Here is a 227,877-nt window from a genome sequence, read left to right on the forward strand (position 1 = left end):
AGGCACAGCACGGGCGGGGGCGGGTGTTGCATGGATGGGACTGCCTGTTGCGTGGATGGCCTTGGGCGCGGGTGTTTGCGCACTCTACACTGGGCGCAGTCCACGGAAATGGTGATTGCATGTTCCACAATCTTGACGATGCCGCGCTGGACCAGTTGTTCCGTACCGCGCGCACCTACAACGCCTTCAGCGGCGAGATCGACGATGCCACCCTGCACCGGCTTTACGACCTGCTGAAGTTCGGCCCGACCGCGGCCAATTCCACCCCGGCGCGATTCCTGTTCATCCGCTCGCCCGAGGCCAAGGCGCGGCTGGAGCCACTGCTGGACGAGGGCAACCGTGCCAAGACCATGGCCGCGCCGGTGACGGTGGTGGTGGCGACCGACATGGACTTCCACGAGAAGCTGCCGGTGCTGTTCCCGCATACCGATGCCAAGGCGTGGTTCGACGGCCCGCGCGAGGGGCGCCAGGTGCCGGGCATGCGCAACGGCACCCTGCAGGGCGCGTACCTGATCCTCGCCGCGCGTGCGCTGGGGCTGGATACCGGGCCGATGTCCGGCTTCGACCACGAGAAGCTGGATGCCGAGTTCTTCGCCGGCACGCAGTGGAAGTCCAACTTCCTGGTCAACCTCGGCAAGGGCGACCCGGCCAGCATTTTCCCGCGCAGCCCGCGCCTGCCGTTCGACGAAGCCTGCCGCATCCTGTGAGGACGCGCCCCGTATCGCAAAGGAGACCGCGATGACCCGCAAACCCCACCTCATCCTGCTGCCGCTGGCCGCCGCCCTGCTGCTGGGCCTGGCCGCCTGCGAGCGCCTGACCGTGACCGACAACGAACCGCCGGTGGCCGAAAAGGAACCGGAAGTGGTGCTGCCGGCCGACCATGTGAAGCCGGTGACCGGCATCTACGCCATCGACCCCGCGCACACCATGGTGCTGGCGCAGTGGAGCCACTTCGGCTTTTCCAATCCCAGCGCCAATTTCGGCGATGCCGACGGGCGCATCGTCATCAACGCCGCCAACATGAGTGCGTCCTCGGTGGACGTGACCCTGCCGCTGTCGGGCCTTGCCAGCTTCAGCGCCGACTTCGACCAGCACCTGCGCGGCGCCGACTTCTTCGATGCTGCGGCATTTCCGGTCGCGCATTTCGCCAGCACCAAGGTGACGCCGCTGGGTGCCGACCGCTACGAGGTGACCGGTGAACTGACCATCAAGGGCCAGAGCCGCGTGGTGGTGCTCGATGCCAAGCTCAACGGCGCCGGCGAGCACCCGATGACGCAGGTGCCGAGCCTGGGGCTGGATGCCACCACCACGGTCAAGCGCAGCGACTTCGGCCTTGGCCTGCATGCGCCGATGGTCAGCGACGAGGTGACGCTGCGCATCACCAGCGAAGCCTCGCGCGTGGACGATTCGGCCAAGCCATGATCATTCAACGCCCGGCCGCCGCGCGCGGCCATGCCGACCATGGCTGGCTGGACAGCCGGCACACGTTCTCCTTCGGCCATTACCACGACCCGCAGTGGATGGGCTTCGGCCCGCTGCGGGTGATCAACGAGGATCGCGTCGCGCCCGGTGGCGGCTTCGCCCCGCACCGCCACGCCAACATGGAGATCATCAGCGTGGTGCTGCAGGGCGCGCTGGCGCACCGCGACAGCACCGGCAGCGAGGGCGTGCTGCGTCCCGGCGAGGTGCAGTGGATGAGCGCCGGACATGGCATCGAGCACAGCGAATACAACGGTGATCCGGCGCAGACCACGCATTTCCTGCAGATCTGGATCCAGCCCGATCGGGTCAACGCCGAGCCGGCGTATGCGCAGCGGGCGTTCGAGCGCGACACCCGCCGTGGCCGCTGGGACACCTGGGCATCGCCCGAAGGTCGTGATGGCGGCCTGCCGCTGCGCCAAGACGCGCATCTGCGTGCCGTGCTGCTGGCGCCGGGCCAGCGCGTCGATGTCGAACTCGACCCCGCGCGGCGCTACTGGCTGCACGTGGCGCTGGGCACGATCCGCGCCGGCGAGCATGAACTCGGCCCCGGCGACGCCATCGGCCTGGTGGACGAAACCGGCCAGCTCGCACTGCAAGGTCTGGGCAGCGACGAGGCCGAAGTGCTGTTGTTCGATCTGCCGGGGTGATGCGGGCGGGGCATGATCGTGCACATGCACAATCCCCCGCATCCCGGCGAGTTCATCTCCGGGATTTACCTGCAGCCCAATGGCATCAGTGGGCGCGAGCTGGCGCAGGCACTGGGCGTGGCGAGTTCGACCCTGAGCCGGGTGCTGAACGGCAGCAGCCGCGTCAGCCCGGAGATGGCGCTGCGTCTGTCCAAGGCGCTGGGCCGTTCGCCGGAAAGCTGGCTGGCGATGCAGTCCGCGCATGACCTGTGGGTGGCACGCCGCGACACCGACCTGCGGCAGGTGGATCGGCTGCGATTGGCCGCAGCCTGACCGGCCAGGCGCGCCTGCGCCGGGCTTTGCCGCTAGAATCCTCGGCATCCTGTCTTCCGCAGTCCGTGTTGCCGCCATGAACGACGCCATCCACGCCACCGAGGCCAACGCCCAGCGCGAATACGAAGTGCATCGTGCCGACCTGCCGTTGTCCTGTCCGCTGCCGTCGATGGCGCTGTGGAACTCGCATCCGCGGGTGTACCTGCCGATCGAGGAGGAGGGCGGCAAGTCCGAGTGCCCGTACTGCGGCGCGAAGTTCACCCTGGTGGACTGAGGCTGCGCCGCGCGCCCGGATGCGCCGACGCCTGACCATCGTGCAACTGCTGCCGGCGCTGGAATCCGGCGGCGTGGAGCGCTCCACACTTGAAATCAGCCAGGCGCTGGTGGCTGCCGGACATCGCGCGATCGTGGTCTCACGCGGCGGGCGGCTGTTGCCGCAGTTGCAGGCGCTGGGTGGCGAGCATGTCGCGCTGGACATCGGGCGCAAGTCGCCGCTGACCCTGACCCGGGTCGCTGCGCTGCGCCGGGTGCTGGCCGAGTGCGAAGCCGACATCGTGCATGCACGCTCGCGATTGCCGGCCTGGATCGGGCGGCTGGCACTGCGCGGCATGCCCGCGGCGCAGCGGCCGCACTGGGTGACCACCATGCACGGGCTCAATTCGCCCTCGCGCTACAGCGCGGTGATGGCCAGCGGCGAGCGCGTGATCTGTGTCTCCGACACCGTGCGCGCGTACCTGCTGACGCATTACCCGCGCACCGACCCGGCGAAGCTGCGGGTGATTCCGCGCGGCATCGACCCGGCGGCCTTTCCGCGTCGTGCCGGCATCGAGCGTGCCGCGCGCGTGGCGTTGGCGACCGAACATCCCGCGCTTGGCGGTGAGGGCCCGTTGCTGCTGCTGCCCGGCCGCGGCACCCGGCTCAAGGGCCATGCCGATGCGCTGACGTTGCTGGCGCGCTTGCGTGCCGACGGGCTGGATGCGCGGCTGTGGATGCCCGGCGCGCGCGAGGCGGGGCGCGAGGCGTATCTGGCCGAGCTCGAGGCACAGGCCGTGCGGCTCGGCATCGACGCGGCGCTGGCGATGACCGCACCGACCTCGGCGATCGCGCAAGCGTATGCGATGAGCGACCTGGTGCTGCAGCTTTCGCGCAAGCCGGAGGCCTTCGGCCGCACCGTGATCGAAGCGCTCAGCGTGGGGGTGCCGGTGCTCGGCTGGGCGCATGGCGGGGTCGGCGAGTTGCTGGCCGAGTTGCAGCCGGCGGGCGCGGTGCCGCCGTTCGACCCGCAGGCCTTGCACGCGGCGGCGCAGGCGCTGCTGCATCACCCGCCGACCGCGCCCGTTACCATGCGCCATCACCTGCGCGCGATGCAGGACGCCACGCTCGACGTGTATCACGAACTCGCATGAACGCCACTGCCGCCCCTGCCGATGCCCCGCGCCTGCCCACCGGCTGGCGCTGGGCGCCGTGGTGGGTGCTGACGTACATCGCGCTGTGGCCGGCCTCGCGCGTGTCCGAGGGCATCCTCTCGCTGGGCGCGGTGGCAGCGCTGCTGCTGCTGGCCAAGGCGCGCTTCCGCGACGGCACCCGCCTGCTCAGCTCCGGTGCGTGGGCGCTGACCACCGCGCTGTTCTTTGCCTACTGGCTGCCGCAACTGATCTCCACCTTCGATGCCGCCGATCCGCTGGCGGCGCTGCGCAAGACCCTGACCGGGCTGCGCTACCTGCCGTTCCTGTGGCTGGTGGCGATCGCGGTCGCCACCGGCAGTGGCCGGCGCACCCTGTTCGGCGGCATCGCGGTGATCGTCGCGGTGTGGACCCTCGACCTGTTGTTGCAGGCGATCAGCGGCAGTGCGATGAGTCCGCTCAATGCCGGGCTGGACGCGCTGTACCAGTTGCTGCGTGACGGCAAGCAGATGTGCGATGGCCAGCTTGAACGCGGCTTCGACCGCGTCAACGGTGTGTTCGGTACCTGCAACCCGGTGCTCGGCGTGCTGCTGGCGAGCCTCTCGCCGTTCCTGCTGTTCGCCGGCTGGCGCCGTTTCGGTGCCAAGGGCTGGTTGCTGGCGGCGCTGCCGGTGGGCATCGCGATCCTCCTGGCCGGCTCGCGTGCGAGCTGGCTGACCTATGCACTGGTGCTGCTGTTCACCGGCTGGCGCATCCTCGGCGCGCGCCGGATGCTGCTGCTGTTCGCCGCGGGCGCGCTGGCGCTGGCGGCCTTGAGCCTGGTGCATGCGCCGCTGGGCGAGCGCATCGCGCGCACCGCGACCGCGTTGAGCGGCGAGGCCGACGGCGTGGACAACGCGCTGTCCGGGCGCAGCCGGATCTGGGCCGGCGCGCTGTGCATGATCGGCGAGCATCCGGTCAATGGCGTGGGCGTGCGCGAGTTCCGCAATGCCTGGGCTGAATGTGACCCGCAGCCGCAGGTGCAGCCCGAATGGGGCGAAGGGCCGGCATTGCATGCGCACCAGCTGGTGCTGGAAGTGCTGGCCGAGACCGGCTTCATTGGCCTGTTCCTGTGGCTGGCCGGGCTGGCGCTGGCGTGGCGTGCCTGGCGCTGGGCCAGCCCGCAGGCGCGCCGCCGCGCTCGACCGGCGATGCTGGCGTTGCTGGTCACGGTGTTCCCGCTCAATACCCACCTCGCCTTCCATGCCGCGTTCTGGGGCGGGGTGTTCATGCTGCTGCTGGCGCTGTATGCCGGCAGCCTGCTGGCACGCGAGGACGACGCCCCCGCGGCGTGACGTGCGGGCGCCGTGGCGTCCGGCGCCATGCTTCAGGCGTACAGCGAGCGGCCGTCGGGCTGGCGCTTGAAGCGGCGGTGGATCCACAGGTATTGCGAAGGCGCTTCGCGCACCATGGCCTCGATCGCGGCGTTGACCCGCGTGCTGTCGGCGGCCGCGTCATCGCTCGGGAACGGCGTCAATGGCTCGCCGATGCGCAGCACGTAGCGCGCGCCCTCGCGGCGGTGGAAGAACGGCACCACCGCGCAGCCGCTGATCCGCGCGAGCTGGTGGGTGGCGGTGATGGTGGAGGCGGGGATACCGAAGAACGGCGCGAACACGGTGTCCTTGCCGAGCATGTCCTGGTCCGGCGCGTACCACAGGATGCCGCCGCGCTTGAGGTGGCGCACTGCGCCGCGCAGGTCGTCATTGCCGAACATCGCGCTGGCATGGCCGAGCCGGCCCCGCAGCACGCACCATTCCAGCACCGGGTTGCGGTGGCGGCGGTACATGCCGGCGACCTCGACGTGGTCGCACAGCAGGCGGCCGCAGATCTCCAGGGTGGTGAAATGCCCGGACACCAGCAGCACGCCGCGGCCCTGTTGCTGCAGCGCGTGCAGGTGTTCGAGGCCTTCGATTTCCACGCGGCGCCGCATCGGCGTGATCGTGCCCCACCAGGCGCGGGCGAATTCGAACAGGCCGATGCCGAGATCGCGGAAGCTGGCCTCGAGCAGGGCCTGGCGCGCATCCGCGCCGAGTTCCGGCATGCATAGCTCCAGATTGCGCCGGGCCGCGGCGAGGCGGTCGGGCAGCAACCGCGGCAGCAGGCGGCCGAAGCCGCTGCCCAGTGCCCGTTGCAGACCCCAGGGCAGGCGCGCCATCAACAGCAGGAAGCCCATCAGCAGCCACATCGGCCAGTGGCGCGGCGCCAGCAGCTGGCGGGGCAGGGGCGGTGGCGTGGCGGCGGGCATGCGCCAATTCTAAGCGCGCGTTGCCGGTGGCCCGCGCCGCGCCGACGGCATCGCACCGACGCGGGCATCCCGTATCCTTGCGCGATGAAAGCCCGTTTCAGCGAGCGCCTGTTGCGTGGCCTGTATTCGGCCGTGCTCTACCTGTTGCTGCCGGTGACGCTGTACCACCTGGTGTGGCGCGGCTTCCGCCATCCGGCCTATCTGTCGCGCTGGAACGAGCGCTATGCGCGTTACGGGCGCATGCCCGCGCCTGCGCCGGCGCCGAACGGACGGCTGTGGCTGCACGCGGTGTCGGTGGGGGAAGTGGCCGCGGCCGCGCCGTTGGTCGATGCCCTGCTGCAACGCCATCCGCACAAGCGCCTGGTGCTGACCGCGATCACCCCGACCGGCTCCGAACGCATCCAGGCGCGCTGGGGCGGGCGGGTGGAGCATGTGTACCTGCCCTATGACCTGCCCGGCGCGGTGGGTCGCTTCCTCGAGCAGTACCGGCCCGAGCGCGCGCTGGTGATGGAAACCGAGCTGTGGCCCAACCTGCTGTTCGCCTGTCGGGATCGCGGCATCCCGCTGGCGATCCTCAATGCGCGGCTGTCGGCGCGCTCGCTGCGCGGCTACCGCGTGCTGGCGCCGCTGGTGTCGCGCGCGCTGGCCACGGTCGGCAAGGTCTGCGCGCAGAGCCGCGACGATGCCCGGCGCTTCATTGCGCTGGGCGCGCGGGCGGATGCGGTCGAGGTCACCGGCAATCTCAAGTACGACGTCGCGCCGCCGGCCGATGCCGCCGATTTCGTGCGCGAGTTCCATCGCCACGCCGGGCGCAGGCCGGTGTGGATGGCGGCCAGCACCCATCCCGAGGAAGAGCTGCCGGTGCTGATCGCGCACCGCCGCCTGCGCCGACGCTGGCCCGACCTGCTGCTGCTGTGGGCGCCGCGCCACCCGGAACGCTTCGCGCCGGTGGCCGAGCGCCTGCGCAGCGACGGCCTGCGCACGCTGTGCCGCAGCCGCGAACGCTGGCCGGCGCAGGACAGCGCCGCCTTCGTCATCGACACCCTGGGCGAGCTGCCGTTGTTCTTCAATGTCGCCGACGTGGCCTTTGTCGGCGGCAGCCTGCAGCCGATCGGCGGGCACAATCTGCTGGAGCCGGCGGCGGTCGGTTGCGCGGTGGTCAGCGGACCGCATCTGTTCAATTTCAGCAGCATCGCCACGGGCCTGGAGCAGGCCGGGGCGATGCGCGTGGTGAACGAGGCGGATGCGCTGGCGGAGGTGGTGGAAGCGCTGCTGGCCGATGATGCGCTGCGCGCGCGCATGGGCGAGGCCGGGCGCGCGTTGGCCGAATCCGGGCGTGGTGCATTGGCGCGCACGCTGGAAGTGCTGGGCCTGTGATGCGACAAGGCCGGGCATGCCCGGCCTTGTCATCGTTATGGCCGCACGCGCGGTGCGCGGCGGGCTCAGTTGTTGATGCGCGGTGCCTGTCCGGCGGGCACGGTGAGCAGGCGGTTGACCGCCTGCACGTCGCCGATGTCGAGTTCGCCCGCGGCCTGACGCAGCAGCAGATGGCTTTGCAGGTAGTTGTACTTGGCCTCGGCATAGGCCTGCTGCGCATTGAACAGGTTCTGCTGGTTGATCAGCACGTCGATCACCGTGCGCGTGCCGACTTCAAGCCCGACCTGCGAGGCATCGTAGGCGCTCTGTGCGGCGACCAGCGCCAGACGGCGTGCTTCCAGCGCGCTGATGCCGGCGGCGAGGTTCTGGTAGGCGCTGCGCGTGTTGCGTTCCAGGCCGCGCTTCTGCTGCTCCAGCTGCTGCTCGACCACGTCGCGCTGGGCGATGGCCTGACGCACCTGCGATTGCACCGCGCCGCCGCTGAAGATCGGTACCGAGAGGCTGAGCGACACCGACGGGCCGCGGCCGCGACCATCGGTGTCGAAGTTGCCGCCACCGAGGATGTCGGTGCTGCTGTTGGTGCGCGAGATGCCGTAGCTGCCGCGCGCGTTGAGCGTGGGCAGGTGGCCGGCGCGTGCGGTGCGGATGTTCTGTTCGGCGGCGGCCAGACGGGTCTTCTGCGCGGCCAGCGCGGGGTTGTTGTCGACCGCGCGGTTGACCCAGTCCTCGGCACCGCCTTCGGCCGGCAACTGCGGCACGAAGTCGTCGGGCAGCGCCATCAGGCTGCGGATCGGCTGGCCGGTGATCTCGGCCAGCGCCTGATAGGCATCTTCCAGCGCGTTGCGACGCAGGATGGTGTTGGCGCGCGCGGCCTCGTACTGCGCGCGCGCTTCGTGCACGTCGGTGATCGGCGCCAGGCCGACTTCGAGCCGCTTGTCGGCGAAATCGAACTGCTTCTTGAGCGCCTCTTCCTGGGCTTCCGCGGCGGCCAGGGTTTCCATCGCCACCAGCACGTCGAAATAGGCGCGCGAGGTGCGCGTGATGAGCTGGTCGTTGGCCGATTCGAGATCGTATTCGCCGGCCTCGGTATACAGCTTCTGCGCGCGGTGGCGGCTGATGGTGGCGCCGTTGAACACCATCTGGTCCACGCCGATGCTGGCGCTGCGGCTGGTGCTGTCGCTGGTGCGCTCGCCGCCGGAGATGATCTGCCCGGTGTCCGGGTCGATGATCGGCTCGCCGGAGCGGTTGGTCTGGCGCTGGCGCGAGATCGAGGCGTTGGCACCGATCTGCGGCAGCATCGCCGCGCGCGCCTGCACCTGGTTCTCGGCGGTGGAACGCTGGTTGGCTTCGGCCGCCGCCAGCTGCGGGTCCTGGCCCCGCGCGATCTGGTAGGTCTGCAACAGGTCTTCGGCCTGTGCCGACAGCGGCAGCAGGGCGAGCGAGAGGGCGAGGGCAAGCGGTCGGCAGCGCATCGGTAATCCTTGCGATCGGGCGGCGGACGCGGGCGAGGCCCCGCCCGCCGCGGGTTACAGCACGAAACGGGGCGCGGGTTCGGCCCCGATGAGATATGGCAGGTCGGTTTCAAACAACGATTCAGCCGCGCCGCCGTTGACGCCGGGACGGATCAGCACCGCCTCCATCACCGGCGACTGGCCGTGGATGACGAACAGGCGGCCACCGGGTGCGACCCAATCGAGGAAGCGCGCCGGCACTTCGGCCACCGCGCCGGTGACGCAGACCACGTCGTAGCGTTCGTGCGCCTGCCAGGCCAGGGCGTCGACGGTTTCCACGCTGACATTACCAAGGCCGAGCCCGGCCAGACGGCCCTCGGCACGGGTGGCCAGGGTGGGATCGATCTCCAGGCTGTGCACCGAGGCCGCCAGTTGCGCCAGGCAGGCGCTGAGGTAGCCCGAGCCGGTGCCTACTTCCAGCACCTTCTCGTTGGCCTGCGGCAGCAATCCCTGCAGGGTGCGGCCTTCGACCACCGGTTTCATCATGAACTGGTCGCCGCCCAGCGGCAGGGCAAGGTCGGCATAGGCCAGTTCACGGTGCGCGGGATCGACGAAGGCTTCGCGCGGAGTACGCCCGATCACGTCCAGCACCCGCGGATCCAGCACCTCCCACGGGCGAACCTGCTGTTCCACCATGTTTTCGCGGGCCTTGGCGTAATCGATGGTCATGGCGACACTCGTTGGCAGTGAACGGGACATTCTATCCGCCCGTGGGGGCAGAGTGCCCGTTGTGCGCGGCGGCGGAGAGTGCCGGAAGTCATCACTGCCCGCCACGCTTCGCCGCCGGCGTGAACGCGGCGAGGAACAGGTCGACCACGCTGTGCGCATGGCGCTCGAGTGCATCGGCATCGGGCAGGTCGGGGTGGCCGATCATCGCGCGTGCGTAGGGCTCGCCCTTGAGCAGGGCGAAGAAGTGCGACGCGGCCTGGGTCGGATCGTCGATCGCCAGCTCGCCGGCTTCGACGCGGCGCTGCAACAGCTCGGCCAGACCGTTCTGGATGCGCATCGGGCCGGCACTCCAGTAGCGCCGCACCAATGCCGGCGGCTGTGCCTGCGGCGCGCTCAGCATGCGTTGCGCGGCGATGGTGTCGGCATCGTTGACCATCGCCGAGAACGCCAGCGCGATCTGCAACAGGCGCGGGCGCAGCGGCATCTCGGGCGAGGGGTCGAACAGTTCCAGCGGCATTTCGCGCTCGCAATGCGCTTCCACCACCGCGGTGAGCAGGCCTTCCTTGTCGCCGAAGTGGCTGTACACGGTGAGCTTGGAGACACCGGCCAGCTGCGCGATCTGCTCCATGCTGGCGCCATCGAAGCCATGCGTGGCGAACAGCTGCGTGGCCGCGGCCAGCACCGCGGCACGCTTGGCCGGATCCTTGGGGCGGCCAAGGGCGGGACGCGCGGGGGCAGGGCGGGCAATGGCGTTCATGTGTCCAATAATAAACCGAGTGGTTCTTTAATTCGAATGCCGGGTCATTGCCGGGTACGCTTCGGCCGTTGCGCTGCCCGGCCGCGGGCCGCGCAGGTCAGCCCGCGGACAATGCGCGCAGCAGCGCGTCCGGGTCGGCGGCCAGCGGCTCGCCGCGTGCCGGGCGTGCCAAGCACTCGGCCAGCGCCGGCGGCAGTTCGATGCGGTGGCCGACCAGCGGCTCGACGATGCTCTCGAACTTGGCCGGGTGCGCGGTGGCCGCCACCGCCCACGGCCGCCGGTCGCCGGCATCGCGCACCTGCTGCAGCAATTGCAGGCCGCAGGCGGTATGCGGGCAGGGCACGATGCCGTGGCGCGCCGGCGCCGCGGTGATGGTGGCGCGGATCGCGGCATCGTCCACCGCCACTGCGCGGAATGCCGCGCGCAGCGCGTCATCGTCATGGCCGAACCAGTGGCGCAGGCGCTCGAAATTGCTTGGCGCGGCCACGTCCATGGCGTTGGCCAGGGTGGCGATGGTGGCGCCCGGTGCGTAGGCCGCGCCGGCGAAGAACCGCGGCAGGGTGTCATTGGCATTGCACGCCAGCGCGATCTCGCCGATCGGCGCCCCCATGGTGCGCGCCAGCCACGCGGCGGCGGCATTGCCGAGGTTGCCAGTGGGCACGATGAGATTGAGTGGCTGGCCGTGCGCGGCATGGAAGCGCAGCGCCGCATGCGCGTGATAGGCGGCCTGCGGCAGCAGCCGGCCGAGGCTGATGCTGTTGGCCGAGGTCAGGGCAAGGCGCTGCCGCAGTTCGACATCCCCCAGCAATGCCTTGGCCATGCGCTGGCAATCGTCGAAGCTGCCGGCCACGCGGAAGGCACGCACGTTGCCGCCCCAGCACTCCAATCCGTGCGCCTGGCGTGGCGAGACCTTGCCATGCGGGTAGAGGATCGCCACGTGGAAGCCCGGGCGGTTGTGGAAAGCGGCGGCGACCGCCGCGCCGGTGTCGCCGGAGGTGGCCACCAGCACCGTTCGCGGTGGCTCGTCGTCATCGCGCAGCGCGGACAGCGCGGCGGCGAGGAAGCGCGCGGCATAATCCTTGAACGCGGCGGTCGGGCCGTGGAACAGTTCCAGCAGGTAATCGCCGTCGCCGCGCATCGCGCGCAATGGCGCATCGAAGGCGAAAGCCTCGCTGCACAGCGCCAGCAGGGCGGCCTGCAGCGGGCTGCTTTCGAAATATGGCGTCAGCACGCGCAGCGCGGTGTCCGCCAAAGTCGCCCCATCATGGTCGGCTGCCGGCATGGCGGAGATGGCGTCGGGCACGTACAGGCCGCCATCCGCTGCCAGCCCGGCCTGCAGTGCCGCGTCGATGCCGACCGCCGCCTGCCCGCGGGTGCTGACGAACTTCATGCCAGCACTTCCGCGCGCGGCCCGGCGACGGGCGACACATGGGCGTGGGCGTGGATGCCGCCGTCGGTGAACGCCGCCCGCATCGCCGGGGCGGCCGCTTCGGCGGCGGCGCGGGTGGCAAACCAGGCAAACACGCTGGGACCACCGCCGGAAATGCTGGCACCGATCGCACCGTGTTGCAGTGCCGCCTGCTTGACCTCGGCGAAGCGCGGGATCAGTGGTGCGCGTCGCGGTTCGACCAGCACATCGTTCAGTCCTTCCGCGACCAGGGTCGCATCGCCCTCGCGCAGGCCGTGCAGGAACAGGGCCAGGTGCGTGGTTTGCGCCACCACGTCGGCCAGCGGGTACGGCGGCTCCAGCACCGCGCGCGAGGCGCGCGTTTCCAGCACCTGATCCGGGTGCACCACCACCGCGTGCCAGCCGGGCGGCGAAGGCAGTGCGATCAGCCGCTCGCGGGTGGTCATTGCCACGCCGCCAAGCAGCATCGGCCCGACGTTGTCGCCGTGCACGCTGCCGCTGGCGACCGATTCGCCGGCCAGTGCATGCGGGTACAGCGCCTCCCGCGACAGCGGCTGGTCGATCAGGGCGTTGGCCGCCACCAGCGCGGCCACGCAGGAAGCGGCCGATCCGCCGAGGCCGGAGCCGAGCGGAATCCCCTTGTGCAGGTGCAGGGCAAATCCGAATGGCAGGGCCAGCGCCTCGCGCAGCGCCAGAAGCGCCTGGCCGGCGGTATTGCGCGAGGCTTGCAGCGGGATGCGTTCGATGCCGGGGCTGTCGCCGTCGATGGCCTCGATCACCACCTGCGGGGCCTCGATGCGGCGCACGCTTGCGACATCACGCGGGCCGTCGATGCTGTGGCCGAGCAGGTCGAAGCCGATGCCGATGTTGCCGACGCTGGCGGGGGCGAATGCGGTGGCGGATGTGCGGCTCATGCGATGGCTCCGATGCTGCGCGCGATGTCGAGCATGTCGCCGAACACGCCGGCGGCGGTCACTTCGGCGCCGGCTCCCGGGCCCTGCACGACCAATGGATTCCCGGCATAGCGCTGGGTGTGGAACTGCACCAGATTGTCGGTCAGGCGGGTGTGCAGGCTGGCGTGGCCCGGCTCCGGCATGGTCAGGCCGACATGGGCCGAGCCGTCGGTGCGCAACTGCGCAAGGTAACGCAGTTGGCGCCCGGTCGCGCGCGCGGCTTGCAAACGTTCGTGCATCGGCTCGTCCAGCTCGCCGATGCGGGCGAGGAACTCATCCAGCGGCAGGTCGCGCAGCTGTTCGGGAACCAGGTTTTCGATGGCCACGTCGGCGAGGGAAAGGTCGCGGCCGGCCTCGCGCGCGAGGATCACCAGCTTGCGCGCCACGTCCATGCCGGACAGGTCTTCGCGCGGATCGGGCTCGGTGTAGCCCAGCTCGCGCGCCTTGAGCACCAGTTGCGAGAACGGCGTGCTGCCATCGAAGCGGTTGAACAGCCAGGCCAGGGTGCCCGAGAGTATGCCTTCCACCGCGACCAGCGCATCGCCGGTGTCCAGCAACGAGCGCAAGGTGGCGATCACCGGCAACCCGGCGCCCACGGTGGCCTCGTAGCGGAATGCACCGCCGTCGCGCTCGGCCGCGCGGATCGCCCGGTAGCGGGCGAGGTCGCCGCTGCCGGCGTGCTTGGACGGGGTCACCACGTGGATGCCGCGTGCCAGCCAGGCGGGGTAATGCGCGGCCACCGCATCCGAACCGCTGCAGTCCACGATCATCGCGTGCGGCAGGTGCTCGGCCTGGATGTGGTCGGCGAACGCGTCCAGGTCGAGGGGGACGCCCTCGGCCAGTGCCTGCGTGGCCAGGGTCGGGTCCAGCCTGCGGGGTTCCAGATGCATGCGGCGACTGTTGCCGATGCCGCGCAAGCGCAGATCGAGGCGCCGCCGCAGCCGCGGGTTGGCGGCGAAGCGGGGAATCGCATCGGCCAGTTGCGCCAGCAGTGCACCGCCGACGTTGCCCGCTCCAATCAGGCCGATCGATACCGTGGCCGGCGACAGCCAGAATGCGCTGTGCGCGGCGCGCAGCGCGCGTACCGCCTCGTCGGCGTCGATCGCCACCGAGATGTTGCGTTCGCTGGCGCCCTGCGCGATCGCGCGCACGTTGACACGTGCCTGCGCGAGGCCGGAAAACAACCGTGCGGACACGCCCGGGGTGCCGACCATGCCATCGCCGACCGCCGCCAGCACCGCGATGTTGCCGACCACCTTGACGTCGCCGATCGCGCCGCTGGCAAGTGCATCGGCGAAGGATTCGCGCACCGCTTCGCGCGCGGCTTCGGCCTGCGCCTGCGGGATCACGCAACAGATGGAGTGTTCGCTGGAGCCCTGGCTGATCATGGTCACCGACACGCCGACCGCATGCAGCGCCGCGAACAGGCGCTCGGCAGTGCCCGGCACGCCGATCATGCCGGCGCCGGACAGGTCCAGCAGCGCCAGCCCGTCGACGATGGTCAGCCCCTTGACCGGCGAGAGTGCCGGCTGCGAGGTGCGGGCAATCACGGTGCCCGGTGCGCTCGGATGGAAGGTGTTGCGGATGCGGATCGGCAGGTCGTGCCGGATCGCCGGCAGCATGGTGCGTGGATGCAGCACCTTGGCGCCGAAATAGGCCAGTTCGAGCGCTTCGGCATAGGACATCGAGTCCAGGCAGAACGCGTCCGGAACCAGCCGCGGGTCGGCACTGAGCACGCCGTCCACGTCGGTCCATACGGTCAGCTCGCGGGCAGCGAACAACACGCTGAAGATCGCGCCGGACCAGTCGCTGCCGTTGCGGCCCAGGGTGGTCGCGCGGCCGCTGCCATCGCGGCCAATGAATCCGGTGATGACCAGATTGCGTTGCGGGTGCGCCTCGCACCAGCGCGCCAGCCGCTCGCGGCTGCGCTCCCACTGCACTTCCGGGCCCAGTTCGCCATGGGAGACTTCCAGCACCTCGCGCGCGTCGAGCCGACCCCAGCCGGCGGCTTCGCCACCCAGCGCGAGTTGCAGCAGCCGCGAGGACCAGACCTCGCCCAGGCCCTGCACGGCATCCCGGTCGGCGCTGTCGGCGGTGCCGGCAGCGGCGATCGCCTGCAAGCGCGCGCGCAGTGCCGTCAGCTCCTGCATGAACCAGCGCGCGGAGCCTTGCGCATCGGCCGGGTCGAGTTCGGAGGCGGTATCGACGTGGCGGCGTGACAGGGCCAGGTAATCGGCTTGCCAGTCCTCGCCGGCCGCCGCCTTGCGGAGCAGGTCGATGAGTGCATCGGTGACCCCGTGCATCGCCGAAACCACCACGATCTTCGAGGCTTCGTCGAGCGTGAGCAGTTGTGCGACCAGACGGATGTGCGAAGCGTCGGCAAGGCTGCTGCCGCCGAACTTGTGGGCCTGGTCGATCGAAGGAAGCGGTTGTGGCATGGGGACTCCGTGTGGGCCCCGCCCGACCGGATGCGTGCCCCGCATCCGGTCCGGACGCGGGGCGGGGGTGGTCAATTCATCCCGACACGCACGTCCGCACCGACCGCGTAATGATCGTCGCGGTCATGGTGGTGCGGTTGCGTGCGTTGCAGGACATGTCAGGGATTGGACGGCCGCGGTGCGTGCGTGTCAATGCAGCTCAGTCACGCAGGGCCACGGCCGGGCAGTCGCGCTCGACCCGTGCCAGTACCGCGTCGGTCATCGCGCGGGTGCCCACGGCGTGACCGGCATCGGCCACGTCGGCGGTGAGAGTGCCCGCGTCCAGCGCCGCGGCAACCGCATCCTCGACACACAGCGCTTCCGCCTCCAGTCCCAGGGAGTGCCGGAGCAGCATCGCGGCGCTGAGGATCGCGCCGAGCGGGTTGGCGATGTCGCGGCCGGCGATGTCCGGCGCCGAGCCATGGATCGGTTCGTACAGGCCGCGACGACCCTGGCCAAGCGACGCCGAGGGCAGCAGGCCGAGCGAGCCGGCCAGCATCGCCGCCTCGTCGGTCAGGATGTCGCCGAACATGTTCTCGGTGACGATCACGTCATAGGCGCGCGGACGTGCGATCAGGTGCATGGCCATGGAGTCCACCAGCTGGTGTTCCAGGGTGACGTCGGGGAACTCGGAGGCCACCACGCGCGTGGCCACCTCGCGCCACAGGCGTGAGGTCTCCAGCACGTTGGCCTTGTCCACGCTGGTCAGGCGGCGGCTGCGGGCACGCGCCAGGGCGGCGGCGGCACGCACGGTGCGTTCGATCTCCTCGACCGTATAGGTGCAGGTGTCGCTGGCCGCGGTGTCGCTGCGGCTGCGCTCGCCGAAATAGATGCCGCCGGTCAGCTCGCGCACCACCATCAGATCCACGCCGGCCAGCAGATGCGGCTTGACCGGCGAGGCGTGCAGCCCCGCCGGGTGCGGACGCACCGGGCGCAGGTTGGCATACAGGCCCAGGCCCTTGCGCAGGTCCAGCAGGCCCTGCTCGGGGCGCAGTGTGGGATCGGTCCACTGCGGGCCGCCGACCGCGCCCAGCAGCACGGCGTCGGCCCTGCGGCAGGCCTGCAGCGTTGCCGCCGGCAGCGGCTCGCCGCAGGCGTCGATCGCCGCGCCACCGATTACGTGTTCATGCAGCGTGAACCGGTGCCCGTAGCGGGTGGCGATGGTATCCAGCACGCGCGCGGCGGCGCGGGTCACTTCAGGTCCGATGCCGTCGCCGGGCAGGACCACGATGTCAGCATGCATGGTGTGTCTCCTCGTAACGTTTGATTTCGGGAAGGCGGGCCAGCAGCCAGCCCAGTTCGTCCACGCCCTGCAGCAGGCAGGTGCGGGCGAACGCGTCCAGGGTGAACGGATGCACATCACCGGCCGGCGTGCGCAGCTGGCCGGCGGCGATGTCGATCAGCAATTCGTCGTCGGGGCGCTGCATCAGCGCCTGCACCACGGCTTCGGGCAGCACCACCGGCAGCAGCCCGTTCTTCAGCGCGTTGCCGCGGAAGATGTCGGCGATCTCGCTGCTGACCACCGCACGCAGGCCGAGGTCGCGCAGTGCCCAGGGGGCATGTTCGCGCGAGGAGCCGCAGCCGAAGTTGCGCCCGGCGATCAGGATCGAACGGCCGGCATTGGCCGCATCGTCGAACGGAAAGCCCGGTTGTCCGCGCCAGCCGGCGAACGCGTGTCGACCCAATCCCTCGCGTCGGGTGGTCGACAGGAAGCGCGCCGGGATGATCTGGTCGGTATCGATGTTGGTCTGCGGCAGCACCACCGCGCGCGAGCGGATTTCGCGGATTCCGGTACTCATGCCGCCGCCTCCGGAAGTTGGCGGGGATCGACGATGTGGCCGTGCACCGCGGCCCATGCCGCCACCGTGGGCGAGGCCAGCACGGTGCGTGCACCCGGCCCCTGGCGACCTTCGAAATTGCGGTTGGAGGTGGACACGGCCAGTTCGCCGGCGGCCACGTTGTCGCCGTTCATGCCGATGCACATGCTGCAGCCGGGTTCGCGCCATTGCGCGCCGGCTGCACGCACCACCTGATCGATGCCTTCGGCTTCGGCCGCCTGCTTGACCTGCGCGGAGCCGGGCACCACCAGCATGCGCACGCCGTTGGCCAGGGTGCGTCCGCGCAGCACCTGGGCGACCGCACGCAGGTCGCTCAGGCGGCCATTGGTGCAACTGCCCACGAACACCACATCCACCGGCATGCCGGTCATCGGCTGGCCGGCGTGGCTGCCCATGTAGTCGCGTGCGCGGGCGTCGGCCGGCGCCTGGCTGCTCGGCACTGGCGCGTCGATCGCGATCGCGGTGCCCGGGTGCGTGCCCCAGGTCACGGTGGGGCGGATGTCGGCGGCGTTGATGCGCACCTGCGCGTCGAACACCGCGCCTTCGTCACTGCGCAGCCGCGACCAGCGCGCGCACGCGGCATCGAAGGCATCGCCCTTGGGTGCGCGCGGGGTGCGTGCCAGGTAGGCGAAGGTGGTGGCGTCCGGAGCGACCATGCCGGCGCGTGCGCCGGCTTCGATCGACATGTTGCACAGGGTCATGCGTGCTTCCATGTCCATCGCGCGCACCGTCGAACCGCGGTATTCGATGACATGGCCGGTGCCGCCGTTGACCCCGATCACCCCGATCACGTGCAGGATCACGTCCTTGGCGCTCACTCCCGGCGCCAGCGTGCCCTCGATCTCGATCGCCATGGTCTTCGGCTTGCGTTGCAGCAGGCATTGCGTGGCCAGCACATGGCCGACCTCGCTGGTGCCGATGCCGAACGCCAGCGCACCGAACGCGCCGTGGGTGCTGGTATGGCTGTCGCCGCAGACGATGGTCATGCCCGGCTGGGTCAGGCCCAGCTCCGGCGCGATCACGTGCACGATGCCGTGGTGCGGCGAGTCGAAGTCGAACAGTTCGATGCCGTACTCGGCGCAGTTGGCGGCCAGTGTTTCCACCTGCAGGCGCGCCGCATCACTGTGGTAGGGCAGGTTGCCATCGGCGTTGGCCGGCAGCGTCGGCGTGGAATGATCCATGGTCGCGCGGGTGCGCTCGGGGCGATGCGGGCGCAGGCCGCGCGCCTTCAGTTCGGCAAAGGCCTGCGGGCTGGTGACCTCGTGGATCAGATGCAGGTCGATGTACAGCACGGCCGGGCTGTCGGCGCTTTCCGGCACGACCACGTGCGCGTCCCACAGCTTGTCGAACAGGGTGCGTGGAGCGTTCATGCGCGCATCGCCTCCCGGCGCGGTGCACCGCGTTGGCGCAGGATGCGGTTGGCCACGTCGAGCCAGGCCATGGCGCTGGCCTCGATCACGTCGCGGCTGGTGCCGCTGCCTTGGTACTCGACGCCCTCGTGGCTCACGCTGAGGTTGGCTTCGCCGCGCGCGCCGGCACCCAGGCCGACGCTGTGCACCTGGTAGCTTTCCAGTGCCAGCCGCACGCCGGTGGCGATGGCCAGCGCGGCAAACAACGCATCCACCGGGCCATCGCCGAGGGCCTCGCTGGATACCTTGTGCCCGTTCGGGTCGGACAGTTCGATCTGCGCGCTGGCGCGCTGGCCACGGTCGCTGACCGTCATCGAAGCCAGTCGCCAGCCCTGGCCGGGCATGTCGGCCTGGACCAGGCGCTCCAGGTCCGCATCGTCGACCACGCGCTGTTCCTCGCACAACGCCTTGAAGCGCGCAAACACGCCGTCCAGCTCGGCATCCTCCATGCGATAGCCGATGGCGGCGAGGCGGTGAGCGACCGCCGCGCGCCCGCTGTGGCGCCCCAGCACCAGCTTGGAGGCGGGCCAGCCCACGTCCTCGGGGCGCATGATTTCGTAGGTGTCGCGGTTGCGCAGCATGCCGTGCTGGTGGATGCCCGATTCGTGGGCAAAGGCGTTCTCGCCGACGATCGCCTTGTTGCGCTGCACCGGCATGCCGATCAGGCGCGTCAGCAATTTCGAGGTGGCGACCAGGCGTTCGCTGACGATGCGCGTATCGGCGTTGTAGAAGCCGTTGCGCACGCGCAGCGCCATCACGATTTCCTCCAGCGAGGCGTTGCCGGCACGCTCGCCGATGCCGTTGATCGAGCATTCGACCTGACGCGCACCGCCCTCGATGGCGGCCAGCGAGTTGGCCACCGCAAGGCCGAGGTCATCGTGGCAGTGCGCGCTGAACACCACCTCGCGCGCGCCGGGCACGGTGTGGATCAGGAAGCGGAACATCTCCCGCGACTCCTCCGGCGTGGCATAGCCCAGCGTGTCCGGCACGTTGATGGTGGTGGCGCCGCTGGCGATCGCCACTTCCACCGCCTGCGCGAGGAAATCGCGCTCGGTGCGGGTGCCGTCCTCCGGCGAGAACTCCACGTCGTCGAAATAACGACGCGCCATCGCCACATGCGTGCCGATGGCGTCCAGCACCTGCTCGCGGCTCATGCGCAGCTTGTGCTCGCGGTGCAGCGGGCTGGTGGACAGGAACACGTGCAGGCGCGGCCTGCGTGCCCCTTCCAGCGCACGTGCGGAGGCTTCGATGTCGCTGGCCACGCAGCGCGAAAGCACGCACAGGGTAGTGTCCGCGGACAGGTCGCGGGCGATCAGCGCGGTGGCCTCGCGATCGGATTGCGAGCTGGCCGGAAAACCGGCCTCGATGATGTCCACGCCGAGCTCGGCCAGGGCGCGTGCGAACACATGCTTCTGTTGCGGGGTCATGCTGCAGCCGGGTGACTGCTCGCCGTCGCGCAGGGTGGTATCGAAGATCCGTACGGTATCGCCGCGCGGAGCGGTGGTGGTGGGGCTCATGCGGGCAGCTCCTGTGGATGTTGGTTTGTTCGTGTCGATGCCAAGGGGTGGGGACGCGGTGTCAGGCGCGCGATGTCCACCTCCGGTGCGGGATGCGATGCACGCGCGCGCGGGCCGCGCGGCGTGGTGTTTGCCGGCGCCTGCGTCTCGCGCATGCGCCGGCGCGGTCGGCGCGGTGGCCGCGGGCGGATGTCGGTCAGCAATCGCGAGAGCACCGGCGCGTCGATGTTGCCGCCGGAGACCACGGCCACCTTGCGCCGGCTGGCGACCCGCCTTCCGGCCGCCAGTGCCAGTGCACCGGCACCCTCGGCGATCAGGTGTTCTTCCATGATCAGGCGGACCATGGTTTCCTTCAGCTCGGCTTCGCGCACGATGACCACGTCATCCAGTGCATCGCGCAGCAGGCGACGGGTCAGCAGGCCCGGCTCCCTGACCCGGGTGCCATCGGCCAGGGTCAGCGCCGGCTCCGGTGACGGCGCTTCGCCGCGCAGGATCCGCGCCATCGCGTCCACGCCCTCGACCTGTGCACCGACGATGCGCACGCCCTGTGCCTTCAGCGCGAGGATCATGCCGGCGGCCAGTCCGCCGCCGCCGATCGGCACCAGCACCACGTGCGGCGCGAACGCGGACAGTTCCAGCCCGACCGTGCCCTGACCGGCGATCACGTCCGGGTCGTCGAAGGCCGACAGCAGGCGAAAGCCATGCTTGGCGGCCAGTTCGGCGGCGAACGCCTTGGCTTCGTCATAGCTGTTGCCATGCTGGCGCACCGTGGCGCCCCAGTGGGCGACACCGGCCACCTTGGTCTCGGGCGCGCTGTCGGGCATCACCGTGATCACCGGCTGGCCCAGGCGATAGCCGGCCCAGGCCAGGCCCTGCGCATGGTTGCCGGCCGAGGCGGCGATCACCGGGCGATCATCGCCGCGCTCGCGTGCGGCCAGCAGCGCATTGAGCGCGCCGCGCACCTTGTACGAACCGGTGCGCTGCAGGTTCTCCAGCTTCAGCCAGCAGCCGAAGCGTTCGGCATGGTGCAGCGGCGTCGGCTCCAGGTAGCGGCGCAGACGTGCCTGTGCGGCCAGCACGTCGTGCACGCCGACTTCGGGGGGTGCCGCCACGGGCGCGGCATCGCGGCGTGGCGAGGGGGCACGAGCGGTGGTGGCGGCGGCGTGCGGCATGTTCAAACCGTCGTCAGCCAGTGTGCAAACCCCGGCTCTTCGCCACGCACCACGCGGCCGTAGCGTTCGGCCAGTGCCCGCGTGACCGGGTTGTCGCCATAGGCATGACCCTCGACCCGGGTGATCGGGGCCACTTCGGCCGCGGTCCCGCAGGCGAACACCTCGTCGGCGGCGAACAACTCTTCCAGCGTGACCTTGCGCGAAGCGGCACCGCTCAGCCGGATCAGCGTGTCGCGGGTGATTCCGGGCAGTGCGTCGGGATGCTCGACCGCGGTCAGGACGCCATCCTTGACGATGAACACGTTGGCGCCGGTACACTCCACCACGCAACCGTCGCGGTCGACGAACAGGGCTTCCTCGAAGCCGCGTTGCCTCGCCTCGCGCTTGGCCAGGATCGAGTTGACATAGCCGCCGCACAGCTTCAGTGGCGGCAGCGAGTCCGCCGGGTTGCGCCGCCAGGTGGAGATGCCGACGCTGGCGCGTTCGCCGCCCAGGTGCACGCGGGTGGCACTGGTGGCGACCATCAAATGGGTGGGATGCCCTTCCACGTCCAGTCCGAAGCCACCTTCGCCAACCCAGGCCAGCGGGCGGATGTAGGCATCGCGGTGGCCATTGGCGCGCAGCGTGGCCAGTACTGCCTCCTGCGCGCGGGCGACATCCAGCGCCATGCCCAGCAGTTCCGCGCCGCGACGCATGCGCTCCAGGTGCTCGGGCAGGCGGAACACGGCGGCGCCTTCGGCGGTGGCATAGGCACGGATGCCCTCGAACACGCCACTGCCGTAATGCAGCGCATGGGTGGTCAGGTCGGCCTGCCGCGCAGCCGCGTCGACCAGTTCGCCATCGAACCAGAGCATGGTGGTGCCGGAGGCGGGTTCGGGCGTGCTCGCCGGCGGCTGCACGGCCTGTGCTGCGGGATTGCTCAGGGACACGGGGAAACCTCCACTTGCAGGCAGTCGTAAAGTTTTGCCAGTTGCGTGCGCAGGCCATCGGCACCGCGCTCGCCTTCCACCGTCATGCGCAGCCGCCAGCATTCGTCACCGGCATCGGCCTCGCCATCGACGGCCAGCGGGCGGTAGCCGCGGCGCTCGGTGGTGCCCAGCACGCGGGCCAGCGCGCCCTCGGCCTGGCGCAGGGTCAGGTCCAGCCGGTAACGCGCGGGTGCAGGAGTGTCAGGCGGCATGGACGGCCTCCCTGGGAGTGGCGGTGGCATCCGCCACGGCGTCGGCCTCGGGGTCGAGCATCTGCGCGTTGTTGTGGTTGGGCGGCACCAGTGGCCAGACATTGGCAGCGGTGTCGATGGCCACGTGCAACAGGGCCGGCCCGGGTGCGGCCAGCAGTGCAGCCAGTGCGTCGTCGACTGCCTCGGCGCGATCCACCTGCAGGGTCTGCAGGCCGAAGGCCGCCGCCATCGCGGCGAAGTCCGGGTTGTCGGACAGGTCGATCTCCGAGTAACGCTTTTCGAAGAACAGCTCCTGCCACTGCCGCACCATGCCCAGCGCCTGATTGTCCAGCAGCACGATCTTGACCGGCAGGCCGTAACGGCGAAGGGTGGCCAGCTCCTGCACGTTCATCAGGAACGAGCCGTCGCCACTGACGCAGATCACCTGCGCGCGCGGGTCCTGCAGTTGCGCGCCGACTGCCGCCGGCAAGCCGAAGCCCATTGCGCCCAGCGCGCCGCTGGTGAGGTGGTTGCGCGGCGATTGCAGCCGCCAGTGCTGTGCCACCCACATCTGGTGCTGGCCGACATCGCAGCACACGAAGGCATGCGGGGCCTGTTCGGACAGGCGCTTGAGCAGTGCCGGTGCATACACCGATTCGCCCGGCGCGTCGTAGCGGGCCGCGAAGCGCAGCCGGCGTTCGTCGCAGGTCCGCGCCCAGTCACGTCGCGCCTGGCCATGACGGCCGGCCATCTGCGCGGCGACCGCCGGGCCGAGGCGCGCCAGACTGGTCGCGATGTCGCCGCACACGCCGACATGGGTGTGCCGCAGCTTGCCGATTTCGCAGGCGTCCGCATCGATGTGCACGATGCGTGCATCCGGTGCGAACTCGGCCAGCTTGCCGGTGGCGCGGTCGTCGAAGCGCGCGCCGACCACGATCAGCAGATCCGACTCCTGCACCGCGATGTTGGCCGCACGGCTGCCGTGCATGCCGAGCATGCCGAGGTTGCACGGATGCTCGCTGGGCAGTGCGCCCAGTCCCTTGAGGGTGAGCACGGTGGGCAGGCCGGTCAGGTCCACGAACTCGCGGAAGGCTTCCAGCGCATCGCCCAGCACGATGCCGCCGCCGCCGTAGACGACCGGCCGCCGTGCCTGCGAGATCAGCGCCGCGGCCGCATGCAGGGCGTGCTCGGCCGCGGCCGGCACCGGCTCCACGGGCAGCGGGCGATGCCGTGCCAGATGCGAGGCATCGGCCAGCTGCACGTCCTTGGGCAGGTCGACCAGCACCGGGCCGGGACGGCCGCTGCGGGCGATGCGGAATGCTTCGGCCACCATCATCGGCAACTCATCCACGCTGCGCGCGATGAAGCTGTGCTTGACCACCGGCATGGTCATGCCGAACACGTCCAGCTCCTGGAAGGCGTCGGTGCCCATCAGCCCGGTCGGCACCTGGCCGGTGAACACCACCATCGGCACCGAATCCAGCAGCGCATCGGCGATGCCGGTCACCAGATTCGAGGCGCCGGGGCCGGAGGTGGCCACGCACACGCCGACCTTGCCGCTGGCGCGGGCGTAGCCATTGGCCGCGAATGCCGCGCCCTGCTCGTGCCGTACCAGGATATGGCGCAGGTTCACGCCATCGGCATTCACCCGATGCAGCGCATCGTAGAAGGGCATGATGGTGCCGCCCGGGTAGCCGAACAGCGTGTCCACGCCCTCGATCACCAGGGCATCGGCCAGCCACTGTGCACCGTTGCAGGGCGCATCCATGTCAGGCCGCCCGGGTCTGCGGTGTCGCCACCGGCGTGGCCGGCGCGTCCAGCCACTTCATCGTGCTGCGCAGGCGCTTGCCGACTTCTTCGATCGGGTGATCCAGGTCGGCCTGTTTCATCGCCTTGTACTGCGGGTTGCCGGCGGCGTACTCGGCGATCCACTGGCGCGCGAAGGTGCCGTCCTGGATTTCGCTCAGGATCTTCTTCATCTGCGCGCGGGCGTGGTCGTCGATGACGTAGGGGCCACGGGTCAGGTCGCCGTACTGCGCGGTTTCGCTGATGAACTCGTGCATGCGGGTGATGCCGCCCTCGTACAGCAGGTCGACGATCAGCTTCAGTTCGTGCAGGCATTCGTAATAGGCGATTTCGGGTTGGTAACCGGCTTCGACCAGGGTTTCCCAACCGGCCTGCACCAGCTTGGTCGCGCCGCCGCACAGCACCGCCTGCTCGCCGAACAGGTCGGTTTCGGTTTCTTCCTTGAAGGTGGTGCGGATCGCGTTCTGGCGCGCGCCGCCGATGCCCGCGCAGTAGGCCAGCGCCAGCGCCTCGGCGTTGCCGCTTTGGTCCTGGTGCACCGCGTACACGCTGGGCACGCCACGGCCGATCTCGTACTCGCGGCGCACCAGCGCGCCGGGGCCCTTGGGTGCCACCAGCACCACGTCCAGGTCCGCGCGCGGTTCGATCTGCCCGTAGTGGACGTTGAAGCCGTGCGCGAACAGCAGGCAGGCGCCTTCGCGCATGGCTGGTGCGACGTGATCGGCGTACAGCGCCGGCTGCACCATGTCCGGGGTCAGGATGGCGACGATGTCGGCATTGGCCGCTGCCTCGGCCACCGGCCTGGGCTTGAAGCCGTCGGCTTCGGCCTTGTGCCAGGTCGGGCCACCCGGGCGCAGGCCGACGGTGACGTCGAAGCCGGAGTCGCGCAGGTTGAGCGCGTGCGCGCGGCCCTGGCTGCCGTAACCGATGATCGCGATGCTGGGCTTGGTGCTCATGGAAATCCTCGTTGCGTGGAAGGGAGGGGAAAACGGGGTTGCAGTCATGGGAGAGGGCAACAAAAAACCCCGCACCTGGTCGGTGCGGGGTTTTCTGGTTCCTTGCGTGTGTCGTTGCTGCTTACACGATCGGCCGTCCCGCACCTGTGGGCGAGGTAATAAGGACGAGCACGAGAATCGACGCCGCGGCAGGCGTCGTGGTCGAGGTGTGTGGCAGGGGATTGCGGTGGTGCAGCATGGATTTCACGGGAACACGTCTTGATCGACTTGTCAAGCACCCGGCGAAAAAGGGTAATGTCCGTGGAGCGCGGACGTGCCTTCCGCTTCACGATCCGGATGGCGGGAACGCACGCAACCCACTGATTCCAAGGCCTTAAAGCCCATGCCCGATTACCGTTCGAAGACCTCCACCCATGGCCGCAACATGGCCGGCGCGCGCGCGTTGTGGCGCGCCACCGGCATGCGCGATGACGATTTCCGCAAACCGATCATCGCCATCGCCAACTCGTTCACCCAATTCGTGCCGGGGCATGTGCACCTGAAGGACATGGGCCAGCTGGTGGCGCGGCAGATCGAACGGGTCGGTGGCGTGGCCAGGGAGTTCAACACCATCGCGGTGGACGACGGCATCGCCATGGGTCATGACGGCATGCTGTATTCGCTGCCCAGTCGCGAGTTGATCGCGGACGCGGTGGAATACATGGCCAATGCGCACTGCGCCGACGCATTGGTGTGCATCTCCAACTGCGACAAGATCACCCCGGGTATGCTGATGGCGGCGCTGCGCCTGAACATCCCGGCGATATTCGTCTCCGGTGGCCCGATGGAAGCCGGCAAGACACGGCTGGCGGGCGCGGCCGACGGGCGCAAGCTGGACCTCATCGATGCCATGGTGATGGCGGCGGATGCCTCGGCAAGCGACGAGGAGGTGGCGGCGGTGGAGCGCAGTGCCTGCCCCACCTGCGGTTCGTGCAGTGGCATGTTCACGGCCAACTCGATGAACTGCCTGACCGAAGCGATGGGCCTGTCCTTGCCGGGCAACGGCACCCTGCTGGCCACGCATGCCGACCGCAAGGCGCTGTTCGAGCGTGCCGGCACCACCATCGTCGAGCTGTGCCATCGCTGGTACGGCGCGGAGGATGCCCGCGCGCTGCCGCGCGGCATCGCCACCTTCGCCGCGTTCGAGAACGCGATGGCGCTGGACATCGCCATGGGCGGTTCGACCAATACCATCCTGCACCTGCTGGCCGCGGCGCAGGAGGCCGGCGTGGACTTCACCATGCGTGACATCGACCGGCTTTCACGCAAGGTGCCGCAATTGTGCAAGGTGGCACCGAACACGCAGCGCTACCACGTCGAGGACGTGCATCGTGCCGGCGGGGTGATGGCGATCCTCGGCGAGCTGGCGCGTGGCGGCCTGCTCGACACCTCGGTGCCCACCGTGCATGCGCCGAGCCTGGGCGATGCGCTGGCACGCTGGGACATCGCCGGCAACGACGATGCCGATGTGGCGACTTTCTACAAGGCCGGGCCGGCCGGCATCCCCACGCAGACCGCGTTCAGCCAGGCCACGCGCTGGGACACGCTGGACACGGACCGTGCCGAAGGCTGCATCCGCGACATGGCGCATGCGTATTCCAGCGAGGGCGGACTGGCCGTGCTGTACGGCAACCTTGCGGTCGATGGCTGCGTGGTCAAGACCGCCGGCGTGAATGCGTCGATCCATGTGTTCGAAGGCCGCGCGCGCGTGTACGAAAGCCAGGACGCGGCGGTGGAGGCGATCCTTGCCGACCAGGTGCAGCCCGGAGACGTGGTGGTGATTCGCTACGAAGGCCCGAAGGGGGGGCCGGGCATGCAGGAGATGCTGTATCCCACGAGCTACCTGAAGTCGAAGGGGTTGGGCACGCAATGCGCCTTGCTGACCGATGGCCGCTTCTCCGGTGGCACCTCCGGGCTGAGCATCGGCCATGTCTCGCCGGAAGCGGCAGCAGGCGGCACGATCGGGCTGGTGCACGACGGCGATCGCATCCGCATCGACATCCCGGCGCGCAGCATCGAGCTGCTGATCGACGAGGCGGAACTGGCGCGGCGTCGTGCGGCGCAGGATGCCGCCGGCTGGAAGCCGGCACAACCGCGCGCGCGCAAGGTCAGCCTGGCGCTGAAGGCGTACGCGTTGCTGGCGACCAGTGCCGACAAGGGCGCGGTGCGCAATCGCGCCATGCTCGAGGCCGACTGAGCGCGCGCCACTGTGGTCTAATGCCCGGTGAAGCGGGGGTACCGGGCCATGCGGCCCGGTTGAGACAGTCCCTTGGAACCTGATCGGGTTGAGACCCGCGTAGGGAAGCTTCGCGAGCCTTGGCCTGCCCGCACTCCGCTTCATCGCCATCCCGCGCCCGGTGCGCCCCCGTTTTCGAGGACGACGATGAACGCCATTCCCGCCAGCGAGCTGCTGCGCCAGACCGAACAACTCTCCGCCGATGTCACCCGGCCGATCCCCGGCTCGCGCAAGATCCATGTCGAGGGCAGCCAGCCCGGCGTACGCGTGCCGATGCGCGAGATCGTGCTGGACAAGACCCCGACCCTGTTCGGCGGCGAGGACAATGCGCCGGTCACGGTGTACGACTGCTCCGGCCCGTACACCGACCCCGAAGCGCATATCGATCTGGCGCAGGGGCTGCCGCCGCTGCGTGCGGCGTGGATCGAAGCGCGCGGCGACAGCGAACAGCTGCCCGGCATCACTTCGGAGTTCGGCCGTGCGCGCGAGCACGACGCCAAGCTGGCACATGTGCGCTTCCCCAACCGGCCGAGGCCGCGCCGGGCGATGGCCGGCAACAACGTCACCCAGATGCACTACGCCAGGCGCGGCATCATCACCCCGGAGATGGAGTTCGTCGCCATCCGCGAGAACCAGCGGCTGGAGGCGGTGCGCGAGGCGCATCTGCTGAACCAGCATCCGGGCCAGTCCTTCGGTGCCAGCATCCAGCAGGCGATCACCCCGGAATTCGTGCGCGAGGAGATCGCCCGCGGCCGCGCCATCCTGCCCAACAACCTCAACCACCCGGAAAGCGAGCCAATGATCATCGGCCGCAACTTCCTGACCAAGATCAACGCCAACATCGGCAACTCGGCGGTGTCCTCGGGCATTGCCGAGGAAGTGGAAAAGCTGGTGTGGGCGATCCGCTGGGGCGCGGACACGGTGATGGACCTGTCCACCGGCAAGCACATCCATGAAACCCGCGAGTGGATCCTGCGCAACTCGCCGGTGCCGATCGGCACCGTGCCGATCTACCAGGCGCTGGAGAAGGTCGATGGCCGTGCCGAGGAACTGACCTGGGAAATCTTCCGCGACACCCTGATCGAACAGGCCGAGCAGGGCGTGGACTACTTCACCATCCACGCCGGCGTGCTGCTGCGCTACGTGCCGCTGACCGCCAAACGCGTCACCGGGATTGTCAGCCGCGGTGGCTCGATCCTCGCCAAGTGGTGCCTGGCGCATCACAAGGAGAACTTCCTCTACACCCACTTCGAGGAGATCTGCGAAATCATGAAGGCCTACGACGTGGCCTTCTCGCTGGGCGACGGCCTGCGTCCCGGCTCGCTGGCCGATGCCAACGACGCCGCGCAGTTCGGCGAACTGGAAACCCTGGGCGAACTGACGAAGATCGCGTGGAAGCACGACGTGCAGACCATGATCGAAGGCCCCGGCCACGTGCCGATGCAGCTGATCAAGGAAAACATGGACAAGCAGCTGGCTGAATGCGGCGAAGCGCCGTTCTACACCCTCGGCCCGCTGACCACCGACATCGCGCCCGGCTACGACCACATCACCAGCGCCATCGGTGCGGCGATGATCGGCTGGTACGGCACCGCGATGCTGTGCTACGTCACGCCCAAGGAGCATCTGGGCCTGCCCAACCGCGAGGACGTGCGCGAAGGCATCATGGCCTACAAGATCGCCGCCCACGCCGCGGATCTGGCCAAGGGCCACCCCGGTGCGCAGGTGCGCGACAACGCCCTGTCCAAGGCGCGTTTCGAGTTCCGCTGGCAGGACCAGTTCCACCTCGGTCTGGATCCCGAACGGGCGATGGAATACCACGACGAAACCCTGCCCAAGGACGCGCACAAGCAGGCCCACTTCTGCTCCATGTGCGGCCCGCACTTCTGCTCGATGAAGATCACCCAGGACGTGCGCGACTACGCCGCCGAGCATGGCCTGAGCGAAGAGGACGCGCTCAAGGCCGGCATGGCCGAAAAGGCCGCCGAGTTCCGCGACGCCGGCGCCGAGGTGTACCGGCCGGAGTGAATGAGCACCGCCATTGCCGCGCGCGTTCGGTGAACAGCGGACAACACCGTGCCCAGGCGGTGGCGATATTCAAGCGGCATTGAGCCACGGTGCTTACACTCGGAAGCATGAACCCTTGGGGAATTGGAGACTCGCCATGCGAAACCTGACCCGCCACCTGCGCCCGTTGCTCGTTGCCTTCGCAGCCGCCGTGCTGCTGGCCGCCTGTGCCAGCGGGCCGACGGTGCGCACCGATTACGACCCCGGCGCCAACTTCGCCCAGTACCGCACCTGGGGCTGGTACCAGCCAATCGCCATGGAACAGGCCGGCTATTCGACCTGGATCAGCGACCGCATCAAGGCCAACGTGCAGCGCGAGATGGAAGCGCGCGGTTATCGCTACACGGAAACCTCGCCCGACCTGCAGGTCAACTTCCAGGCCTTCACCCAGGAGCGCTCGGACTTCTACACCATGCCGCGCAGCGACATCGCGTGGTTCTACAGCTACCGCGCACGCAGCTACGTGGCGGTGCCGGTGTGGTATGACGAAGCCCGCGTCAGCCGTTACACCGAGGGCACGCTGACCATCGACCTGGTCGATGCCAAACAGAACCGCATGGTGTGGACCGGCGATGCCATCGGCCGCGTGGTGCGGCGCAAGCCGGAGGAGCGTGCTGCCGACATCGATGCATCGGTCGGTGCGATCTTCGCCAAGTATCCGTACCAGGCCGGCAGCGGCCAGCCGTTGCCGTTGCCGGGCCGCTGAGCGCACGCGCCCATCGCGGCAAACAGCAAGGCCCCGCAGTGATGCGGGGCCTTTTCATGTCGGTGGCCGGCGTCAGTCGAGGCGTCCGAAGCGGCCGCTGCGCAGGTCATGCAGGGCCTGCGCGATGTCGGCCTGGCGGGTCATCACGAACGGGCCGTGGCCGACCACCGGCTGCTGCAGCGGCGCGCCGGATAGCAGCAGCAGGCGCACCGCCTCGTCCGCGGCGATGCGCACCCGCTCCCCGGCATGCGCGAAGGTCGCCATGTGCTGTGGTGGCAGGTCGGCTTCGCCATTGAGCCGTGCCGCGCCATCGAGCGCGACCAGCAGCAGACTCCAGCCTTCGGGTTGCTGCAGCTCGAAATCCGCACCTGCCGCGAGGCGCAGCTCGCCCACGCGCATCGGGCTGAAGGTGTGCGCCGGTCCGCGCTGGCCGGCGAACTCGCCGGCGACCAGACGCAGCGTGCCGGCGCCATCGGGCAGTTCGAGCAGCGGGATGTCGGCGGCAGTGATGGCCTGATAGCCGGGTGCGGTCATCTTTCGCGCGGCCGGCAGATCGACCCACAACTGCGCCATTTCGAACGCGCCGCCGGCATCGCTGTAGGCGCGCGAGTGGAACTCCTCGTGCAGGATGCCGCCGCCGGCGGTCATCCACTGCACGTCGCCGGGGCCGATCACGCCGCCCTGGCCGGTGGAATCGCGGTGTGCGACTTCGCCGCTGAAGGCGAAGGTCACCGTCTCGAAGCCGCGGTGCGGATGCACGCCGACGCCGCGCGGCGGGCCGGGGTTGGGCTCGAAGTGACCAAGTGGCGCGTAATCGAGCAGCAGGAACGGGCTGCGCAGCTCGACCCCGGGCTGGCGGTAGTCGAACACGCTGCGCATCGGGAAGCCGTCGCCGACCCAGTGCGGCGGGGCGGAGGCGGTGATCGAGGCGATGGCTTTGAGCGGCATGGCGGTGCAGGCAGAGAGGGAGGCCTCCAGCATGCCGGCAGTGGCGCCGAGCGCCAAGCGCACCGGCGCATCGCAGTGTTGCGGGCATGGCACGCGGCGTCTGCCGCGTGGCGGGGCTCAGAATGCCGGGCGCTGGTCCTCGGGGATGGCCTGGAAGCGCTGGATCGCATCACTGAGTATCGCGCGCGCTTCCTCGGCATTGCCCCAGCCGTCGAGCTTGACCCACTTGCCGTCTTCGAGGTCCTTGTAGTGCTGGAAGAAGTGGCCGATGCGCTCCAGCCAGTGGCCGCTGACATGGTCGATGTCGCGCACGTGGGTGTAACCGGCGAAGGTCTTGTCCACCGGTACCGCGAGCAACTTTTCGTCGCTGCCGGCTTCGTCGGACATCTTCAGCACGCCCACCGGGCGGCAGCGGATCACGCTGCCCGGTACCAGCGGCAGCGGCAGGATCACCATCACGTCGGCGGGGTCGCCGTCGCCGCACAGGGTGTTCGGCACGTAGCCGTAATTGCACGGGTAGCGCATCGGCGTGGACAGGATGCGGTCGACGAAGATCGCGCCGGTGTCCTTGTCCACCTCGTACTTGACCGGTTCGGCATCCTTCTGGATTTCGATGATGACGTTGATTTCCTCCGGCGGGTTGTTTCCGGTGGTGACGAGGTCCAGGCCCATCGGGCGACTCCATGAGTGCAATTCGGGGCGCCCATTCTAAGCCCTGCTGCGACGCACAAAAAACGGCGGCCCGCAGGCCGCCGTCGAGGAGTGCCGTGCTACGTTCAGCCGCGCGACGGCGGACCGCCGTCCTTGCGCTCCAGGTATTGCTGCGCCCAGCGCTCGGTGACCCGGCCCGCGGCGTGGCGCCCGCCAACGCCGAAGGCGATCGCCACCGCGACCGCGACTGCGCCCAGCACCAGGGCGAAGGCGAGGTTGACGATGTCGTCGGCGATGCCCATCGCGCGCAGGCCCATCGCCACCACCAAGCCGAGAATGCCGATGCGCGCGATGCGCGAGAGACCGACCGCGTTGTTCGGGTTGGCGCGCTGGATCGCTTCGGCGGCGAGGTTGGCCAGCCAGTAGCCGACCACGAAGATCACCAGGCCAAGCAGGATGTCCGCACCGAAGGCGATGAAGGTTGCCAGCAGGTCGCGCACGCCGGCGAAGCCGAGCAGGTCGGCGGCCTCGACGGTGGCGAACAGCATGATGAAGAACAGCGCCAGCTTGCCGATGAAGCCCGACAGCGAGGTCGTCGCGCGGCTGACCGCGGGCAGGTCGGGCGAGGTGGTCGGGTCGGCCGCCACCACGACGGAGGGTGCCGGGCCGTCACTGGCCGTGGTGGTGCCGGGCAGCGCTGCCGGCGTGGTCGGCGCGGGTGCGGCGAAGGCATGGCCGAGGCCGAGGCGCTCGGGCAGCCGGTCCAGGCCCAGCGAGTTGAGCAGGCGGGTGATCAGGCTGGCGACGAAGCGGCCGATGTACCAGGCCAGCAGCAGGATCGCGGTCGCGGCGAGGATCGCCGGCACCGAGGACACCATGATGTCCAGCATGTGCGTCAGCGGCGCCGAGATCGCGCTGATGTGCAGCGCATCGAGCGCGGCGATCAGCGCCGGCACGAACACCGCGATGAAGGCCAGCGTGCCACCGAGCTGCGAGAGCTTGAGATCGCGCGTGCCTTCGCTGCCGGCGGCGAAGCGATCGACCCCGGTCGCGCTGAGCAGGTTCACCACCAGGCCGCGCACCACCTTGGCGATGACCCAGCCGAGCACGCCGATGACCACCGCGACGAAGATGTTGGGCAGCATGCCGACCACGGTGGTGGTCATCTCGGTCAGCGGGCCCATCAGCCCTTCGATGCGCAGCACGCCGACGATGGCGGGCAGGAACAGCAGCAGCACCAGCCAGTAGGCGACGTTGCCCATGCTCGCCGACACCGGCGGCATTTCCGCGCCTTCGGACAGCTTCTCGTCGAGCCGGGTGGCGTCCAGCGCGCGGTTCACCAGCGAGCGCACCACGGTCGCCACGATCCACGCCAAGGCGGCCAGTGCCAGCGCGAGCAGGATGCGCGGCAGGTATTCGAGGATGGTGGCGACCAGCACCGACAGCGGCCCGTAGACGCCATCCACGTTGAACACGCTGAACATGCCGAGCAGCGCCAGCAGCAGCACGAACCAGAACACGAGCCGGGCGGCGAGCTTCTCGTAGTTGAAATCGCGGCCTTCGACGTTGGTCGTGCCCGCGGTGGCGCCGTTCAGGCGGCGATTGAGGCCGAGCGCGTTGAGGCCGCGGCGGGTACCGGCCGACAGCGCCAGCGCGACCAGCCAGCCGATCAGCAGGATGGCCAGACCGCCGAGCAGATGCGGCAGGTAGGTACCGAGCGAGTTCTGCAGGGTGACCTGCCATGGCTCATGCACGGTGACCGGCATGGGTTGGACGGAAAGCATGGGCGCGCTCCGAAAGACGGTGGTATGGGGTCTTCACGCTAACGCGCGTTTCGTGAATCGGGCGTCGGCATCACATGATCGGAGCGTGAAGCCGGCGCGACCATGCCGCTTCGTCGACCACGGAAATGCACGAGGCCCGCGCATGGCGGGCCTCGTGGCGGCAGATGCGGGCGCGGCCTCAGTCCAGCCGCACTTCCACCCGGCGTGCGTGCGCCGGATCGCCGCTGCCGGTGGTGATCATCGGCTTGTCCAGCTCGATGCGCGCCGGGTCGATGCCGGCCGCGGCCAGTGCATCGGCCACGTTCTGCGCGCGCTGCTTGGCGATTTCCGCATTCACTCCCGGATCGCCGCTGGCGTCGTGGAAGCCCGAGACGCGCGCCTTGAGGCCGGGATCGTCGTGCAGCGAGGCGATCACCCCGGACAGGGCTTCACCGTCATTGACCGACAGTTGCGAGGAGCCCAGCGCGAAGTAGATGTCCGCCGAGCGTGCATCGCCGCGGGTGACATGGCTGGCGGCTTCGGCCTGCAGCGCATGGCCCGTGCCGGCCGCAGCGCCGGCCGCACCCGCGGTGGCATCACCGGCGCTGACCGGCAGCAGCGGCACGATCAGCAGCGCGACGATGTTGATGATCTTGATCAGCGGGTTGACCGCGGGGCCGGCGGTGTCCTTGTACGGGTCGCCGACGGTGTCGCCGGTGACCGCCGCCTTGTGCGCCTCCGAGCCCTTGCCGCCGAAGTTGCCGTCCTCGATGTACTTCTTGGCATTGTCCCAGGCGCCGCCGCCGGTGGTCATCGAAATCGCCACGAACAGGCCGGTGACGATGGTGCCGATCAACAACCCGCCCAGCGCCTGCGGCCCGAGCAGCAGGCCGACCACGATCGGCACCACCACCGGCAGCAGCGAGGGCACGATCATCTCGCGGATCGCGCTGCGGGTGAGCATGTCCACCGCCTTGTCGTACTGCGGCTTGCCGGTGCCTTCCATGATGCCCTTGATCTCGCGGAACTGGCGGCGCACTTCCTCCACCACGCTGCCCGCGGCGCGACCGACCGCTTCCATCGCCATCGCGCCGAACAGGTAGGGGATCAGGCCGCCGATCAAGAGCCCGATGATCACCTTGTGGTCGCTGAGGTCGAAGGCGAAGTGCATGCCCGGGTTGGCGGCTTCGAGGTTGTGCGTGTAGTCGGCGAACAGCACCAGTGCGGCCAGCGCGGCCGAGCCGATGGCATAGCCCTTGGTCACCGCCTTGGTGGTATTGCCGACCGCGTCCAGCGGGTCGGTCACGTTGCGCACCTCGGCCGGCAGCTCGGCCATCTCGGCGATGCCGCCGGCGTTGTCGGTGATCGGTCCGTAGGCATCCAGCGCGACGATCATGCCGGCCATCGACAGCATCGCGGTGGCGGCAATGGCGATGCCGTACAGACCACCGAGCGCATACGCGGCCCAGATCGAGATGCACACCGCGACCACCGGCAGCGCGGTCGATTTCATCGACACGCCGAGGCCGGCAATGATGTTGGTGCCGTGGCCGGTGGTCGAGGCTTCGGCCACGTGGCGCACCGGCTTGTACTGGGTGCCGGTGTAGTACTCGGTGATCCACACGATGACGCCGGTCAGCAGCAGGCCGATCAGCGCGCACCAGTAGATGTTCATCCAGCCATGGCTGTTGTCGGCCATCAGCTCGCGGGTGATCGGCCAGAACGCCACGGCGGCGAGCACCGCGGAGACGATCACGCCGCGGTACAGCGCACCCATGATGTTGGGATTGCTGCCGCTGACGCGAACGAAGAACGCGCCGACGATGGAGGCGATGATCGAGGCGCCGCCGAGCACCAGCGGGTAGAGGATGGCCTGGCTGCCGGCTTCGTTCATCATCAGCCCGCCCAGCAGCATGGTGGCGATCACCGTCACCGCGTAGGTTTCGAACAGGTCGGCGGCCATGCCGGCGCAGTCGCCGACGTTGTCACCCACGTTGTCGGCGATCACCGCCGGGTTGCGCGGGTCGTCCTCGGGGATGCCGGCTTCGACCTTGCCCACCAGGTCGGCGCCGACGTCGGCGCCCTTGGTGAAGATGCCGCCGCCCAGGCGCGCGAAGATGGAGATCAGCGAGGAGCCGAAGGCGAGGCCGACCAGTGCGTGCAGCGCGTCATCACTGGCCACGCCCATCACTGCGGTCAGCACGTACCAGTAGCCGGCGACGCCGAGCAGGCCGAGGCCGACGACCAGCATGCCGGTGATCGCGCCGCCCTTGAAGGCGACATTCATCGCCGGGCCCATGCCCTGGCGCGCGGCTTCGGCGGTACGCACGTTGGCGCGCACCGACACGTTCATGCCGATGTAGCCGGCGGCACCGGAAAGCGCCGCGCCGAGCAGGAAGCCGATCGCGGTGAACCAGCCGAGGAAGAAACCGACCAGCAGCATCAGCACCAGGCCGACCACCGAAATGGTGATGTACTGGCGGTTGAGGTAGGCGCGCGCGCCTTCCTGGATGGCGCCGGCGATTTCCTGCATGCGCTCGTTGCCGGCTGGTTGCCGGTTGATCCAGCCCGCGGCCCACAGGCCGTAGACGATGGCGATGACGGCGCACAACAGCGCCAGGACAAGTCCGTATTGCACCAGCATGAAACCTCCCCGTATCGGATGCGGATGGCGGAACGGGCCGACTATGGCACAGCCGGGCCGGGTTCGGGGCGGTGCGCGCGACATGGCGGGTCACGCGGCTTCGGCAATCGCCGAAGACGCGCTCACCGTCGCCGCCGGGGATGTGGCGGTTGTGCAGTGCCCGTGCACGGATGAACGCCACTGCACCCGTCGCGCCACGGTTCAGCCTGGCCCTGCCAGCCTGCATGGCATGTTCGCACCCGGATTCCCCATCGCCATGCGTCCACTGCCGCTGTCCGCACTGACCCTCGCGCTTGCCCTCGTCCTGCCGCTGCAGACGGCCGGCGCGGCCGAACCCGAACCTGAAATCCGCCGTGCACCGGCGACGCCGCAGGCCGATGGCGTGCTGCATACGCTGCGCGTGATCCCCGAGGCCTGCGTGCGCCTGCAGGGACGTTTCAGCGCAGACGCGGCCACGCCCTATGCGCTGGAGGCGGTGCCCAGTCGCGGCAATTGCGCACCGCGTGCGCAGCTGGTCGCGGCCCGCGAGGCACGTCCGGAGCGTGGCGAAGGCTGGGTGCTGAATGACGTGATCCGCGTGCCGCGCGCGTCCTGCCCCGGGCAGCAGGCGGTGCTGCGCATCTGGCGTCATCCGGGCGCGGTCGCGGCGCCCAGGCTCGATGCCCAGGGCCGCAGCCGGGTGTACCTGGATCGTGATGGCGGGCGCATCAAGGACGACGGCCAGCGTCGCCAGGTCCCCGCCTTCGCCACCGACTTCAAGCTCGAAGGCAAGCGCTGCTGACCGCGCCGCGTGCGTGCGGCGCGCGGCGTGTGTGCGACGTCAGTCCTTGATGTCGACCAGCTTCATGCGCCCGCCGGCGCCGGAGCGGATCGTCACGTCCTTCTTGCGGCAGCCGAAGCGTTTGGCGATCACGGCGATCAGTTCGGCATTGGCCTTGCCGTCCACCGGCGGCGATTTCAGTTGCGCCAGCCACACGCCGTCCTCGCCTTCGACCAGCGATTGCGTGCGGGCATTGGGTTTGACCTTCACCTGAAGCGTGCGCATGGCGGCAGTCCAGTCGGCGCGGCATCGCCTGCCATGTTCAAGGGAAGCGGAAATCGCGATACTTCGGCAGTCCGTCGCGCGCATACGGCGGATAGGCCTCGCCACGGATCAGCGGCTGCAGGTAACGGCGTGCGGCCTCGGTGATGCCGTAGCCGTCGGCGCGGATGTAGTCATCGGGCACGGTCTTCTCGGCATTGGCGATGTCCTGCAGCGGGGCCGGGCGCACGCGCCAGCGGTAGGGCGAGTCGGCCAATCGTTCGATCACCGGCATCACCGCGTTCATGCCCTTGAGTGCGTACTGCACCGCGCGCCGGCCCACCGCCTGCGCGTGGCGGAAGTCGGTCTCCGAAGCGAGGTGGCGTGCCGAGCGCTGCAGGTAATCGGGCAGCGCCCAGTGCACCTTGTGGCCGAGCGCGTCCTGCACCCGGCCGGCGAGGTGGCTGGCCACGCCGCCGAGCTGGGTATGGCCGAAATCGTCCTTGCCGGCACCGGCGTCGGCAATGAAGTTGCCCGCGGCATCGCGGATGCCTTCGCTCGCCACCACCACGCACCAGCCCACGCGCTTGACCGTGGCATCGACGCGGGCGAGGAAGTCGGCCTCGTCGAACGTGCGCTCGGGGAACAGGATCAGGTGCGGGGCTTCGTCCTCGCCGCGACCGGCCAGGCCCGCCGCCGCCGCCAGCCAGCCGGCATGCCGGCCCATCGCTTCGTAAATGAACACCTTGGTCGAGGTCGAAGCCATCGCCGCCACGTCCAGCGCCGCTTCGCGCACCGAGACCGCGGTGTACTTGGCCGCGGAGCCGAAGCCCGGGCAGCAGTCGGTGACCGCGAGGTCGTTGTCCACCGTCTTCGGCACGCCGATGGCGGTCAACGGGTAATCGAACTCGGCGGCAAGCTGCGAGAGCTTGAGCGCGGTGTCGGCCGAATCGTTGCCGCCGTTGTAGAGGAACCAGCGCACTTCATGCCGGCGCAGCGTGGCGAGCAACTGCTCGTAGCGCGCGCGGTCGGCCTCCAGCGATTTCAGCTTGACCCGGCAGCTGCCGAACGCGCCGCCCGGCGTGTGCGCCAGTGCGCGCAGGTCGGCACGGCTCAGTGGCGCGGTGTCGATCAGGTCATCGTCGATCGCACCGAGGATGCCGTTGCGCGCGGCCAGCACGTTGACCCCATGGCTGCGCGCTTCGCTGATCACGGCGGATGCGGTGGCATTGATCACGGCGGTCACGCCACCGGACTGGGCGTACAGCATTTGGCCTTGCGGGCGGGATTTTTTCGTCATGGGGCGCTTTGGAAGGGGTCCGAGTGCGTTAAGCTGCGCGTGCTGCGCTGGCCCGGCGAGTGTAGCGCCCGTGCATGAACAGCTTATGGAGTGATACCCGATGCGACTTGTCCTGCTTGGCCCGCCCGGCTCCGGCAAAGGCACCCAGGCCACCCGCCTGAAGGAATACCTGCAGGTGCCGCATATTTCCACCGGCGAACTGCTGCGCGCCGAAGTCGAGGCCGGAACCCCGCTGGGCCTGGCGGCCAAGGACGTGATGGCGCGTGGCGAACTGGTCAGCGACGACATCCTGCTCGGCATGCTGGAAGAGCGCTTCTCGCGTGCGGATACCGCCGCCGGCTTCATCCTCGACGGCTACCCGCGCAACCCGGCGCAGGCCGATGCGCTGGGCAAGCTGCTGGCGCGGCTGGGTCAGGATTTCGACGCCGCGGTGCAGCTGGCGGTGCCCAGCGAACTGCTGGTCGAGCGCATCGCCGGTCGCGCGCAGGCCGAAGGGCGCGCCGATGACACTCCCGAATCGGTGCGCAACCGGCTCAAGGTATACGAGGAAAAGACCGCGCCGGTGGTCGAGTTCTATCGCCAGCATGGCCAGCTCACGGTGGTCGATGGCGTCGGTGAGCTCGACGAGGTGTTCACCCGCATCATCGAGGCGATCGGTGCCGGCAAGGATGTCGGCTGAGCATGCCGCGACTGCGGATCAAGCGGTGAACTGAGCACGGAGCAGGCTTGAAGATCCATATCCTCGGCATCGCCGGCACTTTCATGGGCGGCGTGGCGGCACTGGCGCGCGAACTGGGGCACGAGGTCGAAGGCAGCGACCAGGCGGTGTACCCGCCGATGTCGACCCAGCTGGAAACCCTCGGCATCGAATTGAGGCAGGGCTACGATCCCGCGCACATCGATGCCGACTGCGACGCGGTGGTGATCGGCAACGCACTGTCGCGTGGCAACGCGGCGGTGGAGGCGGTGCTCGACTCCGGGCGCCGTTACATCAGCGGCGCGCAATGGCTGGCCGAGGAAGTGCTGCCCGGGCGCGAGACGCTGGCGGTCGCCGGCACCCATGGCAAGACCACCACCAGCACCCTGCTGGCCTTCCTGTTGCAGGCCGCCGGGCGCGAGCCGGGCTTCCTGATCGGCGGGGTGGCCGAGGATTTCGGCGTGTCCGCGCGCCTTGGCCAAGGGCGCGAGTTCGTGGTCGAGGCCGACGAATACGACACTGCGTTTTTCGACAAGCGCAGCAAGTTCGTGCATTACCGGCCGCAGGTCGCGATTCTCAACAACCTCGAGTACGACCACGCCGACATCTTCCCCGACCTCGCCGCGATCGAGCGCCAGTTCCACCACCTGGTGCGCACGGTGCCGCGACGCGGCCGGTTGATCGTCAACGGCGAGGACGAAAACCTGCGTCGGGTGCTGGCGATGGGTTGCTGGACGCCGGTGGAAACCTTCGGCATCGACAGCGAGGGCGCGAGCGGCGGCTTCGACTGGAGCGCGCGTTTGCTCGAGGCCGATGGCAGCGCCTTCGAGCTGCGCCGCGCGGGCCAGCCGATCGCGCGCGTGGAATGGCCGCTGCTGGGCCGGCACAACGTAATGAACGCGCTGGCGGCACTGGTGGCGTGCGCGGCGGTGGGCGTGGATCCGGCTGCGCTGGCGCCGGCGCTGGCGCGCTTCCGCAGCGTGAAGCGGCGCATGGAGCTGCTGGCCGAGGCCGGCGGCATCAGCGCGCATGACGACTTCGCCCATCACCCCAGTGCGATCGCCACCACCCTGGCCGGCCTGCGCGCACGCGTGGGCGATGAGCGCATCGTGGTGGCGATGGAGCCGCGCAGCAATTCCATGCGCTTGGGCGCACATGCCGATGCATTGGCGCCGTCATTGGCCGAGGCCGATCTGGTGCTGTTCCTGGCGCGCCCCGAGCTGCCCTGGGATGCCGCGCGGGTGATCGCCGACCTGCGTGGCGAGGCGCTGGCGCTGGCCGATGCCGATGCGCTGCTGGCCGAACTCAAGACGCGCGTGCGCAGCGGCGACCACGTGGTGTTCATGTCCAACGGCGGCTTCGACGGCCTGCCGCGGCGCTTCGCCGAATTCCTGCGCCAGCGCGGCTGAGCGCGCGCCTGCGGCTGCGCTCAGGGCACGCGGGTGGTGTCGATGCGCAGCACCGGCACGCCATCGCTGCGCCGGCCATCGGCCTGGCGTGGCAGCGTGGCCAGATCTTGGCGCAGGCTGGCATAGGCTGCGCCGCCGTCATCCACCGGCAGCCACAGCCGCGCCACTCCGAGCACCCGGCGCAGGCGCATGGTCTGCACCGTGCCGATCCACAGCTCGGTGCCGTCTTCCATCCGCGCCGGTGCCGGCCACAGGCGCAGCACCTCGCGCTCATGCTCGTCGGCGCCGGGGCGGCTCATCAGCAATGCTTCGGGATGGCCTTCCAGCGAGCTTGGCAGGATCGGCAACCGGGCGGCCACCGCATCGCCGTCGAGCAGGCCCAGCATGTCCACCCACTCGGCCTGCGGCTTGACCCGCCAGCCGGCCACTTCCAGCGCGGTCTGCACCGGTACCAGCGGGCCGGCCACCTGCAGGTCCAGCGGCCAGCGGATGGTGTCGCCACGCGCATTGCGCGTGCCGGGCAGCTCGCGCCAGCCATCGCCGCGCCAGTGCTGCAACGACATGACGCGGGTCGGCGGTGGCGAGAACTTGGCCAGCAGTGCCTCGCTGCCGCGCGGTCCGTGCCACAGCGCGGCGGCGATGAACACGGTGTAGAAGATCGCGGCCAGCGGGCGCATCCAGAACGAGCGTTCGACGCGTCGGCGGTAGGCGATGCCGAGCGCGAACACCCACAGCAGGCCGAACAGCATCGCGCTGACCACGTCGCTGAGCCAATGCGCGCCGAGGTAGAGGCGGGCGAAAGCGACCAGGCACACCGCCACCGTGCCGGCGAGGTAGGGCCAGATGCGCCGTCGCCCGGGCCATTCGCGTGCGATCAGCACGGCGAAGAAACCGAAGCCGATGGTCATCATCACGATGCTCACCGAAGGGAAGCCGAAGCCGGCCGGTGCGACCGGTGGCCGCGGCATGTGCACCGCGTGCTTGACCGCCATCGCCGCCAACCAGCCGATCATCAGTGCCGCCAGCCAGTGCAGCGCCGCCGCCCAGCGCCGTCGCCACAGCAGCCACAGCACCCCGGCGAGCACCGCCGGGCCGAGCACTTCGGCATCGCCGAGCCGCGCCAGTGCGGCCATCAGGTTGTCGGCCAGCGGGTTGCGCAGCGCGAACATGGCCTGGTAGACGCGGTGGTCGATGGCCAGCGGGCCACCGCTGGCGGCCAGCGCCAGCGCACCCGCGATGGCCGCCCACAGCATCGCGATCAGGCCGCCGATCAGCAGCAGCAGGGAGGGTGAATCGGGACGCCTGGGGTCGACGAAATAGGCGGCGAGGCGACCGATGCGCGGATGCGCGCGCGACCAGCGCAGGCTGCGTGCAAGCAGGCCGTCGGCGTGGTCGGCGAACCAGCGCGAGGTGTAGATCACGCCAGCCCAGGCCGCCGCCACCACCGCCGCCAGCGCGACCAGCACCAGCGCCAGTTTGTCGGCCACCGCCGCCACCGCATCGTAGGACTTGCCGAACAACCAGCCCGGGGCGAGGAACAGCAGTGCCCAGCTGGCACAGGCCAGCGCACTGGCTGCGGCATAACGCGCAAACGGCATGTGCAGCATGCCGGCGATGGCCGGCACGAAGGGCCGCACCGCGCCCACGTAGCGCGCGATCAGGATGCTTTTCAGGCCATGGCGCCGGAACAGCCGTTCGCTGCGGTCGATCAGTTGCGGATAGCGCCGGAACAGCCACAGGCCGCGCATCTGCGGACCCCAGCGCTGGCCGATCCAGTAGCTCACCGCATCGCCGATGAAGGCGCCGGATGCGGCCGCGGCCACCGCCAGCGGGCCGTTGACGTGGCCCAGGCCAATCAATGCGCCGACCGCGAACAGCAGCGGGAGCGCCGGCACCAGGATGCCGACCACCGCCAGTGCATCGCACAGCGCGACCAGGAAGGCGAACGCGATCGCAGCGGCCGGGTGCTCGCCGATCCATGCCACGAGCTGATCGAGCCATGCGCTGGTCATCGGCGCGATTATAGAAGCCGCACGCAACCCGTTCGCGACGCCTGTCCGCCATGGTCCGGCATGTTCATCCGGCTGTCAGCCGCCGCCTATACTCGGGCGCACTTCCCGCACACACGAGATCGAGCATGCCCACACTGGCTGGCAAGACCCTGATCATCACCGGCGCCTCGCGTGGCATTGGCCGCGCCATCGCGCTGGCCGCCGCGCGCGATGGCGCCAACATCGCGATCCTGGCCAAGTCCGCAGTCGCCAACCCCAAGCTGCCCGGCACCATCCACAGCGTGGCCGACGAAGTGCGTGCCGCCGGCGGACAGGCGCTGCCGATCCAGTGCGACATTCGCGAAGAGGAGCAGGTGCGCGCCGCGGTGGCCGCCACCGTGGATGCGTTCGGCGGCGTCGATGCGCTGGTCAACAATGCCAGCGCGATCTGGCTGGCGGGTGTGCTCGACACCCCGATGAAGCGCTACGACCTGATGACCCAGGTCAACTCGCGCGGCAGCTTCCTGTGCGCACAGGCGGCGTTGCCCGAGCTGCTCAAGTCGCCCAATCCGCACATCCTCACCCTGTGCCCGCCGCCTTCGCTGGCGCCGAAATGGTGGGGGCCGCACACCGCCTACACCCTGGCCAAGATGGGCATGAGCCTGGTCACCCTGGGCATGGCCGCCGAGTTCGCCGGCAAGGGCATCGGCATCAGCGGGCTGTGGCCGCGCACGGTGATCGCCACCGATGCGCTCAACATGATTCCGGGGGTCGAGGTCGAGCGCTGCCGCACGCCGCAGATCGTGGCCGATGCCGCACGCGAGATCCTGCTGCGCGATGCCGCCGAGACCAATGGCCGCTTCTTCATCGACGAAGAGGTCCTGCGCGAAGCCGGCATCGAGGATTTCAGCGGCTACGCGGTGAACCCGGAGCAGCCGTTGCTGCCGGATCTGTTCCTCGAACCCTGAGCGCGGCGTGCATGGCCATGGCGGCGTCGCGGCGCCGTCATCGGCAGGCGCGATAATGGCGGCAGACCCGATCCGGTAGCGCACGATGAAATACCTGCATGCCATGTTGCGCGTCCATGACCTGGACGCCACCTCGAAGTTCTTCACCGAAGGCCTCGGCCTGGTGCAGACCCGACGCATCGACAACGAGGCCGGAAAGTTCACCCTGGTGTATTTCGCCGCGCCGAAGAATCCGGACGTGGAGGTCGAGCTGACCCTCAACTGGGGCAGCGACGAGGATTACGGCAACGCGCGCAACTTCGGTCACCTCGCCTTCGAGGTCGAGGACATCTACGCGCGCTGCGCCCACCTGCAGGCGATGGGCGTGACCATCAACCGTCCGCCGCGCGATGGGCGCATGGCCTTCGTCAAGACCCCCGACGGGATTTCCATCGAACTGCTGCAGGCCGGGGAGGCGCTGGCACCGGCCGAGCCGTGGAGCTCGATGCCCAACAGCGGCGAGTGGTGAGGCGGGGCGATCGCTGCGGATGCCGCGTCACCGTCCGCCACCGCTGACACGCGCCTGCGACGCAGCAGGGCCGGGATCGCGCCCGGCCCTGTCGTTGCAGCACGGCAATCAGAACGTCGTGCGCATGCCGATGCTGAACTCACGTGGCGCATTGCCGCGTGCACCGTCCGCCCCGCGATGGGTGATGCGCTGCTGATCGAACACGTTGTTGACGCGCACGTACAGCTCGGTATTCGCCGCCAGCGGGTAATGGCTGGCGAGATCCACGGTCATCAGGCTCTGCGTCTGCAGCAGGCGGTTGTCCACCCCGGGGCGGCGTGCGACATTGCTGGTCCACGCCTTGGCCTGCCAGTTCAGTGCCAGATAGCTGTTCCAGCCGGCGCTGGTTTCCAGCCCCAGCCGCAGCGTACCCACGGTTTTCGGCGTGTATTCGATGACGTCGCCCTTGAGCACCGCGCCGCTGTCCGAAGCGCGGGTGTATTCGCCATCGGTGAAGGTCCAGGCCAGCCGCAACGGCACGCGCAGCGAATCGGTTTCATGCAGCACGCCGAACGCACCGAGCTCCAGCCCGGAGACGCGCTTGCGACCGGTCTGCTCGGTGCCGTCGACGCGGCCGCCGGGGCAGGGGTTGGCCACCATGCAGGTACGCATCGAATTGCGGTAATCGGTGTGGAAGCCGATTGCGTCGACGCCCCACGTGCCGCTGCGCCAACGCAGGCCACCTTCGTAATTGATGCTTTCCTCGCCACGGGTGCCGTGCGCAACGCCATTGCCGGGCGGCGCGAAGCCCTGATGGATGCCGCCGAGCAGGGTCCAGTTCGGGTTCAACGCGTAATTCGCGCCAAAGCCCAGCGTGGTCTTGTCCAGGCGATTGTGCTTGCGCGCCGCGATCTGCTCGGCAGTGGCATCGCGGGCGAGGTTGGCCTGGCTGCGGATGCGCTCGTGACGCAGCATCGGCAACAGGTTCCACTGACCGATGGTGATGCGATCGCCGAGCCAGAACGCCAGGGCCCGCGCTTCGCCGCGCGAAGGCGTCGCCGACGCGGTGGACTGGTAGACCAGGGTGCCATCGATCTGCTGGTAGAAGCTGTTGGCGATGCCATTGACCGCGTTGCGCGTGGTGTCGTGGTGCCAGCGCACGCCGCCGGTCAGCTCGTGCCAGGCCTCGCCGCTGGCGAAGCCGTGGTTGAGCTCGATCTGCGCGCCCTTGCTGGTGAACGCCTGGTGGTTGTGGCCGTAACGCACGCCATTGGCATGGGTGGTGTCCCGCGTGCCGTCGAGGATGCCCTGCAACAGGTCGGCATCGGCGCCGCCTGTGTTGATGATCGAGGTGATTCCGCCGAGGTTGATGCCATTGATCTGGTTCAGGCGGTTGTAATAGCGATGGGTGTCGGCCCCGTACAGGGTGCTGGTCAGGCGGGTGTCGGCGCCGAACCAGATCTGGTGCTGCACGCTGGCATTCTTGCGGCCGCGGTTCATCCGCTCCAGCGCCGACAGTCCGTAGCGGCGATTCGGGTCGGCCCGGAAGTCGGCTTCGGTGAGGCCGAGGTAGCTGACGTCGAGGCTTTCGCGGTCGTAGCCGAGCTTGATGTCCAGTTGCTGCGGATACGCGGCATCCGGCGCACTTTGCCAGCGCAGCTTGCCCATCCAGTCGTTGATGCGGAAGCCGGCGCCGTTGCGGCTGCGATCGATTTGATGGAAGCCGTCACTGGCGGCCTGGTAGGTCTCCAGCAACCAGCTCCATTGGCCCTGACTGCCGCCGACGTTGGCGTGGATCTTGTGGCGGTCGAAGGAACCGAATTCCGCGTTCAACATGCCGCCGAACTGCTGCGGGATCGCACTGCTCACCAGGTTGACCACGCCCGAGGTGGTCTGCGGGCCGTGGAACAGGATCTCCGGGCCTTTCAGCACCTCGACCATGCGCATGCGGCCGATGTTGGGGAAGAAGTAGGCCGAGGTGTTGGCGTAGGCGGCCATCGCTGCGGGAATGCCGTCCTCCAGCACGCTGATGCGGTCGCTGCGCCCGGCGCTGGAAGCGCGGATGCCGATGCGCGGGAACTGGCCGAGGCCGGACTCCTCGCGGGTATACACGCCGGGCACGGTGCCGAGCACGTCATTGGCATTGGACGAGCCGAACTTGTGCAATTCGCGCTCGCTGAGCACGTAGGCCGAGCCCATGCTTGATTGCGGATCTTCGATCTTGCCGATCACCCGCACCACATCGAGCTGTTGCGGGGTTGGATCGACGGCGGCGTCGACGGCGAAGGCGCTGGCGGGGGCGGCAAGTGACAGCCACAGCGCACGGGTGAGGGCACGACGGCGTGGCGCGCGTGCAGGATGGGTGGGCATCGAAAGGCTCCAAGGATGTGGTCAATGAATGGATTCGCGCTCACTTGCATCAGCAGCTGGCTGCGCGCGGGATGCAATATTAAACGAGAATCATTCTCGTTTCCATTCTCTTTTGGAGGTGATGCCCGGCTGTAGCTTCGCTCCGAACGTGCCCGGGAATGATGGGCCCGGGAAGGGTCTGCCACAGGCCGCTCCCACGGCCGCTCCCACGGCCGATCCGCGCCGTCATGCGCGCGCCGGACCTGCGCGTGGCGGGCGCATGTGCGGCTGGGTCAGTCCTCGTCGGGCTCGTTGTCCGGCAGCACCTGGCCGCATTTGCGGCAGTACCAGGCATCCACGTCGTGATCGAGCAGGCCGCACTGGGTGCAGCGCACGCGCACCCGGCCGCGCTCGCGCATGGTGCGCGCCAGCTCCGCGGTGTAGATGCCGGTGGGCACGGCGATGATGCTGTAACCGATGATGATCAGGGTCGAGGTGATGAAGCGGCCGAGCGCGGTGCCCGGCGCGATGTCGCCGAAGCCGACCGTGGCCATGGTCACCACCGCCCAGTACATGCCGGTGGGGATGCTGTGGAAGCCATGCGCCGGGCCTTCGACCACGTACATCAGCGCACCGAAGATCACGGTGATGGTCAGCAGGGTGGTGACGAATACCAGGATCTTGCGCCGGCTGCGCAGCAGCGCCTGGATCAGCATGCCCGCTTCGCTGGAGTATTCGACCAGCTTGAGGATGCGGAAGATGCGCAGCAGGCGCAGGATGCGCACCACCGCCAGCGAGGCACTGGCCGGGAACAGCAGCGAGAGAAAGGTGGGCAGGATCGCCAACAGGTCGATCACGCCGAAGAAGCTGTTGACGTAGCGTCGCGGCCGCTTCACCACCCAGATCCGCGCCACGTATTCGACGGCGAAAATCAGGGTGAACATCCACTCGGCCAGGTACAGCTGCGAATGCCACTTGGCCTTGATCCACGGCACGCTGTCGAGCATCACCACCAGCACGCTGGCGAGGATCACGCCGATCAGCAGCAGGTCGAAATTGCGCTCGTCGCGGTGGTTGTGGTGGAAGAACAGGCGGAACAGCTTGTAGCGCAGACCGGTTTCGCTGGCCGGCAGATGGCTGCGCTCGAAAAAGCCGCCATCGCTCTGATCCTTGTGCCGGGATTTGCGCGGATGCATGGTCGTGCCGCTCAGAGGCTGGCGAAGGCGTCGCGCGCGGCGGCGATGGTGGCGTCGATCACCGCCGCATCATGCGCCGAGGACACGAAGCCGGCCTCGAACGCCGATGGTGCGAGGAACACGCCGCGCTCGAGCATCGCATGGAAGAAGCGGTTGAACGCGGCGCTGTCGCAGGCGGTGGCGGCGGCGAAGGTATCGACCTTGTCGGCATTGAAGAACAGCCCGAACATGCCGCCCACGCGCTGGGTGGAGAACGGCACCCCGGCCGCGCGCGCGGCCTCTTCCAGCCCGTCGCACAGGCGGTTGGAAGCCGCTTCCAGTGCCTCGTGGAAGCCCGGTGCCTGGATCAGCTCGAGCATCGCCAGCCCCGCGGCCATCGCCACCGGATTGCCTGACAGCGTGCCGGCCTGGTAGATCGGGCCGGACGGCGCGATCTGCTGCATCAGCTCGCGGCGCCCGCCATAGGCGCCGACCGGCATGCCGCCGCCGATGATCTTGCCGAAGGTGGACAGGTCCGGCGTCACTCCGTAACGCGCCTGCGCACCGCCGAGGGCCACGCGGAAGCCGGTCATCACCTCGTCGAAGATCAGCAGCGCGCCATGCTGCGTGCACAACTCGCGCAGGTGCTGCAGGTAACCGTCCCGCGGCGGCAGGCAGTTGGCATTGCCGACCACCGGCTCGATGATCAGACCGGCGATGTCGGCGCCACATTCATCGAACAGCTTGGTCGCCGCATCGAAGTCGTTGTAGGGCAGGGTCAGGGTCAGATCCGCCAGCGCCTTGGGCACGCCCGGCGAGGTCGGCACGCCGAAGGTCAGCGCGCCGCTGCCGGCCTTGACCAGGAAGCTGTCGCCGTGGCCGTGGTAGCAGCCTTCGAACTTGACGATGCGGCTGCGCCCGGTGGCGCCACGTGCCAAGCGGATCGCCGACAGCGTGGCTTCGGTGCCGGAATTGACCATGCGCACCATCTCGCAGCTGGGCACCAGTTGGGTGATCGCCTCGGCCATGGTCACTTCCAGCGGATTGGGCGTGCCGAAGGACAGCCCGTCGCGCGCGGCATCGATCACCGCCTGCAGCACCTGCGGGTGGTTGTGGCCAACGATCATCGGCCCCCAGGAACCCACGTAGTCGATGTAGCGGTTGCCATCGACATCGAACAGGTACGGCCCTTCCGCGCGCTGCACGAAGAACGGCTCGCCGCCGACCGACTTGAACGCGCGCACCGGCGAATTGACCCCGCCGGGCAGCAGGTTCTGGGCGCGGGTGAACAGGTCGTGGGAGCGGGGGTGGTTCATGCGGATTCTCTTGACGAAGGATTCGGGTTGCAGGCGGCAGCAATGGTGCGTGCGGCGGCGATCGGATCGCGCGCATCGAACACGCCGCCGATCACCGCCAGCACATCGGCGCCGAGGGCGACCGCCGTGCCTGCATTGTCCGCCGTGATGCCACCGATCGCCACCCGCGGCACGCCGAGCGCTGCGGCCTGCGTGAACAATACCGGCATCGCGCGTCGTGCCTGCGGCTTGGTGGCGGAGGCAAACAACGCACCGAAGGCGATGTAATCGGCGCCGGCTTGGGCGGCGTCGTGCGCGCGCTGCAGCTCGTCGTAGCAGCTCGCGCCGACCACGCGTCCGGCGCCGAGCAGGGCGCGCGCAGTGGCGATGTCGCCATCGTCCCGACCCAGGTGCACGCCATCGGCATCGACCTCGCGCGCCAGGTGCATGTCGTCGTTGACGATGAAGCACACCCCGGCTTCACGGCACAGCTCGCGCAGCGCACGCGCCTGCCGCAAGCGCTCATCGGCCGTGGCCAGCTTGTTGCGGTACTGCAGCGCGGCGACGTGTGGCAGCAACGGCGCGATGCGTGCGGGCAGCGTATCGCCATCGACGCTGTCGGGTGTCAGCAGATACAGGCCGCGTGCGGGGAAAGGCATCGAGCTCATGCGCGGAGGCGTGGCGAATGGGACAATGCGCATCTTCACCGATCATCCCGTGAGCGTCATGTCCCGAAGCAGCGCCGATTCCGTCCCTTTCCGCACCTGGATGTGCGTGGTCTGCGGCTTCATCTATGACGAAGCGGCGGGCCTGCCCGAGGACGGCATCGCGCCCGGCACGCGCTGGGAAGACGTGCCCGAAACCTGGACCTGCCCCGATTGCGGCGTGACCAAGGCCGACTTCGACATGCAGGAAGCCTGAGCGCGCGCAGGCTGTCGGTACGACTCTCGTACCGACTCTGCTGCGGTCACTGCGTCAGGCGCGTGGCGGACGTTACTTGCGCGCAGCGTCGATGCCGGGGCCGAAGGTGAGTTCCGCGCCGTCTTGCAAGTCGAGCGCTTCGGCCTGACCGGCGTTCAACTCCAGCACGTACAGCGCCGGCCCTTCGCTCGGATACGACGGGCAACGATCGCCGAGGATGCACGGCGGCACATCGCGCTGCTGACTGACCAGGCGGCGTGCCGAATCGAAGTAGAGGATGTCCAGCGCGATGCGCGTGTTCTTCATCCAGTACGCCTGCGGCGCTTCGTGCTCGTGGATGAACAGCATGCCGTGGTCGGCGTCCATGGCTTCGCGGAACATCAGCCCACGCGCACGACTGGCATCATCGCGTGCCACTTCCACCTGGTAGCGCTTGCCGGCCAGCTCCACCCAATGGCGACCATCGGTGGCGCAGGCGGCCAGCGGTGCAATCAGGAACAGCGCGAGCAGTGCGCGACGGATCAGGGCGGGCATGGCATCGACTCCGGTGCGTGCGGGAAGGCCACATTCTGCACCGGCAGCCGCAACACGGTGCGCATGGGCGCGGCGGTGTCGCGATCAGCGCGCAAGGGCTTCCCTTGTGCCCCGCATTCATGCACAATGCGCGGCCCGCCACGGAGCGCACCTTCGAGGCGGGGCCATCAGGCAAAAATTTTTCGATCAGGGTGTTGACGAATCGAAAAAGCGCGCTATGATGGGCGGCTCACCTCGACGGACTCGTCGCGGTGAGGCGGCAGAAAAAAGTTCTTGACGAGGTGTTGACAAGGACCAAATCTGCTGTAAGATGGTCGGCTCCCTCGGGCGACATGCCCAACGGAGCAAACGGGACGGCGCTGAGGCCAACCCGCGGATCTTTGAAAGTGTACGCAGGTGACTTGTGCGGACGTCTGGTGGATGGAAGTTTGTTCACAAGCAAGACGTTCAAACAGAACCAAGTCAATTCATGCATAGCGATATGCAGCGAGTGATTCGGGTCTGGACGAAGTCTGCACTCAAGCAATTTCGGAACTTCGGTTCCGGAGCAAGTTTAAGTGAAGAGTTTGATCCTGGCTCAGAGTGAACGCTGGCGGCAGGCCTAACACATGCAAGTCGAACGGCAGCAGCAAGAGAGCTTGCTCTCTTGGCTGGCGAGTGGCGGACGGGTGAGGAATACATCGGAATCTGCCCAGTCGTGGGGGATAACCTCGGGAAACCGGGACTAATACCGCATACGACCTACGGGTGAAAGCAGGGGATCTTCGGACCTTGCGCGATTGGATGAGCCGATGTCGGATTAGCTAGTTGGAGGGGTAATGGCCCACCAAGGCGACGATCCGTAGCTGGTCTGAGAGGATGATCAGCCACACCGGGACTGAGACACGGCCCGGACTCCTACGGGAGGCAGCAGTGGGGAATATTGGACAATGGGCGAAAGCCTGATCCAGCCATGCCGCGTGGGTGAAGAAGGCCTTCGGGTTGTAAAGCCCTTTTGTTGGGAAAGAAAAGCTTTCGGTTAATACCCGGAAGTCATGACGGTACCCAAAGAATAAGCACCGGCTAACTTCGTGCCAGCAGCCGCGGTAATACGAAGGGTGCAAGCGTTACTCGGAATTACTGGGCGTAAAGCGTGCGTAGGTGGTTTGTTAAGTCAGATGTGAAAGCCCCGGGCTCAACCTGGGAACTGCATTTGATACTGGCAGGCTAGAGTGCGGTAGAGGGTAGCGGAATTCCTGGTGTAGCAGTGAAATGCGTAGATATCAGGAGGAACATCCGTGGCGAAGGCGGCTACCTGGGCCAGCACTGACACTGAGGCACGAAAGCGTGGGGAGCAAACAGGATTAGATACCCTGGTAGTCCACGCCCTAAACGATGCGAACTGGATGTTGGGTTCAACTTGGAACTCAGTATCGAAGCTAACGCGTTAAGTTCGCCGCCTGGGGAGTACGGTCGCAAGACTGAAACTCAAAGGAATTGACGGGGGCCCGCACAAGCGGTGGAGTATGTGGTTTAATTCGATGCAACGCGCAGAACCTTACCTGGCCTTGACATGCACGGAACTTTCCAGAGATGGATTGGTGCCTTCGGGAACCGTGACACAGGTGCTGCATGGCTGTCGTCAGCTCGTGTCGTGAGATGTTGGGTTAAGTCCCGCAACGAGCGCAACCCTTGTCCCTATTTGCCAGCACGTAATGGTGGGAACTCTAGGGAGACCGCCGGTGACAAACCGGAGGAAGGTGGGGATGACGTCAAGTCATCATGGCCCTTACGGCCAGGGCTACACACGTACTACAATGGGAAGGACAGAGGGCTGCAAACCCGCGAGGGCAAGCCAATCCCAGAAACCTTCTCTCAGTCCGGATTGGAGTCTGCAACTCGACTCCATGAAGTCGGAATCGCTAGTAATCGCAGATCAGCATTGCTGCGGTGAATACGTTCCCGGGCCTTGTACACACCGCCCGTCACACCATGGGAGTCTGTTGCACCAGAAGTAGGTAGCTTAACCCTCGGGAGGGCGCTTACCACGGTGTGGCCGATGACTGGGGTGAAGTCGTAACAAGGTAGCCGTATCGGAAGGTGCGGCTGGATCACCTCCTTTAGAGACACGGCAGACCAAGTCTGCCAGGCGTCCGCACAAGTAACCTGCATCCAGATTCCCGGCATGGCCGAGGAAACGTCCCCAATACTGGGGCCTTAGCTCAGCTGGGAGAGCACCTGCTTTGCAAGCAGGGGGTCGTCGGTTCGATCCCGACAGGCTCCACCAAACTGGCGAAGACAACGGGTCTGTAGCTCAGGTGGTTAGAGCGCACCCCTGATAAGGGTGAGGTCGGTGGTTCGAGTCCTCCCAGACCCACCACCCTGGCACATGCGCCAAGGGTCGTCGAAAGCCGAGAATCTGGATCGGAAGCGTACACGAACATTGATTTGAAGCATCCTGGCGTTGAGGCCCGGATGCGTTCTGTGAAAACCGGAATGTAGCGAGCGTTTGAGATTGAAGAATACTCAAGACGTGTCGTTGAGGCTAAGGCGGGTGCAGTGATGCACCTAAACATTTGAAATGTCGTTGATATTCGCGCGACAGGTTGTATGGCTCCGAGGCAACTTGGGGTTATATGGTCAAGCGAATAAGCGCACACGGTGGATGCCTTGGCGGTCAGAGGCGATGAAGGACGTGGCAGCCTGCGAAAAGCGTCGGGGAGCTGGCAACAAGCTTTGATCCGGCGATGTCCGAATGGGGAAACCCACCCTTAGGGGTATCGTGCACTGAATACATAGGTGTACGAAGCGAACGCGGTGAACTGAAATATCTAAGTAACCGTAGGAAAAGAAATCAACCGAGATTCCCTTAGTAGTGACGAGCGAACGGGGATTAGCCCAAAAGTCCATTTGGTTCTAGCAAAACGGTCTGGAAAGTCCGGCCATAGAAGGTGATAGCCCTGTATGCGAAAGGGCCATTTGGATGAAATAGAGTAGGGCGGGGCACGAGAAACCCTGTCTGAACATGGGGGGACCATCCTCCAAGGCTAAATACTACTGACCGACCGATAGTGAACCAGTACCGTGAGGGAAAGGCGAAAAGAACCCTGGTGAAGGGAGTGAAATAGAACCTGAAACCGTGTGCGTACAAGCAGTAGGAGCCCTTCGGGGTGACTGCGTACCTTTTGTATAATGGGTCAGCGACTTACTGTCTGTGGCAAGCTTAACCGTATAGGGGAGGCGAAGGGAAACCGAGTCTGAACAGGGCGCATAGTCGCAGGCAGTAGACCCGAAACCGGGTGATCTAGTCATGCCCAGGGTGAAGGTTCGGTAACACGAACTGGAGGCCCGAACCCACTCCCGTTGCAAAGGTAGGGGATGAGGTGTGATTAGGAGTGAAAAGCTAATCGAACCCGGAGATAGCTGGTTCTCCTCGAAAGCTATTTAGGTAGCGCCTCATGTGAATCCTCTCGGGGGTAGAGCACTGTTATGGCTAGGGGGTCATCGCGACTTACCAAACCATGGCAAACTCCGAATACCGAGAAGGAATGCATGGGAGACACACGGCGGGTGCTAACGTCCGTCGTGGAAAGGGAAACAACCCAGACCCACAGCTAAGGTCCCCAATTACCGCTAAGTGGTAAACGATGTGGAAAGGCATAGACAGCCAGGAGGTTGGCTTAGAAGCAGCCATCCTTTAAAGAAAGCGTAATAGCTCACTGGTCGAGTCGGTCTGCGCGAAAGATTTAACGGGGCTAAGCGGTAAACCGAAGCTTGGGGTGCATGCTTTGCATGCGCGGTAGAGGAGCGTTCCGTACGCCTGCGAAGGTGAGTCGAGAGGCTTGCTGGAGGTATCGGAAGTGCGAATGCTGACATGAGTAACGATAATGCGGGTGAAAAGCCCGCACGCCGAAAGCCCAAGGTTTCCTTGCGCAACGTTAATCGGCGCAGGGTGAGTCGGCCCCTAAGGCGAGGCAGAAATGCGTAGTCGATGGGAAGCTGGTTAATATTCCAGCACCTCGCGTAAGTGCGATGGAGGGACGGAGAAGGTTAGGTCTACCCGGCGTTGGTTGTCCGGGGGAAAGGCGGTAGGCATGGTTCTTAGGCAAATCCGGGAACCTCTATGCCGAGCACCGAGACGAGCTCACATTGAGCGAAGTGACTGATACCACGCTTCCAGGAAAAGCTCCTAAGCTTCAGCTTACGCAGACCGTACCGTAAACCGACACAGGTGGGTAGGATGAGAATTCTCAGGCGCTTGAGAGAACTTGGGTGAAGGAACTAGGCAAAATGGTACCGTAACTTCGGGAGAAGGTACGCCCCCTTTGGTGGTCACATGCGTGACTGGGCTGAGGGGGGCCGCAGATACCAGGCCGCTGCGACTGTTTATCAAAAACACAGCACTCTGCAAACACGAAAGTGGACGTATAGGGTGTGACGCCTGCCCGGTGCTGGAAGGTTAAGTGATGGGGTCAGCCGCAAGGCGAAGCTCTTGATCGAAGCCCCAGTAAACGGCGGCCGTAACTATAACGGTCCTAAGGTAGCGAAATTCCTTGTCGGGTAAGTTCCGACCTGCACGAATGGCGTAACGATGGCGGCACTGTCTCCACCCAAGACTCAGTGAAATTGAAATCGCTGTGAAGATGCAGCGTTCCCGTGGCAAGACGGATAGACCCCGTGAACCTTTACTATAGCTTTACACTGAACGTTGAGTTCGTCTGTGTAGGATAGGTGGGAGGCTTTGAAGTGTCGGCGCCAGCTGGCATGGAGCCATCCTTGAAATACCACCCTGATGTGCTTGACGTTCTAACCTAGGCCCGTTATCCGGGTCGGGGACCGTGTATGGTGGGTAGTTTGACTGGGGCGGTCTCCTCCCAAAGAGTAACGGAGGAGCTCGAAGGTACGCTCAGCGCGGTCGGACATCGCGCACTGTGTGCAAAGGCATAAGCGTGCTTGACTGCAAGAGTGACGGCTCAAGCAGGTACGAAAGTAGGACTTAGTGATCCGGTGGTTCTGTATGGAAGGGCCATCGCTCAACGGATAAAAGGTACTCCGGGGATAACAGGCTGATTCCGCCCAAGAGTTCATATCGACGGCGGAGTTTGGCACCTCGATGTCGGCTCATCACATCCTGGGGCTGTAGTCGGTCCCAAGGGTATGGCTGTTCGCCATTTAAAGTGGTACGCGAGCTGGGTTCAGAACGTCGTGAGACAGTTCGGTCCCTATCTGCCATGGGCGTTGGAAATTTGAGAGGGGCTGCTCCTAGTACGAGAGGACCGGAGTGGACGAACCTCTGGTGTTCCGGTTGTCACGCCAGTGGCACTGCCGGGTAGCTACGTTCGGAAGCGATAACCGCTGAAAGCATCTAAGCGGGAAGCGCGCCTCAAGATGAGATTTCCCGGGGCACAAGCCCCCTGAAGGCACCATCAAGACTAGGTGGTTGATAGGCTGGGTGTGTAAGTACAGCAATGTATTGAGCTAACCAGTACTAATGAGCCGTGAGGCTTGACCATATAACCTCAAGTGGCCTTGAGCCAAGACGCGCGTCTGCGTGTTCTTCGACCAGGCACTCGCTACATTCCGTCCCCATGAAAGTTGGCGCGAAGCGGCTTGCCGCCCACGCGACACTTCCCAGCTTTCTGGCGACATTAGCGCTGTGGAACCACCCGACCCCATCCCGAACTCGGAAGTGAAACGCAGCTGCGCCGATGGTAGTGTGCACTCAGCATGCGAGAGTAGGTCATCGCCAGATTTATTCCGGACGCCCCGCATCCCTGATGCGGGGCGTCTTTCTTTTTGCGCATTGCACGAACGCAAGGCGCCACGCGGGATTCCCGGCAGGCGGAGCATGCCGGCAGCCACGGCCCGCAGATCTTGTTTTTCCGGTTGTGCAAAACCCGCCTGCCGCCCCTCAGCCGGGCGGGAAAAGTGGCAGCGTGCCTTGCGTCTGTGCCGCTGGCGGTTCCGTTTTCTTCTGCCGTTGCCAGCCGCCGGCACCGGCGCGCATCGGTTTGCGTGTCGCCCCCGGGCGCCTGGCCTGGCGATGCGCGGCCTCGGCCAGCACCTTGAACTGGCGCTCGCGCAGCAGCATCAGGGCTTCGCTGGCGCGCTGCCGGCGGCCGGCGGATTCGTCTTCGGTTTCAAGCCGCGGGATGTTGGCAAACGGGATGCGCATCGGTGCGGCGTCCTTCCTGATCGCCGTTTGCATGGTGCCGAAATACAGCGTGTCGGGGCCGAAGCGTCGGTTTATCCGATCCAGCGCCGCGCTGACCTGGTGATCGCGTTCCCGCCGCGGCAGCAGTTCATGACTTTGCCGCGCGGCTTCGGCCACGCGCAACAGGGTGACCGCGACCGACAGCGGCGGATGCCGCTTTTCCTGCCAGCGTCCGTTGCGCCGGGCGGCATCGAGCGGCTGCAGTTGTTCGCTCAGCAGGTGCAGAAGGGTGGGTGTATCGGACAGGGCCTCGAAACGGGTTTCCCGGCTGTAGCGTTGCTCCAGGCCGACGAATCTCACATGCAGCTGCAGGCCGCGTGCCACCAGCCCGTCGCGGCGCAGGCGCATCGCCGCCTTGGCCAGCAGCTTGAACAGTACCGAACGCATGCCGGCGAAATGCCGCAGCGCCGGATCGAGCACATGCGAATGGCCGACCGAGCCGCGCCGGGTGGGCAGCGCCGGCAGCTCCATCCCGCGCAGGCGCATCCAGAATCGTTCACCCTCCACGCCACCCCAGATCGCGCGCAGGCGTTGGCGCGGAGCGGCGCACAGCTCGGCCACCGAGTCGATACCCGCTGCGACGAGGCGCTGACGCATCGAGTGGCCGATCCCGCACAGGTCACCCAGCGCCAGCGGATGCAGGGCCTGTGGCAGGTCGGCCTGCTCGATCACGGTGAGGCCGTCGGGTTTTTGCATGTCCGAGGCGGTCTTGGCGAGGAACTTGTTCGGCGCGATGCCGATCGAGCAGCGGATTGCGGCATATTCGGCGGCGATGCGGCGCTTGATCGCCTCGGCGATGGCGATCGCGTTCTCGCGCTGGCGCTCGCGACCAAGCAGCCAGCACGGCACCTCGTCGATCGATTCGGGCGCACCATGCGGGATGCATTCGCCGATCGCGTCCATCAGCCGGTGATGCAGTTCGACGTAGCGCGAGGGGCGTGCCGGCATCACCACCAGGTCCGGGCAGGCTTGCAGCGCCTGCCACACCGGCGTGCCGGTACGGATGCCATGGAGTTTGGCCTCGTGGCTGGCGGCGATGCAGCAGGTGCTCGCGGTCATCACCGGCGCCACCACCAGCGGTCGGCCGCGCAGTTCGGGGGCATCCTCCTGCTCGACCGAGGCGAAATACGAATTGAAATCGACGAACAGGCAACGCAGGGACATGGCGACAGGGCAGGCAGGCGAAAGGCAGCGCGAGCAGGCCGGACGGCCACGCGGGCCGGCCCGGCAGTATCCGTGCCGGGCATCTCAGGCCGCGGCGCGAAACTCACGTTTCGACTAAATGCCATGCCGGCGTCGCAGCCGCTGCGACGCGGATCGTCGCGGGGTACTCGATGCTTGGCGGGTGCGTTTCAGGCCGGCTGCGGCGGGGCGGCGCGTGCGTCAGAGCAGCAGCGGTGGCTCGCCGCCGACGATCACGATGTCGGCCGGACGGCGCGCGAACAGGCCCACGCTGACCACGCCGGGGATCTGGTTGATCGCCTCTTCCAGCCCTTCGGGGTCGCTGATCGACAGGTGGTGGATGTCGAGAATCACGTTGCCGTTGTCGGTGACCACGGCGCGGTCCTCGGCTGCCATGCGGAACACCGGTTGGCCGCCGCACAGGGCGAGGATCTCGCGCGCCACCAGGCTGCGCGCCATCGGGATCACCTCGACCGGCAGCGGGAAGCGACCAAGCACGTCGACGCGCTTGCCCGGATCGATGATGCACACGAAGCGCTGGCTGGCCTGGGCGATGATCTTTTCCCGCGTCAGCGCCGCGCCACCGCCCTTGATCAGGCGCTTGTGCGGGTCGCATTCGTCGGCACCGTCCACGTACAGCGCCAGTTGCCCGGTGTGGTTGAGGTCGAGCACCTCGATGCCGTGGCGGCGCAGGCGCTCGCTGCTTTGTTCGGAGCTCGACACCGCACCCTTGATGCGCTCCGGTTCGCGGCCCAGCGCATCGATGAAATAGGCCACGGTGGAGCCGGTGCCGACACCGACGATCATGCCGTCTTCGACGTAATCCAGGGCTTTTTCGGCGGCCAGGCGCTTGGCTTCGGACATGCGGAGGGTGAACGCGACAGGGGCAGGCATCGTAGCAGGAGCCAGGCCATCGAGCCCGGGCGCAGACCGTGCGGCCTATTCGGCAAGTGCCAGCAGCAGCTTCCATTGCGCGCTGGTCACCGGCATCACCGACAGCCGCGAGCCCTTGCGGATCAGGGCGAACTCCTCGCCCAGCGCGTCGGCGTGTTCGCGGATCTCGGCCAGTGCCAGCGGCTGCGGCAGGGTGCGCACGTAGCCGACATCGACCAGCTGCCAGCGCGGCTCCTCCTGCGTGGCCTTGGGGTCGTGGTACTTCGAGCTGCGATCGAACTGGGTCGGGTCGGGGTAGGGCAGGCTGGTGACCTCGGCCACGCCATAGATGCCCGGGACTTCGCAGTTGGAGTGGTAGAACAGCACACCATCGCCGGGTTTCATCTGGCGCATGAAATTGCGTGCCTGGTAATTGCGCACGCCGGTCCAGGGTTCATTGCGAACGCGCTCGAGGTCGTCGATGGAGAAGTCGCCGGGTTCGGACTTCATCAACCAGTATTTCTTGCGGGTGCTCATGCCGGGGCCCTGTGCAGGGTGCGGGTTTCGGTGACGATGGCATCGCAGGCAATGTCCCACGGTTCTGCCACGATTTCGGAGACTTCCTGCAGATCGAAGCCGACGCCGATCGCCAGCGGCGGCGCAGGCTGTTCGCTGCGGAAGGCCAGGGTGCGATCGTACCAGCCACCGCCCATGCCCAAGCGCCGGGCGTGGCGGTCGAAGCCGGTCAGCGGCAGCGCGATCATCGCCATCTCGCGCGCATCGAGCAGTGTGTCCGGGGTGATTTCGGGTTCGGGAATGCCATAGCGATTGGATACCAGTGCATCACCCGGGCGCCATGGCGCGAAGCGCAGGATCTGCGCGTGGGTGTCCAGCACCGGCAGGCAATAGACGCAGGCCGCCGGCAGGCGCAGTTGCCACACGTGCAGCGGCAGCTCGCCATCCATTGCCCAATAGCCGGCGACATGGCCGGAGATCGGGGCATCGGGCAGTTCCAGCAGGCGTTGCGCGACCATTTCGGCGGCCAGCATGCGTGCCGGTGGTTCGATCGCGCGCCGGCGCATGCGCAATTCGGCGCGATTGGGTGATGGCAGGCTCATGGCGGCATTGTAGGCAGGGCATGACGCGCAAATGTGGAGGCCGCGTGGACGCGCGCAAAAGGAAACCCGCGCTCGTGGCGCGGGTTCCGGTGTGGCATCCTCCGCCGTGGCGATGCGGCGAAACGACCTTGAACCCGGGGTTCAAGTGGGAACGCTTGCCGACCTTCGGGCTTTCCGCTGCGTGGCGGACTTGCACCCCTGGCGGGCTTCGCGGACCCGGTGTCGTCTATAGGGACAAGGCAATATGTTTTGCGCGCTGTCGCTCAAGGCAGAGGACACACCTGCAGTATAGCCTTCCCGCCGCGGACTGCATGAATGGCAGCCGCCCGCGGGCATTCACTCCGCCGGCAGGCGCGCCAGGCGTTGCTCGAGCACATCCAGCGCTGCATTCATGGCGCGGTCGTGTTCGCGGTTGCGCTCGCGCAGCAGCTCGAGTTCATGCGCCAGGTTGAGGGCGGCCAGCACCGCGATCCGTTCCATCGCCACCATGCGATTGTCGCCGCGCAGCTCGCGCATGCGCATGTCCAGCGCGCGTGCCGCGGCCAGCAGGCTGTCGCGCTCGGCAGGGCGGGCGCCGACCGTGTAATCGCGCTCGAGGATGCGCACGCTGACCGCTTCGGTGGCTTCGTTGCGCTCGCTCACGTGTGTTGCTCCAGTGCTTTCAGTCGCTGGATCATCGCCTCGACCCGGCTGCGTGCTTCTTCGTTGCGCGCCACCAGGCGTGCCCGTTCCAGAATCAATTGCTCCTGCTGCTGGCGCAGGCCGTGGTTTTCCTCGAGCAGGCGCTGTTGGCGCTCGATCAGGACATGCAGGCGGTCGAGCAGCTGCTGCAGGCGCGGGAGCGAATCATTCGGGTCCATCAGCGCACCTTGTCAGGGCGGGGACAGGCGGTCAAGCAGCAGGGAGTCGGCTTCCTGCGCCAGCAGGCCGCGGCAGTCATCGGGCGGGAGCGGCTGCGAGATGTGGAACCCCTGCGCCTGGTCGCAGCCGAGCTCGCGCAGGCGGTGCATCTGTTCGGCCGTTTCCACTCCCTCGGCAACCACCCGCATGCCCAGCGCGCGGGCCATGGCGATGATCGCGACCACCAGCGCCTCGTTGCGGCGGTCTTCGGTCAGGTTGGTGACGAAGGCGCGGTCGATCTTCAAGGTGTTGAAGGGCAGATCGCGCAGGTAGGCCAGCGAGGAGAAGCCGGTGCCGAAGTCGTCCACCGACAGGCGCATGCCCATGCCGCGCATCTGGCGCAGGCGCTCGATGACCTGGGGTGGCTGGTCCAGCAGCACGCTTTCAGTCACCTCCGCTTCCAGCCGTCCGGGTGCGATGCCATGCGCGCGCGCGGCTTCGGCAAGCTGGTGGGGCAGGTCGTCGCGTTGCAGCTGCACCGAGGACACGTTGATCGCCATGCTGATGCGCGGCAAACCATCGCGATCCCAGTCGGCCAGCGTGCGGCAGGCGGTATGTGCCGCCCAGGCGCCGAGCTCGTCGATCAGCCCGGTTTCTTCGGCCAGCGGGATGAACAGCGAAGGCGCGACCTCGCCCAGTTCGGGGTGATGCCAGCGCAGCAAGGCCTCCATGCCGGCGATGCGCCCGCTCTTGAGCCAGGCGCGCGGCTGGAACACCAGATGCACCTCGCCGCGTTCGATGGCGCCGCGCAACTGGCTGCCCAGTTGCAGGCGACGCAGGGTGGCGGCATCCATTTCCGGCTGGTACCGCAGGTACATGCGGCGGCCACCGGCCTTGGCCTGGTACATCGCGGTATCGGCACGCCGCAGCAGGGTTTCGCCGTCTTCGCCGTCCTCGGGATACAGGCTGATGCCGATCGAGGGGGTAATCAGGAAACCGAGGTTGTGGTCGAGCTGCATCGGGCTGGAGAACTGCTCGAGCACGGTGCGTGCGACGGTGAAGGCTTCGTCCTCATGGCGGATGCCTTCCAGCACCATGGTGAACTCGTCGCCACCCAGACGGGCCAGCAGGCGCGAGGGACCGGCGATCTCGCGCAAGCGGTCGGCGGCGACCTGCAAGGCACGGTCGCCGGCGGCGTGGCCGAGCGAGTCGTTGATGTCCTTGAAATGGTCGAGATCGAGGAACATGACCGCGAACTGGCGTCCATCGCGGTGACTTTCGACAATGGTGTCGAGGCGGCGCTGGAACAGCAGGCGATTGGGCAGTCGCGTCAGCACATCGTAATCGGCGAGCCGGCGCAGTTCCTGTTCGGCATGGCGCTGCTCGGTGATGTCGGCCAGCACCACCACGTAGTGGGTGCCGGCACCGGTGGAGGTGTTCGCCTCATGCGTTACCCGGGTGGCCTTGGCCCGGCACAGCAACGGTTGCCGGTCGCGCCCGCGGTGCCACACCTCGCCTTGCCAGTGGCCGTGGGCAATGAGGTCACGGTGCATGTCCGCGAGCACCTGCCGCGCCTGCGGGAGCCCGGAGAGGAAGTCCATGCCCTGGCCCAGAAGCGCATCGAGCTCATGCGAGGTCATCGACAGCAATGCATCGTTGGCCGAAACGATGCGAAAGCCCTCATCCAGCACCACCACGGCTTCGGCCATGGTCTGGAACACCTCGGTGGCGATCAGCTGCGCCTGCTCGACGGCCATGCTCGCGGTGACGTCGCGCGCACTGCCTGACAGCCGCAGCACCTGGCCATGGCTGTCACGCTCCACCGCGCGCCCACGGATGTTGACCCAGTGCCAGTCGCGATCCGCATAGCGCACCCGATGACGCGCGGTGATGAAGCCGACGCCACCTCCCTCGAGGAAATGACGCAGGCGCGTGTTGATCATGTCCTTGTCGTCGGGATGCACCCACGCCGGGTGCGTGATGCGTGCAGTGCTGTGCTCATCCGGGCGATGGTTGATGGTCAGCTGCCCGGTGGCGATGTTGTAGTCCCACAGCAGCTCACTCGAATCCCACAACGCCAGGTCGAGGCGATCCTCATGCGTGCGCAGGGCGGTGGCATGGCGTCGCGCATGACGTTGCCGACGCAGCGTCGCGCCCAGCACGAATGCCAGCAGCAGGCCGGCAGCCAGGCCGTACAGCAACAGCCAGGGCCAGGCCAGCCAGTCCGTTGGCAGCGGGTCGATCACGAAGGACTGGGCCGCCGCGGTTGCCATCGCCTCGTCGGCAGTCGGGCAGGCGGCCGTGCTGCTTGCAGCGACAATGCGAGGGGAGATCCACCAGGATCGAAATGGCGACATCAACCAAGTTCCGCTTTTCCATGTGCTGCCTGCAGGGTACGTGGCGTGATATTGGTCACGCAATGCCCGGCGCCGCCGCCGCGATACACTGATGTCATTCCCGAAACGGAGAAACGCCCGGTGCAACCAGGCATGGAGTTGCCCCAGTGGGAGGAGGTGAAACAGATCCTGGCGCCGCTGCGCCTGGCGGTCAGTCCGGCCGAATTGCATGGCGCGCTGTGCGGCTGGCTGGCCGGGGGGGGCAGCGCGGAAGGCGCATGGCTCGGGCGGGTGCTGGCCGACGAGGATCTGGCGCAGCCCGAGGATGCCGGCCTCGCGCAGTTGCGTGACGCCACGGTGGCGGCGATGGAGGATCGCGAGCTGGGCTTCGGCGTGCTGCTGCCCGATGACGCGGTGCCGGTGGACGAGCGCGGCAATGCGCTGTTCGACTGGTGTCGCGCGTTTCTCGGCGCGTTCGGGCTTGCCGCGGGTGCCAATCCGCCGTTGTCGGATGAGGGCAGCGAAGCGCTGCAGGACCTGGCGCGGCTGGCGATGGCCGAGGCCGAGTCGGCCGGCGACGACGAGGAAGATGAGCAGGCGTTGGCCGAGATCGAGGAGTTCGTGCGCATCGCCGTATTGCTGCTGCATGGTGACTGTGCGCTCGGCCCGCGCCATCGCCAGCGCCTGCACTGAGACTGCCGCATGTCCACCTTGCACCGTGCCCTTGGCCCCAAGGCCTGCGCCAGGCGCCGCCAGCAGCTGATGCACATGGTCGGCGGGGATGCGATCGTCATCGTGCCCGCCGCGCCCGAGCGCGTGCGCAGCCGCGATACCCATTACCCGTATCGCCAGGATTCGGATTTCTGGTACCTGACCGGCTTCGATGAGCCGCGTTCGGTGCTGGTGCTGGCCCCGGGGCGCGCGCATGGCGAATCGCTGCTGTTCTGCCGCGAGCGCGATGCCGAGCGCGAGGGCTGGGACGGGCCGCGGCTGGGCCCGGAAGGTGCGGTGGACGTGCTCGGCATGGACGACGCCTGGGACATCGAGGACATCGATGACATCCTGCCGGGCCTGCTGGAAGGGCGCTCCCGTGTCTGGTACCACTTCGGCCATGACACCGAGTTCGATCTCAAGCTGATCGGCTGGCTGAACCGGGTGCGCGCGCAGGTGCGCCGTGGAGCGCAACCGCCGCACGAGTTCCTCGAACTCGGCCATCTGCTCGACGAGATGCGCCTGATCAAGTCCGCCGACGAGCTGCGCCTGATGCAGCACGCGGCGGACATCTCGGTGGCCGCGCACCAGGCGGCGATGCGCGCGGCGCGACCGGGGATCCACGAATACGAATTGCAGGCCGAGCTCGAGTGCGTGTTTCGCGCCCACGATGCCTGGCCGGCGTATGGCTCGATCGTCGGCGCCGGCGCCAATGCCTGCGTGCTGCATTACGTCAGCAACCGCGGCCAGGCACACGATGGCGATCTGGTGCTGATCGATGCCGGCGCGGAGTATCGCGGCTATGCCGCCGACATCACCCGCACCTTCCCGGTGACGGGACGCTTCAGCGCCGCGCAACGCGCGCTGCACGAACTGGTCGGGCAGGCACAGGCGGCGGCACTGGCACAGGCACTGCCGGGCAAGCCGTGGGCGGCGATCCACGATGCGGCTGTGGAAACCCTCACTGATGGCCTGCTGTCACTGGGCCTGCTCAAGGGCAGCCTGAAGAAGAATCTCGCCGATGGCAGCTACCAGCGCTTCTACCGCCACAAGACCGGGCACTGGCTGGGGCTGGACGTGCATGACGTCGGCGATTACCGCATCGACGAGGAACCGCGGCTGCTGGAGCCGGGCATGGTGTTCACCATCGAGCCCGGCCTGTACGTCGCGGCCGACGACACCACGGTGGCGGCAAAGTGGCGTGGCATCGGCATCCGCACCGAGGATGACGTCGCGATCCGCCGCGAGGGTCATCGCGTGCTGACCGCCAAACTGGCGCGCAGCGCCGACGAGATCGAGGCCTTCATGGCCGAATGAACATGGCCCGCACGATGTCGCGGGCCATGTGCCCGGTGGATGGCGGGCGGCTTATTGCGCGGGCTTGAGCGTCTGCAGCACCAGGCCCAGCGGTTCGGCGGCACCATCGCCCGACAACGGGCTCAGGCTGCCCTGCGCGCTGACGCGCTGTCCGGCCAGCGAGAAGGCGTCGGCGAAATCACTGCGCGGCACCAGTTCCACCTGGCGCACGTCTTCCAGCGCGGGGAACTCCCCGGCGCGGCCGGGGCGCGGATTCACGCAGACCGGGGCATCCAGCGTCAGCACCAGCGCACGGCGATAGTCCTTGTCCGGTGCAGTAACGGTGCGCACTTCGGCCATGCCTTCGAGCGTGACCATGCCGGCGGACCAGTCCAGGCACTCGGCGCGGTGGCTGTCGGGGGCCGCGGGCTGGCGGCAGGCGGCGAGCGCTGCGGTCACGGCCAGGCCCAGCAGCAGCGGCTTGCGGATATTCATGCGTTGTTCTCCTCCCACGCTTCGCGGGTCAGGTTGATCGGCTCGCCCTCGGTGCAGACCACATCGTCCTCGATGCGGATGCCGCCATAAGGCTTGAACTGCTCCACGCGGTCCCAGTCGATGGCCGGGCCGGTGTCCTCGTTGCGCAGTCCGTCGAGCAGCATGTCGATGAAGTACAGCCCGGGTTCGATCGTCACCACCATGCCGGGGGCAAGGGTGCGGGTCAAACGCAGGTAGGGGTGGCCTTTGGGTTTTTCGATTTCACCGCCCTCGTCGGAGGCGGCGAAGCCGGCCACGTCGTGCACCTGCAGGCCGATGCCATGGCCGATGCCATGCGGGAAGAAGGCACTGGAAATGCCCAGTTCCACGGCGGTATCGGCATCCACCGTGATCAGGCCGAAGTCCTTGAGCACGCCGGCCAGCGCCAGGTGTGCATCCAGGTGCAGCTGGCGGTAGTCGGTACCCGCCCTGACCTGTGCGCACATCTGCTGCTGTGCCGCGTCCACCGCGTCGATCATCGCCTTGAATTCGTCGTCCTCGGCCGACCAGGTGCGGGTGATGTCGCAGGCATAGCCATTGTGGCTGGCACCGGCATCGATCAGCAGGCTGCGTGGCGGCTGCGGCGGCAGGCGGTCGCGGTCGGTGTAATGCAGCACCGCGCCATGTTCATTGAGCGCGACGATGTTGTTGTAGGGCAGCTCCATCGCATCCTGCCCGGCGGCCTGGCAATAGGCCAGGTGGATGCCGAATTCGCTGGCACCGGCACGGAAGGCGCGCAGCGCGGCACGATGCGCGCGCACGCCGCGGGCGGTGGCCGCGCGCATCATCTCGATCTCGTACGCGGTCTTGAACGCGCGGTGGTAGTCGAGATGGGCCAGCACCGCCTGCGGGTTGTTCGGCGCGACATGGCCCAGCGTGCTCTGTGCCTCGCCCAGCACCGCGGCGCGCACCGCCACGCCGGGCAGCAGCGGCAGCGCATCCTCGGCCTTGCGGATGATCTCGATGTCGAAATGCTCGACCCAGTAACCGCTCGGATCGGCCGGCACCACATGCCAGTAGTCGCGCGGCTGCAGGAACAGCAGGCGTGGCTTGTTGCCCGGTGCGTAGTCGATCCAGCTGCCCGGCGCATTGGTCAGCGGCAGCCAGTGCTTGAAGTTGGGGTTGACCGCATAGGGATAGTCGCGGTCGTCGAACACCTGGTAGTGCAGGGTGCCGCTCGGGATCAGCAGGCGTTCGAAGCCGCCGCGCTCCAGCGCGGTGTCGGCGCGCCGGCGCAAGGTGTCCAGGTGCTCGGCGTAAAGGGCGGGGATGTCGTCGCGGGCCATGACGCCTCCAGAGGGTAAAGCCCCGATTCTACGGAATCGGCCACGGAGCGGGCATGTGCGCCGGCGGCGCGGGTGTGCCGCTCAGCTCTTCAGGAACAGGCTGATCACGTCATTGGTGAAGCGACGACCAAGCTCGCTGAGCCGCAGCCGGCCCGTGTCGTCCGGTTGCAGCCAGCCGCGCGCGCGTGCGCTGTCGAGCTCGCTGGCGATCGCGGCCAGCGGCAGACCGGTGCGTTGCTCGAACAACGACAACTCGAAGCCATCGACCAGGCGCAGTGCATTGAGCATGAACTCGAACGGCAGCTGCGTCGCATCCAGGGTTTGTTCGCCACCGATCGCTGCCGCGCTGCCGGCATGCTGCAGCCAGGCGTTCGGGTGCTTGAGCTTCCAGCGACGCAGGATGCGCTGTTCGCTGCCCAAGGTGAGCTTGCCGTGAGCGCCGGCGCCGATGCCGAGGTAATCACCAAAGCGCCAGTAGTTGAGGTTGTGCGCGCAGGCGTGGCCGGGGCGCGCGTAGGCGCTGACTTCGTAATGCTCGAAGCCGGCCGCGGCGATGCGCGCCTGACAGGCCTCCTGCATGTCCCAGCCAAGATCCTCGTCCGGCAGGTCGGGCGGCGGGCGCAGCGCGAACAGGGTGTTCGGCTCCAGCGTCAACTGATAATGGCTGAGGTGCTGCGGCGACAAGGCCAGTGCGCGCTCGACGTCGAGTTCGGCCATCGCCAGCGTCTGCCCCGGCAGGGCATACATCAGGTCGAGGTTGATGTTGTCGAAGCCGGCATCCTGCGCCGATTTCACCGCGCGCTCGGCATCGTCGGCACAGTGGATGCGGCCGAGGCGTTGCAGGCAGCCGTCATCGAAGCTCTGCACACCGAAGGACAGGCGGTTGACGCCGGCGGCACGGTAGCCCCTGAACGGGCCGTGCTCGACGGTGCCGGGGTTGGTTTCGAGGGTGACTTCCAGGCCCGGCGCGAAACGCAGGCGGGCGCCGGCTGCGCAGAGGAAGCGGTCGATCTGCGCCGGCGGGAACAGGCTCGGCGTGCCGCCGCCGAAGAACACCGAATGCACGGTGCGGCCCCAGACCAGCGGCAGGTCGAATTCGAGGTCGCGGATCAGCGCGTCGATGTAGTCGTCCAGCGGCAGCTCGCCCTTCTGCGCATGCGAATTGAAATCGCAATACGGGCATTTGCGCACGCACCATGGCAGGTGCACGTACAGCGACAGCGGGGGCGGAGTCAGAGTGGACATGAGGGTGGCGACGGCAGGGCCGGCGCAGTCGGCTGAAAGGCTACCGCAGCGCGGCCAATTGCTGGCGCAGCGCCTGCATGGCGATGGCGCGGTGGCTGGCGCGATGCTTGACCTCGGCCGGCAGCTGCGCCGCGCTCATGCCGTGATCGGGCACGAAGAACACCGGGTCGTAGCCGAAGCCGCCGCTGCCGGTCGGTGCGTTCAGGATGCGGCCTTCCCAGACGCCCTCGGCGATCAGGGGTTGCGGGTCTTCGGCGTGGCGCAGCAGGGCCAGCACGCAGACGAAGCGTGCGCCGCGTGCGGCCTCGGGCACCTCGGCCAGTTCCTGCAGCAGCTTGTCGATATTGGCCGCGTGATCGTCCTGGCGCCCGGCATAGCGTGCCGAATACAGCCCCGGCGCCCCGTCGAGCGCGTCCACGCACAGGCCGGAGTCATCGGCCAGCGCCGGCAGGCCGGTGGCACGGGTGGCGTGGCGCGCCTTGAGGATCGCGTTTTCGATGAAACTCAGCCCGGTTTCCTCGGCATCGTCGACGTCGAAATCCGATTGGGGGAGCAGGCTCATGCCGGCATCGGCAAACAGGGTGCGGAACTCGGCCAGCTTGCCGGCGTTGCCGCTGGCCAGCACGATCTGGCCCGTGCTCGCGGCAGTGCTCATGCTCCGGCCAGGGCCACGCGCTGGGCTTCGAACAGCTGCGCGCAGCCGGCTTCGCCCAGCGCCAGCATCGCGTCCAGTTCGTCGCGGCGGAAGGCATGGCCTTCGGCAGTGCCCTGCAGTTCGATGATGCCGCCGCCGTCGTTCATCACCAGGTTCATGTCGGTGTCGCAGTCGCTGTCTTCGGCGTAGTCCAGATCCAGCACCGGCACGCCGCGGTACACGCCGACCGAGACCGCGGCGATCGCGCCATGCAGCGGGTCGGTCTTCAGCGCGCCGGCATCCAGCAGCCCGCGCACCGCATCGGCCAGTGCCACATACGCGCCGGTGATGGCCGCGGTGCGGGTGCCGCCATCGGCCTGCAGCACGTCGCAGTCCAGGGTGATGGTGCGCTCGCCCAGCGCGGCGCGGTTCACGCAGGCGCGCAGGCTGCGGCCGATCAGGCGCTGGATTTCCAGCGTGCGCCCACCCTGCTTGCCGCGTGCGGCTTCGCGGTCGGAGCGGGTATGCGTGGAGCGCGGCAGCATGCCGTACTCGGCGGTGACCCAGCCTTCGCCCTTGCCGCGCAGAAACGGCGGCACCTTGTTGTCGACGCTGGCCGTGCACAGCACCCGGGTTTCGCCGAAGGACACCAGCACCGAGCCCTCCGCATGACGGGTGAAGCCGCGCACGATGCCGACCTCGCGCATTTGCTCTGGAGTGCGACCACTGGGGCGTTGCATCGCGAAATCCTCGCCGGCACACGGCTGACCATCGGGGCGCGCGAGTTTACCATTCGCTCATTCGCTCCCTTCCGGAAAAAACATGTCCATCCGCAGCATGACCGCGTTCGCCAGTGCCGACGCCGCCACCGAAGCGGGCCGCCTGCAGTGCGAGATGCGCGCGGTCAACCACCGCTTCCTCGATGTCAGCCTGCGCCTGCCCGACGAGCTGCGTGCGCTGGAGCCGGCCATGCGCGAGCGGATTTCGGCGCGGGTGGCACGTGGCAAGCTGGACGTGGTGCTGCGCCTTGCCGCGAGCGCGGATGGCGATCGCCTGCGCTTGAACGCCGGTTTCGTCGAGCGACTTTCGGACATCGCACAGGAGCTGGATGCGGCATTGCCGGCACTGCGCGTGGACCTCGGCACCCTGCTGCAGCTGCCGGGAGTGCTGGAGGCGCGCGATGTCGATGCCGACGCACTGCAGGCGGCGGCGCTGGCCCTGCTCGATCGCACGCTTGATGACTTTCTCGCTGCCCGCGAGCGTGAGGGCGCGAGCCTGGCGGCGGCGATCAACGAACGGCTGGATGCCATCGCCGCCATCGCCGGCGAGTTGCGCGGTTTGCTGCCGGCGATCCGCGAAGGACAGCGTGCCCGTCTGCAGGCGCGGCTGGATGACATCGCGCAGGACGCCGACCCCGGCCGGCTGGAGCAGGAACTGGCGCTGGTGCTGAACCGGCTCGACGTCGACGAAGAGCTGGACCGGCTCGACAGCCATCTGACCGAGGCACGGCGCGTGCTGGCGCGGCGCGAGCCGGTGGGGCGGCGGCTGGACTTCCTGCTGCAGGAGTTCAACCGCGAGGCCAACACGCTGGGCTCCAAGTCTGTCGATGCGCGCAGCAGCAATGCCGCGGTCGAGCTGAAGGTGCTGGTCGACCAGATCCGCGAGCAGGTGCAGAACCTCGAATGAGCGGCGCGGCACGGGCGACTTGGTACGATGGCGCCGCCTTTCCCCGAACCTGATCCGGACCCATCGTGCGCGGCACCCTCTACATCGTTTCCGCGCCCTCGGGCGCCGGCAAGTCCAGCATCGTCAATGCGGTGTTGGCACGCGACGGCGGCATCAGTCTGTCGGTGTCCTTCACCTCGCGCGCGCCGCGCCCGGGTGAGCGCGATGGCGAGCATTACCACTTCGTCGATGCGGATGAGTTCATGCGCATGGTCGAGGCCGGGGATTTCTTCGAGCACGCACTGGTACATGGCGACCTCAAGGGCACCGCGCGGCAATCGGTGGAGCCGCTGCTGGCCGCCGGGCGCGATGTGTTGCTGGAGATCGACTGGCAGGGTGCGCGCCAGGTGCGCCGTCAGGTGCACGATGCCATCGGCGTGTTCATCCTGCCGCCCTCGCGCCAGGCGCTGGAGGAGCGCATGCGCAAGCGCGCGCAGGACAGCGAGGACACCATCGCCCGCCGCCTCGCCGCCGCGCGCGAGGAAATGAGTCATTACGGCGAATACGACTACCTGATCGTGAACGACGACTTCGACACCGCGGTCGCCGAAATGTGCGCGATCTTCAGCGCCAGCAGGCTGCGCCGCGAAGCCCAGCAGGCCCGGCACGGGCGCCTGATCGACACCCTGCTGGCACCATAGTCTGCAGCCTGCGCCGGTCTTTGCGCGCATGTCGGGCGGCGGCAAGGCGTTGAATTGAAAGGAAAACACCCGCCGATGCTTGCGCATGGGCGGTGTATTGCCTACAATGCCCGGTTCCGAATTTCAACCGGCGGCCCGTGGCCGTGGAGTCATCGCGATGGCGCGCATCACCGTGGAAGATTGCCTGCAAGTGGTCGACAACCGTTTCGAGCTGGTCATGCTCGCGGCCAAGCGCGCGCGCCAGCTGGCGCGTGGCGTCGAGACCAAGCTGGACAACGAGGAATACGACGACAAGCCGACCGTGCTGGCGCTGCGCGAGATCGCTGCGCGGGTGGTCGACGAGCCCTTCATCGACGCGGTGGAGAAGGCCGAGCGCGAGCGCCGCGAGCGCGAGGCGCTGGAGTGGGCCGCGGCCGAACTGGTCAGCAGCGACGACGACCTCAAGGGCGAAGACTGATCCGCGCCCTGCCATGTTGATCCGCGAACCCCGCCACGGCGGGGTTCTTCGTTTGTGCCGCTGGCCTGCGCCCCTTCCCACTGCGCGCGCTTGGGCTTAGTCTGCAAGCATGTCCTCGTCCGACTCCGCCATCGCCGGTCCCGGTCGGGGTGCGCCCGATGTTGCCGCCTTGCCCGATTATCTCCAGTCGCTGCTGAAAACCGCGGCCTACCTGGATGACGTCGACCGTGCGCGACTGGTGCACGCCTGGCAGGTCGGCGCCGCCGCACATGCCGGGCAAACGCGCAAGTCCGGCGAGCCCTACATCACCCACCCGGTGGCAGTGGCCGAGGTGCTGGCCGAGCAGGGCATGGACTTCAAGACGCTGGCCGCGGCGATCCTGCATGACACCGTCGAGGACACGCCGCTGACCGCCGACGAGATCGCCGCCGACTTCGGCCATACCGTGGCTGATCTCGTCGAAGGCGTGACCAAGCTGGACAAGCTGAAGTTCCGCGATCGCCAGGAAGCCGCCGCCGAGTCGTTCCGCAAGATGATGTTGGCGATGTCGCGCGATCTGCGGGTGATCCTGATCAAGCTCGCCGACCGCCTGCACAACATGCGCACGCTGGGCGCGCAATCGCCCGAGGCGCGCCGTCGCATCGCGCGCGAAACGCTGGAAATCTATGCGCCGATCGCACAGCGTCTGGGCATGAACATGGTCAAGACCGAGTTGCAGGATCTGAGCTTCCGCGCACTGCATCCCTGGCGCTACGCAGCACTGGCCAAGCGCATCCGCGAGCAGCCGCTGGTGCGGCGCGAGGCGATGATTCGCATCGAGGCGCAACTGGCGCAGCGGCTGGCCAAGGAGGGTTTGACACACAAGCTGGTGGGGCGGGTGAAGTCACCGTGGAGCATCTACAACAAGATGCGCAGCGAACACAAGACGCTGGAACAGGTGATGGACGTGTTCGGCTTTCGCGTGATCGTCGACAGCGTGGCCGATTGCTACCACGCGCTGGGCGTGGTGCATGCCGCGTTCAAGCCGCTGGACGGGCGCTTCCGCGATTTCATCGCCATTCCCAAGGCCAACGGCTACCAGTCCCTGCACACGGTGTTGTTCGGCCCGTATGCAGCACCGATCGAAGTGCAGATCCGTACCCGCGAGATGGACCTGGTGGCCGAACGTGGCATCGCCGCGCACTGGACCTACAAGCAGGGTGCGGAAGCCAGCAGCCCGCTCAGCCGCGCCAGCACGTGGCTCTCGGAGCTGATGGAAAGCCAGCAGAGCACCGGCTCCTCGCTGGAGTTCCTCGAGAACGTCAAGGTCGACCTGTATCCGGACGAGGTTTACGTGTTCACCCCGAAGGGGCGCATCTTCGCGCTGCCACGCAATGCCACCGCGCTCGATTTCGCCTATGCGGTGCATACCGACATCGGCAACCATGCGGTCACTGCGCGCATCGACGGCAAGCTGATGCCGCTGCGCAGCAAACTCGCCAGCGGACAGACCGTGGAGGTGGTGACCGCGCGCACTTCGCACCCCAAGCCGCAATGGCTGGAGTTCGTCGCCTCCGGCAAGGCGCGCACCGCGATTCGCCAGCAGCTCAAGCAGATCGAGCACGAGGATGCGGTGCAGTTGGGTCTGCGCATGCTCGAAGTCCAGCTGGACGCACTTGGCAGCAGCATCGAAAAGCTCGAACCCGGGCGTCTGGACGAGTACCTGGCCGAGCAGCGCATGCCGCGTCTGGAAGCATTGCTGTCGGAAATCGCGCTGGGCAACCGCATGCCGCAGCTGGTGGCGCAGCAGCTGGTCGATGGCAAGGTGGATGCCGCGCGTGCGCCCGCGGCAGGCAGCGGGTTCGCCCCGGGTCATGACCGCATCCTGATCACCGGTGCCGAGCGCGGCGTGATCAGTTTCGCGCAGTGCTGCCAACCGATACCCGGTGACGCCATCATGGGTTTCCATACCGCCGGCAAGGGCGTGGTGGTGCACCGCATGAGCTGCCCCAATCTGGCCGAGTACCGGCGCTCGCCGGAGCGCTGGGTGGACATGGGCTGGGATCCGCGCGTCAGCGGGGATTACGCCTCCAGCCTGCGCGTGGACGTGGACAACCGGCCCGGGGTGCTGGCGCAGGTGGCCGCGGCGATCGCCCAGGCCGAGTCCAACATCGACAGCGTGGATTACCTCGAGCGTGATGGCAGCGTTTCGCTGATCCGCTTCGGCATTGAAGTGCACGATGTTTCCCACCTCGAGGAAGTGATCCGCCGCGTGCGCCGCCTGCAGGTGGTGCACGACGTGCAGCGGATGTGAGCCGCCGCGCCGTCGAGGAGGGTGTGCGGCGTGGCCGCGAGGCGTCGCGATTAGAATGAGGCCCCACCCCATACCGGAGCTCTCCATGTCCCGCATCCCCGTGCAATCCGACCGTGCCCCCGCCGCCATCGGGCCGTATTCGCAGGCGGTCAAGTGCGCCAACCTGGTGTTCCTGTCCGGTGCGATCCCGCTTGATGTGACCACCGGCGAGCTGGCCGAAGGCGGCATCGAGGCGCAGGCACGGCAGGCCTTCGAAAACCTCAAGGCAGTATGCGAGGCCGCCGGCGGCAGCTTCGACAAGATCCAGCGCGTCGGCCTGTACCTGACCGACCTGGGGCAGTTTGCTGCGGTCAACGCGGTGATGGCGGAATACTTCAGCGCCCCGTTCCCGGCGCGCTCGACCATCGAGGTCTCGGCCCTGCCCAGGGGCGCGCAGTTCGAGGTCGACGCGATCATGGTTCTGGACTGATCCGGGTCGCGGCTGGCGGTGGCGCGCAGCAAGGCACGGCCCGCGCCGGCCATCCACGGCGGCGACACCCCGCTGGCCGGGCTGCCCGGGGTCGGGCCGAAGACCGCGGCCAAGCTTGCCGCGCGCGGGCTGGAACGCCTGCGTGACCTGTGGTTCTGGCTGCCGCGCAGCTGGGAGGACCGCACCCGGCTGACGCCGATCGCCGCGCTGCGCGCCGGTGAGCCGGCGCAGGTCGAGGGACGCATCATGGCCAGCGAAACCGCATTCCGCTTCCGGCCGATGCTGAAGCTGGTGCTGGCCGACGACTCGGGTGCGCAGCTGCTGCTGCGCTTCTTCCACTTCCGCGGCCAGCAGGCGAATGCCCTGCGTCGCGGCGTGCGCCTGCGCGCCTTCGGTACTCCGCGCGCGGGACAGGCGGGGCTGGAAATCGTGCATCCGAGTTACCGCGTGCTGGGTGAGGCGGATGAAGAACTGCCGCACGAACTCAGCCCGGTGTACCCGGCGATCGAAGGCGTCGGTGCGGCATTGATGGCGCGTCTTGTCGCCACCGCGCTGGAGGCGTTGCCGGCGGAAGAGGAACTGGAATTGCTGCCCGAGGACTGGCGGCAACGCCTCGCGCTGCCGCCGCTGCGCGAGGCGATCATCGGCCTGCACCGGCCGCCGGCCGGGGTCGATACCGGCCGGCTGCTCTCGGGCCGGCATCCGGCGCAGCGTCGCCTGGCGCTGGAGGAAATGCTGGCGCATCAGTTGTCGCTGCGGCGCCAGCGGGTTGCCATGCAACGCCATCGCGCGCATCCGTTGCCGGCGCGCGGCGAGCGGGTCGCCACATTGCTTGCCGCGCTGCCATTCCGGCTCACCGCGGCGCAGGCGCGGGTGTTCGATGAAGTGCAGCAGGACCTGGCGCGACCGACACCGATGCTGCGCCTGGTGCAGGGCGACGTCGGCTCGGGCAAGACCGTGGTCGCGGCGCTGGCAGCATTGCGTGCGATCGATGCCGGCCATCAGGTGGCACTGATGGCACCGACCGAGCTGCTGGCCGAACAGCATGCCGCGACCCTGCGTGACTGGTTGCAGCCACTGGGCGTGGAGGTGGCCTGGCTGTCCGGCAAGGTGCTCGGCAAGGCGCGCGAAGCGACCCTGGCGGCGGTGGCCGATGGCCGCGCGCAGCTGGTGGTCGGCACCCATGCGCTGATGCAGGAAGGCGTCGAATTCGCCGACCTGGCGCTGGCGATCATCGACGAGCAGCATCGCTTCGGCGTGCAGCAACGACTGGCGCTGCGTGACAAGGCGGATGCCGGGGTGGTACCGCACCAGCTGGTGATGACCGCGACGCCGATCCCGCGCACGCTGGCGATGAGCGCCTATGCCGATCTGGATGTTTCGGTGATCGACGAGTTGCCACCCGGGCGCACGCCGGTGCAGACCGTGGCGATTTCCGCCGAGCGCAGGCCCGAGCTGATCGAACGCATCCGCGCGGCGATCGCCGAAGGCCGCCAGGCCTATTGGGTATGCACCCTGATCGAAGAGAGCGAGTCGGGGCCGGGCATGCCGAAGATCGAGGCGCAGGCGGCGCAGACCACCTTCGAGGCCTTGTGCGAGGCGATGCCGGAACTGCGCATCGGCCTGGTGCACGGGCGCATGAAGGCACGCGAAAAGCAGGCGGCGATGGCGGCATTCAAGGCCGGCGAGCTCGCCCTGCTGGTGGCGACCACGGTGATCGAAGTCGGCGTGGACGTGCCCAATGCCTCGCTGATGATCATCGAGAATGCCGAGCGTCTGGGCCTGTCGCAGCTGCACCAGCTGCGTGGCCGGGTCGGCCGCGGCAGCGCGCGCTCCAGCTGCGTGCTGCTGTACCAGCCGCCGCTGGGACGCATCGCGCGCGAGCGCCTGGACATCCTGCGACGCAGCAACGACGGCTTCGCCATCGCCGAAAAGGATCTCGAACTGCGTGGCCCGGGCGAGTTGCTCGGTACCCGGCAGACCGGCCTTGCCGAGTTCCGCATCGCCGACCTGTCGCGCGATGCCGACCTGCTGCCGCAGGTGCAGGCGCTGGCCGACGAACTCCTGGCTGGCGCACCGCAGGTCGCCGCGCGCATCGTCGAGCGCTGGGTCGGCGGTGCCGCACGCTATGCCTCGGCCTAGAATGGCGGGCGATGCCGCACGCCGGCGTGGAAAGTCGCAAGGAGCCGGCACATGAACGATGAACGCGTTCCCCTGCTGATCGATACCGATCCCGGGGTGGATGATGCGCTGGCGATCCTGATGGCGCTGGCCGATCCACGCCACGAGGTGGTCGGGCTTGGCGTCTGCGCCGGCAACGTCGGCCTCGCGCATACCGTGGCCAATGCGCTCAAGCTGTGCGAAATCGCCGGACGCGAGGACGTTCCGGTGTTCCCCGGCAGCGCGCAGCCGTTGCTGCACCCGGCACCTGATGCGGCCGACGTGCATGGCGCGGATGGCTTCGGCGATACCGGGCAGGCGCCCGCCGCGCGCCAGCCCGAGGACGAACATGCCGCACAGGCCATCCTGCGCCTTTCGCGGGAGCACGCCGGGCGCCTGCTGCTGGTCGCACTGGGGCCGCTGACCAACCTCGCCCTCGCGCTCAAGCTCGATCCCGCGCTGCCTTCGCGCATCGCCCGCCTGGTGGTGATGGGCGGTGCGGTCAACGGGCGCGGCAACATCACCCCGTTCGCCGAGTTCAATACCCATTTCGACCCGGAGGCGGCGCACCTGGTGTTCAGCGCCTTTCCCGAGTTCGACCTGGTGGACTGGGAAGCCACCCTCGCACACGGACTCGCGCATGCGGACATCGAGGCCTGGTGCGCGGCCGATTCGCCACGTGCACGCTTCTACGACGCCATCTCGCGCAAGACCCGCGACTGGGCACGCGCCCGTCGTGGCCAGCGCTGGCACAGTGCCGATGCGCTGGCGATGGCCTTCGCACTGGATCCCGGGCAGGGGCGATGCGAGCGCCACGCCCTGCGCGTGGCGCTGGACGGCCCGGCACGCGGCATGACGCTGGTCGATTGGCAGGACATCGGGGCTGCGCCGGCGAATGCGCGCATCCTGTTGCAGTATGCGCAGGACGCATTCGAGGCGCGGGTGCGCGGCGCACTGGCAGCGCTCTGAGGCCGCTTGCAACCTGTTTCGGGCTGCGGTTACAATACCCGGCTCCATTCCATATTCATTGGTGCCGCCATGAAGGCCGACATCCATCCCGAATACCGCGAAGTCGTCTTCCATGACGTCACCTCGGACTTCAAGTTCCTGACCCGTTCCACGCTTTCCAGCAAGGAAACCGTGAAGTGGGACGATGGCAACGAATACCCGCTGGTGAAGGTGGAAATCTCCTCGGCCTCGCACCCGTTCTACACCGGGCAGAACCGCGTGGTCGACACCGCCGGCCGCATCGACAAGTTCAAGCGCCGCTACGCCAAGTAAGCGCGCACGTCGGGCCGGCACGCATCGGCCCGGAGCACGAACGGCCGCCGCAGTGCGGCCGTTTTCGCGTGCACGTTTCACGTACGCGTCTTGCGTGCGCGAGCCGCGGCGCACGCGCCGGGCAAGGGCACCGGGAGGGTGCCCAATTCACGGCGGCGGCGTCGGATATGCGATAATGCTGCGTTGCGACACAAGCGGCCCCGCGCGCATGCAAACCGCCTTGCGCCGGCCCCCAACCAGGAGCTCTCCATGTCCGACAGCAAAGAAGCCAGCCTGAAGCTGGGCGACAAGAACCTCGACATGCCGGTGCTTGAGCCGACCCTCGGCCAGCCCTGCATCGACATCGCCAAATTGCCGGCGGCGACCGGTTGTTTCACCTACGACAACGGCTTCACCGCCACCGCTTCGTGCAAATCGTCGATCACCTACATCGATGGCGAGGAGGGCGTGCTGCTGTATCGGGGCTATCCGATCGAGCAGTTGTCCGAACACTCCAGCTTCCTGGAAGTGGCCTACCTGCTGATGCATGGCGAGCTGCCGGACCGGCAGGCGTTCGCCGACTTCGAGAACAGCGTGACCCGGCACACCATGTTGAACGAGAAGTTCAAGCAGTTCGTCGAGGGCTTCCGTTACGACGCCCATCCGATGGCGATGATGATGGGCATGCTCGGCTCGATGGCCAGCTTCTACCACAACGATCTCGATTACGAGGATCCGGAGCAGCGCCGGCTGGCGGCGATCCGCCTGATCGCGAAGGTGCCGACCATCGCTGCGCTGTGCTACCGCCATTCGCTGGGTTGGCCGGCGGCCTACCCGCGCAATGACCTGGAGTACGTCACCCGCTTCCTGCACATGATGTTCGGCGTGCCGAGCGAGCCGCTGCAGCTGAGCCCGGTGGCGTCCAAGGCACTGGATCTGCTGTTCATCCTGCACGCCGACCACGAGCAGAACGCGTCGACCTCGACCGTGCGCCTGGTCGGTTCCACCGGTGCCAATCCGTATGCCTGCATCGCCTCGGGCGTGGCCGCGCTGTGGGGTCCGGCGCATGGCGGCGCCAACGAGGCGGTGCTGAAGATGCTCGAGGAGATCGGCACCCCGGACAAGGTCGGCGATGCCGTGGAGCGGGCCAAGAACAAGGAGTCGGGCTTCCGCCTGATGGGCTTCGGTCACCGCGTGTACAAGAACTTCGACCCGCGCGCCAAGATCATCCGCGAGATGACGCACAAGGTGCTGGGCGAGCTGGGCATCAACGACCCGCTGCTGGACGTGGCGATGAAGCTGGAAGAGGCCGCGCTCAAGGACGACTATTTCATCCAGCGCAAGTTGTACCCGAATGTCGACTTCTACAGCGGCATCATCTACAAGGCGCTCAACATCCCGACCGAGATGTTCACCGTGATGTTCGCCATCGCGCGTACCGCCGGCTGGATCAGCCACTGGCTGGAGCAGCAGGACGATGCGGAAACCCGCATCGGCCGTCCGCGGCAGATCTACACCGGCCATGCCAGCCGCGATTACGTGGAGATGGGCAAGCGCTGAGCCGCTTGACCCGCGCAGCAAAACGCCCCGCGTTGCGGGGCGTTTTCGTGTGCGCCCGGTGCCGCCCCGGAGTTCTGTCAGGGATGCCGCGTTCGTGTTTCCTCGTGCTCGCGCATTTCGTTTTCGGCCAGCAGCATGCGCAGTTGTGCCGCCGAGGCGCGTGGCATCGGTTTCTCGTTGAGTGCCGACAGCGGCGCCTGACGCAGTGCCGTGGTCGGCAGCACGCTGATGTCGAAGCCGGTATCGTCGGCGGCAAACAGCCACACGTCGATGTCGAGATGGCGGTTGCGATCCAGGCGCACACGGCGCATGCGTGATTGTGCCGGGATCGCATGCTGCTGCAGGAAGGTGGCGACCTGGTGCGGGTCGTCGGCATGCAGGTGCAGTTGCACCGGGCTGTGCTGATCGGCGCTGCCATCGAGCACGTCGCCGACCAGGCGCGGCTGGAACGCGGCGAAGAACTCCATCGCTTCCAGTGCCGCCTGGCGCTGCCGGGCAAGTTGTTCGGCGCGTCCGGCGCTCGGCCGGAACAGGCGCTGGTATTCGGCCAGCGCTTCCTCGATCTCCCGATTGCGCGGCAACGAGGCGTCCTCGAAGATGCCCAGCCGTTCGGCGGCCTTGCGCTTGGCCTGGTGATAGTCACGGATACCGCTTTCGGCCATCAGCCGCGCCGCCTCGTGGGCCAGTCGCTGGCGGCGCTCGCGGGTACGGGTCTCGGCATGCTGGCGGGCGCGATGCATGGCGGTCTCCCCTGTGGTTTCGAGGGGACTCTACCGCACTTCGATGTCGGTCCGCGTGCACGTGGCACGCGGGTTCAGCCGGCGGCGGGGGAGCCCGGCTCAGAAGATGTCGTAGGTGTCTTCCTGCGGCTCGACATCGCCATCGACCGGGCCGAAGTCGATGTAGCTTTCCATCCGTTCCAGGTCCTCGGCCTTGACCCACTCGGTGATGCCGCCACCGCCCGGGATCAATTGCCCGCCGGCGGTGACGCCGACCTTGATCATGCCCTGCGGCGGCTCGTGGCTGATCTGCGGCTTGCCTTCCAGCGCGGCCTTCATGTAACTGATCCAGATCGGCAGTGCCGCCTTGCCGCCGTATTCGCGATAGCCCAGCGACTTGAAGTCGTCGCGCCCGACCCAGACCACGGTGACGAACGGGCCGCCATAGCCGGCGAACCAGGCGTCGCGGTGGTCGTTGGTGGACCCGGTCTTGCCACCGATGTCATCACGCTCGAGCACGCGCGCGGCGGTGGCGGTGCCGCGCTTGATCACGTCGGCCATCATCGATTGCATCTGCCAGGCCACGCGCTCGTCGATCGCGCGCGGCGCGATCGGGGTGCCCTCCGGCGGCGCCCGACGTGCCTGCGCCTTGCTCTGCTGCTGGCCGGTCCTGGTCGCCGGATCGGTGCTCGGCGCGGCAGGCTCGGGCGCACCGAGGTTGAAACCATCGACGATCTGCGGTTTGCCCGCCACCGGCGCCGCCACCACGTTGCCGGCCGGGGCGACGCAGCCGCGACATGCCGTGGCCGGGTTCTCCTTGAAGATCACCTGGCCCTGGCTGTCGCGGACTTCGTCGATCACCCAGACGTTGACCCGCGAGCCACCGTTGGCGAATACCGCGTAGCCGCGCGCCACCGACAGCGGGGTCAGCGAGGCGGTGCCCAGCGACATCGACAGGTTGGGAGGCAACTCGTCCTCGGCAAAGCCGAAGTGGCTGATGAAGCGGCGCGCATAGTCCACGCCGATGGCATCGAGCAGGCGCACCGAAACCAGGTTGCGTGATTGCACCAGCGCTTCGCGCAGGCGGATCGGGCCGACGAAGCGGCCGCCATCGTTCTGCGGTCGCCACACCTTGCCATTGCCCTGGCGGAACACCACCGGCGCATCCAGCACGATCGAAGCCGGGTTGAAGCCACGCTCGAACGAAGCGGCATACACGAACGGCTTGAAGCTGGAGCCGGGCTGGCGCCGCGCCTGGGTGGCACGGTTGAACTTGTTGCCGGCGAAGCTGTAGCCGCCGACCAGCGCCTTGAGCGCGCCGTTGTCCGGGTCCAGCGAAACCAGCGCCGCCTGCGCGCGCGGCAACTGGTCCAACTTCCACGCCTGTTTGTCATCCTGACGGATGCGCGCCAGGTCGCCGCGCTTGAACAGGCTGGCCGGGGTACGCCCGGGCCAGGGCCGGCCCGCGTCGGCCGGCAGCACGATGCGTTCGCCCCTGGCGTTGACCACGCTGGCGCTGCCGTCGCTGCCGGTTTCGGCCACGATCACCGGCTGCAAGCCGGCCTGCACGGGAATCGTGGCGAGGCGGCGGGCGATGTCGGCATCGCTTTCGCCGGCGGCCAGTTCGAAGTGCTGCTCCGGCTTGTCCCAGCCATGGCGGCGGTGGTAGATGCGCAGCCCGCTGCGCATCGCTGCATCGGCGGCCTGCTGCAGTGCCGGTTCGATGGTGGTGGTGACGTGGTAGCCGCGGGCAAGCGCCTCCTCGCCGTAACGGGTGACCATCTCCTGACGCACCATCTCGGCCACGTAGGGCGCGTACACCTCCACCGGGCGCTCATGCCGCGCGGCGTGCATCGGCTCGGCGGCAGCGCGATCGGCCTCGGCCTGGCTGATCATGCCCAGCTCGACCATGCGCGGCAGGATGTAATTGTTGCGGCGCTCGAGGTTGCGTTGCGGATTGGTCAGCGGGTTGGCGCTGGAAGGGAACTTCGGCGTGCCGACCAGCGTCGCGATTTCGCCCAGGGTCAACTGGTCGAGGGTCTTGCCGTAATAGAACTCGGCGGCGGCGGCGATGCCATAGGCGCGATGGCCGAAGAAGCTCTTGTTGAGGTAGAGCTGCAGGATTTCGTCCTTGGACAAATCCTGCTCGATCCTGCGTGCCAGCAGGATCTGCGCGAGCTTGGCGCGGTAATCGCGCTTCTGCCCCTCCTGATAGAACATCTTGGCGACCTGCATGCTGATGGTCGAGCCGCCGGGCACGCGGCGGTCATCGGTGGTCATGGTCAGCCAGACCGCGCGCGCCAGGCCCTTGAGATCGACCCCGTGGTGGCGGTAGAAGTCCGCGTCCTCGGCGGCGATGAAAGCATCCTTGACCTGCTGCGGCACCTGCGCGATGTCGATCGGATAGCGCCGGCTTTCACCGAACATCGCCATCAAGCGGCCATCCGCGGCATAGACATAGAGCGGCTCCTGCAACGGGATCTCGCGCAGGCTGCGCGCGTCCGGCAGGTCGGCACTGACATGGCGATACACCAGGCCCGCAGCGACCAGTCCGGCCAATGCCAGCACCAGCAGGACAAGCAGGCTCCACAGCAATATGCGGCGCAATCGGGACATGGACGGGAACAGGCCGGAAGCGGAGCCGTACAGTATAAGGATCGGCCGCAAACGCCGGGTAGTGATGACCTTCCGCGCCGGTTAAAATGGGCGCGTACGAGGGGTCGATTTGGCATTGGCTATTGTGCGGATGTGAAAAGTCCGTTATGAATAGCCGCTGCAAAGGGGATGGCAGCATTGCCGTCCATTGGGGAGAGCACAAGCGTGAAATTCGTCAGGCGTGTCCAGCCGGCGCTGCTCGGCGTCGACATCAGCTCGACTGCGGTCAAGCTGCTGCAGCTCTCGCGCAGCGGAAACCGTTACCGGGTCGAACATTTCGCAGTCGAGCCACTGCCGCCCAATGCGGTGGTGGACAAGACCGTGGTCGAGATCGAGCAGGTCGGCGATGCCCTGCGCCGCGCGGTCGAGCGTTCGGGCAGCAAGCTGCGCAATGCCGCTGCCGCGGTCACCGGTTCGGCGGTGATCACCAAGCTGATCTCGATGCCCGGTGATCTCAGCGAGGACGAGCTGGAGGCGCAGGTCGAGCTGGAAGCGCCGAACTACATCCCGTACCCGATCGACGAGGTCAACATCGACTTCAACAGCCTGGGCCCGGTGCCCGGCGCGCCCGACATGCAGCAGATCCTGCTGGTGGCGGCACGCTCGGAGGACGTGCTGGCGCGGCAGGCCGTGCTGGAAGTGGCCGGGCTCAAGGCCGCGGTGATGGATGTCGAGGCCTTCGCACTGGAAAACGCCTTCGAACTGATGCGCCCGAGCCTCAACATCCCGGCCGATGGCCTGGTGGCGATCGTCGACATCGGCAACACCATGACCACGCTCAGCGTGTTGCGCGACGGGCGCAGCCAATATGCGCGTGAGCAGGCCTTCGGCGGCCGCCAGCTGACCGAGGAAATCATGCGCCGCTACGGCCTCAGCCACGAGGAAGCCGATCGCGCCAAGCGCGTGGGCGGCCTGCCCGAGAGCTACGAGACCGAGGTGCTGGAGCCGTTCCGTGATTCGCTGGTGCAGCAGGTCAGCCGTCTGCTGCAGTTCTACTACGCCAGCAGCGAATACAACCGCGTCGACCAGATCGTGTTGTGCGGTGGTTGTGCCTCGATCGCCGGCATCGCGCAACAGGTCGAGGAGCACCTGGGCGTGGCCACCGTGGTGGCCAATCCGCTGGCGCAGATGACGCTTGGCTCGCGCGTGCCGGCACAGGCACTGGCCCAGGATGCCCCGGCGCTGATGATCGCCTGCGGCCTTGCGCTGAGGAGCTTCGACTGATGGTCAGGATCAACCTACTTCCCTGGCGCGAGGAGCGTCGCAAGCAGCGCCAGCAGGAGTTCTACCTGATGATGGGCGGTGCCGTCATCGGCGGCCTGCTGCTGGCCCTGCTGGGCTGGATGTGGTTCAACGGCCAGATCTCCGGCCAGAACGAGCGCAATGCCTTCCTCGACGGCGAGATCGCCAAGGTCGAGGCGGAAATCGCCGACATCAAGGAGCTGGAAGGCAAGCACGCCGCGCTGCTGGCGCGCAAGGAAGTGATCGAGAAGCTGCAGGCCGACCGCTTCAAGATGGTGCACCTGTTCGACGCGCTGATGCGCACCGTGCCCGATGGCCTGGTGCTGACCCAGCTCAAGCAGGAGGGTGAGCAGCTGACGCTGGAAGGACGGGCGCAATCCAATGCGCGCGTCGCCAGCTACATGCGCAACCTGGAAAACGCGGGCTGGATGAAGAATCCGGATGTCACCGTGATCGAGACCACCCAGCCGCAGGGCGTAGTGCGACAGGCCGCTGCCAGCGGCACGAGCGTGCCGCCGGCGGGTTCGGCGGCGGCGTTGCTGCCGTACATGTTCACCATGCGCGTGACCCTGGCCAACCCCAACGAGCCGCGTGATCCGGATGCGCCGCCGACGCCCGATCCGGTGCCGATCCCGGCGATCGAGCCGGCCACCATTGCACCGGCCGAGCCGGCTGCCGCGCCGGCAACGCAGGCGCCTTCGGAATCGCAGGCACCCGCCGCGGCGCCACAGGTCGGGCAGCCGGTCGACGGTGGTGATGGCGTGGTGACGGAGGGCGACCAATGAGCAAGCGACGCAACCTCGACATCAACAACATCGGCAACTGGCCACGCAACATGCAGTGGGTGGCGGCTGCGGTGATCGCGGTGTTCATCCTGCTGCTGGCGTGGCTGATGGTGTTCCGCGGACAGAAGGAAGAGCTGGAAGGCCTGGAAGCGCGGGAAGCCGCACTTCGCACGACCTTCGAGGAAAAACAGGGTCAGGCCGCCAATCTGGAGCCGCTGCGCGAGCAGTTGGCGCAGATGGAGCTGGAACTGCAGCAGATGCTGCGCCAGCTGCCGTCGAAGACCGAAATGCCCGACCTCATCGTCGACATCTCGCAGACCGCGCTGGCTTCCGGGCTGCGCCATGAACTGTTCCAGCCGATGCCCGAGGTGGCGCAGGACTTCTATGCCGAGAAGCCGATCCAGGTGCGAATGGTTGGTGGCTACAAGCAATTCGGCGCCTTCATGAGCGGGGTCGCCTCGCTGCCGCGGGTGGTGATCATGACCATGAACAACATTTCCCTCACCCCGCGCGGCACCAGCGGCGCACTGGTGATGGAAGGCACGGTCAAGACCTATCGCTACCTGGACGAGTCCGATCCGCAGGACAAGGAAATCCTTGATGCCGCTGCCGCGGCTGCCGCGGCCAAGGCGGCGGAGGCAAAGCAATGAGCCGCGTCCCGTTCCCGCTGTTGCGTGCCCTCGTGCTGCTCGCCGTGCTCGGCCTGCTCGCCGGCTGCGGCCGCAGCGTGACCCGTGCACCGAATGACCCCTCGAACCTGCAGGCCTGGGTGGCCGAAGTGCGCGCGCGCCCGGCACCGCCACTGGATCCGATCCCGGTGATCAAGCCGTTCGAATCGTTCGAGTTCGATGGCCGCGGTTTCCGCGATCCGTTCGACATCAATGCGGTCGCCGACAGCGCCGCCGGCCAGCGCCCGGATTCGAACCGGCGCCGGCAGCCGCTGGAAGCGTTCCCGCTGGACTCGCTGGACATGGTCGGCACCATCGGCGGTGGCCGCAGCATCGTCGCCTTGGTGATGGGCCCGGACCGGGTCACCTATCGCGTGCGCAACGGCAATTATCTCGGCCAGAGCGATGGCCGGGTGGTCGGGGTCTACCTCGACCGGATCGAACTGATCGAGCTGGTGCCCGATGGCGCCGGCGGCTGGCTTGAACGGCCGGCCACGATCCTCCTGGAGAATCAATGATGAAGGGCATCAGCATGCACACTTCCACCATTCGCCGCGCCGCCCCGGCGCTGTTGGCCGGGCTGGTTTGCGCGATCGGCGTGATGAGCGCGCAGGCGGCACCGCCGGTCCCGGCCGCCGCCGGCGTCGACATGCCCGGCAGCAGCATCGGCGCGACCACGGTCAGCAACATCGACTTCCGTCGCGGCGAGGGTGGTGCCGGCAAGCTGGTGGTCAGCTTCAGCAGCGAGGGGGCTTCGCCCGACCTGCGCAATCAGGGCAACCAGGTGGTGGTTGATCTTGGCCGCACCTCGATCCCGGCCACGCTGGCGCGCCAGCTCAACGTGACCGACTTCGCCACCCCGGTGCAAAGCATCGACTCGCGCGATGGCCGCATCGTGCTCGCCACCCATGGCCAGTTCGAATCCATGGCCTACCAGCGTGGCCGCGAATACATCGTCGAGATCATGCCGCGCAACGTGCAGAGTGCCCGCGGTGCGGTGGCGCAGACCATCTCCGGCAGCGCGCGCGCCGCGGCCGAGGCACCGCGCCCGGCCTACCGTGGTCGTCCGGTCAGCTTCAACTTCCAGGACGTGCCGGTGCGCACCGTGTTGCAGCTGATCGCCGAGGAGTCCGGCCTCAACATCGTGGCCTCCGATACCGTTGCCGGCAACATCACCCTGCGCTTGGTCAACGTGCCCTGGGATCAGGCCCTGGACATGGTGCTGCAGGCCAAGACCCTGGACAAGCGCCGCACCGGCAACGTGATCTGGGTGGCGCCGCAGACCGAAATCGCCAAGTACGAGCAGGATCGTGAAGACGCACGCATTGCGCTGGAAAACCGCCAGGACACGATCACCGAGTACTTCCGCATCAACTATCACAACGCGGCGGCGATCTTCAAGGCGCTGACCGAGGCCAAGGGCATCGGTGGCCAGCAAAGCGGGCAGGGCAGCGGGCAGAACTCCGGCGAGAACGGCTTCCTTTCGCCGCGCGGCCGCATCGTCGCCGACGAGCGCACCAATACCCTGATGATCAGCGACATCCCGAAGAAGGTCGAGGCGATGCGCCAGCTGATCAACGAGATCGACCGTCCGGTCGATCAGGTGCTGATCGAGTCGCGCATCGTGATCGCCACCGAATCCTTCGCCCGTGATCTGGGTGCGCGTTTCGGCGTGTCCGGGCGCAACATCAATGGCAGCCGCAGTCAGGGAGTCAGCGGCAGTCTGGAAGGCAGCCGCGACGTGATCGGCAGCGGGCACGGCACGATTCCGTCGGGGCTCAACGTGAACCTGCCGGCCAAGCCGGCCAGCGGCACCGCGGCGGGCATCGCCTACACCCTGCTCGGCGCCAACTTCTCGCTGGACGTGGAACTGACCGCGATGCAGCAGCAGCAGCGTGGTGAAGTGCTGTCCAATCCGCGCATCCTCACCACCAACCAGCGTGAAGCCACCATCAAGCAGGGCAAGGAGATCGGTTACGTCACCATCACCTCATCGGCCGGCGGCATGGTGCAGCCCAACGTCGAGTTCAAGGAAGTGCTGCTCGAGCTCAAGGTGACCCCGACCATCACCAACGACGACCGCGTGTTCCTCAACATGGTCGTGACCAAGGATGAGCTCGACAGCTGGCTGCAGAGCCCGATCGGCGACGTGCCGATCATCGCCAAGCGCGAGATCAACACCGCGGCGCTGATCGAGAATGGCCAGACCGTGGTCATCGGCGGCGTGTACGAATTCACCGACATGGACGCCATCTCGAAGGTGCCCTTCCTCGGTGACTTGCCGATCATCGGCAACCTGTTCCGCAGCAAGAGCCGTCGCAATGACAAGGTGGAACTGCTGATCTTCATGACCCCGCGCATCCTGCGCGTGGAGCAGCAGCGCCACTGACCGGCGCCGCCGGATGACGCGAAACGGGGCCGATGGCCCCGTTTTCGTTTCCGTGCGCGGGAAACCTCCGGCGTTTGCACGGTCAAGCACGGTTGAACCTTGGGCGTGGACAATGGTCTGATCTGTTCACCCTCGAGTACCGATGCCCCGCATGGATACCGCTACCGCCCCGCCGCCACTGCCAGCGAGCATGCCCGATGCCGAGCGCGCGCGCCTGCATGACGCCTTCAAGGCCCTGCAGGCATCCCTTGGCGAAGAAATCGTCGGCCAGCCACGCCTGGTCGAGGGTCTGCTGATCGCGCTGCTTGCCGATGGCCATCTGCTGGTCGAGGGTGCGCCGGGACTGGCCAAGACCCGCGCCATCCGTGCGCTGGCCGCGCGCATCGAAGCCGAATTCGCGCGCATCCAGTTCACCCCCGATCTGTTGCCGGCCGATCTCACCGGCAGCGAGGTATGGCGCGCACAGGCCGCGCGGTTCGAGTTCCAGCCCGGGCCGATCTTCCATTCGCTGCTGCTGGCCGACGAGATCAACCGGGCACCGGCCAAGGTGCAGTCGGCCCTGCTCGAGGCGATGGCCGAGCGCCAGGTCACCGTGGGTGGCCAGACCCGGCCCTTGCCGCGGCTGTTCCTGGTGATGGCGACGCAGAACCCGATCGAACAGGAAGGCACCTTCCCGTTGCCCGAGGCGCAGCTCGACCGCTTCCTGATGTACCTGCGCATCGGCTATCCGGATGCCGACAGCGAAGCGCAGATCATGCGTCTGGCGCGCGAAGCGGCTCGCGCGACGGAGACCGAGGCCGCGCAGCCGGCACGTCAGCGCATCGCCCAGGCCGACGTGTTCGCCGCACGCCAGGCCGTGCTGGACGTGCACATGGCACCGGCGCTGGAACGCTATCTGGTGGAGATCGTGCTGGCGACACGTGATGCCGCGCGCTATGACGAACAGCTGGCACGGCGCATTGCCTGGGGCGCCAGTCCGCGCGGCTCGATCGCGCTGGAGCGCTGCGCACGCGCACGCGCCTGGTTGGCCGGACGCGACTACCTGACGCCCGACGACATCCGTGCGGTCGCACCCGAGGTGCTGCGCCATCGCGTGCTGCCCAGCTTCGAGGCCAGTGCCGAAGGCTGGGATGGCGAGCGGCTGGTGCAGGAAGTATTGCTGCGGGTGCCGCACCCCTGACCGTGGCCCGCCTGCCTGACCCCGTGCACGAGGCGCCGGCGACCCGCGATGTGGTGGACGACGCCATCGTGCCCAGCCTGCAGGCATTGCTGGCGTTGCGCGGCGCGGTCGCGGCGCGCACGCCGGCCCGGCGTGGCCGGCATGGCCATTCCGGCGTCGCTGCCTCGCCGCTGCGCGGACGTGGCATGGAATACGCCGAATCGCGCGAATACGTCGCCGGCGATGACGCGCGGCATATCGACTGGCGGCTGACCGCGCGTCGCGGGCAGGCGCATACCAAGCTGTTCCAGGCCGAGCGTGACCGCCTCAGTCTGGTGCTGGCGGACACCGCACCGGCGCTGTATTTCGGCAGCCGCGTGCGTTTCAAATCGGTGCAGGCGGCGCGTGCCGGAGCGGTGGCGGCGTGGCGCGCGCTGGCCGATGGTGATCGCATCGCAGCCTTGCGTGGCAGTCGGCGCGAGCCTCCGGTACCGCCGGGAGCGGGCATGCGCGGCGTGCTGCGGGTGCTCGATGCACTGGTGCGCTGGTATGCCGCGCCGCCAGCGGACGATGCCGGCCTCGGCCTGGCGCTGGAGCAGGCGCGACGCGTGCTGCGCCCGGGCTCGCGACTGGTGGTGCTGGCGGAGCCCGCCAGCATCCTCGACATCGAAGCCTCGCACTGGTCGGCACTGGCACGGCACAACGAGGTCAGCGTGCTGCTGTTGAGCGACGCGCTCGAACAGGCACCACCTGCGGCCCGGCTGCCCATCGCGACGGACGATGGCGAAATGCATCTGGATCTCGCCGCCGAGGCGCAACGTGCGCTGTGGGCGAACGCGTTCAACACGCCGTTGGCCGATGCGCTGGCAGTGCTGCAGGCGCGCGGCATCCATGCCCATGAGCTGCGCGCCGATGCCGACAGTGCTTCCTGGTTGCCGGCGGCACGCCGCCGAGAGGTGGCGTGATGCGGCTGGCCCCGGAACTGGTCTTGCGCGACATCCATCGTCCCCCGGCGCCCTCGCTGTGGCCACCGGCGGCCGGCTGGTGGTGGTTGCTGGCGGCCGTGCTGCTGGTTTCCATCGTGCTGGGGTGGTGGTGGCATCGGCGCCGCGCGCATCGCCGCGCGGTCGAGGCGATGTTCGAGCAGGCATTGGCCGAAGCGGGCGATGGCCCGGCGCAGATCGCCGCGCTGTCGGCGCTGCTGCGGCGCGCGGCACGCCGGCATCATGCCGCCGCCGACACCGTGGATGGCGAGGCGTGGCTGGCGTTGCTCGACGAGGGCATGCCCGGCGCGTTCGGCAATGACGAGTGCGGCCACCTGCTGCTCGAAGGCGGTTGGAAACAGCAGGTGGATGCGCAGGCATTGCAGCGTCTGCGCCTGCGCGCACGCGAGCGCTTCCTGCGCTGGATGGGAGTGGCCCCGTGAGCGCCTGGTGGCAGGCATGGCTGGCGCAGTTCGCGTGGCCGTGGATGTTGCTGGCACTGCCTCTGCCGTGGCTGGCGCGCGCCTGGCTGCCGGCCGCGGCGACACCGGGCGCGCCAGCGCTGAAGCTGCCGCAGGCGCGCGAACGGCTGCAGATCGCGCCGGCGATCGGCGCGGTGGGCCGTCGCGCCGGCGTGCCATGGTTGCCGCTGCTGGCCTGGTGCCTGCTGTGCGTGGCGGCGGCGCGGCCGCACACCCTCGGGCCGGTGCAGAGCCCGCCGGCAAGCGGGCGCGATCTGATGCTGGCGGTGGATCTGTCCGGCAGCATGGAAGAAACCGACATGGAGCTGGGTGGGCGCCGGGTGGAGCGCATCACCGCGGCCAAGGCGGTGCTGGCCGACTTCCTCGCGCGCCGCGAGAGCGACCGCGTCGGGCTGATCGTGTTCGGCCAGCGCGCCTATGCGGTATCGCCGTTGACCCGCGACCGCGACAGCGTGCAGCGTCAGTTGCGCGACGCGCTGGTGGGCATGGCCGGGCGCGAAACGGCGATCGGCGATGCCATCGGCCTGGCGGTCAAGCGCCTGCGGGCACAGACCTTGGGCCAGCGTGTGCTGATCCTGCTCACCGATGGCGAAAACACCGCCGGCACGCTGACCCCGCAGAAGGCCGCCGAGCTGGCGCAGGTGGAGAACGTGCGCATCCACACCATCGCCTTCGGTGGCGAAGGGGCGACGTTGTCGGTATTCGGCATGCAATTGCCGATGCCGGGAATGCAGGCGGGCATGGACGAGGAGAGTCTGCGCGAAATCGCGGCGACCACCGGCGGGCGTTTCTTCCGCGCGCGTGACACCGCGTCGCTGGCCGGCATCTATGCCGAAATCGACGCGCTGGAGCCGGTCGAACATGCCGGCGCGCCGCTGCGGCCGCGCATCGAACATTACTGGCGTTGGCTGCTGGCGGCGATGGCAGTGCTGCTGCTGGCGTTCGCCGTGGCGTCGATTGCCGCCTGGCGCAGGAGAGCGGCATGAACGAATGGCTGTCGCTGCCGCACTTCATGCGTCCAGACGCGCTGTGGTTGCTGCTGGCACTGCCGCTGCTGCCGGCCTGGTGGTGGTGGCGACGGCGTGCGCGTGGGGATGTCTGGGACGGCGTGATCGATGCGCATCTGAGGCCGCATGTGCTGGTCGGTGCGGGCGCGCAGCAACGAGCCGGCATGCCGTGGGCGCTGCTGCTCGGCCTTGCGCTGGCGGTGCTGGCACTGGCCGGCCCGTCATGGCGGCAGACGCCGCAACCGTTGTGGCAGGAGGGGCGCGCACTGGCGGTGGCGCTGGATCTGTCCAGTGCCAGCATCGCGCGCGACCTGCCGCCCGATCGCCTGTTGCAGGCACGCGCCAAGCTCAGGCAGCTGCTGGCCGAGCGCGGTGATGCCCCGGTCGCGCTGCTGGCGTTTGCCGACGATGCTTTCACCGTCGCCCCGCTGACCGATGACGCGGCCAATGTGGCGCTGTTCATCGACGCGCTGGCACCGCAGATCATGCCGCTGGACGGGCATGATGCGGCGCGCGCGATCGAGCTGGCGCAGCGCCTGTTGCGGCAGGGCGGGGCGGCGAATGGCGACATCCTGTTGCTGACCGACCATGCCGACGATGCCGCCACCGCGGCGGCACGCGCGGCCGCGGCGGCCGGCTTTCGCGTCTCGGCCATTGGCCTTGGCACGCCGGCCGGCGCCGAGGTGCAGGACGGCGCAGGGCGCAGCCGGCAGGCACGGCTGGATGCGGCGTCGCTGCGCACCCTGGTGACTGCCGGTGGCGGCCGCTACGCCACGCTCACTGCCGACGTGGGCGACCTGCGCGCGGTCGGCGTGCTGGATGCGCAGGGCGCGTCAGCATCGGCCGCCAGTGGTGCGCAGGGTCTGGCGTGGCAGGATCAGGGCTATTGGTTGCTGCTGCCGCTGGCGTTGCTGGCACTGTGGAGTTTCCGCCGGCATGCCGGCGCCGGCCTGCTGCCGGCCCTGCTGCTTGCCTGCGGGCTTGGTCTCGCGCCGCAGGCCCGGGCCGAGCAGGGCGTGCACCAGGACGGCTGGTGGCTGCGTGCCGATCAGCGCGCGCATCGGGTGATGCGCGAAGGCGAGCGCGCCTACCGCGCCGGCGACTATGCGCGTGCAGCGGAGCTCTACGCACGCCTGCCCGGTGCCGATGCGCAGTACAACCTCGGCAACGCCTTGGCCAAGGGCGGGCAGCTGGCGCAGGCGATCGAGGCCTATGACCGCGCATTGCAACTGCAGCCGCAGATGGAGGATGCGCGCGCCAATCGCGCAGCCGTGGAGCGCGCGATGCAGCGCCCGCCGGCATCCGGCGGCGAGGAGGGTCAGGACGATCGGCAGCAAGGTGGACAGGACGGGCAGGGGCAGCAAGGCCAACAGCAGACGGACGGGAATCAGGGTCAGGCACAGGATTCGTCAGCGGCGGAGCAAGGTGATGCGCAGTCTGGTGGCGAGCCGCAGCATGGTGCGGATTCGCCGGCAGATCGGGATCGGTCAACGCAACCCCCGTCTGCCGCCGACGGCGAGCCCCCGCCCGCCGATGCCGAAGCGGATGCGCGCCAGCGTGCCGCGGAGCAGGCGCAACGCGAAGCGATGGCGCGCGCCTTGCAGGACGCCGGGCAGGCAGAGCAAGGATCCGAAGCCGCGGCGGCCACGGCGGCCGATGCGCAATCGCGCAGCGAGGAGCAACGCATGGTCGATGCCTGGTTGCGCCGGGTGCCGGATACGCCGGGAGACTGGCTGCGGCAGAAGTTCTGGATCGAGCACCAGCGCCGCCTGCGCGGCGAGGACGATTGATGCGCCGGCCTGCCTGCAAGGCGTGGATGTGGCTGGCCTGCCTGGCGTTGATGCTGCTCGCCGTCGATGCCGTGGCACAGACCCATGCCCGGTTGGAGCGCCCGGCGATCGCGATGGGTGAATCGGTACTGCTCGAAATCGACAGCGATGAGTCCGCTGCCCCCGACCTCGGCCCCTTGCAGGCCGACTTCGAACTCGGCGCATTGCGCAGCAGCCGGCAATGGCGATTGCAGGGCTTCCAGCTGGAAGCACGCCAGCATCATTCGGTGCTGCTGCGACCGCGCCGGCCCGGCATGTTGCAGGTGCCTTCCTTGCGCGTGGGCAGTGCACGAACCGCGCCGCTGAGCCTGCAGGTGCGCCCTGCCGCGGCAGCGGCCGCGCCGATGGATGAGCCGCCGCCATCGGAAGGGCCGCGCGAGGCGGTATTCGTCGAAACCGAAATCGATGACAGCGCGCCTTACCTGCAGCAGGCGGTGGCGGTCAGCGTGCGCCTGAACTACGCCATCAACCTCGTGACCGGCGAGTTGCGCCAGGCCGAGCCCGAAGGCGGCAGCCTGCAGCCGCTGGGCAATGATCGGCGCAGTGTGCGCGTGATTGATGGCCGCAGCTATCGCGTATTGGAACGGCATTACCTGCTGACGCCCGAGCGCAGCGGCACCCTGGTGTTGCCGCCCGCGCGCTTCGCCGGCGAGGCCGAAAGCGGATTCTTCGATGGCCTGTTCGGTAGCGGGCGTTCGCGCATCCGCGTCGAATCCGCGCCGCGGCGGCTGCAAGTGCGGCCGATCCCGGCCACGGCCGTCGAGCCCTGGTTGCCGGCCCGTGATGTACGTTTGCAAGCCTCCAACCCGCCGCGACAGGCACGCGCCGGCGAGGCCTTCGATCTCGTCATCGAGCTGCATGCCGATGGCGCCAGTGCGGCGCAGTTGCCGGACATCGAGTTGACCACCGAAGATGGCGCGCAGGTGTTCGCCGATGCGCAACAGGCCAGTGACGGCTTTGATGCCGGGCGCATGCAGGCATCCGCGCAACGGCGCTTTTCCATCGTGCCGAACGAGGCCGGCGAGTTGCGTCTTGACGTGCGCGCGATCGACTGGTGGCAGACCGGCGCCGATAGCGCGCGCCGCGCCACGCTGGCGCCGATACGGCTGACGGTGCTGCCGGGCGCGGCAGGCCCCTCCAATGGCGATGCCGATGGCACGCGCTCGCCCGTGACCAGTACGGATCACGGCGCCGCCGCACGCTCCGGCGCTGCCCGCTGGCGGCAGGCGCGTTGGTTGCTCGCTGGCATCGCCATTGCCGTGGCATTCCTTGCCCTGTGGGCGCTGTATCGCCACCGTCGTCGCCCGGCAGTCGAAGACACGCCGCGCGAGCCGACGCCACGCCAGTTGCGCCACGCGTTGCGCGATGCGTTGCGCAAGCGCGATCTTGCCGCCGCCGCCCGTCTGCTGCCACGCATGGCCGCGCCGCCCTTGGCTTCGCTGGATGAGGTGCAGGCCAGACTGGCGGATGCCGAGCAACGCAGCGCGCTCGCCCTGCTGCAGGCTGCGTTGTGGGGCGGAGGCGATGCCGGCGCCGCGGCCGAGGCATTGCAGCGCGCATTCGCGCGCGGCCCGCGCTGGCAACGGGCTGCCGATGGCGACCGTCCGCTGCTGCCACCGCTGTACCCGCAGGCGTGAGCGAAATCGTGGTTTGTTAAGCTGCCGGCCTGGTCCCCGGGAGCACTGCATGTCCGCCAACCCCGCGCGCCGTCCCGCGCTGCCGCTGCACTGGAAGATGGTGATCGGGTTCGTGGTCGGTGCCGGCTTCGGCCTGCTGGCCAATCTGATGGCCGCCGAGGCAGGGTGGCTGGATGGGCTGATCCAGTACGTCGCCGACCCGGTCGGGCAGTTGTTCCTGCGCCTGCTGTTCATGCTGGTGGTGCCGCTGGTGTTCTCGGCGCTGGTGCTGGGCGTGGTCGAGATCGGCGACCCGCAATCGCTCGGTCGCATCGGCCTGCGCACGCTGCTGTGGCTGCTGCTGATGACCCTGATCGCGGTCGCCATCGGCCTGATGATGGTCAACCTGCTGCAACCGGGCATCGGCTTGCCCGAAGAGGCCCACGCCGCGCTGATGGCGCAGGCCGGCGAGCACACCGAGCAGGTGGTGGTGGCCGCGCGCGAGGCGCCTTCGGGTATCGACATCCTGCTCAACATCGTGCCGAAGAACCCGGTCGCGGCGGCCGCTTCCGGCGACCTGATCGCGGTGATGTTCTTCGCCTTGATGGTCGGCCTTGCCGCGGCGGTGGTGCGCAACCGCGCCACCGAACATTTCGTGCTCGCCTGCCAGGGTCTGTACGACATCTGCCTGAAGCTGATCGACTGGGTGATCCGCCTTGCTCCGTATGCGGTGGCTGCGCTGTTGTTCAGCGCCACCGCGCGTCTGGGCGTGGATGTGCTGCTGCAACTGGCCAAGTACGTGGGTACCGTGGTCGCCGCGCTGGGCCTGCATTTCGCGGTGGTGTTCCCGCTGATGGTGATGATCGCCGCGCGCCGCTCGCCACTGGCGTTCATGCGTGGCGCGCAACCGGCCATCGTCACCGGCTTTTCCACCTCGTCCTCCAGCGCCACCCTGCCCACCACCCTGATGTGCGCGGAGGAGCGCCTGGGCGTGCCGCGCCGGGTGTCGCGCTTCGTCTGCACCTTGGGCGCGACCGCCAACATGAACGGAACGGCGATGTTCGAAGGCATCACCGTGCTGTTCCTCGCCCAGTTCTATGGCGTCGAACTCGGCCTCGGCCAGCAGCTGATGATCCTCGGCCTGTGTGTGATGGGTGGCATCGGTGCGGCCGGGGTGCCGGGCGGTTCGTTGCCGGTGATCGCGATGATCCTCGCCATGTTCGGCATCCCGCCCGAAGGCATCGGCCTGATCCTCGGCGTGGATCGCCTGCTCGACATGTGCCGCACCACGGTCAACATCACCGGTGATCTGGTGCTGTCCACCGTGGTCGCGCGCGGCGAAACGCAGGACGCGACCGGTAGCGGCGACATCGACGCCGGCGAACGACGGCTCCCACCGGCCACCTGAGCCGGGTCAAGCCATCGGCTCAGGTGTCGGGCAACTTCACCGGATAGCCCATGTCATGCCAGGCGCGGATGGCGAAGGCGTCATCCTCGTCCAGGTAGGGCGGCACGATGCCTTGCTGCAGCCGTACCTGTGCGCGCCGCAACAGATCGTTGCCGCGCAACAGGCGGCTGCGCGCGCTGCGCAAGTGGTGCAGGTGGCGGGTCACCATGATGTGCTCGATGTCATCGTTGTTGTTGTCCGGCGAATACCACAGCTCGACTTCGCGCTTGCCGGCCTCGTCATCAACGAGGTGCCAGCGGTAGGTGTCGTACACGTCCTCCGTCGTCTCCACGCACAGCTGCAGCAGCGGGCGCCAGGTCTTGCCGTCGTGGCGCGCATTGTCCTGGCGGAACGAGAAATGCATCTCCGCCAGCCAGAAGCCGTTGCGATCCATGTCCCACCAGTCGTCGTAGGGCTGCGCGATGGGCAGCGCGAGCAAGGCTTCGATGTCCTGCGGGGTGAGGCAGGCGCGCAGGTGGGCGTATTCGCTGATCGCATGCAAGGCCCAGGCAAAGGCCTCGCGTGCATCCGCGACGATCTGTGCCGGAGCGCTGTCGTCGAAGCTGATCCAGTCCTCGCTGCCCGGCGGTTTGTACTCCACCGTGAACACCGCTTCGGGCGGAGTGCGGCCGAACAGCTTGCCGAGCAGGCCGCGTCGTGCTCGGCCCGGGTTGCTGCAGAACACCCAATGGCGTGCACCTTCGGGCTGCAGCAGGATCGTGTCCTGTTCGCCACTTTCGGCCTGTGGTCCGTAACACAGCACCGACACCACGGTGTCGTCGGCACGGAATTGCGCGATGCGCACGCCGTCTTCGTTTGCCTCCACGGGGACGAAGGGCAGGGTGGACAGCGGTGCGAGCGTGGCAGCGGCGAAGGCACCTTCGCCGAACAGGAAGGGAGCCGCGGGCTCGGCCGCTGGCGGCGGTACCAGATCGACACCCAGAATCGGCCGGCCTTGTGCCAGGCGCCGCAACAACGAGTCGCGCTGCAGATACAGCTCGTCGCTGTCGCCCTCCTGCGACTCCTCGTAACCATCTGCCGGCAGCTGCGCACGCACGGCAGGCGCACGCAGATCGGTGTCACTGATGCCCGTGGTGTTGAGTGGGTGGAGGACGTCGATCGCGCCCTGCACATGCACGTGATACTCGTCGGTGAAGGCGGTCGTCGTGGCACGCATCGCGCCGCACACGGTCAGATCGCCATGGTTGTAGTCGCCCCAGCACAGGCCATCCACGATCAGGTCACCGCCGACCCGCAGTTCCTGACCGCCGACCAGCACGTGCCCGGCATGCACGTCACCGTGCACCTGCAGCGTCAGTGCGCCGTCCACATCATGGTTGGCGATCCAGTGTTTCACCCGCAGGTTGCCGGTCACCACCAGCGCCACGATCCCTCTGCCGTCATCGATGTCCCCGAGAGCCGGCTTCCCGTCCAGCAACGGGATGGGGAAATCCAGCATCAGGCTGTCCAGTTCGAGATCGCCCTCGCGCAGCAGGACGCGGTAATCACCCGCAGTGGCGTCGCGTTCGAGCTGACATGCCAGGTGACTCTCGGCTGCGAGCACGTCGCGCGCTTCCTGCAGGGTGACCAGACGGAGGGGTGGCATATGCAGGCGATTGCTAAAGGGGCAGGCCGATTCTAGGGGCGTGGCAGGTATGGGACAATGAGCGTTTCGCCCGTCTCCAGGTCCGCCATGTCCGCTCCCAGTCGTCGCGAACTCGCCAACGCGCTGCGCTTCCTCGCCATCGATGCCGTGCAGGCGGCCAACTCCGGCCATCCGGGCATGCCGATGGGCATGGCCGACATCGCCGAGGTGCTGTGGCGCGACCACCTGCGGCACAACCCGGCCAACCCGGGCTGGGTCGATCGCGATCGCTTCGTGCTCAGCAACGGCCATGGCTCGATGCTGCAATACGGGCTGCTGCACCTGGCCGGCTACGACCTGCCGCTGGAGGAGTTGAAGAACTTCCGCCAGCTCGGCTCGCGCACGCCGGGGCACCCGGAAAACTTCGTCACCTCCGGCGTGGAAACCACCACCGGGCCGTTGGGCCAGGGCTTCGCCAATGCGGTTGGCATGGCGCTGGCGGAGAAGCTGCTGGCGCGTCGCTTCAACCGCGAGGGCTTCGAGGTGGTCGATCACCGCACCTTCGTGTTCCTCGGCGATGGTTGCCTGATGGAAGGCATCAGCCACGAGGCCGCTTCGCTGGCCGGGACCCTGGGTCTGAACAAGCTGGTCGCGTTCTGGGACGACAACCACATCTCGATCGACGGCGATGTCGCCGGCTGGTTCAACGACGATACGCCGATGCGCTTCGAGGCTTATGGCTGGCGCGTGATCCGCAATGTCGATGGGCATGACCCGCGCGAGATCGAGGTCGCGATCCAGAATGCGCTCAAGTCGAGCGACAAGCCGGTGCTGGTCTGCTGCCGCACGCAGATCGGCTTCGGCTCGCCGAACAAGGCGGGCAAGGAATCCAGCCACGGTGCGCCCTTGGGCGGTGACGAGGTGCGTCTGACCCGCGAGGCGCTGCAGTGGGATCACGCTCCGTTCGAAATCCCGCAGCCGATCCGCGACGCGTGGGATGCACGCGAAGTCGGCGCCGCGCGCGAAGCCGACTGGCAAAAGCGGTTCCAGGCCTATGCCGAGGCGCACCCCGAGCTGGCCGCCGAGTTCAGCCGCCGCATGGGCGGCGAACTGCCGCAGGGCTTCGCCGGCGCGGCCGATGCCTATGTCGCCAAGCTGCAGGCCGAAGGCCCGGTGGTGGCCAGCCGCAAGGCCTCGCAGATGGCGATCGAAGCCTATGCACCGCATCTGCCTGAGCTGATCGGTGGCTCCGCCGACCTGGCCGGCTCCAACCTCACCCTGTGGAGTGGCAGCCGTGATGTCAACGGCGCCGATGCCGACGCCAACTACATCTATTACGGCGTGCGCGAGTTCGGCATGAGCGCGATCAGCAATGGCCTGGCGCTGCATGGCGGCTTCCTGCCCTATGACGCCACCTTCCTGGTGTTCTCCGATTACGCGCGCAATGCGGTGCGCATGAGTGCGCTGATGGGTGCGCACGCGATCCACGTCTATACCCATGACTCGATCGGCCTGGGCGAGGACGGCCCCACGCACCAGCCGATCGAGCACCTCGCCAGCCTGCGCCTGATCCCGCACAACGACGTGTGGCGTCCTTGTGACGCGGTGGAATCGGCGGTGGCCTGGCGGCATGCGATCGAACGCCGCGACGGGCCGAGCTGCCTGGTGTTCTCGCGGCAGAACCTCGCCCACCAGCCGCGCGACGAGGCGCAGTTGCGCAACATCGCGCGCGGCGGCTACGTGCTGCGCGAGTGCGCGAGCGGCACGCCGGAGCTGATCCTGATCGCCACCGGTTCGGAAGTGGAACTGGCGATGCAGGCCGCCGAGCAACTCGGTGACGGCGTGCGCGTGGTGTCGATGCCCTCGACCAGTCTGTTCGACCGCCAGTCGGCCGACTATCGCGAAGCGGTGCTGCCCGACGCCTGCCGCCGGCGCATCGCGATCGAGGCCGGCAGCGGCGATGCCTGGCGCAAGTACGTGGGGCTGGATGGTGCGGTGATCGGCATGGAAGGCTACGGCGCTTCGGCACCGGCCGATGCCCTGTTCAAGCACTTCGGCTTCACCGTCGAGCGCGTGGTCGAGGCGGCGCGGGCACTGTAAGCGCACGACCGCCTCATGTGCCTGCACTGCACGTGCAGGGCTTCCGGTCTGACCATGCTGTTTTCGACGCACTCATACCCCGATTTCCGGAGAACGGCATGCTCGGCAAGACGCTACTGATGGCCATCATGATGATGGGGATGAGCGGAGGCGCATGGGCGATGGACGACCAGGCATTGGCGAGCATCGTCGATGCACGTCTGGCCGGCGACCGCACTGGCGCTTGCATGGCGGTGGCGGTGGTCGAAAAGGACGCGGTGGCGCGTGCCTGGCGCTGCGCCGATGCGAAAGACGCCGCGCGCATCGGTGCCGATACGGCGTTCGAGATCGGCTCGCTCAGCAAGACCATGACATCGGTACTGCTGGCCGATCTGATCGGGCAGGGCAAGGCTTCGCTGGATGATCCGCTGGCCGACCATCTGCCTGAAGGCACGCCGGTGCCCAGCTTCGAGGGCCAGCCGATTCGCCTGCGGCATGTGGTCACGCACACCTCGGGGCTGCCGGCGCTGCCATCGCGGTTGGGCGCGAGTGACATGGCCGATCCGTACGCCAACCTCGACGAAGACGCGCTGCTGGCTTCGCTGGGCGATGTCACGCTGTCGGCGGCGCCGGGCAGCGCCTTCGAATACTCCAACTTCGCCTCGATGCTGCTGTCGTACGCAGTGGCGCGGCGTGCCGGCACCGACTTCGAGACGTTGCTGAAACAGCGCCTGTTCGCGCCGCTGGGCATGCGTCATGCGTACGTCAACACGGTCCCGGACGGGGTTCGCCCCGCAGTGGGGCACACGCCGAACGGGCAGCCCGCGCCGCCCTGGCGGTTTGCCACAAACCTGGCCGGTGTCGGCGGCGTGCGCGCCACGCTGGATGACATGGTGGCCTACGTGCAGGGCAACTTGGGCCTGCGCGACGCCGGGATTTCACCGGCGCTGGAACTTGCGCAGCAACCGCTGGGGACTGAGCCGCCGATGGCGATGAACTGGATGCTGGCCAAGGCCAATGGCCGCACCGTGCACATGCACGAGGGCGGCACCGGCGGGTTTTCGTCGTTCGTGTCCGTCGATCGCGAGCGGCAGCGCGGGGTGGTGATCCTCTCCGACACCACGTGGAACTCCATCGGCAGCCTCGGCAGTCTGGGCCTGCATCTGGTCGATCCGGCGTTCCCGCTGGGCAAGCCGCGCAAGCTGGCGATGCCGCCAGCGGACCTGCTCGAAGCCTTGCAGGGCGAGTATCGATTGCAGAGCGGCCTGGCGATGACCTTGTGCCAGCGCGATGGCCGCCTGTTCGTGCAGGCCGCGGATCAGCCGGAGCTGGAGATGGCGTACGACGATGCCGGCGACTTCTTCCCCTTGCAGTTGGATGCCGTGCTCAAACCGCAGCAGACGCGCCGCGGCGAGTACGCCTTCACGTGGACCCAGATGGGCGCGATGATCCCGGCGCGGCGCATCGATGGTGCGGCCGGTCAACGCAGTGCAGCGCCTGAGTTGTCAGCGCAAGCCCTGCAGGAGTACGCCGGCGAATACCCGCTGCTGCCGGGCTTCGTGCTGAGCGTGCGCGCCGGTGACAGGCGGCTGCATGCGCGTGCCACCGGGCAGGGTGAGTTTGCGCTGGAGCATGCCGCCGACGATGCATTCGAAGCCCTCGCCTTCGGCATCGAAATCGTGTTCCAGCGCGACGCCGCCGGCAAGGTGGTGTCACTGGAATTGCATCAAGGCGGGCAAGTCCTGCGCGGTGACCGCCAGCCTTGATATCACGTGCAAGGCAAACGCACTTGCTGCTGCACCAAGGTTCCGGTGATGGGCTGGCAAAGGCACGATTCGCGATGAACGCGTTGCTTGCCGGGTTGGTGTTCAGCCAAGCAGCGCGCGCAGCGCGGCATCCAGCTGTCGCGCCATGCGCCATTCGTCTTCGTTGCGCGGCTGCGCCAGGCCCATGCGCTGCATCGCCTCGGCATCGTGCCAGTCCGTGCCGGTCGCTGCGGCGCCGGCAGGCACGTCACCGATGCGCTCCAGCGCCTTGAGCAGGCGCTGTTCGACCGCGCTGTAGTCGCTGCCCAGCGGGTAGTCCGGCAGTACGCCATTGGCACGGAACGGGGCGAGGGCGGCGGACAGCCGCTCGCGGGTGTTGTGCTGCCAATGCGCGGGCGGCTGGAAATCCGCGGCCAGTTTGCCGGCGGCCTGCGCGGCCTGGATCAGGTCGGGCTGGAACCTGGCATCGGCGATGCCGAGCATCGCCGTGACCAGATCCTCGTCGGCCAGCGAGCGCACCTGGGCGATGCCGTATTCGCTGATGAACACGTCGCGCAGATGGCGCGGGATGGTGACGTGGCCGTAGTTCCACAGGATGTTGGAGGTGGCGCGCGCGCCGTGGCCGCGCGTGGCGCGCAGCATCAGCACCGAGCGCGCGCCCTCCAGCGAATGTGCCATCGACACGAAGTCGTACTGGCCGCCGACGCCGGACACCACGCGCCCGTCCTCCAGCGCGTCGGACACCGCCGCGCCCAGCGCGGTCGCCATCATGCTGGTATTGAAGTGGCGCGAATGACGGCGCTGCACGCGTTCCAGTTCCTCGTGGCCACGCCACAGCGTGTTGATGCGGCTGACCGGCAGCATGTCGATGCCGCGGGCGGCGTCGGCATCCAAGCCGTGCAGCCAGGCGTAGAACTCGGGCGAGCCGAGGTAGAACGCGCCGCGCAGGTAATGGCCTTCGCGCGCCACGATGGCCGCGGCTTCGGTATCGCCGGCCTCGGCACGGCGCATCAGCTCGATGTCGTCGAGCACCCGGCGCTTGAGGATGCCGTGCGAGGCCAGCACGCGGAAGCCTTCGTTGAGCATCTCGCTGCAGCCGTACAGCCCCTGCTCGAACGGTTCCAGCCCGCCTTCGTTTTGCACCAGCGGGTGCTGCGGCAGCTGCGGGTCCAGCGCATGCAGCAGCTCGCGCCAGGTGGCATTGTCGACATGCCGCAGCAGCAGCGCGTAGGCGAGCGCATCGGCCAGCGCACCGATGCCGATCTGCAGGGTGCCGCCATCCTTGACCAGGGTGCTGGCATACAGGCCGATGGCGAATTCGGCATCGCCCACGCGCTCGCGCGGCATCGCGAACAGCGGCGGGTGCGGCGCCGGCGGCGTCACCACCACGTCGAAGAAGTCCTCGGGCAGGGCGGCGCTGTTGCCGAGCCAGGGCAGGGCCGGGTCGATTTCGGCAATCAGCAACGGCCGCGGCTGCCCGGCCGCTTCGATTGCCTGCAGGATGTCGAGGGTGAGGTCGGCGTTGCAGGAAATCGACAGCCGCGGATCGGTCGGGTGCGCGGCCACCTTCTGCACGATGCAGTTGATTCCGCGCGAGGGCATCGCCCGCGCCACATGGGTGTAGTTGAGGCTGGCGTAATCGCGCTGCGCCAGCGGCGAACGCAGCAGGGCGCCGGACTGCACGTAGAACTCCTCGATCCGCACATGCGCCGGCAGCGTGCCCTGTTTTTGTGCGGTGACGTAGTCCAGGCGCGGGAAATGCGCACCGTACAGGCGCTCGATGACCGGGCCCAGCAGGCGCGCCTTGAGGTCGTCGCCTTTGACTTGCGGCGGGTCCAGCGACAAGGCGGTGAACAGCTGCAGGCGCCGCGCCGGATCGGTCACCACGCGGCGGTACAGCGCATTGAGCAGCCGGTGCGGCTTGCCCAGCGCCAGCGGTGCGACCACGTTCAACGGCCCGTCGATGCGCGCAAGCAGGTGATCGACCGCGGTGTCCAGGCTGTCGAAACGCAGGGTCATGTCGGGATTCCTTGGCGAGTGCCCGGGATCATGCCTGATGATGCCGTGCCCTGCGGCGGCGGGTCACAGCGTGTCGAGCGGGATCTTCAGGTAGCGCCGGCCATTGTTCTCTGGCTCGGGCAGGGCGCCGGCACGGATGTTGACCTGGATCGAAGGCAGGATCAGTCGCGGCATGGCGAGGGTGGCATCGCGCGCCTCGCGCACGCGCACGAACTCCTCCTGCGACGTGTCGCTGCGGACGTGGATGTTGCCGCGCTTCTGCGCGCCGATGCTGGTTTCGCAGGCAACTTCGCGCCCGTTCGGTGCGTAGTCATGGCAGACGAACACGCGCGTGGCATCGGGCAGCCGGTACAGGCGCTGGATCGACTGGTACAGGGTTGCCGCACTGCCGCCGGGAAAGTCGCAGCGCGCGGTGCCACCATCGGGCATGAACAGCGAATCGCCGACGAACAGCGCATCGCCGATCAGGAAGGCGATGCTGTCACTGGTATGGCCGGGGACCGCGATGACTTCACCCTTGAGCCGGCCAATGCTGAACTTTTCGCCATCCTCGAACAGATGGTCGAACTGCGAGCCATCGACGGCGAAGTGCGCGTCGAGGTTGAAGATCGGGCGGAAGGTCTGCTGCACCCGGGTGATGCCCTGGCCGATGGCGATCGGCACCCGTGGCCAGTGGTTGTGCTTGAGCCAGTGCGCTGCGGACAGGTGGTCGGCGTGGGCATGGGTTTCCAGCAGCCACTGCACCTCCAATCCGTGGCAGCGTACGTGGTCGATGATCGCGTGCACGCTGTGCTGGCCGGTGCGGCCGGAGCTGGCGTCATAGTCCAGCACCGGGTCGATCACCGCGCAGGCATCGCTGTCCGGGTCACGCACGACATAACTCCATGTGTTGCTGTCGGCATGGAAGAAGGCGTGGACGATGGGGGGAGTCATGGCATCAACACAGGGGTTGGGGATCGCAATAGATGGCATGCAGGGTAGCGAGGATTTGCTGCGCCGGCCCCGGGGCCAATGAGTAATAGATGGTCTGCGCTTCGCGGCGCGTGTGTACCAGGCCGTCCTCGCGCAGCACCGCCAGATGTTGTGAAAGCGCCGATTGGCTGAGATCGACGCCGCTGTTCAATTCGCCCACCGAGCGTTCGCCATCCACCAGCTGGCACAGCAGCAGCAGGCGCTTTTCGTTCGCCAATGCCTTCAGCAGGCGACTGGCCTCGCCCGCATGGTTGCGCATCGCGCTGGTATCGATGGCAGCGACCGCGCTCAACGGCTGGTCACTGGCAGCCCGGCCTGGCGCCAGCCCTCGATGCCGCCGGCCAGCGAGCGGACATCGCTGAAGCCGAGTTTCTGCAGGTTGTCGACCGACAGCGCGGCGCGTCCGCCGGACAGGCAATACACCACCAGCGGGCGTCCCCGATGGGCGAGCGCGGGATCGGTGGCACACGCCACCGCAGGATGGGCATCCACCTGAAACTCCAGCACCCCACGAGGGATGTTGATGGCACCGGGCACATGGCCGGTTTCGAATTCGGCCGGTTCGCGCACGTCGATCAATACCGCGTCACCGCGGTCGGCGTGGAACTGGGCAGGGGCGACTTCACGGATGCGGCTGCGCGCATCGGCAACGAGGTCGGCAGCGGTCAGGTTCATGGGGGTCTCCAATCGTGCGTGGCGTCAATATATCACTTGACACTAATATAAGAAAGAGCTAATTTAGTATCCGGTTAACGTCCTCGGGTGGAGCGGAGCAATGGCCAGAATCGTGGTGATGGGAGCTGGACTGGGAGGCATGAGTGCCGCCTACGAGGCGCGCGAGCTGCTGGGCAAGACGCATGAAGTGGTGCTGATCGGCGAAGGACCGCGTTTCGGCTTCACACCATCCAATCCGTGGCTGGCGGTGGGCTGGCGCGAGGAAGAAGAGATCAGCCTGTCGATCGGCGAATGCGTGGATCGGCACGACATCCGCTTCATTGCCGATGGCGTGCAGAGCATCGATGCGGCCGGCGACGCGGTGGTCACCGGCAGTGGCGAGCGCATCGCCTATGACTACCTGATCATCGCGACCGGCCCCAAACTTGCATTTGACGAGGTTCCCGGGAGTGGTCCGCATGGCGGGCATACGCAATCGATCTGCACGCTGCCGCATGCCAAGCATGCGTGGGAGCAGTACCAGGCGTTCCTCGCCGATCCGGGCCCGGTGGTGATCGGTGCGGTGCAGGGTGCGAGTTGCTTTGGTCCGGCCTACGAGTTCGCGATGATTCTCGATACCGACCTGCGACGCCGCAAGCTGCGCGATCGGGTGCCGATGACCTTCGTCACCAGCGAGCCGTACATCGGCCACATGGGACTGGGCGGCGTGGGCGATTCCAAGAGCCTGATGGAATCCGAACTGCGCCAGCGCCACATCAAGTGGTTCGACAACAGCAAGGTGACGGAGGTGCGTGAGGGCGAGATGGACGTGCTGCCGCATGATGCCAAGGGCCAGCCGCTTGAAGTGCAGACGGTACCGTTCAAGTTCTCGATGCTGTTGCCGGCGTTCAAGGGCGTGGATGCGGTGGCCGCGGTGGAAGGCCTGGTCAATCCGCGCGGCTTCGTGATCGTCGACAAGCACCAGCGCAGCCCTGTCTATCCGAAGATCTTTTCCGCCGGCGTGTGCGTGGCGATTCCGCCGGTGGAAGCCACCCCCGTGCCGACCGGCGCCCCGAAGACCGGCTTCATGATCGAATCGATGGTCACCACCATCGTCAGCAACATCAAGGCCGAGCTGGAAGGGCGCAGCGCCGACTACGAGGGCACCTGGAACGCGGTCTGTCTGGCGGACATGGGCGATACCGGTGCGGCCTTCGTTGCCTTGCCGCAGATCCCGCCACGCAACGTGACCTGGACCCGCATCGGCAAATGGGTGCACCTGGCCAAGGTCGGTTTCGAGAAGTACTTCCTCTACAAGATGCGCAATGGAACTTCCGAACCGATCTACGAGAAGTACGTCCTCAAGCTGTTGGGCATCGAGCGCCTGCGCGATGACCGCCCTGCCTCCTGATCCACCCCTTCCTTCCACTTTGGAGAATGACCATGAACCTTGACCGTGCCGTGATGGCGTTTGCAGGCGTGATGGTGCTGATTTCCGTGCTGCTGGTGTATTTCGTCTCGCCGCTGTGGCTGTTGTTCACCACCTTCATCGGCCTCAATCTGTTGCAGGCGAGCTTTACCGGGTTCTGCCCGGCTGCCAAGCTGTTCAAGAAGCTCGGGTTCGCGCCGGGGAATGCATTCAAATGAAGAAACTGCTGTTCGTCGGCCTGATGCTGGGCCTGGCCGCCTGTGGTCGCGACGCGGGAGAGCGTGTGCTGCCCGCGCTGGATGACATCGACACCTTCGAGATCGAAGCCGGCGCAGCTGCCGGCGGACGTGCCTGGGATGGCGTGGTCGAAGCGGTGCGCCGCGCCGACCTGACCGCGCAGACGGCGGGCCAGGTGAGTGCGGTGCATGTCGATGTCAACGACCGCGTGCAGGCGGGCCAGGTGCTGTTGCGCATCAATGCGGTCGAGCAGCAGGCCGCGGCCAATACCGTGCGTGCGCAGTTGCGCGCTGCCGAGGCCGCGGCGGCGGAAGCCGAGCAGAACTATCGCCGCTTCGCCTCGCTGGCTGGCAGTCAGTACGTGTCGCGGCAGCAACTGGATCAGGCCCGCGCCGGGCGCGATGCGGCGGTGGCCTCGCGCGATGCGGCACGGGCGCAGCTGGCGCAAGCCACCCAGCAGGCCGGCTATACCGTGGTGCGTGCACCGTTCTCGGGCGTGGTCGCGCGGCGTGATGCCGAGCCGGGCGAGAGCGTGGCACCGGGCATGCCGCTGATCAGCGTGCATGCGCCGGGCGAATTGCGCATCCAGGTCGCGGTGCCGCAGACCCGCGCCGAGGCGATCCGCCGCGATCCGCGGGCCCGCGTGGTGCTGGGTGACGGGCGCGAAGTCATCCCCGCCGGGGTCGTGGTGTTCCCCGCCGCCGATGCCGCCAGCCACAGTGTAAACATCCGTGTCGAACTGCCCGAGTTGTCCCCGGCGCCGGCGCCCGGCACCACCGCCAAGGTGGTGTTCGATGCCGATGCCGCCGGCGAAGCCGGTGCCGAAGAGGCGGGCCGGGTACGCATTCCGGCCAGCGCCATCGCCCGGCGTGGCGAGTTGTCCGCCGCGTACGTGCTGGCCGATGGCCGCCTGTCGATGCGCCAGCTGCGCCTGGGTACGCACCAGGGCGACGAGGTCGAAGTGATTTCCGGGCTGCGCCCCGGCGAACGCATCGCGCGCGATCCGGTCGCGGCCACCCGCGCCATCGCCGCGCAACGTGAGCAGGCGAAGCAGGCGCAGCCATGAACAGCCATATCGATGCGCCGCACCGGATGGGCATTTCCGGGCGTCTTGCCGCTGCCTTCCAGGCCAACCCGCTGACCCCGATCCTCGCCATCATGGGCCTGCTGCTCGGCCTGATCGCGGTGGCGATCACCCCGCGCGAGGAAGAGCCGCAGATCGACGTGACCATGGCCAACGTGATCGTGCCGTTCCAGGGCGCGAGTGCACGCGAGGTCGAACAGCTGGTGGCCACACCGCTGGAGCAGAAACTCGGCGAAATCGAGGACGTCAAGCACGTCTATTCGGTCAGTCGCCCGGGGATGGCCGTGCTCACCGTGGAATATGAGGTCGGCATCGCCCGCCAGCCGGCGCTGGTGCGGTTGTACAACCAGGTGTTTTCCAATCAGGACTGGATGCAGCAGGGCGTCGGCGTCGGCCAGCCGATCATCAAACCCAAGGGCATCGATGACGTGCCGGTGATGGCGCTCACCTTGTGGAGCGACGATGCCGGCGCGGACGCCACCGCGCTGGCCGAAGTCGCGCACACGCTGGAAGCCGACCTCAAGCGCATCGCCGGCACGCGTGACGTGTACACCATCGGTGCGCCCGAGCGCGCGGTGCTGGTCACGCTGGATGCCGCCAGGCTGGCCGCGTATGGACTGGCGCCGGGTGACCTGGTGCAGGCGCTGCAGGCGGCCAACGTGGTGCTGCAGGCCGGCGAGCGCGTGGATGCCCGCGACGGTGCGGTGCCGGTCACCGCCGGCGAGTTCCTCGCCTCGGCGGACGAGGTGGCGGATCTGGTGATCGGCAGCCATGATGGCCGTCCCCTGCTGCTGACCGATGTGGCGCGGGTGGAGTCGCGCGGCGACCTCGCGCGCCAGTATGTCTGGCACGGTTCGCCGCCGGGCCGCGACGGGCCGGCCACCGGCAGCGCGCCGGCGGTGACACTGGTCATCGCCAAGAAGCCCGGCAGCAATGCCGCCGACATCACCCAGGCGGTGCGCGAGCGCATCGACATGCTGCGCGGCGAACTGATCCCCGACGGCGTGCAGGTCGCGGTCACCCGCGACTACGGCCTCACCGCCAGCGACAAGGCGCAGGCGCTGATCAAGAAGCTGATCTTCGCCACCGCCAGCGTGGTGCTGCTGGTGCTGTTCGCACTGGGCTGGCGCGAGGCGATCGTGGTCGGCAGCGCCGTGGTGCTGACCCTGGCGATGACCCTGTTCGCCTCCAAGGTGATGGGCTTCACCCTCAACCGGGTATCGCTGTTCGCGTTGATCTTCTCCATCGGCATCCTCGTCGATGACGCCATCGTGGTGGTCGAGAACATCCACCGGCACATGGCCATGGGCGGAAAGTCGCTGCGCGAGGCGATCCCGCCGGCAGTGGACGAGGTCGGTGGCCCGACCATCCTCGCCACTTTCACCGTGATCGCGGCGCTGATGCCGATGGCCTTCGTCTCCGGGCTGATGGGCCCGTACATGCGGCCGATTCCGATCAATGCCTCGGTCGGCATGCTGCTCTCGCTCGCCATCGCGTTGATCGTCACCCCGTGGCTGACATTGAAGCTGCTCGGGCGCCACCAGCCGGCAGGCGAGGCTGTCGCCGAGACGGCTGACGCAGGCCGTGCGGACTGGCTGCACCGCTTGTTCCGGCGCGTGATGCAGCCGTTCCTCGTCGGCGACTCCGCCGGCCGCCGGCGTGGCCTGCTGTTTGCCTCGATGGCATTGCTGGTGCTGCTGGCGGCATCGCTGGCGGTGGTCAAGCTGGTGGTGTTGAAGATGCTGCCGTTCGACAACAAGTCCGAAGTGCAGGTCGTGCTCGACATGCCCGAGGGCAGCACGCTGGAGCAGACCAATGCAGTGCTTGGCGAGCTTGCCGCGCGCCTGGACACGGTGCCCGAGGTGCTGGATTACCAGGGCTATGCCGGTACCGCCGCACCGATCAACTTCAACGGCCTGGTGCGGCAGTATTTCCTGCGCAGCGCCGCGAACATGGGCGATCTGCAGGTCAATCTGGTCGACAAGGCGGAGCGCAAACGGCAGAGCCATGACATCGCACGGGCGATCCGTCCGATGCTGGCCGAGATCGGCGAACGCCACGGAGCGTCGGTCAAGGTGGTGGAAGTGCCACCCGGCCCGCCGGTGCTGGCGCCCCTGGTGGCCGAGGTTTACGGCCCCGATTACGCCGGCCAGCGACGCATTGCCGAAGCCCTGGCCAGCGCACACTTCGCCCGCACCGAGGGCGTGGTCGACGTCGACACCACGGTGGAGACGGCCGCGCCGCGCGAGATCATCGCCATCGACCGCGAACGCGCCGCACGCCTGGGCGTGCCGCAGGCGTCCATCGCCCAGGCGATAGCCGCCGGCGTGTCCGGCATCGATGCCGGCTACGTGCAGGACGGCAGCGCCAAGTACCCGCGGCCGTTGCGTCTGCGCCTGCCGGCGGCCGAACAGGCGGACATCGACTCGCTGCTCGCCGTCCGGGTGCGTGGCGGGCAGGGCCAGCTGGTGCCGCTGTCGGAGCTGGTCAGCGTGCGTCGTGCCGAGTGGGATGGGGCCATCCACCACAAGGACGGCCTGCCCGTGGTCTATGTGACCGGCGACGAGGCCGGCGAGCTGGACAGCCCGCTGTACGGCATGTTCGACATCGTCGGCCAGTTGCGCGGACAGACCGTGGCCGACCAGACGCTGGCGCAGACCTTCATCTCGCAGCCCGAGGACACGCGCGAATATGCGATCAAATGGGATGGCGAGTGGCAGATCACCTATGAAACCTTCCGCGACATGGGCATTGCGTATGCCGCCGGCATGGTGCTGATCTACCTGCTGGTGGTGGCGCAATTCCGCAGCTATCTGGTGCCGCTGGTGATCATGGCGCCGATCCCACTGACCGTGATCGGGGTGATGCCGGGGCATGCACTGCTCGGCGCGCAATTCACCGCCACCAGCATGATCGGCATGATCGCGCTGGCCGGCATCATCGTGCGCAACTCGATCCTGCTGGTGGATTTCATCAACCAGGAAACCTCGCGCGGGGTGCCGCTGGTCGAAGCCGTGATCGATGCCTGCGCGGTGCGTGCCAAGCCCATCGCATTGACTGCGGTGGCGGCAATGCTCGGCGCCTTCTTCATCCTCGATGATCCGATCTTCAACGGCCTCGCCATCTCGCTGATCTTCGGCATCTTGGTCAGCACACTGCTGACCCTGGTGGTGATCCCCCTGCTTTATTTCGTGCTGCTGCAACGCCGGCAGCCTGACATGGAGGTATCTGCATGACCCCGCGTTCCCTTCACCTGTTGCCGCTTGCCATCGCCCTGTTTGCGGTGGCCTGTACTGCGCAGCCGCCATCGCCACCCACCGCACCAACGGCCGCGGTCGATGACGCTGCCACGATGGAGGCGCAGCAACGCGCGCAGGCCGCGGCACAGGCCTTCTCCAGCCGCCTGCAGTCCGCGCTCAAGGCACGCATGAGCGAGGGCGGGCCGGTGGCCGCGATCGACTTCTGCAAGGCCGAGGCGCCGCTGATCGCCGCTGATGTCGCCATCGAACACGATGTCGGCATTGGCCGCGTGGCCGTTCCCGGCAAGTTGCGCAATCCCGCCAATCAGGCGCGCGACTGGCAGGCCGAGGTGGTGCGCAGTTTCCAGGCCAAAGCCGGTGCCGGCCAGGCGCCGGGCGAATTGCGCAGCGTGCGCACCCGCGACCTGCCCGCTGGCGTGGCGCTGCGCATGATGCGTGGCATCGAAGTGCAGGAAGGCTGCCTGGCCTGCCACGGCAAGCAGCGTGCGCCGGGCGTGGACGAGGCGCTGGCGCGCCTTTATCCGGACGACATGGCAATCGGTTTCGAGCCCGGTGACCTGCGCGGCGCGCTGTGGGTCGAGGTGCCGGCGCGATGAGCCAGGCCGTCGAACCGCGCAAGCGCCTGCCGCGGCGCTGGTTTCCCTGGGCCTTCGGGCTGCTGATGGGGTTGGTGATGACCGGCATCGTGACCCTGGCCATCAGCCTCGTGTTCGATGCCGGCGGCGAGGGTGCCGTGCTGCGCTGGCTGAGCCGCTGGCTGCTGGCATGGTGGGTTGCCACCCCGGTGATCGCCCTGCTGTCGCCCCCCATGCGCCGCTGGCTGGCGCGTCATATCGAGCCCCCGGGCGTCTGAACACGGAGTCCGCGCATGAGCACGCCCTTGCACCTTGCCTGCCCGCACTGCCATGCCCTGAACCGGCTGCCGCCCGGGCGTCTGGCCGATGCGCCCAGCTGCGGCCGCTGCCGGCAGCCGCTGTTCACCGGCGCGCCGCTGGCATTGGATGTGGACAGCTTCGCCGCCCATGCCGACCGCGCCGAACTGCCGCTGCTGGTGGATTTCTGGGCGCCGTGGTGCGGTCCGTGCCGGGTGATGGCGCCGCAGTTCGAAGCCGCCGCCACCGAACTGGAACCGCAGCTGCGCCTGGCCAAGGTCGATACCCAAAGCCAACCCACGCTGGCACAGCGCTACAACATCCGCAGCATTCCCACCCTGGTGCTGCTGCGCCAGGGCCGCGAACTGGCGCGCCAGGCCGGCGCCATGGCCAGCGCCGACATCGTGCGCTGGGCGCGCCAGCACCTTTCCTGATCGTCAACCTGCCGAGCAACCAACGGAGTCATCCATGAGCCAGCAATCCTTCCCCGACCTCATCGACGGCCTCAACGCCGCCATCGGCAACCTGCGCGCCGGTGCCCCCGACACCATGCGCGCCTTCAGTGGCCTGGCCCGCGAAGCGCTCAAGCCCGATGCGCTGGACGTCAAGACCAAGGAGCTCATCGCGATTGCGATTGCCGTCGCCGCCCGCTGCGACGGTTGCATCGGCTTCCACGCCAAGGCTGCGATCAAGGCTGGCGCCAGCCGCGCGGAAGTGCTGGAAACCCTGTCCATGGCCATCTACATGGGCGCCGGCCCGTCGATGATTTATGCTGCCGAAGCCCTGCGCGCGTTCGACGAACTGTCCCCGGCGCAGGAGGTCCCCGCCGCCTGAGGACGCCATGCGCCGCCACGCCTTGCCTGCCATCGCCATGAGCCTGCTGCTCGCGTCATGCGGCGGCGACAGGCAGGCGGCAGTGCAGGGTGAGGCGACGTCAGCGCAGGGCTTGCCGATGACTTCGATCCCCTTGCTTGAGCCGCGTCCCGGACTGTATGCCGCCGGCCAGCCGGCGCCGCAGGACTGGGCCGCGATCCATGCCCGCGGTGTGGTCACCGTGATCAACCTGCGCCCAGATGCGGAAACTCCCGGCCGCGACCTCGCGCACGAAGTGCGCGCCGCCGGCATGGACTATCAGCAGATCGAGGTCGCCGGCCCCAGTGACCTCAACGCCGCCAACGCGCGACGCCTGCAACAGGCGATCGATGCCGCCCCCGGCCCGGTACTGGTGCATTGCGCCAGCGCCAACCGCGTCGGTGGCCTGCTGGCATTGGCCGCCCTGCAGCAGCCCGGCGTCACCGCGGAGCGTGCACTGGAACTGGGCCGCCGAAGCGGCATGCGCAGCGCCGAAGCCGCCGTCCGCCTCGCCATCGCCCAGGATTGCGACAACGCCCGACAGCTGTGTTGATGGGTGGTGGTTGCCACGGACGGCGCTGCATGATGGTCACGGCCGCTCGAAATGCCGCTTGTTTAATCCCTCTGCGGGCGATGAGACAGACTTGAGAGCCGTCAGGCCCGGAGGCATCAGGCCGGCATAGGCAATACATGGGAGCCTTGTGCGCGCTGACTCGCGCCACATCCCTGCAGACGCGATGGTCCTTCAATGTCCTGGCGTAAAACCCGCGCCATCGCGAAAGTGCGGGTTGGTGTCGATGCGCAGCGCCATCATTCATTCGATGTCGAATGACCGGGCAACTCCCGATAGCGCCATGTCATCCATGCACCGACCGCGATCGCGTAGCAGATATTCGGAATGAATGCCTTGTCCAGCGTGGTCACCTTGGTGATCAGGGCGATGTAATTGGTATAGGCCGCTTGTGAAAGCGTGAATGCCGCGACGATGAGCATGAACCGGATCGGGATCGGTTTGCGCATGTGCAGTGCGAGGACGGTTCCTTCCGAAACGAATATGCCGACCAGGAACGGCATGACCCCGCCGATCAGGATCTTGTGCAGGATGTTGCCTTGCTCATGGGCGCGCAACATCATGTCGGCAAAGGTGATGTCGAGCGGTCGGCAGAGCAGGAACAGCAGCAGGCCGGTGCAGAACGACATCAGGCGCACGTATTGCTCGTTGCCTTTCGCGTTTTTTATCACCAGGAACGAGATCCAGATCTGGCCGACGATGGTCAGGATGATCAGGAGCTGCTGGATGATGGTGAAAACGTCCCAGTGCATGAGCGTCCGCGCTGCGCGTGTGATGGAGCAGGATACGAGGCTGGCCGGTCAATGGGAAGCAAGCACGTTCGGTCGCCTGGTTATGCGATGATCGCGCACTCGCATACATGCCGGGATGGAGGACAGCGTGAAGGCGATGAAGTGGGGGTTCGTGCTGCTGGTGCTTCTGCTGGCAGTGGCGTTCGGAGCTTATTTTTCCGGGCTTCTGGTCAAGATGTTGCTGGGGGTGGAGATCCCGGTGGGGTTGAAGACGTGGTGGAGCTACTACGCCGCCATCGACACCCCACGCATGCAGCCTTACGTGGGCAAGGTCAAGATTGCCGGGGCCATCGGCTTCGGCGTGCCGCTGTTGCTGTGGCTGGTCATGCTGGTGCTGGCGCTCAAGCCACAGCGCAAGAGCCTGCATGGCGACGCGCGCTTCGCCACCGCGGGCGATGTCGCCAAGCAGGGCCTGTTCGATGGCAAGCAGGACAACGGCATCGTCGTCGGCAGGCTTGGCGGCAAGCTGATGCGCCTTCCGGGCCAGCAGTTCGTGATCCTGGCGGCACCCACGCGCTCGGGCAAGGGCGTCGGGGTGGTGATTCCCAACCTGCTCGATTACGGCCAATCCATGGTGGTGCTGGACATCAAGCAGGAGAACTTCAACCTGACCTCGGGCTGGCGGGCGTCGCAGGGTCAGGAGGTGTATCTGTTCAATCCGTTTGCCGAAGACCGGCGCACGCATCGCTGGAATCCGTTGAGCTACGTGTCACGCGACCCGGCGTTCCGCATTTCCGACATCCAGGCAATCGCGGCGATGTTGTATCCGGATGGCGCCGACGAGCAAAAGTTCTGGGTCAGCCAAGCACGTAACGCGTTCACCGCCTTTGCGCTGTTCCTGTTCGAAAACCATGACGAGGAAGTTCGCATCGGATTGTCGGAGGAAGAAAGCAGCTTCCCGACCCTGGGCCGCATCTATCGCCTGTCGTCCGGCGATGGAAGCGACCTGCGCGAACACATCCGCGAACTGTCGCAACACGCGTTCCTCAGCGCGGCTTGTCGCACCGCGTTCGCCAACCTGCTGTCCCAGGCCGACGAGACGTTCGCCTCGATCATGGGCACGTTCAAGGAGCCGTTGAACGCGTGGATCAATCCGGTGCTGGATGCCGCGACCAGCGGCAACGACTTCTGGCTGAGCGATGTCCGGCGCAAGAAGATGACCATCTACATCGGCATCCAGCCCAACAAGCTGGCCGAATCGCGGCTCATCGTGAACCTGTTCTTCAGCCAGCTGATCAACGTCAACACCAAGGAGTTGCCGCAGGACAACCCGCAGCTCAAGTACCAGTGCCTGCTGTTGATGGACGAATTCACCAGCATCGGCAGGGTGGAGATCATCGCCAATGCGGTGAGCTACATGGCGGGTTACAACATGCGCCTGCTGCCGATCATCCAGTCGATGGCGCAACTCGATGCCACCTACGGCAGGGAGATTTCACGCACCATCATCACCAACCATGCCCTGCAGATCATCTACGCGCCACGCGAGCAGCAGGATGCGAACGACTACTCGGAAATGCTGGGCTATACCACCATCCGGCGGCGCAATCGCAGCCGTTCGCATGGCCAGCATGGCAGCGTCACCTTTAGTGAAAGCGAAGAGCGGCGTGCCCTGATGCTGCCGCAGGAACTCAAGGCGATGGGCAACGACAAGGAAGTCATCCTGTATGAAGGCCTGGCGCACCCGGTCAAGGCGGACAAGATCAAGTATTACCAGGATAAATATTTCACCCGGCGAGTGATGGACAAGGTGGTGGTGGAGCCGCTTGCGATTCCCGCGGCGTGAATACGGCAGATAGCCGATGCCGGCCATCACGAAGGCGCCTCGGGCCGTGCATCGCGGCACGATGGGCTGACGATTGCTTTGCCCGTGCTCTTCCGCTACTCAATCAAGTATTGAATGCCCGGCCTCGAGAGGCATGCAGCCTGCCCACCGGCAGCGGGAGCAGGCTGCAGTGCTGAATCTATTTCAGTCCGGTCACGTCCAGGTAAATGAGGGTGGGTGATCCGTTCCTCGGATAGACGTGATAGGTGCGGAGAACCTTTCCGCCACCGATTTCATATCCGCTGAAGGATCTGTCGATTTTCGAGCCCGGATAGGCCTTCTGGATCCATGACCTTGCCTGTTTTTCCGCGGCGCTGCGGTTTTTGGCGTCGGGGTAAACAAGAGGATTGCTTTTCGATTTTCCGAGGTCGAGTTCGGCCGCCTGAGCAGCCGCCGTGCGGGTGTCGCATGCGGGTGAGCTCTTCCCGCCACATACCTTCATCGACATCAATATCCGAAGCAGGCGATTCGCCATGTCTGGCGATATCCCGTAAGGCGGCCAGGTTGAGGCCTCATTGGAGGAGCGTGGGCGCCAGCCAAACGCGATTTCATGCAAATGATCCTGTCCCAGGATGTATCGATACAGCCTGCCTTCACCGTCCGGAGCGGGTCCACCATAGGTGCTGCAAAAGTAGCCACTGAACGCCGTTTCATGGCCGTCCTGGTTGCCCTGTTTCGCTGCCATTGGCCGGAATTCGCCCGCGCAGCCCGCACGGGATTGTTTCAGCCCTATTCCGACGGCAACGTCCGGTATGCTGGTTTTGTGCTTCTTTGCCTCGTCGGCCAATGCCTTGTCCGGGAAGGAGTAGCGCCGGACAATGAAATACAGGCCTTTCCAGCTTTGAATGTCCTGCCCAGGCTCGATGTATTCGGCGAAATATTCGCCATCTTCGCTGCCCTGGATGAATGCCAGCTGCAGTTCCGCAGGCACGGACAGGGCGATGCGCTCGCCCACGGGCTGGAATTGCGGGCTGGATTCCTGTGCGCCGGCATGCGATGGAGCGTTGCTGAGGGCAACAGCCCCCAACGCCAGCACGCTGATGTGCAGTTTCAAGTCTTGTCCCCCCTTTATGAACTTTGCAGTCGATCGAACCATCGGCTGCCGCCCGGATGCAGGTACGGGCAATGATACGTTTCGCCGGTGCGAGTGTCATGGATGCGAATGGGTGAATGGTGCGCATCCGATTCCTGCTGGCATCGGCCGGGTGTGGTAGGGGGCGGGATGAAAATCGAGTCTGCCTGTGGCAATTGCGCGGCAGCCAACACTGGTGGCTGTCCGGGATCAACCGTTGCGCAGAGCGCCGGCCGTCAGGTGCACCGCTTGCGTGGGGAGTCAGTTCCGCGCTCGGCCCAGTACCCCATTCAACGTCTCCGCCAGCCGATGGCCGGCCTGGCGCAGGCGGCGTTCGACGAGGGGGCGCATGGTGTGCAGGTAGGTGTCGTCGTGCTTGTGCTGTTCGGGATACACGCCCCAGGCATCAAGCAGCTGGCAGGATTCGCGTGCCCAGGATTCAGGGGTGCCGGTAACGGTGCCGAGGGGTGGCCAGCCGGGTTGCATCAGGGCATCGGCGTATTCGGTGACGCCCATGCCGGCGACGCCGGGGACGTAGTAGTCCATCACCGCGTGCAGGTTGGTGCCCATGACGCCATCGCGGTAATTCTGGCGGGCGTAGGCTTCGGGAAGTTGCCCGGTGGTCAGGCTGATCTGGAAGCGGTTGCCGCCGGCGTCCTTGCGGTTGCCGGCGTGCATCGGCTGGTGGGCGTCGCCGATGAAATGGACCACGAATTTCAACGCATCGCGGCGCTCGGCCAGCGGTCGGCGGCGATCGGCGAGGATCGCCAGTTGGCGTTCGGTGGCGCTGATGATGCAGTTGCCGTCCTTGCAGTCGCGCTCGGGTTCGAAGCTGCAGCTGCCTTCGGGGTAATTGACGTAGTGCCAGCGCGAGGTTTTGCGGAAGCGCGGCGGGTCGGTGTGGCGCAAGGCATCGGCCCAGTTGGCGACTCCGGCCAGGGTGGGCCGTGGCTCGCCTTGCAGCAGGCGGCGCACTTCGGCGGCGGCTTCGGGGGTGAGTTGGCGTTCGGCGAGTTCGCCGATCACGCTGTGGCCGAGCGGGGCCCAAGCATGTGCCGGCATCCAGACCAGGGCCAGCAGGAGGACGAGCGCACCGTGGCGCAGACGGACGGGAGAAAATGAAAAAGCCATGCCGGCAAGCATAGCCGGCATGGCTCCATCGGGTGTTGCGTTGGTCTTACAGCTTGAACACGTAGGACACGCCATACACCAGCGGGTCGACGTTGACGGTGCCGATCGGCACCTTGTCCAGCTTGACCTTGGTGTCGATGTCGATCTTGCGCACGTCCACGCGGATGGCGCCATTCTGGCCGACCTTGAAGTCCACACCGGCGTGCAGGCCGAGGCCCCACGAGTTGCCGAGCTTCATCTCGCCACCCAGCAGCTGGCTTTCGCTGTAGAACCAGGTGTAGTTCACGCCGGCGCCGACGAAGGGCTTGATCGAGGCCTCCGGGGCACCGAAGTGGTATTGCAGGCTCACCGTCGGCGGCAGGTGCTTGGTCGCGGCGACCTTGCCGGCATTGGTGTTGGTGGCGGTGACCGTGGCATGGATGTCATGCGAGAACGGCAGCGCGGCGATCACCTCGATGCCGAGGTTGTCGGCGATGAAGTACTCGCCGGTGATGGTCGGACGCACGGAGTCCTTGACGTGGACTTCGTAGGCACCGCCGGCGAGCGTGCCGTTGTTGGACTTGGGCGCCACGTTGTGGATGCCCACGCCAATGGTGATGTCGCCCTTGGACTGCGCCATGGCCGGGCCGGCAATGCACAGCGCGAGGGCGGCGGCGAGGGGAGCGAACTTGCGGATCATGTCGGATCTCCTGACAGGGATACGGGGTGTGCGGGAGAGATGATGCGCGCCGCAGCAATGACACGATTTGATGTCAGTCAATTAATTGTTAAGTTTGGGTAAAGGCAGTTCGTCCCCATTCATCTTCATGTGTCGACCTGCCGCCACGGGTTCGCGTGCCGAACCGGCGATCGCCGCGATCGGCTAAAATCGGGGGATTCACTTCCGTCCACTCATACAGGAGCAGGCATGGCCATCAAGGTCGGCATCAATGGATTCGGTCGCATCGGCCGCAACGTGTTCCGCTCGGCGTTCCAGAACTTCGCCGACGAGGTCGAGATCGTGGGCATCAATGACCTGCTCGAACCCGACTACCTGGCCTACATGCTGAAGTACGACAGCGTGCACGGCCGCTTCGACCGCGAGGTGAAGGTCGACGGCAACACCCTGATCGTGGACGGCAAGAAGATCCGCCTGAGCCAGGAGCGCGACCCGGCCAACCTGAAGTGGGACGAGGTCGGCGCCGAGGTGGTGATCGAGTCCACCGGCATCTTCCTGACCAAGGAAGGCGCGCAGAAGCACATCGATGCCGGCGCCAAGAAGGTGATCATGTCGGCGCCGTCCAAGGACGACACCCCGATGTTCGTGCACGGCGTGAACTGCGGCACCTACGCCGGCCAGCCGATCATCTCCAACGCCAGCTGCACCACCAACTGCCTGGCGCCGATCGCCAAGGTGCTGAACGACAAGTGGGGCATCAAGCGTGGCCTGATGACCACCGTGCACGCCGCCACCGCCACGCAGAAGACCGTCGACGGCCCTTCGGCCAAGGACTGGCGTGGTGGCCGCGGCATCCTCGAAAACATCATCCCCTCCAGCACCGGCGCGGCCAAGGCGGTCGGCGTGGTGCTGCCGGAGTTGAAGGGCAAGCTGACCGGCATGGCCTTCCGCGTGCCGACTTCCAACGTCTCGGTGGTGGACCTGACCGTGGAGCTGGAAAAGCCGGCCACCTATGATGAAATCAAGGCCGAAATGAAGGCGCAGAGCGAAGGCAAGATGAAGGGCATCCTCGGCTACACCGAGGACGCGGTGGTTGCCACCGACTTCCGCGGCGATGCCCACACCTCGATCTTCGACGCCACTGCCGGCATCCAGCTGGACGACACCTTCGTCAAGCTGGTCAGCTGGTACGACAACGAATGGGGCTACTCCAACAAGTGCCTGGAGATGGTCAAGGTGGTCGCGGCCAAGTAAGCCGCGCGCAGTCTTGCACCCGTCACGAAGCCCCGCCGATGCGGGGCTTCGTCGTTTCCGCGCGCCGCCGAAGCGTGTGACGGCGCGAATGGCCGCAAGCGCTGGCAGTGACGTACATTGTGGGCGATGGAATTGATCGGGATGGGAATGGACGGATTCTGGGTCTTGCTGGCTCTGGCGGTACTGATGCTGCCGGTGTTGGTGATCGTGGCACTGGTCGGGCTGGGCAGCCTCAAGCAACGCGTGCGCATGCTGGAGCACGAGGTGGCCGAACTGCGTGCCGCCGTGGTCGACGGCGAACGTCGCAGCGCTCGGGCAACAGCTGAGGCGCAGGTCGCGCCGGCTGCCGGAAGGGCCGAGGCGGGCGAGCGTCCCGAGGTGAGCGATGCTGTACACGGCACGGACGCGGCGCCCGCTGCCACGCCAGCACCGGCCCGGCCACAACCGCCGCCGGTGCCGGCGACAATTGCCGCGGATGCCCCGTCCGCCGCAAGTGCGGCATCGCCTGCGGCCGCGATGCCACCGGCTTCACCACCGCCACCCGGCGCGATTGAAAAGGCACTGGATCACGCCAAGCGCTGGCTGACTACCGGCAACGTGCCGATCAAGGTCGGCATGCTGGTGTTGCTGGCCGGTGTTGCCGCGTTGCTCAAGCTGGCCAGCGAACAGGGCTGGTTACGCCTGCCGATCGAGTTGCGTCTGGCCGGAGTGTCGCTGGCCGCGCTGGCCGGGCTGGCAATCGGCTGGCGTCAGCGCCTGCGTCGCCCGCAGTTCGCACTGGCGGTGCAGGGCGGTGCCATCGGCGTGCTGCTGCTGTGCGTGTTCGCCGCGGCCAGGCTGTATGGCTTGATGCCATTGGGTTTGGCTTTTGCGCTCAGCGTGGCCCTGATCGCCGCAGGCGGTGTGCTCGCGGTGGTGCAGGATTCGCGCACATTGGCCGTGCTCGCGGTGCTGGCCGGCTTCCTCGCGCCGATCTGGCTGGCGGACGGTGGCGGCAACCATGTCGTGCTGTTCACCTACTACGCGCTCCTCAACGTGGCGATTTTCGGCGTCGCCTGGGCGCGACCCTGGCGCATCTTGCCGCTGCTCGGCTTCGTGTTCACCTGGGGCATCGGCGTGGCTTGGGGCGTCCTCGACTACGCGCCACACCTGTACGCCACGACGCAGCCGTTCCTGGCGTTGCTCTTCCTGCTCTATCTGCTGCTGCCGATCCTGCATGCGCGCCGGCTCGAGCCCGGGCGTGGCGATCGAATCAATGGTGCACTGCTGTTCGGCACGCCCTTGATCGCCTTTGCACTGCAATCCGGGCTGATGCCGCAGCAACCTCTGCGTCTGGCCCTGATCGCGGTCGGCGTGGCGGCAGTGTATGCGGTGCTTGCGTGGTGGCTGCGCGGGCGCGAACGTTTTTCGGTGTTGGTGGATGCTTACGCCCTCCTCGCCATCGGCTTCGCCACCCTGGCCGTGCCGCTGGCATTCTCGGCCCATGTCACCGGCATGGTGTTTGCGCTGGAAGGCGCGGCACTGGTCTGGTACGGGCTGCGTCGGCAGCGCCGCTGGCCGGTGGTGATCGGCATCGGCCTGCAGCTGGTCGCCGGCTGGGCACATGCAGTGGCCGGCGATCGATTCGGTGCACCGGTACCGCCGCTGATCTTCAACAGCACGTTCATGGCTGCCCTGGTGCTGACCGTCGCGGGCTTTGCCAGTGCATGGCGGCTGTGGCTGGCGCGCCACGGGCAGTTCGCGGCAGCCGTCTATCTCTGGGCCATGGCTTGGTGGATCGGTGCATGGAGCACGGAGATCAACAACCATGCGACACCCGAACAGATCGCCCCGGCGTGGCTGGCGCTGTCCGCGTTCAGTGCCTGGCTGGCTGCCGAGGCATGGCACAGATTGGGTGGGCGTTTGCTGCTGGTGACAGTGCTGGCGGGAATCGCGATGGCGCTGCCACAGGCACTGGTGCAGATCGGGCCGGGTCTGCCGATTGCCGGGCTCGGCGGATTGGCCTGGGCGCTGCATGGCGTGCTTGGCGTGCGCAGCCTGAGCCGCTTGCGCGGTGCCGATGTCGAGGACCGCTTGCCGGCCTGGGCGCAGACGCTGTGGTGGCTGTCCTGGCCGCTGCTGCTGTCGGTGCTGGTGCATGCGCTGACGCTGCGCTGGTCACTCGGCCAAGGCTGGGATTTCGCACTGGTCATGCTGCCGTGGCTGCTTGCGTTGCTGCTGACGCTGCAACGCGGGCAGTGGCTGCATTGGCCGCTGGGCGAACGTTTCACGCCGGCGCTGACATGGCTTGGCAGCCTGTGCATGCTGGTGGTCGCCGTGGCGTTCGGCATCAGCTTGTTCCTGCCCGGCGATGCGACCCCATTGCCGTGGGTGCCGTTGATCAATCCGCTTGAGCTGTGGCAACTGGCCGCATTGGCGCTGGGCATCACCTGGCTGCGCGGCAACCCGCATGGCATGAGTCTGCGCGTGCAGCGTCCGCTGCTGATCGGCGTGGTCACCCTGGTCTGGATCAGCATGGCGACCTTGCGCAGCGTGCACCACTGGGGTGGCGAAGCATGGAATCCGGCGATGCTGGAAGGATCACTGGCGCAGACCAGCCTCAGCGTGGTGTGGAGCGTGCTGGGCGTGCTCGGCTGGATCGTCGGTTCGCGCCGTGGGCAACGCGGTCTGTGGCTGGCGGGTGCGCTGCTGATGGGGCTGGTACTGGCAAAACTGGTACTGGTGGATCGTCAGCATCTGGGCAACCTGCTCGGCATCATGTCCTTCATCGCCTACGGCCTGCTGTGCACGCTGGTCGGCTGGTTGGCGCCGGCGCCACCGAAATCGCCCGAGGCGCGGTTGCAGGAGGACTCAACATGAAGCCGACACGTCGGCGCGCACTGTGCCTGTTGCCATTGCTCGGCCTGACCATGGCCGCCGCCGGCTGGCTGCGGCAATGGCCCCTGCAGCTGGATGACGCCGAGGCGGGTGCCTACCGCCTGGTGCTGGACGAGGCGGTATATCGGCAGGCGCGTGAGCGGAACCTGCGGGATGTCGCGGTGGTGGATGGCGAGGGCCGCCAGGTGCCGGCGATGTTGTTCGCCCCCGACAAACCGGCAGCACAGCCGGTGCGGGAAACGGCGCTGCCGTGGTTCCCGTTGCCCGATGCACAGGGCCTGCCGAGCAATGAGTTGAGCCTGCATGCCGAGCGCGCGGACGATGGCCGGGTGGTGCGGGTGGAGGCGTGGACGGCGCCGAGCGAAGCACCGACGCGTGCACCGCGCAGCTGGCTGGTCGATGCCAGTGCATTGCGCCGCCCGTTCGTGGCCTTGCGCCTGGGGCTGCCGCCCGATGTTCAGGTCGACGCGCGGTTGCAGGTGGAAGGCAGCGACGACCTTGTGCGCTGGAGCCTTCTGCATGCCGCGAGCCCGATCCTGAAGGTCGAGCATGGCGGGCAGTCGCTGCGCCGTGACCGCATCGAGGTCGCGAGCCAGGCGCGCTACCTGCGGCTTTCATTGCTGGGCGGTACCGGCCTGCCGCTGGCCTCGGTGGCGGCGGAGTTTGCAGAGGAGCCGGTCGAAGCGCGCCAGTGGCTGAGCCTTGCCGCCAAACGTGGCAAGGATGCGCATGTGTTCGAGTTCGAAGCCGAGGGCCGCCAGGCGTTCGATCGCGTCGATGTGGAGCTGGCCGGCAACACCGCACTGCGCCTGCGGCTGGAAAGCCGCGACGACCCCGAACAGCCTTGGCAGCACCGTATCGGCCCATGGACACACTTCAGTCTGGGCAGCGATCGCCAGTCCGCCGCGCAGGCGATCGCGCCGATGCGCCAGCGCCACTGGCGCCTGGTCAGCGACACCCCGTTGGACGAGGCACCCATGCTCAAGCTGGGTTGGCAGCCGGAAGTGCTGGTGTTCGTGGCCTCGGGCACGCCGCCCTATCGACTGGTGGCGGGCAGTGCGCAGCAGCGGCGGCTCGACGCACCGATCGATGAGCTCCTGGCGCAGATGCGCCTGCGCCACGGCCTGCAGTGGCATCCGGGGCAGGCGCACCTTGCTGGCGCCGGGCAGATCGCGGATGCGCGTGCGTTGCTGGCGATGCGCGACTGGAAAACCTGGACTCTGTGGGCGGTGCTGCTGCTGGCAGTGGTGATGGTGATCGCCTTCGCCGGTCAGTTGCTGCGCCATCGCCCGCGCGACTGATCCCGGTCAATGACGCGGCGGTCCACGCGCGCGAGAATCGCGACATGGGAACATCCGACCTGCAATTGAGCCGCGCCGACATCGTGCGCCTGGTGGATGCGTTCTACGATCGGGTACAGCGCGATCCGGTGCTGGGGCCGATCTTCAATCCGGCGATCGACGACTGGTCGGCGCACAAGGCCACCCTGGTCGGCTTCTGGGCCTCGATCATGCTCGGCACCCGCGAATACCGCGGCAACCCGCTGGCGGTGCACCGTGGACACGCCATCGTCGATGCCCATTTCGGCCATTGGCTGGCGCTGTGGCGTGACACCGCGCATCAGGTGTTGAGCGCGGAGCAGGCCGAGGGCTTCTACGAGCGTGCCCAGCGCATCGGCCAGAGCCTGCGTTACGGTCTGGGCCTGGATCGCACCCGGCCGCGGCCGCCGCAGCCGGGTTGAGGGACGCCGGTTCGTCGAAGCCGGTTTGACCCGGCACGTTTGAACCGCGCACGCCGGGCGCGGACAATGGGCGCTTTCCCCAGCCCACGGAGCGCCCGCGCATGTCCATCCCCCGCATGAGTGACCTTGATCTGTCCGGCAAGCGCGTGCTGATCCGGCAGGATCTGAACGTGCCGGTGGAAAACGGCGAAGTGACCTCGGATCAACGCATCAACGCCTCGCTGCCGACGCTGCAGGCGGCGTTGGAGGCCGGTGCCGCGGTGATGGTGATGTCGCACCTGGGCCGGCCCAAGGAAGGCCAGTGGAGCGAAGCCGATTCGCTGGCGCCGGTGGCGCGCCGGCTGTCGCAGTTGCTCGGCCGCGAGGTGCCGCTGGTCAAGGAGTACCTCGGCGGCGTCGACATCGCCCCCGGACAGATCGTGTTGCTGGAGAACTGCCGCATGAACCCCGGCGAGAAGGCCGATGACGAAGCGCTGGCCAGGCAATATGCCGCGCTGTGCGACGTGTTCGTGATGGATGCCTTTGGTACCGCGCACCGTGCGCAGGCCTCGACCCATGGCGTGATCCGCCACGCCGGCGCGGTGGCCGGCGGCCCGCTGCTGATGGCCGAGCTCGACGCGCTGGGCAAGGCGCTGGACAACCCGGCGCGGCCGTTGCTGGCGATCGTCGCCGGCAGCAAGGTCAGCACCAAGCTGGAGCTGCTGTCCTCGCTGGTCGGCAAGGTCGACCAGTTGATCGTCGGCGGCGGCATCGCCAATACCTTCATCGCGGCGATGGGCCATGGTGTCGGCAAGTCGCTGGTGGAAATGGACCTGATCGACACCGCGAAGCAGATCATGGCCAATGCCAAGGCGCGCGGTGCCGAGATCCCGCTGCCGGTCGACGTGGTGGTCGCGCCCGAATTCAACGCCGATGCACCGGCCACGATCAAGGCCGTGGACGCGGTGGGCGCGGACGACATGATCCTCGACATCGGCCCGCAAACCGCGCAGCAGTACGCCGAGCTGATCGCCAAGGCCGGCACCGTGGTCTGGAACGGCCCGGTCGGGGTGTTCGAGTTCGATGCCTTCGGCAAGGGCACCGAGGCGCTGGCCCGTGCCATCGCCGACTCCAAGGCGTTTTCGATTGCCGGCGGCGGCGACACGCTGGCCGCGGTCGACAAGTACGGCATCGAAAAGGAGGTCGGCTACATCTCCACGGGTGGCGGCGCGTTCCTGGAGTTCCTCGAAGGCAAGGAACTGCCGGCGGTCGCCGCACTGCGGGAGCGCAGCCGATGATGCGCCGCCGCCTTTGCTTCGCTGTGCTGCCGCTGCTGATCGCCGGCGGCTGCACCACGCTTGAGAACGCCGGAGAGTACCCGATGAATCCATCCGCCACGGCTGCCGGCCACGACCTGCAGCGCGTCTCCAGCCGCCACGATGTCGAGGCCACCGTCGCCGCCCTGCGCAGCGCGCTGGAGGCACGCGGCATCACCGTGTTTGCCGAGATCGACCACGCCGCCGCGGCGCGCCAGGCCGGGCTGGACATGCCCCCGACCCGGGTGCTGCTGTTCGGCAATCCCAAGGGCGGCACGCCGCTGATGGAACAGCATCCGGACCTGGCACTGGACCTGCCGCTGCGCGTGCTGGTGCGCCAGAGAAGCGATGGCAAGGCCGAAGTGCTGTGGCATTCGACCGCGGCGATGGAGCGGAGCCAAGGCATGCCTGCCGGCAGCCTGGATGGCCTGCAGCAATTGCAGACGCTGGTGCGCAACACGGTGGATGGTCTGGGCAACTGAGCCCGCGCCATCGGTCATCGCTGCGTGCTAGCGTGACGGCCATGAGTGAACACCTGCGCCGTACCCGTATCCTCGCCACCCTGGGGCCGGCCACCGATGCCGGCGAGGTGCTGGACCGGCTGATCGGCGCCGGTCTGGATTGCGTGCGCCTGAACTTCTCGCACGGCCATGCCGACGAGCACCGCGCCCGCGCCCGTGCGGTGCGTGAGGCGGCGGCGCGACATGGTCGCGAAGTCGGTGTGCTGGCCGACCTGCCGGGGCCGAAGATCCGCATCGAGCGCTTTGCCGACGGCCGCGTCGAACTGCGGGCGGGCCAGCGCTTCGATCTTCTGGCCGATGCCGATGCACCGCCCGGCGATGCCAGCCAGGTCGGTGTCAGCTATGCAGGCCTGCCGGGCGACGTGCGCGAAGGCGACCGGCTGTTGCTGGATGACGGCCTGCTGCAGCTGCGGGTGCAGGCGATCGACGGGGCGCGGATCATCACCGAGGTGCTCAACGACGGCGTGCTGTCCGACCGCAAGGGCCTGAACAAGCAGGGCGGCGGGCTGTCGCTGGGCGCGATCACCGAGCGCGACCGCGAACTGATCGGGTTGGCCGCCGAGATCGAGGCCGACTTCATCGCGGTGTCGTTCTGCCGCAATGCGGCCGACATCGAGCTGGCGCGCAGCATCGCCGCCGAGCACGGCAGCCATGCCGCCATCGTCTCCAAGATCGAGCGCGCCGAGGCCATCGCCAACCTGGCCGAAATCATCGATGCCAGCGACGTGGTGATGGTCGCGCGCGGCGATCTGGGCGTGGAAATCGGCGATGCCGAACTGCCCGGCCTGCAGAAGAAGATCATCCGCGAGTCGCTGGCGCGCAACAAGGTGGTGATCACCGCCACGCAGATGCTGCAATCGATGGTGGAAAGCCCGCTGCCCACGCGCGCCGAAGTACTGGATGTGGCCAATGCGGTGATCGACGGCACCGATGCGGTGATGCTGTCGGCGGAAACCGCCGCCGGTGAGCATCCGCTGGAGGCGGTCGAGGCGATGGTGCGGATCTGCGTCGGCGCCGAGCGCCAGTTCGACCACGACACCGACTTCGAGCAGGCCGAGCGCGGCCTGGAGCGGGTCGATCACGCCATCGCCATGGCCACCATGTTCCTGACCGAACACCTGGACGTTGCCGCGATCATCGCCCTGACCGAATCCGGCGGCACCGCGCGCTTCCTCTCGCGTTTCCGCTCCGGCGCACCGATCTACGCGTTCTCGCGCCATGCCGGCTCGCGCCGGCAGATGACCCTGATGCGTGGCGTGTTCCCGATGGCCTTCGACAGCCGCGGCCTGCATCCGGCCGATGCCGCGCGCGGCGCGATCGCGCATCTGCGTGACCGGAGCTTGCTGCCGGCTGGCTGCCGGGTGACGTTCACCAGTGGCGACAGCATGGAGCAGCTCGGCGCCACCAACACCCTGCGCATCCTGGAAGTGCCGGGCGCGGGTTGAGCCCTTGCCTCAGCCGGGACGCATCTGCAGCACGCTGCGGGTGCCGCGCCCGGGATCGGATTCGAAGTGGAGGCGCCAACCCAGGTGTTCGCACAACCGCGCCAGCAGGTCCATGCCGATGCCGCCACCGTCGCGGCCACCACCGCGGGCCAGTTGCGCGTACAGACGACTGACTTCCTCGGCGCTCATGCCATGGCCGGGGTCGTCGATCACGAGGGTGGCGTCGGGCAGCAGCTGCAGGCGAATGTGGCCACGGTCACTGTTCTCGATGGCATTGCGCAGCAGGTTGCCGATTGCCACGCGCAGCACCGCCGGCGGCGCGTGCACGGTGCATGGTGGCAGCGGCTCGATGTCGATCTGCAGGTCCTTGTCGGCCAGCAGGTGACGATGATCGGCGACGATCTGCGGGATCAACGCCTCCACTTGCACCGGTTCGTTGCTGCGCGACAGCCGCTCGGGCGTCTTCGCCAGCACCAGCAGCAGGGTGATCAGCGGATCGACGTCACGCACGCTGCGCAGTGCGCGCTCGACTTGCCTGCGTGCGGCATCGGGCAGGTCGGGTTGCTCAAGCGCCAAGTCCAAGGCGCCGGCGATCACCGCCACCGGCGTGCGCAACTCGTGGCTGGCGCTGTCGATGAACAGCCGCTCGCGTTCGATGAATGCTTCGTTGCGTGCCAGATAGTCGTTCAGTGCATTGGCGATCACCGCGATCTCGCGACTGTCGCCGGCGGCCACCGGCAGGCGCTGCGCGGGTGCATCGGCCTGCAGCTGCTGGATGCGATCGGCCAGTGTGGTCAACGGCCGCAGCAGCCGACGCAGGCCCCAGGCGGCGATGATCCCCAGCAGCAAGGCCAACAGCAGCGCATAGCTGAGGATGAACAGGGTCAGTTCGCCCTCGGTCTGCTCCAGCTCGGTGATGTCCAGCGCCAGCACATGGCGATGGCCTTCCGCATCGTCCTGCACCAGCACCACGAACTCGCGGCCCTGCCAGGGCACGTCGTCATGCACGCCGGGGGCCAAGCCGGCGAATGCCGGCGGTGCGGCGCGTTCCGGTCCATACAGATGCAGGTTGTCGGTATCCGACCAGTGATAGTCCGGTTCGCGCACACGGCGCTGCAGATGGTGTTCCAGTTCGCTGCCCAGCAACGAGTTCCACACCATTTGCTCGGCGCGTTCGTTGACCACGTAGCCATGCAGGAAGGTGGCCGCAGCCAGCAGCAGGCCGAAGACGGTCAGGCCCAGCAACAGGCGCCGCAACAGGCTGCTGCGTGCCTTCATTCCGCACCTTCCGGCGCGGCGATGCGATAGCCGACCTTGGGCAGGGTCTGGATCAGTTTCAGCGGGAAGGGGCCATCCACCGCACGGCGCAGCTCGTAGATGTGCGAGCGCAGCAGGTCGCCATCGGGTGGGTCATCGCCCCACAGCACCTGTTCCAGGCGTTCGCGACTGACCGCTGCCGGGCTGGCCAGCATCAGCGCCTCCAGCAGCTTGCGGCAGGCCGGGTACAGATGCAGCGACCGGCCGTCGCGGCTGACCTCCAAGCTGTCGCGGTCCAGTTGCAGATCGGCCACCTGCAACAGCCGGGTCTTGCCGCGGCCGCGTGCACGGGCCAGCAGCGCATCCAGCCGCACTTCCAGCTCGGCCAGGTCGAACGGCTTGGTCAGGTAGTCGTCGGCACCGGCGCGGAAACCGGCGATTTTGTCCGGCAACTCGTCGCGCGCGGTCAGCATGATCACCGGCAGGTCCGAGCCGTGCTGCTCGCGCAGCAGCCGCAGCAGGCCGGGGCCGTCCAGTCGCGGCAGCATCCAGTCCAGCACCACTGCATCGTAGTCCTGGGTGATGGCCAGATGCAGGCCGGTGATGCCGTCGGGGGCGGCGTCCAGCACGTGTCCGCGTGCTTCGAAATAGTCGAACAGATTGGCGACCAGCGCGCGGTTGTCCTCGATCACCAGCAGGCGCATGCGATGCCCTCCTTGCAGGCTGGCACTGTGGCACGCGCGCCGGGCGCTGCCAAGCGCGCCGGCAACGCAATTCCAACACCACTCCGACCGCTCTCCGACATCCCCGGCCCGAGCATGCACGCATGTTTCAAGGGATGTGGCAGGCATGAATTCCATCAGCAGCGGCTTGCCCCGGGTCGTTCCTGCCGCCGGTCGAACCGAACACTGGCACCTGCTGTGGCCGTTGCCGGTCGGCGTGCTGGCCTGCCTGCTGCTGTGGGTGCTGCAGTGTGATCTGTGGTGGGCCGACTGCCTGCACGCGTGGCAGGGTGGCGGCTGGCTGTTGCGCGAGCACTGGCTGACCGAGGCGCTGATCCACCAAGGCGGCAAGTACGCCAGTCTGGCGGCCTGGCTGCTGCTGGCCGGCTTGGCCGTGGCCGCGCCCTCGCGGCTGCGCGCATGGCGGCGGCCGTTGTGGGTGCTGCTGGCCTCGGTGCTGGTGTCGGTGACCGTGGTGGCGTTGCTCAAGCGTGGCAGCGGCGTCGCCTGTCCCTGGGATCTGCTGCGTTATGGCGGCAGCCTGCCATATCACCTGCCTTGGTCCGCGTCGGCTCTGCCCGGCAGCGGTGGCTGTTTCCCGGCCGGCCATGCCAGCGGCGGCTATGCCTGGGTGGCGCTGTATTTCTTCTTCGCCCGGGTGGCACCGCGCTGGCGCCGGCCGGCGCTTGCCGCTGCGTTGCTGTTGGGGGCGCTGTTTGGCTTCTCGCAGCAACTGCGCGGTGCGCACTTCCTGTCGCATGACATCGTCACGTTGACCCTGTGCTGGTGCGTGGCGTGGTCGCTGGATGCGCTGTTCGGCGAAGCCGGTAAGCCGCTTGCGGGGGCAGGGCGATGAGCAGCGTCGGCAAGGTTGGCGTGCAGGTGCTGTCGGCGACGGCGCCCGGCGCTTTCCGGCATGCACTGCAACATCGCCTGGCCCGGCGACCGGAAGTTTCCACCGAGACGCTGGTGCTGGCGGCATCGGTCTGGTGCGTCGTGACCTGCAACGCCGCGTTCTGGCGTGCCGCGTTGCCGGCGTCGGATTTCTCCTGGAAATGGGCGATCTGCCTGGCCGTGCTGTTGCTGGCGGCCAACATGTTGCTTCTGGGCCTGTTGGTCTGGCGCTGGTCGGCAAAGATGCTGCTCAGCCTGTTGCTGCCGACCGCCGCGGTGGCGGCGCATTACATGGCCGCCTATGGCGTGCACGTGGATGCCGACATGGTGCGCAACGTGCTGCATACCGACAGCAAGGAAGCCGGCGAGCTGCTGGGCTGGCAGATCCTGCCGTCGCTGCTGCCGGGTTTGTTGCCACTTCCACTCTTGTGGTGGTTGCGCATTCGCCGGCGCACATGGCCGCGCGCATTGCTGGCGCGCGCCGGTTTGCTTGCCATGACCCTGCTGCTGGCGGCACTGGCGGCGATGAGTGCGAGCCAGGACCTGTCCTCGTTCCTGCGCAACCAGCGCGAAGTGCGTTATCTGGCAACCCCGGCCAACATCGTGGTGGGCCTGGCATCGCAGCTGAAGCAGGAAGGCCACGCGGCGACCGTTGCGCGCACGCCGATCGGTGTGGATGCCCGGCAAGCGAGCACCGTGGCCAGCCGCAAGCCGCGGCTGTTGCTGCTGGTGGTGGGCGAAACCGTGCGCGCCGCCAACTGGGGTCTGAACGGCTACACCCGCCAGACCACGCCCGAGCTGGCCGCACTGGGCGCGGAAGTGATCAATTTCCCCGATGTGGCCAGCTGTGGCAGCAGCACCGAGGTGTCTCTGCCGTGCATGTTCTCTCCGCAGGGCCGCGCCGATTACGACGAGCGCCGCATCCGCAGCCAGCAATCGCTGCTGCACGTGCTCGACCATGCCGGCATCGACGTGCTGTGGCGCGACAACCAGTCCGGCTGCAAGGGCGTGTGCGACGGTTTGCCGCAGCCGCAGCAGCGTCTGGATGCAGCCACCGATCCGCGGCATTGCCGCGACGGACGCTGCTTCGACGAAATCCTGCTGTCCGATGCGCAGAGCTGGCTTGGCGACGGACATGCGGACCGGGTGGTGGTGCTGCACATGCTCGGCAACCACGGCCCGGCGTATTTCCAGCGCTATCCCTCCGGGTTCGCCCGCTTCCAGCCGGTATGCGAAAACCTCGACCTGGGCAAATGCCCGCGTCAGGCCATCGTCAATGCCTATGACAATGCCATCGGTTATGCCGACCACGTGCTGGCGCGGGCGATCGCGCTGCTCAAGCAGCAGGATCGTTATGACGCCGCGCTGGTGTACGTCTCCGACCATGGCGAGTCGCTGGGCGAGAAGGGCCTGTACCTGCACGGCATGCCGCATGCGATCGCGCCGACCGAACAGATGCGGGTGCCGATGATCTGGTGGTTCTCGCCGGGGCTGTCGGCTTCAATGCAGCTGGATGGCGCCTGTCTGACGGCCGTCGCGGCCAGGCCGGCCAGCCACGACAACCTGTTCCATTCGGTGCTCGGGCTGATGGATGTGCAAAGCCAGGTCTACGGCCGGCAACGCGACCTGTTCGCCGGCTGCAGGCCGGTTCCAAGTGCCTGAGCCGGCGGCCTTTTGTCGCGGCGATCGGCTATAATGGGGGTTTCACCCACCACCTTCGCAGGACGCCGAAAACATGAGCATCGAACAGCTTGCAGAAACCGCCCGCGCCATGGTTGCCCCGGGCAAGGGCATCATCGCCATCGACGAATCCGCCGGCACCTGCCAGAAGCGCTTCGATGCGGTCGGCGTCGACTGCACCGAGGAAAACCGCCGCGCCTACCGCGAGCTGCTGCTGACCGCGCCCAACGCCAACGAATACCTGTCCGGCGCCATCCTGTTCGACGAAACCATCCGCCAGAAGACCAAGGATGGCGTGCCGTTTGCCAAGTACATGATGGACAACGGCATGATCCCGGGCATCAAGGTCGACAAGGGCACCCACGCCCTGGCCGGCTTCCCGGGTGAAGTGGTCACCGAAGGCCTGGACGGCCTGCGCGAGCGGCTGAAGGAGTACTACCAGCTGGGTGCGCGCTTCGCCAAGTGGCGCGCGGTGATCAACATCGGCGAAGACATCCCGTCCGGCACCTGCATCGAAGCCAACGCCCATGCGCTGGCCCGTTATGCCGCGCTGTGCCAGGAGCAGGGTCTGGTGCCGATGGTCGAGCCGGAAGTGCTGATGGACGGCGACCACGACATCGACACCTGCTACGAAGTCACCGAAGTGACCCTGCGCGCGCTGTTCGATGCGCTGTACAACCACAACGTGATGCTGGAAGGCACCATCCTGAAGGCGTCGATGGTGCTGCCGGGCAAGGACTGCGCCGACAAGGCCAGCGTCGAGGAAGTGGCCGAAGCCACCCTGATGTGCCTGAAGTCGGCGGTGCCGGCGATCCTGCCGGGCATCGTGTTCCTGTCCGGTGGCCAGTCCGACCACGACGCCACCGCGCACCTGGACGCGATGAACCGCATGGGCCCGAACCCGTGGCCGCTGTCCTTCAGCTACGGCCGCGCCATGCAGCAGGCCGCGCTGAAGCTGTGGTCGCAGGACATGACCGGCAACTACGCCGAAGCCCAGAAGACCGTGTTCGAGCGCGCCAAGGCCAACGGCCTGGCCGCGCTGGGCAAGTGGCAAGCGGCCGCCTGAGCCGTCCTGCATGACTGACGCGGAACGCCGGCCCCGGGCCGGCGTTTCCGTTTGTGCGCGCCACGCGTGTGCGACATTCATCAATCGAACGCGTCAACCACGGCCGCAGTGGAGCGTTGACACCCCTTCCTCCCTGTCTGATGGCATATGGCGAACTCACCTGCCGTCATTAAAATCGGGCGCCTGTCGAATTTCCTGTTGACCATGCCAGTCTTTTCCCGCTTCGTTCCGGGCGTGCTGCTCGGCCTGGCCCTGTTGCTTGCCGCCTGCGACAAGTCCGCGGATGCGCCGGCACGTGGCGCCATGCAGGCCGTGCCGGTCACCACCACTCATGTACGCGAGCAGCCGTTCGTCGAAACCGTTTCGGCAATCGGCACGGTCAGCGCGCGTGAATCGGTCACCGTCACGGCAAAGGTCAGCGAGATCGTCGAGCGGGTGCATTTCGAGAGCGGTCAGCACGTCACCCGTGGCACGCCGCTGGTCACGCTGTCCGGCCAGCAGCAACAGGCGGCCCTGCGTGCGGCCGAGGCCAATGCCGCCGAGGCCGAGCGCCTGTATCAGCGCAATCGCCAGCTGGCCGAGCAACAGCTCATCGCCCGCGCCAGCCTGGACAGCCAGCAGGCGATCCGTGATTCCGCGCGCGCCCAGGTGGCGCAGATCCGTGCCCAGCTTGGCGAGCGGGTGATCCGTGCGCCGTTTTCCGGCGTGCTCGGTCTGCGTCAGGTCAGCCCCGGTGCGCTGGTCAGCCCGGGAACCCCGATCGCCACCCTGGATGACGTGAGCCGGGTGTGGGTGGACTTCCCGTTGCCGGAGGCGCGGCTGAACCAGCTCGCCATCGGCCAGCGCCTGTCCGGCAGCAGCAATGCCTGGCCCGGGCGCCAGTTTGACGGCGTGGTCAGCACCATCGATGCGCGCATCGACCCGGCCACGCGCGCGCTGACCGTGCGCGCGGATTTCGCCAATGCCGATGGCGCGCTCAAGCCCGGCATGCTGATCGCGATCGATCTGTTCAAAGCCGAGCGCCCGGCCTTGCTGGCGCCGGAGATCGCGGTGATGCAGGTTGGCCGCGATACCTTCGTGTGGAAGGTGGACGCCGAGAACAAGGTGGCACAGGCGCCGGTGGAGCTGGGCCAGCGCGTGGCCGGTCAGGTGGAAATCACCAACGGACTCGAGCCGGGTGATCGCATCGTGGTCGACGGGGTCGGCAAGCTGCGCGCCGGGCAGACCATCCGCGATACCAGCGAAGATCCGCCCGCCACCGCCGCGGCGGGCAATGACGCGAACGCGACGCAGCCATGAAGCTCTCCGATATCTCCGTCGAGCGGCCGGTGTTCGCCACCGTGCTCAGCCTGTTGCTGATCGTGCTCGGCGTGATGTCGTTCCAGCGATTGACGGTGCGTGAACTGCCGGCGATCGACCCGCCGATCGTGTCGGTGGACGTGAGTTACCCGGGTGCCTCGGCCGCGGTGGTGGAAACGCGCATCACCCAGCTGCTGGAAGGCGCGCTGGCCGGCATCGAGGGCATCAATACCATCGAGTCGAGCAGCCGCAACGGGCGCGCTTCGGTGACCATCGAGTTCAATCTGACGCGCGACATCGAGGCCGCAGCCAACGACGTGCGCGACTCGATCAGCCGCGTCGCCGGGCGCATGCCGCCGGAAGCCGATCCGCCACGGGTGGCAAAGGTGGAATCCGATGCCGAGGTCATCCTCTGGCTCAACATGCGTTCCACCAGCATGGACACCATGGCGTTGACCGATTACGCCAACCGCTACATCGTCGATCGCCTGTCGGCGCTGGATGGCGTGGCCCAGGTGCAGGTCGGTGGCGGGCAGAGTTATGCGATGCGCATATGGTTGGACCGCGATGCGCTGGCCGCGCGCGGCCTCAGTGCCGCCGAAGTCGAATCCGCATTGCGTGCCGAGAACGTCGAATTGCCGGCGGGCAGCATCGAGTCCGCGCAGCGCGATTTCACCCTGCGCATGGAGCGCGACTTCCGCAGCGCCGAGCAGTTCGCGGCGATCCCGTTGAAGAAGGGCGCCGATGGTTACGTGGTGCGCCTGGGTGACGTGGCGCGGGTGGAGCTGGGCGCCAGCGAGCGGCGCAGCTATCTGCGCAGCAATTTCCAGCCCAACGTGGGCCTGGGCATCGTGCGCACGTCCACCGCCAACGCGCTGGACGTGGCGCGTGCGGCGCGTGCCGAGGCCGAACGCATACAGGATTCGCTGCCCGAGGGCACCGACATCTTCGTCGCCTATGACAGCACGGTGTTCATCGATGCCTCGATCAAGCGGGTGTACCAGACGCTGGTCGAGGCCGCGTTGCTGGTGGTGATCGTGATCTGGCTGTTCCTGGGCTCGCTGCGCGCGGCGATCATCCCGGCGGTCACCGTGCCGATCTGCCTGACGGCCGCTTTCATCGCCCTGTACGCATTCGGTTATTCGATCAACCTGCTGACCCTGCTGGCGCTGGTGCTGTGCATCGGCCTGGTGGTGGACGATGCCATCGTGGTGCTGGAAAACGTGCAGCGGCGCGCCGACCTGGGTGAGCCGCCACTGGTCGCGGCCAAGCGCGGCACCCGCCAGGTGGCGTTCGCGGTGATCGCCACCACCGCGGTGCTGGTCGCGGTGTTCCTGCCGGTCGGTTTCATGGAGGGCAATACCGGTCGCCTGTTCCGCGAGCTGTCGGTGGCGCTGGCCGGTGCGGTGGCGATCTCCGCCTTCGTCGCCCTGACCCTGACCCCGATGATGTGCGCCAAGCTGGTGCGCCCGCAGGGCAAGCAGACCGGCTTCAACGCCTGGATGAACCGGCGCCTGAAGACACTCAGTGACGGTTATGGCCGTCGCGTGTCCGCGCTGGTGACGATGCCGGGACGGCACATCGGCCTGCTGCTGCTCGCCGCCATGGGCCTGTGCCTGGGGCTGGCGGCCGTGCTGTATCTGCGTGTGCCCAGCGAACTGGCGCCGAGTGAGGACCGCGGCCGCTTCTTCATCAGCATCGATGCACCCGAGGGTGCCGGCTTCGATTACACCGTGGCCCAGGTGCAGCAGGTGGAGGAAATCCTCAAGCCGCTGATCGGCGATGACAAGCCGATCGCGCGCGCCAATTCGCGCGCGCCGCGCGGCTGGGGCGGTGGCGAGGAGATGCACACCGGCAACATCATCGTGTTCATGCAGGATTGGGACAAACGCACGGCGAGCACCGACGAGGTGGTGAGCCAGGTGCGCGCCGAACTCGGCAAGTTGCCGGCGGTACAGGCGCGTGCCTCGGCGCCGGGTGGCCTGGTCGGCGGGCGGGGCGGTGGTCGCTTCAGTCTGGTCATCGGCGGACCCAATTACACCGACCTCGTCGAGTGGCGCGACCGCATGATGGCGCGCATGGACGAATACCCGGGTCTGCTGTCGCCGGATTCGGACTACAAGGAAACCCGCCCGCAGATGCGGGTGAAAATCGATCGTGCCCGCGCTTCCGACCTTGGCGTGTCGGTGAGCGAAGTCGGCCGCACGCTGGAAACGCTGATGGGCAGCCGCCGGGTCACCACCTTCGTCGAAGATGGCCGCGAGTACGACGTGGTGTTGCAGGGTGAGCGCGACAAGCGCATGACCCCGGACGACCTCGCGGTGATCCAGGTGCGCGGGCATGGCGGCACGCTGGTGCCGTTGGGCAATCTGGTGACGCTGGAGGAGCTGGCCGAGCCCGGGCGATTCAACCGCTTCAACCGCTTGCGTGCGATCACCGTCACCGCCGAGCTGGCGCCGGGCACCACCATGGGCGAGGCCATCGCCTGGGCGCAGCAGACCGCGCGCGAGGAGCTGCCCGCGCATGCGCAGATCGACTGGAAGGGTGAGGCGCGCGAATACCAGCGTGCCGGCAGTGCGGTGTTGATGACCTTTGCGATGGCGCTGCTGATCGTGTACCTGGTGCTGGCCGCGCAGTTCGAAAGCTTCATTCACCCGCTGGTGATCATGCTCACGGTGCCGCTGGCGGTGCTCGGCGCATTGATCGGCATCTGGCTCACCGGCGGCACGCTCAACCTGTTCTCGCAGATCGGCATCGTCATGCTGGTTGGGCTGGCGGCGAAGAACGGCATTCTGATCGTGGAATTCGCCAATCAGCTGCGCGACGAAGGCCGCAGCGTCAGCGAAGCGATTGCCGAGGCCAGTGCCGTGCGCCTGCGCCCGATCCTGATGACCGCGGCGGCCACGGTGATGGGCGCGGTACCGCTGGTGGTCGCCGGTGGCCCGGCGTCCGCCAGCCGTGCCGCGATCGGCGTGGTGATCATCTTCGGCGTCGCCTTCGCCACCTTGCTGACGTTGTTCGTGGTGCCTGCCCTGTACGCACTGCTGGCCCCGTTCACCACCTCCCCGGAAGCCCTCAAGCGCGAACTGGAAGCTCTGGAAGCCGAAACCCCGGTGGTGCACGGGCATTGAGTTGGGGCAGCGCCACGCTACTTGTTCCTTGTTTCTCGTTCCTCGTTACTGGATCGCAAGGAGTGAGTGGAGAGAAGTGAGGAGTGAGAGAAGGGCGTGAGGCGTCGGTGCGCGGCGACGCACCGCCACTCGTTCCTCGTTCCTCCTCATTCGTTCCTGGCTCCTCTCATTCCTCGTTCCTCTGCACTCGTTCCTCGTACTAATGCACAATCGGGCCTTCGTGCCGATGCGGGGAAGCCTGTGGAAAATTTCGTCAACACCCTCAACAACTGGGTCTGGAGCCCGCCACTGGTGTGGCTGTGCCTGGGCGCGGGGCTGTATTTCTCGCTGCGCACGCGCTTCGTGCAGGTGCGCAAGCTGCGCGAGATGGTGCGCCTGCTGCTGACCGACAACCGCTCGGCAGCGGGCGTGTCCTCGTTCCAGGCGCTGGCGGTGTCGCTGTCGGGCCGGGTCGGCATGGGCAACATCGCCGGCGTCGCCACAGCGATCGGCTTCGGTGGCCCGGGTGCGGTGTTCTGGATGTGGGTGGTGGCCTTCCTCGGTGCATCGACCGCGTACGTGGAATCCACGCTGGGCCAGATCTACAAGGAAACCGATGCCGATGGCCGTTACCGCGGCGGCCCCGCGTTCTACATCGAAAAGGCGATGGGGCTGAAGTGGTACGCGTGGCTGTTTGCCATCGTCACCATCGCCGCCACCGGCTTCATGCTGCCCGGGGTGCAGGCCAATGGCATCGCCGGCGGCCTGCAGAACGCCTGGGGTATCGATCCCAAGGCCACCGCCACGGTGCTGGTGGTGTTGCTCGGCTTCATCATCTTCGGCGGCCTCAAGCGCATCGCCGCGGTGGCCGAATTCGTGGTGCCGTTCATGGCCCTGGCCTACATCCTGGTGGCGCTGGTGATCATGCTGCTCAATGCCGAACAGATCCCGGCGATGTGGCTGCTGATCATCAAGAGTGCGTTCGGGCTGGAGCCGGCCTTCGGCGCGGTGGTGGGCCTGGCGGTGGAATGGGGGGTCAAGCGCGGCATCTATTCCAACGAAGCCGGGCAGGGTACCGGCCCGCATGCGGCCGCCGCGGCCGAGGTCACGCACCCGGCCAAGCAGGGCCTTGTGCAATCCTTTTCGGTGTACGTCGACACCTTGCTGATCTGCAGTGCGACCGCCTTCATGATCCTGTCCACCGGCGCCTACAACGTGATGCGCCCGGACCGGGCCGGCATGATCGTCGAGCAGCTGCCGGGGGTCGCGCACGAAGGCCCGGGCTTCGCGCAGAACGCGGTGGAATCGGTGCTGCCCGGCTATGGCGGCATGTTCGTGGCAGCGGCGCTGTTCTTCTTCGCCTTCACCACGCTGATGGCCTATTACTACATGGCCGAAACCAACGTCGCCTTCATCAACCGCCGTCGTCACCGGCCATGGATGATCTTCCTGCTGCGTCTGGCGCTGCTGGCGGCGGTGACCTTCGGCGCGGTGCGTACCGCCGGCATGGCCTGGACGCTGGGTGATATCGGCGTCGGCCTGATGGCCTGGCTCAACATCGTCGCGATCCTGATCCTGCAACGTCCGGCACTGAAGGCCTTGCGTGATTACGAAGCGCAGAAGGGTGCCGGGATCATGGAGCCGGAGTTCGACCCGGAGGCGCTGGGCATCCGCGATGCCGACTACTGGCAGCAGCGCAAGCAGGCACGCCAAGCCGACGCACTGCCCGACAAGCACGATGCGGCCGACTGATCGCAGCCGCGGCGCCTCGCCGTGGCGACGCAGCGCGGCGCAGCGCGAGGAGGCCGGCAAGCCGGCAGACACCCGCAGCCGCGAACTGCGGCTGTACGGGGTTAACGCGGTGCAGGCGATGTTCGCGCGGCGGCCACAGGCGCTGCGCAAGCTGTACCTGTCGCAGGCACGTGCTGCGCAGTTCGGCGCGATGATGAAATGGTGTGCGGCCAACCGCATCGGCTATCGCATCGTCGCCGACGACGACCTGCGCCGGCTGGCGGCCAGTGCGCATCATGAAGGCGTGGTCGCCGACGTGCTGCGCACGCCATCGCTGACACTGGCGGACTGGTTGCAGTCCCTGCCCGCAGGGCCGGTGTGTGCACTGTGGCTCGATGGCGTGGGCAATCCACACAACCTCGGCGCGATCCTGCGCAGCGCCGCGCATTTCGGCGTCGCCGGCCTGCTGCTGCCGGCGTCCGCCGATCTGCAGCTGTCCGGCGCGGCCGCACGCGTGGCCGAAGGCGGCGCCGAGCATGTGCCGCTGGTGCAGCTGGATGATGCCGCTTCGGCCCAAGCGCAGTTGCGCGAACACGGTTTCGCGCTGGCCGCGACCCTGGTCGATGGCGGCGACGACCTGTTCGCCGCCACCCTGCCGCCGCGGCTGATCTACGTGCTTGGTGCCGAGCAGGACGGCATGGACCGCGGCTTCGCCCGCCAATGCGAATGGCAGCTGTCGATCCCCGGCAGCGGCGCGGTGGAAAGCCTCAACGTCGCCGCCGCCACCGCGGTGCTGCTGTCGCACTGGTACGCCGCGCAGCGCGCCGGTTAGGCGCGCACGGCTGCACGGCGGGGCAGACGCACCCGCCGTGTTCGTGCATCAGCGCTGCTCCGGATCCTTGCGTTGGCTGCCGAAGTCGCCTTCGGCCTGTGCCGCGAGATAGGCAAACACCGCGTAGGCGGCGACGTTCTGCGCGATCGCCTGCGGGTCGATCTTGTCCAGCGTGTCGTCCGGAGTGTGGTGGTAGTCGAAGTAGTCGGTGCCGTCCTGGTGCAAAGTGGCCCAGGCCACACCGTAAGGCGCGAACGGGATGAAGTCCGGGCCGGGGCTGCCTTCGCCGGGCCGGTGCTCGATGCCCAACGGCGCCAGTGCCTCCGCGATGCGCGCGGCGGCGGCTTCGGAGCCGGCATGCGGCATGGTGCTGAAGGCATAGATGCGGTCGGCGCCGAAATCGCTTTCTGCCACGATCTGGTGCTGCTCCACCTTGTCCGCCTGCGACTGCGCATACACGCGCCCGCCGATCAGGCCCTGTTCTTCGTTGGCGAAGGCGATCACGCGGATGGTGCGCGCCGGGCGCTGTGCCTGCGGCAGTTTGCCGATCAGGTGGCCGGCGGCCATGGTGATGCCGATGCCCGATGCATCGTCGATCGCGCCGGTGCCCAGATCCCAGGAATCCAGATGCGCGCCGATCGCCACCACTTCGTCCGGGCGGCTGCGTCCGGTGATTTCGCCGATCACGTTCTGCGAGGTGTATTCGCCGTCCCAGCCGGCGTCGATGCTCAGCCGCAGCTGCTGCGGGCCCAGCGCCAGCAGGCGGGTCAGCTGGTCGGCATCGGCATTGGACAGCGCGGCGGACGGAATCGGCGCAAGGCCTTCGTCGAAACGGGTGATGCCGGTATGCGGGTGGCGATGGTGGCCGGTGCTGGCCGAGCGCATCAGGTAGCCGGCGGCGCCGGCGCGGATCGCCGCCGACGGGCCGCGGCTGCGCACCCGCCCGGCCGGGCCGTAGCCGCTGCCGTCACGCGCGCGCTGCATCGGGAAGTCGATGTAGGCGATGCGCCCGGCCAGCGAGCCGGCGGGCGCGGCTTCCAGCGCTTCCAGCGTGGCAAAGCGCACCACTTCGGCCTCCACCGTGCCGCCGGGGCTGCCGCCGAGCGCGGTGATCACCAGTGGCTGCGCGTTGGCGCCCAGCACCTGCGCCGATTCGCTGCGCCGCACCCACAGCGGGAAGGTCACGTCCTGGGTCCAGACCTTGTCATAGCCCAGTGCCTTGAATTGCTGCTTTGCCCATTCCACCGCGCGCGCGTCGGCCTCGCTGCCGGGCAGGCGCGGGCCGATGCGGGTGGTCAGCGATTCGATGATCGCGTAGCCGGTGCCATCGGCCAGTGCCGCTTCGCGCAGGCGCCCGGCATGGGCCAGCGCCGCATCGGAGATCTGCGTCACCTGCGCCGGCGGGGTGCCGGCATCGCTGGCCGCTTGGGCGTGGACGGACGGGGCGAGGGCCAGGGGCAGGGCAAGGGTCAGGGGCAACAGCAGCAGGCGGACCGGACGCATCGGCAGGCTCCACGAAGAACGAGACCGCGAGCATAGCGCCCGCGGCCGCGTCGTGGACCTGCAGGAAGTCAGGTCAGCGCTGGCGGATGCCGTCGCGGATCTCGCGCAGCAGCAGCACTTCCTCGCTCGGCTCGGCCGGGGCTTCCTCCGGCGCCTTGTGCATGCGGTTGATGGCCTTGACCACCAGGAAGATGGCGAAGGCGACGATGATGAACTGGATGATGGCGTTGATGAATTCGCCATAGGCGATCTGCACCGCCGGCACCGCCTCGCCGGCGGCATCGACGCTGGCTTCCTTCAGCGTGATCGCCAGGTCGGAAAAGTCCACACCGCCGATCAGCAGCCCGATCGGCGGCATGATCACGTTGTCGACCAGCGCGGTGACGATCTTGCCGAAGGCCGCGCCGATGACCACGCCGACGGCGAGGTCGACCACGTTGCCGCGCATCGCGAATTCCTTGAACTCGTTCATCATGCCCATCGTCGTGCTCCTGAAGTTCGGGTGGGAGTAACGTCGGCCAGCTTAAGCGCTTACCCGGCGGCGGTCACCTGGCCGCCACAAGCCAGCCGTTCGCGGCCCTCGGCATCGAGCAGGCTGGCACGCCAGCCATCGCCGGGCTGCAGCGCGGCCACGCCCGCGGGCGTGCCCATGTAGACCAGGTCGCCGGCGCGCAAGGCATACAGCCGGGAGAGTTCGATCAGGATGTCGGGCACGTCCCAGATCAGATCGGACAGCGCGCCCTGCTGGCGCAGCTTGCCGTTGACCTCGAGCTGCAGGGCCAGCGTGGCGATCGGTGGCAGTGCGGCCACGGGCCGCAGCGTGCTGGCGACCGCGCAACCATCGAAGCTCTTGCCGGTATCCCACGGCAGGCCGCTTGCCTTGGCCGCCGCCTGCAGGTCGCGCCGGGTGAGATCAAGGCCGATGCCCAATGCCAGTACCAGGTGCTCGGCCTGCGTACGGTCGAGCTCGCCGGCGGGCGCATCCGCGCCCAGTGCGACGATCAGTTCAACTTCATGGTGCAGGTCGGCCGTGCCTGGCGGGTAGGGGATGTCGCCGGTGGTGAGCAGCGCATCGGCAGGCTTCAGGAACAGCACCGGGGTGCCGCGCTCGGCCGGCACCTCGGCCCCCATTTCGCGGGCATGGTCGGCAAAGTTGCGGCCGACGCAATAGATGCGGCGTACCGGAAAGCAGGCATCCTCGGGCAGGCCGGCACCATGCACGGCCAGACGCACCGGCGCGCGGGCGGGGACCAGGTCACTCATTGCCGCGTTGCTCAGTGCGGATGCGGAAATGCGTCGTGGCGCACGCGGCGGTAATCGCCTTCGATCACGCGCCCGCCGGCCTGCGGCCGGCCACGTTGGCGCAGCAGGCGCCAGATGCCGGTGCCGAGCAGCATCGCGATGCCGATGAACACGCCGGCCACCAGCAATACCAGCAGCAGCGCGAGGCCCAGCACGCCCAGCGCCGCGCGCAGCAGCGGGTGACGTGGCCGGCGTGCGGCAAAGCGGGCTTGCAGCCGGCTGATCAGCGGATGGCGGAGCCAATGTGCGAACATCGCATGCAACCTGTTGCGTGGAACGGGCATCGAGTATCGGGCCTGGGGCCACCCGAAATGTAACAAAGGTGTTAAACAAACCATGAGTTCCATCCCCCTTGCCAGCCTTGCCGACGGCGCGCTGGTGGAAGCCGAAATGCAGGTCGAAGGTGTGGCCGAATCGGTGATCCTGTACCGCGACGGCGATACAGTGCGCGCCTGGCTCAACATCTGCCCGCATGCCGGGCGGCGACTGGATTACGCACCGGGGCAATTCCTCAAGACCGGCGAGGGCCTGTTGGTATGCGCGGCGCACGGGGCGAGCTTCGAGTTGGGTCAGGGCGAATGCGTGGGCGGTCCGTGCCGCGGCCAGTTCCTGACCCGGGTCGAGCTGGTAGTGGAGGACGACGAGCTGCGGGCGGCCGAGTCATGAGCCGGCCACGGGCCACTCACCAGATCAGGTTGACCATCAGCACCACGACCAGCGTATAGGCCAGTGACAGTGGCAGGCCGGCGCGCCACAGATCGCGCGAGCTGTAGTTGCCGGGGCCGATCACCATCGAGATGATCGGGTTGGTCGCGGTCATGAAATTGTTGGAGGCGGACAGCGCCACGATCAGCGCGAACACCATCGGGTTGCCATTCGCGGCCAGCGCCAGGTTGATCGCCAGCGGCACCATCATGATGGTGGCACCGACGTGGCTGACCACCAGCGAGAACGCGACGGTGAGGATGGCAAGGGAAAACTCGATCAGCCACAGCGGCGTGCCCTCCGGGATGCGCTCGATCGTGTGGCCGGCAATCCACGCCGCCGCGCCGGAGGAGTCCATGGCCCAACCAAGCGGAATCAGGCAGGCCATCAGGAACACCGTCTTCCAGTTGATCGCGGCATAAGCCTCATCCATGTGGATCACGCCGGTGACCAGCATGCCGGCGACCCCGGTCATCAATGCGATCGGCACCGGAATGCGCGAGGACAGCGCGATCAGCATGGTCACCGCGAAGATGGTCATCGCGATCTTGAACTTGTGCGGGCGCTGCTCGCCCTTGGGGTAGTCGGTGACCACCACGAAGTCCTTGCGCGCGGCGGCATCGGCGAGGTTGCGCCAGATGCTGTGCAGCACCAGCATGTCGCCCGCCCTCAGCGGCAGCTTGCGCAGATCCTCGCGGATCACCTCCTTGTCCCGGTTCACCGCCAGCAGGCTGAGCCGGTACTTCTTGCGCAGCTGCAGGTCGCTGGCGCTCTTGCCGATGAAACGCGAGTTGGGCGGGATCACCGCTTCGGCGATGCCGGCGCGGCTCGGGTTGAACAGGTCGGCGAACTGGCGCAGGCGCGCGTTCATGCGCAGGAAGTTGGCCTGCGAAAACTCCGCCACCTGCTCGCGCGGGCCCATCGCGCCGATCACGTCGCCGACCCAGATACGTGCATCGGCCGGCGGCGCCATGCGCGATTCGTCGCTCGACTTCAGCGCCAGGATGTGCGGTGCATCGGGCAAGCCCTCGGCCTCGCCCAGGGTCATGCCGACCAGCGGGCTGTCGGCGCTGACGGTGAGTTCGTAGACATCGCCCTCGATGCCGTAGGCCTGGGCGAAATAACTCTGCGTGCGCGCCGGGGTCACGCCGCCGTCGTCCTCGTGGCTGAGCTGGCGATCACCCACGTAGCGGAAGTAGATCAGCGCCGTCGCGAGCAGCGCGAGGCCGATCGGCAACGGCGCGAACATCTGCAGCGGCTGCAGCGATACCGCGCCGGAAGGCAGGTTGGCATTGGCCGCCACGATCAGGTCGTTGAGCAGGATCAGCGGCGAGTTGCCGACCATGGTCAGCCCGCCACCCATCACGATCGCCGCCGCGATCGGCAGCAGCATGCGCGAGAGCGCGACGCCGGTGCGTGCCGACAGGCGCGAGGCGACGGGCATGTACAGCGTCATCACCGCCGGGTTCTGCATGATCGAGGAATTGAGCCCGGCCATGGCGCTGGTCAGCAGCAACAGCCGTCGCTCGCTGCCGTCGGCACGGCGCAGCAACCAGCCGGCGAGGCGGTTGAGCGCGCCGGTGCGCTCGAGTCCGGCGCCGAGGATCATGGTGGCGATGATCGCCATCACCGCGTTGCCGGCGAAGCCGCCGAACAGGTCCTCCGGCGCGACCAGACCGGTCAGGCCGAGCAGTACCAGGACCACCAGCGCGACCACGTCGGCGCGGATGCGGTCGAACAGGAACAGCACCATCGTTAACACCACCAGCCCGAGGACGAGCTTCATGTCGCTGGTGAGGGTGAGGGCGGGGCTCATGCTCGGTTCGGATGTTAGCTGTCAGGTCGTGGGCGTGGCCGGGGTGGCGCTCGCATCCGGGCGCTTCACGTAGATCATGTCCCATACGCCGTGGCCGAGGCGTTGGCCACGGGTTTCGAAGTGTGTCTGCGGCCGCCACAGCGGGCGCGGCTCGTGCCCGCGCGGCCCGGCGCGGTTGACAAGGCCGGCGGTGGCGTCGAGCACGTCCCACATCTGTTCGGCGTAATCGGCCCAGTCGGTGGTCAGATGCAACAGGCCGCCGGGTTTGAGCTTGCGCGCCAACAGTGCGGCGAACCCGGGATTGAGCAGGCGCCGCTTGTGATGGCGCTTCTTGTGCCAGGGATCGGGGAAGAAGATGCGCACCTCGTCCAGCGCGGCATCGGCGATTTCGTTCTCCAGCACTTCCACCGCATCGTGGTGGTACAGGCGCACATTGCCGAGCCCGTCGGCGTCCAGCGCATTGAGCAGGCGGCCCACGCCCGGTGCGTGCACCTCGATGCCAAGATGATCGCGCGCAGGGTCGCGCGCGGCGGCGAAGCGCAGCGCTTCGCCATTGCCGAAGCCGATTTCCATCACGCGCGGTGCGTGGCGGCCGAACACCAAGTCGAAATCGCGTGGCGTGCCGTGGTAGTCCAGTCCGAAGCGCGGCCACAAGGCATCGAACGCACGCTGCTGCGCCTCGGTGAAGCGCCCCTGACGCAGCACGAAACTGCGGATGCGGCGGGTGCCGTCATCGGTATAGGGTTTCGGTGGCGCCTTGGCGCCCGGGCTGGTGCGCGGATCGGTCATGCCTCAGCCGATCAGGCCATCCACCGGCGAGGACGCGCTGGCGTAGCGCTTGCGCGGGATGCGTCCGGCCAGGAACGCGGCGCGCCCGGCTTCCACCGCCAGGCGCATGGCATGGGCCATGCGTACCGGCTCGCGCGCGCCGGCGATGGCGGTGTTCATCAGCACCCCGTCGCAGCCCAGTTCCATCGCGATCGCCGCATCCGAGGCGGTACCGACGCCGGCATCGACGATGATCGGCACCTTGGCGTTGTCGACGATCTCCAGCAGGTTCCAGCGGTTCTGGATGCCCAGGCCCGAACCGATCGGCGCGGCCAGCGGCATCACCGCCACGCAGCCGATTTCCTCCAGCCGTTTGCAGATGATCGGGTCATCACTGCAATAGACCATCACTTCGAAGCCGTCGGCGACCAGTCGTTCGGCGGCGACCAGGGTCTGGCTGACCTCGGGGTACAGGGTGCGCTCATCGCCCAGCACCTCGAGCTTGACCAGGTTGTGGCCGTCGAGGAGTTCGCGTGCCAGGCGGCAGGTACGCACCGCTTCGTCGGCGGTGTAGCAGCCGGCGGTATTGGGCAGGATGGTGAACTCGTTGGGCGGCAACACGTCGAGCAGGTTCGGCTCACCCGGATTCTGGCCGATGTTGCTGCGACGGATGGCGACGGTGACGATCTCGGCGCCCGCCGCGTCGGTGGCGGCGCGGGTTTCATCGAGATCCTTGAACTTGCCGGTGCCGGTCAGCAGGCGCGAATGGTATTGCCGGCCGGCGATCACCAGCGGCTTGGGGTCGGGGAACGTGTGCATCCGCCGATTATGGCGCAGCACGCCGGCGGCGAGTGAACCTCAGCCACATGGTGACGCGGGAGTGCAGATATTTACGGTGTGCACACGCGTGCCGCGTGCCACCCGCACAGCCACCTGATCCCGGTGGCTGCGCGGGAAAGACTTCAGGGCCGACTCGGTGTCTTCAGAGTTGCTCGGCCATGCTGAGCAGGCGCTCCTTGGCAGCCAGCTTTTCGCGCTTCATCTGGGTCAGTTCCATGTCCCCGAGCGGGAGCACGCCGTGCTCGGCATCGCTGACCTTCTTGTCGAGCTCTCGGTGATGGTAGTAAAGCTGGCGGAACTCGACGTTGTTCTTCATCAGCTCTTCGACTTCGCTTTGCGGGCGATCCTCGAACATGCAGCATCTCCTGTGCGTGGCGTGAGGCCGTCGCAGCCGGGCCGGTGCGCAGGGGATGTGGCCTTGGCGGAGTGGAGACGCTCCGGCAACGGGAGACATCCGGTGCAGACCGGCATGGGCCGCGTCGGCAACCCCACCATACCCCTGTCCTTCGCGGCGACGCAATCCAATGGCGAGCGTGTTCATGACACGCTCGGGTGAAGGTTGAAAAAGCGTTATTTGCGCGCCCGGATGGCCGTTTTCAGCATGGATTCCGTTACTGCGCGCACCTGCGCAGCGCGTCGCACTCAATGCAGTCCGCGCGATTCGATGCGCCCGTCTCAGCCGCCGCCCAGCGCATGCACGATCTCGATGCGATCACCGGCGGCGAGGCGGTGTTCGGCGTGGCGCGCACGGGGAATGATCTCGCCATTGACCTCGACCGCCACCCGACGCTCGGCCAGGTGCTCGCTGTGCAGCAGCTCGGCGATGGTGGGCGTGCCCTCGAGTTGGCGCCGCTCGCCGTTCAATTCGATTTCCATGGGCTCATTGTCGCCAACGCGGGCGCGGATTTCATCCTCCGAGCGCCCGCGTTCAGCCCGGCGTGATGCGGCACCGCTTGTGGCAGGGGCCTGCGGCATGAAACCATCACCGTCTTCCCTTCATCTTGACGAGCGTCATGAGCATGAGCCTGATCTGCCCACGTTCCCTCCTGCGGCCGCGTACCGCGATCCTTGCCGGTGCGCTGGCATTGGCGGCGATGCCCGCGCTTGCCGGCAACAAGCGCGCCTTCGAGCAGACCGTGTTCTTCGGCGACAGCCTCACCGATGCCGGCTATTTCCGCCCGCTCATGCCGCCCGCGGCGCAGCCGGTCACCGGCCAGTTCACCACCAATCCCGGGCTGCTGTGGTCGCAGTTCCTCGCCAATTACTACGCCACCGATGGCAGCGCGGCCTGGCTTGCCAGCGGCGCGGAGCCGCGCCCGGCCGAAGGCGACAACTTTGCTGTCGGCGGCGCGCGGGTGGGCGTTGACGTGGTCGGTGCGCTGGGGCCGACGCCTTCGTTGGCTTCGCAACTCGGGGAATACCTCGCCCGCACCGGCGGGCGGGCCAATCCGAACGCGCTGTACACGGTGTGGGGCGGCGCCAACGACCTGTTCGCGATCGGTGCCGGTGCGCCGTTGCAGCCGACCCTCTCCGACGCGGTCGGCGCGCAGGTCGGCATGGTCGCCACCCTGCGTGGAGCCGGCGCCGAATACATCCTGGTGCCGAACATTCCAGATCTTGGCGTGACTCCGGGCTTCCTCGCCCAGGGGCCAGCCGCCGCGGCCCAGGCCAGCGCGCTGGCGCGCGCCTACAACGATGCGCTGTACGGTGCGCTGGCGGCGCAGAACCTGCGCTTCATCCCGCTGGATACCTTCAACCTGCTGCGCGAAATCACCGCCGCGCCGGGTACGTATGGTTTCACCAATGTCACCGGTACCGCCTGCCAGCCGCAGATCGTCGCGCAATCGCTGACCTGCAATCCGACCAGCTACGTCAGCCCGGATGCACCTTATACCTACGCATTCGCCGATGGCGTGCATCCGACCACCGGCGCGCACGCGATCCTTGCCGATTACGCCATCGCCACCATCGAGGGCCCGCGCCAGATCGCGCTGTTGCCGCAGGTCGCGGCGGGCAGCGGTCGCGCACGCGCCGACATGCTGGCCGACCAGCTCGAAGCACGCGGCAGTGAAGAAGGCGGGCGCGTCTGGGGCGGTGCGCGCATCGATGCGCTGCGCATTGAGCAGGGTGCGGCAGGCGAGGGCTTCGACGGTGGCGGTGCCAGCCTGCATGTCGGTTATGACCGGCGCAGCGGCGCACTGGTGTATGGCGGCCATCTCGGCATTGGCCGGCAGACATTCGATTACGCCGGCAACCGCGGCGATTTCCGCCAGCGCGAAGCAGGCATCGGTGGTTTCATCGGTTGGCATGGCGAACGCGGCTGGATCGACGGCCAGCTCGGCTGGACCCGTCTGCGCTACGACGTGAACCGCGAGGTGCCGCTGGGGCCGGCCTCGCGCCGCCATGTCGGCAGCACCGACGGTGACAACCTGAGCGCCGGCATTTCCGGCGGCTGGCGTTTTGGCGAGGGCAGTCTGCGCCACGGCCCGGTGCTGCGCCTGCTGGCGCAGAAGATCCGCATCGATGGCCATGTCGAATCCGAGCCGGAGCTGTCCACGGCGCTGGCCTTCCCCGATCAGGATTTCGATTCGCTGCAGGCCTCGGCTGGCTGGCAGGCCGATTTCAATGTGGACGGCGCGTGGCAGCCGTGGTTGCGCCTCACCCTCGATCGCGAACTGGGCGATGCACCGGAACAGGCCTTCGCACGCATGACGTCGGTGGCCGACAGTGCGCCCTATGCAGTGCCCGCGCCCGCATTCGACACCCGTTACGCCAGCCTCGGACTGGGCGTTCGCGGGCAGGCCTGGGGCATGGAACTGGCGGCCGGTGCCAACCTGCGCCTGGGTCAGGACGATGCCGACGGCGGCAGCGCCTGGCTGACCCTGGGCAAACGCTTCTGAAGGCACGCGGGCCTGGTGCATGCGTTGCCAAGCGCGCCGCGTGCGGCCTAGACTTGGCGCCCATGCGGGTGTAGCTCAATGGTAGAGCAGAAGCTTCCCAAGCTTAAGACGAGGGTTCGATTCCCTTCACCCGCTCCACTGCATCAATCTGCGGACTTCCGCAGAAGTCCAAGAGAGCCTGCAAGTCGTTGCCACACAAGGACTTTTCCTCTCTTTGACGTTCTGCCGCGGTCCACTGCGATCCGCCTACAGCCGGGACTTTTAAGTCCACAAACAAGTCCATTTTTGCGGGTGCGGCTGATTCCGGATTGTTGATGGAGGGGCGAGGTCGACGTGACCAGCATCTGGTTCCTGACTCATGTTCAGGAGCAAGAGCATGGCACTCTCAGACCTGGCCGTTCGGCAGGCCAAGGCAACTGGCAAGGCATACACCCTCCCTGACTTGGATGGCCTCTCCCTGGCCGTCACCGCTGCCGGGGGCAGGACTTGGCACTTCCGCTACTACTGGGCGGGCAAGCAGAAGCGGATGTCGCTCGGCACCTACCCGGAGGTGACGCTTCGCGAGGCCCGCAGCCTGCGCGACGAAGCGCGCGCCCTGCTGGCCAAAGGCACCAATCCTCGCGTTCACCGCAAGCAGAAGCGCACCGCTGTCCGGCTCGCCGACGAAAACACCTTCGAGGCGGTGTATCGCAAGTGGCTCAAGCATCGCGGGCTCAGCCTCAAGGAAGGCCGGCAGACGACCCTTTCGATACTTCCGCGCATCTTCGACAAGGATGTGCTGCCCGCCTTGGGCAAGCGGTCGGTCTATGAGATCAAGCGTCCCGACCTGTTGGAGGTGATCGCCAAGATCGAGAAGCGCAAGGCGCTCTCCGTCGCCGAGAAAGTCAGAACGTGGTTCAACCAACTGTTCCGCTACGCGCTGGTGATCGTGCCGGGCCTGGAGCAGAACCCCGCCGCCGATCTCGATGTGGTGGCGCTGCCGCTGCCACCCGTCAACCACAACCCGTTCCTGCGCATGGCCGAGCTGCCGAAGCTGTTGCAGCGTCTGCGCAGCTATCGCGGCAGGCGGCAGACCCAGCTCGGGCTGCGGCTATTGCTGCTGACCGGCGTGCGAACCGGCGAGCTGCGACAGGCGATGCCGGATCAATTTGATCTGGACCGGGGGTTGTGGATCATCCCACCCGACGTCGTGAAGCAACTCCAGTTGGATATGCGCAAGAAGCGGCAGCAGCCGAAGGACATCCCGCCCTACATCGTGCCGCTGTCGATTCAGGCCATGGAGATCGTCCGGCACCTGCTGGATGAGTTCAAGCCGGCCCAGCGCCACCTGTTCCGGCACGACAGCGACTTGAAGAAGCGCATCAGCGAGAACACGCTCAATGGTGCGCTCAAACGCATGGGCTATCAGGAGCGCCTGACCGGACACGGTATCCGCGGCACGATGTCCACTGCGCTCAACGAGATCGGCTACCCGAAGGTCTGGGTGGATGCACAGCTCTCGCATGTCGATCCCAACAAGGTCAGCGCGACCTACAACCATGCCGAGTACGTGGAGCAGCGTCGCCGCATGATGCAGGACTGGGCCGATCGGCTCGACCTCTTCGAGCAGAACCAGGTCGAGGCGGCCAGCATGCCGCTCACCGTGCATCTGGAAGGCGTGCCCGCGTTTCCGAGTGAGCAAACCGCAAGCGCGCCCTCCGCGCCGGTTGCCGCTTCGCCAATCCTGCTCGTGACGAAGCCGGGCGACGCCATGCCGTTGGTTCCTGCCGCCGCACATCGGCTGCCGGCGGTTCCGCCCCCTCGATCGGCCGCGCCGCTGGTGCCTTCGGACATTCAGCGCGAGAGGATGGAACTGTTCGATGTCTTCGAAGCGCCGCACAACCTTCCCGTCGCTGCGTTTGCCAAGATGGCAGGCAAATCCCGCAGGTGGATCAGCTACGAGATCAAGGCGGGCAACTTGCTGGCGTTGAACGTAGGCAACCGCGGCCAGCGCGTGCCGGACTGGCACCTCGACCCACTCAAGCACGAGCTGATCCAGTCCGTCCTGAAGCTAACCAGGGGTGCGGACCCTTGGCAGATCTACCATGCACTGCTACAGCCGCGCTCGATGCTGCGGGGGCGTTCGGCACTGGAGGGCGTGACGGCCGGCAATCTCGACAAGCTCGTCATGGCCGTGAGCACAGCCGTGAAGGAAAGCGAATGGACCCCGCCGCGAGTCGGGGTCGCCTAGCAGCAGGAATGCGGGATCGTGGCGAAACCGCGATCCCCGCGCGTCCGTCAGGACACCAAGCGCGCGCGGCGGGCGAATCTTGCCTGGGTGTCCGACAAGGAAGCCTCGCGACGGAGCAGATAAGCCATCACGATCGTTGGTGCGCCGGCCAGCGGCCGCATGGCGATGCCTCGGCGTAGGTAGCTCGCCAGTCTCGCGGCGGGCGCAATGGTGATCCCGTACCCGGCGGCAACCAGCGTCATCACCACATCGAATGTCTCCACCGTTTGCTCCCGCTCCTGCAGCGCGTTCTCGAACACGCGCTGCACGGTCATGCGCCATGGTTCATCGGCCGTGGACTGCGAGCAGATCAAGGGCTGCTTGAGCACTTCCCCGCACGGCACTTCACGGTGGGCCAGCAGGTGGGAGCGCTTGGCCACGGCGACCGCCAGCGTGTCATGCCACAGCGGTTCGCATACCCAGCCAGGCCACTGCCGGGCAACCGCAGACAAGGCGAAGTCGAAGCCGTCGTCCGGCATCTCCGCGCCTCGACCGGGATCTGTCCAGCCGGCCAGGACGGCATGAGTCTCCGGCTCTTCGGCACGCTGCAGAGCGAGCACGTCGGCGAGCTGGGGAGGCACCCATTCGCCGAGGACGGCCATGCGAATTTCGGCGGTGATGTCACTCGATTCCACGTCCAGCTCCCCCAGGCGGTGAACTCGTGGCAACTGATCTCGAAGCCGTTGGATGAGTTAAGTTTAACGTGGTTTAAATCGTGACCGTGTTCGACGCTCTTGGCAATGCCAAAGCGTTCGATCCAAAGGGGCCGCCCCACCGGCACCACTACCTACGAAGCGGAACCAGCCATCGCGTTTGGGGCTGCCGTGCGGGAAGAAAGAACCAACCAGGGCATAGCTCAGGAAACGCTGGCCCACATGGCCGGCATCGAACGGTCGCACATGGGCAAGATCGAGCGCGGCGAGCATGTGCCCACGCTCCCTCTCATCCTCAAGATTGCCCGTGCGCTGAAATGCAGTTCCGCCCACTTGATGACTCTGACCGAAGCCAAGCTGGCAGAGTCGGCTCCATCCGCAGATTGAAGCCGGCCCGCACAGCGGTCGCACGCCTACCCCTGATCGTCGTTGTCCTTGCCCCCAAGGGCTGAATCTTCGCGCTTTGCGGCCTCGTTGAGGAGCCGCAGGTATGGGTTGTCTGGCGGCGTCTCCCGGAACAGCGCCTCCGGGCTGGCGAGCAGATAGCCGTGCAGCCGGCGCGACTTGCGCGGCCCCGTGACTTCGCAGGTCCAGATGTTCAGCCCGCTCGGCTGCTTGCGGTGCTGCCCCAGCTTCTCAAAGCGCTTCTGTACCCACTGCCACCCCTCCAGCTTCTCCTGCTTGGCCAGCGCGGCGACTTGAAGGTACTCCTGCGCGTAGCGCTGGAACACGCCGGGGCTGACGAGATAGGTCGTACCGGCGACGGTATGCACCAGGGCCTTGGCGTCGTTGATGATGAGCTTGCGCGTCTGGATGCTCTGACGCAGCCAGGCCATGAAGTGCGCCCCGGAGGGCTCCGCGCGATCCTGGGAAGGCGCGAGGCCCATCTGCGGCGGGGGCACGGTCGAAGGGGCCGGCTCGGGCTCGGCAACAGGGGAACTCGGGATCTCCGGTGCCGTGGGTGGAGCGGTGTCGCCCAGCAGGTCGAGCAGCGCGGCCACGCCGGTGTCCATGGCTGCGGATGCGATCGGCGTCGTGCTCGCGGATGCAGCTTCGATGCCTTCCGCGCGCGGCCCATCGGGCACCGCCGGCGCCTGTGGCGTCGGCTCCGCTTGTTCCTCTTCGACCTGCACACGGCCTGCGAACGGCGCCGGCCGGTCGGCGGCATCCCAGATCATCGCTGGCGAGAGTTTCAGGAAGGTGAATGCGTGCGACCAGCCCGCGTCGCTGGTGACGGTAGCCTTCCAGATCGCCTTGCCATCCGGCGTCGGTTGCACGATGCCGTGATCCTGCAGCACGTTGAACACCGCCGTATTGCTGGCCGGGATGCCGTCGATGCCCTGTGACAGCAGATGTGCGCGCAGCTTGTCGGAGACGGTCTTGCTCACCAGCCACAAGGCGTCTTGGGTCAGCCAACCGTCCGCCGGGCCGGCCTGGTTCAGCTTGAACGCTTCCTTGAGCAGGTAGCGCAAGCCGTCGAGCAATTTGCGTTGCAGAGCATGCTTGGGCGCCACCAGCGCCTTGCTGGGATCGCCGCCGAGTTCCTGGGCGACCGATGCCTGGTCGGCCTGCACGACCAGCTCGCCGAGCGTGCCGGCGTGCTCGTACTGGCCGGCCAGCACGTACAGCAGCGCGGCCCAGAGGTCGGGATAGCCGCTGAGCCAGTCGAAGATGTCCCGATCGAGAAGGCGCGCGTAGAGCAGCCCGGTGGCGGCGCTGTGCAGGCGGTACTCGCGCTCCTTTCGGTAACGGAAGCGGTAGGGCTTTCGCAGCGGGCCGTGCCAGGGATGCCAGACGCTGCCGTCGGCATGTTCGACGTGCAGATCGACCGCAATCTTGCCGATGTCGTGCAGCAGGGCCGCGTAGGCCGTGCCTGCGGTCCAGGCTTCGGCCTGGGCCGCCTGTGCCTCCGGCGTGACGCCCGCAGGCAGCAGGTATGACTGCCGCAGCTTCAGCGCATAGGCGACGATCTCCAGGCCGTGGTCCAGCATGCCGCCCGGATAGGCGTGGTGGTGGTTCTCGGAGGCCGGGAACTGCTGGACCAGCTCGGCGTAGCGCTCCAGTGGGGCGAGGTAGAGCGTGGCGAACTGCCGGCGCGAGAGCGATGTGCGCTGCCAGATGTGTTCCAGCAGTTTCTGCCGGCGCGGCGTGGCCAGCAGCGATGCGGCCGACTCCGGCCGCATCGACCCTTTCGGAGTTTCGATGGCGGAGGTGGGCGGCGTGCCGGCGGTGGGTGGCACCCGTTTGCGCTGGAACAGCGAGAGCATGGCGAACCCCGGATGACGGGCTGCTCGGGGCGCCTTTTGGCCTTTTCAGGATAGGGCCTTTCCCCTTGGCACCCTTCCTTTGCCCCTTCCCAGCCCTTTGGCCTTTGTCGGAAGCCTTTGGGTATAGGGCCGCTGCTTCGCGGGTGCCACGATGAATGCGGCATGGGGCAATCCCGGCAAGTGGGGCGCTGCGGGACGTTCGTCAGCTCTGGCCCAAGCCGGTGTCGAGGGCGGCGGATTGCGCTGCGAAGTCGTCGGGACGGCGCTTGCGGAAGGTTTCGAGATTGGCGAGCTTCCAGCGCAGTGCCGGCAGTTGAGCGGCGTGTTGGCATTGCACCAGCGACCAGTCCGGTTCTGCGCGCACCAGCCCGCTCAGAAACTGCTTGTGAGCGGTGCTCAGTCGCTGTGGCAGCTCGCGCCGCACCCTGGCGCGAGCTTCGAGCAGTGTCTCCAGGGAGCAGTCCACTTCGGTCATGCCGACAAAGGCCCGCTCGTACTCGCCGGCGATGTCCTTGTCGTTGCCGAACAGCACTTCGTGGGGCGGCCGGTTGTGGCCCGCCAGATAGATCACGAAGCACTCGACCATGCCGTCGCTGATGTCGCCCGATTCGTAGAGCTGCCACACGTCGAACAGGTCGCGGGGGTGCTGCCGATCCAGCGCGGCCACCAGCTTGCTGGCGTACAGCTCGTCCGGTGCCAGAACCGGCAGCTCGAACTCGACGCCGAACAGATCGCTGGTCTTGGCGCTCAGCGGCCGCCGCTCGACGGGCAGCACGCTGCCTCGGAACACGACGTTGACCTCGATCTTCACCTGGTTGGCGTCGTTCTCGACGATCAGCTTGGTGTCCCCCAGGTCCTTGGCGCGAACCAGGCGTGTCTGCACGCCCAGTGGTGCAACGCGCGTGGCGATGGCGGCCAGCTCCTGGTTGATGGCTTGCAGCGCTTCGTCGCGCGGCGTCTGCCATGGGAGGTACACCACGTCGATGTCCACCGACAGGCGCGGCATGTCCCGCACGAAGAGGTTGATGGCCGTGCCGCCCTTCATGGCGAAGATGTCGTTGGCGAACACGTCGGGCGCGACGGCCAGCAGCAGGCGAACGGTGTCCGCGTAGGTCTTATCCATGAGGTTTCAGGCTCAGCAGGGTTCCGTCATCGAGCCGGCTCATCCAGCGCGTGTTGCTGCCGGTGCGAACCGGGTACTGCTCCAGCAGGGCATCGACATCCACGAGGCTGGTCTCGCGCGCCCAGGTGAGGAACAGGCGCACGGCCTTCACGCTGGTGCAGCAGGACAGCAGTTGTCCGAGCAAATCCTTGCGGGGGGAACGCAGTCCATCAAAGATGTTGCGGGCCTCTTCGAGGCTCTGCTTGACGCCGGCTTCGTACAGCAACTCCAGAACGGCACGCTCGGAGGCAGCCACCCGCAGATCCTCGGGCAGGCCAGGCGGCGTGGTCAGGGTCTTGCCGGCCAACACCGTATCCGGCCAGTCGAACAGGCGGGCGTGGACGTAGCGGGCCGGAAAGCGCGAAGTGAACCAGGCCGGCAACGCGAAGCGACCGTCGCCCCACAGCACCAGCGCCTCCCGGCTGCCCAGGTTGTGCCGCACGCCCTGCAGGGCCAGGGCGCTCTTGCCGCCGACGTGCAGGCCGGGCGCGCGCTGTTGCAGGAACTTCAGCGCACCGTAGACCCCGAACTCATCGTTCGGGAAGGCATAGACGCCATGGGCCAGGCGCACGAGCCACCCGCCGTCGGCATAGTGGGCGGCGAGCTGGGGCGATACCCCGAACTGGCTCAGGGTGGCAAGGTCGAACGGCGCCCCGCGGGGGAGTCCCGCCTGCAGCCGCTTGATTACCTGGTGCCTAGAATTTCCATCCATGCTATAAAAATAGCACGGAATCCAATCAATCCCTAGAACTATCGCAAGAACGTGCAGGGAAAGTAGCATAACGTTTGATTTCCATCGCAGAATCTAATCGACCTGCGACCCAGGCCGACCGGCTCTGCCAGCCGCAACCCGCCCTCCTGATCGCGGTCTATGCTGGAGGGCAGGCCACGACCGGCCGCTCCATGAGGTGAGGTACCACTGAAGCCGAGGCACATGAGCATGACCACCAACACGCACAACGGGAGCTGGAGCCACCGGCTGGGCCGGGGGGCTGGCCGTGCCTGGCGTGGATACGTGCGCCGCGAGCAGCGTGTCGCCGGCTGGCTGGTGACGCGCGGGGTGCCCGCGGGCGCGGCGACGGCGGTGCTCTGGATCGTCAAGCTCGCCGTGCTCGGTGCGCTGCTCTACTCCGCGTTCTGGCTGGCCCTGCTGCTTGCCTTTGCGGTAACTGCTGCATGGCTCGTGCAGCACGACGACCCTGATCAAAAGGAACCGCAACCCGAGTGGAGGGAAGGCCCCAACGGCTTCGGGCTTTATGACAAGAGCGATTGGCGCATCGACCCGCATGTGACCGACGACGACTGAACGGCGGTCACTTCTTCGATACGGCGCTCATTGCCATGCCAGCGCCACGCCCCCCAGCGCCTTTGGCGTCCGAGGTGGCGGTGGACAACCCCTGCACGATATTTCCCGTGCGCACGCCTGCCCAAGCCAATGCCATCACCCAAAACGTCGGCAGCACGATGAACATCATCGCCATGACGAAGTTGAGCAGCATGTCGCCAAAGGCGTTGTTCAAGCCGATCAGCGGATCGAAGTTCGTGTGCGGCCTGTCCGCGCCAAACCCCCAACCGTAGAGCGCATCCAGGATCGTGCTGTCGATCCAGCGTGCGAGCTGGAACCAGAAGTCCACGAAGAACAGCGCGAACTGGACGCAGCTCACCGTCACCACCGTCTTCAGGTCGTAGGTGCCGATCAGCAGCACCAGCGGGATGCAGATGACTAGCGCCATCTTGAGCATCGCCAGCACCATCGGCAGCGCCTGGCGCACCACGTCCATCGCCGGAAAGAAGCCCAGCGAGCCGACGGTCAGCCCCAGGTCGCTCGCGCCGCGCGTGACGATGTTCGGCAGCGTCTTGTCGATCTGGCCGCCGTAGTCGGTGTAGACGGCGCCCTGGTTCATCTTCTGCTGCCGCGGTGAGACGACGGCGCGGATCACTGAGTCATTGACCTCGCTCTGCGACAGGAAGCCCACCCAGCGCCCGATGCGGGTCAGCAGGTCCGGGTCGACCTGTGCCAGCAGCCGGCTGCGCAGTCCCTGGCCGCCATCGGCCCACCACTGCCGGCAGGACGGATAGCCGCCGCCGCTGTCCACCTGTGCCAGCCCTGCATCGCGGGTCGCGTCGTAGGGCCAGGCCGTGCGTGGGGTCTTGGCGCGATAGGTGTCATAGAAGCCGGGCGTGTCGAGGAAGTAACTCGACCCGATCCAGGTGACGTCGTTCATCTGCTCGTCGGAGAGCGTCGGCCGGTTCATGAACAGCTTGGCGCGCGACGGCCCGTAGCAGTCGTGCGTGAAGTCGGCGACCTCCTGTGCCAGCACCGGATCGTCGATGCGCGTGGCATCCACATCCATGCGAATCTGACGCAGGTCCGTGCCGCAGGGAATCGCTGCCACCGCGGAGCCCGTCACGGCTTTCGACAGCGCGTGCATGAAGAACCACCACACCGGCACCAGCGCGCTCTGGTCGTTTAGCGCCGTGTAGACGTTGGACCAGCCCGTGTCGTTGGGCAGTGGGACGTTGACCTGGCATTGCGCGGAGCGCGTGGTGTCGAACTTGATCGTGGCGAGATCCACCGGGATGAACGGGATGCCGGCGAACATGATGACCACGATCGCCACCCACACCCGGTTCTCGATGCGCATCGACGACAGCACGCCCTTGTTGCCCTCGTCCGCACCTTCGCCGCGGGCCTTGAGCCATTCCTGGATCACGATGGCCACGAACGGCAGCGCGAACACCCCGCTGGCCACGAGGATGCTCCAGATGCCGTTGTTGACCACCCAAGCCACCAGGGTCAGGTAATACTCCAGGTAGTCCGTGGTGTAGAGCGTCATGCCTGCCTCCCGGTCTCAGCCGTGCTGCAACAATTGGCTGGCTTCCAGCGCGACCACGGCGATCACGGCCGCGATCTCCGTGCACAGCAGGCGCTGATGCGTCTCGCGGGACGGCTCCCGCCGCAACAGGCGCCGACGCATCCACCACCAGCCGTAAGCCGTCGCTCCGTAGAGGCACAGACGCCACACGAAGAAGTGGCCGGCGTGCGCCTTCAGCCAGTGCTGCCAGCCCTCGACGCCGCCGACCACGTGGATGCCAGTGATGTTCACCGCCACCGCGGCGGCGACCACCAGCAAGGTCCACAGCAGCGCCAAGCCGATGCGGCGGTTGAACAGCCATGGCAGCCGCAGCCAGGCCAGCCGGCTCATGGCGTACCGCTCCGCGGCTTCTGGACTTCCCGCAGACGGTCGCGCGTGGTGTCGCCCTCGAAGACGCCGCGCGAACCGGCAGCGCGGGTGCTGTGGCGCTGGATGATCGCCATCGCCGAGTTGCCGGCCAGCGTGCGCCGCAGCTCCAGCTCGGTCTTGAGGTTGTTGATCTCCTGCTCCAGTGCGCTGTTCTCCTGGCCGACCGCCTGCACGGCCAGCTCGTTGGCGGCGACGTTCGGCTCCTTCTTGCCGGTCAGCAACGTGCGTTGCAGCAGCAGGGCCTTCTCCAGCACGCTGGACAGCGCCGCCTCGGACGCGAGGCGCCGGCCCAGCACGTCCTGGTCGGGCTCGTCACGCAGGGCCTCGATCACGCCGCGGGTGATCGGCAGCGAGCTGCTGCCGGCTGCGTCGAGATTGGCCAGCGTCGTCGGCCGGGCGCCCGTCACCAGTTCCTGCAGCGCCTGCAGCTTGGTCTCGTACTCTTCCTGGATCATTGGCGTCAGCCCGACGCCAGGCGTGGTCTGGGTCTTCGTGCAGTTTTCGCAGGTGCGCTGCTCGCGTTCGCCCAACACGCGGGTCGCCCAGTCCGCGGCCGCCTGGGGCGAGAACCAGGTTTGGCAGGTCAGGCGGTTGCCGCAGGCGCTGCGCGCGATCGACGAGCTATCGGTGGCGCTGCGCCCGTTGAGCAGGTTGTAGCCCGCGCGCGTCACGTCGCCGACCACCTTGATCGAACTCTGACCGGAGCCGCCCGCGTTGCCGCCGCCGACCCATGGCACGCCGTTGTTTCCCTTGTTGGACTCGGCCTGCTCGATGGCGGCGACGGCATCGGTGCTGCTGACCGCATCCCGCAGCGCCATCCCTTCGGCGAGCTGGTCCCAGCCGGCCTGGCCGCCGGCCATGTCCGCCATGCGATTGGCGATGGCGCGGCAGGTCATCTTCGAGCGGTCGAAATCCAGGCGCGCCTGCAGGATGCCGTTGGTGAGCAGGTTGTACAGACCCGGGTCGGCGCGCTGGATGATCAGGGCCGGCAGCGAGGCCACGGCGCTGGTGGCGTTCTGGATCACGTTGCTCATGATCGTCTGGAAGCCGTTGGTGATGCCGTTGAGCTGGTTCTGCAGCGTCGTGGTGATGCTCATGTCGCCGCAGATCAGGTTGCTGTTCCAGCCGACGCCGACGCCGATGCTCTGCATGTTGCCGGCACCACCCATCGACACGGCCCGGCCGCCGCCGATGCTGTAGAGCACGTCGTCGCCGATCACGCTGCCGCTGACGTTCACGCCATTGGGGTCGATGCGGGTCTGCGCCCAGGCGACGCCGACGACCAGCGTGATGGCCGCCACGAGCAGCGTGGCCCGCAGGTGCGACTTCGCGCGACGCAGGAAGTCAGGGAGGGAGGCGTTCATCGTGGGTTCCTCACATGAAATCGACGCTGCCGAGGAAGACCTGGCCACGGCGCCGGCAGCAGGAGTACGGCCGCCACAAGGCCCAGGCGTAGTCGCCCTGCTGGGCCTGCACGCGGGTGCGGCTGTGCGGGAAGACCACGCAACTGTTCGAGAGCGTGGGCGTCAGCTCCTGCCACTTGCCCGTCGAGGCGTCGGTCTCCATCAGCGCGCCGGCCGGCCAGTAGCCGTCGCGGGCGTTGGCCAGCAGGGGCTGATACACGTGAATCTGGTTGCGGCGCGTCACGATGTCGCCCGCGCGCTGCGCGACCACGGCGCCGCTCTTGTGGTCGTCGGTCTGGTGTAGGAAGCCACCGCGGGGATACACGTTGCCCCAGAGGTTCAGGCCGGTGCGCGTACCGATTTCGCGCCGGCCGGGGATGAGCGCTTCGGGGTAGAGCGCTTCCGGGATGTTGTAGCGCCAGGCGATCGTGTCGAGCGTGCTCAGCAGATACGGCATGAAGGCCGTGCCCGCGCCTTCGCAGGTGTAGCCGGAGGCGCTGGCGAACTGGCTGAACACCATCCCGGCCGGATGGCCGATGACATCGGCGTTCTTGAACTTGGCGAGGTTGTTCTCGTTGTCGTGGTTGGTCGTGCCGTCACCGCCAGCCTTGGCGCTCGGGTTGGGCATGCTCATCGCCCTGACTTCCTGCCACGGGTTTTCGCCGGTGTTCGAGTAGCTCGACACCACTGCATCGGGGACGTAGTGGCGCACCTTGACGGAGGTGCGAACCGAGCAGCCGAATGGCGTGCAGTACAGCCAGTAGCAGATTCCGACCACGCGATATTCGAGGCAGTCGGGGGACAGCGCCGACGAGACGATGGTGGCGGTGTCCAGGGCGAACGTCGACGTGGCCGCGCTCAGCAGCAGCGCGGCGGCGGTGGCTCGCAGGCGCCGGGATGCCAGCAGGAGGCTCATGGCTGCGTGCTCCGGTAGGCGTTGATGCGCGCGACGGCGCGGGGCACGTCGGGCTCGCCGTAGACCACGTAGCGTCGATCGACCACCACGGCGGGAATCTTGGCGATGCCCAGCCCCCAGGCATCCGCGACACCTTGGTAGGCATGGCCGATGCGGCGCTGCAGGGCCTCGCCGCCGTCATGCAACCCCTGCCGCACCAGGGCCGCGGCCTGTCGCGGGTCGGCCGGCAGGTGCGCGGCGAGTTCGACCTCGATGCGCGTGGCCTGGTCCAGCTCGATGACCCGCACGCCGGCCGGGGCCTGCACCGGATGACGGCTGTCGGTGACGACGAGCACATCGGCGGCCGCCGCGATGGGAGCGAGCAGCGCGGCGCACAGTCCAGCGGCCAGCCTGGCGGCCAGGGAGCGCCGCGAGACGGCAGGAAGGTTGAGGAAATGAGCCGGCATGTCGCGTCTCCGAGGAGTCGATGCAGGCTCGTAGTCGAGCGCAAATGCAGATCAGGGAACGACAAAGAAACCGAAACCGGTCAGCCCCGATTCCCTGCGGACCGGCGAAAAGAAACGGGAGCCAAGGGCTCCCGTGGTGATGAATTGAGTGCGCTACAACAAGCCGGCTTCTGCGAACGAGTACGGACTGCCCTTGCCGACGATGAAGTGGTCCAGCACCCGGGCATCGACGGTGGCCAGGGCGCTCTTCAACCGCTCGGTGATCGCACGATCAGCGGCCGAGGGCTCGGTGTTCCCCGAGGGATGCTGATGCGCCAGGATCAGCGCCGAAGCGTTGAGCGCCAGCGCACGCTGGACCACCACCCTCGGATACACCGAAGTCTGGTCGACCGTGCCCCGGAACAGCGGCTCAAAGGCGAGCACCTGGTGCTGGTTGTCGAGAAACACGACGGCGAAGATTTCGTTTGGCTCCGCGACCAGTTTCAGGCGCAGGTAGTCGCGCACGGCGGCGGGACTGCCCAGCGCCGGACCGGCCTTGAACACGCGGTTCTCCAGCAGGGTGATGGCCTGCCGGATGATCCAGTCTTCGTGCTGGGCGGCGATCAGGGTGAGCGACTCCGGGCGGTAGTCGGCGATGACGAGAGACATGGCGAACCTCCAATGGATGAGATCGGAGGGCGCCTGCCCCTGGAGGGCAAACCCTCCTGGGGACGATGGGGATGGAACAGGTGACGAGCGGGCATCCACCACCGCGGATGCGATGGCTGTTCGCGTCAAGGGATGCGATGCGAACGGGTTTCGATCAACGCGGACGAGCCGCGCCGCAGCCTTGAAGATCGATGGCTACCTGGGCATGTCACCGGCAACGCCGGCGGGCATGTCTGGGGAATGGGCGGGTTCGGCTGCGGTCGTGCTGCCGACGGCGAGCAGGTCGATGGCCGACAGCAAGGCATCGCCTTCGACGGGACCGTGCAGCAGGAGGGTCTTGCCGGACTCGCGGTCGCGCAGTTGCAGGGCCGGCGTGGCCGCGATGCCCTGCTGTGCCGCTTCCGCCGCCTGGGCACGGATGACGGCATCGGGGCGATCGCTGTCGAGACAACCCTGCATGGCTGGCGTGAGGTCGGGATAGCGCAGGCCCTCCGGCAGGCCCTGGCCGTCGCCACGGGTGTGCGCGTAGAGCCACGCCACGGCCTGCCAGAAGGTGGCATGTCCGCCCGTCTCGCCCGCGCACTCGGCCAGGCGTGCCCCGGCAGTCGCGGCCGGCTCGTGCATGGACAGCGGCAGGTGGTGCCACTGCCAGTTCACCTCGGGATGGGCGTCGATCCAGCCCTTGAGCGCGGGGAAGTAGGCCCGGCAGTACGGACACTCCAGGTCGGCGTACCCGACCACCGTGAAGCGCGCATCGGCACGGCCATACAGCCAGGGCGGGCCGGCCGGTTTCGACGCTTCGGACCGGGCGGCGGCCAGGGGCATGGACTCGGTTGCCGGTTGCGGCGCGCGCAGCAGCATCCACGAGCCAACCCCAATCGTCGCCACGATCAGCAGACCGATCCAGGGATGACGGCGGGCGAATGAAGGCATGCGCATCGTGTCGCTCCCGTCAGGCTAACGTGTCCAACGCCAGAGGTTCGATACCCCGCGCACGGTCGATCTTCTCGGCCACGCGGAAGGCGGCATCCAGCTCGCTGATGCCGTGCTGCTGCATCAACTGGAAGCGTTCGGCCTTCTCCTCGGGCTCGGTCATCGCCATCGCCAGGTAGAGGCTGGGCGGCACGGCCCGGAACAGCACCTCCATCGACTTGGACAGGATGACGCCCTCGCTGAACTTGCCGGCCTCCTTGCGGGCCGAGAGCATCAGCGCCTTCTGCGACGCGTTGAGTTCGCGGAAGCGCGCGATCTTCTCGACTTCATCGGGCGGCATCGACAGGCAGATCCACCACTCGATCATGTTGAGCATGGGCTCGGCCGCCTTCGGCAGGTCGTCCAGGTTCTGCGTGGCGAGCCAGAACCAGGCGCCGAGTTTGCGCCACATCTTGGTGATCTTGACCACGTAGGGCGCGAGCAGCGGGTTCTTCGTGATGATGTGGCCTTCGTCCGTCACGTTGATGATCGGACGGCCCAGGAACTGGTCGCGCTCGGCGATGTTGTTGACGGTGTTGATGAGCGAGATGTAGGCAATCGAGAGTTGGGCGTTGTAGCCCTCGCGCGCGAAGGTGGCCAGGTCCACGATGGTGATGTCCGCCTCGGGCCACGGCGTGCCGGACCGGTCGAACATCTCGCCGTCCACGCCCTGGCAGAACATATCCATGGCGTCGGCCATCTCCAGCAGCCGTGCGCGCCGCATCTCCGGCAGCGTGGCGTCGCGGGCGCGCTCGCGCAGCGCGTCGCGCACATCGCGCGTGAGCACCGTGCGTCTGTCCGCCACGCAATGCTGGGCCGCATCGAGAATGCACTGGCGGATCAGGCTGCGGTCGGCGCGCGTCATGCGCGCTTCTTCCTTGTCCTCGCCGCCGGTGATCATCAGTCGTGCAGTGATCTCCAGCTCCCCGAGCACGTCGCGCTGCTCGTCACCTTCCACGGCCATGCCGGCATCGGTCTGGTCTTCGTCGAGCGCATCGGCGTCCAGCGTCTGTACCTGGCTCGGCGTATCGACCAAGCGCCAGGCGTCGGCGAACGGAGCCAGACTGACGCCCGCGCCGGGCGCAAGTTTCACCCGATGCACGGTGAGACCCAATCGTGCCGCGAAGTCGCCAAACAGGCCGAAGCTGTTGCCCGCCTCGACGATGAACAGGCGCGGCCGATAGATCGCCGTCACCTGATTCAGGATGTTGTTGAGCGTCGCGCTCTTGCCCGAACCCGTGGGGCCGAAGAGGAACAGATGCGCGTTCATCTGCCGGTCGAGGCGGTTCAACGGATCGAAGGTGATCGGGCCGCCGCCGCGGTTGAAGAACGTGATGCCCGGATGCCCCGTGCCCTGGCTGCGGCCCCAGACCGGCGCCAGGTTCGCCGCGTGTTGCGCGAACACGAGCTGGGTGTACCACTGGCGCTTGTCGGCAGCCGGATCGAACACGCACGGCAGCCAGCGCAGATAGCTGTTCAGCGGCGCCACCTCGTCCTCTTCGCGCACCGGTTGCAGGCCGGCGTTGAGCATCACGTTGACGAGCTGCAGGCCGCGCGCATCGAGCTGGGCCAGGTCGCAGCCGCGCAGGTAGAACGCCAGCGCACCGCGGTAGAGCTTGTGCGCGCTGCCGATCAGGCCGCGCGCCTGCTGCACGTCTTGCCGGGTCTGCTCCGAGGCCAGGGTTTCGCCGACGGCCTTCCTGGCGAGGTGGTTGAGGTGCGCCTCCAGCACGTCCTGGGGTGTGGCGACCAGCGTCAGGCACATCACCGTGTCCTCGGGCATCTGGTCGAACAGCGCGTTCATGGCATCGCCGCCTTTGCGCGTCTCGCCCGTCAGATGGCCCGTCACGGGTGGCGTGCGCAGGCGATCCATCACGATCACCCGATGCGGCATGCCGTCGAAGAACCACAGGCCGTTGGGCACGTCCGAACGTGGCTGGCCGAAGAACAGGCGCTGCGCGAAGTCGGTGCCGCTGGCGAGTTCGATCTCACCCTCCTCCCGCTCTTCCGGGTAGCGGGTCAGCGCGTAGAAGCGTTCCCGGTCTTCGGCAGTGGCGCCGAGCAAAGTCGGATTCGGGTTGAACCAGCGCAGCAGCCAGGCGTGAATGTCCGCCGCGCCGAGCCGTCGGGCTTTCACGCCGGCATTCGCCAGCCCGCCGGCGAGGCGGTCGCAGATCGTGGTCAGCGCCTGCTCGGGCGACTGGCCGCGCCGCGAGGCCGGGGTCGCGGACGTGCGGCGGTAGACCACCATGCGCACGCGCCGGACCTGGCCGCGCCACGGCAGGCGCGTCACCGTGGTGTCCTCGAACAGGCCCCCCGGCTTGGCGATGGCCCGCAGGTGATGGGCGAAGAAGCGCAGGTAGAAGTCGCTGAACGCGCTGCCCTGCGCACGCGGCTGCAGATAGTTCGCCAGGGAGCACCGATAGTTGTCCCAGTCGGCCTCGTCCTGGGCGTAGAGCTGCACCACCCAGGGGTTGTCGTCCAACTCGTCGAAGGAGTCCTGCAGGGCGTTCTCCAGCGCATCGCGCGCCTGCCATAGCCAGGCCATCTCGCGGCCCTCGGTACCGACTGGCGCCAGCTCGAAGAAGGCCGCCACCGACTGGCCGTCTTCCAGCAACATGCACTTCGTGTCGGGCAGGTACTCGACCCAGGGCAGCAAGTCCGCGAACGACGGCGCGACGCCATAGAGCGCATCGTGGTCGGCCTGGGTGGCCGGCCTGCGCCGGCCCCGGCCGAGCGCGCTGCCCGGCTCGGCGACACCCTGTGCCGCCAGCGCCGTTACGTGCTGTGCCCAAGCATCATCGGCCGCATCCGCGGCGTCAGCAGGCGATGCGTCGGGCTTGCGTGACCACGGCAGCGACCAGGCCATCAGTAGTCCTCCACGCGCTCGCCCGGCATCGCGTACTGCACGCGCTGGTAGAGCGGGAACACCGTGCTGTAGCCGGGCACCGGCACCGGGTCGGTGCCCGCCAGGTGCGGGAACACGTACATCACCAGGTCGGGGTTCGGCAGGCGGTGGAACTGGCGGTAGATCTCGTTCTGCGCGGTACGGGTGTAGCGCGCCTGCACGCCGGGCGCCGCCTGCACATCGGCCTCGGTCAGCGGCCGGCGCAGGCCCTGGCGCGCGTCGAGCAGTTGCCGCGCGGCCTGGCCGCCGCCCGCGCCGCCGCCGGTCTCCAGATTCCAGATGTCGAGCATGGTGCTGTCGCCGTGTGGCAGCAGCTTCTCCTTGCTGGTGGCGCAGCCGCCGAGCAGGGTGGCCGCCAGCAGCACGGCGGCCGCGTCAATCCAGATCCGAGGCATGGGCTTCTCCGGTGCGGTGGTGGACCCGACGCCCCTTGGCGTCGTAGTCGATGTCGAGCGGTTGCTCCAGATGCACGGCCACCTTGGCGCCGGGCTGCACGTAGACCGCCGCGAAGGCCTGGCCGTAGAGCTTGTTGACCCAATCGGCCATGTCGCGCACGCCGCCCGCGAGGATGCGGCCCATCGCTTCATTGCCGCTGATGCCGACGGTGCCCAGCGAGCCGTTGTTGTTGGCGACCACGGCCACGCTGCCGTTGTCGGACTTGATGAGCGAGGCCGCGCCGGCGCCGGCCGCGGTGATGAGCGCCTGGCTGCCCAGGTACTGCTGGGCGTTGCTGCGCCGCTCGCCGCTGACGCAGGGAATGCCATAGGGGTCGCTGATCCAGCCCAGGCCGCCCTGGATGCTGGCGCCGTTGTGACCGGAGTTGCCGCCGCTGCTACCGCCCTTGCTGCTGTCCTCCGGCACCGTGCGGATGGTGCCGTCCTGGAACACGAACGTGACCGAGCGGATTTGCCCGCGCACGCACGAGAGCGTCCAGTCGCCCGAGGCCGTGCCGCTGACCACGGCGCCGGCCACGTCGGGGATGTCGATGCCGTTGGCCGTGAGGTTGTCCGGGCCGATCAGCACCTTGAACGGGTACGGGTCGTTGACGGTTCCATCGATCGGCACGCGCCCGATCAGCGCCGTCATGGCAATCGACCCCATGAGCGTCGAGTTCGACGGCACGGTGTAGACAGCCTTCGTGGAGGCGCCCACGGCGCGGCTGCCCACGTCGGCGACGGATTCCGCTGCGGCCGACAGGCTTTTCTGGGCCGGCCCGAAGCTCAGGGGAAAGCTCGGCTCCTTGCTGCCGTTCTTGGCGTCGACCTTGGCATCGTCGGGCTCGACCCACTGCGTGCCACTGGTGCCGCGGTTGAAGCGCTTGCCGTCACCCTCTTCCAGCCCCAGCCCGATGGGCAGGTCGGACGGGCCACCCTTGCCGGAAAGGCCGTCCAGTTGCCGCTGCAGATCCTGCAGCAGCCCTTGGGTCTGCTGCCTGTCGCTGGCCACCTGATTGCGCTCCTGCTCCAGGCGGTTGCGTTCGCCTTCCAGCGCGCTCTGGATGCGCTGGTCGATCACGCTTTCCCGCGCACGCAGGCGCTCATTCTCGGCCTTGTGCTGCTTGTTGTCGCCGAGCGCGCTCTGCAACTCGGTGCGCAATTGCTTCACCTGGGCCACCAGCGTGGCGACGGTATCGCGCGGCGTGTCGCCGGCGATGCCCAGGGCTTTCATCTCCTCGGGCGTGAGCGTACCGGCCGCGCCCTTGGGGGCGGGTTGGCCGCCGGGGGCGCCGGAGAACAGTTTGATGCCGACGAACACCAGCAGCAGCGCCATCGGGATCAGCAGCCACTTGAGCAGCGGATTACTCTTCATCGCGCGCTCCTCCGGTCGAGCCCGCCGCGGCGGCCGGCGGCAGGTTCACGGTGGCGTCGATCGGGCTCAGCGCCGGCAGCAGCGACTCGGCCAGGCCGTGGCCGCGCGTGACCAGGTAGAGCACCGTGGTGTCGGACGCGGTGCCGGCCGGTCCCAGGTTCGGATGCTGGAAGGTCGCCGCCACGAAGTTCCCCTGCAAGGCGCGCGGGTCGAGGTCGAGCCAACGCGCGGCGGTGTTGGTGAGTCGCACGGCCGTCACCCACTGGTCTTCCAGGCGCCACGCGGCCAATGCCCGCGCGTGCACCGGCAGCGTCGGCAGCAAGGTGTCCAGCGCGAGGTCGCGGCGCAGGTTTGCGCGCCCGATGCCGGCGACCGGCTCGACGGTGCGCAGCGGCGCGTACAGGTTCTGCGCGGCATGGCGCGTCAGCACGACCGATACCGGCGTTTCGCGCCGGGGAACGGATTTGTCTGCGGGCGCATCGGCCTGCTCGTCCGCGCCGCTTGCTGCACCGCCGCCGTAGCGCTTCGCGGGGGCTTCCGCTTCCACGATGCGCACCGGCTCCAGCGGCGCCTGGCCGTCCTTCGCCGGCTCGGCGGCGATGTCGAGCAGGATCAGCGCGCCGGATTCCACGTCCTGCAGTTGCAGCCGCGTGGGCGGAATCGGCTCGCTCGCCCGCAGGTAGATCGCGCCGCCCGCACTCTGCACGCGCAGGTGATCGCCGACGCTGGCCGGCACGCCGACACGCACATTGCGGTCGATGAAGACCACGCGCTCCTGACCGACCACCAGCGGCACCGGCAGGGGCAGGCGCTCCCAGCGCAGGATTTCCACGGCCTGGCTGGCCGGCACGAAACCGAGGATCAGCAGGACGCCGGCCAGGGCCGACAAGGCAATGGGCTTCATGGGGAGTCTCCCTGCAGGTGGCCGGAGGCGTTGGCGGGCGCGCCGGCCTGGGTCGGCGGCGGTTCGATGCGCTGGGGTGCGCCGGCGTAGCAGTCCAGCGCCAGGCCGAAGGGGTTGCGCTCGGGGTCGATGTCCAGCCGGACGACCTTGATGGGGTAGCGCACCAGGGCGCGCTTGACCTGCTCGGAGCCGTAGTATTCGTCCGCGCTCACGTCGAGCGTGACGATCCAATCGCGGTCGGAAACCACCTTGACGCGCGTGGCCGGATCGTCGCCGTAACCGCGGCCGGGAATCTCGTAGATGCCGCGCACGCGCTGACGCAGCTCGCCACTGGCGCGCCGGTACTCGTAGTCCTGCTGCAGAAAGGCCCGGCAGCTCGGCGTCAGGTAGGCCGATAGCGCGCGCAGGTTGCGTGGATAGTCTTCTTCGCCGTTCGTGGGCCAGCGCTGTACCTGCTGCCAGATGTAGAACGAAAACGCGTACACGCTCTCGGGCGGCACGTCCCACCACTTGCGCGTGCTGCCCGAGCGCAGGTCCGGCGGCACATGGATGGTCAGACTCTTCGGCGCACTCCACCAACCGAAGCCGAGCAGCAACGCCACCACGAACAACGCGCCGGCCCCCAGACGCAGCGTCTTCACGTGCGCCTGCAGGTGCGCAACCTCGTTCTTGAAACGGCTCATGGCGCCCCTCGATCGGTGTTGCGCCGGGTCGTCCAGTAGCCCGAGCGGGTGATGAGGCGCTGGCCGCCCAGGAGCGCTGCCAGCGCCGGGTGCCGCAATGCCAGCCGCCACTGGAGCTGCCGGTGCAGCCAGGTGTCGGGCCGGCCGCGCTTCTGCGCGCGCAGAAAACCACCGCCGACGAAGACGCCCAGCGCGATGCCGGCGACGATCAGCGTGGGCACCATGGCGATGCTGTGCGTGAGCCAGGCCAGCGGCAGGCCGAGCGCGAATCCGGCGGCGGCCGACAGGCCGGCGCAGATCCACAACTCGTCGGCGGTCAGCCCGCGCACGACCACCGGCTGGCGGTTCAGCCGGTGCGGCAGGAAGGTCACCAGCGTGTCGCGCGGGGTCTCCGCAGGGACAGCCATCGCTTGCCGCCCTCACAGCACGCCGGTGGCCTTGGTGAGCAGCCAGATGCCGACCACCAGCAGGATCGCGCCCACGGCGACCGTCAGGCCGAACTGGCCCCAGGTGGCGCGGCCGGTGTGGATCTCCGAGTAGCGCGTGTAGGCGTGATAGCAGACTCCGACGAACATCGAGGCGACCACCAGCAGCGCGATCAGCAGCACGATGTCGTAGCCGTAGTTCTGCAAGGTCTGCAGGATGCCGCTGCCCTGGCCGCGCGATGGGTCTTCCATGGTCGGCAGGCCTTGCGCGAAGGCCGACAGCGGCAGGCCCGCGAGCGCCAGCGGCAGCAGCGGAGCGGCGATGCGGGACGGAATGCGATGGAATGTCGTTGGAGTGTTCATGGCGTATGGCCCTTCGTGACGGTCAGGAGAGGAGAAAGAAGGTCAGCACCAGGTACATCGCCACGAAGCGCACGACGACGGCGAGGAACTGACGTTCGGTGATGCGGTGCTCGGCCCAGCCGACGTAGGCGGTGCGCATGGCCCACACGCCCCACAGCAGCAACACGGCGAACACGAAAGCGAGCACCACGGCAGAGACGGCCGAAGGCGCGAAGCCGCCGTTGGCCTGGAAGGCGGCGACCTGATCGGCAGAGGGCGTCATGGCGACGGCTCCTCGTCGTCGGTGCGGTCGCGGCGGACGTAATCGCCGGCCAGCGGGACGGGATCGCGCGGCTGGGCGCGCTGGGGCACGAGGTAGTCCTGCAGGCCGGCGCGAACGCGCATCAGGTCCGCGCGCAGTCGGGCGTAGTCGAAGTGGTAGCGGGCGCGTTCCTGCGGAGCGGTATGGGCGGCGTGCTCGGCGAGGCGGTCGAGCAGGTCGAGTTGGCGGGTGAGCGCCGCCAGTTGCTCGTGCTCAGCGGTGACACCGCCGGCCGATGCGGGCGATGCGCCGGCGAGCGCGATGGTCAGCGCCACGGCCAGGGCCGGCACACGGCGGCAGGCGGTCGTCGGGTTGCCAAGGGGTGTCATCACGCCGTTCCACAGTCGTCTGGATGGCGGGATGCTGCGGCGTGAAGCTTGGGTGTGCCGCAAACAATCGGAACTGGTGGTGCACCGGAATTTTCTGTGGTCGACGGGCGCTCTCGGAGCGGGAGGTGGTTGGCGCTACCGCAAATAGCCTCACCCGTTCGGACGTTCGGAGGCGGTCTGCTCTCAGCAAAAAGCACGCATTGACGGCATTGTGTTGTAAGACCGACGCGCAATACTGTACATTGCAGTACATTTGCAGTGCTTCCTGGAGAAGCTGATGGCTACAGGCAAGACCGCCACGCTGACTTTCCGGATCGATCCCGGATTGAAAGAAGCGCTTCGCATCGCGGCGGAACAAGAACATCGATCCATAACGAACATGGTCGAAGTTCTGATTCGGGGCCACTGTGAGCGGCGTGGCATTGCAATTCAGCCTTCTGACGAAACAAGAACAACTGCAGGGGGGGCGCATGATTAAAGCTGCAGCGAGTAGGGCTATGACGAAGACCGTGCACTCAGTTCGACGCGCCGATTGCTCGATCATCGCGCTCGACAAGTTCATCCAAGCGACCCGAGACTCTGGGTACAAGGGTACAGCGAGCGCGATCTCAGAACTCGTTGACAACTCTATCCAAGCGGGTGCCACACGCATCGCGATCTCCGTCGCGGCCAAGACCAGCGACGACGAGGAGAAGGCGATAGAGGTTTCGGTACTGGACAATGGCTGTGGGATGGACCCGCCGACACTGCGTCAGGCACTCCGGTTCGGCGGGAGCACTCGATTCGGAGACCGCCGAGGACTTGGGCGGTACGGCATGGGCCTGCCCAATGCGTCGCTGAGCCAAGCGCGGCGTGTCGCGGTCTTTACGTGGCAGTCGCCGAAGGGCGCGCGTGGGCATGACACCCCGACCGTGTACTCGTCATACCTCGACGTCGACGAGATCGTGCGCTGCGAAATGATCGAGGTGCCCGAGCCGAAGGTGGTGAAGGTGTCGCCAAGTGAGTGCGCAGGGAACTCGGGAACCCTCGTTTGCTGGTCGCAGTGCGATAGGCTCGACAATCGCCGCGTCTCTACCATCGTGCGCAAGCTTGAGGTCGAACTCGGTCGACGTTTTAGGCACTTCATCTGGAAGGGACTCCGTATAACCATCAACGGCGATACACTCGACGCCTTCGATCCGCTTTACCTACACCCGAAAGCAGAGATTTCTGGTGCCCAACTTTTCGGTGAGGAGATGCGCTTCGAAGTCCGCGCCGATCCGCTCGATTCGCGAAAAACTGGTTGGGTGAGCGTGCGGTTCACGGAACTGCCGGTCCACGCGTGGCACAAACTTTCGAACGACGAGAAGCGCCGAATCGGCCTCTCGAAGGGTGCCGGCGTCTCAATCGTCCGTGGAGGACGAGAGGTAGACTACGGCTGGTTCTTCATGGGCAGCAAACACCGAGAGAACTACGACGACTGGTGGCGCTGCGAGATCCAGTTCGATCCGATCCTCGACGAAGCCTTTGGCATTACACACACGAAGCAACAGGCTCGCCCCCAGGCGCACCTCATCGAGGCACTCTCGCCGGATCTCGAGGCGACCGCGCGTGCCCTCAATGGCCGCGCACGCAAGGCTCACACAGCCGTGAAGGCGCGCGAGCGCTTCTCCGAAGCGGAGCGCATCGCCAATGAGCGGGACCACCTCCTACGCCCCCTCCCGCGCAGTGTTGATCCGACAGCGCGGGCGCTGATGCGTGAATTGGAGGAGAGTCACCCGACGCTACGGGATCGCCCTAACGAGGCGGACCGCTACAGCATCATCGAGCACTCGGTGAAGGACACGTCGTTCTTCACCCTCGCGCACGACGGGGACAGGCTTGTGCTCGTATTGAACCCTGATCACCCCTTCTACCGCGAGATCTACAAGCCGCTCTCTGAGGGCGAGGCCCCTCGCGATCCGCAACTCCGCGCCAAACTCGAACTGCTCCTCCTCGCGGCGGCGCGGAGCGAAGCGGCCGCGCGCGGGAAGGTCCCGGCGCTCGCAAAGCATCGGCTCGAGTGGAGTAACACCTTGGCTGCCTTCCTGAACGACAAATGACCAACGTGCCCGGTAACACGTGGACCACGCTGGAGCCACCGCTCCCGAGCAAGGCGTCGCAGAACGCCTTCGTGGAGCACGCGCGCGCGCTGGCGAAGGTGTGCCGGCGGGAGCGCACCGAGGAGGCGATCGAGAAGGCGCGCGGCGCGTTCGTCGCTGAAGTCACGGCGTGTCGTCGCAGTGATCGACAGGCGCTGCTCGCGGCGGGGCTCGTCATGACCGACCTCGCGACGCAGGGCTGGACGGTCCGCGTGCGCAGCGAGCGCGTCGAGGTCAAGCCGCCTGACCCCGTCACCGACCCGCTCGCCGAGAAGGCACGCATTCGTCGGCAGGAGTTGGTCAAGCGCAACGCACAACTCCGCCAGCCGTCGGTGCAGCGGTTCCTGGACTCGATGGAACGTCAGCGTCTCCACGATGGGAGGTACGTCTCGATCTACTCGCTCATGCGCGACGGGCGAGATCTTGCGGAGGGCCTTCGGGAGGCCCGGACGCACCTCAACAACGGTTGGGCCGACGCGCTGTCGAAACTCGTCGATCCCTACCTACAGTTCGTCACCGCTGAGAACACCGCGTGTGAGTTCACAGGGCTGCGCCTGATGGACGTGTGGCGCTACTTCCGCCACACGTGGACGAACCAGTACACGAGCGTGCCGGGCCGGACGATGGTCTTCCTCGTGCGCGACCGCGCCGCTGCCAACCACCCGGTGATGGGTATCGGCGCGCTGAGCAGCCCGATCATGCAGATCCGCGAGCGCGATTCGTGGATCGGGTGGCACCCGGAGACCTTCCTTGATCGCGTGCGGACCGCGCCGACGCGAGAACTCGCTAAGTGGCTCGTCGACACGCTCGACGCCGCCATCGACGAAATCTACGTGGCGGACCTGATCGAGGACGGCATCCTCTCGACGCGCGATCTCAAGACACCCTCGTTGGCAGTGATCGAACGACTGTTGAAAGAGAGCGCCGAGGCGCGCAAGAAGCACCACCGCTTCGCGCGCTCGCGTGACCACAAGCAGAAGCGCTCAGATTTCCATGGCGACGAGTACTGGATCGCGAAGGCTAGGACGCACCTGTTCCGCAGCAAGCGCGCGCTCGCCCTCTCAACGTACCTCCGCGCGCGCGCGGTTCTCGACGAGGCATTCGGCGGCAAGCCGACGGCGGAGAAGCTCGCCACGCTCGCGAAGACCGGGTATGGCAGCGACGCGATCCGCAGGGTGCTCAAGAAGGCGAAGGCTGACCGGGTCGGCATCGCGGTCGCAGACATCTCGGTGTGCGGCGCGGTGCAGCCCTACAACGCGCTCCTTGGCGGCAAGCTCGCTGCCATGATGGCGGCGAGCCCAGAGGTCGTGCATCAGTACCGTCGACGGTACGCACAGGCGGAGAGTGAGATCGCGTCCTCGATGGCTGGGCGACCCATCGTGCGTGCTTCGAAGCTTGTGCTCCTCGGTACGACGTCGCTCTACGGCGTGGGGTCGAGCCAGTACAACCGCATCAAGATCCCGGCGGAGCGTCTCGGGGGCAATGCGGAGGACGTCATCCGATACGCTGAGTTGGGTCGATCGGAGGCGTTTGGCACGTCGCAATACTCCGAGGAGACGGTCGACGCGCTTGTCGACCTTGTGCAGCAGTCCGACGCGCAGCGTGTGAACAGCATTTTCGGTGAGGGCGTGAGCCCCAAGCTGCGCAAGGTAAGACAAGCACTCGATCTGCTGAACCTGCCGTCGGGGATGCTCCTCCGCCACCACCGTCCGCGCGTTGTGTACGCGGTGAGCCTTATTAAGAACCTCGACGACTACCTCATCGGCGCCGCCAAGCGGCCCGAGTACATAGTACCGGTCAACGAGGGCGTGGCGGCGACGGCGGCGATCGGCGCGTGGTGGCGCGAGCGGTGGTTACGAAATCGGATTATCTCCGATGACGTCCTCGATGAGATCGAGCGGCACACAACCGTCCGTCCGGTCACCCACGGGGCTCGTGTTCCTCTCCAGCGCGCCGCCCCCCAGCAGCCCATGTACTCCGATCTCTCCTGAAGTTCCAGAAGGATGATGATGAGTAAGTTCAGGGACATCCGAGAGAACACCGCGCTCGCGCGGGGAGTCGCGACGCATTCCCCTGCGTGCGCGCTGGGGTGGTGCGCTCGGTCTCCTCACCTGACGACGACCGACGCGCAGCGTGCAACTGTGCGGCTCGGGAAGTGAACAGGTGTCGTGATGGATCTGGGGGCGTGGAACCAGCGACTTGCAGCGCACTTCGGCGCCCTCGCGCGTGACCGCAAGGACATCCCTGTCTTCGCCTTGGAGCACGGCCTCGCGCAGGCCGAGTTGCTAGCGCTGCAGAACACGCTGCGCGCCCACATCCAGGTCTCGGCGCCCGCACGCGACCACCAACTCGTTTGGGTCGTTTATGCGGCGGAGATCGGCTACGGCTATGCGGGGAGCGAGTACTGGCAGACCTTCGAGGATAAGACGCCGGGCTGGACGTTGAACGGTAGGCGCGACTGGATTCGCGACGCCTTTGTCGCCTTCCAGAGGAAGTTCGCGGGCGCCAAGCCGTCGGGCCCTTGGGCGGAGCAGTTCTCGATCATTGCGTGGCCCATCACGCACGCGATCCTCCCGTGCGACCTGCAACAGCAACTCGCGCGCATCCTCTACGAACTTCGGCACTCGTTCTCCGGCGAACTCTTCGATGAGCCGCAGCGCCTCGGGGACTTCATCGCGGCGCGGAGTTGGAACACGTCGGCACGCTTCCAAAACCTTGTGCAGGCGCCGGCGCTCGTCGGCCAGATCGCCGCCGCGCTCCTTCTCCAAGGGAAGGAGGGCTTCAAGACGCTGCTCCACCCGACGACGCTGAAGCGCATCAGCGATGACGTCGACCGCGAACGTCGCGGTCGCGACTGGCTGCGCGGCGCACGCCGCGCGGCGGAGGAGCGGGCGAAGATCCGAGGGCTGACCATCGGCAGGTCAACGAACACGACGTTCCAGAGGCGTGAGGAGGCTCGAGAAGAAGTCGTACGACTCGGCATCGAGCCGCGCCTCGTGCTACGACCCATCGAGGGGTCACGCTGGGAGGTCTCGCTCGAAATCCCAGACCTCTCGCACTTGCTCCTCCGCTTCCCGCAGGTGCGAGAGGCCCTCACCGAATCGCGATGCACCGTCGCGGGCGCGGTGGGGCGCCCGCTCGCGAGGGGACGCTGCCTGCACGGCCCCCAACGCGTCCCGCTCAGCCACTGGCCCCGGCCCGACGATGTGCTGTTGAAGTTCGAGCGCACCGACGCGCAACTCGAGTACCTCCTGCGCGCGGAGTGCATGCTCCGTCCGGGCACTTCGTGGCTCTTCAAGGTCGCCAGTGATGGCCTTGCCTACGAGTCTCGCGGCATGCGCGTGCGTGCGGACTCGAAATACCTGCTGGTGAGCACAGAGTCGTTTGCGTGCTCACCCATCGCGCGCCCCGTCGCGCTGACGTGCCAAGGCGTACACGCCGTGCTCCTCGACGTGCCCGCAGCGCTCACGCCGGAGTGGGAGCAGGCGCTGAAGCAGTTCCAGGTCACCCAGGCGAAATCGATCGAGGTGTGGCCCGCCGGGCTCGCGGCGGTCGCGTGGGACGGTGAGGGATATGGCGAGTGGCTCGCGTCGGAGACACCGACCCTCGCTATCCGATCGGACCACTCGATGGACGAGTTGACCATTGCGATGGGGGATGGCCCGTCGCTCTCGTTGACGCTGACCGACACGCCGCCCGGCGAGGCAGTCTTCGTCGAACTCCCGCCGTTGCCAGTCGGGCTCCACAAGTTCAGCGTCGCAGCGCGCAGCGGGAGCAGCGCAGACTCCGAGGTGATCGGCGACCTCGATGTCGTCATGCGGGTCCGCGAGGCCCGCCCTTGGTCGCCTGGGTCGACCTCGCACGGTCCACTCGAAATGGAACTCGACCCCGCCGCGCCCTCGCTCGAACAACTCTGGGAAGGGAAAGCCGCCGTCCTGGTGCGTGGTCCTACTGGGCGCCAGGTAATGGTCCGGGTGCAGATGTTCGTGAAAGCGGGAGAAGCACCGTTGTTCGAGCGTCAACTGCCGCCGGTTACGTTACCGCTTTCAAGCGAGGAATGGACGCGCCACTTCGAGGCACACATCAAGAATGACAAGAGCGCGCAAGGCGCATACGACGACACACACGTTTGTGAGGTCGAACTCACCGCCGACGAACTTGGTGTGTTCACGCTTCGCTGCGAGCGCGAATTCACGCCGCTGCGATGGTCATTGCGGAGGGATTCCTCTGGGTTCGTAGCGCGCTTGCGAGACGACGCTGACAGCGACGCGCCGGTCATCGAGCGCTATTCGTTTGAGACTCCAGCCATCGGAGAGAAACTTCCGAGCGTTGTGGAACACAACGTACCGCGCATTGGTGGTCTATACGTTGCAACGACCGGTGATTTCAAGGCGGCAATTGTTGTTCCGCCTGTCGTGGAAACGCTTGCGGATCTACAGTTTGAGCCACGGGTTGACGTTCGAGGTCGCACGGTTGAATCAGTAGCTCAACTCTTGGCATTGGCTAGACTTTGGAACTCGGCACGGCACTCTGGCGAACTTATTGGGCGCGCGCGCCAGCGGCTTATCTCACGAGCTATTGCGACGCGCATTGCATCTCTGATCGCCGGAGACAACTGGAGCAGATGTGAACGAGATTTTTCTCGAGAAGAAATAGGAATAGGAGCGCTGAGGCGGGCGATTCCGATGCAGCGGCATCAGAAAAATAATGGTTGGCGGCTAATTACTGTTGATCAGATTTTTCCCCGGGAAATCTTGGCGCGACTAGCGGATACGCCCTTGGCCGAACGAGGCGCTGCATTTAAGGATTTTGCTGAAAATAGCCTAAGTCTCGAACAAGAAGGGAGTTTGCTCTGGCTTTCCGAATTTTCACTGCGGATGGCAAGCGCCCCTGACAGCCTTGAGAATTGGGCGGGCTCCCTCCTCGCAAAAGGAATCAATACATTATTGGACGCGCCGTCGCTTGCTTGCACTGCACGCTTCTTTGTTCTCGCTGTTGATCAGATGAGGACTGTGCCAACAGGTGCTGGTGAGATATACGCCGGATGGGGGTGGTCATGAGGCGCCTTACCATCGAAGAAGTACACGCGCAGAAGATCCGAGAACTCGGGCTCGACCCAGAGGCGCTCGACCTGACGACGCCGGAGGGGCTTGCAGGCGCGCTGCGCCGGGCTGCGAGCTACCTGTGTCCGTGCTCTGCGGCGACGCTCGTGCGCGCCGTTGTGCGTCCACTGCGGGGTTTGGTGCCCGACCTCGAGAAGGCGAAAGAACTCGTCGAGGAGACTCTCGAGGCGATGATCTCGCACGGCGACATCCTCGAGCAGCCTGAGGTAGAAGACGGGACGTCGACAGCGCGTGTACTGCTCTACGCCGCGCCCGCGAGCTTCGTCGTCCGTCAGAGCGGGCTCGTGATCCTCCTCGGTGTCACCGCAGACCAACTCTCGCCGCTGCCCTCGGAGCTTGAACGTCGTATCGAATACCTCGGGCACGTACGCAGGCTGAGCCCGTCGTCGGGGGCCGAGGATCTACGCAGCGAGTTGCGCCAGCTCGGGTTGTTCGAGCTCACTCCCGACGCGTGGCTGAAAGGCCCTAAGCCCTGCGCCGCATCGCTGGCCGTTGCCGCGAGCGATCGAGCCCTCGACGTCGCCCCGCCGTCGAGGGACATCCCGGGGCTCCTGCTCCTCGATCCGACGAAGCCGGTCCGATACTACCGGGGACGCTGGACCGAGCCAAAGACGCAGACGGGCCGCTTTATGGCGCGGCGACAGCAGGCCTACGGCGCCGATCTCTGGTGCTACGTCCAACTCACTAACGGCCACCCAGAGCGGATGATCGACCTTCCGCAGCGGGGGAGTCGGTGGCGCGGCTGCGACGAAGCTTGGCACCTCCAGATGGCGATCGACGCGCAGCGAGGTTCGCCACAGCGCTTCCGCGTCACTCCAAGTGGTGACGCCATGGTCCTCGAGTTGTTTTCGCCAACACCTGCATGGGCGCGTCGACGTTGGGACGCAATCGGCGAGCCGGTTCCGAGCGCTGGCTGCCTCTTCGCTTATCGGATACCCAAGACTGAGATCGAAGAGGAGCGGCGGTTTGCGCACGAAGCGCTCTGGCTTGAAGAGATGACGACGGGTTCGGAGGGGCGAGGTACTGAGAAATGACAAGTCCGCTTAAAGCGAGGCTGGAGCAAGAAGTCGATGCCGCCCGCCGTATTGAGATCATCGAGCAGGAACTCTGTCCACCCGAACCTCAACTGCTTGACACATGCGTTCTACAGAATCTTGACTGGGTCGACCGCCGGACTGAGTCAGACGGCTCCCTTACGTGGGATGACGGAGCAGTCGCCGACCTCACGGAGAGATACGGCGCTGAATTGGCGAACGACCTCATAGACCTCGGCATTCTTTACAAGGAATTCGAGGATCGCTCTGGCTATCCTTGGCTGGTTTCCCGGGCGGCCCAAGGGGAAGCGAGTCTCGCCGATGGAGCCAAAGGCGTGAGGCTCTTATCGCTGCTCGGCTTCTTTCGTGGTCACCAGGATGACTGGTCCGACGACGCCTACCCTGGTATCGCGAAGGGACTATTGTCCGCTCGTCGAAGCATTCGGGTGTCACCGCTGCTACTACGTGGGTTAGGCGTGACGTCTGTGGACGAGATCCATTCGGTAAGAGGTCCGCTATCCTTCCTTCCGGATGAGGGTGACAGGATGGTTGCCGCCGAGGCCTTGATCGCGAACGTCCCGGTGTTGTTGACAACAGACCGGCGAACATTTTGGAAGCACCGCGTTGAACTCGATGCTTTTGGATTGGCAGTTATGCGCCCGACAGAACTGCTCAAACTGTACGAACCGTACTGGGAGGCGTTGGACGAAGAGTTCATGCGGCGCAGAGAAACGCAGCGATGAGATCGAACGCTCCAATTGCGGGAATATGATTCTGGAGAGAAAGAGGCTGATATGGCTCTGACCATTGGCGAGACGACCCAGCAACTCCACCGCGCCCTGCGCGACTACATCGAGGCCACGTACCACGTGAGCCACCGAACACTCGTCGAACAGCGCAGCGCGCTTCTCGATCAGGTCGGCATCATCCACCAGCGTCCGTATCTTGAGAGCACACCACGCTACAAGCCTGGAAAGAAGTTCGTGGACCTCGGCCTCCCGCCTGCGGCGCTCGACATCTTCGCGTCGGTATCCGCCGCGAAGGGCGACCTCGGGCTGCTCATTCACGACCCGCCGTACCAGCATCAGGCGCTCTCGACGCAACTCTCGCTCGTCGACGGACGCAGCCTCGTGGTGATGACCGGTACCGGTTCAGGAAAGACCGAGTGCTTCCTCCTCCCGATCCTCGGCAAACTCGCCACCGAAGCGGAGGCGAAGGGCAAGGAGTTCGGCGAGAGCAGCGCCGTGCGCGCAATGGTGCTTTACCCGATGAACGCGCTCGTCAATGATCAGCTTGGACGTCTCCGATTGTTGCTCGGCGATCCGCGTGTCGTCCAACGCTTCGTCGGCTGGTCCGGGCGCCCTGCGCGCTTCGCGCGATACACGAGCCGAACACTGTATCCCGGCGTTCGCGACAAGGATAAAGACCAAGACCGCTTGAAGCCCATCGGGAAATACTACGTCAAGGCGCTTGAACTAGCCTCCGGTCCTCCGTCGCCGGAGCAAGCGGCGGCCGCTCACCTCGTGGACGAGTTGAAGAAGCGCGGCAAGTGGCCAGCGAAGCCCGACCTCGCGGCATGGTATGGCAATGGTCGCTGGCTCGATAAGAATGGCGACTTCAAGCGCTGCGTCACGCTCCCGGAGGACCCCGAACTCGTCACCCGTCACGAGGTCCACGCGGCACCACCCGACGTCCTCGTCACGAACTACTCGATGCTCGAGTACATGCTGATGCGCCCGCTTGAGCGGCCCATCTTCGACCGCACGCGCGAGTGGTTGCAGAAGAATCCCGAAGAGCGCTTCCTCCTCGTCATCGACGAGGCCCACCTCTATCGCGGCGCGCAGGGCGCCGAGGTGGCGCTGCTTATCCGACGCCTGCGGACGCGCCTCGGCATACCCCCGGAACGCCTGCAGGTCATCTGCACGAGTGCCAGCTTCAAGGACGCGGACTACGCCGTCGAGTTCGGCGCGCAACTCTCGGGCAAGGACCCCACCGACTTTCGGAAGGTCCAGGGGGACCTCCTAGAACGCCCCGGTGCGGCGAAGGGGACGGCCGCCGACGCAGCCGCGCTGGACGCATTCGATCTCAACGACTTCTACGAGGCGGCCAGCGACGCAGACCGTCTCAAGGTGATCGAGGGCTTCCTCAAGTACCGGAAGGTCACGGCGCCGTGGGAACTGCAGCCCTCGCTCTACAAGGCGCTTGAGTCATTCGGCCCGATGTCGAGCCTCGTCAACTCGACGATGAAGGAGGCCCAGCCCGTCGACGAGTTGGGCGCCAAGCTGTTCGAGGCGGACGTCCCTGCCGAAGTCGCTGCGCGGGCAGTCACGAATCTCATCGCGCTCGGCAGCGTGGCGCGGAGGGAGCCGACGGAGCCTGGTCTGCTGCCGTGTCGAGTCCACTCCTTCTACCGTGGACTCGCGGGCCTGTGGGTCTGCATGGACCCGAACTGCACGAGCATCCCCGCCGCCCAGCGTGGCGGCCCCGCGGGCAAGCTCTACAGCCAGCCGCGCGACACGTGCGAGTGCGGCGCGCGCGTGTTGGAACTCTTCACGTGTAGGAACTGCGGCACGGCTCACGCGCGCGCGTACACCAACGACGTCAACAACCCGGATTTCCTGTGGGCGGAGCCAGGCGGCGCATTCCGGACGCTCGCCGGGTTTGTCGACGAGATCGCTCCGCTCGACCTCCTCCTCGAGAAGCCTGTCTTCAATGACTTGGCGGAGCCCGCTGAGTACGACCTGATCACTGGCCGGCTGAACCCGCAGAAGCTCGGAACACGGAATAGAACAGTCTACATCCGGGCGGGGCGGGCCCAGCCCGTGACGGACGATGAGCCGCAGGACGCGAACCCGGGCGAGTTCCGGCCCTGCGCCGTATGCGGAGGGCGTGCGGCGTTTGGGCGCACGTCCGTCCAGGATCACCAGACGAAGGGCGACCAGCCGTTCCAGGCGCTCATCGCGAAGCAGATCCAAGTGCAGCCCCCGAGCCCGGTGCCCGCGACCCGCCTCGCGCCGCTGCGTGGGCGCAAGGTCCTCATCTTCTCCGACTCGCGACAGACGGCGGCGCGCCTCGCGCCGAACCTGCAGACATACTCGACGCAGGACGCGATCCGTCCCCTCATCGTCGCGGGCTACCAGCGGCTGTCGAGTACGGCCGCGATTGCTCCGTATCTCTCGCTCGACGACCTGTACTTCGGCGTGCTCACCGCAGCGAAGGAGTTGGGCGTAAGGCTCCGGCCAGAGCTAAAGGCGGGCGAGAGCTTCCAGGACGAACTCGACGTGGACGCCGCCATCAAGAGCGGGGCGCTGACGAACCCTGCGGCGCTGATGCCGCTCTGGGGCAAGTTGCGCGCATCGCGACCGCCGGAGTCGTTGCTACGCGCGATCGTGAACTCGCTGGGCGACCGATACTACGGTCTCGAGGCGCTCGCGATCGCGTCGCTCCGGGAGCGCGGCGACCACACGACATGGGTCGAGGCGCTGCCGGACATCCCTAGCTTCGCGACCACGCCAGAGCAGAAGCTGGCAACCGCGCGCTCATGGATACGGTGCTGGGGCCGCGCCGGCCTGTGGATGAGCCAGATGCCGCCCGCGTGGCGCAACTCGAGCCGGCAGTACCAGGCGCGCTCCGGCAAGTTCGACGAGATGGATCGGTTCATCGCGGACAAGCCCGCGCGAACGTTCTTCAATAAGGAGTGGCTACCCAAGCTGCTTCAGCGCTTCGGAGAGCAGGTCGCGCCGAACAAGTTCTACCTGAAGGGCAGCGAACTCTCGCTCTACGTCGGCGGTCCATGGGCGTACTGTCAGTCATGCAAGACGGCGCAGCGCCCGTTCCCCGGACGCACGACCTGCGTGAACTGCGGCCAGCCCACCGCGACGGCGATCGATCCGAACACCGACAAGGTCTTCGTCGCGCGTAAGGGCTACTACCGCGCGAGCACCGTCGATGCCCTGAAGGTCCCGCCGTCGCCGCCGATGGCGCTCATCGCCGCGGAGCACACCGCCCAGCTCAACACTGCCCAGGCCGACGAGGTCTTCTCGAAGGCGGAGGAGCACGAGTTGCTCTTCCAAGACGTGGACCTCGGCAACGACGGGACCGGCCATGATCGGCCGGCCATCGACGTGCTCTCCTGTACGACGACGATGGAGGTCGGTATCGACATTGGATCGCTCTCGGGTGTGTCGCTGCGGAACATGCCGCCGGCGCGCGCGAACTACCAGCAGCGCGCAGGTCGCGCCGGTCGTCGAGGGAACGCGGTCGCGACCGTCACGGCCTTCGGCAGCGCGGACAGCCATGACGAGCACTACTTCTCGAACCCCGACCAGATGATCCGTGGCGCAGTTGATGATCCGCTCCTCACGCTCGACAACGCCGAGATCATCCGACGGCACGTCACCGCGTACCTGCTGCAGCGCTACCACCAGGACAAGCTGCCCACCATCAACCCGGAGGAACAGCCGCACCTCTTCGCGGTGCTCGGCACCGTGGCTGACTTCAAGAAGTCCGCGAAGGTGCTCAACCGATGGGATCTGAAGAACTGGCTCGAGGCGAACGAGGCGGCACTGCGCGCCGAGGTCGACGCTTGGCTCCCGCAGCAGTTCTCGACTGCAGAACGCAAGCGCCTCCTCGACGAACTTGTGCCGAAGACGATGGAGCCGATCGACGCGGCGATCGAGTTCGAGCCTCCGGCAAGCGCGGCAGCGTCTGCGCCGGCAGCCGCGCCCGCTCCCGCCGCCTCTGGGGACGCGTCCACGGCCTCGAGCGCGGACACCGCGCTCGAGGCGCCTGACGAGGAGGGCGAGGAGAAGCCGGGGCGTGACCCAGCCTCCGAGAACCTGCTCGACCGGCTCCTCTACCGGGGTGTTCTCCCTCGCTACGCGTTCCCGACCGACGTCGCCACGTTCCACGTGTTCGACCCGGTCAACTCGACAATGTACCGACCCGCTTTTCAGTTCACGCCGTCACAGGGCCTCACCATTGCGCTCTCGCAGTACGCGCCCGGGAAGGAGGTCTGGATTGGCAACAAACTCTGGACCTCCGAGGCCATCTACTCGCCGATGCGCGATGACCGATATCGCGCCTGGCTGGGACGGCGGCTCTACTACGAATGCAGCGTGTGCCACTACGCGAGGACCACGACCTTCGAGGGTGGCTCGCGTGGCGAGACCAAGGACTGCGAGGCGTGCGGTGGCGTGGGTACCTTTGGCCCTGCCACGCAGTGGCTCCGCCCGCCTGGCTTCGCGCACCCTGTGAGCAAGCCGGAGGGCACCTCGCCCGACGACATGCCCGCGAAGAGCTACGCGACGCGCGCGAAGTTGACGGCGCCGACCCCCGCGGACGCCTCGAAGTGGAAGCAATTAAACGAGCGCCTCCGGGTCCACCACACGCGGCAGCACCTGCTCGTAACGAACCGAGGTCCGCGGGAGGAGGGCTACACGTACTGCACCAAGTGCGGGCTCATCGAGCCCACTGCGAACCCGAAGGGCACCGTCGCGGCGGCGCACCGAAAGCCGTATCCGGATATCAAGGAGCCGATGTGCCCCGGAGGAGGCGCGACGAAGGGCTTGGTCCTCGGTACGGACTTCATCACCGACGTCTTGCTCGTCGCGATCCGTGTCGACGCGCCTATCACGCTCGTGCCCGGCGTGCTTGCGACCGACGTCGCGCTGCGCACGATCTGCGAGGCGGTGACCAAGGCAGCGTGCGCGCGGCTTGAGTTGGAGGCGAACGAACTTCAAGCCGAGTACCGCCCAGCGCTCACGCCAGAGGGCCGCGCGGGGCTTGAGTCGGAGATCTACATCTACGACACACTGCCCGGCGGCGCCGGTTTCGCGAAGCGCGTTGGGGATATCGGGCTCCCGATCTTCGAGGACGCGCTCAAGCTTCTTGAGGTGTGCCCGGACAACTGTGACCGTTCCTGCTACCGCTGCCTTCGCAGCTACAAGAACAAGTTCGAGCACGACCTCCTCGACCGCCATCTCGGGGCGAGTTTGCTGCGGTTCATCCTCAACAACTCGGCCCCGACGCTGAGCCCGAATCGCGTCGCGCACTCGACCAACCTCCTGTTCGAGGACCTCGATCGGCAGGACATCGAAGGGCTCACACTCGAGCGCTACAAGAAGATCTCGGTCGCGGGCCTCGGCGACGTCATTGCGCCTATCCTCGTGACGAACGCGAGCGGCGCGCAGTTCGCCATTGGGCTGCATGGTCCGCTGACGCCGAACGAACCGACGGACGCGGACCTCAAGGACATCATGGAGTATGCGACGTCGCTGACCGTCCACCTCGAGGATGAATTGGTCGTGCGGCGCAACCTCCCGTTCGCCACGCAGAAGCTCATCGAAAAGCTCGGCTGAGGAGTCCCGGTGAGCACGAACGAGAAGACGAACTGGCGCGTCGTCACACCGGCAACGTGGCCCGCTCCACCGGCCGAGATGAGCGTGTCGACATACGCGGAGATCGAAGAGTGCCCACGGCGCTGGGCGCTCAGCTCTGCCGAGTATCCGGAGCTTTGGGGCGGGCGAGGCTACCCGCCTAAGCTCCAAGTCGCTGCGCTGGCGGGCAGCGTCGTCCACTTGGCGCTCGAGATCATCATGAAGCAGCTTATGCGAGCGGGCGTGCCTTCGCTGAGCGACCCGAGCGCCCCGCAGGTGCTGCGGGAACTCGGCGGATACACGCGCGTCGTGGAGGAGTGCGTCGAGCGCATCCTCAAACGCTATATCGACAACCCGCGCGCAGGCGCGTTGATGGAGCATGCACAGCGGGCCCTGCGCGGCCAAGTGCCGACGCTTCGAGTGCGCGTACAGTCGATGCTGAGCCGACTTCGGTTGCCGAATAGTGCTCCGCCAGCACCTGCCGCGTCAGCGCCGAAGTCGGGCGGACCACCGCCACGGCTCCCGCTCGTGAACGGGATCTACCCCGAGGTGGAGGTCCACGCGAAGAGCATCGGGTGGAAGGGGAAGATCGATCTCCTTGTTCTCGGCGACGACGCGTGCCAGATCACCGACTTCAAGACCGGCGCGACTGACGAGGCGCACAAGTTTCAGGTCCGGGCGTACGCCGTGATGTGGCGGCTCGACGACGAACTGAACCCGTCGGGGCGCGTAGTGGATCGGCTCGTGCTCGCGTACGAGAACCAGGATGTCGACGTCGCGCCGCCGATCACATCGGAGATTGATGAAATCGGTCGTGAACTCCTCGCGCGCCGACAGGCAGCGGAGGCCGCGTTGGCCGCACGCCCGCCCTCGGCACGCCCGAACACCGAGTCGTGTCGCTACTGCGGTGTGCGCCAACTCTGCGACGCATATTGGGCCAGCGCCACGCAGGTGGTCTCGGATGACGGACGCTACTGCGATATCGAATTGAAGATCACCGGGCGTCACGGCCCGACGAGTTGGGACGCTGTAGTCGTACGTGCGCGTGATCTCCCGGCGAAGATGCCAGCATTGCTGAGGGTCCAACAGCCCGGCGAGTTCAAGAAGGGCACCCGGGTGCGCGTGCTCGACGGCGCGCTTGCCCGTGACTCAGAAGACGATGCTGCCCCCGCCATCGTCACGCTTGGTGTGCTCAGCGAGGCGTACTACGAACCGCTTGGCGATCAAAAATGAACTTCTGGGGTGTTGACTGAACGGGGAGGATAACGGTTGGCTCAGGAAATCCAGATCATCGATCCGAACTATTTCGCGCCCTGCTGTTGGCCCGGCTGTTGGCAGAGCGGGGAGCCTACGATAGTTCTCGGGGAAAGCTCGCATTTCCCCAGGAGGGGCGGGGCATGAATCAGCAGACGCAGCCATCACCAAGAGAGCATCATTTCTACGTTGCGATTGCCAAGTTTCTTTTTCACCATCCGAAGCACGACATTGTGTCTGTGCGGGACCCGATCAAGGTCAAGGACGCAGAGCGGTACGGGCTCAGCCCCCTCATACTCTATGGATTGACCGTTGCCGGGTTGCCCATTCGGTGGATGACCTTTACCCCAGCCGATCAGCCCAGGGCCTTCCGGGATGTTCTTTTGGATGCGTGGCGTAACGCCAAGGGCTTGCGTGGCCGACCGGACATTCTGAGGATCAACCGCCACCTCGCGACAGCCAGCCCTGAACTGGCACGGGATATGGCGGAAATCGGAGTCCAGGTCGAGGTCGCCGATGCCAAGGAGAAATCCCTTCCAGCTTCCCTGCGCTCAGCCCAGGACTCCAGCCGGTGGCTGCTGAGGAAGCACGACGGAAAAGACCGGTCTCTTACCGGGTCCATCCAGGCCCTTTGCCGGGACGCTCAAAATGACCACGATTTTCGTATCAGGGATGGTCACAGAGGCGTGAACAGCCGCGAGGTCGAGGACAGAATCCAGCAGTGGCTGGCCTTACCGGCGCAAGTACCGGTGCCAACAATGACAGGTGGGCTCGACTGGGAACCCGGTCCATGGATGTCGTCCTGGGAGACCTCTCTGCCGCCCGATCAGCCCCGTTATTTCAACCTCGACGGGTTCGATGGCAGGACTTGGCTGGTGACAGGTGAGAAGGCACCGGAGGACATCGTTGAGGATGACGATTTCTGGGCCGACAGTGACTATGACAACGCAGCCGAGATCGTCAAGAACCTCGTGGCGTGCTGGCCCAATTCGCCTGCAGACGTTGCCAAGTGTGCAGGGATCACCCTGCGGGAACTTCAATGGTTCACCTCGGGAAAGGCTCCCCTGGGCCGACATGCACGCTTTGACCTGGAAGACTTGCTCGGCATCGAATACGACGAACGCATGGGTAGTTATGTAGGGGCCGGGCCTTATGTCCTGGTGGCCCACAAACCCCAGGCCATCAAGGAGGTCTACGAAGCCATTTCCAAAGGCGGAGACGCGCGTCCCTGTGAGATTGTCCCTCGCCAGGGAGCCGCAGACCCAAGCTGGCGATACGTGTTGATCAATACGTATGGAGAGCCCCCGAGCATTGTGATGGCACCTCGCGGAGCAAGTATCACGGAGCGTCTTCCGGATTTGCTTATGAATTATGACGGCATCAGGACTGTCGCTCCGGAACTCTACCGGGATGTCGTTTCTACCTGCGCCCGGGCCTGCCGCGAACCTGCCGTCAACATCCGGGAGATGAAAGACTTTGTGAAACGCTACGAAGCGCACTGGGCAGATTGCGCCTGGCAGCCGGAGTGATCTACAGGTACTTCTTGAACGTCGCCGCCGCAATGCACACCGCCACGCCGAGCAATGCGGCGCTGGGCAGCAGGACCAGCAACGGGTTCACGCTGACCGGCAGTGCCAGGTATGTCACCCACGGAAGCACGGCCAGCGGGATCAGGCTGGCCCTGGCGCGGTGATAGATGAACCCCGATTCGCGTCCCGCGCCGAAGCGGCGGATGTCTCGGCGCACCAGGCCGTCGACCAGCCCGACGAAGGCGGCCATCAGGAACAGCGGCAGGGTCAGGCACAGCACCAGCAGCCGCACGAGAAAGACGAGCGTCGTGTAGGCCGCCGCGATCAGGTAGCTCTCCAGATGCACGTAGACCAGGCCCAGGTAGTAGCGGAAATCCTGGGTCGGGCGATGGCTGCCGGCGCTGGCCTGCGCCGAGGCGTCGCGTATCCAGTCCAGCAGGCCGCTCTTCACGAACAGCCAGTCGTAGCCCTGCTCGACCAGCCGGTGCGCGGTGCGCCCTGGCTCCTGCACCAGCGCGCTGCGCGTGAAATGCGTGGAGAGCTGATCCAGCTCGTAGTGCAGCATGCCCTGCGCGTGGCGCCAGCCCTGCTCGGGCCAGAAGAAATGCATGCCGACGCATTCGATCAGGATGCACAGCAGCAGCGCGCCGCACAGCACGCCGAAGAAGCGGAACGGCAGCGTGACCAGGCTGGCGATCAACCCCTGCTGTCGTTGCAGCTGGCGCTGGGCCGCGACGGCCGGATCGCTCATGCTTCGGCCTCTTCAGCGGCAGCCATCTGCTTGAAGTCGTCCAGCAGGTCGTCGGGCAGCGCCTTGTCCTGCAGGCCGGGGAGGCCTTGGTTCTCCCACCAGTCTCCGGCCTCGACGTAGTGCTGCCGCATGTAGCCGGCCAGCTCCTGCAGATCCTTCGGCATGGCTTCGTCGGGGTCGGGTGCCGGCAGCGGCATGCGGACTTTCCAGAGGTTGCCGCCCTCGGTCAGCGCGAAGCACTGCCCCTTGGGCAGCGCCACCACATGCGCCGGCTCGATCAGCGGCACGCTGTTGCTGCTGATGCGGTCCTGGGTGTTAGACGTGAATGCAGTATTGCCGTGCGGGTCGGAGCTGTCGGTGGCGCCGCTCATCAGTGCCGTGGCGTACACCTCGACCTTGGGCAGTTGTCGCGTCAGCAGCTCGGCGGTGGCGGTCTCGCGCACGCGCAGCATGAACAGGTTGTTGAAGTTGCCGACCACCTGGCCGGCCTTGGCACGGTTGCCGATGCGCGCCTCGATGTCGCTCAAGGTCTGCGTGTAGGCCGTCACCTGCACGCCGGCACCGCCACCCTTGTTGACCATCGGAATGAACTCGTCGCCCATGAGTTCATTGAATTCGTCGGCGTGGACATTGATCGGGATCTTGGCGCCCGCCGCGGCGCCGGGCAGCCCGTCGTCGATGCCGAACTTGTAGATGTGGCCGGCGACCGAGACCAGATCGCTGAACATCGAGTTGCCCACCGCCGCCGCGACTTCGGCGTCGGACAGCGCATCCAGCCCCACGTAGACCACCGCGCGTTTGCGGATGACCTGCATCCAGTCGAAGATCGGCCGCGGGTCGGACAGGTCGGAATAGTTCGGTGCGAGCAGTTGCGCAATCTTGCCGGTGGTGAGCTTCTCCAGCAGCGGCAGCAGCGAGGCGACGATCTTGTCGAAGTACGTCCGGTCGTAGCGCACGGCGCTGCGCAGGCCGTCGAGCACCGGGTCATAGACGCGCACCTGGGACAGGTACTGTTCGAGGGCCACCACGCGCTTCTCGCGCCCGATCATGTTGCGCGGGATGTTCTTGTCGTTCAGCTTGGCTTCGAGCTGGACGATGACTTCCCAGGCCTTCGGCTCATTCTTGGCGAAGTAGTGCTGGGCGTACTCGATGAACAGCGCGTCGATGTTGATGACGTGGCGCTGGATCAGCAAGTAGTCCGGCCGCTGCCCCAGCTCGACCAGGGCGCGCGCGATGATGTTGACAAAGCGCCAGGCGAACTCGCGGAACGCGGCGCTGTTGCCTTCGCCCGAGAGCTGTCCGGCGATGCGCGTGGCCACCTCGGAGATACGCCCGAACCGGCCGACGGCGTTGTAGCGCGCCGAGATGTCCGGCCAGCCCAGATGAAACACGTAGAACTCGCCTTCGCGCCCGGCGCGCTTGGCCTCGACGTACATGCGCTTCAACAGGTCCGCATCGCCCTTGGGGTCGAAGACGATCACCACCTCGTGCTCGCCGCGGACCTTGCGGCGGATGTCTTGCGTGATGAACAGCTCGGCCAGCCGCGTCTTGCCCACGCGCGTGGTGCCCAGCACCAGGGTGTGGCCGACGCGCTCGCCCAGCGGCAGGGTGACGTCGACCTCGTGCGGCTCGATGCCATGCAGGCGCGGCAGTCCGCCGACCGGCGGCAGCGGCCGGGCCGGGTTGAGCGGGCTGTCCCAGGCCAGCGCGCGCGCCAGCGTCGAGACGGCAAACGGCGCGAACTCAAGCCGCTCCTCCAGCCGCCGGGCGGCCCGGTAGATCGCCGTCGGCTCGACGTAGCGGCGGAACTCCGGCCGGTAGGTCTGCATCAGCCGGTGCGTGTGCCGCTGCTCCCAGCGAAAGCCCCGGCCGACGAACAGCCGTTGCTGACTCACCGGCACGTCGCGGCTGGTCATCACGTAGCGCGGCAGGCGGCGGATGTTGCGGCGATAGCGCAGGATCGCCCAGGCATCGCGCAGGCGAATCGCGCCGAAGGTCAGGAAGGCCAGCGCCGAGCCCAGGCCGAGCAGCGGGTTCAGCGCGAGCGACCACGGTGCCACCAGGCACAGAATCGCGGCGCCGGTGCAGACCGCCACGGTATGAAGCTCCACCGCTGGCCGCAGCAGCACCTCGACCGCATGCGGTTGGGCCATTTGCGCACCTACTGCTCGACACCGGTGGCCGTGATGAGCACTGGGTAGTGGCGCAGGCCCAGGCGCTGGGCCAGGTCGTCGCCGGAGACCGGCGAGAGGGTGAGGCCGGGAGCCAGCCTACGCAGCGCCGTCAGCGCGGCCATCGACTCCACGTTGACCACCAGGCCCACGGCCTGCAGCTCTCGCAGCGCCGCCTGCCGCTGCCGCAGCCAGGCGCGCGAACGCTCGTCGTCGCCGATCAGGAACAGCGCCGTCAGGCCCGGCGCCCGGATGACGCGGCGCTGCACCTCGCCCGGCGACAGTTGCGTCGAGCGCACCGGCAGCATGGCGGCTTCGGCGTCGGCGGTGTTGCCCGCGCGAGGGGCCGGCATCGGGGCCGGCGGCGTGGCCTGATCCGGCTGAGGATTCAGCGACTGGTAGTACGGCAGCGCGGAGTCGCCGCCGCGGTCTTCGACGACGATCAGCGGCGCGGAGACGGTCTGGGCGAAGACGGTGGTCGTGGGCAGCAGCCCGATGGCGGCGATGAGAACGATGTGGTTCATGGCGTGGTGGCCTGGAGGGTTGGAACGGGAACGTCGGGGTCGAGCACGCGGGTCAGGTGCCGATGCACACTGCGCCGGTAGCGCGCCGCGGGTGCCCCGCCGGCGGGCCGGTGGTAGCGGCCGATGGCAAGCAGCCAGTCCTCGCCCGGCGTGTGCTGTTCGCGCAGGATTTCCGCAGCGATGGCGAGGTTGCGGTACGGGTCCAGCAGCTCGCAAGGCTGCGTGTAGCGATGCGTGTGGTAGCCGAGATTGACTTGGCCGAGGCCGGCGTCGATGCGATTGGCCGGCGTGCTGGCGAGTGCCCGGCGTAGCCCCGCGCAGGCCTCCGCGCGGGTGGCATAGCGCTGTGGCGAGCCGGCGACGTTGAGCGTCCACGGCCAGGGGATCAGGCGCCCGCGCAGCATGGCGCCGCTCTCCTGCAAGGCCACCGCGTACAGCACCGCCGCCGGCACGTCTGCACGATGCGCCGCCAGTTGATAGGCCGGCGGCGGCACTTCCCGCGCGAGGGCGGCCAACGTCCAGCCGCCGGTGGCGAGCAGCAGCGCGGCGCTGGCGCAGCGGATGGTGACGCGGGATGGCCGACGCTCCCGGCCCGGAGTACCTATTGCCGCTGCCATTGGCCGTTCACCTCGCGCACCACGGCCGGCAGATCGCCGGGCAGGCCGAGCGACAGCCAGCGCCCCGCATCGTGGTTGAGCGTGATGGTGCGGGCGCGCACCCTGGCCGGGTCGATGCCCGCCTGGATGGCCCACTGCCGGATGCGCGCGTCGTCCTGACGGCTGCCGACCATGTAGAGGTCGAAGGCCGTGCCGGCCGCCTGCAACTGCTGCACGCGCTGCGCGCACGGTGCGCAGTCGGCCTTGACGAAGACGGCCAGGCGCCCGGAGCCGGTGTTGCCGGCACCCTGCGCCTTGGCACCGGGAAGGCTCACGCGCGGCTGGCCGGGAAACAGGCGCTGCCACGCCGCGTCGTAGGCCCGCTGGTAGGCCAGCGTCTTGCCGACGCGCCGGGCCTCGGCCTGCACCTGCAACTCCGCGTAGCGCCTGCGCTCCTCCTCGCTGCGGGCCTCGATGCCGAGCGCCGTGAGCGGATCGAGCTGGGGCGAATAGACCCCGAGCGGCCCCTGCATCAGTTGCCGGTAACGTGCCCACTCCTCGGGCTGAAGCCCCCACTCCCGCGCCTGCCTCTCGTCGAGCGCGGCATCGGCGCCCGGCTGCACCTGGGCGGGCACCATGCGCGAGTTCGTCACCGGGGCTGGCTGGGCGGATGCGCCGAAAGCGGCGAACAGGACGATGGCAGCGAGCAACGGCCACAGGTTCATGGCGACCTCCTACGGTACCGCAACGCGCTGCGTCTGGCCGTTCACCCGGAACACGCCCGCCTGCGCCTCGATGGACTGCAGTTGCCAGCCGCCCTCGGCATCGCCCTCGCGCAGCAGCCGGGTGCCCGCGAGCGAGGCCGCGGCGGTGGAGGTGATCGACAGAAAGCGCTCGCCTCCCCGCAGCTCCACGCCGAGCACCCGGAACGGCGGCTCCGGCACCTTGGGCTTCGTCGCAACCGGAGTGCGCGGGCGAGCGGCGGATGCCACCTGCCGGGTCTTCTCCAGGCGGGTTTCGATTCCGTTCACGCGCGCCTGCAGCGTCTGCAGGTCGATGGCCGAGGCCCTCGCCTCCTCCGCCTCTTCGAGGCGCGTCATCCGTTCGTTCAGCGCCTGCCGCGCGTTGGCGAATTCGGCCTCGCTGATCGGCGCCGGCCGGCGCTTGTCCGCATCGGCCTGCCTTTCGAGATCGGCCACGCGCAGGCCCAACGCATTGATCTGCGCATCCTGTGCGCTGCTCTGGGTCTGTTCGGCGAGCCGCGACAGGCCGACGCTGTTGATGAGTGCCACGGCACTGATGAGCAGCAGCCAGAAGACCGCGGCGACCTTAAGCCAGCGCGTGCGGGAATGGCGCTCGGATGGCGCTTGGGGAAAGGTCATGGCCGCATCTCCTCGGGCCGGTCGGCGTCCGGCACGGGCGTGGCGGTGCCGGGCGGGTTGGCGGAAAGGAAGGTGGGAGTACCGTGCCGGCTGAAGCAGACCTGGCGGGTCAAGTCATCGACCGACAGCTCCCAGGCGGGGCCGGCAAGGGTCAGCAATGCATCGCGCAGCATCAGCGGGCCCAGGCGCAGGTGTGCGGCAGGCAGCGGCAGCGCGTAGAGGGTGGCGGCCTCAGCCGCATCGCAGAGCCGATAGCCGGAGCGCAGCAAGACGTGGCGCATGGCATCGCCCACGCTGGCATCGAGCATGGGCGGAATCGAGACTTCCACCGCCTGCTGCAAGAGATCACGCTGCGCAGGTTCCGGTACCAGCTCGACCAGGGTGTAGCGGCCGTAGCGGGCCACCGGAACCAGCCCCTGGTCCACCACCGAAGCTATCTCGTCGGGTGGCGCTTCTAACTGATCAGGGGTGGCCGGTGTCGTCGTGCAACCGGGCAGTAGGCCGCTGAGCACGGCGAAGATGCAGAGGAAACGAGGCAGAGACGGCAGCATGTGGCACCCCACTGTGACGGGATGCCTTCACCTTTGCAGAAACGTGCTGCGCGGGATGCCGAAAATCCGAAACGCGCGGCGCCCCATTTCCCAAGGGAGGGGCACATATCAATCAGCCAGCGTGACTGGCTCGCTGCTGGGCCGGAACTGCGACGATGGATCTATAGAGGCTGGAAAGTGCTGCCGGGGCTGGCAGCTCGGTGGGAGGCAGGGCAACGCTCTTTCTCACATGGACGGAAGACAGGGGTCATCGAATCATCGCCAGGAGGCCAATGGCGACAACGACGCCAATGACGCCTGAAACAGCGACAGCTCCCCATGTTCCCAGCTTCGGCTTGAGCCAGTAGTAGCAGCCAAAGGTGACCAGTCCACCGACGAGACCGAACAGCTTGACGATGATCACCGCCACGATGGACGGCCACAGCCAGTCCCACGAGCCGGACTTCTTTTCGGGTGCAGCGACTGGTGTCGTTGCGGGTGCGGGCGTCTGCGGCTGCGACGGCGCGTTCGGGTCTTCGTAAGCCATGGGTTCCTCCCCTGTTGGTTATCACTTTCCTGCCGCGTTCAATGCGCTGATCAGGATCAGCACGGCGAAGACGGCGGCGGTACACACAAGCGCGCGAAACACTCCCCACTTTTTATGGAGCACCACTGCGTTGGCGGATGTATCCCACAGGGTCGTGCCGGTCTTCGTGAGCCGCCGATACGCAAACAGTTGCGTGAACAATGCGACGAACGGAATGCCCAGACCGACACCCTGAATAAAGACAAGAAATGAGCGGTTCAGCGCCTCTGAAAAGTTCAGCAGGTCGCCGCCCGGATGTGCGACCCTGATGCCAAACAGCCACTTCGCCGGAGTCGTCCCGAACAGCGAGAGAAGCAGAGCCTCGGCGGGCAGCCAGATCAGATACAGCACGACACTGGCGATAATGGGATTTTCGATTGCCTTTGCGAAGCCCGCTGCCTGTTCGGGCATCGTCGCGCCGAAAGCAAATATCAAAAGAAGGAACAGCACGAAGCCCGCGGTGCAAATGTCGACCGTGCGCGCAAACAGTCGCCGCCACGGGTGATGCTGCCCTCCAAGAAAGGTCTTGCTTTGATCGACGGGCGAGGTTGATTGTTGGGCGTAGCCGCTGGTGGCAGGCGACGGAGCGTTGGGGTCTTCGTAGGCCATTGGCTGTTCCTGTTCTTCTTATCGAATTACGATGCTGTTCTTCAATCGATTGTGGGCAGCGATTGCCTGCTGATCACCTTCAATGTACGAAAGAGTGATCAATGCCTTTTCGGCGCCCAGCGGCACGTGGTACTGGGCTACTCTCATCGTCTCTGCCGAGTTGACGGATGATGTGCGTCCGTAGCGAATGATCAGGGCGGTCTGGCCTCCAATGGGTTCAACGGCAAAGCTGGGGCGTCCGACCTCCTTCATTCCATACTTCGCCATCCCCGCCCACATCGTTGGAGACTCTTCGCGCCAGACTTCCGCCAAATCTCTCAACACCTGCTGCTTATTGGCCTGAACCTCCTGCCTAACGTCTGCTTGAGTAAGTGGCGGTTCCATTGGAATGAACGACACCCGGACAAACACCCGGGAGGGTGCTGGATAGGACTGCACCGATAGCGAGGCCACATGATCAATAGCCACGCCAGTCATCTTTTCGCTGAATTCCTTGACACGCCTGCGCTGTTCGGCATCACTGATCGTCCAGTCGCTCGGCACTTCAAGCTGGACCCGCCCTTTGACGTTGAGCTTGGTGTAACCGGCTGACTGCGCGGCCACCGGCATGGCGACCGCAGCCAACAAGCAGAAGCACAGGGCGAAGAATATTGTTCTGGAATTGTTCATCATCAGTTCTCGGTGAGGAGGCTGTTCAGCAACTCCTGCTGGACAGCTTGCAGTTGGCCACGGCTCTGTGGTGAACCGGTTCCCTCATAAACGTTGATCGAGAGCGGCAGGGAGTTCAGGAGCGTTATTGCGCTGATTCCCGAAATTGGTCGGCTGCTTTCCCCAACGCTCATGTTCATCCGCATGGAAAAATAGACCGCGTTCCCGTCCCGCCCAATAGGTTCAAACTTCATGTCTGTTAGGGCGACGTCGCTATTCTCGAACGACGCTTTCAGCCGTCGATTGAGCTCGGCGGAATTCACCCGGGGAGTCGACTTGGAAAGGCCGGAAAGGAACGCCTCTCGCGGCATCTCGATTCGCTGGAAATTCCCCTTCGGGCCGATAAGTTGGATTTGCAGCCAGTGATCCAGCATGTCCCTGCGGCCCGCTCGGTAGTCCTCCAGTTCGGAGCAACGGACTGCTGCGTGCACGAGGCGCGAACCTTCTGCGAGGGAACGCTTAGCCAAGTCCATGAGCTCGACTTCGCGCGCCGACTCACCCGGCGTGCAATAGCCACTTGGATTGGAGAACAGGACCTGCTGACCAAGCACGTTCACCGACTCCGCAGCCGCGCGTTGCTGGATAACTGTCTCCAGGGCAGCCTGCCGATTCTGCGTGACTGGCGCGACAGTTGGCGGTGGATAGGAGGGGGCCGCGGTGACGGGGGCTTGAGCAACTGGTGCCGTCGCCGAGCGGGTGGGCTCGTTCTTGGTCGAGTTGACGAAGACAATGAGCAGAAGCCCGATGCCCAAGCCGATACCGACCATCCATTTACCGGTGGCCGCGTCTGATGAGCCGTCGCTCTTTGATTTGGATGGCGGTGGAACAATTGAGGCAGACGGCGCTTCCTCGGCCTGTCTGGGTGGCGCTTCGGGAACCGGAGCGGGGTTGGGCGGCGGAGTTACTTGTGGCGTGGACTCGCCGGCTGGGCTGCCTTCGTCGACATCCGAAACAAGTGTCGAAAGGCCTGAGAAGCCTTTGGCGTTTCCATTTTGTTTGTCGTCAGCAGCCACGGCTCTTCATCTCCTCTTCAAAGCCGCAGCTTCGTATAGACGCCTTCGACCATACAGTCGTCTCCGTCTTCGAAGCGAAGTTGTCCGAACCCAGAAGCCGAAATTGTCAGGTAGGCTTCTTCGCCGAGCGCAAGGGAGAGACAGGTCGATGTCTTGATGTACGAATCTGTTCCGAGGACCTCGTACCAATCATCATCTTCACGACTGACCGTCACCACGTACTTACCAGCCTTCTGCTTCGACAGACCAAAAACCGCCTTCACATCGCACTTGTCCTTGCTGTCGAAGAAGATTAGCTCTCCGCCGTAGCCGGACGCCTTGAAAATGGCCTCTTCAGAGTAGGCATACACGTAGCAGTAGCGCGTCTGGATGATGATGTCTTTGCCGTCGATCTTGTAAACGTTGCTGCCCTTGCGGGTCAGGCTCACCTCATAGTTTTCAGCCAGAACTGGCCCGGCCTGAAGGGTCATCAATGCGGCAAGCGTGGCCAGCAGGGTCTTCTTCATGACCATCGCCTATTGGGTCTGGAAGCTCGACAAGCGGCTTTTCACGAGGTCTAGCTTGGCCTTATGGGCCAGTGGCCTGTTGAAAACACGATTCTGGATTTGGTCGAACACCTTGCTGATGGCGATGTACGCCATGCTCAAGCCAGACTCCCGCTCTGAGGCCTTCTTCTCGACGAAATCGTATGGGAAGTTCTCGCAGAACTTGTGGAAGCCGGAGAACTGCGCGACATCCTTCGTGAATCGGAAGCCGTCTGGGGTCAGGCGCGAGCGCCGTGGATGGTAGAGGTCAACGAAAAAGATGAACCATCCGCTTCCGTCGAATGTCACGGCCTCAAACACGTCCACTTTATCGATGGCCCCGAGGCGATGAAAAAGGATGCGCTGCCCCGACTGCGTTTCGAGTCTGGACAGATATGCCAGTTGACCGATCGGCCCGTTAACCGGGATGGGGTTCGTCTCAGTAAAGCCAAATGGGCCAGAGCCGTTCGGGTCCTTGTCGTAGGCAGGCGCAGATTCCAGCATCGCCTTCATCATTGGATGAACGAGCTCCAACTGGAACTTTTCGTCATCCAGGATGCGATGGATGTGCGCAAGCGCCTCACGTAACGCCTTGTCTTCTTTGTTGCCCCCGAAGAGGTTTGATAAAAATCCCATATAAGCTGCCCCCAAAGTCGAATGGATTACGTCATTGCAGCAGTTCGCTCAGTCGGCGCAGTCCGGGCTTCTTGAAAGCCATGCGAATGAGCTGCTCCAGAATGTGCGTGTTTGCGACGTGAATGTAGGAAATGCCGACATTGGTTTTCTTGTCGTCCTTGGACCCGATGCAGAACGATCCATCAGCATTCCATATCTGCACCTGCCCCCACGTGCACCGCACCCTTTCATTGGCACCCAGAAATTTGTGCCTCACCAGGGTGATGCCATCGTCGTGAAGGAGTGCGTCGCCGAAGTACAGGTCCCGCCCATCCTTCAGCGCTTCCAGCATCTCACCCAGCAGGCGAACGCACACGGCTCGCCAGAGCTTGTCGATAAACTTGCTGTAGATGTCCTCTTTCTTTAGCTCGACAACCGCCTCCGAGCGCTTGTCTCCGAAGGCAATGGTGTAGGTCGTCCCCGTCGGCACGCCGTTGACGGAGTGGCGCACACCACCCCAGCGAACTCGAGTGATCGAATCCAAAGAAAAACTCTGCCTTTTCCATGAGATTCCATCGGGCGAAATACTCAGGGTGTCCTTGAACATCACACCAATTTCAGCGCGGTAAGTGATCTCACGCGCCCATTCGTCTCTGCGTGCTACCGCCTTCTTCCGCTCATGGAAGATTTCGGCAAGCGCATCCGCATCCTGCTCAACGCGCTCGGATACCTCAGGTAGCTCGGCAAACAACTCTTGAAGTAGACCAGTCAGCCGTTGGGACTGCGTCAACATGTCATGCGTGTTGAACAGGTCGATGGCGAGGCTACGTATCTCGTAGGCCAGGTCACGGCTTGCTTCATGATCGATGCCGCGCGCTTTGGCACTCAGCTGGATAGGCTGTGCGACCTTGTCCCAATTACGTGCCACGGCATCAAGCTTGTCCACATACGGCTTGACGGCTGCTTCACCCGAGTTCGCCGAGTCACGGGCGGCTTTGATCAGCTTGTGGACGTTCTCAGCTTCCTTCTGCAGAAAGCCTTGGGTTTCCACTTCGTAGCTATCGACGAGGTCATCGATCAGTTCGGGCGCGTGATCCTCGCCGCCCAACGTAACCCCCTCCACTGTGTCCGTCATGACCTGGACGAGCGTCGTAGGTGGCAACCTGTCGAGGGCGTCCTTGATGGCGCTGCGATAGTACCGTTTACGTTCCGCCAGTTCGGCTTCGATTTGGTCAAGTGCCCGGACCTCCGGGAAGCCGGAGACGGCACGGTCTTCATTGATGTCGCGCAAGACATCTTCGGGATCGATCTCATCCACGAGGTAAGCAACCTCCTGAATGAAACTCGCCAGATCTTCCGCATCGTGTTCGCTATCCACCGCCTCGAAGGCGGCGGCAAGCAAATTCAAGTGTGCAAGCGTGGGCAAGCCAGACTCCTCCCTGACCGCCATAGGATCATGGAGCAGGTTTTCAACGAGCTGGGATGCCTTTCGCGGAGAAACGCCGGGAAGCCATGCGATCTCCGCGCTCAACCTGGTGCGTGGATTCGTTAGATCAGAGCGTGCCTTCTGGCAGACATCGTGGTCCAGCTCCAAAGACTTCTCTTCAGCCAATTCAACGATTCGCCTGCGGTCGTCGCGGGTGGTCACACCGAGAATCGCGAAGGGCGTCTGATGGAGTGCGGTTGTTTTCAGTGTGCGTTGAACTCGGGCTCGCGGAGATGGGGAATTCCTGGCCGGTTGCGCAGGAGGTGCAGCAATTGGGCGGGAAGATGCCGTTGTTGGCACGGGCTTCGCAGATGCGTCTGATGCCGGTTGAGCACCAAGCATCGCCATAAGCTGCGGGTCCTTCAAAGCTTCTTGCGCCTGAGCCAAAGCATCAGCTGGCACGGAAAGCTTCAAATGATTGCGAAGCTCGTGGCTGTAATGTGCCAGCTGCGTTTTCGACGAGAGGTGATCAGTAAGCACGAGTGACAAAGCCAGCTCGCTGTTTAATCGAGGAGTGGTTCCGCATGCACTGCAGGCGAGCAATGCGCCTGACTTATCTGAACCGCATTTGAAGCAGACTGCCGACGCCATATCGTTAATCACTCACCGTTCGAAGACAGAAACACAGTTGTCGCCAACTTTTCGGAAACCTTCTTTGCAGTACCAATTCGATCCTGATACGAAGGCGTTCTGTGGAACGACCAGTGCCTCGCATTGGTTGCCGACTTTTCGAAACCCCTCTTTACAGTACCAACTCGATCCCGACACGAAGGCGTTCTGTGGAACAACGAGAGCTTCACATTCGCTGCCAACCTTCCGAAACCCCTCTTTGCAATACCAATTCGATCCCGACACGAAGGCGTTCTGTGGAACAACAAGAGCTACACACTCATTGTCGACCTTCCGGAATCCTTCTTTACAGTACCAATTCGATCCCGACACAAAGGCGTTCTGTGGAACAACAAGAGCCACACACTCATTGTCGACCTTCCGGAATCCCTCTTTACAGTACCAATTCGATCCCGACACGAAGGCGTTCTGTGGAACAACAAGAGCCACACACTCACTGTCGACCTTCCGGAATCCCTCCTTGCAATACCAGTTCGAGCCTGACACCCATGAATTGGGTGGAGGGCTTGATCTCTGCACGCTTGGTGATGGAGGAGCGAACAGCGGTGCAGCCGTGGTCGGCGTGGATCGTGATGGAGTGTCCTGGACGACTGGGGCGTTGGCTCCTGATCCGCGAGCGGAACCTGAAGGAATCTGCCGAAGCTGAAACAGCAACGTCTGATCTGCTACGCCAGTTGCGGCCAGGCCTCTGTCTTGCTGAAAAGCGATGATGGCAGCACGAGTGCCTCTTCCCATCAGCCCATCGGCTGGGCCGGCACTGTAGCCAAGCTCATTGAGCTTCTGCTGAACGGCACGTACCGTCTCATCCGCAACAGGACGCGCTGGTGCTGGTGCCGACAGGGAGCCCGTGGATGAACTACGAGCGAATCGGCTCCTTCCTTCTGCCTGAAGTTGGCCACGATACGGCTCAACGTCTCGGCGTGCGCTCTCCAAAGCACCGCTTCTATAGCGGAAACTGCCACAGCGACTGTTGTAGTCAGCCACCATGGCATTGAACCGATCGACATCGGAGTCGCTGTAGTTGTTGAGAGCGGCCTTCGCGCCCTCCATACGGATGTCTTCGGCCAAGCAATACCGAATCTGAGCCGTTGAAAACACCAAGTCCTGACCTACTGGCGGCTTTGATTCTTGTGGCACGGAGGGGGCTTGCGGTTGAGCAGGCGGCGAATAGCTAGGCGCTGCACTCTGTGCGGGCGGTGAATAGGCGGGAGACGGTGACGGAGTGTTCTTATCGGACTGGCCGATGAGCCAAAGCAGGCCAACTACGGCAGCTATGCCCAGTATCCATTTGCCCCCAGACGAGCCAGAAGACGGTTGCGGAGGCTCTTGATACGCCTGACGCTGAGTCGGCTGCTGCGATTGCGGTTGAGCAGCCTGCGAGGCTGGGCGTCCGGTGGATGTCGTAGAGCCGGCGGATTCCGTCTTGGGCGCAGGGGGTGGCGGTGTCGTGTCCACGTCGGACACGAGCGATGAAAGGCCGGCGAAGCCCTTGCCTTCATTTTTCTTGTTGTTTTCTTCCTCCGCTGCCACCAGTGTCTCCCTTAGATAAATCCTATGCGCCGCTTTTCGCCGCCTTCACGTTCCCGTGCAGGTGTCGTGCGCAAAGCCGCCAGCAGACTGGCCTGGTCCAGCCTTTCCTTGCCAGAGCGTGCTGCGAGCCTTGCACCTTCCCGCACAACGAAAGCAACGTCGGACAACGGTCGTCCAGCGAGTTCTTGCGCCAGCGGCTTGGAGTCCACGTCTGACTCCTTCGGCAAAGCTGACAGCAGCTTGTCCAGCAGCGACAGCACCTCGAGCTCGCTTGCAAAGTCCACCTTGATGACATGATCGAAGCGTCCCCGGCGCTGGATGGCGGGGTCGATCATGTCAATCCGGTTCGTCATCGCGATGATCAATACCTCGTTCTTCACAGCCTCCGGGATGCGCCGCAGGAACTCAGCCACCTCTTCGACGCGGTGATGGCCCGATCCCATTTCGCGGTCAGCAAGAAACGCCTCCATCTCGTCGATCACGAGCACTGATGGCGCGTTTTCCATCGCTTTATCGAACACCTGGGCGACCTTCTTGCTGGTCTCGTGGATGTACGGGCTGGCCACGCTGGATGCGTCGATCTGGAAGCTCGGCCACCCGAGGAAATCAACCAGTCGCTCGACCGCAAAGGTCTTGCCGGTGCCTGGAGGGCCGTACAGGATCACGGCTGATGGGAATTCGATGCCAAGCGCCTTGTAGCGGTCGCGGTGCAGAATGATGTCAACGATGTGCTCGTTGAAGAAGGTCGCCAGTTCGGGACGCCCCGCGAGTTCGAAGACCTTGTTGGGCTCCGGCTCGGCGCGCTTGACTTCCTCCACCTTCTCGGCAGGAGCAGCTTCCGTTTTCTCGGCAGGCGCCGCTGGCTTGCGCTCCAACGGAATGATTTCCGCGACGTCGAAGCCCGCTGCCTGCACGACATCCTTCAGATGGCTCGCGCCCAGCCAGCTCATGGTCTGGCGGAGACGGCGGAAGGACGTGGCCGGAATGCTGGTGCCGCCCGTCAGCCAGTAGCCGAGTACGACATCATCGCCAGTTCTGGAGCTGATGCTGTAGGTTGGCAGCAGCCGCGTGATCTTCTCAACGTAGAGCGCATCCTGGAGCGCCGAATCCGCATCGATATCGCGTGTTGCCTTCAACGCAAGAGCAAAGGCGAGCGCCTCAGCCTTGGTGTCGGGTGATTTCGCCTCGCTGACCGGGCACAGCGTCTGGCTCGGACCACACGAGATGGCCCGAAGCTGCTGATCGCCGAACAGGAAGACGTTGAAGGTCCCATCATCGATCAGCCCGGCATCTACCCAATGCTGAGCTAGCGCCTCGCGTACAACGAGCGCCCGCCCACCACCCTGGGTCTCAAGGATCTGCCAGTCCGCCCCTTCAAACAGGGCGACGCGCGCCTGCGCACCGTCGGGCAACGTGAAACCGATGGGAAGCCACGCATCGAGTGCCATGGGTCAACTCCGCACGATGTTCGCGCCAGCAAGCATGTCGTCCTCACCCGCAGAACCGATGCGGATGGAATCGAGATGGGCTACTACAGCACGAAGCTTGTCGATGTCATTGGCCTTCAACGCCTCCGCTCCCGCAGCCACCAGCTGGGCATGCTCGCGGGCATCTGGGAAGAGGTAGGTATCCTCGGCCAGCCACTTGAAGCGCTCGATGACGAACCAATCCTGACGCCACAGGATCATGAAGTTGCGACCGCGCAGATCATCCAGGTGCGACTCGAAGTCGCCACTGTTGTTGTCAATCGCGCGCTGCGCTGTCTTGACCAAGTTGTCGAAAGACGAGGCTTCGGTGGGTCTGGCGTGCTGGCGCACCACCTTGTTGAAGAAATCGACTGCCTTGTCCAGTTCCAGCTGGCGAATGTCCTTCAGATGCTCCTTGCGGGTCAGCGCCAGCAGCCGTTTGGCCTCCTGAACGTGATCCATCGCCTGCTTGGCCGTCTCGGGGTCGGCCTCGTCAGTTTTGATAGTGCCCGCCTGCTCCAGCTTCTCCCGAGCCTGCTCCAGACGTGGGTCATCGACCTTGGATGCCATCTCGTCAAGCCGCTGCAAGGTGTGGTCCGACTGCTCCTGGATGTTCTTCGCCTGGTTGGTGTAGTCGACCTTGCCTTCCTGGCTGGAGTAGAAGTTACGCCCGCTCTGGAACGAACCGCTGATTGAAGGGACTGAAACCTCCAGAACGATGTTGCCGGAGTCGAGCACTTCGTACTCGCAGATCAGCTCCGCGCCAGCGGCGATGACACCGTCGTCGAAATCCGTTCCCTTGATCTCAAACATGCCGATGAATCGGTTGTCGTTGATGGGGTCGGAGATGTCGCCCTCCCACAACTTGAACTTGATCGACCCAGCACTTCCAGCCTTGAGAGACTCGCCCGCCTTGAAAGTCTTCTTGCCTTTCTTGGGTAGCTGATCGCCCTCCCGAACGAGATAATCCAAGCTCAAGCGACCGCCCACCTTGTCGCGCGCTTCCACGCCGACGGAATGCGATGCCGGGATCGCATCGATGCTGGAGGCGGTGCGTGCGATGACAATCTTGTCTTCACGCAGCGATACGGGCCCGCCGTTGGAATCGAACACAAACACCTTGAAGGTGTTGTCGCCAGGCTTGGTCAGGTTGAGTTCGATACCTGCGCCATCCTTCAGGGCGATGCGTCCGGAAGACCACCCGGTGTCCAGACTGTCAATCTGAAACTCGACTCCAGCCGGAGCAGAACTTCCCAGTTTGGCGACGATCTTTGCCTTCGAGTCCGGCGTGCGCGCGATGTAGTTGAACGACAGATCAAGCGCGCCACCGGCGCTGATGGCTCCTCGGGCGCTCTTGCGTCCACGGCTTTGCGACGCCCAATCGATGGACTCGGCGAAGACCGCTGCGCCTTCCGCAACGGCGGTCATCGGGTTCACATCGGTGGACGGCGCGATACCGAGCTCGAAGGCCACCTTGTCACGCAAAGGCTTGTAGTGGGTTGGGCCACCCACAAAGACAACACGCTCGACGTCGTGTGGGCTCAATCCAGCCTTTTCGAGGGTTTCGCGGGCGGACACTATGGTCTCTTCCACCTTCGGCCCGATCAGACCGTCGTATCGTTTGCGATCAATGGTGATATCGATGTAAATCTCCTCACCCGCCTGATCGCGGACACCGAGTTCGGTCTCGGGCAGACTGACGACGGCCTCTTCCTTCTGCGACAACTCGATCTTTGCCTTCTCTGTCGCCCATGTGGCCATACGCAGCAGGGACTTGAACTGTGGATTGGTCGTCAAGTCTTCCGGAAGATCAAAGTTTTCCAGCAGCCACGGCTTCACGATGTTGTCGAACAGAATCCGGTCGAAGTCGCGACCGCCACACATGGCGATGCCACCGTGCGCGAGAAGTGTCACGCGACCGGAAATACTCTCTGCAATTGCGATGTCGAGCGTTCCACCGCCGAGGTCATAAACGACAAACACGCCGTCATTCTTTCGCTGCCGCATGACGCTCATCACGGCGGCCACCGGTTCTTGCATCAAGGCCACTCGCCCGAGCCCAGCCGCATCAGCGGCAGCCATCGTCGAGTCCTTCTGCATCTGGTTGAACGCGGCTGGAACCGTAATGACGGTACCGGTGTCGCCATCGCCCCGGATCTCTTCCGGCAGGTAGCCGTACAGCGCACGCAGCACCTCGGCAGAGCATTCCTCTGGTGTCATGGTGAGGTTCACCGCCGGCAGCTTGACCGGCGTGCTCGTACCCATGAGCCGCTTGAACAGCACCGCCGCGTTGTCGGGGTTGCGGGCAGCATTGTTGTAGGCGCGCGAGCCGACGTACTTGTTGCCACGCCGGTCAATGAAGATGGCCGACGGCGTGACGTCGTGCTGTTCTGGACTCTTGTAGAGCCGGATCGACTCGCCGTCGAAAGAGCAGATGGCACTGTTGGTCGTGCCCAGGTCGATACCGACGTACTTCATGCTTCCACCTTCCTGAGCATTACCGTGCCTTGTTTGCGCAGGCCGTTCGGCCCCATGATGATTGGCTCCACCATCTGATCGACGAGCAACACGTCGTCAGGGCCGAAGTCCCCGAGGTTCAAAGCAGATGCCGCCATACCCGCGTCGTAGTGCTGCCCCTCGACGTTGACCAGCTTGAGGCCACTCGAGTCGAGGCTCTCCTCGACCTTCTTCTGGAAGTAGCGGAGCTGATTGACATAACGGCCCGACTCACCCGCATCGAGTTTGCTGACGACCTTTCCGAACAGACGCGAGAAACGCCAACTCTCGACAGCGATGTCGATCAGGGATTGCTCCATCTGCTCACTGCTTTCGGCCTGCTGGGTCATCAAATCCTCCTGTGGTTACGTCTTATCGGCTTTTCCGCCCTGCGTTTGCTGCTGAATCCATTCAGTGATCTCCGCCTTGGAGAACCGCCATGTCCCACCAACCTTGAACGCGGGGATCTTCTTGGCTGCGGCCAGCCTGTAGATCGTCCGGTCCGTGACCTTCAGGAACTCTGCGACCTGCTTGAGGGTGAGGATCTCGCCCTCGCTGGTACTTGTAGGCATGGTGATGGCCAGTCTAGGTAAAACTATGACAGAATAGTGCAGAATTTTCAGGGCAGCAATGACATACGTCACGGCGGTCACCCCGCTGTGTGCTGCCCGAGGGCTTTGCTGTAAAAAGGAAGCGGCCCCCGAAGGGGCCGCCAAGTTCAGCAACGCTCAATGCACCAACTGCCGTGCCAGTGCCACCTCCACCGAGTCGCCGTCCTGGTTCAGGACATCGAGTCCGGACTCGGGCACGTCGCCCGACGTGCTCTGCGAGACCATGATCTTCCTGGCCATCAACCCCAGGCAGGTCATCTGCGAGGAGTTGGCGTAGCCGAGGTAGATCACGCGCACCGGCTGCTTCTGGCCGATGCGCCAGGAGCGCCGGGCAGCCTGCTGCAACGAATACACGTTGTAGCCCGACTGGAGGAACACGATGGTCGGGAACTCCAGCAGGTCCAGGCCGGTTTTCACCAGCTCGGGATTGGTGATGAGCACGTCGATGCCACGGTCCAACTGCTCGGCGATCCAGTCCTCGCGGCGGGAGGCATCCACGCTCGCGCGCAGTACCGCCACCTTGAAGCCTTCCTGCTCCAGCAGCACCTTCAAACGCGACGTGGTGTCGCGCGTGCCGGTGTAGACCGAATAGACCAGGGTCTTGCGACCTTCTGCCTTCTCCTGCTTGCAGATCTCGATCAGCTCGCGTTCCTTGGGCATCACCTCCAGCTCGTTGAACTGAGCCGGCACGAACGCCAAGGTGTTGCGCGTGCGCGGATGCACCACCGTTTCCGACCGGAAGCAGCAGTCCGGCCAGGCCAGCAGCACGTTGAGGACTACACCGAGCAGCGTCGTGTCGCGCTTCGCCAGGGCCTGCTTCAGCTCCTGGGTCAGGCGACCCGCCAGATCGCGGTAGGCCGCGGCTTGCGCCGTGTCCATCGCGACTTCGCGGAACTCCTCGTCGTAGGGCGGCAGCACGTTGCCACCTATGTCCTTCAGCTTGAGGAAGACCGTGAACGGCAGGACGCAACGCAGTACGCCCTTGGGACCGAAACCCGGCGCCTTGACCGTGCGCACCGATACCTTGGTGCCCTTGGCCGTCTTGTGCGCCGTGCCGGTGCTCTCGGAATAGATGTCCTTCAAGACACCGTGATCGCGCATGAACGCCATCGCGGCCGAGGTCATGCTGCCGCTCTTCGTCGGCCGGTAGCCGTCTTCGATCATCCGCCCCGGCAGGGCTCGGAACAGCAGGTGGAACAGGTCGTCGCCGTAGCCGCCCATCAGTGTGCCGGTGAGCAGCAGTGTCTTGCGCGCCTTGGCCGCCAACACCCCCATGGCCTGGCCCTGTGCGGAGCCGCCGTTCTTGTACTCGTGTGCCTCGTCGGCGATGAGCAGGTCGAACGTGCCTTGGGGAAGCTGCCTCTTGATGAACTCGGACGGCTGGTAGCCGCCCTCGCCGAAGCCGAACTCCATGTTGGCCATCGCACGTTCCATGCGATGGGCTTGCCGGTCCGAGAAGACCAGCTCGCCGTTGCCATCCATCAGGTTGATGAACTCGTGGATGTTGTCCCCGAGCATCGACGCGAGGAAGGCGTCGCCGAACTTCTGCATCAGCTTCTGCGCGGTGACTTCCCCGATGGTTGGAATACGCTTCAGTGCCTTGAGCACGGTCGAGGACTGGTCGCTGGCGGACAGGCCCCTGGGACGGATCAGCGTCCACAGCGGCGCACGGCAGTGGCTGCACTTGCGGCGGGACTCCTCGCCTTCGAGTTCGACCGGGTTGATCGGCTCGCCGTCGAGGTCGGTGATGACATGCCCGCAATCCGGGCAGGCCCCCACGTCGCCGTGAGGCGTGCGCCGCCGAACGAAGACAGGTTTCCAGTGGAACCCCATCCGCATCCGCACGCGGCCCAGGACGAAGAACTCCTGGCCCTGCGCCGGCACGCCTAACTGCTCGCGCAGTTTCAGCAGCTTGACCAGCGTGTCCGGGCCGTTGAGCACCCAGACCTTGGCACCGGCCACCGTCTCCTGGATTTCGCGCCGCCACTTGTAGACCAAGTGGGGTGGCGAGAGCACCAGGGTGCGGCGGTAGCCTTCGGCGTTGAGCACGGCGGCGGTGGCAATACCCACCGTCGTCTTGCCGCAGCCCATCTCGCCATTGACGATCGCGGCGCGTTCGCCGCGGTCGACCAACAGCTCGGTGACGGCGTGGACCACATCGGCTTGCGCCGGGAACAGCTTGCGCTTGAGTGCGGCGAGGATCATTTGCCGATGCACCCGCACCTGGCCGGTGTAGACCGGAGGATTGGCGCGGTTGAGCGAATCGAGCAGCTCGTCGCCGAACTCCGATACGAAGTCCTGCAGGCTGAGCGTGAGGGGTGAAGCGGCCGCTTCGAGCAGGTCGCCCTGCACAGCGGTTTCGAGAACGGTTTCGAGATCGAGGGACATGGTGATGCTCCAAAAAAATGAGGCATGCACCTCCCCCACGGGGCGGTGACATGCCCCTGGGTGGGAAGAAAGATGCGGCGCGAGGCCGCTGGATGCGGATCAGTATTCGCTGGGCAACAGCAGCGTGGTGACGCTGCGATCCCATTCGGTGATGATCCAAAGCTTCAGGTCGCGCGTGACCTGGTAGGACGAGAACAGACGATCCTCACCGGATTGCAGCGCGGCGTCGTTCTGCCGTCGATCGCTGTCGTCCAGGTCGCCCCAATCGCCATGAAGATGGCGGCGCAGGTACGGCGAGGGGTTGAGCCGGCCCTGTCGGACCAGCTCGTCAACGCCGGCGGTCATGACCACCTGCCCTGGCGAAAAGCGTGCTTGTGACGCGAGGTTGAGGACTGCGAGTGCCATGGTGGTTTCTCCTTCTGGAAGAAGGGGCCACGGCACCCCCATCGGGGCAACGTGACCCCGGTGGGTGGATGAAAGCGACGGCGAACCGTCAGGGAACAGCGATCAGCGGATGGTCAGCACTTCGCCCCACGTGGGCGAGCCCAGCGTCAAGTCCCATGCACGAATGACCGGCACGAACTTGTCGGTGAGGATGCGCGTCTCGGCCACGGAGCCGTCGTCGCGCTCGGTGTACTCCGTCTGGAGCGTCTTCTCCTTGTGGGTATCACCTTTGACGACGAGCACGCGCCCGGTCCTGGACTTCACCACGCCGGAGATCGCGCCTGCGGCCAAGGCCAGGGCGAGATGCCAGTGCGACAAGGCCCGCGCCGGTGGCCGCAGCGACTGCTGCGCGGCGCCCAGGTGCGTATCGAGCGCCGGCCAGAGTCCTTGCAGCCGGCCGACTTCATCGGCGAACTGCTCGGGCTCCATCGTCACGCGATAGAAGTGCTCCGGCTCGGCCGGGCTGGCAGGGACGGTGTACGGCAGGAACGGCCATTCGAGCGGCAGCTCATCGGCTTCGGCATCGCCTTGCCCGATCTGCAGCAGCAGACCACGCATGACCTTGGCCGACTCCGACGCCTGGTCGCGCTGGCGAACCCGGCGGCCGAAGATCACTACCTGCTTGAACTGCGTTTCCACCGCACGGTAGATGCGCAGGTCGGCGAAATGGCGCGTCAGCCATCCGACCAGTTCGGCGTCGAGCACGTAGGACGGCACGATGAAGACCAGCACGCCGCTGTACTGCAGCAGCGGCAGCGCGCGCTGATAGAACAGCTTTTCCAGCCGCGCACGGCCCTGGCCCTGATAGCCGATGTTGCCGTTCACGTCCTTGCTCAGGTCGCCATACGGCGGGTTCAGCCACAGCAGCCCGAAGGACTGGCGCGAGATCAGCGTGTCCATCAGGTCACCGTGGATGCAGCGATCGACCAGTTGCCGCGCGTGGCGGGCACGCTCGGCGTCGTACTCGACGGCGAAGGCCTGGACCTGCTCGCGCCCGAGGGCGTGGGCGGCTTCGGCGATCGCCACGCCTTCGCCGGCGCAGGGATCGAGGATGGACATGGAGCCGGGAGACGGCGCCAGTGCGGACAAGGCCCGCTCCAGCGTCGGCTCGTCGGTGGGGAAGTAGCCGTTACGAATGAAATTGCGCGCCAGGCGCGGAAACATGAGTGCCATGGATTTCTCCTGGTGATGGATGAGGTAAGGCGGGCACGCGCGGCGCGCATGCCCGTGGGGATGGCTCACGCCACACGCCGAAGCGGTGCGTTCGCGGCCAGTTCGTACTGCGTGGCGCCGAGGGTGCCGTTGCGGATCAGGTCGCCCAACGCCTTCGTCAGCGCCGGGACATCGAGGGCCAGCCGATGGCCTTCCAGCGGCCCGAGGGCCAAGGGAAGACCGGTCAGCATCCGCCGTGTCTGCAACAGCTCCAGCACGGTGTCGCGCCAGTGGTCTAGCAGTGGCAGCGGGCAGGTGTCCTGCACCAGCGTCCACAGCCGGTCGAGCCGGTGAGCGGAATCCCTGGGCAGAAGCGCCAGCGCGCTGGCGTTGGCCTTGTCTGGCTTCACGCAGCGACGATCGAACAGCCACACATTCGTCAGCGAACCGAACAACGTGCGCCGGTAGGCGCGTGTGATGCGCTTTTCCAGATTCTCGACGTTGCCGACGAAGACCGGGATGGATGCGCCCTGCTCGGTGATGACGTGGAACTGATCCAGCCCCTGTTCATCCCGGACGAGGGTCAGGCGGGCGAGGAACTCCTGAACGGCGGTGTCGCGCGCCCAGATCGAGAGAAAGACGAGATTGCCCTGCGCGTCACCGACGCAACCGTCGGCCATGAGGTCGGGGCATTCGTCGATGCGGTACAGAGGTTTCGCGGAAGAAGGTGCAGGCATGGTGATGTCCTCTTGGAAATGAAGGAGCAACCACAGCCCGCGGGGCCATGCTCGCCCCGGTTGGGTGAAGGAAGATGCGTGCCGCTAGACAGCGCGGCCCGCGTGGAAGAGGTGAACCCGCTCGCGCCAGTCGGGGCTTTGCACTGGCGCCATGTCGAGATAGCGCAGCGGGCACGAGTAGTAGTACGGGTGCACGGACTCATCGAGGGACTTGTAGCCCCAATCGCCGCCCGAGCTTTCCAGCAGATGGCAGCCGATGTAGCAGACGGACTCACCGGCCGCGAGGCCCATGACGCCCGCCTGCCTGGCGGTGACGCGAACCACGGTCCACAGAACGTCGCCGTCCAGCGTGTGGTCGATGACTTCGCAGCAAGCGCGCTCGGATGCCTGCGGAGCGAGCAGCTCGCGGATCAACTGATCGCGCGTCTGACGAACGAAGGTCCAGCCCATGAAGGTCTCCTTGAAGAAATGGCCGGAGCCCTCCCCGTCGGGGGAGAACCCCGGCGGGTGGTGGAATGCCGCGCAAGGCGGCGGATGGATCAGGCAGCTTTGAGGTGCCAGTCCTGGGACAACGGAGCGAACTCGTAGCCGAGCTTGTCGAGACGGTCGCGCTGCTGACGCAGCACACGACGATCCACGGTCGCATCGAGCTTCACGGTCTCGCCCAGGGGCCACAAGGCACCAAACAGCGCCCCGTCGTCTGCCTCGGCCGAGGCCGCAGCGGACACGGGAGCCGGTTCGCTGCCGAACGGCGTGGTATCGACCAGGGGATCACGCGGACTGCGCGGCTTCGCCTTCGGCTTGGCCGGGGGCGATGCTGGCGCGGGCGTCTGCGCTTCCTCGTCGATCGGATCGACTTCCTGCGGACTCAGCCGGCGGGCCTCGTCGCGGCTCAGGGCGTCGATGTTGGATAGCGTCATCCCGCCCAGATGAGCGCGGATCTCGATGACCATGCGGCCGTTGGCGTTGTACGTGGAGGGGCGAATCTCGACGATGACGAAATCACCGTCGTACTTGCCCTCGCGGTACTGATCGAGTTCGGCGTTCTTCACGACGAACTCGCCGATCGAGGTCGCCAGGCGGCCGACGTTGAAGTCGCCGTTCCTGCCGTGGATGGTCTTGATGGCCAGTTGGCCGGGGATGGTGATCATGAAGGTCTCCTGGGACGAAGAGAAGACAAGGCCCCGGGGATGGGGCCTTGCGGATCAGAACGACTCGGCAACGGCCAATGCGGGGGCATCGGCTGCGTCGTCGGCAGCATCGGCGACGGTCTCGGAAGGCTCCGGTGCCGAGGCTTGCTGCGCAGCGGGCGCGTCGGACGTCATAGGGACTTCCGGCTCCCGCTCGTCGGTCTCGGTCGGCTTTGGTTCGGCCTTGTAGACGAGCTTGCCGTCGACCTTGATCCAACTGACGAACAGCAGGCGGGCCTTGAGGCTCACCCCCTGCTCGCCGGCACGCTTGCCCTTGGAGTAGGTGAAGGTGTCGGTCCACAGGTCGCCCAGGCGGAAGCCGATCATCACCTTCTTCTCGGCGTCGACCGCCTGAATGCAGCGGCGCACCAGGTGCTGCGCTTCCGATCCCGATACGCGCGTGTCGAAACGCACGTACGAGACGTCATCGCTGGGACCGTTCAGAGCCGCGATGTCGCAGGCCAGGAACGCATCGCCTTTCTTGGGCTTCACTTCGCGGATGCGATTGAGATACCCGAGGCCGGTGATGTGCAGATCGAAGTAGGATTTTTCGTTGGAAGTGGTCATGGTGAATCTCCTGGGAACAATGAGGCGGAGACACACCCGACCCAAGGCGGGGAAGGTGTGGAACCCCCGCGTGGGTTGATGGAACAGCTTGGTGGCATCGCCATCGAGAACCGATGGCCGTTCGCGCATGGATGCCGGTGCGAACTGGTGTGATCAACGCGGTCGGAACCGCGTCGCAGCCTTGAAGATCGTGGCTGCCTGGGCATGTCGCTGACGGACGTCAGCGGAACATGGCCGGAAGCGTGGCGCCGGGACGGCGCGCAGGCGAGCGGCAATCGGCACTCGCGGCTGTCCGCATTGCCCGGAAGAAAGAGGCCCCCGGAGCGGGGGCCAGGGATGGGCGGTCAGTTACCGCTGGGCGTGGGTGGAACCGCCTGCAGCGACAGGTGTGTCGCGGTGGCGGACACGTCGAGGTCGTCCTCGCTGCGCAGGATGCGCACAAACACGCCCTCCTGCGGATCGAAGAACTCGCCGAAGTCGTCGCCACCGAACGCGGCACGCGCCAGCTCCCACCAGTCGTCGAAGGCATCGACATCCGGGTTGCAGCCGGCGGCATAGGCGATGGTCTTCTGGCGACCATCGGATCGGCGCTCGCCGCACTCGGCCAGGAAGTACACGCCCTGATCCTTGACCAGGATGACGCGGCATTGATTCGCCACCGCTTCGGCGAGCACGGGCCGCAGCTCCGTGCCTTTGAATCGAACAGTCATGGGTGTGATCTCCAAGGGGGCAGGAAGAGAGGCTTCCCGCCGCGAGGGCGGGAAGCTGCTGAGAGGTCAGTGCCGGACAGCCTTGCGACCCGACAGGCACTGCACGCGGATGCGCCTCCAGCTTCCGTCGTCGATCAGACGTTCCAGCGTCTCGCCGAGGATGTCGAAGAACACCTCATCGACCCGTTCAATCAGCTCGCCGTCGCGGCGCAGCTCCACCGCGTAGTGGTCGAGGCCACGCTCATACAGCACGGTGACGCAACCCTGGAACTTCATCGTGGCGACGGTGAAGCCGATGGCCGGCGGCGTGCGGATGATGTCGGCGGGCAGCGGATCGACCCAGGTGATGTCCCGCGCACCGGCATCCACCAGCATGTGGGTGATGCGCCGGAAGCCGTCGGGAGCGGGCAACTGCTCCAGTTGGTCGATCAGTTCCTGCAGCTCGGGGCAGCGCGGCTCGGGGATCGGCAGCTTCGCCGGTGCGGAACCGAGCACGAACCGCTTCACCGTGTAGGGCTGGCCGTCGGCAGTGAACTCGACGGTCTGCTCCTCGGGCGTGTCCGCCCGCTGACCGTCGAAGCGGCGTCTGACATAGGGTTCGACCTGCACCTTGGCGCCCTCGTCGGGCACCTCGGTCACGAGCGTTCGATCGAGCACCGCGAACTCGGCTCGCCCCGTCTTGACGACGATGGCCTCGTCGGTGGTGGCGATGACCTTGCCCTCGAAAGGCTTCGGGTCGATGTGAAAGCCCAGCGTCGAAACCTTGGGCTGGCCGTCGAAGATGTTGAACTTGAACGAACGGACGTTGGAAGGCACATGACCGACAACGAGCGTCGGCATCTGTGCGCGGATGGCTTGGGTATCCATGGGGAGACTCCTTGTGGCAACCAAGGGACTCCCGCCCGCAAGGGAGGTATGTCCCTTGAGGGTGAGGTGGATGGACGCGGTATGCGTCCGGCGAAAGAAGCGACCAGCACGGCGAACCGCGCCGCAGTCTCGAAGGTCTCGACTGCCTGGGCATGCTGCCGGCAACGCCAGCGAACATGCGGCCAGCGTGCGGCACATGGCGGCGGCCGTCCGCCTGGAATCGGCAACGCGCCGGCACCGCGTTCCGCGGAAAAGAAGAGCCCCGCACGGGGCTCAAGAGGGGGTTACTCGTCGTCGTAGAGCGTCAGTCCGTCCAGCACGGGCGCGTCGGCATCGAACACCAACATGCGAACGTCGGCCAGCGCAGCTAGGTGCAACACTTCCACGAGGGACTCCGGCATGCCCTTGGCCCGGTGCTCCTGCCGCAGCTCTTCGGCAGCGATGCCCTCGACATGCTGCAGGTTCGCATCCGTCCAGGGGGTGGCGATCAGCTTCACGCCGACCGCCGGGCTGTAGGGAATGCGGAAGGCGACGAACAGAAAGCCGCTCGGCGTGGCGATGTCCGCCAGTTCGGCGAGGAAGCGGCCGGCCTCCTCGGTGATGTGCGCCGAACTGATTTCCCAGGCACGGCTGTAGAAGCCGGTCTCGAAGCGCAGGCGCCGCACCACCTCGCGCGCGGCTTCCTCGGAGTAGGTATCGCCGACGTGCAGCGGTTGGCCGGCCTCTTCGGCCATGACGGCGTAGACGAGGTTTCGGGCGATGCCGTGGCTGGGGCACTGCGCGTCCAGCTCGGGCGGCACGTTCTGGCCCTCGGTGATCAGCGCGAAGTCGTCGCAGAAGACGCAGGCATGGCGCTCGACCTGGCTGTCCGACAGGTGCGACTGCGAGACGTGCAGCGGCAGATAGCTCAGCGGGCAGTCGTCGTCGTAGGAAATCGCCAGCAGCCGTTGCACGGACAGGCCATCGTAGCCGCGGACGAAGGGATTGTTGGAATGGGACATGGGATTCCTCCAGCAGAGGATGGCCGAGGCAATCCCCTGCCGGGGATTGAACCCCAGCGAGTGGATGAAGTGGCAGCCGGTCAACCGGCCGCGGCGTCGGGCCGCCCTGGTGGCGGGCGGTGCAGGTCAGTGGAAGATGGTGATTCGGGACATGGCCGCTCCTGCGAAAAGAAGGAGGGACATGGCCCCGAACGGGGACGCATGTCCCTCGTGGGGTGGGATGAAAAGACGGTGGGTTGCCAGGCGCGGCTCACCAGCCGTTGTAGTGCAGCGTGAGGTCAGCGATGACCTGGCGCCGTTCCAGATCGAGGCCGCCGAAGTCGGACAGCCCCTCGAAGCCGCAACGCTTGAGCATCGCGCCGCCCTCGCGGGAGTTGTAGAAGCTCACCATCGCGGACAGGAACATGCGTTGGCCGCTGCTCAGCACACTCAGGGCGTCGTTGAGCATCAGCATGTTGGGCCGCAGGTCCCACTTGGTGGTGGCACGCTGCAGACCTTCGCGTGTGCCGTCGCCGAACCACTCGTGGCCGGCGATCTGCGCGCCGCGCTTCCAGGCCTCGAAGAAGGCCTGCGGTGCAGCGTCGAAGTGCGCCTGTTCCAGCGCCATCTGATCGAGCACGTCTTCGGGCAAAGACAGATTCATGAGAGAACTCCTTGAAGGGTGGGAATCAGGGGTGAGCGCGCTGTGTCCAGGCATGGGTATCCAGGGCGCGCTGTGCTGCGAGGTGGGTCGGGAAATACTCGACGGACTCCCGCGATACCGGGCCTTCGTCGTCTTGTGTGCCGATGTAGTGGCCGGCCGCGCTGCGCAGCACCTGTAGCGGCAAACGCTTGCCGGTCCAGGTCAGCGCCAGCGCACCACTGCGCACTGCGGTTGCAGAGGAAGATGCGGAAGGTTCAGACATGCCGTGCTCCTTGGTGGGTCGGGGAGCACGCATCCCGCAGGGGATGGGGTTCCCCTCGGGTGGTTGAGAAAAGTGCATCGTCGCCAGGCCGGCGAGCGTCCGCGGTGGGCGATGCGAAGCGGACTGGATCGGTCAACGCGGCGAACCGCGTTGCAGTCTTGAAGACCGGGACTGCCAGGGCATGCCGCTGACGACTGTCAGCAACGCATGGCGTGAGGATGGGCGCGAAGCATGGCTGCCGTCGCAGGGAAAACCGAATCGCGGACGGCCCGCTTTAGGGCAGGCCCGCGTCACGGGACAAGGCAAGGACCAGGGCGCCGAAGGCCACCCGGGCCTTCGGCTGGAGAGGAAGGAAAACCACCTGTGGGCTGCGTCAGCGCGGGCCGTCGTCAAAGCCGTTCGCTGCGTCAGCAATCGCACCCGGCCCGTTTCGTGGCTGGGGCCGGAATCCTCTGGCGTGCATCCACACACAAAGGGAGCCCGTTGTTCCGCCGGCGGGCACCGGCACGGAATACCCTCGGCCCAAGGGGCCTCCTCACGGCTCGCGCGGCGGCAAGGCGTCAGGAAGCCCCTCATGACCGAGGCAAGGCACACCGATCAAGGGAATGGCGGCGGGCGCGATTCGTGGAGCAATGACCTTCTCGCCCCGTCGCCCGATGGCGGGCAGACGGGGCGCGCACACCGTTGCAGAAGGAGACGCGCGCTTTGGAGTCCCGCGCGGTGCGGGACGTTTGCCTCGCCGCCAGTGAAGTGGCCGGCGCGGCAGGGGGAAGCGAGGATCAGGACGCCTTGGAGGCAGCGCGCCGCTTGCGCGGTGCGCTGCGCCGGCCCGTCGGGGACTCGATCGGCAACGTACCCTTGCAGTCCGGGTAGCGCGAGCAGGACCAGAACGCGCCGCTCTTGCCCGTGCGCTGCTGCATCGGTGCGCCGCACTGCGGGCAGGCCGGCGCCGGCGGCAGCTTGAGCGAGAGCGTTGCGCCGCGGTACTGCTGCACGAGCTGGCCGACCCACACGGCCTGCTTCTCGATGAAGGTGTCCAGCGCCATCTGGCCGGCCTCGATCATGTCGAGCGCCTGCTCCCACACCGCCGTGGTGCCGGGGTCGGCGATGGCCGAGGGCACCGCGTCGATGAGCGTGAATGCCGCGTCGGAAGCGCGGACGGCGCGGCCTTTCTTGACCAGGTAGCCGCGACCGATCAGACCGTTGATGATGTTGGCGCGTGTCGCCTCGGTGCCGATGCCGGTGGTATCTCGCAGCTTCTGTTTCAGCCGCGGGTCGGTCACGAACTTGGCGACGGTCTTCATGGCCTTGATCAGCTCGCCCTGCGTGTAGGGCTTGGGCGGCAGCGTCTTCAACGCCTTGAGATCCACCTTCCCGACCGGGCAGGACAGGCCCGCATGCAGGGCGGGCAGCACCTGGCTGCGCTGCGCATCCTCGCCATCGGCATCGTCCGGACCCGGCGTCGCCAGTACCTGGCGCCAGCCGATCACGGCGATCTGCTTGCCCACCGCCAGGAGCGACTGGCCGCCGCAAGCGAGCTGCGCCACCGTGCGGTCGAACTCATGGTGCGGGAGGAACTGCGCGAGGTAATGGGCGCGGATCAGCCGGTAGACGGCCAGCTCCTTCTCGTTCATGGCCGACAGGTTGGCGGGCTCTAGCGTGGGAATGATGCCGTGGTGCGCCGTCACCTTGCCGTCGTTCCAGGCGCGCGAACGCTGGTTGCGGTCGAGCTGGCCGATCAAGGGCCGCAGGCTGGGATCGGTGACGAGCAGTGCATCGAGCACCGCCGGCACTTCCGCGAGCATGCTTTCCGGCAGATAGCCCGAGTCGCTGCGCGGATAGGTCGTCGCCTTGTGCGTCTCGTACAGCGCCTGCGCGATGTCCAGCGTCTCCTGCACATCGAGGCCGAGCTGACGCGAACACACTTCCTGCAAGGTGCCCAGGTCGAACGGCAGCGGCGGTGCCTCGCGCACGCGCTCGGTGTCCACCGACACGACCTGCGCATCGCGTGCCGCGCGAATGCGATCCGCAGCCTGCTGCGCCACCGGCTGCTGAAGGCAGCGACCCGCTGCATCGGTGCTGCCTTCGGGCGGTATCCAGCTCGCGGTGAAGGACTGGCCGGCATGGGATAGCAGCACGTCCACGGCCCAATACGGCACGGAGACGAAGCGCGCGATCTCGCGGTCGCGGTCCACCACCAGTTTCAGCGTCGGCGTCTGCACGCGCCCCACCGACAGCACACCGGTATAGCCGGCCTGGCGCCCCAGCAGTGTGAACAAGCGGCTCAGGTTCATCCCGATCAGCCAGTCGGCGCGCGATCGGGCGAGTGCGGAGAAATACAGCGGCAGCGTCTCGGCGGACGGCTTGAGCGCACCCAGCGCTTTGCGGATCGACGCATCGTTGAGCGCCGACAGCCACAGGCGCTGAATCGGCCCGCGGTAGCCGCACAGGTCGATGATCTCGCGGGCGATCATCTCGCCCTCGCGGTCGGCGTCGGTCGCTATCACCAGCTCGCCCGCCTTGGCGACGAGCTGCTGCACGACCTTGAATTGCGCTGCGGTCGCCGCCTTGGACTCGACACGCCAACGCTCGGGAAGAATGGGCAGTTGCTCGATGGCCCAGCGCTTGTATTGCTCGCCGTAGCCTTCGGGCGGAACCGCCTCCACCAGATGACCGATGCACCAGGTCACGACGACACCCGCGCCGCTGTAGCAGCCGTTGCCGCGTTGAACGGCACCCAGCACACGGGCGATGTCCTTGCCCTGGGACGGCTTCTCGCACAGGAACACGCGCATGAAGCCTCCTTGGAAATGTGCGGTTCATCGGATGGGCGTCAGCTTGGCGGGGCCAGGAGATGCCGGCAGCAAGGAAGCCGATTGATGCAGACACCGCTTTGTGATCGGCAGGCGGCCCGTTGCCGCAGCGGTGTGCATAGACCGCAGGAGCTGGCACAGCAAGAGCGTCGTTTCGGGAGGGCGGCTGGAACTCCGTGAACGACCTTGGAGCTATCCCCTGGGGATAGCTCGCTGGTGCATCGCGGGCGTATGACGGTTGCTACAGCCGCCCTCGGGGGAACGGCGATGGGCGAATTACTGTCCGCCGGCCGGCTTGGTGCTGAGCGCCACCGACTCGATGCGGTACGGCAGGATGCCCACGCGCCGCGCCTCGACCTTGAACGTCACGCGCTCGTTCTCGTCGGCGTCCTCCCATTCGTCGCGCACGGTGCGGCCCTCGACCAGCACCCGCATACCTTTCTGGTACAGCGTCTTCCAGTGCTCGGCGTCGCGGTGCCACAGCTCCACGGGCGCCCAGAAGCCGCCGCGATCTTCGTACTCGCCGTCCTTCTTCGGGATCGGGTTGTCGAAGTAGACGTTCAGGCGAAGCAGCCGGCGCGGCTCGTCGTTGCCGTTCGGAAACTCTCGGTAGTCCGGCGCAGAACCGATGTTGCCCTCGCCGACGAAGTGCGTGCTCATGGTGACTCCTTGGTGGTGGGTGGAACGGCCGCGGTATGCCCGTGGACACGCCGCAGGTAAGCCGCTTCGGCCTGGGCGGCCTTGCTGGCGCATTCCAGGGCTTGGCGAGCGATGCTGTGGGTCAGGCTGATCTGCATGTTCAGCACGATGCGCTGCAGTTCGATCGCGTACAGCCCGTCGATCAGCGAGGCCGGCGTCGCGGGGTTAGCCAGCAGGGCCTCCCACAACGCCACGCCCATGGAGGAACGGTCGAGGTTGCGCCAGCGCAGGAAGGTCGTCCCTGCGCCAGTGGCCTGCTGGGCCAGTTGCACGTCGAGCAGGCTGAAGGGGTAGGCGCGTGCCTGGGGCAGCACACGCCGCTGCGCCAGGCCAATCACGTCGTCGCGCAGCGCTGCGCACTGGCTGGCCCAGGTCTCCAGACTCCCCTTACCCTTAAAAGGCTGTAAAAGGCCTTTTAGGTAGCCTGCGTGTTCCAGCCGCTGGAAGTCCGCCTGTTCCAGCGTCACGAAGCGCGTGGAGTGACTGATGGGGGGCGATGCCGTCATGCGTCAGCACCCTCATTACCCGTCGCTGGATTGGCTGCGCCATCCGTGTGAGCCGGCGCATCGGGCTCGATGGCGGGCGCAGCAGGCGGCGTGCCGGGCTTGGTCGTCCGCCGCGCGATCGGTGGCGCGAAGCGCGAGCGGCGCGTGCCTTCCAGCACGTCTTGCGGCAGCTCGCCGAACTTCTCCAGCGCCGCTCGCGCCGCGGCGTTCTTCGCCGCGAAGTCGTCGCGCGTCGTGCCCGAGTAGCGGTACTGCTGGGCGAGCGAGAACAGGCTGCGCAGCGCGTGCGCGCCATCATTGAGCCAGCGCTCCAAGGTGCTGCGGTCGATCAGCGCCGTGTGGTGCGCCAGGATGAGTTTGCGCGCCAGGTCGTCGTAGTCGGCCAGCAGATATACCGCCATGAAACCGAGCTGGGCGTTCACGAACAGCGGCAGCTTCACCGGCTGCACGTTCATATTCTCGCCCAGGGACAGCGCAGCTGGCACGTCGGCTAAGGCCTGATCCACCTGTTCGCGCAGGGTCTGCAGACGGGTCTTGGTGTCGGCGAGTTTGTCCTCGATCCGCAACATCCACCAGTCCGAGTACGGGTCGTCCTGCTCGGCGCCGCGCTTCATCTTGTTCATCGCACTGATGAAGCCGTTGAGTCCGATGATGCCGGGGCGCCCCTCGGTCGGCGCGCGGCCGTGCCAGATGCGCGAAGCGTGGTGCGTGTGCAGCGTCAGCGACATCGCGCTGCGCAGCGATCCGAGATTCAGTTGCAGGGGTTCTGTGCGTTCGTTGGCCATGGGAGCGACTCGCGGTGAAGGGGCGAGTCGCCAGCATCGGCATCGGCCGGAAGGCCGTCAGTCAACAAACCGCAGCCCATGCGCGCCCGGTTTGTTCCGCACGGAAGGCTGTGTGTGCCGGCTATCCCCTGGGGATAGCTCGGCGGATGTGTTCGCGGCTCGCGCGGAGGTGAGACCGCGTTGCGGGGCTATGCTTCGCGAGGTCTGTACCAGGCGGCCCGTTGCCCCTCCACCTCACGGTAGCGAAGCTCGAACAGGCGGCACTCATGCACCACCTGCCGCCAACTGCTGCAGCCGTACTTGGCTGGAAGCTGCTCGGGATGCCGGTCCGCGATCCAGCGGCCAGCGGCGGCGATGGGTGTCCAGCCCTCGACGGCCAACTGCGCGGCGGCCTCGCGCAGCGCGCGGACGATGCCGGCGGCCGGCCAGTCCACCGTGCCGTCCGGCGCGATGCCATTGACCACCAGGTCGTGGAACACATCCGACTGGACGAACTCCGCTGCCAGGCGCCGCGCCTGATCCATGTGCTCGGCCCAGCCGCGCAGCTGCTCGAAGTGTTGATCGATGCGCGTGTAGGCGGAACCGAGTTCGTCCTGTGCAACGCGGCACCCGTCCACGGTCCATAGATCGTGCTGATCGATGAAGTGGTGCACCAGAGTGTTGCGCAGCGATACCAGGTCTTTGAGGTCGGCCTGGGTGTTGGCGTAGTCCTGCGCAGACAGGCTCAGTTGCACGCGCGTGCGAAAGGAAATCACGTCGCCGGGAAGATCGTCGTCGCGTTCCTCGCCGCCATTTCCATCGGTGACGACATACGAACCAAACAGTTGTCCGACCAACGTGCCCAGGGTCTTGGTCGCGGCATCTTCAATCCGCGCTGCGCGAATGGCCTCCAGCGAATGCGCCGGGCCTGAAATCTCGTGGTGGGCCACGATGGCTTTCATGAGGCGCTCGTATTGTTGAAGGCGCAACAGGCATCTGCCCAGCAAGCGCTGAACGTCTTGCTGTAGTGGTTGCAGTGCGTTTGTGGCGGGGGAAGTCGTCATGTCCATCGTCGGCCGGGCTCGTGCGTGGCTGTCCTCGTCTGATTCACAGGCGACAGTTTCGCCTGTCATTCGGCGGGCGACAATCGAGCGCGGCGGAAAGATGTCTGTTCCAGCTATCCCCTGGGGATAGTCAACATCAGCGATCACGCAAGGCTTCTCGGAGCTGAGCCAGGTAGGCTCGTGCGACCTCGGGGTCAGCCGCACGGGATGCCGGCGGTGACGAGGGCGCAGGTGACGGGGGCGCTGGCGGTGCCGATGCACTTTCTCCGGCCCAGGCCTTGAACTCCCCGCGGATCGCCTTCTGGATGATGCCAAACAGGTAGCCGGCCGGGTTGCGTACCGCGCTGTTGTGGCAGCGTGCCGCCCACTCGTCGAGAACGGCCTGCCTCTGCGCCTCGTCCACCTGCTGCAGCGCCACCAGCGCGCCGGCCTGCTGCTCGTCCTTCAAGCGCAGGAAACGCTCGGGTAGCCGCAGGTTCTGCAAGGCCCTCGCGCGCGGTACTGTACGTACTTCATTTATACGATCATTACGTACTGTACGGTCCTCCTTCGGAATCCGAAGAGAGCCGTCCGGCGCGGGTTTCGGTCCTGCTTCGGATTCCGAAGACGGGCGCGCAGCATTCCGAAGAAGGGCTTCCTGGCCTTCTTCGGATTCGTGGTCCGCACCCTCCTGTGGATAACCTGGCGTCGTCCAGCCATGCAGCGCCATGCGCTGCGCCAGCACCTGCAAGCGGGTCGGCAATGTGCGGCCGCTGAGCAGCGGGTCTTCGGCAATCTCCTTGAGCGTGTTCATGCCCACGATCTGTACCGCCTTGGCGGCATGGGTCAGCGCCTGGCTGACCAGGCCGAGGTAGTCGGCATCGAGCTGCATCGCCTCGAAGGGCGACAGCGGTTCGTCGTGCAGCACGTAGAGGTTGCCTTGGATGCGGCCGGTCTTCGGGTCGCGCCGCCGCCGCGCCAGGCTGAGCCAGCGCGTCAGTCGCAGCAGCGTCAAGGCGCGCGCCACGGTCTCGTGCGAGGCTTGCGCCGCACAGGGCATGGACGCCAGATAGGGGCGGAGCTGGTCGTAGGTGGGAAAGGCGGTCACGCCGTCGTCGTTGAGCTGCAGGCGGAACACCTGCCAGGCGTTGCGTTCCAGCGGGGTCAGGCGCCGGTCGAGGAACAGTCGGCGCGGCACGCTCTCATGGCGGTTGCCGCTGTAGAGAAAGCCGTCCTGGCTCGGCGCCGTGCCCTGCGCCGGTTCCTTCGGCTCAAGGTGCCGCAGCGCCTCGTCGAACAACGCCGACAGCGCAACCGGACCTTCGCGCCGTGGTGCGCCACCCGTGGTCATGGCCTACACCAGCCCCTGGTCGATCCAGTTGCGTATCGCCGCCCACACCACCGACATCGGCAGGCTCAGCGCCTCGGCCAGATCCATGGTCAGCGCCAGCATCGCCATGTCGTCGGTCAGGGCGATATGGCGCTCGGAGACGCCGGCCTTCCAGCGCTCCCACAAGGCCACGTCCTGCGCCTCGTCGAGCACCGGATGCCGGCCCTTGCGCTTGGGCAGCCCGAGGATGTCGCGGCGCAGCGCCACTTCCTGATGCGTGAGGCCGTAGAACTTGCTGACCATCTCCGTGCTCGCCCCCAGGCGCAGCATGCGGTCCACCGTGGCGATCTCCCGCTCCACGTCGTGCACCTGGCTCAGCAGCCGCTTCAACACTTCCCGGTTCACCGACACCGAACACCACGACACCGTGGCATTCACCAGCATGCTCACGAGTTCGGGGTGCTTCAGCGCATCCAGCTCCTCCTCGCCGAAGCCCATGGCCTTGCAGCGGCGCAACTGGCCGTTGCGCAGGTCATGCAGGGCCTGGGCGATCACGGCCTGGTTGAGTGGGTGCGGTGCCGACATGCGGGAGCCTCCTGCGCTCAGGAATCCTGGCTCGCTACGCCGGCTTCCAGATCCAGCAGCCGGCGCGCCAGGCGCAGCAGACGGAACAGCTTCACCAGCGCAGCATCGCTCAGGCGTGTGGCCGAGCCGCCGTGGCCATGCAGCAGCGCCGCCAGCTCGTCGGCCAGCCGCGCGCGGTCCAATCCGTTCGCGGAGGGCGGAGCCGCACTCAGCACATGCAGCAGGGTCAGCACCGCCCGCGCGAACGTCGGCAGCGCCTTCGCCTGGCCCACAACCGGCGCCGCGCAGACGAAGCCGATGCCGCCGACGCTGGCCTCAATGTGGTCGGCGACCGCCGCTTCCTCGCCGATCTCGCGCGCGAACTGCGCGATGTGCCCGCGCAGGCGATCCGGCACGTCCAGCCCCGGCTCGACGTACCAGACGTCCGAGATGGGATAGAGCCCGCCGACCTGCACGGGGATCGCACGCAGCGCATCGGCCTCGAAGTCGGGCAGCTTGTCGCCGAGCTGGTCCGCGACCATCCGCTGGATGGACTGCAGGCGCTCGGTGGTCGGTGCCGGTGTCACGATGTGCCCTTGCAGGCGCTCGTCGCGTTGCCCGTGCTGGTCCTCCGGCGCTTCGAGCGGTGCAGGCGGTGTCGCTGCTGGCGCCGAAGGCGCGACCGGCGTGGTGTCGCGCGGCACGGACGAGGCGGGTGGCTGCTGAGGCGCGGAGACCGGCGGGGGAGGACCAGCAGGCACGACAGGCGCTGCCGGTGGCGTCGGTGCCGCCGGTTCGCTGGTCAGCGCACGCTGGCGGCTTTCGCTGTCGTTGATCTCCAGCGCCAGCGTGTCGTAGTCCGCCTCCAGCAGCTCGGCCATCTGGCCGACCAGCTCGTCCTGCACCCGCTGCGGCGAGAAGTCGTCCGGCTGTGTGTCGAACTGCGTCAGCACGTCCTGAAACAAGGTGGCGAAGTCCACAGTCACGGTGCGGCCCAGCGCACGCCGCTCCCAGGTGCGCTCGCACGCCTTGCGCAGCACCGCGAGCCGGTCCACCTGATGCCGGCCCAATCCGCCGTACAACAGCGTCGGGATCGCCGGCAGTAGATAGCGCACCGCATCGTTCATGCGGCTGATGTGTGACTGCGGCACCGGATAGCCGTCGGCAGTCAGTCGCCGCGCGAGTTCGCTCTGCGACAGCGCCTGGCCGCTTTCCTGCTCGTAGAACTCGCGCGCCTTCTCGATGCCCAAGGCCCGCTCGATGAAGGTCAGCCCGCCGCGCAGCTCGCTCTCGGCCAGATGCCCGGTCAGCGCCACGATTTCGCCGCGCGCCGGCCACGGGCGGAACAGGCACGCAATGCGGAAGAAGCGCTCCTCCTTGGTCTCGCTCCACAACTCGCGCAGGATCGCCAGCCGCGTGTTGCCGCCGTTGCGAATGATGTAGTGCGCCTCGCCCGGCCTGCGCGTGATCGCGGGGGGCGCGTCCAGCCCGCGTTCGCGGATGGACGCCTTGATCTCCGCATAGGCCGGGTTGCGCGTCACGCGCGGGTCGTGGTCGTAGGGCCGCAACTGGTCCAGCGTCACCACCATCGGCGTGTCGGCGATGGGGTCGCTCAAGGTCGCGGCCGAAGGGCCGCTGCGCTCGAAGCCGGTGGCCAGCAGCTTGGCAGCCATGTCCTGCGGCGTCAGCTCAGCCACGGCCGTTCTCCTGCGCCTGCCGGTCGGCGCGGCGAAGTTGCGCGCGGGCATTGCGGTCGGCACGGTGGTCGCTCGCAGTCGAACTGGTGTAGATCGACGCGCAGCCTGGTTTCGTGAATTTCAGGTGCCCGCCGGACGTGCGCACCACGCGCCAGCCTTCGCCCAGCGCGAACTCGATCAGCGCGCGCAGCCGTTCACGGCCGCGCGCCAGTTCATGTGCGCTCGCCATGGCTGGCCCCTCCCGCATCGGCCCGGCCGGTGACCAGCGCGAAGCGCCCCCGCCACGCGGGGAACAGCTCGCCGGCCAGCGTGCGCATGGTGTCCAGCGCCGCGGGCGCCGTGCGCCCAGCTGGCCGCCGGTACTCCACCCGATGCACCGGCAATCCTCGTGTTGCAGCGCGTGGATAGGCTTCGATGGCCGGCACGTCGGTGTCCAGCACCTGCATGCCGGCCTGTTCCTGGAACACCTGTCGCAGCGCCTGCTGGACCAGCCGCGCGTTCGACGACACCGGATGCACACGGTTGATGAGCAGGCGCAGCGGCGGCGGCTCGATGCCCAGGTGGCGATACGGCGCGATGTCCTCG

The 227,877-nt window shown here is 66.8% G+C and carries 204 protein-coding genes, 3 tRNA genes, 3 rRNA genes, 1 other RNA gene, 1 pseudogene and 1 riboswitch (2 of these 213 cut by a window edge); of the genes and pseudogenes, 86 read left to right on the plus strand and 126 right to left on the minus strand.

The window, feature by feature from the left end; genetic code table 11:
* Positions 1-32, minus strand: the start of a protein-coding gene (locus ACW11F_RS07025; protein ID WP_456996201.1) for a mitochondrial fission ELM1 family protein. Its footprint begins 925 nt before the window's first position; only the first 32 of its 957 coding nucleotides appear in the window; it begins with the start codon at positions 30-32; its stop codon lies beyond the left edge, outside the window.
* A gap of 87 nt (positions 33-119) precedes the next feature.
* On the opposite strand from ACW11F_RS07025, the gene ACW11F_RS07030 reads away from it, so the two are divergent.
* The 7 genes from ACW11F_RS07030 (at position 120) to ACW11F_RS07060 (ending at position 5,178) form a co-directional block, all read left to right on the plus strand.
* Entirely contained in the window at positions 120-707 is a 588-nt protein-coding gene (locus tag ACW11F_RS07030; protein ID WP_456996202.1) for a malonic semialdehyde reductase, read from the plus strand.
* Positions 708-738: 31 nt separating this feature from the next.
* On the plus strand, positions 739-1,422 hold the full coding sequence (locus tag ACW11F_RS07035) for a YceI family protein (RefSeq protein ID WP_456996203.1): 684 nt from the start codon (positions 739-741) through the stop codon (positions 1,420-1,422).
* Complete coding sequence (locus ACW11F_RS07040) at positions 1,419-2,129, plus strand: pirin family protein (RefSeq protein WP_456996204.1); 711 nt, start codon at positions 1,419-1,421, stop codon at positions 2,127-2,129. Before ACW11F_RS07035 ends, ACW11F_RS07040 begins: the two co-directional genes overlap by 4 nt.
* A 24-nt stretch (positions 2,130-2,153) precedes the next feature.
* On the plus strand, positions 2,154-2,441 hold the full coding sequence (locus tag ACW11F_RS07045; protein ID WP_456996205.1) for a HigA family addiction module antitoxin: 288 nt from the start codon (positions 2,154-2,156) through the stop codon (positions 2,439-2,441).
* 76 nt (positions 2,442-2,517) lie between these two features.
* Positions 2,518-2,715, plus strand: coding sequence for a zinc-finger domain-containing protein (locus tag ACW11F_RS07050; RefSeq protein WP_456996206.1), 198 nt, complete (start codon positions 2,518-2,520; stop codon positions 2,713-2,715).
* A 19-nt stretch (positions 2,716-2,734) separates the two neighbouring features.
* On the plus strand, positions 2,735-3,847 hold the full coding sequence (locus ACW11F_RS07055; RefSeq protein ID WP_456996207.1) for a glycosyltransferase: 1,113 nt from the start codon (positions 2,735-2,737) through the stop codon (positions 3,845-3,847).
* Positions 3,844-5,178: an O-antigen ligase family protein gene (locus ACW11F_RS07060; protein WP_456996208.1), complete on the plus strand. Its 1,335-nt coding sequence runs from the start codon at positions 3,844-3,846 to the stop codon at positions 5,176-5,178. The genes ACW11F_RS07055 and ACW11F_RS07060 overlap by 4 nt, the downstream gene beginning before the upstream one ends.
* A 32-nt stretch (positions 5,179-5,210) precedes the next feature.
* Here the strand turns inward: ACW11F_RS07060 and lpxL are convergent, their stop codons facing one another.
* Positions 5,211-6,128, minus strand: a complete 918-nt coding sequence (gene lpxL, locus ACW11F_RS07065; protein WP_456996209.1) for an LpxL/LpxP family Kdo(2)-lipid IV(A) lauroyl/palmitoleoyl acyltransferase — start codon at positions 6,126-6,128, stop codon at positions 5,211-5,213.
* A gap of 84 nt (positions 6,129-6,212) precedes the next feature.
* On the opposite strand from lpxL, the gene waaA reads away from it, so the two are divergent.
* A complete protein-coding gene (gene waaA, locus ACW11F_RS07070; RefSeq protein ID WP_456996210.1) occupies positions 6,213-7,505 on the plus strand; it encodes a lipid IV(A) 3-deoxy-D-manno-octulosonic acid transferase in 1,293 nt (430 codons plus the stop codon).
* Positions 7,506-7,570: 65 nt separating this feature from the next.
* On the opposite strand, the gene ACW11F_RS07075 is transcribed toward waaA, so the two are convergent.
* From ACW11F_RS07075 to ilvC, 15 genes are all read right to left on the minus strand, one after another.
* Positions 7,571-8,977: a TolC family outer membrane protein gene (locus ACW11F_RS07075; RefSeq protein WP_456996211.1), complete on the minus strand. Its 1,407-nt coding sequence runs from the start codon at positions 8,975-8,977 to the stop codon at positions 7,571-7,573.
* 54 nt (positions 8,978-9,031) lie between these two features.
* Complete coding sequence (locus tag ACW11F_RS07080; protein ID WP_456996212.1) at positions 9,032-9,685, minus strand: protein-L-isoaspartate O-methyltransferase family protein; 654 nt, start codon at positions 9,683-9,685, stop codon at positions 9,032-9,034.
* Positions 9,686-9,776: 91 nt separating this feature from the next.
* Positions 9,777-10,442 carry a TetR/AcrR family transcriptional regulator gene (locus ACW11F_RS07085; RefSeq protein WP_456996213.1) on the minus strand — a complete coding sequence of 222 codons (666 nt, stop codon included), beginning with the start codon at positions 10,440-10,442 and terminating at the stop codon, positions 9,777-9,779.
* 97 nt (positions 10,443-10,539) lie between these two features.
* On the minus strand, positions 10,540-11,832 hold the full coding sequence (gene thrC / locus ACW11F_RS07090; RefSeq protein ID WP_456996214.1) for a threonine synthase: 1,293 nt from the start codon (positions 11,830-11,832) through the stop codon (positions 10,540-10,542).
* Positions 11,829-12,764, minus strand: a complete 936-nt coding sequence (locus ACW11F_RS07095; protein ID WP_456996215.1) for a homoserine kinase — start codon at positions 12,762-12,764, stop codon at positions 11,829-11,831. Before ACW11F_RS07095 ends, thrC begins: the two co-directional genes overlap by 4 nt.
* Positions 12,761-15,241: a bifunctional aspartate kinase/homoserine dehydrogenase I gene (thrA, locus tag ACW11F_RS07100; RefSeq protein WP_456996216.1), complete on the minus strand. Its 2,481-nt coding sequence runs from the start codon at positions 15,239-15,241 to the stop codon at positions 12,761-12,763. Before thrA ends, ACW11F_RS07095 begins: the two co-directional genes overlap by 4 nt.
* A 199-nt stretch (positions 15,242-15,440) precedes the next feature.
* Positions 15,441-16,523: a 3-isopropylmalate dehydrogenase gene (gene leuB, locus ACW11F_RS07105; RefSeq protein ID WP_456996217.1), complete on the minus strand. Its 1,083-nt coding sequence runs from the start codon at positions 16,521-16,523 to the stop codon at positions 15,441-15,443.
* Positions 16,513-17,079, minus strand: a complete 567-nt coding sequence (gene leuD / locus ACW11F_RS07110; protein WP_456996218.1) for a 3-isopropylmalate dehydratase small subunit — start codon at positions 17,077-17,079, stop codon at positions 16,513-16,515. The genes leuB and leuD overlap by 11 nt, the downstream gene beginning before the upstream one ends.
* Entirely contained in the window at positions 17,076-18,488 is a 1,413-nt protein-coding gene (leuC, locus tag ACW11F_RS07115) for a 3-isopropylmalate dehydratase large subunit (RefSeq protein WP_456996219.1), read from the minus strand. The genes leuD and leuC overlap by 4 nt, the downstream gene beginning before the upstream one ends.
* Positions 18,485-20,044: a 2-isopropylmalate synthase gene (locus ACW11F_RS07120; RefSeq protein ID WP_456996220.1), complete on the minus strand. Its 1,560-nt coding sequence runs from the start codon at positions 20,042-20,044 to the stop codon at positions 18,485-18,487. Before ACW11F_RS07120 ends, leuC begins: the two co-directional genes overlap by 4 nt.
* Positions 20,041-21,216 (minus strand): threonine dehydratase, encoded by a 1,176-nt coding sequence (locus tag ACW11F_RS07125; RefSeq protein ID WP_456996221.1) that lies wholly within the window; start codon positions 21,214-21,216, stop codon positions 20,041-20,043. The genes ACW11F_RS07120 and ACW11F_RS07125 overlap by 4 nt, the downstream gene beginning before the upstream one ends.
* A gap of 2 nt (positions 21,217-21,218) precedes the next feature.
* Positions 21,219-22,145, minus strand: a complete 927-nt coding sequence (gene ilvE, locus ACW11F_RS07130; RefSeq protein WP_456996222.1) for a branched-chain-amino-acid transaminase — start codon at positions 22,143-22,145, stop codon at positions 21,219-21,221.
* Entirely contained in the window at positions 22,136-22,396 is a 261-nt protein-coding gene (locus tag ACW11F_RS07135; RefSeq protein ID WP_456996223.1) for an ACT domain-containing protein, read from the minus strand. The genes ilvE and ACW11F_RS07135 overlap by 10 nt, the downstream gene beginning before the upstream one ends.
* The gene (ilvG, locus tag ACW11F_RS07140; protein WP_456996224.1) at positions 22,386-24,143 is read right to left on the minus strand and encodes an acetolactate synthase 2 catalytic subunit; all 1,758 of its coding nucleotides are present in this window, start codon (positions 24,141-24,143) and stop codon (positions 22,386-22,388) included. The genes ACW11F_RS07135 and ilvG overlap by 11 nt, the downstream gene beginning before the upstream one ends.
* Before the next feature lies 1 nt (position 24,144).
* Positions 24,145-25,143, minus strand: a complete 999-nt coding sequence (gene ilvC, locus ACW11F_RS07145) for a ketol-acid reductoisomerase (RefSeq protein ID WP_456996570.1) — start codon at positions 25,141-25,143, stop codon at positions 24,145-24,147.
* A 376-nt stretch (positions 25,144-25,519) separates the two neighbouring features.
* Here ilvC and ilvD point away from each other — a divergent pair, with 376 nt between their 5' ends.
* From ilvD to ACW11F_RS07160, 3 genes are all read left to right on the plus strand, one after another.
* A complete protein-coding gene (gene ilvD, locus ACW11F_RS07150; RefSeq protein WP_456996225.1) occupies positions 25,520-27,373 on the plus strand; it encodes a dihydroxy-acid dehydratase in 1,854 nt (617 codons plus the stop codon).
* Positions 27,374-27,397: 24 nt separating this feature from the next.
* Positions 27,398-27,497, plus strand: a riboswitch (TPP riboswitch).
* 62 nt (positions 27,498-27,559) lie between these two features.
* Positions 27,560-29,440, plus strand: a complete 1,881-nt coding sequence (thiC, locus tag ACW11F_RS07155; RefSeq protein ID WP_456996227.1) for a phosphomethylpyrimidine synthase ThiC — start codon at positions 27,560-27,562, stop codon at positions 29,438-29,440.
* 136 nt (positions 29,441-29,576) lie between these two features.
* Positions 29,577-30,185, plus strand: coding sequence for a DUF4136 domain-containing protein (locus tag ACW11F_RS07160; RefSeq protein WP_456996228.1), 609 nt, complete (start codon positions 29,577-29,579; stop codon positions 30,183-30,185).
* Between the two features lie 72 nt (positions 30,186-30,257).
* Here ACW11F_RS07160 and ACW11F_RS07165 read toward each other — a convergent pair whose 3' ends face one another.
* The 5 genes and pseudogenes from ACW11F_RS07165 to ACW11F_RS07185 form a co-directional block, all read right to left on the minus strand.
* On the minus strand, positions 30,258-31,133 hold the full coding sequence (locus ACW11F_RS07165) for a pirin family protein (protein WP_456996229.1): 876 nt from the start codon (positions 31,131-31,133) through the stop codon (positions 30,258-30,260).
* A gap of 117 nt (positions 31,134-31,250) precedes the next feature.
* Positions 31,251-31,805 carry an inorganic diphosphatase gene (ppa, locus tag ACW11F_RS07170; RefSeq protein WP_456996230.1) on the minus strand — a complete coding sequence of 185 codons (555 nt, stop codon included), beginning with the start codon at positions 31,803-31,805 and terminating at the stop codon, positions 31,251-31,253.
* 104 nt (positions 31,806-31,909) lie between these two features.
* Positions 31,910-33,568: a mechanosensitive ion channel gene (locus ACW11F_RS07175; RefSeq protein WP_456996231.1), complete on the minus strand. Its 1,659-nt coding sequence runs from the start codon at positions 33,566-33,568 to the stop codon at positions 31,910-31,912.
* A gap of 178 nt (positions 33,569-33,746) precedes the next feature.
* Entirely contained in the window at positions 33,747-34,172 is a 426-nt protein-coding gene (locus tag ACW11F_RS07180; protein WP_456996571.1) for an OmpA family protein, read from the minus strand.
* A pseudogene (locus ACW11F_RS07185) lies at positions 34,161-36,191 on the minus strand (sodium-translocating pyrophosphatase); the annotation flags it as partial. The pseudogene ACW11F_RS07185 and the gene ACW11F_RS07180, both read right to left, overlap by 12 nt.
* 229 nt (positions 36,192-36,420) lie before the next feature.
* Here ACW11F_RS07185 and ACW11F_RS07190 point away from each other — a divergent pair.
* The gene (locus ACW11F_RS07190) at positions 36,421-36,972 is read left to right on the plus strand and encodes a hypothetical protein (RefSeq protein ID WP_456996232.1); all 552 of its coding nucleotides are present in this window, start codon (positions 36,421-36,423) and stop codon (positions 36,970-36,972) included.
* Positions 36,973-37,011: 39 nt separating this feature from the next.
* Here the strand turns inward: ACW11F_RS07190 and ACW11F_RS07195 are convergent, their stop codons facing one another.
* Positions 37,012-37,236 carry a DUF167 domain-containing protein gene (locus ACW11F_RS07195; RefSeq protein ID WP_456996233.1) on the minus strand — a complete coding sequence of 75 codons (225 nt, stop codon included), beginning with the start codon at positions 37,234-37,236 and terminating at the stop codon, positions 37,012-37,014.
* A gap of 37 nt (positions 37,237-37,273) precedes the next feature.
* Positions 37,274-38,512: a 6-phosphofructokinase gene (locus tag ACW11F_RS07200; protein ID WP_456996234.1), complete on the minus strand. Its 1,239-nt coding sequence runs from the start codon at positions 38,510-38,512 to the stop codon at positions 37,274-37,276.
* A gap of 100 nt (positions 38,513-38,612) precedes the next feature.
* Between ACW11F_RS07200 and ACW11F_RS07205 the strand changes: the two genes are divergently transcribed.
* Both ACW11F_RS07205 and mpl read left to right on the plus strand, forming a co-directional pair.
* Positions 38,613-39,191 (plus strand): adenylate kinase, encoded by a 579-nt coding sequence (locus ACW11F_RS07205; RefSeq protein WP_456996235.1) that lies wholly within the window; start codon positions 38,613-38,615, stop codon positions 39,189-39,191.
* A 47-nt stretch (positions 39,192-39,238) separates the two neighbouring features.
* Positions 39,239-40,618, plus strand: coding sequence for a UDP-N-acetylmuramate:L-alanyl-gamma-D-glutamyl-meso-diaminopimelate ligase (gene mpl, locus ACW11F_RS07210; protein WP_456996236.1), 1,380 nt, complete (start codon positions 39,239-39,241; stop codon positions 40,616-40,618).
* A gap of 20 nt (positions 40,619-40,638) precedes the next feature.
* Here the strand turns inward: mpl and ACW11F_RS07215 are convergent, their stop codons facing one another.
* Positions 40,639-42,630, minus strand: coding sequence for a VTT domain-containing protein (locus ACW11F_RS07215; protein WP_456996237.1), 1,992 nt, complete (start codon positions 42,628-42,630; stop codon positions 40,639-40,641).
* Positions 42,631-42,755: 125 nt separating this feature from the next.
* Between ACW11F_RS07215 and ACW11F_RS07220 the strand changes: the two genes are divergently transcribed.
* Complete coding sequence (locus ACW11F_RS07220) at positions 42,756-43,577, plus strand: SDR family oxidoreductase (protein WP_456996238.1); 822 nt, start codon at positions 42,756-42,758, stop codon at positions 43,575-43,577.
* An 85-nt stretch (positions 43,578-43,662) separates the two neighbouring features.
* Positions 43,663-44,085 carry a VOC family protein gene (locus tag ACW11F_RS07225; protein ID WP_456996239.1) on the plus strand — a complete coding sequence of 141 codons (423 nt, stop codon included), beginning with the start codon at positions 43,663-43,665 and terminating at the stop codon, positions 44,083-44,085.
* A gap of 108 nt (positions 44,086-44,193) precedes the next feature.
* Here ACW11F_RS07225 and ACW11F_RS07230 read toward each other — a convergent pair whose 3' ends face one another.
* The 4 genes from ACW11F_RS07230 to thiE all read right to left on the minus strand — a co-directional run bounded on the left by ACW11F_RS07230 (position 44,194) and on the right by thiE (position 49,551).
* Complete coding sequence (locus ACW11F_RS07230; protein WP_456996240.1) at positions 44,194-46,434, minus strand: TonB-dependent receptor family protein; 2,241 nt, start codon at positions 46,432-46,434, stop codon at positions 44,194-44,196.
* 272 nt (positions 46,435-46,706) lie between these two features.
* Entirely contained in the window at positions 46,707-47,609 is a 903-nt protein-coding gene (locus ACW11F_RS07235; protein WP_456996241.1) for an ion transporter, read from the minus strand.
* 11 nt (positions 47,610-47,620) lie between these two features.
* Positions 47,621-48,904 (minus strand): glutamate-1-semialdehyde 2,1-aminomutase, encoded by a 1,284-nt coding sequence (gene hemL / locus ACW11F_RS07240; RefSeq protein ID WP_456996242.1) that lies wholly within the window; start codon positions 48,902-48,904, stop codon positions 47,621-47,623.
* Positions 48,901-49,551, minus strand: a complete 651-nt coding sequence (gene thiE / locus ACW11F_RS07245) for a thiamine phosphate synthase (RefSeq protein ID WP_456996243.1) — start codon at positions 49,549-49,551, stop codon at positions 48,901-48,903. The genes hemL and thiE overlap by 4 nt, the downstream gene beginning before the upstream one ends.
* 58 nt (positions 49,552-49,609) lie before the next feature.
* Here thiE and ACW11F_RS07250 point away from each other — a divergent pair, with 58 nt between their 5' ends.
* Positions 49,610-49,804 (plus strand): rubredoxin, encoded by a 195-nt coding sequence (locus tag ACW11F_RS07250; protein ID WP_456996572.1) that lies wholly within the window; start codon positions 49,610-49,612, stop codon positions 49,802-49,804.
* Between the two features lie 72 nt (positions 49,805-49,876).
* Here the strand turns inward: ACW11F_RS07250 and ACW11F_RS07255 are convergent, their stop codons facing one another.
* On the minus strand, positions 49,877-50,338 hold the full coding sequence (locus ACW11F_RS07255) for a DUF192 domain-containing protein (protein ID WP_456996244.1): 462 nt from the start codon (positions 50,336-50,338) through the stop codon (positions 49,877-49,879).
* Between the two features lie 554 nt (positions 50,339-50,892).
* Here ACW11F_RS07255 and ACW11F_RS07260 point away from each other — a divergent pair.
* The 5 genes from ACW11F_RS07260 to rrf all read left to right on the plus strand — a co-directional run bounded on the left by ACW11F_RS07260 (position 50,893) and on the right by rrf (position 56,069).
* Positions 50,893-52,439 (plus strand): 16S ribosomal RNA (locus ACW11F_RS07260).
* Between the two features lie 89 nt (positions 52,440-52,528).
* Positions 52,529-52,604: transfer RNA gene (locus ACW11F_RS07265), tRNA-Ala, on the plus strand.
* 16 nt (positions 52,605-52,620) lie between these two features.
* Positions 52,621-52,697 (plus strand) — tRNA-Ile (locus ACW11F_RS07270).
* 258 nt (positions 52,698-52,955) lie between these two features.
* Positions 52,956-55,830: ribosomal RNA gene (locus ACW11F_RS07275) — 23S ribosomal RNA — on the plus strand.
* 125 nt (positions 55,831-55,955) lie between these two features.
* Positions 55,956-56,069: ribosomal RNA gene (gene rrf, locus ACW11F_RS07280) — 5S ribosomal RNA — on the plus strand.
* Together the 16S, 23S and 5S rRNA genes with 2 tRNA genes alongside form the textbook arrangement of a ribosomal RNA operon.
* Before the next feature lie 159 nt (positions 56,070-56,228).
* Here the strand turns inward: rrf and ACW11F_RS07285 are convergent.
* The 8 genes from ACW11F_RS07285 to ACW11F_RS07320 form a co-directional block, all read right to left on the minus strand.
* Complete coding sequence (locus tag ACW11F_RS07285) at positions 56,229-57,695, minus strand: DNA polymerase Y family protein (protein ID WP_456996245.1); 1,467 nt, start codon at positions 57,693-57,695, stop codon at positions 56,229-56,231.
* A gap of 219 nt (positions 57,696-57,914) precedes the next feature.
* Complete coding sequence (gene rpiA, locus ACW11F_RS07290; RefSeq protein ID WP_456996246.1) at positions 57,915-58,577, minus strand: ribose-5-phosphate isomerase RpiA; 663 nt, start codon at positions 58,575-58,577, stop codon at positions 57,915-57,917.
* Positions 58,578-58,652: 75 nt separating this feature from the next.
* Complete coding sequence (locus ACW11F_RS07295; protein ID WP_456996247.1) at positions 58,653-59,123, minus strand: EVE domain-containing protein; 471 nt, start codon at positions 59,121-59,123, stop codon at positions 58,653-58,655.
* Positions 59,120-59,704, minus strand: a complete 585-nt coding sequence (locus ACW11F_RS07300) for a 5-formyltetrahydrofolate cyclo-ligase (protein ID WP_456996248.1) — start codon at positions 59,702-59,704, stop codon at positions 59,120-59,122. Before ACW11F_RS07300 ends, ACW11F_RS07295 begins: the two co-directional genes overlap by 4 nt.
* A gap of 94 nt (positions 59,705-59,798) precedes the next feature.
* Positions 59,799-59,982, minus strand: a non-coding RNA gene (gene ssrS, locus ACW11F_RS07305) — 6S RNA.
* A 58-nt stretch (positions 59,983-60,040) separates the two neighbouring features.
* Positions 60,041-60,346, minus strand: a complete 306-nt coding sequence (locus ACW11F_RS07310; RefSeq protein WP_456996249.1) for a cell division protein ZapA — start codon at positions 60,344-60,346, stop codon at positions 60,041-60,043.
* A complete protein-coding gene (locus tag ACW11F_RS07315) occupies positions 60,343-60,564 on the minus strand; it encodes a TIGR02449 family protein (protein ID WP_456996250.1) in 222 nt (73 codons plus the stop codon). Before ACW11F_RS07315 ends, ACW11F_RS07310 begins: the two co-directional genes overlap by 4 nt.
* Before the next feature lie 12 nt (positions 60,565-60,576).
* Entirely contained in the window at positions 60,577-62,817 is a 2,241-nt protein-coding gene (locus tag ACW11F_RS07320) for a putative bifunctional diguanylate cyclase/phosphodiesterase (protein WP_456996252.1), read from the minus strand.
* 216 nt (positions 62,818-63,033) lie between these two features.
* On the opposite strand from ACW11F_RS07320, the gene ACW11F_RS07325 reads away from it, so the two are divergent.
* Positions 63,034-63,573, plus strand: a complete 540-nt coding sequence (locus ACW11F_RS07325) for a UPF0149 family protein (RefSeq protein WP_456996253.1) — start codon at positions 63,034-63,036, stop codon at positions 63,571-63,573.
* A 9-nt stretch (positions 63,574-63,582) separates the two neighbouring features.
* Positions 63,583-64,908, plus strand: a complete 1,326-nt coding sequence (locus ACW11F_RS07330) for an aminopeptidase P N-terminal domain-containing protein (RefSeq protein WP_456996254.1) — start codon at positions 63,583-63,585, stop codon at positions 64,906-64,908.
* Between the two features lie 51 nt (positions 64,909-64,959).
* Here ACW11F_RS07330 and ACW11F_RS07335 read toward each other — a convergent pair whose 3' ends face one another.
* The 5 genes from ACW11F_RS07335 to rph form a co-directional block, all read right to left on the minus strand.
* Positions 64,960-65,382 (minus strand): hypothetical protein, encoded by a 423-nt coding sequence (locus tag ACW11F_RS07335; protein ID WP_456996255.1) that lies wholly within the window; start codon positions 65,380-65,382, stop codon positions 64,960-64,962.
* Positions 65,379-66,707: a Xaa-Pro dipeptidase gene (gene pepQ, locus ACW11F_RS07340; protein WP_456996256.1), complete on the minus strand. Its 1,329-nt coding sequence runs from the start codon at positions 66,705-66,707 to the stop codon at positions 65,379-65,381. The genes ACW11F_RS07335 and pepQ overlap by 4 nt, the downstream gene beginning before the upstream one ends.
* Before the next feature lie 81 nt (positions 66,708-66,788).
* Positions 66,789-67,952, minus strand: a complete 1,164-nt coding sequence (gene hemW / locus ACW11F_RS07345) for a radical SAM family heme chaperone HemW (protein ID WP_456996257.1) — start codon at positions 67,950-67,952, stop codon at positions 66,789-66,791.
* Positions 67,953-67,992: 40 nt separating this feature from the next.
* Positions 67,993-68,607: an RdgB/HAM1 family non-canonical purine NTP pyrophosphatase gene (gene rdgB / locus ACW11F_RS07350; RefSeq protein WP_456996258.1), complete on the minus strand. Its 615-nt coding sequence runs from the start codon at positions 68,605-68,607 to the stop codon at positions 67,993-67,995.
* Positions 68,604-69,326, minus strand: a complete 723-nt coding sequence (gene rph, locus ACW11F_RS07355; RefSeq protein WP_456996259.1) for a ribonuclease PH — start codon at positions 69,324-69,326, stop codon at positions 68,604-68,606. Before rph ends, rdgB begins: the two co-directional genes overlap by 4 nt.
* 97 nt (positions 69,327-69,423) lie before the next feature.
* Here rph and ACW11F_RS07360 point away from each other — a divergent pair, with 97 nt between their 5' ends.
* The 9 genes from ACW11F_RS07360 to ACW11F_RS07400 all read left to right on the plus strand — a co-directional run bounded on the left by ACW11F_RS07360 (position 69,424) and on the right by ACW11F_RS07400 (position 79,151).
* Positions 69,424-70,272, plus strand: coding sequence for a YicC/YloC family endoribonuclease (locus ACW11F_RS07360; RefSeq protein ID WP_456996573.1), 849 nt, complete (start codon positions 69,424-69,426; stop codon positions 70,270-70,272).
* A 65-nt stretch (positions 70,273-70,337) separates the two neighbouring features.
* A complete protein-coding gene (gene gmk, locus ACW11F_RS07365) occupies positions 70,338-70,952 on the plus strand; it encodes a guanylate kinase (protein ID WP_456996260.1) in 615 nt (204 codons plus the stop codon).
* Positions 70,953-71,109: 157 nt separating this feature from the next.
* Positions 71,110-71,409, plus strand: a complete 300-nt coding sequence (gene rpoZ, locus ACW11F_RS07370) for a DNA-directed RNA polymerase subunit omega (protein ID WP_456996261.1) — start codon at positions 71,110-71,112, stop codon at positions 71,407-71,409.
* A gap of 109 nt (positions 71,410-71,518) precedes the next feature.
* Positions 71,519-73,702 carry a RelA/SpoT family protein gene (locus tag ACW11F_RS07375; RefSeq protein WP_456996262.1) on the plus strand — a complete coding sequence of 728 codons (2,184 nt, stop codon included), beginning with the start codon at positions 71,519-71,521 and terminating at the stop codon, positions 73,700-73,702.
* An 85-nt stretch (positions 73,703-73,787) separates the two neighbouring features.
* Positions 73,788-74,171 carry a RidA family protein gene (locus ACW11F_RS07380; RefSeq protein WP_456996263.1) on the plus strand — a complete coding sequence of 128 codons (384 nt, stop codon included), beginning with the start codon at positions 73,788-73,790 and terminating at the stop codon, positions 74,169-74,171.
* Positions 74,172-74,189: 18 nt separating this feature from the next.
* Complete coding sequence (gene recG / locus ACW11F_RS07385; RefSeq protein ID WP_456996264.1) at positions 74,190-76,313, plus strand: ATP-dependent DNA helicase RecG; 2,124 nt, start codon at positions 74,190-74,192, stop codon at positions 76,311-76,313.
* A gap of 51 nt (positions 76,314-76,364) precedes the next feature.
* Positions 76,365-77,300 carry a nucleoside hydrolase gene (locus ACW11F_RS07390; protein WP_456996265.1) on the plus strand — a complete coding sequence of 312 codons (936 nt, stop codon included), beginning with the start codon at positions 76,365-76,367 and terminating at the stop codon, positions 77,298-77,300.
* A gap of 69 nt (positions 77,301-77,369) precedes the next feature.
* Positions 77,370-77,612 (plus strand): type B 50S ribosomal protein L31, encoded by a 243-nt coding sequence (locus ACW11F_RS07395; RefSeq protein ID WP_456996266.1) that lies wholly within the window; start codon positions 77,370-77,372, stop codon positions 77,610-77,612.
* A gap of 249 nt (positions 77,613-77,861) precedes the next feature.
* Positions 77,862-79,151: a citrate synthase gene (locus tag ACW11F_RS07400; RefSeq protein ID WP_456996267.1), complete on the plus strand. Its 1,290-nt coding sequence runs from the start codon at positions 77,862-77,864 to the stop codon at positions 79,149-79,151.
* A gap of 77 nt (positions 79,152-79,228) precedes the next feature.
* Here the strand turns inward: ACW11F_RS07400 and ACW11F_RS07405 are convergent, their stop codons facing one another.
* The gene (locus ACW11F_RS07405) at positions 79,229-79,891 is read right to left on the minus strand and encodes a hypothetical protein (RefSeq protein ID WP_456996268.1); all 663 of its coding nucleotides are present in this window, start codon (positions 79,889-79,891) and stop codon (positions 79,229-79,231) included.
* A gap of 99 nt (positions 79,892-79,990) precedes the next feature.
* Positions 79,991-82,486: a penicillin-binding protein 1A gene (locus tag ACW11F_RS07410; RefSeq protein ID WP_456996269.1), complete on the minus strand. Its 2,496-nt coding sequence runs from the start codon at positions 82,484-82,486 to the stop codon at positions 79,991-79,993.
* A 204-nt stretch (positions 82,487-82,690) separates the two neighbouring features.
* Here ACW11F_RS07410 and ACW11F_RS07415 point away from each other — a divergent pair, with 204 nt between their 5' ends.
* The 12 genes from ACW11F_RS07415 to ACW11F_RS07470 all read left to right on the plus strand — a co-directional run bounded on the left by ACW11F_RS07415 (position 82,691) and on the right by ACW11F_RS07470 (position 96,093).
* Positions 82,691-83,749, plus strand: coding sequence for a pilus assembly protein PilM (locus ACW11F_RS07415; protein WP_456996270.1), 1,059 nt, complete (start codon positions 82,691-82,693; stop codon positions 83,747-83,749).
* Positions 83,749-84,552, plus strand: coding sequence for a PilN domain-containing protein (locus ACW11F_RS07420; protein WP_456996271.1), 804 nt, complete (start codon positions 83,749-83,751; stop codon positions 84,550-84,552). Before ACW11F_RS07415 ends, ACW11F_RS07420 begins: the two co-directional genes overlap by 1 nt.
* On the plus strand, positions 84,549-85,202 hold the full coding sequence (locus tag ACW11F_RS07425; RefSeq protein ID WP_456996273.1) for a type 4a pilus biogenesis protein PilO: 654 nt from the start codon (positions 84,549-84,551) through the stop codon (positions 85,200-85,202). The genes ACW11F_RS07420 and ACW11F_RS07425 overlap by 4 nt, the downstream gene beginning before the upstream one ends.
* Positions 85,199-85,738 (plus strand): pilus assembly protein PilP, encoded by a 540-nt coding sequence (locus ACW11F_RS07430; RefSeq protein WP_456996274.1) that lies wholly within the window; start codon positions 85,199-85,201, stop codon positions 85,736-85,738. The genes ACW11F_RS07425 and ACW11F_RS07430 overlap by 4 nt, the downstream gene beginning before the upstream one ends.
* A 14-nt stretch (positions 85,739-85,752) precedes the next feature.
* The gene (locus ACW11F_RS07435) at positions 85,753-87,609 is read left to right on the plus strand and encodes a type IV pilus secretin PilQ (protein ID WP_456996574.1); all 1,857 of its coding nucleotides are present in this window, start codon (positions 85,753-85,755) and stop codon (positions 87,607-87,609) included.
* 151 nt (positions 87,610-87,760) lie between these two features.
* Positions 87,761-88,789 carry an AAA family ATPase gene (locus ACW11F_RS07440; RefSeq protein WP_456996275.1) on the plus strand — a complete coding sequence of 343 codons (1,029 nt, stop codon included), beginning with the start codon at positions 87,761-87,763 and terminating at the stop codon, positions 88,787-88,789.
* Positions 88,790-88,800: 11 nt separating this feature from the next.
* Complete coding sequence (locus ACW11F_RS07445) at positions 88,801-89,733, plus strand: DUF58 domain-containing protein (protein ID WP_456996575.1); 933 nt, start codon at positions 88,801-88,803, stop codon at positions 89,731-89,733.
* The gene (locus ACW11F_RS07450; RefSeq protein ID WP_456996276.1) at positions 89,733-90,194 is read left to right on the plus strand and encodes a DUF4381 family protein; all 462 of its coding nucleotides are present in this window, start codon (positions 89,733-89,735) and stop codon (positions 90,192-90,194) included. Before ACW11F_RS07445 ends, ACW11F_RS07450 begins: the two co-directional genes overlap by 1 nt.
* Positions 90,195-90,238: 44 nt before the next feature.
* Positions 90,239-91,219: a vWA domain-containing protein gene (locus ACW11F_RS07455; RefSeq protein WP_456996576.1), complete on the plus strand. Its 981-nt coding sequence runs from the start codon at positions 90,239-90,241 to the stop codon at positions 91,217-91,219.
* Positions 91,216-93,030 carry a VWA domain-containing protein gene (locus ACW11F_RS07460; RefSeq protein ID WP_456996277.1) on the plus strand — a complete coding sequence of 605 codons (1,815 nt, stop codon included), beginning with the start codon at positions 91,216-91,218 and terminating at the stop codon, positions 93,028-93,030. Before ACW11F_RS07455 ends, ACW11F_RS07460 begins: the two co-directional genes overlap by 4 nt.
* A complete protein-coding gene (locus ACW11F_RS07465; RefSeq protein WP_456996278.1) occupies positions 93,030-94,706 on the plus strand; it encodes a BatD family protein in 1,677 nt (558 codons plus the stop codon). The genes ACW11F_RS07460 and ACW11F_RS07465 overlap by 1 nt, the downstream gene beginning before the upstream one ends.
* A 49-nt stretch (positions 94,707-94,755) precedes the next feature.
* Positions 94,756-96,093, plus strand: coding sequence for a dicarboxylate/amino acid:cation symporter (locus tag ACW11F_RS07470; RefSeq protein WP_456996279.1), 1,338 nt, complete (start codon positions 94,756-94,758; stop codon positions 96,091-96,093).
* A 19-nt stretch (positions 96,094-96,112) separates the two neighbouring features.
* On the opposite strand, the gene ACW11F_RS07475 is transcribed toward ACW11F_RS07470, so the two are convergent.
* Complete coding sequence (locus ACW11F_RS07475) at positions 96,113-97,738, minus strand: hypothetical protein (RefSeq protein ID WP_456996280.1); 1,626 nt, start codon at positions 97,736-97,738, stop codon at positions 96,113-96,115.
* A gap of 87 nt (positions 97,739-97,825) precedes the next feature.
* Between ACW11F_RS07475 and tkt the strand changes: the two genes are divergently transcribed.
* Positions 97,826-99,817, plus strand: coding sequence for a transketolase (gene tkt, locus ACW11F_RS07480; protein ID WP_456996281.1), 1,992 nt, complete (start codon positions 97,826-97,828; stop codon positions 99,815-99,817).
* A 98-nt stretch (positions 99,818-99,915) separates the two neighbouring features.
* Positions 99,916-101,562 carry a serine hydrolase gene (locus ACW11F_RS07485; RefSeq protein WP_456996283.1) on the plus strand — a complete coding sequence of 549 codons (1,647 nt, stop codon included), beginning with the start codon at positions 99,916-99,918 and terminating at the stop codon, positions 101,560-101,562.
* A gap of 102 nt (positions 101,563-101,664) precedes the next feature.
* On the opposite strand, the gene ACW11F_RS07490 is transcribed toward ACW11F_RS07485, so the two are convergent.
* The 4 genes from ACW11F_RS07490 to ACW11F_RS07505 all read right to left on the minus strand — a co-directional run bounded on the left by ACW11F_RS07490 (position 101,665) and on the right by ACW11F_RS07505 (position 105,228).
* Positions 101,665-103,581, minus strand: a complete 1,917-nt coding sequence (locus tag ACW11F_RS07490) for an acetyl-CoA hydrolase/transferase C-terminal domain-containing protein (RefSeq protein WP_456996284.1) — start codon at positions 103,579-103,581, stop codon at positions 101,665-101,667.
* 63 nt (positions 103,582-103,644) lie between these two features.
* Positions 103,645-104,514: an MBL fold metallo-hydrolase gene (locus ACW11F_RS07495; RefSeq protein WP_456996285.1), complete on the minus strand. Its 870-nt coding sequence runs from the start codon at positions 104,512-104,514 to the stop codon at positions 103,645-103,647.
* A 4-nt stretch (positions 104,515-104,518) separates the two neighbouring features.
* The gene (locus tag ACW11F_RS07500; RefSeq protein ID WP_456996577.1) at positions 104,519-104,812 is read right to left on the minus strand and encodes an ArsR/SmtB family transcription factor; all 294 of its coding nucleotides are present in this window, start codon (positions 104,810-104,812) and stop codon (positions 104,519-104,521) included.
* Between the two features lie 29 nt (positions 104,813-104,841).
* Positions 104,842-105,228: a rhodanese-like domain-containing protein gene (locus ACW11F_RS07505; RefSeq protein WP_456996286.1), complete on the minus strand. Its 387-nt coding sequence runs from the start codon at positions 105,226-105,228 to the stop codon at positions 104,842-104,844.
* Between the two features lie 118 nt (positions 105,229-105,346).
* Here ACW11F_RS07505 and ACW11F_RS07510 point away from each other — a divergent pair, with 118 nt between their 5' ends.
* From ACW11F_RS07510 to ACW11F_RS07550, 9 genes are read left to right on the plus strand one after another with little or no spacing between them, the layout of a single operon-like run.
* Positions 105,347-106,618, plus strand: coding sequence for an NAD(P)/FAD-dependent oxidoreductase (locus ACW11F_RS07510; protein ID WP_456996578.1), 1,272 nt, complete (start codon positions 105,347-105,349; stop codon positions 106,616-106,618).
* Positions 106,619-106,650: 32 nt separating this feature from the next.
* A complete protein-coding gene (locus ACW11F_RS07515) occupies positions 106,651-106,854 on the plus strand; it encodes a YgaP family membrane protein (protein ID WP_456996287.1) in 204 nt (67 codons plus the stop codon).
* Positions 106,851-107,939 (plus strand): efflux RND transporter periplasmic adaptor subunit, encoded by a 1,089-nt coding sequence (locus tag ACW11F_RS07520; RefSeq protein ID WP_456996288.1) that lies wholly within the window; start codon positions 106,851-106,853, stop codon positions 107,937-107,939. The genes ACW11F_RS07515 and ACW11F_RS07520 overlap by 4 nt, the downstream gene beginning before the upstream one ends.
* A complete protein-coding gene (locus tag ACW11F_RS07525; protein ID WP_456996289.1) occupies positions 107,936-111,193 on the plus strand; it encodes an efflux RND transporter permease subunit in 3,258 nt (1,085 codons plus the stop codon). Before ACW11F_RS07520 ends, ACW11F_RS07525 begins: the two co-directional genes overlap by 4 nt.
* A complete protein-coding gene (locus tag ACW11F_RS07530) occupies positions 111,190-111,813 on the plus strand; it encodes a Tll0287-like domain-containing protein (RefSeq protein ID WP_456996290.1) in 624 nt (207 codons plus the stop codon). The genes ACW11F_RS07525 and ACW11F_RS07530 overlap by 4 nt, the downstream gene beginning before the upstream one ends.
* The gene (locus ACW11F_RS07535) at positions 111,810-112,070 is read left to right on the plus strand and encodes a DUF2798 domain-containing protein (protein WP_456996291.1); all 261 of its coding nucleotides are present in this window, start codon (positions 111,810-111,812) and stop codon (positions 112,068-112,070) included. The genes ACW11F_RS07530 and ACW11F_RS07535 overlap by 4 nt, the downstream gene beginning before the upstream one ends.
* 15 nt (positions 112,071-112,085) lie before the next feature.
* The gene (gene trxC / locus ACW11F_RS07540) at positions 112,086-112,523 is read left to right on the plus strand and encodes a thioredoxin TrxC (RefSeq protein WP_456996292.1); all 438 of its coding nucleotides are present in this window, start codon (positions 112,086-112,088) and stop codon (positions 112,521-112,523) included.
* 34 nt (positions 112,524-112,557) lie between these two features.
* The gene (locus ACW11F_RS07545; RefSeq protein WP_456996293.1) at positions 112,558-112,923 is read left to right on the plus strand and encodes a carboxymuconolactone decarboxylase family protein; all 366 of its coding nucleotides are present in this window, start codon (positions 112,558-112,560) and stop codon (positions 112,921-112,923) included.
* Between the two features lie 7 nt (positions 112,924-112,930).
* Positions 112,931-113,494 (plus strand): beta-lactamase hydrolase domain-containing protein, encoded by a 564-nt coding sequence (locus ACW11F_RS07550; RefSeq protein WP_456996294.1) that lies wholly within the window; start codon positions 112,931-112,933, stop codon positions 113,492-113,494.
* Positions 113,495-113,751: 257 nt separating this feature from the next.
* On the opposite strand, the gene ACW11F_RS07555 is transcribed toward ACW11F_RS07550, so the two are convergent.
* Positions 113,752-114,264, minus strand: coding sequence for a hypothetical protein (locus ACW11F_RS07555; protein ID WP_456996296.1), 513 nt, complete (start codon positions 114,262-114,264; stop codon positions 113,752-113,754).
* Between the two features lie 136 nt (positions 114,265-114,400).
* Here ACW11F_RS07555 and ACW11F_RS07560 point away from each other — a divergent pair, with 136 nt between their 5' ends.
* Entirely contained in the window at positions 114,401-116,089 is a 1,689-nt protein-coding gene (locus tag ACW11F_RS07560; protein WP_456996579.1) for a type IV secretory system conjugative DNA transfer family protein, read from the plus strand.
* A gap of 178 nt (positions 116,090-116,267) precedes the next feature.
* On the opposite strand, the gene ACW11F_RS07565 is transcribed toward ACW11F_RS07560, so the two are convergent.
* The 3 genes from ACW11F_RS07565 to ACW11F_RS07575 form a co-directional block, all read right to left on the minus strand.
* Positions 116,268-117,182 carry a hypothetical protein gene (locus ACW11F_RS07565; protein ID WP_456996297.1) on the minus strand — a complete coding sequence of 305 codons (915 nt, stop codon included), beginning with the start codon at positions 117,180-117,182 and terminating at the stop codon, positions 116,268-116,270.
* Positions 117,183-117,461: 279 nt separating this feature from the next.
* Entirely contained in the window at positions 117,462-118,262 is an 801-nt protein-coding gene (locus ACW11F_RS07570) for a S1/P1 nuclease (protein ID WP_456996298.1), read from the minus strand.
* A gap of 115 nt (positions 118,263-118,377) precedes the next feature.
* A complete protein-coding gene (locus ACW11F_RS07575) occupies positions 118,378-119,010 on the minus strand; it encodes an OmpW/AlkL family protein (RefSeq protein ID WP_456996299.1) in 633 nt (210 codons plus the stop codon).
* A 228-nt stretch (positions 119,011-119,238) separates the two neighbouring features.
* Between ACW11F_RS07575 and gap the strand changes: the two genes are divergently transcribed.
* The 7 genes from gap (at position 119,239) to pyk (ending at position 128,122) form a co-directional block, all read left to right on the plus strand.
* Positions 119,239-120,243, plus strand: coding sequence for a type I glyceraldehyde-3-phosphate dehydrogenase (gap, locus tag ACW11F_RS07580; protein ID WP_456996300.1), 1,005 nt, complete (start codon positions 119,239-119,241; stop codon positions 120,241-120,243).
* 141 nt (positions 120,244-120,384) lie between these two features.
* A complete protein-coding gene (locus ACW11F_RS07585) occupies positions 120,385-123,102 on the plus strand; it encodes a DUF2339 domain-containing protein (protein ID WP_456996301.1) in 2,718 nt (905 codons plus the stop codon).
* On the plus strand, positions 123,099-124,421 hold the full coding sequence (locus ACW11F_RS07590) for a DUF3999 domain-containing protein (RefSeq protein WP_456996302.1): 1,323 nt from the start codon (positions 123,099-123,101) through the stop codon (positions 124,419-124,421). Before ACW11F_RS07585 ends, ACW11F_RS07590 begins: the two co-directional genes overlap by 4 nt.
* A gap of 44 nt (positions 124,422-124,465) precedes the next feature.
* Positions 124,466-124,861 (plus strand): group III truncated hemoglobin, encoded by a 396-nt coding sequence (locus ACW11F_RS07595; RefSeq protein ID WP_456996303.1) that lies wholly within the window; start codon positions 124,466-124,468, stop codon positions 124,859-124,861.
* A gap of 101 nt (positions 124,862-124,962) precedes the next feature.
* On the plus strand, positions 124,963-126,138 hold the full coding sequence (locus ACW11F_RS07600; RefSeq protein ID WP_456996304.1) for a phosphoglycerate kinase: 1,176 nt from the start codon (positions 124,963-124,965) through the stop codon (positions 126,136-126,138).
* An 83-nt stretch (positions 126,139-126,221) separates the two neighbouring features.
* Positions 126,222-126,638, plus strand: a complete 417-nt coding sequence (locus ACW11F_RS07605; protein ID WP_456996305.1) for a DUF302 domain-containing protein — start codon at positions 126,222-126,224, stop codon at positions 126,636-126,638.
* Positions 126,639-126,679: 41 nt separating this feature from the next.
* A complete protein-coding gene (gene pyk / locus ACW11F_RS07610) occupies positions 126,680-128,122 on the plus strand; it encodes a pyruvate kinase (protein ID WP_456996306.1) in 1,443 nt (480 codons plus the stop codon).
* A gap of 9 nt (positions 128,123-128,131) precedes the next feature.
* Here pyk and ACW11F_RS07615 read toward each other — a convergent pair whose 3' ends face one another.
* Together ACW11F_RS07615 and ACW11F_RS07620 are read right to left on the minus strand one after the other, a co-directional pair.
* A complete protein-coding gene (locus ACW11F_RS07615) occupies positions 128,132-129,400 on the minus strand; it encodes a sensor histidine kinase (protein ID WP_456996307.1) in 1,269 nt (422 codons plus the stop codon).
* Positions 129,397-130,083 (minus strand): response regulator transcription factor, encoded by a 687-nt coding sequence (locus ACW11F_RS07620; protein WP_456996308.1) that lies wholly within the window; start codon positions 130,081-130,083, stop codon positions 129,397-129,399. Before ACW11F_RS07620 ends, ACW11F_RS07615 begins: the two co-directional genes overlap by 4 nt.
* 145 nt (positions 130,084-130,228) lie before the next feature.
* Here ACW11F_RS07620 and ACW11F_RS07625 point away from each other — a divergent pair, with 145 nt between their 5' ends.
* From ACW11F_RS07625 to ACW11F_RS07655, 7 genes are all read left to right on the plus strand, one after another.
* On the plus strand, positions 130,229-130,957 hold the full coding sequence (locus ACW11F_RS07625) for a phosphatase PAP2 family protein (RefSeq protein WP_456996309.1): 729 nt from the start codon (positions 130,229-130,231) through the stop codon (positions 130,955-130,957).
* Positions 130,954-132,657 (plus strand): phosphoethanolamine transferase, encoded by a 1,704-nt coding sequence (locus ACW11F_RS07630; RefSeq protein WP_456996311.1) that lies wholly within the window; start codon positions 130,954-130,956, stop codon positions 132,655-132,657. Before ACW11F_RS07625 ends, ACW11F_RS07630 begins: the two co-directional genes overlap by 4 nt.
* Before the next feature lie 73 nt (positions 132,658-132,730).
* Positions 132,731-133,741, plus strand: a complete 1,011-nt coding sequence (locus ACW11F_RS07635; RefSeq protein ID WP_456996312.1) for a class I fructose-bisphosphate aldolase — start codon at positions 132,731-132,733, stop codon at positions 133,739-133,741.
* A gap of 195 nt (positions 133,742-133,936) precedes the next feature.
* Entirely contained in the window at positions 133,937-135,040 is a 1,104-nt protein-coding gene (locus tag ACW11F_RS07640; protein WP_456996580.1) for an efflux RND transporter periplasmic adaptor subunit, read from the plus strand.
* Positions 135,037-138,171, plus strand: a complete 3,135-nt coding sequence (locus ACW11F_RS07645) for an efflux RND transporter permease subunit (protein ID WP_456996314.1) — start codon at positions 135,037-135,039, stop codon at positions 138,169-138,171. The genes ACW11F_RS07640 and ACW11F_RS07645 overlap by 4 nt, the downstream gene beginning before the upstream one ends.
* Before the next feature lie 240 nt (positions 138,172-138,411).
* Positions 138,412-139,902, plus strand: coding sequence for an alanine/glycine:cation symporter family protein (locus tag ACW11F_RS07650; RefSeq protein ID WP_456996315.1), 1,491 nt, complete (start codon positions 138,412-138,414; stop codon positions 139,900-139,902).
* On the plus strand, positions 139,826-140,713 hold the full coding sequence (locus ACW11F_RS07655; RefSeq protein WP_456996316.1) for a TrmH family RNA methyltransferase: 888 nt from the start codon (positions 139,826-139,828) through the stop codon (positions 140,711-140,713). Before ACW11F_RS07650 ends, ACW11F_RS07655 begins: the two co-directional genes overlap by 77 nt.
* Before the next feature lie 48 nt (positions 140,714-140,761).
* Here ACW11F_RS07655 and ACW11F_RS07660 read toward each other — a convergent pair whose 3' ends face one another.
* From ACW11F_RS07660 to ACW11F_RS07675, 4 genes are all read right to left on the minus strand, one after another.
* Positions 140,762-142,216 (minus strand): M28 family peptidase, encoded by a 1,455-nt coding sequence (locus tag ACW11F_RS07660; RefSeq protein ID WP_456996317.1) that lies wholly within the window; start codon positions 142,214-142,216, stop codon positions 140,762-140,764.
* Positions 142,217-142,289: 73 nt separating this feature from the next.
* On the minus strand, positions 142,290-142,697 hold the full coding sequence (mscL, locus tag ACW11F_RS07665) for a large-conductance mechanosensitive channel protein MscL (protein WP_456996318.1): 408 nt from the start codon (positions 142,695-142,697) through the stop codon (positions 142,290-142,292).
* Positions 142,698-142,747: 50 nt separating this feature from the next.
* Positions 142,748-143,479 carry a fumarylacetoacetate hydrolase family protein gene (locus ACW11F_RS07670; protein WP_456996320.1) on the minus strand — a complete coding sequence of 244 codons (732 nt, stop codon included), beginning with the start codon at positions 143,477-143,479 and terminating at the stop codon, positions 142,748-142,750.
* Positions 143,480-143,490: 11 nt separating this feature from the next.
* Positions 143,491-143,772, minus strand: a complete 282-nt coding sequence (locus ACW11F_RS07675) for a hypothetical protein (RefSeq protein ID WP_456996321.1) — start codon at positions 143,770-143,772, stop codon at positions 143,491-143,493.
* Between the two features lie 82 nt (positions 143,773-143,854).
* Between ACW11F_RS07675 and ACW11F_RS07680 the strand changes: the two genes are divergently transcribed.
* The gene (locus tag ACW11F_RS07680) at positions 143,855-144,184 is read left to right on the plus strand and encodes a Rieske (2Fe-2S) protein (protein WP_456996322.1); all 330 of its coding nucleotides are present in this window, start codon (positions 143,855-143,857) and stop codon (positions 144,182-144,184) included.
* A gap of 16 nt (positions 144,185-144,200) precedes the next feature.
* Here ACW11F_RS07680 and ACW11F_RS07685 read toward each other — a convergent pair whose 3' ends face one another.
* The 5 genes from ACW11F_RS07685 to thiS form a co-directional block, all read right to left on the minus strand.
* The gene (locus ACW11F_RS07685; protein ID WP_456996323.1) at positions 144,201-146,039 is read right to left on the minus strand and encodes an SLC13 family permease; all 1,839 of its coding nucleotides are present in this window, start codon (positions 146,037-146,039) and stop codon (positions 144,201-144,203) included.
* A 21-nt stretch (positions 146,040-146,060) separates the two neighbouring features.
* Positions 146,061-146,828, minus strand: coding sequence for a tRNA (guanosine(46)-N7)-methyltransferase TrmB (gene trmB, locus ACW11F_RS07690; RefSeq protein ID WP_456996324.1), 768 nt, complete (start codon positions 146,826-146,828; stop codon positions 146,061-146,063).
* Positions 146,829-146,831: 3 nt separating this feature from the next.
* Positions 146,832-147,626, minus strand: a complete 795-nt coding sequence (locus ACW11F_RS07695; protein WP_456996325.1) for a thiazole synthase — start codon at positions 147,624-147,626, stop codon at positions 146,832-146,834.
* 163 nt (positions 147,627-147,789) lie between these two features.
* Positions 147,790-148,002: a YdcH family protein gene (locus ACW11F_RS07700; protein WP_456996326.1), complete on the minus strand. Its 213-nt coding sequence runs from the start codon at positions 148,000-148,002 to the stop codon at positions 147,790-147,792.
* A 320-nt stretch (positions 148,003-148,322) separates the two neighbouring features.
* On the minus strand, positions 148,323-148,523 hold the full coding sequence (gene thiS / locus ACW11F_RS07705; protein WP_456996327.1) for a sulfur carrier protein ThiS: 201 nt from the start codon (positions 148,521-148,523) through the stop codon (positions 148,323-148,325).
* Between the two features lie 143 nt (positions 148,524-148,666).
* Here thiS and ACW11F_RS07710 point away from each other — a divergent pair, with 143 nt between their 5' ends.
* The 3 genes from ACW11F_RS07710 (at position 148,667) to ACW11F_RS07720 (ending at position 152,777) form a co-directional block, all read left to right on the plus strand.
* A complete protein-coding gene (locus tag ACW11F_RS07710; RefSeq protein WP_456996328.1) occupies positions 148,667-150,547 on the plus strand; it encodes an autotransporter domain-containing protein in 1,881 nt (626 codons plus the stop codon).
* Between the two features lie 64 nt (positions 150,548-150,611).
* Positions 150,612-150,685, plus strand: a tRNA-Gly gene (locus tag ACW11F_RS07715).
* A gap of 238 nt (positions 150,686-150,923) precedes the next feature.
* Positions 150,924-152,777 (plus strand): tyrosine-type recombinase/integrase, encoded by a 1,854-nt coding sequence (locus ACW11F_RS07720; protein ID WP_456996329.1) that lies wholly within the window; start codon positions 150,924-150,926, stop codon positions 152,775-152,777.
* A 47-nt stretch (positions 152,778-152,824) separates the two neighbouring features.
* Here ACW11F_RS07720 and ACW11F_RS07725 read toward each other — a convergent pair whose 3' ends face one another.
* Positions 152,825-153,451: a LysR substrate-binding domain-containing protein gene (locus ACW11F_RS07725; protein ID WP_068636845.1), complete on the minus strand. Its 627-nt coding sequence runs from the start codon at positions 153,449-153,451 to the stop codon at positions 152,825-152,827.
* 105 nt (positions 153,452-153,556) lie between these two features.
* On the opposite strand from ACW11F_RS07725, the gene ACW11F_RS07730 reads away from it, so the two are divergent.
* On the plus strand, positions 153,557-153,856 hold the full coding sequence (locus tag ACW11F_RS07730) for a helix-turn-helix domain-containing protein (RefSeq protein WP_003282197.1): 300 nt from the start codon (positions 153,557-153,559) through the stop codon (positions 153,854-153,856).
* Between the two features lie 26 nt (positions 153,857-153,882).
* Here ACW11F_RS07730 and mobH read toward each other — a convergent pair whose 3' ends face one another.
* From mobH to ACW11F_RS07745, 3 genes are all read right to left on the minus strand, one after another.
* On the minus strand, positions 153,883-155,736 hold the full coding sequence (mobH, locus tag ACW11F_RS07735) for a MobH family relaxase (protein WP_124189373.1): 1,854 nt from the start codon (positions 155,734-155,736) through the stop codon (positions 153,883-153,885).
* Positions 155,737-155,938: 202 nt separating this feature from the next.
* Positions 155,939-156,859 carry a nucleotidyl transferase AbiEii/AbiGii toxin family protein gene (locus ACW11F_RS07740; RefSeq protein ID WP_034037631.1) on the minus strand — a complete coding sequence of 307 codons (921 nt, stop codon included), beginning with the start codon at positions 156,857-156,859 and terminating at the stop codon, positions 155,939-155,941.
* Positions 156,852-157,679: a type IV toxin-antitoxin system AbiEi family antitoxin domain-containing protein gene (locus tag ACW11F_RS07745; protein WP_456996330.1), complete on the minus strand. Its 828-nt coding sequence runs from the start codon at positions 157,677-157,679 to the stop codon at positions 156,852-156,854. Before ACW11F_RS07745 ends, ACW11F_RS07740 begins: the two co-directional genes overlap by 8 nt.
* A gap of 153 nt (positions 157,680-157,832) precedes the next feature.
* On the opposite strand from ACW11F_RS07745, the gene ACW11F_RS07750 reads away from it, so the two are divergent.
* The gene (locus tag ACW11F_RS07750; protein ID WP_456996331.1) at positions 157,833-158,204 is read left to right on the plus strand and encodes a DUF3742 family protein; all 372 of its coding nucleotides are present in this window, start codon (positions 157,833-157,835) and stop codon (positions 158,202-158,204) included.
* A 7-nt stretch (positions 158,205-158,211) separates the two neighbouring features.
* Here the strand turns inward: ACW11F_RS07750 and ACW11F_RS07755 are convergent, their stop codons facing one another.
* The 16 genes from ACW11F_RS07755 to ACW11F_RS07830 form a co-directional block, all read right to left on the minus strand.
* The gene (locus tag ACW11F_RS07755; protein WP_004254868.1) at positions 158,212-159,735 is read right to left on the minus strand and encodes a conjugal transfer protein TraG N-terminal domain-containing protein; all 1,524 of its coding nucleotides are present in this window, start codon (positions 159,733-159,735) and stop codon (positions 158,212-158,214) included.
* Between the two features lie 15 nt (positions 159,736-159,750).
* Positions 159,751-160,104, minus strand: coding sequence for a hypothetical protein (locus tag ACW11F_RS07760; protein WP_004254869.1), 354 nt, complete (start codon positions 160,102-160,104; stop codon positions 159,751-159,753).
* Entirely contained in the window at positions 160,101-161,507 is a 1,407-nt protein-coding gene (locus ACW11F_RS07765) for an integrating conjugative element protein (protein WP_004254870.1), read from the minus strand. Before ACW11F_RS07765 ends, ACW11F_RS07760 begins: the two co-directional genes overlap by 4 nt.
* 10 nt (positions 161,508-161,517) lie before the next feature.
* Positions 161,518-162,462, minus strand: coding sequence for a TIGR03756 family integrating conjugative element protein (locus ACW11F_RS07770; RefSeq protein WP_291219904.1), 945 nt, complete (start codon positions 162,460-162,462; stop codon positions 161,518-161,520).
* Positions 162,459-162,908, minus strand: coding sequence for a TIGR03757 family integrating conjugative element protein (locus ACW11F_RS07775; protein WP_151023721.1), 450 nt, complete (start codon positions 162,906-162,908; stop codon positions 162,459-162,461). Before ACW11F_RS07775 ends, ACW11F_RS07770 begins: the two co-directional genes overlap by 4 nt.
* A gap of 153 nt (positions 162,909-163,061) precedes the next feature.
* Complete coding sequence (radC, locus tag ACW11F_RS07780) at positions 163,062-163,556, minus strand: RadC family protein (RefSeq protein ID WP_456996332.1); 495 nt, start codon at positions 163,554-163,556, stop codon at positions 163,062-163,064.
* A 195-nt stretch (positions 163,557-163,751) separates the two neighbouring features.
* Positions 163,752-164,495, minus strand: coding sequence for a DsbA family protein (locus ACW11F_RS07785; protein ID WP_151609329.1), 744 nt, complete (start codon positions 164,493-164,495; stop codon positions 163,752-163,754).
* A 13-nt stretch (positions 164,496-164,508) separates the two neighbouring features.
* Positions 164,509-167,397, minus strand: a complete 2,889-nt coding sequence (locus ACW11F_RS07790; protein ID WP_456996333.1) for a conjugative transfer ATPase — start codon at positions 167,395-167,397, stop codon at positions 164,509-164,511.
* Positions 167,397-167,831 (minus strand): TIGR03751 family conjugal transfer lipoprotein, encoded by a 435-nt coding sequence (locus ACW11F_RS07795; RefSeq protein ID WP_291219906.1) that lies wholly within the window; start codon positions 167,829-167,831, stop codon positions 167,397-167,399. Before ACW11F_RS07795 ends, ACW11F_RS07790 begins: the two co-directional genes overlap by 1 nt.
* The gene (locus ACW11F_RS07800) at positions 167,812-169,245 is read right to left on the minus strand and encodes a TIGR03752 family integrating conjugative element protein (RefSeq protein ID WP_291219907.1); all 1,434 of its coding nucleotides are present in this window, start codon (positions 169,243-169,245) and stop codon (positions 167,812-167,814) included. The genes ACW11F_RS07795 and ACW11F_RS07800 overlap by 20 nt, the downstream gene beginning before the upstream one ends.
* Entirely contained in the window at positions 169,235-170,149 is a 915-nt protein-coding gene (locus ACW11F_RS07805; RefSeq protein ID WP_291219908.1) for a TIGR03749 family integrating conjugative element protein, read from the minus strand. The genes ACW11F_RS07800 and ACW11F_RS07805 overlap by 11 nt, the downstream gene beginning before the upstream one ends.
* On the minus strand, positions 170,146-170,832 hold the full coding sequence (locus ACW11F_RS07810) for a PFL_4703 family integrating conjugative element protein (RefSeq protein WP_061341187.1): 687 nt from the start codon (positions 170,830-170,832) through the stop codon (positions 170,146-170,148). The genes ACW11F_RS07805 and ACW11F_RS07810 overlap by 4 nt, the downstream gene beginning before the upstream one ends.
* On the minus strand, positions 170,829-171,239 hold the full coding sequence (locus ACW11F_RS07815; RefSeq protein ID WP_291219909.1) for a TIGR03750 family conjugal transfer protein: 411 nt from the start codon (positions 171,237-171,239) through the stop codon (positions 170,829-170,831). Before ACW11F_RS07815 ends, ACW11F_RS07810 begins: the two co-directional genes overlap by 4 nt.
* Positions 171,240-171,251: 12 nt before the next feature.
* Positions 171,252-171,620, minus strand: a complete 369-nt coding sequence (locus tag ACW11F_RS07820) for a TIGR03745 family integrating conjugative element membrane protein (RefSeq protein WP_237264678.1) — start codon at positions 171,618-171,620, stop codon at positions 171,252-171,254.
* A 22-nt stretch (positions 171,621-171,642) separates the two neighbouring features.
* Positions 171,643-171,882 (minus strand): TIGR03758 family integrating conjugative element protein, encoded by a 240-nt coding sequence (locus tag ACW11F_RS07825; RefSeq protein WP_003140997.1) that lies wholly within the window; start codon positions 171,880-171,882, stop codon positions 171,643-171,645.
* Entirely contained in the window at positions 171,879-172,250 is a 372-nt protein-coding gene (locus ACW11F_RS07830) for an integrative conjugative element protein, RAQPRD family (protein WP_456996335.1), read from the minus strand. Before ACW11F_RS07830 ends, ACW11F_RS07825 begins: the two co-directional genes overlap by 4 nt.
* A 277-nt stretch (positions 172,251-172,527) precedes the next feature.
* On the opposite strand from ACW11F_RS07830, the gene ACW11F_RS07835 reads away from it, so the two are divergent.
* From ACW11F_RS07835 to ACW11F_RS07875, 9 genes are all read left to right on the plus strand, one after another.
* Positions 172,528-172,728: a hypothetical protein gene (locus ACW11F_RS07835; protein WP_161613347.1), complete on the plus strand. Its 201-nt coding sequence runs from the start codon at positions 172,528-172,530 to the stop codon at positions 172,726-172,728.
* Between the two features lie 19 nt (positions 172,729-172,747).
* Entirely contained in the window at positions 172,748-174,331 is a 1,584-nt protein-coding gene (locus ACW11F_RS07840; protein WP_291219911.1) for an ATP-binding protein, read from the plus strand.
* Positions 174,328-176,361, plus strand: a complete 2,034-nt coding sequence (locus ACW11F_RS07845; RefSeq protein ID WP_161613349.1) for a Druantia anti-phage system protein DruA — start codon at positions 174,328-174,330, stop codon at positions 176,359-176,361. Before ACW11F_RS07840 ends, ACW11F_RS07845 begins: the two co-directional genes overlap by 4 nt.
* 180 nt (positions 176,362-176,541) lie before the next feature.
* A complete protein-coding gene (locus ACW11F_RS07850; protein ID WP_291219912.1) occupies positions 176,542-179,430 on the plus strand; it encodes a hypothetical protein in 2,889 nt (962 codons plus the stop codon).
* Complete coding sequence (locus tag ACW11F_RS07855; RefSeq protein ID WP_161613351.1) at positions 179,427-180,527, plus strand: hypothetical protein; 1,101 nt, start codon at positions 179,427-179,429, stop codon at positions 180,525-180,527. Before ACW11F_RS07850 ends, ACW11F_RS07855 begins: the two co-directional genes overlap by 4 nt.
* Complete coding sequence (locus tag ACW11F_RS07860) at positions 180,524-181,270, plus strand: hypothetical protein (protein ID WP_161613352.1); 747 nt, start codon at positions 180,524-180,526, stop codon at positions 181,268-181,270. Before ACW11F_RS07855 ends, ACW11F_RS07860 begins: the two co-directional genes overlap by 4 nt.
* 51 nt (positions 181,271-181,321) lie before the next feature.
* Positions 181,322-186,886: a DEAD/DEAH box helicase gene (locus ACW11F_RS07865; RefSeq protein WP_456996336.1), complete on the plus strand. Its 5,565-nt coding sequence runs from the start codon at positions 181,322-181,324 to the stop codon at positions 186,884-186,886.
* A 9-nt stretch (positions 186,887-186,895) separates the two neighbouring features.
* Positions 186,896-188,137 (plus strand): PD-(D/E)XK nuclease family protein, encoded by a 1,242-nt coding sequence (locus tag ACW11F_RS07870; RefSeq protein ID WP_456996337.1) that lies wholly within the window; start codon positions 186,896-186,898, stop codon positions 188,135-188,137.
* 164 nt (positions 188,138-188,301) lie between these two features.
* Entirely contained in the window at positions 188,302-189,687 is a 1,386-nt protein-coding gene (locus ACW11F_RS07875; RefSeq protein ID WP_291219914.1) for a hypothetical protein, read from the plus strand.
* A gap of 1 nt (position 189,688) precedes the next feature.
* Here the strand turns inward: ACW11F_RS07875 and ACW11F_RS07880 are convergent, their stop codons facing one another.
* The 41 genes from ACW11F_RS07880 to ACW11F_RS08080 form a co-directional block, all read right to left on the minus strand.
* On the minus strand, positions 189,689-190,438 hold the full coding sequence (locus tag ACW11F_RS07880) for a TIGR03747 family integrating conjugative element membrane protein (RefSeq protein WP_291219915.1): 750 nt from the start codon (positions 190,436-190,438) through the stop codon (positions 189,689-189,691).
* On the minus strand, positions 190,435-192,591 hold the full coding sequence (gene traD, locus ACW11F_RS07885; RefSeq protein ID WP_456996338.1) for a type IV conjugative transfer system coupling protein TraD: 2,157 nt from the start codon (positions 192,589-192,591) through the stop codon (positions 190,435-190,437). Before traD ends, ACW11F_RS07880 begins: the two co-directional genes overlap by 4 nt.
* Positions 192,592-192,599: 8 nt before the next feature.
* Entirely contained in the window at positions 192,600-193,133 is a 534-nt protein-coding gene (locus tag ACW11F_RS07890; RefSeq protein WP_029578142.1) for an integrating conjugative element protein, read from the minus strand.
* Positions 193,130-193,750: a lysozyme family protein gene (locus ACW11F_RS07895; protein ID WP_029578143.1), complete on the minus strand. Its 621-nt coding sequence runs from the start codon at positions 193,748-193,750 to the stop codon at positions 193,130-193,132. The genes ACW11F_RS07890 and ACW11F_RS07895 overlap by 4 nt, the downstream gene beginning before the upstream one ends.
* The gene (locus ACW11F_RS07900) at positions 193,735-194,454 is read right to left on the minus strand and encodes a TIGR03759 family integrating conjugative element protein (RefSeq protein WP_456996339.1); all 720 of its coding nucleotides are present in this window, start codon (positions 194,452-194,454) and stop codon (positions 193,735-193,737) included. Before ACW11F_RS07900 ends, ACW11F_RS07895 begins: the two co-directional genes overlap by 16 nt.
* 9 nt (positions 194,455-194,463) lie before the next feature.
* Positions 194,464-195,111, minus strand: a complete 648-nt coding sequence (locus ACW11F_RS07905; protein ID WP_456996340.1) for a hypothetical protein — start codon at positions 195,109-195,111, stop codon at positions 194,464-194,466.
* A complete protein-coding gene (pilL2, locus tag ACW11F_RS07910) occupies positions 195,108-195,662 on the minus strand; it encodes a PFGI-1 class ICE element type IV pilus protein PilL2 (RefSeq protein WP_456996341.1) in 555 nt (184 codons plus the stop codon). The genes ACW11F_RS07905 and pilL2 overlap by 4 nt, the downstream gene beginning before the upstream one ends.
* A 247-nt stretch (positions 195,663-195,909) precedes the next feature.
* Positions 195,910-196,188, minus strand: coding sequence for a hypothetical protein (locus ACW11F_RS07915; protein ID WP_033980423.1), 279 nt, complete (start codon positions 196,186-196,188; stop codon positions 195,910-195,912).
* A gap of 21 nt (positions 196,189-196,209) precedes the next feature.
* Positions 196,210-196,836, minus strand: coding sequence for an RDD family protein (locus ACW11F_RS07920; RefSeq protein ID WP_077566036.1), 627 nt, complete (start codon positions 196,834-196,836; stop codon positions 196,210-196,212).
* Between the two features lie 18 nt (positions 196,837-196,854).
* On the minus strand, positions 196,855-197,505 hold the full coding sequence (locus ACW11F_RS07925; protein ID WP_456996342.1) for a hypothetical protein: 651 nt from the start codon (positions 197,503-197,505) through the stop codon (positions 196,855-196,857).
* A 2-nt stretch (positions 197,506-197,507) separates the two neighbouring features.
* Entirely contained in the window at positions 197,508-198,557 is a 1,050-nt protein-coding gene (locus tag ACW11F_RS07930; RefSeq protein ID WP_456996343.1) for a hypothetical protein, read from the minus strand.
* Between the two features lie 17 nt (positions 198,558-198,574).
* A complete protein-coding gene (locus ACW11F_RS07935; protein WP_019751259.1) occupies positions 198,575-199,063 on the minus strand; it encodes a hypothetical protein in 489 nt (162 codons plus the stop codon).
* Between the two features lie 9 nt (positions 199,064-199,072).
* Positions 199,073-199,717 carry a hypothetical protein gene (locus ACW11F_RS07940; protein ID WP_456996344.1) on the minus strand — a complete coding sequence of 215 codons (645 nt, stop codon included), beginning with the start codon at positions 199,715-199,717 and terminating at the stop codon, positions 199,073-199,075.
* 31 nt (positions 199,718-199,748) lie between these two features.
* Positions 199,749-201,785: a hypothetical protein gene (locus tag ACW11F_RS07945; protein ID WP_456996345.1), complete on the minus strand. Its 2,037-nt coding sequence runs from the start codon at positions 201,783-201,785 to the stop codon at positions 199,749-199,751.
* Positions 201,786-202,880 (minus strand): peptidoglycan-binding domain-containing protein, encoded by a 1,095-nt coding sequence (locus tag ACW11F_RS07950; protein ID WP_456996346.1) that lies wholly within the window; start codon positions 202,878-202,880, stop codon positions 201,786-201,788. It lies immediately after the preceding gene.
* 473 nt (positions 202,881-203,353) lie between these two features.
* A complete protein-coding gene (locus ACW11F_RS07955) occupies positions 203,354-204,790 on the minus strand; it encodes an ATP-binding protein (protein ID WP_456996347.1) in 1,437 nt (478 codons plus the stop codon).
* Between the two features lie 3 nt (positions 204,791-204,793).
* The gene (locus ACW11F_RS07960) at positions 204,794-207,286 is read right to left on the minus strand and encodes an Hsp70 family protein (protein ID WP_456996348.1); all 2,493 of its coding nucleotides are present in this window, start codon (positions 207,284-207,286) and stop codon (positions 204,794-204,796) included.
* Positions 207,283-207,654, minus strand: a complete 372-nt coding sequence (locus ACW11F_RS07965; RefSeq protein WP_138411749.1) for a hypothetical protein — start codon at positions 207,652-207,654, stop codon at positions 207,283-207,285. The genes ACW11F_RS07960 and ACW11F_RS07965 overlap by 4 nt, the downstream gene beginning before the upstream one ends.
* Positions 207,655-207,669: 15 nt before the next feature.
* Complete coding sequence (locus tag ACW11F_RS07970) at positions 207,670-207,948, minus strand: helix-turn-helix domain-containing protein (protein WP_305954240.1); 279 nt, start codon at positions 207,946-207,948, stop codon at positions 207,670-207,672.
* An 84-nt stretch (positions 207,949-208,032) separates the two neighbouring features.
* On the minus strand, positions 208,033-210,303 hold the full coding sequence (locus tag ACW11F_RS07975; RefSeq protein ID WP_456996349.1) for a helicase-related protein: 2,271 nt from the start codon (positions 210,301-210,303) through the stop codon (positions 208,033-208,035).
* Between the two features lie 99 nt (positions 210,304-210,402).
* Positions 210,403-210,708: a hypothetical protein gene (locus ACW11F_RS07980; protein WP_219796655.1), complete on the minus strand. Its 306-nt coding sequence runs from the start codon at positions 210,706-210,708 to the stop codon at positions 210,403-210,405.
* Between the two features lie 102 nt (positions 210,709-210,810).
* Positions 210,811-211,920, minus strand: coding sequence for a DUF6094 domain-containing protein (locus ACW11F_RS07985; protein ID WP_161773230.1), 1,110 nt, complete (start codon positions 211,918-211,920; stop codon positions 210,811-210,813).
* Positions 211,921-211,985: 65 nt separating this feature from the next.
* Positions 211,986-212,636, minus strand: a complete 651-nt coding sequence (locus ACW11F_RS07990) for a hypothetical protein (protein ID WP_151023704.1) — start codon at positions 212,634-212,636, stop codon at positions 211,986-211,988.
* An 84-nt stretch (positions 212,637-212,720) separates the two neighbouring features.
* Entirely contained in the window at positions 212,721-213,086 is a 366-nt protein-coding gene (locus ACW11F_RS07995) for a hypothetical protein (RefSeq protein WP_151023703.1), read from the minus strand.
* A gap of 89 nt (positions 213,087-213,175) precedes the next feature.
* Positions 213,176-213,787, minus strand: coding sequence for a DUF3275 family protein (locus ACW11F_RS08000; protein WP_015038889.1), 612 nt, complete (start codon positions 213,785-213,787; stop codon positions 213,176-213,178).
* A gap of 54 nt (positions 213,788-213,841) precedes the next feature.
* Complete coding sequence (locus tag ACW11F_RS08005; RefSeq protein ID WP_164926433.1) at positions 213,842-214,393, minus strand: STY4534 family ICE replication protein; 552 nt, start codon at positions 214,391-214,393, stop codon at positions 213,842-213,844.
* Positions 214,394-214,737: 344 nt separating this feature from the next.
* Positions 214,738-215,103, minus strand: a complete 366-nt coding sequence (locus ACW11F_RS08010) for a DUF3085 domain-containing protein (protein WP_073651854.1) — start codon at positions 215,101-215,103, stop codon at positions 214,738-214,740.
* A gap of 66 nt (positions 215,104-215,169) precedes the next feature.
* Positions 215,170-215,970 carry a GTPase gene (locus ACW11F_RS08015; protein WP_161773227.1) on the minus strand — a complete coding sequence of 267 codons (801 nt, stop codon included), beginning with the start codon at positions 215,968-215,970 and terminating at the stop codon, positions 215,170-215,172.
* 284 nt (positions 215,971-216,254) lie between these two features.
* On the minus strand, positions 216,255-216,971 hold the full coding sequence (locus tag ACW11F_RS08020; protein ID WP_073651856.1) for a DUF5983 family protein: 717 nt from the start codon (positions 216,969-216,971) through the stop codon (positions 216,255-216,257).
* A 250-nt stretch (positions 216,972-217,221) separates the two neighbouring features.
* Complete coding sequence (locus ACW11F_RS08025; protein WP_151609309.1) at positions 217,222-217,614, minus strand: hypothetical protein; 393 nt, start codon at positions 217,612-217,614, stop codon at positions 217,222-217,224.
* A gap of 25 nt (positions 217,615-217,639) precedes the next feature.
* Positions 217,640-217,876 carry a hypothetical protein gene (locus ACW11F_RS08030; protein ID WP_016446173.1) on the minus strand — a complete coding sequence of 79 codons (237 nt, stop codon included), beginning with the start codon at positions 217,874-217,876 and terminating at the stop codon, positions 217,640-217,642.
* A gap of 779 nt (positions 217,877-218,655) precedes the next feature.
* Entirely contained in the window at positions 218,656-220,671 is a 2,016-nt protein-coding gene (locus ACW11F_RS08035; RefSeq protein ID WP_456996351.1) for a DNA topoisomerase III, read from the minus strand.
* Positions 220,672-220,965: 294 nt separating this feature from the next.
* Positions 220,966-221,349: a single-stranded DNA-binding protein gene (locus tag ACW11F_RS08040; RefSeq protein WP_003141056.1), complete on the minus strand. Its 384-nt coding sequence runs from the start codon at positions 221,347-221,349 to the stop codon at positions 220,966-220,968.
* On the minus strand, positions 221,346-221,894 hold the full coding sequence (locus ACW11F_RS08045) for a DUF3158 family protein (protein WP_456996353.1): 549 nt from the start codon (positions 221,892-221,894) through the stop codon (positions 221,346-221,348). The genes ACW11F_RS08040 and ACW11F_RS08045 overlap by 4 nt, the downstream gene beginning before the upstream one ends.
* On the minus strand, positions 221,891-222,679 hold the full coding sequence (locus ACW11F_RS08050) for a PFL_4669 family integrating conjugative element protein (RefSeq protein WP_134275097.1): 789 nt from the start codon (positions 222,677-222,679) through the stop codon (positions 221,891-221,893). The genes ACW11F_RS08045 and ACW11F_RS08050 overlap by 4 nt, the downstream gene beginning before the upstream one ends.
* A gap of 188 nt (positions 222,680-222,867) precedes the next feature.
* Positions 222,868-223,620, minus strand: coding sequence for an OST-HTH/LOTUS domain-containing protein (locus ACW11F_RS08055; protein ID WP_023101518.1), 753 nt, complete (start codon positions 223,618-223,620; stop codon positions 222,868-222,870).
* Between the two features lie 238 nt (positions 223,621-223,858).
* A complete protein-coding gene (locus tag ACW11F_RS08060; RefSeq protein ID WP_151609306.1) occupies positions 223,859-225,052 on the minus strand; it encodes an STY4528 family pathogenicity island replication protein in 1,194 nt (397 codons plus the stop codon).
* Between the two features lie 3 nt (positions 225,053-225,055).
* Positions 225,056-225,616, minus strand: coding sequence for a DUF2857 domain-containing protein (locus tag ACW11F_RS08065; RefSeq protein WP_003141063.1), 561 nt, complete (start codon positions 225,614-225,616; stop codon positions 225,056-225,058).
* A 17-nt stretch (positions 225,617-225,633) separates the two neighbouring features.
* On the minus strand, positions 225,634-227,292 hold the full coding sequence (locus tag ACW11F_RS08070) for a ParB family protein (RefSeq protein ID WP_456996354.1): 1,659 nt from the start codon (positions 227,290-227,292) through the stop codon (positions 225,634-225,636).
* Positions 227,285-227,521, minus strand: a complete 237-nt coding sequence (locus ACW11F_RS08075) for a type II toxin-antitoxin system HicA family toxin (RefSeq protein ID WP_013982111.1) — start codon at positions 227,519-227,521, stop codon at positions 227,285-227,287. Before ACW11F_RS08075 ends, ACW11F_RS08070 begins: the two co-directional genes overlap by 8 nt.
* Positions 227,505-227,877, minus strand: partial view of a ParA family protein gene (locus ACW11F_RS08080; RefSeq protein WP_151610059.1) — the final stretch only. Its footprint extends 494 nt past the window's final position; the window shows 373 of its 867 coding nt (coding positions 495-867); the start codon falls outside the window, past its right edge; the stop codon is at positions 227,505-227,507. The genes ACW11F_RS08075 and ACW11F_RS08080 overlap by 17 nt, the downstream gene beginning before the upstream one ends.

This window comes from Luteimonas sp. e5 (assembly GCF_054031035.1).

Coding starts and splice junctions, on each gene's coding strand:
- ACW11F_RS07030 (WP_456996202.1), top strand. CDS start 120: ATGTTCCACAATCTTGACGATGCCGCGCTGGACCAGTTGTTCCGTACC.
- ACW11F_RS07035 (WP_456996203.1), top strand. CDS start 739: ATGACCCGCAAACCCCACCTCATCCTGCTGCCGCTGGCCGCCGCCCTG.
- ACW11F_RS07040 (WP_456996204.1), top strand. CDS start 1,419: ATGATCATTCAACGCCCGGCCGCCGCGCGCGGCCATGCCGACCATGGC.
- ACW11F_RS07045 (WP_456996205.1), top strand. CDS start 2,154: ATGCACAATCCCCCGCATCCCGGCGAGTTCATCTCCGGGATTTACCTG.
- ACW11F_RS07050 (WP_456996206.1), top strand. CDS start 2,518: ATGAACGACGCCATCCACGCCACCGAGGCCAACGCCCAGCGCGAATAC.
- ACW11F_RS07055 (WP_456996207.1), top strand. CDS start 2,735: ATGCGCCGACGCCTGACCATCGTGCAACTGCTGCCGGCGCTGGAATCC.
- ACW11F_RS07060 (WP_456996208.1), top strand. CDS start 3,844: ATGAACGCCACTGCCGCCCCTGCCGATGCCCCGCGCCTGCCCACCGGC.
- lpxL (WP_456996209.1), bottom strand. CDS start 6,128: ATGCCCGCCGCCACGCCACCGCCCCTGCCCCGCCAGCTGCTGGCGCCG.
- waaA (WP_456996210.1), top strand. CDS start 6,213: ATGAAAGCCCGTTTCAGCGAGCGCCTGTTGCGTGGCCTGTATTCGGCC.
- ACW11F_RS07075 (WP_456996211.1), bottom strand. CDS start 8,977: ATGCGCTGCCGACCGCTTGCCCTCGCCCTCTCGCTCGCCCTGCTGCCG.
- ACW11F_RS07080 (WP_456996212.1), bottom strand. CDS start 9,685: ATGACCATCGATTACGCCAAGGCCCGCGAAAACATGGTGGAACAGCAG.
- ACW11F_RS07085 (WP_456996213.1), bottom strand. CDS start 10,442: ATGAACGCCATTGCCCGCCCTGCCCCCGCGCGTCCCGCCCTTGGCCGC.
- thrC (WP_456996214.1), bottom strand. CDS start 11,832: ATGAAGTTCGTCAGCACCCGCGGGCAGGCGGCGGTCGGCATCGACGCG.
- ACW11F_RS07095 (WP_456996215.1), bottom strand. CDS start 12,764: ATGAGCCGCACATCCGCCACCGCATTCGCCCCCGCCAGCGTCGGCAAC.
- thrA (WP_456996216.1), bottom strand. CDS start 15,241: ATGCCACAACCGCTTCCTTCGATCGACCAGGCCCACAAGTTCGGCGGC.
- leuB (WP_456996217.1), bottom strand. CDS start 16,523: ATGCATGCTGACATCGTGGTCCTGCCCGGCGACGGCATCGGACCTGAA.
- leuD (WP_456996218.1), bottom strand. CDS start 17,079: ATGAGTACCGGAATCCGCGAAATCCGCTCGCGCGCGGTGGTGCTGCCG.
- leuC (WP_456996219.1), bottom strand. CDS start 18,488: ATGAACGCTCCACGCACCCTGTTCGACAAGCTGTGGGACGCGCACGTG.
- ACW11F_RS07120 (WP_456996220.1), bottom strand. CDS start 20,044: ATGAGCCCCACCACCACCGCTCCGCGCGGCGATACCGTACGGATCTTC.
- ACW11F_RS07125 (WP_456996221.1), bottom strand. CDS start 21,216: ATGCCGCACGCCGCCGCCACCACCGCTCGTGCCCCCTCGCCACGCCGC.
- ACW11F_RS07135 (WP_456996223.1), bottom strand. CDS start 22,396: ATGCCGCCTGACACTCCTGCACCCGCGCGTTACCGGCTGGACCTGACC.
- ilvG (WP_456996224.1), bottom strand. CDS start 24,143: ATGGATGCGCCCTGCAACGGTGCACAGTGGCTGGCCGATGCCCTGGTG.
- ilvD (WP_456996225.1), top strand. CDS start 25,520: ATGCCCGATTACCGTTCGAAGACCTCCACCCATGGCCGCAACATGGCC.
- thiC (WP_456996227.1), top strand. CDS start 27,560: ATGAACGCCATTCCCGCCAGCGAGCTGCTGCGCCAGACCGAACAACTC.
- ACW11F_RS07160 (WP_456996228.1), top strand. CDS start 29,577: ATGCGAAACCTGACCCGCCACCTGCGCCCGTTGCTCGTTGCCTTCGCA.
- ACW11F_RS07165 (WP_456996229.1), bottom strand. CDS start 31,133: ATGCCGCTCAAAGCCATCGCCTCGATCACCGCCTCCGCCCCGCCGCAC.
- ppa (WP_456996230.1), bottom strand. CDS start 31,805: ATGGGCCTGGACCTCGTCACCACCGGAAACAACCCGCCGGAGGAAATC.
- ACW11F_RS07175 (WP_456996231.1), bottom strand. CDS start 33,568: ATGCTTTCCGTCCAACCCATGCCGGTCACCGTGCATGAGCCATGGCAG.
- ACW11F_RS07190 (WP_456996232.1), top strand. CDS start 36,421: ATGTTCGCACCCGGATTCCCCATCGCCATGCGTCCACTGCCGCTGTCC.
- ACW11F_RS07195 (WP_456996233.1), bottom strand. CDS start 37,236: ATGCGCACGCTTCAGGTGAAGGTCAAACCCAATGCCCGCACGCAATCG.
- ACW11F_RS07200 (WP_456996234.1), bottom strand. CDS start 38,512: ATGACGAAAAAATCCCGCCCGCAAGGCCAAATGCTGTACGCCCAGTCC.
- ACW11F_RS07205 (WP_456996235.1), top strand. CDS start 38,613: ATGCGACTTGTCCTGCTTGGCCCGCCCGGCTCCGGCAAAGGCACCCAG.
- ACW11F_RS07215 (WP_456996237.1), bottom strand. CDS start 42,630: ATGACCAGCGCATGGCTCGATCAGCTCGTGGCATGGATCGGCGAGCAC.
- ACW11F_RS07220 (WP_456996238.1), top strand. CDS start 42,756: ATGCCCACACTGGCTGGCAAGACCCTGATCATCACCGGCGCCTCGCGT.
- ACW11F_RS07225 (WP_456996239.1), top strand. CDS start 43,663: ATGAAATACCTGCATGCCATGTTGCGCGTCCATGACCTGGACGCCACC.
- ACW11F_RS07230 (WP_456996240.1), bottom strand. CDS start 46,434: ATGCCCACCCATCCTGCACGCGCGCCACGCCGTCGTGCCCTCACCCGT.
- ACW11F_RS07235 (WP_456996241.1), bottom strand. CDS start 47,609: ATGCATCCGCGCAAATCCCGGCACAAGGATCAGAGCGATGGCGGCTTT.
- hemL (WP_456996242.1), bottom strand. CDS start 48,904: ATGAACCACCCCCGCTCCCACGACCTGTTCACCCGCGCCCAGAACCTG.
- thiE (WP_456996243.1), bottom strand. CDS start 49,551: ATGAGCTCGATGCCTTTCCCCGCACGCGGCCTGTATCTGCTGACACCC.
- ACW11F_RS07250 (WP_456996572.1), top strand. CDS start 49,610: ATGTCCCGAAGCAGCGCCGATTCCGTCCCTTTCCGCACCTGGATGTGC.
- ACW11F_RS07255 (WP_456996244.1), bottom strand. CDS start 50,338: ATGCCCGCCCTGATCCGTCGCGCACTGCTCGCGCTGTTCCTGATTGCA.
- ACW11F_RS07285 (WP_456996245.1), bottom strand. CDS start 57,695: ATGTCCCTGCGTTGCCTGTTCGTCGATTTCAATTCGTATTTCGCCTCG.
- rpiA (WP_456996246.1), bottom strand. CDS start 58,577: ATGTCCGAAGCCAAGCGCCTGGCCGCCGAAAAAGCCCTGGATTACGTC.
- ACW11F_RS07295 (WP_456996247.1), bottom strand. CDS start 59,123: ATGAGCACCCGCAAGAAATACTGGTTGATGAAGTCCGAACCCGGCGAC.
- ACW11F_RS07300 (WP_456996248.1), bottom strand. CDS start 59,704: ATGAGCCTGCCATCACCCAATCGCGCCGAATTGCGCATGCGCCGGCGC.
- ACW11F_RS07315 (WP_456996250.1), bottom strand. CDS start 60,564: ATGGACCCGAATGATTCGCTCCCGCGCCTGCAGCAGCTGCTCGACCGC.
- ACW11F_RS07320 (WP_456996252.1), bottom strand. CDS start 62,817: ATGGCAACCGCGGCGGCCCAGTCCTTCGTGATCGACCCGCTGCCAACG.
- ACW11F_RS07325 (WP_456996253.1), top strand. CDS start 63,034: ATGGAGTTGCCCCAGTGGGAGGAGGTGAAACAGATCCTGGCGCCGCTG.
- ACW11F_RS07330 (WP_456996254.1), top strand. CDS start 63,583: ATGTCCACCTTGCACCGTGCCCTTGGCCCCAAGGCCTGCGCCAGGCGC.
- ACW11F_RS07335 (WP_456996255.1), bottom strand. CDS start 65,382: ATGAATATCCGCAAGCCGCTGCTGCTGGGCCTGGCCGTGACCGCAGCG.
- pepQ (WP_456996256.1), bottom strand. CDS start 66,707: ATGGCCCGCGACGACATCCCCGCCCTTTACGCCGAGCACCTGGACACC.
- hemW (WP_456996257.1), bottom strand. CDS start 67,952: ATGTCCACTCTGACTCCGCCCCCGCTGTCGCTGTACGTGCACCTGCCA.
- rdgB (WP_456996258.1), bottom strand. CDS start 68,607: ATGAGCACTGCCGCGAGCACGGGCCAGATCGTGCTGGCCAGCGGCAAC.
- rph (WP_456996259.1), bottom strand. CDS start 69,326: ATGCAACGCCCCAGTGGTCGCACTCCAGAGCAAATGCGCGAGGTCGGC.
- ACW11F_RS07360 (WP_456996573.1), top strand. CDS start 69,424: ATGACCGCGTTCGCCAGTGCCGACGCCGCCACCGAAGCGGGCCGCCTG.
- rpoZ (WP_456996261.1), top strand. CDS start 71,110: ATGGCGCGCATCACCGTGGAAGATTGCCTGCAAGTGGTCGACAACCGT.
- ACW11F_RS07375 (WP_456996262.1), top strand. CDS start 71,519: ATGTCCTCGTCCGACTCCGCCATCGCCGGTCCCGGTCGGGGTGCGCCC.
- ACW11F_RS07380 (WP_456996263.1), top strand. CDS start 73,788: ATGTCCCGCATCCCCGTGCAATCCGACCGTGCCCCCGCCGCCATCGGG.
- ACW11F_RS07390 (WP_456996265.1), top strand. CDS start 76,365: ATGAACGATGAACGCGTTCCCCTGCTGATCGATACCGATCCCGGGGTG.
- ACW11F_RS07395 (WP_456996266.1), top strand. CDS start 77,370: ATGAAGGCCGACATCCATCCCGAATACCGCGAAGTCGTCTTCCATGAC.
- ACW11F_RS07400 (WP_456996267.1), top strand. CDS start 77,862: ATGTCCGACAGCAAAGAAGCCAGCCTGAAGCTGGGCGACAAGAACCTC.
- ACW11F_RS07405 (WP_456996268.1), bottom strand. CDS start 79,891: ATGCATCGCGCCCGCCAGCATGCCGAGACCCGTACCCGCGAGCGCCGC.
- ACW11F_RS07410 (WP_456996269.1), bottom strand. CDS start 82,486: ATGTCCCGATTGCGCCGCATATTGCTGTGGAGCCTGCTTGTCCTGCTG.
- ACW11F_RS07420 (WP_456996271.1), top strand. CDS start 83,749: ATGGTCAGGATCAACCTACTTCCCTGGCGCGAGGAGCGTCGCAAGCAG.
- ACW11F_RS07425 (WP_456996273.1), top strand. CDS start 84,549: ATGAGCAAGCGACGCAACCTCGACATCAACAACATCGGCAACTGGCCA.
- ACW11F_RS07430 (WP_456996274.1), top strand. CDS start 85,199: ATGAGCCGCGTCCCGTTCCCGCTGTTGCGTGCCCTCGTGCTGCTCGCC.
- ACW11F_RS07435 (WP_456996574.1), top strand. CDS start 85,753: ATGCACACTTCCACCATTCGCCGCGCCGCCCCGGCGCTGTTGGCCGGG.
- ACW11F_RS07440 (WP_456996275.1), top strand. CDS start 87,761: ATGGATACCGCTACCGCCCCGCCGCCACTGCCAGCGAGCATGCCCGAT.
- ACW11F_RS07450 (WP_456996276.1), top strand. CDS start 89,733: ATGCGGCTGGCCCCGGAACTGGTCTTGCGCGACATCCATCGTCCCCCG.
- ACW11F_RS07455 (WP_456996576.1), top strand. CDS start 90,239: ATGTTGCTGGCACTGCCTCTGCCGTGGCTGGCGCGCGCCTGGCTGCCG.
- ACW11F_RS07460 (WP_456996277.1), top strand. CDS start 91,216: ATGAACGAATGGCTGTCGCTGCCGCACTTCATGCGTCCAGACGCGCTG.
- ACW11F_RS07465 (WP_456996278.1), top strand. CDS start 93,030: ATGCGCCGGCCTGCCTGCAAGGCGTGGATGTGGCTGGCCTGCCTGGCG.
- ACW11F_RS07470 (WP_456996279.1), top strand. CDS start 94,756: ATGTCCGCCAACCCCGCGCGCCGTCCCGCGCTGCCGCTGCACTGGAAG.
- ACW11F_RS07475 (WP_456996280.1), bottom strand. CDS start 97,738: ATGCCACCCCTCCGTCTGGTCACCCTGCAGGAAGCGCGCGACGTGCTC.
- tkt (WP_456996281.1), top strand. CDS start 97,826: ATGTCCGCTCCCAGTCGTCGCGAACTCGCCAACGCGCTGCGCTTCCTC.
- ACW11F_RS07485 (WP_456996283.1), top strand. CDS start 99,916: ATGCTCGGCAAGACGCTACTGATGGCCATCATGATGATGGGGATGAGC.
- ACW11F_RS07490 (WP_456996284.1), bottom strand. CDS start 103,581: ATGACCCTGCGTTTCGACAGCCTGGACACCGCGGTCGATCACCTGCTT.
- ACW11F_RS07495 (WP_456996285.1), bottom strand. CDS start 104,514: ATGACTCCCCCCATCGTCCACGCCTTCTTCCATGCCGACAGCAACACA.
- ACW11F_RS07500 (WP_456996577.1), bottom strand. CDS start 104,812: ATGCGCAACCATGCGGGCGAGGCCAGTCGCCTGCTGAAGGCATTGGCG.
- ACW11F_RS07505 (WP_456996286.1), bottom strand. CDS start 105,228: ATGAACCTGACCGCTGCCGACCTCGTTGCCGATGCGCGCAGCCGCATC.
- ACW11F_RS07510 (WP_456996578.1), top strand. CDS start 105,347: ATGGGAGCTGGACTGGGAGGCATGAGTGCCGCCTACGAGGCGCGCGAG.
- ACW11F_RS07515 (WP_456996287.1), top strand. CDS start 106,651: ATGAACCTTGACCGTGCCGTGATGGCGTTTGCAGGCGTGATGGTGCTG.
- ACW11F_RS07520 (WP_456996288.1), top strand. CDS start 106,851: ATGAAGAAACTGCTGTTCGTCGGCCTGATGCTGGGCCTGGCCGCCTGT.
- ACW11F_RS07525 (WP_456996289.1), top strand. CDS start 107,936: ATGAACAGCCATATCGATGCGCCGCACCGGATGGGCATTTCCGGGCGT.
- ACW11F_RS07530 (WP_456996290.1), top strand. CDS start 111,190: ATGACCCCGCGTTCCCTTCACCTGTTGCCGCTTGCCATCGCCCTGTTT.
- ACW11F_RS07535 (WP_456996291.1), top strand. CDS start 111,810: ATGAGCCAGGCCGTCGAACCGCGCAAGCGCCTGCCGCGGCGCTGGTTT.
- trxC (WP_456996292.1), top strand. CDS start 112,086: ATGAGCACGCCCTTGCACCTTGCCTGCCCGCACTGCCATGCCCTGAAC.
- ACW11F_RS07545 (WP_456996293.1), top strand. CDS start 112,558: ATGAGCCAGCAATCCTTCCCCGACCTCATCGACGGCCTCAACGCCGCC.
- ACW11F_RS07550 (WP_456996294.1), top strand. CDS start 112,931: ATGCGCCGCCACGCCTTGCCTGCCATCGCCATGAGCCTGCTGCTCGCG.
- ACW11F_RS07555 (WP_456996296.1), bottom strand. CDS start 114,264: ATGCACTGGGACGTTTTCACCATCATCCAGCAGCTCCTGATCATCCTG.
- ACW11F_RS07560 (WP_456996579.1), top strand. CDS start 114,401: ATGAAGTGGGGGTTCGTGCTGCTGGTGCTTCTGCTGGCAGTGGCGTTC.
- ACW11F_RS07570 (WP_456996298.1), bottom strand. CDS start 118,262: ATGCCGGCACATGCTTGGGCCCCGCTCGGCCACAGCGTGATCGGCGAA.
- ACW11F_RS07575 (WP_456996299.1), bottom strand. CDS start 119,010: ATGATCCGCAAGTTCGCTCCCCTCGCCGCCGCCCTCGCGCTGTGCATT.
- gap (WP_456996300.1), top strand. CDS start 119,239: ATGGCCATCAAGGTCGGCATCAATGGATTCGGTCGCATCGGCCGCAAC.
- ACW11F_RS07585 (WP_456996301.1), top strand. CDS start 120,385: ATGGGAATGGACGGATTCTGGGTCTTGCTGGCTCTGGCGGTACTGATG.
- ACW11F_RS07590 (WP_456996302.1), top strand. CDS start 123,099: ATGAAGCCGACACGTCGGCGCGCACTGTGCCTGTTGCCATTGCTCGGC.
- ACW11F_RS07595 (WP_456996303.1), top strand. CDS start 124,466: ATGGGAACATCCGACCTGCAATTGAGCCGCGCCGACATCGTGCGCCTG.
- ACW11F_RS07600 (WP_456996304.1), top strand. CDS start 124,963: ATGTCCATCCCCCGCATGAGTGACCTTGATCTGTCCGGCAAGCGCGTG.
- ACW11F_RS07605 (WP_456996305.1), top strand. CDS start 126,222: ATGAATCCATCCGCCACGGCTGCCGGCCACGACCTGCAGCGCGTCTCC.
- pyk (WP_456996306.1), top strand. CDS start 126,680: ATGAGTGAACACCTGCGCCGTACCCGTATCCTCGCCACCCTGGGGCCG.
- ACW11F_RS07615 (WP_456996307.1), bottom strand. CDS start 129,400: ATGAAGGCACGCAGCAGCCTGTTGCGGCGCCTGTTGCTGGGCCTGACC.
- ACW11F_RS07620 (WP_456996308.1), bottom strand. CDS start 130,083: ATGCGCCTGCTGGTGATCGAGGACAACCGCGCGCTGGTCGCCAATCTG.
- ACW11F_RS07625 (WP_456996309.1), top strand. CDS start 130,229: ATGAATTCCATCAGCAGCGGCTTGCCCCGGGTCGTTCCTGCCGCCGGT.
- ACW11F_RS07630 (WP_456996311.1), top strand. CDS start 130,954: ATGAGCAGCGTCGGCAAGGTTGGCGTGCAGGTGCTGTCGGCGACGGCG.
- ACW11F_RS07635 (WP_456996312.1), top strand. CDS start 132,731: ATGAGCATCGAACAGCTTGCAGAAACCGCCCGCGCCATGGTTGCCCCG.
- ACW11F_RS07645 (WP_456996314.1), top strand. CDS start 135,037: ATGAAGCTCTCCGATATCTCCGTCGAGCGGCCGGTGTTCGCCACCGTG.
- ACW11F_RS07655 (WP_456996316.1), top strand. CDS start 139,826: ATGCCGACTACTGGCAGCAGCGCAAGCAGGCACGCCAAGCCGACGCAC.
- ACW11F_RS07660 (WP_456996317.1), bottom strand. CDS start 142,216: ATGCGTCCGGTCCGCCTGCTGCTGTTGCCCCTGACCCTTGCCCTGCCC.
- mscL (WP_456996318.1), bottom strand. CDS start 142,697: ATGGGCATGATGAACGAGTTCAAGGAATTCGCGATGCGCGGCAACGTG.
- ACW11F_RS07670 (WP_456996320.1), bottom strand. CDS start 143,479: ATGAGTGACCTGGTCCCCGCCCGCGCGCCGGTGCGTCTGGCCGTGCAT.
- ACW11F_RS07675 (WP_456996321.1), bottom strand. CDS start 143,772: ATGTTCGCACATTGGCTCCGCCATCCGCTGATCAGCCGGCTGCAAGCC.
- ACW11F_RS07680 (WP_456996322.1), top strand. CDS start 143,855: ATGAGTTCCATCCCCCTTGCCAGCCTTGCCGACGGCGCGCTGGTGGAA.
- ACW11F_RS07685 (WP_456996323.1), bottom strand. CDS start 146,039: ATGAGCCCCGCCCTCACCCTCACCAGCGACATGAAGCTCGTCCTCGGG.
- trmB (WP_456996324.1), bottom strand. CDS start 146,828: ATGACCGATCCGCGCACCAGCCCGGGCGCCAAGGCGCCACCGAAACCC.
- ACW11F_RS07695 (WP_456996325.1), bottom strand. CDS start 147,626: ATGCACACGTTCCCCGACCCCAAGCCGCTGGTGATCGCCGGCCGGCAA.
- ACW11F_RS07700 (WP_456996326.1), bottom strand. CDS start 148,002: ATGTTCGAGGATCGCCCGCAAAGCGAAGTCGAAGAGCTGATGAAGAAC.
- thiS (WP_456996327.1), bottom strand. CDS start 148,523: ATGGAAATCGAATTGAACGGCGAGCGGCGCCAACTCGAGGGCACGCCC.
- ACW11F_RS07710 (WP_456996328.1), top strand. CDS start 148,667: ATGAGCCTGATCTGCCCACGTTCCCTCCTGCGGCCGCGTACCGCGATC.
- ACW11F_RS07720 (WP_456996329.1), top strand. CDS start 150,924: ATGGCACTCTCAGACCTGGCCGTTCGGCAGGCCAAGGCAACTGGCAAG.
- ACW11F_RS07730 (WP_003282197.1), top strand. CDS start 153,557: ATGCCAAAGCGTTCGATCCAAAGGGGCCGCCCCACCGGCACCACTACC.
- mobH (WP_124189373.1), bottom strand. CDS start 155,736: ATGCTCTCGCTGTTCCAGCGCAAACGGGTGCCACCCACCGCCGGCACG.
- ACW11F_RS07740 (WP_034037631.1), bottom strand. CDS start 156,859: ATGGATAAGACCTACGCGGACACCGTTCGCCTGCTGCTGGCCGTCGCG.
- ACW11F_RS07745 (WP_456996330.1), bottom strand. CDS start 157,679: ATGCTACTTTCCCTGCACGTTCTTGCGATAGTTCTAGGGATTGATTGG.
- ACW11F_RS07750 (WP_456996331.1), top strand. CDS start 157,833: ATGAGCATGACCACCAACACGCACAACGGGAGCTGGAGCCACCGGCTG.
- ACW11F_RS07755 (WP_004254868.1), bottom strand. CDS start 159,735: ATGACGCTCTACACCACGGACTACCTGGAGTATTACCTGACCCTGGTG.
- ACW11F_RS07760 (WP_004254869.1), bottom strand. CDS start 160,104: ATGAGCCGGCTGGCCTGGCTGCGGCTGCCATGGCTGTTCAACCGCCGC.
- ACW11F_RS07765 (WP_004254870.1), bottom strand. CDS start 161,507: ATGAACGCCTCCCTCCCTGACTTCCTGCGTCGCGCGAAGTCGCACCTG.
- ACW11F_RS07770 (WP_291219904.1), bottom strand. CDS start 162,462: ATGAGCCTCCTGCTGGCATCCCGGCGCCTGCGAGCCACCGCCGCCGCG.
- ACW11F_RS07775 (WP_151023721.1), bottom strand. CDS start 162,908: ATGCCGGCTCATTTCCTCAACCTTCCTGCCGTCTCGCGGCGCTCCCTG.
- radC (WP_456996332.1), bottom strand. CDS start 163,556: ATGTCTCTCGTCATCGCCGACTACCGCCCGGAGTCGCTCACCCTGATC.
- ACW11F_RS07785 (WP_151609329.1), bottom strand. CDS start 164,495: ATGCGCATGCCTTCATTCGCCCGCCGTCATCCCTGGATCGGTCTGCTG.
- ACW11F_RS07790 (WP_456996333.1), bottom strand. CDS start 167,397: ATGGCCTGGTCGCTGCCGTGGTCACGCAAGCCCGACGCATCGCCTGCT.
- ACW11F_RS07795 (WP_291219906.1), bottom strand. CDS start 167,831: ATGCCTCGGATCTGGATTGACGCGGCCGCCGTGCTGCTGGCGGCCACC.
- ACW11F_RS07800 (WP_291219907.1), bottom strand. CDS start 169,245: ATGAAGAGTAATCCGCTGCTCAAGTGGCTGCTGATCCCGATGGCGCTG.
- ACW11F_RS07805 (WP_291219908.1), bottom strand. CDS start 170,149: ATGAAGCCCATTGCCTTGTCGGCCCTGGCCGGCGTCCTGCTGATCCTC.
- ACW11F_RS07810 (WP_061341187.1), bottom strand. CDS start 170,832: ATGAGCCGTTTCAAGAACGAGGTTGCGCACCTGCAGGCGCACGTGAAG.
- ACW11F_RS07815 (WP_291219909.1), bottom strand. CDS start 171,239: ATGGCTGTCCCTGCGGAGACCCCGCGCGACACGCTGGTGACCTTCCTG.
- ACW11F_RS07820 (WP_237264678.1), bottom strand. CDS start 171,620: ATGAACACTCCAACGACATTCCATCGCATTCCGTCCCGCATCGCCGCT.
- ACW11F_RS07825 (WP_003140997.1), bottom strand. CDS start 171,882: ATGACGCCCTCTGCCGATCAGGTCGCCGCCTTCCAGGCCAACGGCGGC.
- ACW11F_RS07830 (WP_456996335.1), bottom strand. CDS start 172,250: ATGACACCCCTTGGCAACCCGACGACCGCCTGCCGCCGTGTGCCGGCC.
- ACW11F_RS07835 (WP_161613347.1), top strand. CDS start 172,528: ATGGCTACAGGCAAGACCGCCACGCTGACTTTCCGGATCGATCCCGGA.
- ACW11F_RS07840 (WP_291219911.1), top strand. CDS start 172,748: ATGACGAAGACCGTGCACTCAGTTCGACGCGCCGATTGCTCGATCATC.
- ACW11F_RS07845 (WP_161613349.1), top strand. CDS start 174,328: ATGACCAACGTGCCCGGTAACACGTGGACCACGCTGGAGCCACCGCTC.
- ACW11F_RS07850 (WP_291219912.1), top strand. CDS start 176,542: ATGGATCTGGGGGCGTGGAACCAGCGACTTGCAGCGCACTTCGGCGCC.
- ACW11F_RS07855 (WP_161613351.1), top strand. CDS start 179,427: ATGAGGCGCCTTACCATCGAAGAAGTACACGCGCAGAAGATCCGAGAA.
- ACW11F_RS07860 (WP_161613352.1), top strand. CDS start 180,524: ATGACAAGTCCGCTTAAAGCGAGGCTGGAGCAAGAAGTCGATGCCGCC.
- ACW11F_RS07865 (WP_456996336.1), top strand. CDS start 181,322: ATGGCTCTGACCATTGGCGAGACGACCCAGCAACTCCACCGCGCCCTG.
- ACW11F_RS07875 (WP_291219914.1), top strand. CDS start 188,302: ATGAATCAGCAGACGCAGCCATCACCAAGAGAGCATCATTTCTACGTT.
- ACW11F_RS07880 (WP_291219915.1), bottom strand. CDS start 190,438: ATGAGCGATCCGGCCGTCGCGGCCCAGCGCCAGCTGCAACGACAGCAG.
- traD (WP_456996338.1), bottom strand. CDS start 192,591: ATGGCCCAACCGCATGCGGTCGAGGTGCTGCTGCGGCCAGCGGTGGAG.
- ACW11F_RS07890 (WP_029578142.1), bottom strand. CDS start 193,133: ATGAACCACATCGTTCTCATCGCCGCCATCGGGCTGCTGCCCACGACC.
- ACW11F_RS07895 (WP_029578143.1), bottom strand. CDS start 193,750: ATGGCAGCGGCAATAGGTACTCCGGGCCGGGAGCGTCGGCCATCCCGC.
- ACW11F_RS07900 (WP_456996339.1), bottom strand. CDS start 194,454: ATGAACCTGTGGCCGTTGCTCGCTGCCATCGTCCTGTTCGCCGCTTTC.
- ACW11F_RS07905 (WP_456996340.1), bottom strand. CDS start 195,111: ATGACCTTTCCCCAAGCGCCATCCGAGCGCCATTCCCGCACGCGCTGG.
- pilL2 (WP_456996341.1), bottom strand. CDS start 195,662: ATGCTGCCGTCTCTGCCTCGTTTCCTCTGCATCTTCGCCGTGCTCAGC.
- ACW11F_RS07915 (WP_033980423.1), bottom strand. CDS start 196,188: ATGGCTTACGAAGACCCGAACGCGCCGTCGCAGCCGCAGACGCCCGCA.
- ACW11F_RS07920 (WP_077566036.1), bottom strand. CDS start 196,836: ATGGCCTACGAAGACCCCAACGCTCCGTCGCCTGCCACCAGCGGCTAC.
- ACW11F_RS07925 (WP_456996342.1), bottom strand. CDS start 197,505: ATGAACAATTCCAGAACAATATTCTTCGCCCTGTGCTTCTGCTTGTTG.
- ACW11F_RS07935 (WP_019751259.1), bottom strand. CDS start 199,063: ATGAAGAAGACCCTGCTGGCCACGCTTGCCGCATTGATGACCCTTCAG.
- ACW11F_RS07940 (WP_456996344.1), bottom strand. CDS start 199,717: ATGGGATTTTTATCAAACCTCTTCGGGGGCAACAAAGAAGACAAGGCG.
- ACW11F_RS07955 (WP_456996347.1), bottom strand. CDS start 204,790: ATGGCACTCGATGCGTGGCTTCCCATCGGTTTCACGTTGCCCGACGGT.
- ACW11F_RS07960 (WP_456996348.1), bottom strand. CDS start 207,286: ATGAAGTACGTCGGTATCGACCTGGGCACGACCAACAGTGCCATCTGC.
- ACW11F_RS07965 (WP_138411749.1), bottom strand. CDS start 207,654: ATGACCCAGCAGGCCGAAAGCAGTGAGCAGATGGAGCAATCCCTGATC.
- ACW11F_RS07975 (WP_456996349.1), bottom strand. CDS start 210,303: ATGTCCCTCGATCTCGAAACCGTTCTCGAAACCGCTGTGCAGGGCGAC.
- ACW11F_RS07980 (WP_219796655.1), bottom strand. CDS start 210,708: ATGGCACTCGCAGTCCTCAACCTCGCGTCACAAGCACGCTTTTCGCCA.
- ACW11F_RS07985 (WP_161773230.1), bottom strand. CDS start 211,920: ATGGCACTCATGTTTCCGCGCCTGGCGCGCAATTTCATTCGTAACGGC.
- ACW11F_RS07990 (WP_151023704.1), bottom strand. CDS start 212,636: ATGCCTGCACCTTCTTCCGCGAAACCTCTGTACCGCATCGACGAATGC.
- ACW11F_RS07995 (WP_151023703.1), bottom strand. CDS start 213,086: ATGGGCTGGACCTTCGTTCGTCAGACGCGCGATCAGTTGATCCGCGAG.
- ACW11F_RS08000 (WP_015038889.1), bottom strand. CDS start 213,787: ATGATCACCATCCCCGGCCAACTGGCCATCAAGACCATCCACGGCAGG.
- ACW11F_RS08005 (WP_164926433.1), bottom strand. CDS start 214,393: ATGACCACTTCCAACGAAAAATCCTACTTCGATCTGCACATCACCGGC.
- ACW11F_RS08010 (WP_073651854.1), bottom strand. CDS start 215,103: ATGACTGTTCGATTCAAAGGCACGGAGCTGCGGCCCGTGCTCGCCGAA.
- ACW11F_RS08015 (WP_161773227.1), bottom strand. CDS start 215,970: ATGGATACCCAAGCCATCCGCGCACAGATGCCGACGCTCGTTGTCGGT.
- ACW11F_RS08020 (WP_073651856.1), bottom strand. CDS start 216,971: ATGTCCCATTCCAACAATCCCTTCGTCCGCGGCTACGATGGCCTGTCC.
- ACW11F_RS08025 (WP_151609309.1), bottom strand. CDS start 217,614: ATGAATCTGTCTTTGCCCGAAGACGTGCTCGATCAGATGGCGCTGGAA.
- ACW11F_RS08030 (WP_016446173.1), bottom strand. CDS start 217,876: ATGTCTGAACCTTCCGCATCTTCCTCTGCAACCGCAGTGCGCAGTGGT.
- ACW11F_RS08035 (WP_456996351.1), bottom strand. CDS start 220,671: ATGCGCGTGTTCCTGTGCGAGAAGCCGTCCCAGGGCAAGGACATCGCC.
- ACW11F_RS08040 (WP_003141056.1), bottom strand. CDS start 221,349: ATGAGCACGCACTTCGTCGGCGAGGGCAACATCGGTTCTGCGCCGGAC.
- ACW11F_RS08045 (WP_456996353.1), bottom strand. CDS start 221,894: ATGACGGCATCGCCCCCCATCAGTCACTCCACGCGCTTCGTGACGCTG.
- ACW11F_RS08050 (WP_134275097.1), bottom strand. CDS start 222,679: ATGGCCAACGAACGCACAGAACCCCTGCAACTGAATCTCGGATCGCTG.
- ACW11F_RS08055 (WP_023101518.1), bottom strand. CDS start 223,620: ATGAAAGCCATCGTGGCCCACCACGAGATTTCAGGCCCGGCGCATTCG.
- ACW11F_RS08060 (WP_151609306.1), bottom strand. CDS start 225,052: ATGACCACGGGTGGCGCACCACGGCGCGAAGGTCCGGTTGCGCTGTCG.
- ACW11F_RS08065 (WP_003141063.1), bottom strand. CDS start 225,616: ATGTCGGCACCGCACCCACTCAACCAGGCCGTGATCGCCCAGGCCCTG.
- ACW11F_RS08075 (WP_013982111.1), bottom strand. CDS start 227,521: ATGGCGAGCGCACATGAACTGGCGCGCGGCCGTGAACGGCTGCGCGCG.